The following is a 227,851-nucleotide window of genomic DNA, read 5'->3' as shown; positions in this document are numbered from 1 at the left end:
AAAGTGATAGAAACAGGAGATTTCGTTACATTAGACTTCGGCGCTTATTACAAAGGATATTGCTCTGATATTACTCGTACGATTGCAGTTGGTGAACCATCTGATAAATTGAAAGAAATTTATAATATCGTTTTAGAAGCACAACTACGTGGTGTGAACGGTATTAAAGCTGGTTTAACAGGCCGTGAAGCGGATGCGTTAACGCGCGATTACATAACTGAAAAAGGATATGGTGAATACTTCGGACACTCTACTGGTCATGGAATCGGTCTTGAAATCCATGAAGCACCAGGTTTAGCGTTCCGTTCTGATACAGTTCTTGAACCAGGTATGGCTGTAACAGTAGAACCAGGTATTTATATTCCAGGTATTGGCGGCGTACGTATTGAAGATGATATCATTGTAACAAGTGAAGGTAATGAAGTAATTACGAAATCACCAAAAGAACTTATTATTTTGTAATACACAGGAGGATTTTTTTACATGATTTCAGTAAACGATTTTCGTACAGGTTTAACAATTTCAGTGGATAATAGCCTTTGGCAAGTAATGGATTTCCAACACGTAAAGCCAGGTAAAGGTGCTGCATTCGTTCGTTCTAAACTACGTAACCTTCGCACAGGATCTGTTCAAGAGAAAACATTCCGTGCAGGTGAAAAAGTAGAAAAAGCACACATCGAAAACCGTCGTATGCAATACTTATACGCAAGCGGTGAGTCTCACGTATTTATGGATAACGGAACTTATGAGCAAATCGAACTTGGTGAAAAACAAATCGAGCGCGAACTTAAATTCCTAAAAGAAAACATGGAAGTATCTATTATGACATACCAAGATGAAGTACTTGGTGTTGAACTTCCAAACACAGTTGAATTACAAGTTACAGAAACAGAGCCAGGTATTAAAGGAGATACAGCTTCTAACGTAACAAAACCAGCTACATTAGAAACTGGTCTTGTTGTACAAGTACCAATCTTCATTAACGAAGGCGAAATGCTTATCATCAACACTGGTGAAGGTAAATACGTTTCTCGTGCATAGTAGAAAAGCACTCGTGATTATCACGAGTGCTTTTTTCTATAGGAAATAGGGTAGATAATAAATCCCTGTTATAACAAAGCTAACTAAGACAAGTGAAAGGGTACCCATAATATAGGGAGTCAAAACAATTTGAAATGGTTTTATCTCGCCAGTTTCAACGCCAGTCAGTGTTTTACTGATTGCATGATCTGTAATGTTGTTTCTATGATTACTCATAATAATTAGCCACGTAATTGCAAATATCGCTAAACTACCAAGGAAAAAGGCCTCCATAAATGACCAACTGACCAATAATGAAAAAAGATAAATAAGAGCTAATTCTACTACAATTGTTAAACTAATTTTTAATACCTTCATATTTTACCCCCTCATTTTGTACATATAGCTAGCGAGATGACTTTAGTTCTGTCTCTCGTGCTGCATCGTCTATACCCCTTTTAAATTAAATATACCATAATATACCATTAAATAATACGAATATTCTGATTGTGTAAAGGCGTTAGATAAAAATTATGTTTTTACTTCTGAAATAGACAACCCTTGCATATGGTTGTACAAATATACTCTTTTGTAGCAGACAGCACTAGTAACCGTTATGGGAGAAGGTGGGAGAATGAAACAGTGGCTAGCGGCAATGGAAACATCCGTGCTCGTAATGGGGTTACTTCGGTTGTTTTCAGGCAGCGCGGAAATATTCGCCGCTTTGCTTATGCTTTATGTGAATGATGCGAAGAAAGCATTGTTTATAAATGGTATGTTGGCGTTTGTTGGACCGACCGTATTAATTTTAACAATGACAATAGGTATAGCGAGTGTGGCAAGTGAGATTTCTTTTTTGAAACTCTTTTTTCTAGCACTTGGAATTGGCTGCATTTTTATCGCGTTGTTGAAATAGTAAGTCGAGTATAGTGGGGAGAAGCTGATGAAAGAAGTATTAGAAGTTTTACCGAAAACGATGAAGCAGCTAGTGGAAAGTTGTAAGTGGTGCGATGCTCTAGAGGAAATTCGTGTTCGAATTGGAAGACCGCTAGAGTGTATTGCTCATGGCGAAGTGTTTTTCTATGACTATATCGTTACGGCAGAGGATGCCATTTACTTATTGAATAAGTTAAGTCAATTCTCAATTTATACGATGGAAGAGGAATTAAAACGTGGGTATGTGACACTTCGAGGAGGACATAGAATCGGCTTAGCGGGAAAAGTCATTACAGAAAAAAGCGCAGTGAAAATGATTCGAGATGTCTCTTCCTTTAATATTCGTATCGCTCGTCAAAAAATAGGAATTGCTGAACCACTTTTGCCGTATTTGTATGAATCACGATGGTTAAACACGATGGTTATTGGCCCGCCGCAAACGGGGAAAACAACACTTTTAAGAGATGTAGCACGTTGCATGAGTCAAGGTGTAAGTGCTTCGAACATTCCTTCTTGTAAAGTTGGAATTGTAGACGAACGGTCAGAAATTGCAGGCTGCGTGAAAGGTATTCCGCAATATGACTTTGGAGCGCGAGTAGATGTGTTAGACGCATGTCCAAAAGCTGAAGGAATGATGATGATGATTCGTTCTATGAGTCCAGATGTTTTGATTGTAGATGAAATCGGACGTAAAGAAGATAGTGAAGCAATTATGGAGGCGGTGCATGCAGGGGTTCAACTTTTTATAAGTGCACATGGATTTTCTTATGATGATGTTGTGAAACGTCCATCGCTAAAGGCGGTGCTGGAGCTCGGTATATTTGATAGGTTTGTGGAGCTATCAAAAGCTAGAGGGCCAGGAACAGTTATGCAAGTGAAAGATAAATATGGAAAATCGGTATTACCTCATAGAAAGGCTGAGGGCGTATGGTAAAAATATTTGGTGCAGTGTTAATCGTTGCAGTCAGCACCTTTTTCGGATTTTCATACGCGAAAAAATATAGCGAGAGGCCGCGGCAACTTAGATTATTAAAAGCGGCACTTCAATCATTAGAGGCAGAAATTATGTATGGGCATACACCTTTGTCTGAAGCCGCCGAGCGATTAGTGAAACAAATGCCGAAGCCGTTAAATTGGATATTCCAAAGTTTCGCTAGAAGGCTAGAAAGCGGAGAACAAACAGTAAGAGAAGCTTGGATAGATAGTTTGAAAGAAAATTGGAAGTTAACAGCATTTCAACAAACTGAGTACGAGATTTTGCAGCAATTTGGCGAAACGCTCGGACAACATGATCGTGAATCACAACAAAAACATATACGCTTATGCATTACACATTTAGAGAGAGAAGAAGAAGAAGCGAAAGCGTTACAACTGCAATATGAAAAAATGATCAAGAGCTTAGGGGTACTAGCGGGGCTACTTATCGTAATTTTACTGCTATAGGAGGGAGAAAGGCGATGTCCATTGATGTTGGATTAATATTTCAAATCGCCGGAATCGGCATTGTTTTAGCTTTTATTCATACCGTACTAAAAGAATTAAAGCGAGAGGATATTGCAAATTGGGTTATCCTTGTCGGTTTTGTCGTTATTTTATTTCATGTGGCATTTTTAATTAATACGCTATTCGACAAGATTAAGAGTGTCTTTCTCTTCCAGTAAAGGAGGCGGTTCGAATCGAAATTATACAAATTGTCGGATTAGGCCTCGTTGCTACGTTTTTAGCAGCTGTATTGAATCAGCATAAATCTAGCATTACGTCGTTATTTATTGTGTTCGTAGGTAGCGTGATGTTTCTTCTTTTAATTGATCAAATTCACTCTATTTTACAAATGATTGAGAGGGTAGCGAGTGAAGCGAAAGTTAGCAACGTATATGTAGAAACGTTGCTAAAAATTATTGGGATTGCTTATATTGCTGAGTTTGGAGCGCAAATTACAAAAGATGCAGGGCAGGGTGCAATCGCTTCGAAAATTGAATTAGCTGGAAAAATCTTAATTCTAGTAATGGCGATTCCTATTTTGACGGTTGTAATTGAAACTATTCTCGGATTTTTACCGACGGGATAAGGGGGAGTGAATGTTGAGGGGGTTTGGAGCTAAGCTGCTATTTGCTTGCTTCCTTTTCTTTTCTTTACCGGTTGTTGTACAAGCTTCTCCTGTAGAAACAAACGTCGTTGATCAACAATTGGATAAGCTCGGAATTGAAGATGTGAAGCAATTTTGGGACGGGCTTGTTACAAAATATGGAGGTTATTTACCAGAGAGTCAAAAAGGTAGCTTTATGGAGTTCGTGAAGGGAGAAAAAGAAATTTCTATAAAAGAGTGGATGCTAGGTTTATTAAAGTATTTATTTCACGAGCTGGTTGCAAATGGGAAGTTACTTGGAACGCTCATTATGCTTACAATTTTTAGTGCATTGTTGCAATCACTGCAATCTGCATTTTCAAAGAGTAGTGTAAGTAAAATTGCTGATGCTGTTGTATATATGGTACTTATTATTTTCGCTTTAAATAGTTTTTATGTCGTCATGACATATGCAAGAGAAACGATACAAACAATGGTAGATTTCATATTAGCGCTATTGCCAATCTTGCTTGCACTCATAGCAACTGGGGGTGGTGTTGTATCTGTATCGTTTTTTCATCCGATTATCATCTTTTTAATGAACACGAGCGGGCTTTTGATGAATTATATCGTTCTACCACTTTTATTACTTGCAACGATATTAAGTATTGTAAGTACAATGAGTGATCAATATAAAGTTACGAAATTGTCCAAGCTTCTGCAAAACGTTAGCGTTGGGATTATCGGTATTTTTTTAACGATTTTTTTAGGGGTATTATCTGTACAAGGAACAGCGACAGCGGTTGCTGATGGAATCGCTGTGAAAACTGCTAAATTTGTAACAGGGAACTTTATTCCCGTAGTAGGAAGAATGTTTACAGAGGCGGCGGATACTGTTATTAGTGCATCGGGGTTATTAAAAAACACAGTCGGAATTATCGGGCTCGTCATTCTATGCTTAATTGTTGCTTTTCCAGCGATTCAAATTTTTTGTATCGCGTTTATTTATAAATTCGCAGCAGCAGTATTACAGCCAGTTGGCAGCGGAGCAATTATTCAATGTTTAGATATTATCGGGCGAAGCATCATTTATGTATTTGCTTGCTTAGCTATCGTATCATTTATGTTCTTTTTAAGTATCACAATTATTATTGCTGCGGGGAACATTACACTTATGATGCGGTAGGAGGTGAAGGGTATGCAATTTGTTACAGAGTGGATTAGAAATATTATCGTTTTTTTACTCTTAGCGACAATGCTGCATCTTATTCTTCCAAATTCTAATTTGCAAAAGTACGTCAAATTCGTTGTAAGTCTATTATTAGTTGTTTTAATTTTAACGCCTCTTTTTAAACTATTGCAAACAGATGTGAATGAAGTAATCGCAAATTTTAATGAAGAGAAGTACGTAGCAGAAGGATCTGTAAAAAATTCAATAGATTCGAAGAAAAAAGAAATACAAGCTCTAACACGTGCATATAGTTTAGAAGAGATGGCTACCAAAATGAAAAAAGAAGTAGGAAAAGAATTCGAGAAAAAGTATGGTATGACAGTCTCTGAAATACAAATAGTCGCAGCGGAAAGCACCGCGGAAGTAAAGTCAGCGAAAGATATTCAAACTGTTGTTGTGACGTTGAAAGAAAAAGAACGTAGTAAAAATGATGCAATTGAAACAGTAAAGCCAGTTGAAATTAACACGAAAGAACCTCCGAAAAAAGTAGAAGAAACAAATGTAGAAATGAAAGACTTCTTTTCAAGCAGGTGGCAACTAGAGAATAAACAAATCCAAGTTCAAATGGAAGGGAGGACAGGTAGAGTAAATGGACAATAAAGATAAAAATTCAAAGTTTTCATTTTTTCGAAACTTATTGAATGGGGATGAAAAAGAGAGTAATGAGAAAGGGAAGAAGGTAACACCTAAGTTTTTACTTGTCCTACTCATACTTGGAATTTTGCTTATGTTTTCTAGTAGTTACTTTTCAAGTAAAAAGGAAGAAGTACCTGTATTTAAAGAACAAAAAACGCAAAATCAAGAAAAAGACGTGCCAACTTTTGGACAAAAAAATAACGATAGTATGTCAAATGTAGAAAAGTATGAAAAAGCGTATGAACAAGAATTAAAAGCAGCCTTAGAAGACATAGCGGGAGTAAAAGATGTAACGATTAAAGTAAATTTAGATTCATCTGAAGAAAAAATATTAGAAAAAAATACAGTGAAACGTTCAGACACAACAAGTGAAACAGATAAGACAGGTGGTCAGAGGAAAGTAGAAAATGAGTCCCTTGATGAAAAGACAGTCATTATACGTGAAGGTGATAAAGAAACTCCTGTTGTTTTACGAACAGAGAAACCGAAAGTGCGAGGTGTTCTTGTCGTAGCAAAAGGAGTGGATAATATACAAGTTAAAGCGATGGTAAAAGAAGCTGTAATACGGCTGCTAGATGTACCAGCCCATCGTGTTTCAGTTTCGCCGAAAAATTGATAGGGAGGAAATAAAGTGTTAAAAAAACAAACGGTTTGGTTATTAACGATGTTAAGTTTAGTTGTTGTACTATCTGTTTATTACGTAACAACTCCTGACAAAATGAATACTGCATCGCCGGCAACAGGTGAAAAGATTGGACAAGAAAAACAAGGTACTGATAAAGCAGTAACAAATGAAGCACCGAAAGAAACGCCAAAAAAAGAAACTACAAGCAAGGAAACATCAAATAAAGAAACAAATAAAGAAACAGACAAAAAAGAGAGTGCTAACAAAGAAACAAGTAAAAAAGATGCTAACGTAACAGTTCAATCAAGTGATGAAAATTTCACAGCATTACGTATGCAAATGGAAGATCAGCGAAGTGAAGAAAAATCAAGATTACAAGAAGTGATGAATTCAGCAAAATCTTCAGCAACAGAAAAGAGTAAAGCGAAAGATAATTTTGATGCAATTACTACAATGGAAACGAAGCAAGAATTACTTGAGACAGTAATTAAGTCTCAAGGAGGATATAAAGATGCTCTTGTAAGAGCTGATGGAACTGACATTAGAGTAACTGTGAAAGCAGCAAAGCATTCACAAAAAGAAGCGAATAAAATTATACAGCTTGTAAGAAGTGAAGGCGGCTCAAAAGATGTAGGTGTGAAATTTGATCCACCAACAAAATAAAACTAATAATCCGCGGGGAAATCCTCCGTGGATTATTAGTTTTTACGAATTGGATTGTTTGAAAATAGTTAGATAAAAATAATAATAGAAAAAAGCTATCATTTTCGATAGCTTTTTTCCGTTTCGTCTTTGTAGTTGTTTTTACTATGTTCAACTCGGAACGGAGAAATACGTTGTGAGTAAAAGATTAGCGGTTCATGGTAACGATGATTACTTTTTCCGGATTTGACGTGGATGAAAAGAACGAATGCCCAGACCATTACGGCAGGTAAGAAGAGAATGAGCCATATCATATGTCCACACCTCGATACGATATATTTTCTACACTTTGAACATACTATTCTTATATGAAGGAATGATGAACGGGGTGTAAACAAAAAAATAATATTTGGTAAAAATATGTTATTGACTATAGATGAAGTGAAGAGTGGAGCGGTAATGATATGTTTACTTTGTAGTATTTTGAAAAAAGTAAGGAATGTTTTTTAGGAAGTGGTCTTGCCAATTTTGTGTGAAACTTGGTATTATTACTAGGTAATAAATTTTTTATTGAAATAATATTTTTACAGGAGTTTCGATTTATTATAAAGAAATATAAATTGGAATGTTTAAAAAATTTATCGTAAGATGGAAATAGCAATTATTTCTATTAGTAAATGAAATGCATTTTCTAATAGAGTACATCGTATTTTTACAGTCAATCTAGTTTTAATGGCGAGAATCTGTAAAAACGGGACAAACAAGAGTATGGGAGTGGATTTTACATGTTTAAAATTCAAGAAGTTCGTGAATTAATTAAATTAATTGATAGCTCTAATATTGATGAATTTGAATACAAAAAAGATGGTACGACAATCAAAATGAAAAAGCGTGGCAATGAAGTAGTTGCTGTGCAAGCACCTGTAGCAAAACAAGTCGTGCAACCAGTAGCACCTGTTGAAGTTGAAACAACAGTAGCGGCAGCACAAGTGGAAGTACCAAAACAAGAAGAGAAAAAAGCTGTTCAAAATGAAAACCTACATAAAATTACATCACCAATGGTAGGTACATTCTATTCTTCTTCTTCGCCGGATACACCTGCATATGTAAGTGTAGGGGATAGAGTATCGAAAGATTCTATCGTATGCATTGTCGAGGCTATGAAATTATTTAACGAAATCGATGCTGATGTAGACGGTGAAATTGTTGAAATTCTTGTTAATAATGGACAACTTGTGGAGTATGGACAACCGCTATTTCTTGTAAAAGCGTAATAAGGGAGTCTTAGTGATGATAAAAAAAGTATTAATAGCCAATCGTGGGGAAATTGCTGTACGAATTATTCGTGCTTGTAAAGAAATGGATATTGAAACAGTCGCAATTTATTCAGAAGCAGATAAAGAGTCACTTCACGTACAAATTGCTGATGAGGCGTATTGTGTAGGGCCAACGATTTCGAAAGAAAGCTATTTAAATTTGACGAACATTATTAGTGTTGCGAAGTTAACAGGCTGTGATGCTATTCATCCGGGATACGGATTTTTAGCAGAGAATGCCGATTTTGCAGAGTTATGCCGTGAATGTAACTTGATTTTTATCGGTCCAAGTCCAGAAGCTATTTCAAAGATGGGCACAAAAGACGTTGCTCGTGATACAATGAAAGAAGCAGGGGTTCCGATTGTACCAGGTTCACAAGGGATTATTAAAAATACCGAAGAAGCGATCGAGCTTGCTAATCAAATTGGATATCCAGTTATTATTAAAGCGACTGCAGGTGGCGGCGGAAAAGGTATTCGTGTCGCACGCCATGAAGAAGAGCTTGTAAAAGGAATTCAAATTACACAGCAAGAAGCTAGTACCGCTTTTGGGAACCCTGGTGTATACTTAGAAAAGTACGTTGAAGATTTCCGCCATGTTGAGATTCAAATAATGGCAGATACACACGGAAATGCCATTCATTTAGGAGAGCGTGATTGTACAATTCAGCGCCGCTTGCAAAAACTACTAGAAGAAAGTCCATCACCTGCACTTGATGAAAATGTTCGTAAGCAGATGGGTGAGGCGGCAGTTAAAGCGGCGGTAGCGGTTGATTATACAGGTGCTGGTACGGTTGAGTTTATTTATGAATATAGAACGAAAAGCTTTTATTTCATGGAGATGAATACGAGAATTCAAGTTGAGCATCCAGTTACTGAAATGGTAACAGGGATGGATTTAATTAAAGAACAAATTCGTGTTGCTTCTGGAGAAAAGTTATCGTTACAGCAAGAAGAAGTACAATTTAATGGTTGGGCAATTGAATGCCGAATTAATGCGGAAAACCCTGCCAAAAAATTTATGCCATCTCCAGGTAAAGTAGAAATGTACTTGCCACCAGGCGGATTTGGTATTCGCGTCGATTCAGCTGTATATCCGGGATATTCAATCCCACCTTTCTATGATTCGATGGTTGCTAAATTAATTGTTCACGGAAAAACACGTGAAGAGGCAATTGCAAAAATGAAGCGTGCACTCAGTGAGTTTGTCATTGAAGGCGTACATACAACAATCCCGTTCCATTTGCAATTGCTAGATCATCCTGATTTTGTAAAAGGTGAGTTTAATACGAAATTTTTGGAAGAGCATGAACTTGTGACGCAGTGATACATTAAAGGAGGTTTTTTTCATGGCTGAACATATGTTAGATATGGGTCAAGATACAACTCTTGGTAAAGTAGAAATTGCACCAGAAGTAATTGAAGTAATCGCAGGTATTGCAGCTGCTGAGGTAGAAGGTGTAGCGGCAATGCGTGGTAATTTTGCTACAGATGTTGTTGAGAAGTTAGGTAAGAAAAATCATGGTAAAGGTGTAAAGGTTGAATTAGCAAACGAAGATATTATCGTTGACCTTTATGTTGTGATGTACTTTGGCGTAGCAATTCCAGTTGTTGCACAAAAGATTCAAGACAACATTCGCCAGGCACTCTTTACAATGACAGGGCTTGAGCCAAAAGAAGTGAATGTTCACATCGTTGGCGTAACATTCGAAACACAAAAAACAGAAATCGAACCAGTGTAAGAATGAAAAAGGTGCCTAGTAACATAGGCACCTTTTTTATCGTTTCATTTCTTCACAAATTAAAACCCACTAATTATTATACTATTTCAAAAAATAAGAAATCAAAAAGGAAATGTTTCGTTTTTCCAAAAAACGTACATTGTGATAAGATATGGAACTTGAAGTTAATCTTTTTATTATTTTTCAGCCTTGTAACCCGTGTGTGAAACGATAAATTGTGTTATTATCATTGTATTATAAGGTTGGAAAATCAATGAAAACTGTAAGAGTAAGTGAATTGACGGCTTATAAATTATAATAATATAACAAAGCATAAGGAAAGACTTGAAGCATAAAGGAGAGTTACAATGAAACGTAGGACGGCTAGAGAAAGAGCGATGCAAGCATTATACCAAATGGATATTACAGGTGAATTAGAACCGAAAGTAGCGGTGGAAAACACGCTAGATGAAGGTGAAGAAACAAATGAGTTTTTGGAATCACTTGTAGTAGGTTTTGTAGAAAATAAAGAAGTCATTGATGAAGCGATTCGTCAAAACTTAAAAAAATGGAAGCTGGAGCGTATTAGTATTGTTGATCGCAGTATTTTACGTGTAGCTGTGTATGAAATGAAATACATGGAAGAAATTCCACACAACGTAACAATTAACGAAGCGATTGAAATTGCTAAAACATTTGGGGATGAGGAATCTCGTCGTTTTATTAACGGCGTTTTATCTAATATAAAAGATACACTGTAATTTCTTTAAGGGGGAATCTTAAAATGGTAGCAGTAATCATCAAAGGAAATGAAGTTGCGGAGAAAAAACGAGCACAATTAACAGAAGAAGTTGTGAAGTTGAAAGAGCAAGGGATTGTACCAGGATTAGCAGTTATTCTAGTTGGAGAAGATCCAGCATCTCGTTCTTATGTAAAAGGAAAAGAAAAGGGCTGTGAACAAGTAGGAATCTATTCAGAGCTAATTGAACTTCCTGAAACAATTACTGAGGAGCGTTTGCTTGCTGAAATCGATCGCTTAAATGGCGATGATCGCATTAATGGCATATTAGTACAATTACCTTTACCAAAACATATTGAAGAAAAAGCTATCATTGAAAGAATTTCACCAGAAAAAGATGTAGATGGATTTCACCCAATCAGCGTGGGACGTATGATGACGGGACAAGATACATTCCTTCCATGTACACCGCACGGTATTGTAGAATTAGTAAAAGAAACAAATCTTGATATCTCGGGAAAACATGTTGTAGTAATTGGAAGGAGTAATATTGTCGGCAAGCCAGTGGGACAATTGTTCTTAAATGAAAATGCAACTGTCACATACTGTCATTCTAAGACGCAAAATATGAAAGAGTTAACGAAGTTAGCTGATATTTTAATCGTAGCAGTTGGACGACCTAAGATGATCACAGCTGATTATATGAAAGAAGGAGCGGTTGTAATCGACGTTGGTGTAAACCGTTTAGAAACAGGGAAACTTTGTGGTGATGTTGATTTTGACAACGTGTTAGACGTTGCAGGCTACATTACACCTGTGCCAAAGGGTGTTGGTCCAATGACGATCACAATGCTTCTTCATAATACTGTAGAATCTGCTAAACGTGCAGGTGTCGTTTGTAAATAATTTGAGTCGGCTATGAGGAGAGAGAAATGGAGAAACAATATTTAACCGTTACAGCGTTAACACGCTATATAAAAACAAAAATAGAATATGACCCGCATTTGCAGTCTGTTTGGTTAAAAGGTGAAATTTCCAATTTTAAAAATCATAGCCGTGGTCATATGTATTTTACATTGAAAGATGAAAATGCAAGAATCGCAGCGGTTATGTTTGCGGGTCATAATCGCAATATTAAATTCAGACCTGAAAATGGGATGAAGGTACTTGTGAAAGGGAAAATTTCCGTTTACGAGGCGAGCGGTTCTTATCAAATTTATATTCAAGACATGCAGCCGGACGGAATCGGAAACCTGCATTTAGCTTATGAACAATTGAAGGTTCGTTTAGAGGAAGAAGGTTTGTTTTCTCAAGTTTATAAAAAAACAATTCCTCCTTATGCTAAAACAATAGGTGTGATTACGTCGCCAACAGGAGCTGCGATTCGTGATATTATAACAACGATTAAACGTCGTTATCCAATTGGAAATATTATTGTGTTTCCGGTACTTGTACAGGGGGAGTCAGCAGCTCCCTCAATTGTACAAGCGATTCGTACAGCGAATGAAATGGGAGAGATAGATGTCCTAATCGTTGGGCGCGGGGGAGGCTCTATTGAGGAATTATGGGCGTTTAATGAAGAAATGGTTGCAAGGGCAATCTTTAAGAGTGAGATCCCTATTATTTCGGCAGTAGGTCATGAAACGGACTTTACAATTGCGGATTTTGTTGCCGATTTACGTGCGCCAACACCGACTGCAGCAGCTGAGCTGGCAGCGCCTAACATTATAGAGTTACAAGAAAAGGTATTACAAAGAACTCTAAGATTGCAAAGAGCAATGAGAGAGTTAGTACATAAAAAAGAAGAAAAACTACAAGTATTGCAAAAATCTTATGCATTCCGTTATCCAAGACAAGTATATGAGCAAAAAGAAGAGCAATTAGATAGAGCGTTAGAACAGCTTGTTTTAGCGAAAGAGCGTTATATTGATAAAAAGTTAAATCAGTTAAAACAACTTTCATTTTATTTAGAAAAGCACCACCCAGCTCAAAAAATTATACAAACAAAGGTAGCGGTTGAAACATTGCAAAAGCAATTGCAACGTGAAATGCAAACATTACTTCAAACGAAAGAATTTGCCTTTGTAAGAGTTGCTCAAAAACTTGAAGCGTTAAGTCCGCTCAAAGTAATGATGAGAGGGTATGGGCTTGTATATGATGAAGAGAAGCAAGTGTTAAAAAGTGTGAAAGATGTCAGCCTTGGAGATGCTGTTTCAGTTCAATTACAAGATGGAATACTAGATTGTAGCGTATCAGGCATAGAGGAGCGTGAATTGAATAATGGAAAATAAATTAAGCTTTGAAGAGGCAATTTCGCAACTTGAGCATCTCGTTTCTAAGCTAGAGCAAGGTGACGTACCTTTAGAAGAAGCAATTTCTTATTTTAAAGAAGGTATGGAATTATCAAAGCTTTGTGATGAGAAGTTGAAGAACGTACAAGAACAAATGGCAGTAATTCTTGGGGAAGATGGAGAGCTTGAACCGTTTACTGCTTTAGGAGATGAAGCATAGTGACTGTTGCTTTTGATACTTTTTTGAAAGAAAGTAAAACTTTCGTAGAAGAGAAGCTTGTAAGCTATGCAAATGAATTACAATGTCCAAATGTACTTCGTGAAGCGATGGCATATTCTTTGGAAGCGGGTGGAAAGCGTCTCCGCCCGTTACTTTTATTTGCGACATTACAAGCGTTTGGTAAAGAAAGAAATCTTGGAGTAGGTGCAGCTTGTGCTCTTGAAATGATACATACATACTCGTTAGTTCATGATGATTTACCTTGTATGGATGATGATGATTTAAGAAGAGGGAAGCCCACAAATCATAAAGTATTTGGTGAAGCGATGGCAGTTTTAGCAGGCGATGGTTTGTTGACGTATGCTTTTCAAGTTATTATGGCATATGAACAAAAGGAAATCTCTGCTGAAAAAAAAGTAAGACTTGTACTTGAGCTTGCAAAAGCGGCAGGGCCAGAAGGAATGGTTGGCGGACAAGTGGCAGATATGGAAGCTGAAGGGAAACAGCTTACGATTGATGAGTTGGAGTATATTCATAAGCATAAGACTGGGAAACTACTTGAATTTGCTGTACTTGCCGGATCGATACTTTCTGATGCCACAGAAGAACAAGAAGAAAAGTTACTTGCGTTTGCGAAATATATCGGCCTAGCGTTCCAAATTCGAGATGATATTCTAGATGTGGAAGGGACCGAAGAAGAGATTGGAAAACCGATTGGTAGTGATGTTTCCAACGAAAAGAGCACATATACGACGTTATTTACTGTAGATAGAGCAAAGGATATTTTAGAAGATACAATTGCAAAAGCAAAAGATGCTATTGGTTCCTTGCAATTACAAGATGAATATTTACTATCTATTTGCGATTTGATTGCAAAACGTAATAACTAATATAACAGCGTTTCCATTTGTTGAGTCATTCATCATTTTATGATATAAATGTAGGAAAAGGTTTTTCTTTTCTTGTTATTGGCAAAAATATATGTAGATTACATTGCCGTTATCACTTCGTGTTAGCGGCTATTTTTTTCATCGCCTAAAGAAATATGGTTTATAATAGGATTAGGGCGCAATAGACTGGTTAATAGCAGGACAAGGTGAAAAATAAAAAAAGAGAATTTCTTGTTTTGTGTAAATGTTTTTTATAATATTTGACATGTTGACAGATTATGAAATGAAAGTGAGTGATCCATATGGATCTAACGCAAATTCAAAACCCTAGTTTTTTGAAAGATATGTCTATCGGTGAACTAGAGGGATTGAGTGAGGATATTCGTAAGTTTTTAATTGAAGAGCTCTCTCAAACAGGTGGACATATTGCACCTAATTTAGGTGTAGTAGAACTCACAATTGCTCTGCATAAATTATTTGATAGTCCGAAAGATAAATTTTTATGGGACGTAGGACATCAATCCTATGTACATAAAATTTTAACAGGACGTGCAAAGGAATTCGGTACATTAAGGCAATATCAAGGCCTATGTGGTTTTCCGAAACGTTGCGAGAGTGAGCACGATGTATGGGAAACTGGCCATAGCTCGACATCATTATCTGCTGCAATGGGAATGGCTCTAGCACGTGATTTAAAGAAAACGAAAGAATATGTTATACCAATCATTGGAGATGGTGCTCTAACAGGTGGAATGGCTTTAGAGGCATTGAACCATATTGGACATGAAAAAACAGACATGATTGTTATTTTGAATGATAATGAAATGTCAATTGCACCAAACGTTGGTGCGCTTCATAATGTGCTTGGACGTCTACGTACCGCTGGGAAATACCATTGGGTAAAAGATGAACTAGAGTATATATTGAAGAAAATCCCAGCAGTCGGTGGGAAAGTTGCTGCGACAGCAGAGAAAATAAAAGATAGTCTTAAATATTTACTAGTATCCGGTGTCTTTTTCGAAGAATTAGGCTTTACATATTTAGGTCCAGTTGATGGGCATGATTATGAAAAGTTATTCGAAACGTTGCAATATGCAAAGAAAACAAAAGGCCCAGTGCTTGTTCATGTTATTACGAAAAAAGGAAAAGGTTATAAACCAGCTGAGAGTGATGTTATTGGAACTTGGCATGGAACAGGACCTTATAAAATTGAATCAGGTGACTTCGTTAAACCGAAAGAAGTTGCACCAGCATGGAGTGCTGTTGTTAGTGATACAGTACTTAAGCTAGCGAGAACGGATGAGCGTATCGTTGCAATTACACCTGCAATGCCTGTTGGATCGAAACTTGAGAAATTCCAAAAAGAATTCCCGGATCGTATGATTGATGTAGGTATTGCAGAACAGCATGCTACAACAATGGCAGCGGGTATGGCAACGCAAGGTATGAAGCCATTCTTAGCGATTTATTCAACATTCTTACAAAGAGCGTATGACCAAGTTGTTCATGATATATGCCGCCAAAATTTAAATGTCTTCATCGGAATCGATCGCTCTGGTTTAGTAGGAGCAGATGGTGAAACGCATCAAGGTGTGTTTGATATTTCATTCTTACGTCATTTGCCGAATATGGTACTTATGATGCCGAAAGATGAAAATGAAGGGCAACATTTAGTATATACGGCGATGCAATATGAAGATGGACCAATCGCATTACGTTATGCGCGCGGTAATGGACTTGGCGTTCATATGGATGAAGAATTAAAGGCGATTCCAATCGGTTCATGGGAAACGTTAAAAGAAGGTACACAAGCGGCTATTTTAACATTCGGTACGACAATACCAATGGCAATGGAAGCAGCTGAGCGTCTTGAAAAGGCTGGAGTTTCAGTGAAAGTAGTGAACGCACGCTTTATTAAACCGATGGATGAAGCATATTTACATGATCTCTTAGGGAAAAATATACCGATTTTAACGATTGAAGAAGCTTGCTTAATTGGTGGTTTTGGAACGGGAGTAGTTGAATTTGCGTCTGAGAACGGGTACCATAGTGCGTTAGTTGAAAGAATGGGTATTCCAGACCGTTTCATAGAGCACGGTAGTGTAACAAAATTATTAGAAGAAATTGGTTTAACGACAGATGCTGTTGTAGACCGTATTCATACAATGATTCCATCAAAACAAAAAAGGGCGTAACAAATGAGTGCAAAAAAAGAAAGAGTAGATGTACTATTAGTAGAGCGAGGACTTATAGAAACACGTGAGAAAGCAAAACGCGCCGTTATGGCCGGACTTGTATATGCGAATGAGATGAGACTTGATAAGCCAGGAGAGAAGATCCCACAAGATACGGAGATTACGGTGAAGGGACAAGTTATGCCGTATGTAAGCCGTGGTGGTTATAAACTTGAAAAGGCATTAGAGACATTTCACCTGGATTTACAAGATAAAGTTATGATAGATATTGGTTCATCAACTGGTGGCTTCACAGATTGTGCGCTTCAAAACGGAGCGAAATTATCTTATGCATTAGATGTAGGATACAATCAACTTGCGTGGAAATTGCGTCAAGATGAGCGTGTTGTCGTAATGGAACGGACAAACTTCCGTTACGTGACACCAGCAGACTTAGACCGTGGTTTACCGCAATTTGCTAGTATCGATGTTTCATTTATATCATTAAAGCTTATACTGCCGGTTTTAAAAACAATGCTTATGCCTAATGGGGATGTAGCGGCATTAATTAAACCACAGTTTGAAGCTGGGAGAGAGCAAGTTGGGAAAAAAGGTATCGTTCGTGATCGAAAAGTACATGAGGCTGTCGTGGAAATGATTGTCGACTTTGCTATAAAAGAAGGATACGATGTAGAAGGTTTAACATTCTCACCAATTACGGGCGGGGATGGTAATATTGAATTTTTAATTCATCTGAAATGGCATGGTGAACGCGAGAATGGTGAAAATCATTCTCCAGTTTCTGTTGAGCAAGTAGTTACAGAGGCGCATGATGTCTTAAAACAAAAAGGAAAAGGGGAATAACATATGTTGTTCCTCTTTTTGTTGTAATTGTATAATGATTGTAAAAACAATTGTGTACAAGCAACGAATTATAAGTTAACATAAATAAGTGAAGTATACCAATGTTTAAACTATGGTAAGAGATAGTGTGAGGTGCAAATGTATGAATAAAGGTCAGCGCCATATTAAAATCAGGGAAATTATTGCGAACAAAGAAATTGAAACACAAGATGAATTAGTTGATATTTTACGTAATGAGGGATTTAATGTAACGCAAGCAACAGTATCGCGCGATATTAAAGAACTGCACTTAGTGAAAGTGCCATTACATGATGGTCGCTATAAATATAGCTTGCCAGCAGATCAACGATTTAACCCGTTACAAAAATTAAAACGCAATCTAGTGGATTCATTTGTAAAATTAGACACGGCAGGACATATGCTTGTGCTAAAAACATTGCCTGGTAACGCTCATTCACTTGGAGCACTTATTGATCATTTAGAGTGGGATGAGATCATCGGAACCATCTGTGGTGATGATACTTGCTTAATTATTTGCCGTACACCTGAAGATACAGGTGTTGTCTCTGATCGTTTCTTAAATATGTTGTAACAAAAAAATCTTGTTTGCTTTCCTCTGTAAAGTGGAAAGTGAACAGGATATTTTTATTGGTTAAAAATGTGAATTTCTAATTGTAATATAATATTTTCTTTGAATAAAATTAGAAAATAGGTGGATTGACCCGTAAAACAAATGTTTGGTACAATGGAGCGGTTAGAAAAGTAATTTATACATACAAACATATAGTATGACTATTTGAATGAAGAACTGAGAAAAGCCCTTAATAGGGGATTAGTTTATAACGAGGTGAATGGGGCATTGTTATCGGAATTATCGATTAGAAACTTTGCTATTATTGAGGCATTAAATATTTCTTTTCAAAAAGGGTTAACGGTTTTAAGTGGCGAAACAGGAGCCGGAAAATCGATTATTATTGATGCGATTAGTTTACTTGTAGGTGGCCGTGGTTCAGCGGAATTTGTTCGATACGGAACAGAAAAAGCTGAGATAGAAGGGTTATTTTATGTAGAAGATGATAAGCATCCGTGTATTGAAAAGGCAGAAGAATTGGATATAGAAATAGAAGACGGCATGATTATTTTGAAGCGTGATATCGCTGCAAACGGAAAAAGTGTATGTCGTGTAAATGGGAAACTGGTTACCCTTAGTATATTAAAGGAAATTGGAAAAACACTTGTTGATATTCATGGGCAGCACGAAACACAAGATTTAATGAATGAAGAGCGTCATATGTTTATGCTTGATCATTTTGATGGAGATCGCATTGTTAAACAATTGGGTATATATCAAAATGTATACACTGACTATGAAAAGTTAAAAAAACAGTTAAAATCGTTAAGTGAAAATGAACAACAAATGGCGCATCGTTTAGATTTAATTCAATTCCAGCATGAAGAAATCCGTAAGGCGGATTTAAAGATGGATGAAGAAAATGAATTAACTGAAGAACGATTGCAAATTTCCAATTTCGAAAAAATTTACAAAGCATTAGGCGATGCATATCGCTCACTAAGCGCTGATGGACAAGGATTAGATAATATACGAAGCGCAATGGGACAAATGGAAAGTATTACACATTTAGATGAAGTGTATCAAGAAAACCATGATTCAATTGCAAATAGCTATTACTTATTAGAAGAAGTTGCGTATCAACTAAGAGAAAAGCTCGATATGATGGAATATGATCCGAATCGCTTAGATGAAATTGAAACGCGTTTAAATGAAATTCGTATGCTAAAGAGAAAATATGGAAATACTGTAGAAGAGATTTTAGCGTATGCTGATAAAATTGAACAAGAAATTTTTACGATTGAAAATAAAGACGTTCATATTGAAACGACGAAGAAGCAGTTAAAGGAATTAGAAAGTGTTATTCTGAAAGAAGCAACGTTGTTAAGTAATATGCGTCATGAGCTTGCAGAGCATCTTACAAATGCTATTCATCAGGAATTAAAAGAATTGTATATGGAAAAAACAAAATTTGAAGTGAGAATTATGAAGAGAGTAGGAAATGCTGAAGAGCCTCTTGTAGAGGGAGCACCGGTAAGACTTACGGCGGATGGCTACGATCATGTGGAATTTTATATTTCAACAAATCCAGGTGAGCCGCTAAAACCACTTTCAAAGGTCGCTTCTGGCGGAGAGTTATCTCGAATTATTTTAGCTTTAAAAAGCATTTTTTCTAAACATCAAGGTGTTGCATCTGTTATTTTTGATGAAGTGGATACTGGTGTAAGTGGTCGAGTTGCACAGGCTATTGCGGAAAAAATTTATCGAGTATCAGTAAACTCACAAGTACTTTGTATTACGCACTTACCTCAAGTAGCTTCAATGGCGGATTCACATTTATTTATTCGAAAACAAGTAGCGAATGATCGGACAATTACATCAGTTACCGTTTTAACTATGGAGGATAAAGTAACAGAAATAGCTCGAATGATTTCTGGTGTAGAAATTACAGATTTAACGACAGAACATGCGAAAGAATTACTTACGCAAGCGCATCATTTTAAACAGACAGCAGAGGCTATCCAGTAATGGATAGCTTTTTTTCTCAAATAATGATTTCTTGATTCTTCCGGTTATAAATAAAGCACTGCAAGGAGAGATTAAAAAGTGAAGCCAAGAGGCTGAATGTGGGGTAGGAGCGAGGAGAGTGAACGAATTGAGATTAGAAAGATTTCGCAAAATAATAGGTCTTTGTCTCCTTGTTTCTTTAGTTTTTATTGGGTGTTTTAAACCGCTTCGGATGTTTGTTTCATCTCCGAAGCAACTTGTTGTCTTTGAAGGGCAACAATCGGAAATAGCGTCATTACCAGTTTTTAAAGCTTCATCTACAGATCGTCATGTTTTTACAGTAAGTTCAAATGAACAAAAACAAGGACTTATGGTAAATTCTCATCAAAATGGTGAAGCAGATATGGTGTTTCAGCTTGCTGGTTTTCCAGTGAAAAAAGTAAATGTGAAAGTATTGAAAGATTTTAAAGTTATTCCAGGTGGACAATCAATTGGTGTGAAGTTAAACACAAAAGGGGTACTTGTTGTAGGCCATCATTTAATTCAAACTGAAAAAGGGAAAGTATCTCCTGGTGAAACAGCTGGTGTGGAAATTGGAGATATGATTACTGAAATTAATGGTAAAACAATTGAAAGAATGAGTGATGTAGCACCATTTATTCATAATAGTGGTGAAACGGGTGAACCGCTTAATCTTGTTTTGTTAAGAGATGGAAAACATATCCGTACTAAGTTAACACCACAAAAAGACAGTGGAGAATCGTCTTATCGCATTGGGTTATATATTCGTGATTCGGCAGCTGGAATCGGAACAATGACATTTGTTCATCCTGATTCTATGAAATATGGGGCACTTGGTCATGTTATTTCTGATAACGATACGAAAAAGCCGATTCAAGTCGAAGATGGACAAATTATGCGTTCGACAGTTACATCAATTGAAAGAGGTAGTCACGGGAATCCAGGAGAGAAGTTAGCGAGGTTCTCACCAGATCGTGAAGTGATTGGTAATATTACAATAAATAGTCCATTTGGTATATTCGGGAAATTGAATACAAATATACCAAATGGCGTAATGGATAAAGCAATGCCGATTGCACTATCTCATCAAGTAAAAGAGGGACCAGCAAAAATATTAACAGTTATTGATAAAGATAAAGTGGAAGCGTTTGATATTGAAGTTGTTAGTACAGTACCGCAAAAGTTTCCGGCTACAAAAGGAATGGTAATAAAAGTAACAGACAAACGTTTATTAGCGAAAACGGGTGGTATCGTACAAGGCATGAGCGGAAGTCCAATTGTACAAAATGGGAAAGTAATTGGTGCTGTTACACATGTATTTGTAAATGATCCAACATCAGGATATGGTGTTCATATTGAATGGATGTTACATGAGGCTGGAATTAACATTTATGAACAAGAAAGAAAAGCGAGCTAATGATTAATTAGCTCGCTTTTCTGTTGAAAAATTCGTTGAAATTTTGTAAAAGCTCCGCAAGAGGTGTTTTTTGTTGTAAAATAAAAGAAAAGGGTTGAACGTTTCGTTGTATTTCTATGATGGAATGTGTTGCGAAAGGGAATAAATGAACGATAAACATATTTTTTTGTGATTTTATCGGAAAGTAACAAACTTTAAAAGGGAATTTTCACACAATTGTCGAACAATTCATGTAGCCTAGAAGGATACACATGTCGGAGAATCGATTCGGTAAGGGAGGAAAAGCTGTGGAGAAAATTAAAGTATGTCTTGTGGATGATAATAAAGAATTAGTATCAATGCTAGAGAGTTATGTAGCTGCTCAAGATGATATGGAAGTAATCGGTACTGCTTATAATGGTCAAGAGTGTTTAAATTTATTAAATGATAAGCAGCCGGATGTACTTGTTTTAGACATTATTATGCCACATTTAGATGGTTTAGCTGTACTAGAGAAAATGCGACATATTGAAAGGTTAAGACAGCCTAGCGTAATTATGTTAACAGCATTTGGACAAGAAGATGTGACGAAAAAAGCAGTTGACTTAGGTGCTTCATATTTCATATTAAAACCATTTGATATGGAGAATTTAACGAGTCATATTCGTCAAGTGAGTGGCAAGGCAAATGCTACTATTAAACGTCCATTACCATCTTTCCGATCAGCAACAACAATAGATGGAAAACCGAAAAACTTAGATGCAAGTATTACGAGTATTATTCATGAAATTGGTGTGCCTGCTCATATTAAAGGGTATATGTATTTAAGGGAAGCAATCTCTATGGTGTACAATGATATCGAATTACTGGGATCTATTACGAAAGTATTATATCCGGATATCGCAAAAAAATATAATACAACAGCAAGCCGTGTTGAGCGTGCAATCCGTCACGCAATTGAAGTAGCATGGAGTCGAGGAAATATTGATTCTATTTCGTCCTTATTCGGTTATACAGTATCCATGTCAAAAGCAAAACCTACGAACTCAGAGTTCATCGCAATGGTTGCAGATAAGCTAAGACTTGAACATAAGGCTAGCTGAGAGTAAAGATAGTATGGGATGTAAGTTTTAGTAAAGCTTAATCATTCTTTAAATTTATACTCGATATTAAATGTAAAGCCAATGAACTTTTTATTCAATGACCAATGAATATTAGAATTCATTGGTCTTTTTATTTTATTGAGAACAACAGATTATTTGATATCATGGAAAATAAATCCTGTTTTTGGTGATATTACATATAAGTGAATTAAATAGGTATAGATAGGGAGAAGGGGAATGAAAAATAAAGTATTAACTTGGCTAGGAATAGTAGCGGTTACGGGGGTTCTTGCTGTTGCAGTTACACTTGGAATGTTAGAACTTGCCGATAATCCAGTAGATCAAGAAGTGAGTGCTCAAATAGATAAAAAAGAAGTCCAAACGATAGTAGGAAGAGAGGTAGATGGAATCTTCGTTGATGTGTATGTCACTGAAAATTCTACTGAAAGCGAAGTCATTACAGTAATGCATCACATGACTCATCAAAAAGTAGTGGCAGGACGAAAATCAGGATCCATCCCAATGATTCAAAAAATGTTGAAAAATTAAAAAAATCATAAATAAGAGTGGCTTTACGAAAAAAAATGAGCTTTTAGCGATTGCTGATAGATGGGCGAAAAAAGATTTTAGTGAAATTGTGGAAGATCATAATTATTTCTCGGATGCTCAAGAAGGTAACACTTGTACAGCGACTAGAGCGATGGATGCGGTAGATGAGCAACATTATATTTTAACTACATTCGGGGAGGAAAAAGCGAAAGAACTATATAATTCAGGAGATGCGCCACACGTTCAATAAAAAATAATAGGAAAGGGTTTTTAGTTATATTATTATCTTGCTTTCTTTATGAATTGTAACAAAAAAGAAGATATATCATTCATTATTAAATGATGAAGTGAAGGTTAAATCGCATCGTAGTACATCTGTTAAGGGATTTTAGCAGGGGAGTCATCCGTGATATAATAAAAAGCCCTGCAAAACAGGACTGTATTATTCTTCGTCTTTATTTTGTTTTTCTAATTCAACTAACTTTTGAATTAAAATGTGCTGCGGCATATGCATAAGTTGTTCGAGCGGAACACCTAATGCTTTTGATAGGCGGACTGCAGTGTCTGGAGAAATTTGTAATGGTCTCATAGAAGTACCTCCTTTTTCGTATAGTATAGCATAAGATTGGGGGAGTGAGGATGACTCTTATATTTGCACATCGTGGTGCAGCGGGAACGTACCCAGAAAATACAATGATTTCATTTGAGGCAGCTGAATCTTTTAGAGCCGATGGAATTGAATTGGATGTTCAATTAACGAAAGACGGAAAAGTTGTCGTCATTCATGATGAAACAGTGAACAGGACAACAAATGGAAAAGGTGCGGTTCGAAATTATGTATATGAGGATTTATGTAAATTAGATGCGAGCTATACATTCAGTGATAAAGTAGGATTTTGTAAAATACCTCTTTTAGAAGAGGTATTAGAATGGATTGAAAAAACAGAGTTGCTACTTAATATTGAACTTAAAAATAATAAAATCCCATACAGAGGTTTAGAAGAAGAAGTTATAACGCTTGTACGGAAATGTAATTTAGAAGATCGTGTTATATTTTCTTCGTTTAATCACTACAGTATGAAAAAGTGTCATATGATGGCTCCTGATATTCAAACAGCGATTTTATATCGCGAAGGTTTGCATAGTCCATGGGCGTATGCAAAAAAAATGGGTGCTACAGCAGTACACCCGAATTATCGTTATCTGCAAGATGCCGTTGCTGAATTAACGATGGAGAGTGGTGTAGAGGTTCGCCCTTATACAATTAATGAAGAAACGCTTATGCGAAAATATTTTGATATGAATATTTCGGCGATTATTACTGATTACCCTGAAACGGCAAGAATGTTATTGCCAATAAAAAAATGAGACCGCGTGTAACGGTCTCATTTTTTTATTTATCCCGCTATTTGCGGGCAGTAAGACCCCCGCCTCAAAATTCAGCGAAAGCAAAGAAGTTAGTTGGGGGTCGGGCTGCCCGTAAAAGCCCGATTGGTGAGGGCTGATTAAAGTTTCACTTTATAAATAGTGGGGCTTTCTTATCTTCTAAAGCGAGCTTGTACTTTATTTCGTTTACGGTCTCGGTGTAAGACGAAGCCGCCAAAAATATAAAACCCGAGCGCGAAGCAAAGAGCGCCAATTAAAAATTGTAACCACAGTATAGAGAGTGGAGGAAATAGAATCCCAAATACAGTATCTCTCATTAACTTAATGCCAAACACAGCTAATGAAATGGGGATGAGTGCTAATAATAGAGCAAGGTAACGCTGCATATAAACGCTCCTTTTCAGATTATTTTGTTTATTTCAATGATGTTATATGGAAAGGGGGTTTGTCAAGAGGGGGCTGAACGAGTAAGATAAGGGTGTGAAAAATTTTGCAGAGATACTTCGAGAGGAAGTGTAATATATGAAACAAAAAGTGTTAATTGTTGGTGCCGGTGAAGGTGGTAGTACACTGCTGAATCTGTTACAAAGTTCAAATATATTTCAAATTATAGGGATTATTGATATAAATCCGTTAGCGAAAGGATTACAAATGGCTACGGAATATGGGGTTACGATTGGAGAGAGTGTAACGCCGTTTCTTGCTATGCACATTGATGTAATGTTTGATATGACAGGTGACGATAATTTACATAAAGATTTATTAAAGAAAAAGCATAAAGATACTCTTCTTATACCAGGCGATATTGCGAAAATTGTTACGAGATTAGCACATGAGAAGGAAGATTTAATTGGAAAGTTAGAAGAACAAACGCAGCAAGGGGATTTAATTTTAAATTCTACGCATGACGGTATGATTGTGATTGATCGAGAGGGACAAGTTCGCCTATTTAATAAAAGTGCAGAGCGTATTATTGGGTATAAAAAAGAAGAGGCGGTAGGGAAGTATATTTTAGAAGTTATTCCGACTAGTAAGCTGCTTCGTATTATACGTACGAAACAAATAGAAGTAAATTATGAACTGACATTAGAGAATGAAAAGAAAATTATTACAACCCGTATTCCTATATTAAAAGAGGAGGGAGAGGTGCAAGGGGCATTTGCGATTTTTAAAGATATAACAGAAGTTGTAGATCTTGCGGAAGAAGTTACAGATTTAAAAGAAATTCAAACGTTACTTGAGGCAATTATTAACTCATCTGAAGAAGCAATTTCAGTCGTGGATGAAAAAGGAAGAGGGTTAGTAATTAACCCTGCGTATACGAAATTAACAGGTTTAACAGAAGAGGACATTATTGGAAAGCCAGCTACAACTGATATTGTAGAAGGTGAAAGTATGCATATGAAAGTACTTCGAACGCGTAGGGCGGTACGAGGGATACATATGAAGATCGGGCAAAAAAAGAGAGATGTAATTGTAAACGTAGCACCAGTCATTGTGGATGGGATATTGAAAGGGAGCGTTGGTGTAATTCGTGACGTATCAGAAATTCAAAAGTTAACAAATGAATTGAATAGGGCAAGGCAAATTATTCGAACGTTAGAAGCAAAATATTCATTTGATGACATTGTCGGAAAATCTGATGAAACAACGGCGGCTATCGAGCAGGCAAAACTTGGGGCGAATACACCAGCAACAGTATTACTACGCGGAGAATCTGGAACGGGTAAAGAATTGTTTGCACATGCCATCCATAATGGAAGTAATCGAAAATACAATAAGTTTGTTCGTGTAAACTGTGCAGCTATTTCGGAGACGTTGCTAGAAAGTGAATTATTCGGTTATGAGGAAGGTGCATTTTCTGGCGCGAAAAGAGGCGGAAAACGTGGATTCTTTGAGGAGGCGAATAACGGTAGTATCTTTTTAGATGAAATAGGGGAACTATCTGCAAATACGCAGGCGAAACTCCTTCGCGTGTTGCAAGAAAAAGAAATTGTAAAGGTTGGTGGAACGAAAGCGATACCTATAAATGTCCGGGTAATTGCAGCGACACATGTGAATTTAGAAAAAGGCATTCTAGAAGGAGAGTTTAGGGAGGACTTATATTATCGATTAAATAAAATTCCAATTCAAATTCCATCTCTTCGTCAGCGGAAAGGAGACATACCGGCAATCGCAGAAAGATTAATTCAAAAAATTAATCAAGATTATGGCCGAAATATAGAGGGGCTCACTGATCCAGCTATTTTATATTTACAATCATATGAATGGCCAGGAAATGTGAGGGAACTTGAAAATATTTTGGGGAGAGCTATTATCTTTATGAATTATAACGAGACCTATATTGATGTACACCATTTACCGCCATTACATAATGAAGAGCAGGTGGAGTCAAAGCAAACTCATTTATTACCCGAGTTGGAGGAAAAGCCACTTGAACATTTAGTGACAGAGTTTGAAGGGAATATCATTCATGAATATTTAGAGAGGTTTGGCGGAAATAAAACACAAACGGCAAGAGCGTTAGGAATTTCGGTTCGAAATTTATATTACAAGCTAGAAAAGTATGAGTGTGCAAAAAATAGCATGCAATAAATTGCGTACCGTGCAATTTATTGCATGGTATACAAAATACGACAAATCAAGACAGAATATTTTGTTATTTTCCAAAGTATTGATTTTACTGCATTTTGAATGCGTTTTCATTATTGGTAGGACCACTTTTAAAAGTTGGCACGGTATTTGCTTTATAAATAGACGAGGGACGACGGAAAGGGTTGATTACAAAATATGAAGTTAGAACACTTAATTGATCAAGCAGCGGGACAGCCTAAAAAAACTGTGGCTGTAGCAGTAGCTGAAGATCATGAAGTAATTGAAGCTGTAGCGAAAGCAATTACATTACAGCTAGCTCAATTTCGTCTATATGGGAATCAAGAAAAAATAATGGGGATGTTACAAGAACATGGTTTACAAACTTCAGAACATATTGAAGTGATTGCAGCAGCATCAAGTGCTGAGGCTGCGGAACTTTCTGTTAAAGCTGTAAGAAATGGCGAAGCAGATGTGCTTATGAAGGGAAACATCCCAACAGCAAATATTTTGAAATCTGTATTAAATAAAGAGTGGGGACTTCGTAAAGGTAGCGTACTTTCACACGTTGCAGCATTTGAAGTTCCAAATTACGATCGTCTAATTTTTGTTACAGATGCAGCGATGAACATTGCACCTGATGTAACACAGAAAGCTGCTATTATACAGAATACTGTAGAAGTTGCCCGGGCAATAGGGATAGATCTGCCAAAGGTAGCACCAATTGCAGCGGTAGAGGTTGTGAATCCTGCGATGCAAGCGACAATTGATGCAGCGATGTTAACTCAAATGAATCGCCGCGGACAAATTAAAAATTGTGTCGTTGATGGACCACTTGCTTTAGATAATGCAGTATCACAAATTGCAGCAGAACATAAAGGCATAGTAAGTGATGTAGCAGGTAAGGCAGACATTTTACTCGTCCCAACGATTGAAGCTGGAAATGTGCTATACAAATCACTCGTATACTTTGCGGATGCAAAAGTAGGAGCTATGATTGCTGGCGCAAAAGCACCGATTGTTTTAACATCTCGTGCTGATTCAGCAGAAACAAAAGTATATTCATTAGCATTGGCAGTTGCGACTGCTTCAAAATAAACCAAAAAGGGTAAAACACTAGGGGGAAACGACAATGACATTAGAAATCTTCGAATACTTAGAAAAATATGATTATGAGCAAGTAGTATTTTGTCAAGATAAAGAATCTGGTTTAAAAGCAATTATTGCAATACATGATACAACACTTGGACCAGCTCTTGGTGGAACAAGAATGTGGACATATGATTCTGAAGAAGCGGCGATTGAAGATGCATTGCGTCTTGCAAAAGGGATGACATACAAAAACGCAGCAGCTGGCTTAAACTTAGGTGGTGCGAAAACAGTAATTATCGGTGATCCACGTAAAGATAAGAGCGAAGCGATGTTCCGCGCATTAGGACGTTACATTCAAGGACTAAACGGACGTTACATTACAGCTGAAGATGTTGGTACAACAGTAGATGATATGGATATTATCCACGAAGAAACTGACTTTGTAACAGGTATTTCACCATCATTCGGTTCTTCTGGTAACCCATCTCCAGTAACTGCATACGGTGTTTACCGTGGTATGAAAGCAGCTGCGAAAGAGGCTTTCGGTACTGATAATTTAGAAGGAAAAGTAATTGCTGTTCAAGGCGTTGGTAACGTAGCATATCACCTATGCAAACATTTACACGCTGAAGGAGCAAAACTAATCGTTACAGATATTAATAAAGAAGCTGTACAACGCGCGGTAGAAGAATTCGGTGCATCAGCAGTTGAACCAAATGAAATTTACGGTGTTGAATGTGATATTTACGCACCATGTGCATTAGGTGCAACAGTTAATGACGAAACTATTCCACAACTTAAAGCAAAAGTAATCGCAGGTTCTGCAAATAACCAATTAAAAGAAGATCGTCACGGCGACGTGATTCATGAAATGGGTATTGTATACGCACCAGACTATGTTATCAATGCAGGTGGCGTAATTAACGTAGCAGACGAGTTATATGGATACAATAGAGAACGTGCACTAAAACGTGTTGAGTCAATTTATGACACAATTGCAAAAGTAATCGAAATTTCAAAACGCGATGGCATTGCAACTTATGTAGCAGCAGATCGTCTAGCTGAAGAGCGCATTGCAAGCTTGAAAAACTCTCGTAGCACATACTTACGCAACGGTCACGACATTATTAGCCGTCGCTAATCATTCATATATTACTTTTACAAAAGGTGTGGTTACCTCTTATGAGGTTTCCATTTCCTTTTGAATTTATTAGTGGAGGTAGCAACAGTGTCCTTAAATCGAATTCTTGTTATTAATCCGGGTAGTACATCCACAAAAATTGGTGTTTTTGATAATGAAAGACCCGTTTTAGAAGAGACTATTCGTCATGACGAAGAACAAATTGGAAAATATAAGAGAATTATCGACCAATATGAATTTCGTAAAGAAACGATCTTAGAAGTTCTACATTCTCACGGTATTAACATTTCAAAGTTAAACGCAGTTTGTGGGCGCGGGGGATTACTTCGTCCAATCGAAGGCGGAACATACACAGTAAACGATTCGATGTTAGAAGATTTAAAAAATGGCTTTAGCGGTCATCATGCTTCAAATCTTGGAGGCATTTTAGCATATGAAATCGCTTCTGGATTAAATATTCCGGCATTTATAGTAGATCCTGTCGTTGTAGATGAAATGGAGCCAATTGCTCGTATAAGCGGTATTGCTGGTATGGAACGTAAAAGCATTTTCCATGCATTAAACCAAAAAGCAGTTGCTCGTAAAGTAGCTGAAGAATTAAATCACAAATATGAGGATTTAAATTTATTAGTTACACATATGGGCGGCGGTATTACAGTTGGTGCTCATAAAAAAGGAAAAGTTATTGATGTGAATAACGGCTTAAACGGTGAAGGACCATTTAGTCCAGAGCGTGCTGGTACAGTACCGGTAGGGCAATTAGTTGAGATGTGTTTCTCTGGTGAGTATTACCGTGACGAAATGGTTAAAAAGCTTGTTGGACAAGGTGGACTTGTAAGTCTAATCGGTACAAATGATGCGATCAAAGTAGAACAAATGGTTGAAAAAGGTGATCCTGAAGCAACTCTTATTTATAAAGCAATGGCATATCAAGTTGCAAAAGAAATTGGCGGAGCTAGCGCTGTACTTCACGGGAAAATTGATGCAATCGTTCTAACTGGTGGACTTGCGTACAGTAAAATTCTTGTCGATGAAATAAAAGAACGTGTGGACTGGATTGCTGATGTTATCGTACATCCAGGGGAAGATGAATTACAAGCATTAGCAGAAGGAGCACTTCGTGTATTACGTGAAGAAGAAGCGCCGAAAGAGTATGTTGTACGAGAAAAACAAACAGTAGCTAGGGGTTGAGATAATGGCAAGAGAATATGATTTAGTCATCGTTGGCGGCGGTACTGGTGGATATGTTGCTGCTATTCGAGCATCGCAACTAGGTTTAAAAACTGCACTTGTTGAAAAAGAAAATCTTGGTGGTACTTGTTTGCACAAAGGATGTATTCCTAGTAAAGCTCTTTTGCGTAGTGCGGAAGTATACGCAACTGCTAAAAAAAGCGAAGAGTTCGGGGTTATTGCAAGTAATGTAGAACTAAACTTTGCGAAAGTACAAGAGCGTAAAGAGAAGATTGTAACGCAACTTCATAAAGGTGTTCAACACTTAATGAAACAAGGTAAAATTGATGTGTTTGAAGGTATTGGCCGTATTCTTGGCCCATCTATTTTCTCTCCAATGCCAGGGACAATTTCAGTTGAACTTGCAAGTGGAGAAGAGAATGAAATGTTAATTCCAAAAAATGTACTTGTTGCAACAGGTTCTCGTCCGAATTCATTACCAGGTTTAGAATTAGACGGAGAGTATGTAATGTCTTCCGATCATGCTCTAAAAATGGAAACGCTTCCTAACTCGATTATTATTGTTGGTGGCGGTGTAATCGGTATTGAGTGGGCATCTATGCTTGCTGACTTCGGTGTAGAAGTTACAGTATTAGAGTATGCGAAAACGATACTACCACTAGAAGATCAGGACATTTCAAAAGAAATGCAACGTCTATTCAAGAAAAAAGGTATTAAAGTGGTAACTGGTGCAAAAGTATTACCAGAAACATTGGTAAAAGATAATGGAGTAACAATTCAAGCTGAACATAACGGTGAGAATAAAGAATTTAAAGCAGAAAAAATGCTTGTATCTGTAGGAAGACAAGCCAATACACAAAATATTGGTTTAGAGAATACGGATATCGTTGTGGAAAAAGGATACATTCAAACAAATGAGTTTTATCAAACGAAAGAATCTCATATTTACGCAATTGGAGATGTAATCGGTGGCTTACAACTTGCTCACGTTGCTTCTCATGAAGGAATTGTTGCAGTAGAACATATTGCGGGTAAAGAAGTTACACCAATTGATTATTCTATGGTATCAAAATGCGTATATAGCAGTCCGGAAGTTGCTTCTGTCGGTTTAACAGAACAAGAAGCGAAAGAAAAAGGCTATAAGTTAAAAGTAGGTAAGTTCTCATTCCGTGCGATTGGAAAAGCACTTGTATACGGCGAATCAGATGGTTTCGTAAAACTTGTAGTTGATGAAGAAACAAATGACATTCTTGGTGTTCACATGATTGGACCACATGTAACAGATATGATTTCTGAAGCTGGTCTTGCAAGAGTACTTGATGCAACACCGTGGGAAGTAGCACATACAATTCATCCGCATCCATCATTATCTGAGGCGATTGGTGAAGCAGCATTAGCTGTAGATGGAAAAGCGTTACACGCATAAAAATGTGGATTTAGGAGGTTATGAAAAATGGCAGAAGTAAAAGAAAAGCGCCATGAAGAGCTTGGCTTAAGTGATGAGCAAGTATTAGAAATGTTCCGTACGATGTTACTTGCACGTAAAATCGACGAACGTATGTGGTTATTAAACCGCGCTGGTAAAATTCCATTCGTAATTTCTTGTCAAGGACAAGAAGCAGCGCAAGTTGGAGCAGCATTCGCTCTTGATAGAAAGAAAGATTATGCATTACCATATTACCGTGATATGGGTGTTGTACTAGCGTTTGGCATGACAGCTAAAGAACTTATGTTGTCTGCTTTTGCGAAAGCTGGAGATCCAAACTCTGGTGGTCGTCAAATGCCTGGTCACTTCGGTCAAAAGAAAAATCGTATTGTGACAGGATCATCTCCGGTAACAACACAAGTACCACATGCAGTTGGTATTGCATTAGCTGGAAAAATGGAAAAGAAAGATTTAGTAACGTTTGTTACATTTGGAGAAGGTTCTTCAAACCAAGGTGACTTCCATGAAGGCGCAAACTTTGCTGGCGTACACAAACTACCTGTTATTTTCATGTGTGAAAATAATAAATACGCAATCTCTATTCCAGTTGAAAAACAATTAGCATGTAAAAATGTATCAGATCGTGCAATTGGTTACGGTATGCCTGGATATACAATAGACGGAAACGATCCACTTGCAGTATATAAAGCTGTAAAAGAAGCTGCAGACCGCGGCCGTCGTGGTGAAGGCCCAACTTTAATTGAAACAGTATCATATCGTTTAACAGCACATTCTAGTGACGACGATGATCGTGTTTATCGTGATAAAGAAGAAGTAGAAGAAGCAAAGAAAAAAGATTCAATTATAACATTTGCTGCTTATTTAAAAGAAGCTGGCGTGTTAACTGAGGAATCTGAAAAACAAATGTTAGACGAAATTATGCATATCGTAAATGAAGCAACAGAATATGCAGAAAATGCTCCGTATGCAGCACCTGAAGATGCATTGAAGCACGTATACGCAGAATAGGGGGGAACGTTTCATGGCTGTAATGTCTTATATTGATGCTATTACATTAGCAATGCGCGAAGAAATGGAACGCGATGAGAAAGTATTCGTTTTAGGTGAAGATGTTGGTAAAAAAGGTGGCGTATTTAAAGCGACACAAGGTTTGTATGATCAATTTGGTGAAGATCGTGCGCTTGATGCACCGCTTGCAGAATCTGCAATTGCTGGGGTAGCAATTGGTGCAGCAATGTATGGTATGCGTCCAATCGCTGAAATGCAGTTTGCTGATTTCATTATGCCAGCAGTAAACCAAATTGTTTCTGAGGCAGCAAAAATTCGTTATCGTTCTAATAACGATTGGACTTGTCCAGTTACAATTCGTGCGCCATTTGGCGGGGGTGTTCACGGTGCATTGTATCATTCACAATCTGTGGAAGCGATGTTTGCGAACCAACCAGGTTTAAAAATTGTTATCCCTTCTACACCATATGATGCAAAAGGCTTATTAAAAGCAGCAATTCGTGATGAAGATCCAGTATTATTCTTTGAACATAAACGTGCATATCGCTTAATCAAAGGTGAAGTGCCAGAAGATGATTACGTATTACCAATTGGAAAAGCAGATGTAAAACGTGAAGGTGATGATATTACTGTTATCACATACGGATTATGTGTTCATTTTGCTCTTCAAGCAGCTGAAAAGTTAGCACAAGATGGCATCTCTGCACACGTTCTTGATTTACGTACTGTATATCCATTAGATAAAGAAGCAATCATTGAAGCGGCTTCTAAAACAGGTAAAGTTCTTCTTGTAACAGAAGACAATAAAGAAGGAAGTATTATTAGTGAAGTGGCAGCAATTATTGCTGAAAACTGTCTGTTTGATTTAGATGCGCCAATCGCACGTCTTGCAGGTCCAGACGTTCCAGCAATGCCATATGCACCAACAATGGAAAAATTCTTTATGGTAAATCCAGATAAAGTTGAAAAAGCAATGCGTGAACTTGCGGAATTTTAATCGGGGGGACTATACATGGCTGTAGAAAATATTACAATGCCTCAGCTCGGGGAGAGCGTTACAGAGGGTACAATTAGTAAATGGCTCGTTAATGTTGGCGATCACGTAAATAAGTATGATCCGCTTGCAGAAGTAATGACTGATAAAGTAAATGCTGAAGTACCATCTTCTTTCACTGGTATTGTGAAAGAGTTAATTGCTGGTGAAGGTGAGACGTTAGCTGTAGGTGAAGTAGTTTGTGTTATTCAAGTAGAAGGCGCAGATGAAGTGGCAGCGACAGCTGTTGAGGAAAAAACAAAAGAAGAACCAAAGGCAGAAGTAGCTACGCCTGCAAAAGCACCGAAAGCAAAACAACCAACTGATGGAAAACCACGTTTTTCACCAGCTGTTTTAAAACTTGCGGGTGAGCATAACGTTGATTTAGATTTAGTAGAAGGTACGGGAGCAAATGGCCGTATCACTCGTAAAGATATTTTAAAGCTAGTGGAATCTGGAAATATTCCGCAAGCAGGTGCAAAGAAAGAGGAAGCGGTAGCAGCAGTAGTAGAAGCGCGCTCAGCAGCACCAGCAGCACCAGTAGCGCAAAAAGTAGAAGCTGCAAAACCAGTTTCTGTACCAACAATGCCTGGCGATATCGAAATACCAGTAACAGGTGTGCGTAAAGCAATTGCAGCGAACATGTTACGTAGTAAACACGAAGCACCACACGCTTGGATGATGATTGAAGTAGATGTGACAAACCTTGTGTCATACCGTAATTCAATTAAAGGTGATTTCAAAAAACGCGAAGGCTTTAACTTAACGTTCTTTGCTTTCTTCGTAAAAGCAGTAGCACAAGCGTTAAAAGAGTATCCTCAAATCAATTCAATGTGGGCTGGCGATAAGATTGTTCAGAAGAAAGATATTAATCTTTCTATCGCTGTTGCAACAGAGGATGAACTATTTGTACCAGTAATTAAACACGCGGACGAGAAGACAATTAAAGGTATCGCTCGTGAAATTACAGAGCTTGCAGGAAAAGTACGTACAAAATCATTAAAAGCGGACGAAATGCAAGGTGGAACATTTACAATTAATAACACAGGATCATTCGGTTCTGTTCAATCTATGGGTATTATTAATTACCCACAAGCGGCTATTTTACAAGTTGAATCAATTGTAAAACGCCCAGTAATTATGGATAACGGTATGTTCGGTGCTCGCGACATGGTTAACTTATGTTTATCACTTGATCACCGTGTACTAGATGGTCTAATTTGTGGTAAGTTCTTAGGACGTGTAAAAGAAATTCTAGAAAATACGTCAGAAAATAATACATCTGTATATTAATAAAAAGCTCGCTTATGCGAGCTTTTTATTATCTTATTTCTTCATTTGCATCCTACATATGTACATCACTTTTCCCAGCAATCTTACAATGAACAAGTATGTATTAGAAATTTACGAAAATACATTGCTGATATATGGTATATAGATATAAAATAAGAAAAGAATAATTTTTTTTGGCAAATCTTACTGACGAAACTGTAGTATAATATATTGTATTGTATGAAAAAGAGAGTTATTCTATATAAGTGTTTTATAGATAATGTGTAATCAGTCGTCAAAACATGAAGAATGTTGACTCCTGGTTTTTTATTTTGCTGTAACAATGTTTCAGGAGGATGTCATGAAAAGAAGTACCGAGTTTCTAAAAAGTTTAGATGTAAAATTAATATTAATTTTGTTTGCATTATGTGTTACGAGTATAGCTGCTATATATAGCAGTCAGCAGACTGGCCAATATGGGGCTGAGAATTTTGCTTTGAAACAAGGACTTAACTACATAATTGGGATTGTAATGTTGCTTCTTGTTGCAAGTGTTGATTCGGATCAACTACAAAAACTATCTTGGCCATTGTATATTGCTACATTTGCTTCGATTATTTTATTGAAGATATTACCAGTTTCAAACTTTACACCTGAAATACTGGGGGCGAAAAGATGGTTTAGGTTTCCAGCAATTGGAGCTATTCAGCCATCGGAGTTTTTCAAAATTGCACTGATTATGCTAGTAGCAAATTTAGCAGTAAAACATAATGCACAGTACATGGTTCGAACATTTAAAACAGACCTAATACTAATAGGGAAGGTAATGTTGGTAGCTATTCCTCCTACGGTAGTTGTATATAGCCAACCGGATACAGGGATGGTGTTCTTATATGCTGCTGCTATTGCATGTATTTTATTTATGTCAGGTATTCAGAAGAAATTGATAGCGTTATGTACAGTTATTCCGGTGACCGTATTATCTACGTTAATATTTATTTACGTAAGGTATGAGGATTTCTTCTTTAATAATTTAGTTACGTTACTAAAACCTCACCAACAATCACGTATTGTAGGTTGGTTAAATCCATTTGAAAATGCAGATCAAGGTTATCAAACACAGCAATCGATTTTAGCTGTAGGTAGTGGCGGTATGGAAGGGAAAGGCTTTGGCGAAGGGAACGTCTATATCCCTGAGAAGCATACTGACTTTATTTTTGCTACAATTGCCGAAGAAGGTGGATTTATCGTAGCAGCTTTAGTCGTATTCTTATTCCTATTACTACTATATAGAACAATTATTATTGGTTATTCTGCGGATAATTTATTCGGTACATTATTATGTGCTGGGGCAATTGGGATATTAACGGTTCAAATATTCCAAAACATCGGTATGATCGTTGGATTAATGCCTGTAAAAGGGATTGCATTACCTTTCTTATCATATGGGGGAAGTTCCTTGTTCTCGAATATGATTATGATGGGTCTCATATTATCGGTACGGAAAACGTATAAAAAGTATATGTTTTCTGTTAAGTAAAAAAGCTGGTTCGTGTAAATACGAACCAGCTTTTTTACATATATGCTCTTAAACGTTGCAAACTAAAACAAAGTAGCAGTTTGAGACGGGTAAGGAGTGCAAAGAGTAGCAGTTTGAGACGGGTAAGGAGTGCAAAGTGATGCATATGCATATTTTTGAAGGGGCACGGCATCTTTCAAATAGTGAATGGGTTATTCGGGCTATTATAGCATACATATTTTTAATATTAGTTGCGAAAGCGATGGGACAAAGGTCCATCGCACAACTTCGTTTTTTAGATGTTGTATTAGTGTTATTGCTCGGAGGGAATATTTCTAATGCATTATCTGATGAAAAAGTAGGATTACTCGGCTCGATGATTACGACGTTCATACTCGTTGTACTTCACATTATAAGCTCAGTCTTAATGTTGAAATGGGATAGATGGAGACGCTTTTTAGAGCCAGCACCTATTATTCTTATACACAATGGTTCCATTGATTTTAGCAATTTGAAAAAAGCGAGAATTACGGTGGAATATTTATTTTCAGAACTTCGTATGCGAAATGTGAGCGACATTCAAAAGATTAAATTAGCATTATGGGAAGCGAACGGTGTTGTTTCTATATTTCAGTATCCAGAATATGAAGCAGTTTCGCGGCTTGATCTGAAAGTGGCGGGAAAAAAATCTCCAGTTTCTTTTGTATTAGTAAAGGATGGGAGCATTCAGCAAGATGTTCTAGCTTTAGTAGGAAAAACAGAAGAGTGGGCGAGAGAATTTCTAGAGAAGAGTGCAGAAGTCGAATCCATTATATTAGCTACAGTAGATGAAGCTCATAAAATAAATATTTTGTTAAAAAAATGAAAAATATACGCATTTTGTCGTTTCATACATATGATACAATAGTGTGGACAACGAAAAAGGAGGGATACGATGGGATATGTAGAGGAGTTACGAAAAGTAGTTGGTCATCGCCCTTTAATTTTAGTGGGTGCTGTTGTACTTGTTATAAATGAACATGGATATGTATTATTACAGCAAAGAACAGAGCCTTACGGAAAATGGGGATTGCCTGGCGGGTTAATGGAGCTTGGCGAATCACCAGAAGAAACAGCTTGCCGTGAAGTATATGAAGAGACAGGAATAGAAGTGAAGAACCTGCGATTAATTAATGTATTTTCTGGAGCGAACTATTTTACAAAATTAGCAAATGGTGATGAATTTCAATCCGTAACGACAGCCTATTATACAGAAGAATATGAAGGTGAGTTTGTTATGAATAAAGAAGAAGCGGTTCAGCTTACATTCTTCCCACTAACAGAACTACCTGATTATATTGTAGGATCGCATAAAAAAATGATTGTGGAATATATAAAAATTATGAGAAATAAGATATAATGCAATGAAAGAGATACAAAAACACAGTTCTGGTCGGTAGTCCAGACGCATGATTACATGTCAGTAACCTTCCCCTCCGGGATGTCCAGTATTTCTAATTTTTTTAAAGGAGGGGCTGTCAATGGATTTGACAGTATATCACGATGGTCAATTTTTCGTAGGAATTATTACGCATAAAGAAAAAGGGAAATTGTATGGAGCACGGTATATTTTTGGAATGGAACCTTCAGATGAAGAAGTACTTATATTTGTGAATGGTCCAATGCTAGCATATTTCCAGCATGTTGCAAAATGCGGTGTGGAAGTGAAAGAAAAACAACGTCCAAAAAATATAAAACGTATCATACGACAAGCGGCAAAAGAAGTAAATGTAAAACGTTTTACTAAGGCACAAGAGGCAATTGGCTTATCTTATGAACTGCATAAACAAGAAAAGCAAGTGCGCTCTAAAGAGAAGCGAGAAGCTGAAAAACAAAGAAGACGTTTAATTAAAGTACAAAAAGCAAAGCAAAAGCATCGTGGACATTAAGAAAAGGTGTTAGAGCAAGAGCTCTAACACCTTTTCTATACCCAAATACAAGTAAACTTACTTGTATTTCATAAACATTAACTGGTAAGATACAAATAGGTAGTTTTAGAGGAGGGAAAAGATTGATTAATTTTAACTTTTTTATGAATGATGTTGTCCGCCAAGCGCGTGAAGAGATTGTCTCTGCTGGATATACAGAATTGACGACGCCGGAAGCAGTAGAAGAAGCGTTTAAAAGAAATGGAACAACACTTGTAATGGTAAACTCTGTATGTGGTTGTGCAGGTGGCATTGCTCGTCCTGCTGCTGCGCATTCCGTACATTATGATAAACGTCCTAACCATCTTGTAACGGTGTTTGCAGGTCAAGATAAGGAAGCAACAGCAACAGCTCGTGAATATTTCGAAGGATATCCACCTTCTTCTCCATCATTCGCTTTATTAAAAGATGGAAAAATTGTAACGATGGTAGAACGTCATGAAATTGAAGGTCATGAACCAATGCAAGTTATTGCAAAACTACAATCTTATTTCGAAGAGAATTGTGAAGAACTATAAAAATAAGCAAAAAGGCGGTACGCCCACAATCAAGTGGATGTACCGCCTTTTTTATTTATTATTAAAATTTATCCCGCTTTAATGGGCAGTAAGACCCCCACCTCAAAATTCAGCGAAAGCAAAGAAGTTAGGCGGGGGGCGGGCTGCCCATAAAAGTCCGATTGGTTCAACTAATAATCAGTGGGGGATGAAGAAAACCCCCATTGATTAAAGTTTCACTTTATGGGACATGCATAGTTATGTTTTTTTATGCATTATTTTATGCATTACAAATGGTATTAATATTGTTATTTTATTTATTTTTATTTTATATATTGCATAAAAATGAAAGTGCTGATACAATACAAACATCGAATAAATATTCTATTAAACTTTTAAATATACATTATTAGGGGGAAGAAAGATGAAGAAGTTATTATCAATATCGTTTGCACTGATTTTAATTATAAGTATGTTCAGTGCTTGTAGTAATGGGGAAGAAAAGGCTAGTGGAAAAAATAAAAAAGTACTGGTTATGGGGACTTCAGCAGATTATAAACCATATGAATACGTGGAAGCTTCAAAAAGTGATGAAATTATCGGCTTCGATGTTGATGTTGCTAAATATATCGGAAAAGAACTTGGTTATGAAGTGAAAGTGAAAGATATGGATTTTGGTGGTTTACTAGCATCTCTTAGCTCAGGAAAAGTTGATTTCGTAATGGCAGGTATGACGCCGACTGCAGACCGTAAAAATAATGTTGATTTCACAGATATTTATTTTGTTGCGAAAAACATGGTCGTTTCTAAAAAGGATTCTAATATTCAATCTGTAGAGGATTTAAAAGGGAAAAAAGTAGGGGTACAAACAGGATCTATTCAAGAAGAGAAAGCGGCAGAATTTAAAAAACAAGTAGATTTCAAAGTTGAGGGACGTGACCGTATACCAGAAATCGTACAAGAAATTAAAGCTGGTCGTTTTGACGCTGCAATTATCGAAGATACAGTTGCTAAAAATTATTTAGAAAAAATGAAAGAATTACAAGGAATTGAAATTCAAGAAGCACCAGAAGAAGTAGGAGCAGCAATTGCCCTTCCGAAAAACAGTGATAAAACAGCTGAATTTAATAAAGTAATTAAAAAAATGCAAGAAAATGGAGAAATGGATAAATTAGTGAAGAAATGGTTTGGCAGCGAAAAATAAGCTGCCTTTCACTTTTCTTTGAAGGGAATGACAAGAATGAACTTAGATTTTTCGGCGATTACGCCTTCGATACCATATATACTAAAAGGTCTAGAAGTTACTTTGAAAATTGTAGCAGTATCAGCGTTAGTTGGGTTTATTTTAGGAACGTTATTAGCGCTTTGCAAAATTGCTAGAATACGAGCATTAAATATAGCAGCAGATTTTTATACATCAATTTTCCGTGGTACACCACTTGTATTGCAATTAATGATTATTTATTTCGGTGTCCCGCAAATAATTGGTTATGAAATACCAGCATTCGTAGCGGCTGTATTAGCATTTAGCTTAAATTCAGGTGCATATATGTCAGAGGTAATTCGTGCCGGCATTCAAGCGGTTGATAATGGACAAACAGAAGCAGCGATGGCTTTAGGGATTCCTTACGGAAAAATGATGCGAAATATTATTTTTCCTCAAGCATTAAAAAATATATTACCAGCGCTTGTGAACGAGTTTGCGACACTTACGAAAGAATCGGCTGTAGTAACAGTAATAGGAGCGACAGATTTAATGCGCCGTGCTTACATTGTAGGCGGTGAGACGTTTAAATATCTTGAACCATTACTTTTTGTTGGGCTAATTTATTATATGCTAGTCATTATTCTTACATTAGTCGGGAAGGCAATTGAAGGGAGAATGAAGAAAAGTGATTAAAATTGAAAACCTTCATAAATCATTTGGAAAAAACGAAGTATTAAAAGGAATTACAACAACGATTGAAAAAGGGGAAGTAGTAGCAATTATTGGACCGTCTGGGTCAGGGAAATCAACATTTTTACGTTGTATGAATGTGCTAGAAGCACCGACAAATGGTCACATTTGGATTGGAACGGAAGAAGTAACGAATCCGAAAACGAATATTATGCACGTTCGTGAAAATGTCGGAATGGTATTTCAGCATTTTCACCTATTTCCTCATATGACTGTATTAGAAAATATTACGTATGCTCCTATTAATGTAAAAGGAGTAACGAAACAGGAAGCCGAAAAGAAAGCCGAGAAACTTTTAGAAAAGGTCGGTTTATTAGATAAAAAAGATACGTATCCAAACCGTCTTTCGGGAGGACAAAAGCAACGTGTAGCAATTGCGAGAGCGTTAGCGATGGAACCAGAAGTTATGTTATTTGATGAACCAACATCAGCACTAGATCCAGAGATGGTGAAAGAAGTATTAGAAGTTATGAAATCATTAGTTACGACAGGAATGACAATGGCGATTGTTACACATGAAATGGGATTCGCGAAAGAAGTAGCTGATCGTGTTCTCTTTTTAGATGGTGGAAAGCTTGTAGAAGATAGTGCACCAGAAGAATTTTTTGCAGCACCGAAAAGTGAACGTGCGCAACAATTTTTACAAAAAATATTGTAATATGTAACGGTTACGTGAATAATAAGTAGAAAAGGATGACATTGTGTCATCCTTTTTTTATACTAACTGTAAATACGTTTATACATATAGGAGCAATGCTATGTTCAAAATTGGATACCGTACAGTAAAAACAGCAATAGGGACAGGCGCAGCAGTGTTTATTGCTCAGTTATTAGGATTAGAATTTTATAGTTCAGCGGGTATTTTAGTTATATTATGTGTACAAAATACGAAACGTAAATCACTTCAAGTATCGTTACATCGTTTTTTAGCTTGTGTACTATCAATGGTATTCGCGTTTTGTATTTTTGAAACAATTGGATATACACCGCTAGCAATTAGCGTATTATTACTTACATTTATTCCGACTGCAGTTATGCTTAAAATTCAAGAAGGTATTGTCACGAGTTCAGTTATTGTGATGCATCTATATTCATTGAAACAAATTACATGGCTTATTGTTGGAAATGAAATTGCGATATTAACGATAGGAATTAGCGTGGCTTTATTAGTGAATATGTATATGCCAAGTAGTGAAAATAAGTTAAAAGAGTATCAGGATACAATAGAAAGTAATTTTAAAACAATTTTGTTTGAAATGGTCGTTTATTTACGAAACAGAGAAAGTAGTTGGAGCGGGGCTGAACTTATTGAAACTGAAAATATGCTAAATGAAGCAAGGGATTTATCGTTTAAGAAACTTGAGAATGCATTTATGCGAGAAGATGGCTATTACTATCGTTATTTTAATATGCGTATGCAGCAATTCGAAATTTTAGAGCGGATGATACCATTAGCAGCTTCTTTATCATGGACATATGAACAAGCTGACATGATTGCGGATGTGGTTGAAAACATCGGGAATGCTATTAGCCCTGAGAGTACTGGGGTTATTTCCTTAAGACAGCTGCAAGAAATGAGAGAATTATTTAGAGACATGCCATTGCCAGTTACTCGTGAAGAATTTGAGATACGTGCGAAGCTTGTTCAACTTGTGTATGAAATGGAACAATATTTACTCATTAAAAGTCGTTTTAAGGGAAAGGATAATATAAAAGAACTTATATAGAAGGTAGGAATTATTTATGCCGTATCTTCTCTCTTTCATATTATGTCTTTCTTTATCGCCTATTTGGCCTCTTGGAGATAATCCACGTGCCGGAGATCCTTTTATTATTGTAAATAAAGCGACAAATAAACTAGCTTATATTGATGATGGAAAGATTCAAAAGGTTTTTCCAGTAGCGACAGGGAAAACAAATGAATTAACTCCAGAAGGAACTTTTGATGTTGTAATGAAAGCGAAGGATCCGTATTATATTGCGAAGGATATTCCAGGGGGATCACCGAAAAATCCGCTTGGGTCAAGGTGGATTGGATTTAATGCAAGAGGAACTGATGGAAGTAAATATGGAATACATGGAACAAACCAACCTAGTTCAATTGGAAAGTATATTTCACAAGGGTGTATAAGAATGAAGAAAAACGATGTGGAGTATTTATTTGATCGCATTCCAATTGGAACGAAAGTATGGATTGTGAAGTCGAAAAAATCATTTCAGCAATTGGCAAAACAAAAAGGAGCCATTGCATATGAAAGAGCCAACGAAAAGGTTGGCTTTTTCTATTGTAATAAGTTGTCTTGACATGTGTACATAACCATGAGTTAATGAGAGTATAGAAAGATAAAGTGAAACTTTAATCAGTGGAAGGTTTTTGTCCGCTGATTATCAGCCCGCACCAATCGGGGGGGAAATTAGATAAAGGGGTTGCTCATATGTACTTGAATCCAAAAATTTCGTATATGCAATTTTTTATGGGATTTCTATTTGTTATTACATTCATATTGGCAACTTTTAATATATGTTCTTATCTTGTAGCAATTGTATGCATGGCATTACTCAATCTTACTTTTGTTATTGGAGCATTTCAGCAGAAACAATATACAAGTTTTATAACAGCACTTATAATGTCATTTTCCTTTAGTATTGTAGCGATTGTGCTTTATATAAAATAAACCATCTCGATATCGAGATGGTTTATTTTGTTATGTATAAAAAGTAAAAAAAGGACGAACACATCGCCCTTTTTACCAAAACATACTTGCGCCAGCAAGTAATGTTGTTACAAGCATAGAAATTAGCATTACATAGACCATAACTTTTTGAGCTTTTTTATGCATCGTTATACCTCCTTGCAAATCAGTACAATATCATTGTAACGAGAAATGATATTGTGGACAAGGGGAGAGAAGTGACAAAATTCGAGAAGTGTGTGTAAAGTATAACAGGAAATTTGTATGTATGTAGAGAATATATAATAATGATAGAGTATAAGTCTTTTGTGATGCAAGCTGAAGAATGGAGATACGATGATGAAAATATACGAAACAAATCGTTTACATTTAAGGGAAATTGATGAGTCGTATGCTGAAAAAGTTCTTCAATATTACGACAGAAATCGTGAATTTTTAAAAGCTTGGGAAGAGTATAGACCGGATGATTTTTTTACGTTAGATTATCAGAAGAAAAAGTTACAAAAGGATAGAAAAGAGTTTGCAGAAGGTAAAATCATCAGACTTTGGATTTTTAAAAAGGGTGATGATACAAAAATTATTGGGTGTATCTCATTTAATTTAATTGTTCGCGGTATTTATCAATCTTGTGTGCTTGGCTATAAATTAGATAAGGCAGAATTGAATAAAGGTTACACGACAGAAGCGCTTAGGAAAGCTATTCAAGTTACTTTCGAAGAATTTCAGTTACATCGTATAGAAGCACCGATTATGCCACGAAATTTAGCATCTATACAAGTAGTGACGAAGATAGGCTTTCAATATGAGGGCGTGTCTAGGAAGATGTTAATGGTAAATGGAGTATGGGAAGATCATATGCGCTGGGTATTGTTAAATGAGTAATAGAAAGCAGATGGTTATCTAGACATATAAACCGTCTGTTTTTTGTCTTGTATTTCGAAACTTTTGCGAAATTCTGTTATAATTAATAGTGTTACATACATAATGGTAGTGCAGGAGGCGCAGTCTTATGATTAATCAAGAACGTTTAGTAAATGAATTTATGGAATTAGTACAAGTGGATTCTGAAACGAAATTTGAGGCAGAAATTTGCAAAGTATTAACAAAGAAATTTACAGATTTAGGTGTAGAAGTATTTGAAGATGACACAATGACTGTTACTGGTCATGGTGCAGGTAACTTAATTTGTACTTTACCAGCAACAAAAGATGGTGTTGATACAATTTACTTTACTTCTCATATGGATACAGTAGTTCCTGGTAATGGAATTAAGCCTTCTATTAAAGATGGATATATCGTATCAGAGGGTACTACGATTTTAGGTGCGGATGATAAAGCAGGATTAGCATCAATGTTCGAAGCAATTCGTGTTTTAAAAGAGAAAAACATCCCTCATGGTAAAATTGAATTTATTATTACAGTTGGAGAAGAATCAGGTCTTGTTGGTGCAAAAGCATTAGATCGTGAGCGCATTACAGCGAAATACGGTTACGCATTAGATAGCGATGGAAAAGTTGGTGAAATCGTTGTTGCAGCTCCAATACAAGCGAAAGTGAATGCAATTATTCGAGGGAAAACAGCTCACGCTGGTGTAGCGCCAGAAAAAGGTGTATCTGCAATTACTATCGCAGCGAAGGCAATTGCGAAGATGCCACTTGGTCGTATTGATTCTGAAACAACTGCAAATATTGGACGTTTTGAAGGTGGAACACAAACAAATATCGTTTGCGATCATGTACAAATCTTTGCAGAAGCGCGTTCTTTAATCAATGAAAAAATGGAAGTACAAGTTGCGAAAATGAAAGAAGCATTTGAAACAACTGCAAAAGAAATGGGTGGTCATGCAGACGTTGAAGTAAACGTTATGTACCCAGGATTTAAATTTGCTGATGGCGATCACGTTGTAGAAGTTGCAAAACGTGCAGCTGAAAATATTGGTCGTACACCTTCTCTTCACCAAAGTGGTGGCGGAAGTGATGCAAACGTAATCGCAGGACACGGTATTCCAACAGTTAACTTAGCGGTTGGTTATGAAGAAATTCATACAACAAACGAAAAGATTCCTGTTGAAGAATTAGCGAAAACAGCAGAATTAGTTGTTGCAATTATTGAAGAAGTAGCGAAGTAACGTACTAGAAAAAAGCGTGTAAATCACAATCGATTTACACGCTTTTTATTTTGATTCGATTGCTTTTACAAGGCGGATCAGCCAATACAAGAAAATCCATGGCAGTATAGAGCAGCTGTTATAATACCCAGTAGACTTGGAAGGATTCCTGCTACGTTTATATCAAAAATAGGGAGTAATAAATAATTAATTAAGATGATTAATATAATAACGAGAAATGTATAGTTGAGATTACTGTGTGATTTCATAACAAATCACTCCTTTTCCAATAATATCCATATCTCATATTAAGTATAGCAAAAATAAGGATAAAAAGAATAAGTAATTATTATATTGTACATGAATTTGATATAATGAAGGAACAAATGTTCTTTGAAAGGGTGAGTATTGTGCGAGAAATGTATCCGAAAAATGGTCGTGTTATTTTACATGTAGATATGAATTGTTTTTTCGCATCTGTTGAAATTGCTCATGACCCATCATTACAAGGGAAGCCGTTAGCAGTTGCTGGAAATGAAAAAGAAAGAAAAGGAATTATCATAACATGTAGTTATGAGGCGAGAGACTACGGAATACGTACAACGATGCCTCTTTGGGAAGCAAAAAGGTTATGTCCGCAATTAGTTGTAAGGCGTCCTAATTTTCCATTATATCGTGAAGCATCATTTCAAATGTTTCAAATCCTTTCTCGTTTTACGGAAAAAATACAACCAGTCTCTATAGATGAGGGATATTTAGATATTACAGATTGCTACGCACTTGGTTCGCCTCCTGAAATAGCAAAGATGATTCAACAAGCATTATTAACAGAATTACAGCTTCCGTGTAGCATCGGAATTGCTCCAAACCTTTTTCTAGCAAAAACAGCTTCTGATATGAAAAAGCCTCTCGGTATTACCGTACTTCGAAAACGAGATATTCCAGAAATGATTTGGCCACTTCCAGTTGGAGCAATGCATGGAATTGGAGAAAAAACAGCTGAAAAATTAAATGATATTCATATACAAACAATTGAGCAGTTAGCAAAAGGAAACGAACATATCATTCGCGCTAAAATTGGAAAGCATGGTGTCGATTTAAAGCGGCGGGCAAAAGGTATGGATGATAGGGAAGTTGATCCGAGTCAAATGGGACAACATAAAAGTGTTGGTAATTCGATGACCTTTTCAAAGGATATGGATGAAGAGAAAGAATTACTTGATATGTTAGAACGGCTATCAAAATCAGTGAGTAAAAGATTACAAAAGCGAACTCTTGTCAGCTATAATATTCAAATTATGATTAAATATCATGATAGGCGGACAGTAACGCGGAGTAAGCAATTGAAAAATGCGATTTGGGAAGAACGAGATATTTTTCAGGCAGCATCTCGTTTATGGAAGCAACATTGGGACGGTGATTCCGTCCGTTTACTAGGTGTTACAGCTACTGAAATAGAGTGGAAGACAGAATCGGTGAAACAATTAGATTTGTTTTCATTTGAAGAAGATGCGAAAGAAGAGCCGCTACTTGCTGTCATCGATCAAATTAATGATAAATATGGAATGCCCCTTTTACAACGAGGTAGTCAATTATTACGTAAGCAAGAAAAGTCTTTTCAGCAAAAATTAAAAAATAAGTTTATGTAGAAGGTGTCATGAAGCTGTACATATCATGACACCTTTCATTTTTAACTTGCTTCTAAATCTAATGAAGTTTTCCAACCAGCTGCAGTCACGCCAGCTTCTAATAGCATTCTGCTCACTATTTTTTCAATTAAGACTGCTGCATTTGTATTGCAATGTAATGTAGCTTGTATACACACTTTTTGCTTAGAATCTACGTCTTCACTATACAATTCTTTTAAACCAATGCCTTCAGAACTGACCATATGCATAAGTAAAAACCGAATATGGGCTTCATGTTCTTCTGAACAAGTAAGAGAAAGGAAGTAGTTCGTTTGTTCAGGTGATTCTTCTTTTGATTTTTGATTCATAAAGAGAGCGATTGGACGTAGTAGTATATTTGCTAGTAAAACGCCGGTTGCACCTAATATAGCTGCAACGAGGAAACCAGCGCCTGTAAGAGTACCAACAGCAGCTGCGCACCATAGAGTAGCCGCAGTATTAAGCCCTCTAATACTAAAACCATCGCGGATAATAACGCCGCCTCCTAAAAAACCAATCCCACTAACGACTTGAGCAGCAATACGTGAGGGGCTAGCATCGTGATCAAGCATGACGGATAATAAAACAAATATACAGGCACCAAGTGATACGAGAGCATTTGTCCGTAATCCAGCCATCCTGTGTCTCCATTGCCGTTCCATTCCGATGCAAGCACCTACAATAATTGCGATACATAATCTTAATACAATGTCATACCATACCATCATGGTCACCTCCATACATATAAGTCCATGTTATGTTTTTGAGAATGAGTGGGGAGCACCTACTCATTCTCATTTTCATCCCGCTATTTGCGGGCGGATGAAAGTTTTACTTTATAACCAGCTATGAAACTTTTTAATATAAACTTTTTTTAGGAATTGTGTTAAGAAAGCATAGGTTAATAGTATTCCTATTAACCAAGGGAAGTAGCTAAGTGGTAATGCTTGTAATCCAACAGCTGCTCCAAGTGGCGAGAATGGAATATAAATTCCGATTGCCATAATACAAGCGGTTAATAAAAGAACCGGTATTGATGCAGTACTTTGAATGAATGGAATTTTCTGTGTTCTTATCATGTGAACAATTAAAGTTTGTGTTAGTAATCCAACGACAAACCAACCAGATTGGAATAATGATTGTTCGCTAGCTGTATTTGCACCGAAGACGTTCCACATGACTACATATGTGATGATATCAAATATGGAACTAATTGGACCGATACAAATAATGAAGTTCCGTAAATTCGCAGTATCCCATTTTCTTGGTTTTTCTAAAAACTCTTTATCCATTTTGTCCCATGGAATAGACAGTTGTGAAATATCATAAAGCAAGTTTTGAATTAAAAGGTGAATGGCAAGCATCGGCAAGAAGGGGATGAAAGCACTTGCTACTAACACACTAAATACATTTCCGAAGTTAGAGCTAGCTGTCATTTTAATATATTTTAAAATGTTTCCAAATGTAGTGCGTCCTTCTAAAATACCTGCTTCTAATATTGTTAAGCTTTTCTCAAGTAAAATAATGTCAGAAGACTCTTTTGCAATATCGGTAGCAGTATCAACAGATATGCCAACATCAGCTTCACGTAACGCTACGGCATCGTTAATGCCATCTCCCATATAACCTACAGTGTGTCCGTTTCCTTGTAAAACTCGTATAATGCGAGATTTTTGCATCGGATTTAGTTTAGCAAATACAGTTGTTTCTTCAGCTAATTTTGCTAATGCTTTATCAGGTAAAGAATCGATTTCGTAACCAAGGACAGGCTCACCGATATTTAATCCAACTTCTTTGCAAACTTTTCTTGTCACGATTTCGTTATCGCCAGTTAAAATTTTTACTTGTACACCATGTTTCTGTAATGCTTGAATGGCAGTAGCTGCAGATGGTTTCGGTGGATCTAAAAAGCCGATATATCCAGCGAGAATCATATCATTTTCATCTTGTACCGCGTACTCTGTATCATTTATTGGTCTATCTTTTTTATACGCTACAGCAATAACACGCATACCTTCACTATTTAATGTCTCACCTAGTTGTTTTACATGTGAGCGTATGTCAGCGGTAAGAGAAACAACTTTTCCATCTACTTCAGTGTAGTTACAAATAGATAAAATTTCTTCTACTGCCCCTTTACAAACCATTGTATGTTCACCTGAAATATCTTTCACGATGACAGACATACGCCGGCGAGCAAAATCAAATGGAATTTCATCTAGTTTTTGAAAAATGGATGGATTATACTTCTGGTTTTCTTCCGTATGTTTCATAACGGCTTTATCTATTAAATTTTTCAATCCTGTTTGATAGAAGCTATTTAAATAGGCGAAGTGTAATACACGATTACATGTATTACCGTTAGGATCTAAATGGCGGACAAGTACAACTTTATCTTCTGTTAAAGTACCTGTTTTATCGGTACAAAGAATGTTCATAGCACCTAAGTTTTGAATAGAATTCAGTTGTTTTACAATTACTTTCTGTTTAGACATGTTAACGGCACCTTTTGCTAAATTAGCAGTTACAATCATTGGTAACATTTCAGGTGTGAGACCAACGGCAATTGCGATAGCGAAGAAGAAAGCCTCTTGCCAATCCCCTTTTGTGAATCCGTTAATGAGAAGAACGATAGGCGCCATAATAAGCATGAATGTAATTAAGAGCCAGCTTACTTTGTTTACCCCTTTATCAAAGCTTGTTTCTACTCGTTTGCCGATTACCTTTTTTGCTAAAGAGCCGAAATACGTATCGGTACTTGTGGAGATGACAACAGCTTTTGCGCTACCACTTACAATATTTGTACCCATAAAACAAAGGTTTTCCATATCGAGTGGATTGTAATTTTTTTTCATGTTTTTCGGTAAGATATGTTTATTTTCTGTATGGTAGCAGTTTTCATACTTTTCCACAGGAAGTGCTTCCCCAGTTAAAGAGGACTGATTCACAAATAAATCTTTTGCTGACAAAATACGCACATCAGCTGGAACGATATCACCGGCTGAAAGTGAAATAATATCGCCAGGTACAAGTTCCTCAATTGGAATTTCCGTTGTATTATTTTGCTTCAAATTCATTACGTTTTTTGTTTCGTGTACAAATCCATCTATTCTAAAGACGCTCGCCGTTGTTCGAACCATGGCTTTTAACTGATCCGCAGCTTTTTGAGAACGAAATTCTTGTAAAAAACGAATCGTTGCACTTAGCATTACCATTACAGATACGACAAGGGTTCCTTGTATGTCATTTGTGAAAAAAGAGAGTGCGCCGAGAGCTAATAAAACAAAAATAAATGGATTTTTAAATGCCAGTAGAAATTGAATGTACCATGGTGATGTTTTATTATGAGCGATTTCATTCGGGCCATATAAAGTAAGTCTACGAGCCGCTTCTTGTTTAGAGAGTCCATTTTGTGTTGTTTCTAAAAGTTGTAACGCCTTGTTTGCATCTTGTGTTGCGACTTCCACCAATAATTCGTTATTTGTTTTCATACGATCTTGATTGTAAGAATGTTTTGTTTCTTGTCTTTGTAAATTTAACATCGGTAGTTCCTCCTTTTTCATGAAGGAGGAAACAATCTGTTACTCGACTATTTAAAATTAGGAGGAACAGCTTCTTTCCTACCTACATGATGAAATATTAACGTAAAACATATGGGTATCTGGGCCGAATCATCAATTGCCAACTGTTCCTCACCTCCGTACAATTTAGTAGTTTCTGAATATGCTATGTTTGTTTCATAGTAAGGTGCATATATAAAAAGACCTTTACTCAAAACGAGTAAAGGTCTAAATTCGCAGTTAAAAGAGTCCACAACAAAGACTGTTAGTAAACATAGATAAAAACAGTTTTTGTGTATGACAAAAATACATGCACCTCTCCCTCGTTGAGTTTTAGCACTGTATAGCATAGGTACTGAAACCAGCTACGTTAAGAAAGGCCTTCATTCCGACCTTTCCTGTTGACCCATTGGCGTCTCTCGACATTTTTGGGCAGCAGCGTTTCTCTATACAGGAGCCTCACCTAACAGAGACCATATTCAATTACAATTTGAATGTTAGCACTGTAAATTTATAGTGTCAATATCTTTTTTTGAAAAATCAAATAGGTTTATGATGGCTATATAGTAGGAAAGAAGCGGAGTTTTTTTGAAAGATGTTTGGAAAATAAATACTGTAATGAATATAAATAAAAAGCACTGATTACAGTGCTTTTTATTATAGATTATGAGATTGTAGCATTTTCAAAAATAACAATTTCTGAACTGTTTGTTGTTGAAATACGTTGTGCATAATATGTTAAAGCTGAAGAAATATATGTCGGTAACGAATCATTTGTATGTGTTGTTGTATATTCATGGATTAATTCTTTCAAAGTCGTCCATTCTAATTGTGCTGGGTGATCAGACACGAAAGAACTTACCCAGCGATCAAATGAAGATGAAAAATCAGTTTGTAAACGAAATGCTTCTTTCATAATAAAACGCTCCCTTAAAATGTAGTATAATCATTTTAACACAAAACACGAACGAATACTAAGTTTTTTGAGTATAACGTTCGTGTTATATAGTTGTCTAGATGATTGGTTATGTAAATTCGATTTGCCATTTGAAATAACATTCCGTAAGATGAAAGGTAGATTATATAAAGAGCTGGAGGAAAGAAAGTGGAATTTGTATTTTTAGGAACTGGTGCAGGTGTTCCTTCGAAAGGAAGGAACGTTTCGGCAATTGCCTTGCAATTGTTAGAAGAACGAGGACAGACTTGGTTATTTGATTGTGGCGAGGCGACGCAACATCAAATATTACATACATCAGTACGCCCACGCCGCATTGAAAAAATATTTATTACGCATTTACATGGTGATCATATTTTTGGCTTGCCTGGTTTATTAGGAAGCCGTTCATTTCAAGGAGGGACTACACCTTTAACAGTGTATGGACCAAAAGGAATTAAACAATTTATTGAAGTGGCATTATCAGTAAGTACGACACATGTAAAATATCCACTTGAAATTGTTGAGATAACAGAAGAAGGTACTGTATTTGAAGATAATGAATTTCACGTGGAAACGAAAAGATTGTCACATGGCATTGAATGTTTTGGGTATCGTATCGTAGAGAAAGATATACAAGGCGCCCTTTTAGTCGATAAATTGCTGGAGATGGGTGTGAAACCTGGCCCGCTCTTTAAATGTTTAAAAGATGGAGAAGTAGTTGAATTAGAAGATGGTACGATACTAAATGGAAAAGACTTTATTGGTCCACCTCAAAAGGGAAGAATTATTACCATTTTAGGTGATACAAGGTATTGTGAAGCGAGTAGAGAGCTGGCACAAGACGCTGACGTACTTGTTCATGAGGCAACTTTTGCGGCAGAAGATGAACTACAAGCGTATGATTATTTTCATTCTACATCTAAGCAAGCTGCGAGTATTGCACTTCAGGCAAATGCAAAACGATTAATATTGACTCATATTAGTTCTCGTTATCAAGGAGATACATATAAGGAATTATGGAAAGAGGCAAGAGAGCTATTTTCTAATACAGAAATAGCTACGGATTTGAAATCATTTCCAGTATATAGGTAATAATGGTGTGAAAAAATGGTGACGAAAAGGTTGCCATTTTTTTATTTCTAAAAAAATTTAAAATAAATCTGTTATCATTTTATACTTATATTGGATGAAACAGAAAATTTTTATGATGTGAAGATATAGGATAAAAATGCATAGTACCGATTGTTTAGAAAAGCTGTTATATAAGTCAGACGACATACGAGTGATACAAATAGCGAAAATGGATTGTTATTCAGAACTTTTAAAATTCATTAAAAGTAAGCGTTTTATTAAAAACAAGCTATAATGAAGGCAGATTATAATTTATTGTAAGCCACATGCGTTTTAGCTATTTGTCGTAACAAGTGGAGTTGACTAAATCGTGAGAGGGCAACATGGGAATTATAAATAAGAAGGATATTACTATTATTTGTACTAATTCTTTTTCACCTTTTAGCTTTTAAGCACTAAAAGGTATGAAAGCAATGGGAGTTTCACTTGTTTATGCTATCCTTGTAAGTGGTTCTGTGTTAAACTTTGGATTGCTACCAGACCTTATTGTGGATTAGCTTATATTATTTTTAAATGAAGGCAATGCTAAGTTTCTTATTTATTATGGTAACTAGTATTATTTCAGGATATATTGTTTCACTGTTATTCAAAAATGATCCAATTCGTATAGCGGAACAAATTCGTAGTACAACTGGAAAAGCAACCGATTTGGTAGCTTAATAGAATAGGAAAAAATTTTTTCATAGAGGTTTAGGGGGAGTTATGATGAAGTATCGCTCAGTATTTGATATTATTGGTCCAGTTATGATTGGTCCATCAAGTTCACATACAGCAGGCGCAGCAAGAATGGGGCAAGTTGCTCGCCAGCTGTTTCGTCATGAACCAGAAAGAGTAAGCATTTCATTATATGGATCATTTGCAAAAACGTATCGTGGGCATGGTACAGATGTAGCACTGATCGGTGGAATATTAGGGTTTGAAACAGATGACTTACGTATTCCAGAGGCGCTAGACATAGCAAAAGAGCGCAAAATCGAAGTAGAATTCATTGAAGAAGATGCAAATGCACCTCACCCAAATACAGCGAGAATTCGTTTGTATAAAGGTGAAGAAGAAATTGAAGTTGTTGCTTGCTCAATTGGTGGCGGTAAAATTGAAGTTGTAGAATTAAACGGATTTGATCTTCAGTTAACAGGCACGAGTCCAGCACTACTTATTGTAAATAACGATCGCTTCGGTGCTATTGCAGCAGTAGCTTCAATCCTTGCGAAACATGAAATTAACATTAGTACAATGAGTGTTTCTCGTAAAGAAAAAGGAAGAAGAGCGCTTATGGTCATCGAAACAGATGAATTATTAGCAAATGAAGTGATTGAAGAAATAAACGCACAACAAAATATTTGTCAAGTAACTATTATGGAATAATTGCAGGGGGGACACACCATGTTTCGGAACGCAGCGGAACTAGTGGCGCAAGCTAAAGAACAAAATGTAAAAATCGCAGAAATTATGATTCAATGTGAAATGGAAACAAGAAGTATTTCACGTGAAGAAGTAATTGCTGGTATGGAAAAGAACTTAGTCGTAATGGAGCAAGCAGTAGAACGTGGTATTCGCGGAGTGAAATCACCAACTGGTTTAACTGGCGGAGATGCTGTAAAAGTTCAGACGTATATGAATAGCGGAAAAGGCTTATCTGGAGATACGATTTTGGACGCGGTGAGTAAAGCTGTTGCAACAAATGAAGTAAACGCAGCGATGGGAATTATTTGTGCAACACCAACAGCAGGGTCTGCTGGAACAGTGCCAGGTGTACTGTTTGCACTGCAAGAAAAATTACAACCGACGCGCGAAGAGATGATTGAATTTTTATTTACAGCAGGAGCTTTCGGTATGGTTGTTGCGAATAATGCTTGTATTTCCGGCGCGGCAGGAGGTTGCCAAGCTGAAGTAGGTTCAGCAAGTGGAATGGCAGCAGCAGCAGCAGTTGAGATGGCTGGTGGAACACAAGACCAAGCAGCTACAGCGATGGCAATTTCATTAAAGAATATGCTTGGTTTAGTATGTGATCCTGTTGCAGGGCTTGTAGAAGTACCTTGTGTAAAACGTAATGCAGCAGGAGCTGCGAATGCGATGATTTCAGCTGATTTAGCATTAGCTGGTGTAACGAGTACAATCCCATGTGATGAAGTAATTGAGGCAATGTTTAGAATCGGACAAACGATGCCAGTAGCACTTCGTGAAACAGCTGAAGGTGGACTTGCAGCAACACCAACTGGTCGCCGTCTGCAAGAAGAGATTTTTGGGAAGACTAATAACTAAACAATATATGTTTATAAAAAAATGGAGCTCAAATAAGATTGAGCTCCATTTTTTATTTTTCTTTTGTTAGTTGTTCTAATGTTTTCCCAAGATTATGTGATCGTTGTGTAGCCTGTGTAATACAAGAAATAAGTGCTTGTTGAAATTTATGTTCTTGTAATACTTCAATGCCTGCTTCGGTCGTTCCGCCAGGAGAAGTGATTTCCTTTCGCAAAACAGAAGGGTGTTTTTCACTTGCTTTTAGCATTTCAGCAGCACCAATCATCGTCTGAAGAATAAGTGACTTTGCAACATCTTCTTTTAAACCAATTGTTTTTGCAGCTTTTTCCATCGCTTCCACTACGTAATAAATATAAGCAGGTCCACTTCCAGATAATGCAGTGACAGCATGCATATCTTCTTCCTCTACAACAGAGACAAGACCAATCGTTTCAAATAAAGCTATGGCAGTCTGAATATGTTCCGCTGTTGCATGTTTTGAAGGTGAGATAGCAGTAGCTGATTTTAAAATAGCTGCAGATGTATTTGGCATCGCACGAATAATCGGAACATCTTTTTGAAGTAGGTTTCTAATTGAGTGAGTAGAAACACCTGCTAATAACGAAATAATAAGCAGGTTATTATGTATATCTTCTTTAAAAGGAGTAAGCGCTTCTGCAACATCCTTCGGCTTCATTGCAAGAAAAAGAATAGTTGTATCAGTAAGTAGCTCTTTTTTATTATGCGTACCTTTGACGCCATATTTTTTATGTAGCTCCTGCAACCGTGTCTCGTTAGAACGATTACTTACAGTAATTTGTTCGCCTTTCACAACATTTGCATGTAACAAGCCACCAATAATAGCTTCAGCAATAGAGCCTGCACCGAGAAAGGAAATGTTTTGAATAGACATGATGTTCCTCCTTTAAATTTGGTTAGAAATTCTTATAAATGTACATACATTCGTTTTTTTATAGGAAACACCTCTTTTTATCTGAAAATAATGACAAATATATATAGAAGTTGTAAACTGAAGAAGTATTCATTTTTGAACCGGAAAGAGACAGGGGGGCTAAGCATGACGGCGATTCACCGAATGGAGATTCCTGTGCCATTTGCAGTTGAAACTGTGAATGTGTTTTTAGTTGAGGGGGAGACATTAACATTAATTGATACAGGGACGAAGACAGAAGGGGCAAGAAGTGCGTTAGAAAGTCAATTAGGTGCATTAGGATATACGATAGAAGATATTGAAACAGTAGTCATTACGCACCATCATGCAGATCATTGTGGGCTTTTAAATATATTTTCTGAGAAGACGAACATTATTGGACACCCTTGGAATGAGCCTTGGATCACACAAAATCCAGAATTTCTAAAGCGCTATCATGAGTTTTTTAGAGAGACAGCTTTGCAATTTGGTGTTCCAGCAGCATTTTTGAAAGACGAGGCGTTATTGACGACAAAGACACTGAAGTATTCTTGTAATAGATCGTTAACGCATACTGTGAGAGAGGGAGATCGTATTGATTCTTTACCTGGGTTTACAGTTATTGAAACACCAGGTCATGCTTCCACTCATATTTCATTATATAGAGAATCTGATGGAATATTAATTGGCGGGGATGCTCTCATTAGTCATATTTCTTCGAATCCCATATTAGAACCACCATATGAAGGACAAACAGAAAGGGCACGCCCGTTATTACAATATAATCAAACGTTGAAGCGTTTAAGTGAAATGAATATTTCACGCATTTTATCAGGACATGGAGAAGATGTTCTAAATGTGAAACAACTTATTGAAACGAGATTACAAAAGCAAGAAACACGTGCGTTTAAAGTGCTTGAGTTATTAAAGGAAAAACCAATGACAGCATTTGAAGTATGTGTAAAACTATTTCCGGTATTATATAAGGAACAATTGCCACTTACTATTTCAGAAACTGTTGGACAATTAGACTTTTTAGCATATAATCAACAAGTGATGATTGATGAATCTTCACAACAATTGATTTATTATGCAAAGTAGGTGACAGCAATGACGGGACGTTTACAAAATAAAGTAATCGTCATTACAGGTGCTTCTAGTGGAATTGGAGAGCAAGTTGCAATGCAAGTTGCAGAGCTGGGGGCGACTCCAGTATTAATGGCTAGAACAGAAGAAAAATTAAAAGCGTTAGCAGAGAAAATTAAAGAAACTTATAATACGCCTTGCTATTACTATGTATTAGATGTAAGTGAAGAGACGGAAGTACAATCTGTTTTTTCAAAGGTATTACAAGAAGTAGGACGTATTGATATATTAGTAAACAATGCGGGATTTGGTATTTTTAAAACGTTTGAAGAGGCGTCAATGGATGAAGTGAAAGATATGTTCCAAGTAAATGTATTTGGATTAGTAGCTTGTACGAAAGCGGTACTACCTTATATGGTGAAAAGAAACGAAGGGCATATTATTAATATTGCTTCACTTGCTGGGAAAATTGCAACTCCGAAATCGAGTGCGTATGCTGCCACGAAACATGCAGTATTAGGATTTACGAATAGTTTACGCATGGAGTTATCTAGTACAAATCTTTTCGTAACAGCGATTAATCCAGGTCCGATAGATACGAACTTTTTTGAAATAGCTGATCAATCCGGTACATATGTGAAAAATATGGGACGATATATGTTAAAACCAACATATGTTGCAGAGCAAATCGTAAAATCGATGCAAACAAAAAAGCGTGAAGTAAACTTACCGAAGTGGATGGGCATGGGTCCAAAACTTTATGCTCTATTCCCAGGTTTATTTGAGCGTGTTGCAGGCAAATCATTAAGTAAAAAATAGGAGATTTCCATATGGAAATCTCCTATTTTTTTATTTTCCAGTCACATAATCGTAAACGATATCCTCAACTGCCTCGTATACATCAACTTTAGTATTTGAATGAATTATCGTTTGAATATGTTTAATTAGCATTTCCTGATCCTCATTTGACATAGGATTACATTGATATTGTTGAAAACTTTTTATAATCATCTTCTCAATGAATTTCTCATTCATGTTTTTCCCCGCCTGTATGTACGTATGTATTGTTTTATTGTACTTGAAGTGAAATGAAAAAACTACTATACAATATTTATGTATAAAAATTCGGTTGTGTATATTGTTTTTCTAGTAAAATTAAGTTTTTAAAGTTTTTAAAATTTGTAAATATTTAATTGACTCTATAAATATACAATATTATAATCATACTTAATTTAAAGAATTGATATGAGGAGGAGCATATGAAAGTCGCGATTATTGGAGCAACTGGGTATGGAGGTATTGAGTTAATTCGGTTATTAGAGCAACATCCATATTTTTCGATAGCATCTCTTCATTCTTTTTCGCAAGTTGGCGAGTGTATAACAAATGTATATCCGCATTTTCAAAATGTTCTTGTTCATACGTTACAAGAAATTGATGCGGAAGAAATAGTGAAAGAAGCAGAAATTGTATTTTTGGCAACCCCAGCAGGAGTATCAGCAGAGCTAACTCCAAAATTATTAGCAGTAGGTTTAAAAGTAATTGACCTATCTGGAGACTTTCGTATGAAAGATCCTTTCATATATGAACAGTGGTATAAAAGGACAGCTGCAAAAGAAGCAGTTCTTAGTAAAGCTGTATATGGGTTAAGTGAATGGAAAAGGTCCGAGATTCAAAATGCAAATTTAATTGCAAACCCAGGATGCTTTGCTACAGCTGCATTATTAGCGGTATTGCCGTTAGTTCGTAGCGACATAATTGAAGAAGATTCCATTATTATTGATGCGAAATCAGGAGTATCTGGAGCAGGCAAAACGCCAACGACAATGACTCACTTTCCTGAGTTATACGATAACCTGCGTATTTATAAAGTAAATGAGCATCAACATGTTCCTGAGATTGAGCAAATGCTCGCGGAGTGGAATAGGGAAACGAAGCCAATCACGTTTAGTACACATTTAATACCGATATCACGGGGAATTATGGTTACACTTTATGCGAAAGTAAAACGAGAAATGGAAATAGGGAAACTTCAAAAGTTATATGAAGAAACGTATGAACAATCGCCTTTCATTCGAATTCGTACGCAAGGAGAGTTTCCAAGTCCGAAAGAAGTGAGGGGCTCAAATTATTGTGATATGGGGATAGCTTACGATGAAAGAACCGGAAGAGTGACAGTCGTTTCTGTTATAGACAATATGATGAAAGGTGCGGCTGGGCAAGCGATTCAAAATGCAAATATAGTAGCGGGACTAGAAGAAACAACAGGTTTACAGCATATGCCGCTTTATTTATAAGGGGGACATGATGATTAAAGTAGAGTCTATTACAAAATTAGATAATGGTTCAATTGTAACGCCAAAAGGCTTTTCGGCAGTCGGTACTGCAAATGGTTTGAAAAAAGACAAAAAGGATTTAGGTGTAATCATTTGTGAAGTGCCAGCATCATGTGCTGCCGTTTATACAACGAATCAAATACAAGCAGCTCCCCTGCAAGTAACGAAAGACAGTATAACAGCTGAGGGGAAATTGCAGGCAATTATCGTCAATAGTGGAAATGCAAATGCTTGTACAGGAATGAAAGGGTTACAAGATGCTTACGAGATGCGTGCATTAGGAGCGAAACATTTTGGAGTGAAAGAAAATTACGTTGCAGTAGCTTCAACAGGTGTAATTGGTGTCCCTTTACCGATGGATATAATCCGAAAGGGAATTGCAACTCTTATCCCGACGAAGGAAGAAAGTGAAGCTCATTCTTTTTCTGAAGCAATCTTAACGACGGATCTTATAACGAAAGAAACTTGCTATGAAATGATGATTGATGGGAAGAAAGTGACGATTGCTGGTGTTGCGAAAGGTTCAGGGATGATTCATCCAAATATGGCGACGATGCTAAGTTTTATTACGACAGACGCTTATATAGAGCATGACGTATTGCAAACAGCATTATCACAAATAACGAATCATACATTTAATCAAATTACGGTGGATGGAGATACTTCTACGAATGATATGGTCATCGTTATGGCAAGTGGATTATCAGAAACGAAACCAATCAATACGGAACATGCAGATTGGGAAACTTTCGTATTTGCTTTACAAAAGGTATGTGAAGATTTAGCAAAAAAAATTGCACAAGATGGTGAAGGTGCTACGAAGTTAATAGAAGTAAATGTGCTAGGAGCCCGAACGAATGAAGAGGCAAAGAAAATTGCAAAGCAAATAGTCGGTTCGAGTCTTGTGAAAACAGCAATACATGGTGAAGACCCAAATTGGGGCCGAATTATTAGCAGTATGGGACAAAGTGAAGTAGCGATTCATCCAAATACAATTGATATTACTCTTCAATCTATCGCTGTGTTAAAAAATAGTGAACCTCAAATGTTTTCTGAAGAGGAAATGAAAAAGAAATTAAAAGAACATGAAATTATGATTGATGTGCATTTACATTTAGGAGAAGAGAACGGATCAGCTTGGGGCTGTGACTTAAGCTATGAATATGTGAAAATAAACGCTTGTTATCGTACATAAGGAGAGGGAAGATGAGCGATTATATTGTAGTGAAATGTGGCGGTAGTATGTTGGATCAATTAAATGATGTGTTTTTTGATTGTATAAAGAAATTGCAACAGAAGTATAAAGTAGTGATTGTCCATGGTGGCGGCCCAGAAATTGATGCGCAATTAAAAGATTGTAATATCAAAGTAGAAAAAAGAGATGGGTTACGAGTAACACCAAAAGAAGTTATGGATATTGTTCAAATGGTGCTATGCGGAAGTACGAATAAAAAATTTGTAATGAAGTTGCAAAGGCATAATTTACTTGCGGTAGGTTGTTCAGGGTGTGACGGAAAATTACTTCAAGTTCAACCTGTCAGCGAAGAGATAGGATATGTGGGAGAAGTAAGTTATGTCGAAACAGCCTTACTAAAAGGATTGATAAAGTTGAATTATATTCCTGTTATTGCTCCGGTCGGGATACATGATAATGAGATTTATAACATAAATGCGGATACAGCTGCAGCTGGAATTGCGGCCGCATTATCCGCGAAAGAACTCATTTTTATTACAGATGTAGATGGGATATTACATGAAGGGAAATTAGTAAAGAAAACGGATGAATCGGAAATTATTACTTTAATAGAAAAAGGAGTTATTACAGGTGGAATGATTCCGAAAGTACAGGCGGCACTAACGTCATTAAAAATGGGAGTGCAAAAGATAAGTATTGTGAACGGTACAAAAGATTTTACTAAAGTTACGGGCGAGTGTATCGGAACGACGGTAACGAAAGGAGTAAGTATCGTATGATAAGTCATCTTTTTCAAACGTATGGGAGAAGAAATATTGAGCTTGTAAAGGGAAGTGGAACGGAAGTTATTGATGAAAATGGTAAGCAATATTTAGATTTCACATCAGGAATTGGCGTATGTAATTTAGGCCATTGTCATCCTAAGGTTATGAAAGCTGTCCAAGAGCAACTTCATGATATATGGCATATATCTAACCTGTTTACAAACAGCTTACAAGAAGAAGTAGCGTCATTATTAACAGAAAATACAGCGTTAGATTCTGTTTTTTTCTGTAATAGCGGGGCAGAGGCGAATGAAGCTGCTTTGAAGCTAGCTCGTAAGCATACTGGAAAATCTCTCGTCATAACATGTCAGCAGTCTTTTCATGGTAGAACATTCGGAACGATGAGTGCGACGGGGCAAAATAAAGTGAAAGAAGGATTTGGTCCGCTCCTTCCGTCTTTTTTACATACCCCGTTTAACGATATAAAGGCATTAGAGGAAGTAATGAATGAAGAAGTAGCGGCGGTAATGGTAGAAGTTGTTCAAGGAGAGGGAGGAGTCATTCCTGCTGATTTATCTTTTTTGAAAGCAATTGAAACATTATGTAATAAGTTCGGTTCCTTATTTATTATAGACGAAGTACAAACAGGGATTGGAAGAACAGGGACATTATTTGCTTACGAACAAATGGGAATAGATCCTCATATCGTTACTGCCGCTAAGGCGCTTGGAAATGGCATTCCCGTTGGAGCGATGATTGGCCGGAAGGAACTTGGAACATCGTTTACTGCAGGATCACATGGTTCAACGTTTGGTGGGAATTATATTGCAATGGCTGCAGCGAAAGAAGTATTGCAAGTAAGTAAGAAACCATCGTTTTTAAAAGAAGTAAAGGAAAAGAGCGAATACGTATTAGAGAAGTTGCGAGAGGAATTACGACATGTTGAATGTATTCAAAATATACGTGGTAAGGGGCTTATGATTGGGATTGAGTGTAAGCATGAAGTTGCAAGTTGTATAGAACAACTAGAGAAAGAAGGACTTCTCGTATTACAAGCAGGACCTAATGTGATTAGACTATTACCACCACTTATTGTAACGAATGAAGAGTTAGAACAGGCAGTATATATGATAAAAAAAGTAGTTTGTACAAAAAACGTATCAATCATATAAGGGGGAAATTCTATGTCAACTGTACAAGTACCGAAATTAAATACGAAAGATTTTTTAACATTAGAAGAACTGACACAAGAAGAAATCATTTCTTTAATTGAGTTCGCTATCTATTTAAAAAAGAATAAGCAAGAGCCTTTATTACAAGGAAAAATATTAGGGCTTATCTTTGATAAACATTCGACTCGTACTCGCGTATCTTTTGAAGCAGGAATGGTACAGCTCGGAGGACATGGTATGTTTTTAAGTGGGAAAGAGATGCAAATTGGAAGAGGGGAGAGCGTTTCAGATACAGCGAAAGTATTATCTCATTATATTGATGGGATCATGATACGTACATTCTCACATGCCGATGTAGAAGAGCTTGCAAAAGAATCGAGCATACCTGTAATTAATGGTTTAACGGACGATCATCATCCTTGTCAAGCACTGGCGGATCTAATGACAATATATGAAGAAATAAATACATTTAAAGGAATAAAATTGGCTTATGTAGGTGATGGAAATAACGTATGTCATTCATTGTTGCTAGCAAGTGCGAAAGTTGGAATGCATATGACTGTTGCAACGCCTGTAGGATATGAACCAAATGAGGAAATTGTAAAAAAAGCGTTAACGATTGCTGAAGAAACAGGAGCGAAAATTGAAATTTTGCATAACCCTGAACTAGCGGTGAGTGAAGCAGATTTCATTTATACTGACGTTTGGATGAGCATGGGGCAAGAGGGAGAAGAAGAGAAATATACTTTATTTCAACCTTACCAAATCAATAAAGAACTTGTTATGCATGCGAAGCAAACATATCGTTTCTTACACTGTTTACCTGCCCATCGTGAAGAGGAAGTAACAGGAGAAATTATAGATGGACCACAGTCTATCGTCTTTGAGCAAGCGGGTAATCGATTGCATGCGCAAAAAGCATTATTAGTAAGTTTATTTAAAAATGTAGAAGAGCTTTCTTAAATGAAGTGCACCTCAATTGTTAGATACGAATAACAATTGGGGTGTTTTTTATGGTTAAATTCTTTTTAGAAGAGAAAGTAAATACAATAAAAAGATATTACTTTGAGTATATACTGAATGTACTTAATTATATGGGTAGAGGGGGGATATCTATTAGAGAAACAGCTACTAAATTTTTTGTATAACCTTTTGTGCCTAGTTTACTAAGAAGACTCTTTACTTCACATACACATAGGCTTCATTTGCTGTTAAGCAGGCTTTATGTTGTATAAAGATTTTTGGATGTTCTAAAATTTCTGTATTTACATTTTTTTCTTTTTATCTCATAATTTTAATTGGGAGAGGGAGGAAAAAAATGGTTCAAATTAAAGTTACACCTGAAATGCTAGAAGAAGTTGCGAATCGTGCAAGCAATACCCGAATCGCATTAGAATCTATACATAATAATTTATGTAATGAAATAGATCAATTGTGTTTTCAGTGGATTGGTGCCTCTAATCAACAGTTCATTCAAATGTTCAATGATGCGAGACTAAAAGCTTTTACATCTATTCATTCACTTGTAAAAGTAGAAGAAGATTTGAAACGAATTGCTGAAAAATTCCGCAATACAGATAATCAAGATGTTACAATGGAACAAGGAGCGATGTGTGGACCACTATCATCAGAAAAAGAGGATTTTGATGGTGAAAAACTTGCTAGGGATATAGTAGGTGAAATAAGTGGTGAGTATGATATTCGTCGTGCTTGGGATGGGATTGATCCATCTACTGGCGAAAAACTATCTACTTTGGATAGAGTATTTGCTGGAGGAATGGCAGTAGCAGGGATTACACCCTTTGGGAAGATAGCTAAAGTAGGCAAAGGAGTTAAAATGACTGCTAAGGCTACTGAGGCTGTGAATAAAGCTAAAAAAGTACCTGTGGAGAAAGTCAATGGAGTTAAGGGGGCCGGTAAAGCTGGGGGACCTGTAGAGGTCAAAGCACCTCCTGGAGCGACAGATGAACAGATAGCGCAAGTTAAGGCTTATGTTGAGGGATCTAATAAAGCCTTAGAAGCTGGTGCTTTATCACCAACAGGAAGGGTATCAACTAAAGGTAAATTAAGACAAGAAGCTTCACGTGCGGCAAGGCTAGAAGGTAAGCGAGCTGCTGATAATGGAGAAGCATACAAGGGACATGTTGGTCATGTTCCTGATACAACTTGGATGGGGAAACCGGAGCCTCATAGTTGGTTAGACCTTGATCCAAAAGTTAATATGAGCATAGGTGGACAGGCTAATAAATATCCAATTGGTTATAAACCTACAAAATTTAAGTTTGTAGAGGAGGAGTAGATGATGAATAATTGGAAAGATAAGATAGCTACAATGATTTTAGTGAAGCAGGAGCTAATGAAACAAGATGTAGAAAAAATATGGCCACACCATTTTCCAGAGGTGGGAGCAAATGAAAAATCTATTCGCATTATTGAACAAGAATTGGGATATAAGCTTGATTTAATGTATCGAGAATTTCTTCAATATGCCAATGGTTGGGCAGGCTTTTATCAAACGGTGGATTTATTTGGTACGGAGCAATTAAAGGAATCATCTATAATGGATTATGCTCAGGTATTATTAGAAGCTATAGATGATGTTGTTTTAGAAGAAAGCGGTGTTTTAAGACAGGAGTTATTACCAATAGCAGTTTCTGAATTTGATAGGGATTTATTTGTTTTATGTTTACCTAATTCTTCTAGACCAGGAGAGATAATTTGGTTTGCGGGTGAAGAAATAGATAGATTTGAGAATTTTGACGAGTACTTTTTAGCAATGATCGACTATAATAGAGAAGAGATATTAGCTTTAAAGGGGTAGTTTATGCAATCGTGTTTTTTAAGTGTATGTTAATGTGCGGCTATAAAAACATAAATACTAATACGGCTAAAGCAAAATATATTTGAAGTGAACAGAAAAGAAAATGAATATTAATCGTCAAGATATACAAGTTTTAAGGTTACGATAAAATCTAGAGCAATTTAAAAACAATATGAACTGAAAGTACTTGATTGTCGATTAAAGGCAACAAGTGCTTTTTTCGTCTTGATATAAAAATAAATGAAATGGGACAAACATTAGGAGAATAAATAAGAACAAAGCTGCTCAATTTGAACTGCACCGCAATTGTTAGACACGAATAACAATTTGAGGTGCACTTTTTATATTGAAATGTCATATGTATATTTAGTTAACCATTTCGATATCCTTTATAATAAAAGAGAAAGTGAAATTTGTTTTTCAGAGTATGTAAGGGCATACTACATATAAAAATATAGTTAAAGAGATGATGAGAGTGAAAACACCTAAGAAAACATATTCGTTTTTTCAGCGGATGTGGAGAATATTAAAGTTTCAATATTATAAGTTACTTCGATCACCAGAAGGTGCAAAGAAAGTATCATTAGGTTTTGCGATTGGTTTTGGTTTAGAGATGTTGGTCATATATACGGCATCGCTCGTATATATAGTATTTTATCCAATCGTTCGATTAGCGAAGGGATCCTTTCCTGCTGCGGTTATTGGTAATATTATTGGGAAAATATCGTTTTTACCGGTATTTTTATTTCCAGTTGCCTATACGTTAGGAAAAATGATTTATCCATTTCATGTGAAAAAAATACATCATGAACCATTTACGATATCTGACTTGTTCTCAAGCCATATTTTCACAATGTTAAAGAGCTTATTACAGAGTGAAGTGTATGTATTGATTGGTATGACGATAATAGGAGTTGTATTTGGGGTAATTTCATATTTTGTTGTGCATTATTTATATGAAAAGAACCGTAAGTTACGTTTGAAGAATAGAAAGAAACGAGTGAGAGAACCACTCGTGCAAATATAAAGAGTGTCACATTCATTTTCTCCTTTGAATATGTTTAAGAAAAAGGAGGAGAGAATGAATGTATTATTATTACGTACCGCAAGTATATCCATATGTAAATTATTATCCGGTAAATGATATGAGGCAGCAATTTGGAGTGTATCAGCAGCAACAATTTCAGCAAATACCACAAATACCACCACAACAATCTACGCAAGAACAAAAACCATATTTAACGACATGGCCATATTCAAATGTATACTACGGTAATTATTACGAATCATAAAGCTGCTTCTATTTAGAAGCAGCTTTATGCGTTTGTTTTCAAAATTAAATTTTGAATGGTTTGAAGAGAGTGAATGAGTTTTTCACGTTCTTCCTCAGATAATGTTTGGAAATTTTCTTTTAATTTGTCTAAAATGAATTGTTGATACTGATTTACTAACAATTTCCCTTCAGCTGTTAGGGAAATTAAAATGACCCGTCGATCTTTTTCGCTATAATGACGCTCTATTAGTTCTTCTTGAATCAGTTTGTTTAATAGAGGTGTCATGTTAGGCCTTGAAATCGCTAGCCGCTTGCCGATTTCGGAAACTGCTAATGTGCCATTTTCATGCAGAAGTAACAATACTTGTGTATGTGATGGCGGCATATGTCTTTGAGAAGAAAATTCTCCAGGGAGCATAAATTTGCGATAAAAAAGAGGCACTAGCGAAAGAAGATGATCAACAATACGTTCCCACTCGCGTGATTCCATATAAAGGCCCCCTTCCACTCTCATTGTAACAAAAAAGACATGTTATAAAAATAGAATTGTTTCATGATCGCTTTAATATTTGTAGGATAACACTTGCTTTGTAAACGTATTAGCAATAATCGCGTAGCCATTATCATTTGGGTGTACTTGGTCAAAGAGTAAATCTTTTTTATCATTTGATATTAATTTACGAATTGGTAAAACGATAGATGGTTGATTTGCTTTTGAAATGGAATAAACGGATTCATTCCACCCATCTAAAAACATATCTGCATAACTGGCGATGGAGTCATCGAGTTGTAACGGGTTATAGAGCTCTGAGAGAATGAGTAAAGCGTCCGGGTTTTGATCGCGAACTGTCTTTACAATAGTTTTTATATCCGCTTCAAAATGAGCTTTTTCTTTATTTAACATTTTAATACCGTCTATAACACCGACATCACGATTTAAGCGAAATAAATTATTTCCTCCAATATTAATCGTAATGATATTTGCTGCTCTAATCTTTTGCTTTACATCTTCTGATTGAACTTTTTTAGCGAGACGATCTGTTGTAAGACCGTTTATCCCAAGGTTTTCTACGGTAATTGGTTTATGAATTTGTGCTTCTATTTGTCTAGAAGCTAATTCAGCAAATCCCCCTTGTGTCGATCCATATCCTTTGGCGAGTGAATCACCTAGTACGAGATGATAAAAGGAATCGTTTGTTTGCTTATCGATCCAACTTGGAGTAGATGTTTTTTCTGTTTTTTCTTCGGGTTCATTTTGTTTTGTCTCATCGTTCTTTTCAAAATAAGAATAAGAAATGATTAGAAGGAGGAGACAAACAATTGTTAAGATGACTTTTTTCATAAATTCATCCTCCTTGTAATTGGTAATTGTATCATATTCAGCAGTATTAATAATGTAAGGGCATATTATATGTTTATGAAAAGTTTACAATAACTTTACAGAAAATTTGTAGAAGTATGTCAAAAAATATTGACGATATGAAAGTACATTATATATGATAATGTCAGATAAGGTGAATTTTTAATGAGTAGGGCTTTATTTCCTGCTAATTAAAGTTTCAACAATCGGGCGTTTAAGGGGACTACTCATTAGCGCAGGATGAAATGGAAATCTTGTCTCTAATTAAAAGAAAAAAGGTATGTGGTTAGAGACAAATAGAGATTTATTTCATTATTTTGGGTAATTGTATAAGGGGGATTTTTTGTGAAAAAGTCAAAAAAAATGCTAGCTGGAGCAACTCTTGCTATTGGTGTAATAGCACCACAAGTGTTGCCACCAACAGCTCATGCGGATGAGAACAATGGGGAGAGTACGGTTAATTTACGAATTTTAGAAACATCAGATATTCACGTTAACTTAATGAATTACGATTATTATCAAACGAAAACAGATAATAAAGTAGGTCTCGTACAAACTGCAACACTAGTTAATAAAGCACGTGAAGAAGCGAAGAACTCTGTCCTATTTGATGATGGGGATGCATTACAAGGGACACCGCTTGGAGATTATGTAGCGAATAAAATAAATGATCCGAAGAAGCCTGTGGATCCTAGTTATACACATCCGTTATATCGTTTAATGAATTTAATGAAGTATGACGTCATCTCTCTTGGGAATCATGAATTTAACTATGGTTTAGACTATTTAAACAAAGTAATTAGTAAAACAGAGTTCCCGGTTATTAACTCGAACGTCTATAAAGATGATAAAGATAATAACGAAGATAACGATCAAAATTACTTTAAACCATATCATGTTTTTGAAAAAGAAGTAGAAGATGAATCAGGTCAAAAACAAAAAGTGAAAATTGGCGTAATGGGATTTGTTCCACCTCAAGTTATGAACTGGGATAAAGCGAATTTAGAAGGAAAAGTGAAAGCAAAAGATATAGTTGAAACAGCGAAGAAAATGGTGCCAAAAATGCAAGCAGAAGGTGCAGATGTTATCGTTGCACTAGCGCATTCTGGTGTTGATAAGAGTGGATACAACGTTGGCATGGAAAACGCTTCGTATTATTTAACAGAAGTTCCTGGTGTAGATGCAGTATTAATGGGACATTCACATACTGAAGTGAAGGATGTATTTAATGGTGTTCCAGTTGTAATGCCTGGTGTCTTTGGAAGTAACTTAGGTATGATTGATATGCAATTGAAAAAGGTAAACGGAAAATGGGAAGTACAAAAAGAGCAATCAAAGCCGCAACTTCGTCCGATTGCTGATAGTAAAGGGAACCCATTAGTAAAATCTGATGAAAAATTAGTTAATGAGATTAAAGATGATCATCAAGCGACAATTGATTATGTGAATACAGCTGTAGGAAAAACGACAGCGCCAATTAATAGTTATTTCTCATTAGTACAAGATGATCCTTCTGTACAACTTGTAACAAATGCACAAAAATGGTATGTAGAAAAGTTATTTGCTGAAAATGGACAGTACAGCAAATATAAAGAAATTCCAGTTTTATCTGCAGGAGCACCATTTAAAGCAGGTGGCCGAAACGGTGCTACATATTATACGGATATTCCAGCTGGAACGTTAGCAATTAAAAACGTGGCAGATTTATATGTATATCCAAATACGTTATATGCTGTAAAAGTAAATGGGGTACAAGTGAAAGAATGGCTTGAAATGTCTGCAGGTCAGTTTAACCAAATCGATCCAAAGAAAACAGAGGAACAACCATTAGTAAATATAGGCTATCCTACATATAACTTCGATATTTTAGATGGCTTAAAATATGAAATTGATGTAACACAACCAGCGAAATACGATAAAGATGGAAAAGTTGTAAATGCAAATACGAATCGTATTATAAACATGACATATGAAGGTAAGCCAGTAGCTGACAATCAAGAGTTCATCGTCGCTACAAATAACTATCGTGGAAGTAGCCAAACGTTCCCGGGTGTAAGTAAAGGGGAAGTTGTATATCAATCACAAGATGAAACACGTCAAATCATTGTGAAGTATATGCAAGAAACACCAGTTATTGATCCAGCAGCAGATAAAAATTGGACGTTTAAACCGATTGTTGCAGATAAATTAAATACAACATTTGATTCTTCACCAAATGCACAAAAGTATATAAAGAAAGATGGAAAAATATCATATGTTGGACCATCTGAAAATGAATTTGCTAAATATGCAATTGATATAACGAAGAAGAACGATGATGATAAGGAAACTGGTGGAGAGAATCCAACAACACCGCCAACAGGTGAAGGTAATAATGGAGGAAATCCAACAACACCGCCAACAGGTGAAGGAAATAATGGAGGAAATCCAACGACACCGCCAACAGGTGAAGGAAATAATGGAGGGAATCCAACGACACCACCAACAGGTGAAGGTAATAATACAGGATCTGGACAAACTACAACGGATAATCAAAACTTAAAAGAAACAACAACTGTAAGTGAAAATAAAGAAGAGCGTGATTTACCGAAAACAGGTACAAGTGTTGTTTCTACAATTGGAGCAGGCTTGGCGTTTGTTGGAGCAGGATTACTTCTATTATTTAGAAGAAAGAAAGCAAATAGATAGTCGAGAAATAAAAAAGGATTACCAATTTAGGTAATCCTTTTTTATTATGACATTGTAACTGCTTTTTCTTTCTTCCATGAAAGGCCAAATCCAGTAAATCCGACGATAATCGTTAAGACCGGGCAAGCTAAACAGAAAATTGCGTATGGAAGGTAATCGAATGTTGGAACGCTAAGGACGTTTGTTAAGAATACGCCACTGACACCCCATGGTACGAGTGGGTTAATAACTGTACCTGCATCTTCTAATACGCGTGATAAATTACGACGCTCTAAACCAACTTCATCGTATTTATTAGCAAATGCTTGTCCTGTTAAAACGATGGATAAGTACTGCTCACCAAGTAAGAAGTTTACACCAATTGCAGTTGAAGCAGTAGAAATAATTAAGCGCGTGCTATTTTTTACGAAGCTAGAGATGATATTCATTAGTTGCGTGATAATACCCATTCCTTGTAATAATCCTCCCATACAAAGAGCTAGGAAAATAAGCGCAATCGACATCATCATGCTTTGTAGACCACCGCGAGATAGTAAGCTATCAATGTCTTTAATACCAGTTTTAGAAACGTAGCCGTCTTGCATAATTTTCATTAAATCAGCTAAAGAAGTGCTAGGTTTAAAAATAAAGAGAATAATAATTCCTACCACAATTCCTGCAAGCAATGTTGGAACGGCTGGAACTTTTTTAAATGCGAATAAGAACAGTAATAAAATTGGAATAAGTGTAACGATAGAAATCGTTGTGTTTTTTTCTAACGTGCTAATAAAGTTTGTGAAGTCAACGTCTCCACTAGTGCCGCTTCCTAAAATGAAAAATGCGATAAAAGCAATAATGAAAGCTGGAACTGTTGTCCAAAGCATGTTACGAATATGCTCAAATAAATCTACACCCGTAACAGCAGGAGCTAAGTTAGTTGTATCAGATAAAGGAGACATTTTATCTCCAAAGAATGCACCAGAAATAATTGCACCAGCGATTAGAGCCGGATCGTATCCGAGAGCACTACCCATACCCATAAAGGCAAGTCCTACAGTTGCGGCAGTTGTAAAGGCACTACCGATACTTGTTCCAACAATTGCACAAACAACAAAAACAGTTGGAACGAAAATCTTTGGAGATACAAGCTGGAAGCCGTACACCATTAAAGTTGGAATTGTTCCAGCAGCGATCCAAACACTAATTAATACGCCTACAAGTAAGAAAATAAAAATAGATGGAATACCAGCGGAAATACTACTGATCATCCCTTTTTCCATAGTAGACCAAGAGATTTTTTTCATAAATCCAAATGCTAATAAAAGAACGATACCAAATAAAATTGGAATGTGTGGTGAAACTTCTAATTGAATAACACTAAAGCCAATACAGAAAAAGATAAATAATGTTAAAAGAACAGATTCAATTTTTGAAACCATTGTTTTTCCCTCCTAAGTAATCTAAAATAGCTCTTTTTTATATAAAATTCGCCAATATTGTTTATTTCCTTCTAAATTTTAGAATTTTGTGACAAATTACCGGTAATTGTTGATTCTTCAATATGATACGGAAATGATTGGATAAAAAAACGTCCCTGCATATAATTATGCAGGGACGAAGAAATCGCGGTACCACCCTAGCTTGTGAAATGAATGTATCACAAAATAAAGGGTCGTATGATATGCGCTAATAAAATAAAAACGCCCCTGCAATATATGCAGGGACGAAAAATTCGCGGTACCACCCTAAATTGTGAAACAGTTTCGTTTCACCACTCTTTAGATATAACGGTCTATAACCGTCTTTCACTACTCCTTACGTTTCGCAAAAGAAGCTCCAGGGGGTAATTCATAATTCGCTCTGTACTGGTTCGCACCGACCACCAGCTCTCTGAAATCAGAAATCGAAATACTACTAAATCCTATCAATGCCGATTCATATGATGTTAGTTAAATTTTTATCACATTTTTAACTTATATGTCAATAAAAATGTGCAATATTTTTTTAGGGAAATAAAGGTTAAATGTTTTTAATGTTCTAAATTTGTACGTTATAATGAATTTGAAAGGGGAGGAAAGAGTGAAGAAAAAAATAATTCTTTTTACCACCTTACTAGTCATTGGCGGAAGTGCTGGAATTTACACAGCTTTTGCAGCTGAATCAGAGCAGGCGAAGCAAAAGCAAATACAGCAGTCAGAAGTGAAGAAAGTGAAAGAAATGGAAGAGAAGAAGTCGATAGAAAAAGCAGCTGAGAAACTAGGAGTTTCTACTGATGGGAAAACAAAAGAAGAAGTTACGAAAGAAGTAGATAAGGCTAGATTTGAGCAGCGTCATGATTTATTAATTGAGCACGCTAAGCAACTTGGAATTGATACAGAAGGAAAAAAAGATGAAGAGATTATTTTAGAAATCGGAAAGATACAACATGGAAAGTAGAACAACTTATCGTATGATAAGTTGTTCTTTTTTAAGAACTATTTGATTTAAAAATAATTGACAGTCATTTAAATTTAATGTTAACTTTATTTATAAACTAGTTAACATTAGGGGTGACAATTGTGACTGTTAATAGTAATACGACTGAAAAATCGTCTTATACATATGAAGAATTATCGGAGAAAAATAAAGCTTATGTATGGCATCCGTTTACACAAATGAAAGATTATTTAGAAGAAGATCCTGTCATTATTGAACGTGGAGAGGGAAGAAAGCTATACGATGTAAATGGAAATGAATATTGGGACGGTGTTTCATCTATTTGGTTAAATGTTCACGGACATCAAGTACCAGAATTAGATGAAGCAATTCGTGAGCAATTAAATAAAATTGCCCATTCTACTATGCTAGGACTTGCTAACGTTCCATCTATTTTATTAGCAGAAAAAATAATTGAAGTTGTACCAGAAGGTTTGAAGAAAGTATTTTATTCAGACTCTGGTTCTAGTGCCGTTGAAATTGCAATTAAGATGGCCTTTCAATATTGGCAGCATAAAGGAAAACCGAAGAAACAAAGATTTGTTACATTAAAAGAAGCGTATCACGGTGATACAATTGGAGCTGTTTCAGTAGGAGCAATAGACTTGTTTCACCAAGTGTATAGTTCACTTTTATTTGAAGCAATTAAAATGCCTTATCCATATACATATCGTTCTCCTTATGGAAATAATAAGGAGGGAATTGTAAAAAAACATTTAGAAGAAATGGAAGAGTTGCTGAAAGACAAACATGAAGAAATTGCGGCGATTATTGTAGAACCTTTAATGCAAGGTGCTGGCGGTATGATTACAATGCCAAAAGGATACTTAAAAGGGCTACGTAATTTATGTACAAAATATAATGTTTTATTTATTACAGATGAGGTAGCGACTGGATTTGGGCGTACCGGGAAAATGTTTGCATGTGAACATGAAAATGTAACGCCGGACATTTTAACAGCTGGAAAAGGTTTAACGGGCGGATATTTACCAGTTGCAATCACCGTAACGACAGATGAAATTTATAATGCCTTTTTAGGCGACTATGAAGAACAAAAAACGTTTTTCCACGGTCATAGTTATACAGGGAATCCGTTAGGGTGTGCGGTAGCCATTGCGAATCTAGAACTATACGAGAAAACAAATTTAATGGAAGAAGTGGCACGTAAGACAGAATATGTGGCGACGCAATTGGAAGAGCTCTTTGCATATAAACATGTAGGAGATATTCGTCAGTGCGGGTTAATGGTTGGAATTGAACTTGTGAAGAATAAGGAAACGAAAGAAGCGTTTGAATGGACAGAGAGAGTCGGTGTTCAAGTGTGTAAACGCTCAAGAGAGTTGGGCATGATCTTGCGACCGCTCGGTAATACGATTGTATTTATGCCTCCTCTTGCTTCTACAATGGATGAGATTGATGATATGTTACGCATTTTGTATAAAGCAATCTCGGATGTTACGGAGGGAGAATAATGAGTGGTTTTTTTGTAACAGCAACGGATACTGAAGTGGGGAAAACTGTAGTTGCAGGTGCATTAGCAGGTGTATTTAGAGAATTGGGATATAACATAGGGGTATACAAGCCGTTGCAAAGTGGACATGTTGCATCAAATCCAGAGGGAGATGCAGCAAGGTTAAAAGCATTATCAGGTGTACCGACAAAAGAAGATGAAATTTGCCCTTATTCTATTGAAGAGCCACTTGCTCCGAGACTTGCCATGAAAAGAGCTGGAAGAGTAGTACATTTACAAGACATTATGAATCACTATAACGAACGATTGAAAGAGTTTAATAGCCTATTTGTAGAAGGAGCAGGTGGACTGGCTGTTCCGTACACAGAAGATGCTTTAGTAATTGATTTCGCAAAAGAATTACAGCTTCCTCTTATTGTAGTAGCACGTCCTACATTAGGAACAGTAAATCATACCGTTTTAACGATTGCTTATGCAAAGGCACAGGGCTTAACGGTAGCAGGTGTAATTTTATCCGGCTGCAAAGAATGTGAAATGGAAAGAGTACAAGAAAACAAAGAAATGATTGAAGAACTAAGTGGGGTACCGGTTTTAGGTTTATTACCATTCTTTGAAGGTGCGTTTACAAAAGAAGAAGTCTTGGAATCTGCAAAAGAGTATATAATGATTTCAAAATTAGAGGAGTTTATCCGAAATGAATCAAACGTGGCGCACACATCTTCAATCTAAATTGCAACAATTAAATGAGCAAGGGCAGTATCGCAATTTGCATGTAACAGAACGAGCAGAAGAGACATGGCTTATTCGAGATGAAAAAAGGATGCTAAATTTAGCGTCAAATAATTATTTAGGGTTAGCTGGAGATGAGAGGTTAAAAGAAGCTGCTATAGCATGCACAAGAAAATATGGAACTGGGGCGACAGCATCAAGGCTCGTTGTAGGAAATTATTCACTGTATGAAGAGGTTGAGAGAAATATATGCGATTGGAAAGGCACTGAAAAAGCCTTAGTTGTAAATAGTGGATATACGGCAAATGTTGGAGTGATTTCTTCATTAGCCTGTCGTCACGATATTGTGTTTAGTGACAAATTAAATCATGCAAGCATCGTTGATGGAATTATATTAAGCGGAGCAGAGCATAAAAGATATCGTCATAATGATTTAGATCATTTAGAGAAGCTGTTGCAAGTAGCACCGCCAAAAAAGAAGAAATTAATCGTAACGGATACTGTTTTTAGTATGGATGGTGATACTGCATATTTACGAGAGTTAGTGCACATAAAAGAGAAATACGGCGCAATGATTATAGTTGATGAAGCACATGCGAGTGGAATATATGGAATGAATGGAGCAGGATTGTCCCATATAGAAAAAGATGTTGCTCAAAAAATTGATATACAGATGGGGACGTTTAGTAAGGCTTTAGGGTGTTATGGTGCGTATTTGACAGGCGATGCAATTTATATAGAGTATTTACAAAATATGATGAGAAGCTTTATTTTTACTACTGCTTTACCACCAGGAACGTTAGGAGCGGTACAAAAAGCAATTGAAATTGTGAAAGAAGATAATGAAAGAAGAGAGCGACTTATAGAGAATGGAGCCTATTTTAGGACACATTTGCAAGAAGCTGGTTTTGATATTGGAAATAGCTCAACTCATATTGTACCGATTGTAGTCGGTTCAAATGAAACAGCTTTACGGTTTAGTAAAAGGTTGCAAGAGGTAGGTATTGCAGCAATTGCAATTCGTCCACCAACGGTTCCAGTGAATAGTTCACGGGTCCGTTTTGCAGTTACGTCCCAACATACAATAGCTGATTTGAACTGGGCTATTCAGCATATTATACGCATTGGTAAAGAAGAGGGGTTTTTCGTATGAAAGAGCTAAAGATTATTTTTATTCCTGGATGGGGAATGGAAGAAGGTGTTTGGACTTTAGTTCTGCCATATTTTAAAGGATATTCTGTTCAATGTATCAATTGGCGTAATGTGAAAGAACAAAGTGAATTTGCGGGGCGAATAATAGATGTAGCAAAAGATGAAAATGTGATTTTAGTTGGATGGTCACTAGGAGCGTTAGCGGCAGTTCAAGCCCATAAAAAGGTTAAGGCAAAAGGTATCGTACTAATTGGTGGTACGGCCAAGTTTACAAATACGAGCGACTATAAGAGTGGATGGAATGCTTTGCATGTAGAACGGCTGAAAAAGAATGTAGCGAGAAAAAAAGACGATACGCTCAAGCGGTTTTATAAAAATATGTTTACGAAAGATGAGCTGAAAGAGAATAACAGGTTTGAAGATATGATAAAACGATTTAAAGGCGATTCTATTCAGTCTTTGCAATTAGGTTTGGAGTATTTAATAGAAGCAGATATGAGGGAAGAACTGAAAGAAGTTAAAGTACCTATACTACTTATTCATGGAGAGCAGGATGTCATATGCCCATTATCTGCAGCGCGTAGTATGGCTGAGAATGAGGCTGCCACGCTCAAGGTAGTAAGTGAGGCTGGACACGCATTATGTGTAATGAATTTTGAATATTGCGGAAATGAGATAATTCAATTTGTAGAGGGGATACGACATGATCAACAAAACGTTACTACAAAAACGGTTTAACGTGGCAGCTGTATCCTACGATCAATATGCAAATGTACAAAAAAAGATGGCACATTCATTACTTTCTAGATTGAAGCAGCGATATAGTGCAAATTCAACGATACGTATTTTAGAACTTGGATGCGGGACAGGATATGTTACAGAGCAATTATCAAGTTTATTTCCGAAAGCGCATATTACAGCCATTGATTTTGCTGAAAGTATGATTGAGGTTGCGAAAACTAGACAAAATGTGAAAAATGTAATGTTTTACTGTGAGGATATCGAAAGATTACGACTAGAAGAAACGTATGATGTCATTATTTCCAATGCCACATTTCAATGGCTAAATGATTTAAAACAAGTGGTAAGAAATTTATTTCATCATTTGTCTATAGATGGGATATTACTCTTTTCGACGTTTGGACATGAAACATTTCAAGAATTGCATGCTTCGTTCCAGCGGGCGAAAGAAGAAAAAAATATACAAAATGAAACATCGATTGGGCAACGTTTTTATTCGAAAAATCAGTTGCGCCATATATGTGAAATAGAAACAGGGGATGTGCATGTTTCTGAAACATGTTACATAGAGAGATTTACAGAAGTTAGGGAGTTTCTACACTCTATTCGAAAAGTAGGAGCGACTAATAGTAATGAAGAATCCTATTGTCAAAGTCCCTCACTCTTTCGTGCGATGCTTCGCATATACGAAAGAGACTTCACGGAAAATGAAGGGATAATGGCGACGTATCACGCTTTATTTATGCACATAACAAAAGAGGGGAAGAGATGAAATGAAACAAGTACAAACAAAAAGGGATTGGAAAAAACTTGCATATGACGTAGTAGAAGAGAAAAGGATTACGAAAGAGGATGCAATAGCGATATTAGAAGCAGATGAGAAAGAAGTTTTAGAAATTATGAATGCAGCTTACATCATTCGCCATCATCACTTTGGTAAGAAAGTAAAATTAAATATGATTATTAATACGAAATCTGGATTATGTCCTGAAGATTGCGGATATTGTTCACAGTCTATTATTTCAGAGGCGCCAATTGATAAATATGCATGGCTAACGCAGGAAAAGATTGTAGAAGGAGCACATGAAGCAATTCGCCGTAAAGCGGGTACATATTGTATTGTAGCATCTGGTCGTCGTCCGACGGATAAAGAGGTGAATCACGTAATTGGAGCCGTTAAGGAGATACGTGAAACGACAGATTTAAAGATTTGCTGTTGTTTAGGTTTCTTAAACGAAGATCAAGCAGGGCGTTTAGCAGAAGCGGGTGTACATCGTTATAACCACAACTTAAATACACATGCGAATAATTACGAAAGCATTTGCTCCACTCATACGTATGACGATCGTGTTGATACAGTTCAAAAAGCGAAACAAGCAGGGATTTCACCATGCTCAGGGGCGATTTTTGGAATGGGCGAGACAATAGAAGAACGTGCTGAAATTGCATTTGAATTACAACGTATAGATGCAGATTCAATTCCATGTAATTTCCTTGTTGCTGTAAAGGGTACGCCGCTTGAGGGACAAAAAGAATTAACGCCAGTAGAATGTTTAAAAGTGCTGGCAATGATGCGTTTTGTAAACCCAACGAAAGAAATTCGCATTTCAGGGGGACGTGAAATCAATTTACGTTCTGTACAACCAATTGGTTTATTTGCAGCAAACTCTATCTTTGTCGGGGATTATTTAACAACAGCTGGGCAAGAGCCGACTGCAGACTGGGGGATGATTGAAGATTTAGGGTTTGAGATTGAAGAATGTGCATTATGAGATAGATAAAAAGCAAACTTGTAAAAGAGTTTGCTTTTTTTGTAAATAAAATGTAATAAATAGTTGTGAACGCTTGATATTATTGGTTTTTGAGCGGAAAAAAGAATTTTGGTGGACGAATTTTCCAAGCCCCAATTGTACATAGTAAATATGTAATTTATATTGGGTTGGAGGATTTTACATGCACAAATATATATTAGCGATTATGACTTGTCTAATTTTGCTAAAAGCAATAAGTACTGATCCAGTTAAGGCCGCCGAAAATCCTGAACAAAAAGAGATGCAACAACGAATTGAACAACATTTTCGAACGAAAGCTGAACATTTTGGATTGAAAACAGAAGGGAAAGATTTAAAGGAAGTGCGAAAAGAAATTACTATTATAGAAGAGGCGAAGAAAAGAGAGAATGTTTGGAGAACAGCACAAAAGCTTCGTATACAAACAGAAGGAAAAACAATGGATGAATTAATAAAAGATGTACGGAAAAAAGTAAAAAAATAAAAAAGAGGCCGCAGCCTCTTTTTTATGCCCATTGTTTTGATAAGTGAGCCATTTCAATCGCAGCAACGGCGGATTCATAGCCTTTATTACCAGCTTTCGTGCCTGCGCGTTCAATCGCTTGCTCAATCGTTTCAGTCGTTAATACACCGAAAATAACGGGGATATCTGTTTGTAGTGATAAAGATGCAACTCCTTTTGCAACTTCATTACAAACGTAATCGTAATGTGTTGTAGCACCGCGGATTACAGTACCTAACGTAATAACAGCATCATACTTTCCGCTACTAGCCATCTTTTTAGCGATTAAAGGAATTTCAAATGCGCCAGGAACCCAAGCAACATCGATATCAGTTTCTTCTACACCGTGGCGCTTTAATCCATCTAAAGCTCCGCCGAGTAACTTACTTGTAATAAATTCATTAAAACGTCCAACAACAACCCCAGCTTTTAATCCTGTACCAACTAAATGACCTTCGAATACCATAATGAATCTCTCCCTTTATTATAAGTTTAGTAAATGTCCTAATTTGTTTACTTTCGTTTGTAAATACGCTTTATTCTCTTCTTTTGTTGGCATTTGCAACGGTACACGCTCGATTACTTTTAAATTGTAACCTTGTAAGCCAGCAATTTTTCGCGGATTATTCGTTAATAATCGTAAATGTTGTAAACCTAAATCTTTTAAAATTTGAGCGCCAATACCGTAATCGCGTAGATCAGCAGGGAACCCAAGCTTTTCGTTTGCTTCTACAGTATCGAAACCTTCTTCTTGTAATTTATAAGCACGAAGCTTATTAAGAAGGCCGATGCCTCGTCCTTCTTGTCTCATATAGAGAAGAACGCCTTTTCCTTCACGCTCAATTTGAGCAAGTGCAGCATGGAGTTGTGGTCCGCAATCACAACGGCATGAGCCAAATACATCTCCTGTTAAGCACTCTGAATGAACGCGTACAAGTACAGGTTCTCCTGTTGAAATATCACCTTTTACGAGTGCGATATGTTCTTTTGTATCTAATGAATTAGAATAGCCAATTGCATGGAAAGTACCGAAATCTGTAGGTAATGTAATTTCCACTTCTCTCGTCACTAATGTTTCATGGTGGCGGCGATAAGCAATTAAATCTTCTATTGTAATCATTTTTATATCAAATTGTTTTGCACACTGTAGTAAATCAGGTACGCGTGCCATCGTACCGTCCTCATTGATAATCTCGCAAATAACTCCAGCTGGTTCTGCTCCGCAAAGCTGTGCTAAATCGACAGCAGCTTCAGTATGACCAGCGCGGCGCAGGACACCGCCTTCTTTCGCGATTAATGGAAAGATATGTCCAGGACGATTGAAATCAGCACCTTTTGATGTAGGATTTAACAATTCTTGTATCGTAGTTGCCCGTTCGTGAGCGCTAATTCCTGTTGTTGTAGAAACGTGATCAATGCTCACCGTAAATGCAGTATGATGCGAATCTGTATTATGAGCTACCATTGGTTCTAACTGTAGACGTTCTGCGTACCCTTCCGTAATCGGTACACAAACGAGGCCACGCCCATGTGTAATCATAAAATTAATCGTTTCCGGCGTAATATACTCTGCTAATGCGATAAAATCGCCTTCATTTTCACGGTTTTCATCATCACATACGATGACGACTTTTCCTTGTTTTAAATCTTCTAGAGCTTCTTCAATACGATGAAACATCATGCTTCCCCCTTATAGAAATCCGTTTTCTTGTAAAAAGCTTTCGCTCATTGAACGTGTTCGTTTTACAGGTTTAGAAATAAAGCGTTCGATATATTTACCGATCATGTCACACTCAATGTTTACGATGTCACCGGCATTCTTTTCTCCGATAACAGATTCACTTACTGTGTGCGGGATGAGTGAGATTGTGATGGAAGATTCGTCTATATCAAATATTGTTAAACTCGTTCCATCAACAGCAACGGATCCTTTATGCAAACAATAGCGCAGCAATTCATCAGCAATAGCTATTTTGTAATAGACGGCATTATAGTGTTGTTTTTTGTTTAATATCGTTCCGATGCCATCAATATGCCCTGAAACGAAATGTCCACCGAATCGTCCGTTTGCAGCCATTGCTCGTTCTAAATTTACTTTAGAGTGTGGTTTAAGCATACGAAGTGATGTTGATTGCATCGTTTCAGGCATTGCGTCCACTGTGAATGAAGTTGTTGTGAAACCCGTTACAGTTAAGCAAATACCGTTAACCGAGATACTATCACCTAAGTGAACATCTGATAAAATTTTGTTTGCATGAATCGTTAACTTCATCGCTTCTCCGCTTTGTTGCAGGTTTGAAACAGTTCCTAATTCTTCTACAATTCCTGTAAACATTCCATCACCTCACTTCGGGCGTTCGCAACGATTTTTATATCATCGCCCATTTGTTTCATCTCTTGAATTTCCAAGGAAAGTGCATCTTGTAATGCTGTGAAACCATTTCCGCCAAATAAAGTAGGGGCATCTTTCCCCCCAATTAATATTGGGCTTATATAAGTTATAATTTCATTGAAATACTTTGTTTGTAAGAAGCTTGCATGAACTGTTTGACCACCTTCAACGAATAGAGAAAGAATTTGCTTTTCTCCAAGAAAGAAAAGGAGGTCCTCAATTTCAATGTGCTTCGTTTTCATTTGGAATATAGCTATATTTTCAGATTCATAAGAAGCTATTTTTTCTTTATTTACATCTTTCCCGACAAAAATCCATGTCGGTGCTAAACCATCTGTTATGACATGAGAAGATGGTGGTGTTCGTAAATGGGTATCTAAAATAACACGTATAGGATGTTTCCCCCCATTAGGAATTCTTGTCGTTAAATGCGAATTATCAGCTATAACCGTATTTACTCCAACGAGAATCGCATCATGTGTATGGCGATATTGGTGGACATCAGCTCGTGCTTCTTCACCTGTAATCCACTTACTTTCACCAGTGACAGTTGCTGTTTTCCCATCTAAGCTCATCGCTGTTTTTATTGTTACAAATGGACGTTTCGTTTTCATGTAGTGAAAAAAGAAACGATTTAATAAGGTAGCTTCTACTTCAAGAACACCGGTAGTTACGTCGATGCCAGCTTCTTCTAATCTCCTTTTTCCATTACCAGAAACGAGAGGATTGCAATCAAGAGTAGCAATTACAACCCGTTTGACTCCTTTTTTGATGAGCAATTCACAGCAAGGTGGTGTTTTTCCAAAATGGCTACACGGTTCAAGTGTTACATAAACGGTAGCTCCTTTTGCTTTTTCACCAGCCATATGAAGAGCGTGAACTTCTGCGTGTTCTTCACCAGCACGTAAATGTGCTCCCATACCGACGATGTTTCCATTTTTTACAACAACAGCACCAACCATAGGATTTGGACTTGTTTGTCCGGATGTTCCTTCTGCTAACTGCAGGGCAATCCTCATATATTTTTGATCTGTCATTCTTTTCACCTCTCCTGAAAAAATCAAAAAACCCCAAGGATGTTATATCCTTGGGGTTTGGGAGACATGATTTCTAGAAATATAGTTCGAATACGAAAGTATAGGAAAGAAACCTAACGATGATTGATATTTTTGCATAAGGAAAAAACCTAGCAAAATATCGAATTTTCAAACGCTAGTCGTATCTTTTTATTCCAGTATAGAAACATAAGTATACAAAATAAAACATATATAAAGATTCAAAATGAAACTTTAAAAATATGCATACTGAAATAAAAGTGTATTCGCTATATAAAATTACTAGAAAACATATCCTTCTCCCATCCAGACTATACTGTCGGCCCTAGAGTTTCACTAGATCCACCGTTTTCGAGTTGAAAACGGGTCACGGACTTAGAAGTTTGCACTTCATCACCGCCGGTTGGGAATTTCACCCGACCCCGAAGGATGTTGTTTGCTCAAATTATAGCACAAAAAAGACAAAAGGCTAGTAAAAAATATTCGAATGTGAAGAATTGTGTGAAAATATATGTAAGTTGGAATGAAGACAAAAGTATGGGGAATGTTGTAAGGAAAAGGGGGAACGAGAGTTAATGAAAAGAAAAAACATGCACAAAAAAATGTGCATGTCACATGTGAAATTATTCTGCCTCTGGTGCTCTAACAACAGAATCGAATTTCCCTTTATGCGAAGCATCGCAATAAGGCATATTTTTTGATAAACCACAACGGCATAAAGAAAATGCCGGTTTTGCTGGGAATACATTCCCTTGTGAATCGACTAATTCCACGTCCCCTGTAACGCGAAAAGAGCCATTATCATTTACTTTAATTTGTACTTTAGCCAACGCTATCCCTCCTTCCCAAACGCTTAATTTCATCATATAATTAAGAGAAGTACTTGACAATATTAAATGGGCACTTTCTTTGGGAGAGAAGAGAGTGTTATAATGTTTTTTATAACTGACTAGAGTAAGGTGAAGAAAGATGGATAAACAATTACGTACATTACGAAATATTGCAAATGAGCGCACGTGGGCATCATTTTTGAATGATAATCATCCATATAGTTTGTTACATTGGTCTATTGCAGGTGTAGGACAAGAGTCAAAGGATGTTTGGTTACTTCAAGATGAGGTAACATTTCAAACGACAGAATTTCCAACGTTAGATGATGCAATGCAATGGATTTCTGAAAACATGGAACAAGTTACAGATGTTTTAGCGCAATAAAAAAACAGGCTTATGCAAGCCTGTTTTTTGTTTCTTTTACATATGAGTTTAAAAATTGATCAACGGCTGCTTCATACTCTTCTTTATTTTCGTTATAAGAGCAAGCGTGTGCGCCGCGTTCTGCAATATAAAGTTGTTTATTGTTTTCCTTCGCTTCATATAGTGCTTTCGTCATATCAGCTAAAATATAATCATCATCTTTACTATGAATAAAGAGGACGGGATTGTTAATATTTTTTATGCAATCGATTGGTGAAACTTCGCGAATCGTATAACCGTCACGCACTTTTAAAAAAGCATTTGCTAAAGGTAATAAAGGCCATTTAGGTAAATGGAATTCAACCTTTAAACGGTGTTGTAATTGCCCGTAGAAATCAGAAAAAGGACAATCTGCAATATAGAAATCAGCACCATCTTCTACAAGTCCTGCGTATTGAAGAAGTGTTGCAGCTCCCATAGATTCACCATGAATACCGAGTGTTATATTTGTTCCAAAACGACTTTTTAGCCAGTCAACTACAGATTTTAAATCATGTTTTTCATAGTATCCATAGCTTGTTGTTTTTCCGCCAGTTTTACCATGACGACGATGATCATAAATAACGACATTATACCCTCTGTTTAAAAATAACCTTGCATATTTTACAGAGTTCATTTTATTTACAGTTACGCCGTGACAAAAAATCATAAACTTATTGGAATGACCAGCAGGAATGTAATATCCGTGAAGATCGTATCCGAATTGCGAAGGAATATGAATTTCTTCTTTATGAAGAGCATCAAAATCCTCTATACGAAAATGTTTTTTCGTTTCTCTCTCCAGTACTTCTTCCTCTGTTTTTTTCTTTAAGTACATCACTTTATTTGTAAAGAAAATCCCAAGGGCAGTTATCGCACCTAGTATAGTAAACAATGCTGCAAAAAAACGTTTCATACTTTACCTCATCCTCCAAATACCGTTACATGTGATACACTTACATTGTATCACAATGATAGAAAAGGGGAGAAATAGGAAATGGTGTATATACAAAAAATTACGCCAGCGATGAAAGAAACAATCCGTATGTTCATGTGTGAGAACTGGGGGAGTTCATTGATGGTTTCGCGTGGGAAGGGGCATCAGTTAGAAGAGTTGCCAGGATTTGTTGCACTCTTAGATGACAGAATAATCGGAATTACTACGTATGATGTGACCGGAAATATGTGTGAAATTGTATCGCTAGATAGCTTTGAAGAAAGAAAAGGAATAGGGACAAAACTTGTGGATTGTGTATTACAAGTTGCAGAAGAAGAACGTTGCGGGCGGGTTTGGCTCATAACAACAAATGATAATATGAATGCGTTACGTTTTTACCAAAAACGTAATTTTGTGATTACTAATTTATATGTGAATGCAGTGGAAGAGGCAAGAAAAATCAAGAAAGAAATTCCGCGTATCGGATATGATAATATCCCAATTTCACATGAAATTCAGTTAGAGTATCGTATAGTGTAATGATGTAACAATTTTCAGAAATATAAGTTATTAACCTTGACGAATATTGTAATTTAGGTTACCGTAAAATTGTAATCTATTACCATATTAAGGGGTGACGATGTGGCAACTATACGTGATGTTGCAAAATTGGCAGGTGTTTCAGTCGCAACCGTTTCACGAGTTATTAATGAAAAAGGATACGTTCATGAGGACACAGTAAAACAAGTAAAGGAAGCAATTGAGGAATTACGTTATAGGCCAAATAGTACAGCAAAGCCATTGTTTAAAGAGAGTTCAACGATAATTGCATTACTTGTAGATAATTTATATAACCCATCGAACATCACTTTGCTACATTGTATTGAGGAAATAGCATATAAAGAAGGATATCAAATCATTGTTTGTAATATAGAGAATAAAGATAGATACATACATATGTTGAAGGAAAATAACGTTGCAGGTGTTATTTTGACAAAATCCGTTTTTAAAAGTATAGGAGAAATTCCACTTCCATTTGTTGTGATTGATGAAAACCCCCCCATGCAAATCATTATGAAAGTGGACAAAGAACGGTTTCTGTCTTAAAAGAGAAAGGCTGTCACTTCCTTGCTTATTTCGGTGAGGGAGAAGATAGTGAAGCAATGGAAGAGCACATATCGGGATTTTTAGACGCTATTTGGGAGGAAGGAATCTCTTATCGAGAAGAATGTGTACAAGGGTATACGAATAAACAGTTTATTACATTATTGCAAACTTATCCGTATATAGATGGTATTGTAACTTCAAGTGATAAGGTTACTTTTGCGTTAATGCGAGCAGCGAAAAATTTAAATATCCGTATACCGGATAAATTGAAAATTATTGGACTGAACGGGAGTATAGACAGTGAATGGATAGGCCCGTCATTCATGAAAATTGAAAGTTGTGTCGAAGAAAATGGGAAGATAGCTTTGCAACAATTAAAAGAAAAAATAAAAAAGTAAAAGGTGCGTATAAAACGCACCTTTTATAATGTAATGGCGGCAATAAAGCCGAATATAAGTAACGGTATATTATAATGCAGAAAAGTTGGTACACATGTATCCCATATATGATGGTGTTGACCATCAGCATTTAAACCGGATGTTGGTCCAAGTGTACTATCTGATGCTGGAGATCCTGCATCCCCTAACGCACCGGCTGTACCGATAATTGCAATTGTAGCCATTGGACTAAATCCGAGCTGCATGCAAAGAGGTACAAAAATTGTTGTTAAGATAGGGATGGTTGAAAAGGATGAACCAATTCCCATCGTAACGAGAAGTCCAATCACAAGCATAAGAAATGCAGCGAGTGGTTTATTATTTCCGATTATATGTGCACTCGTTTGCACAAGAGATTCAACATGTCCTGTTTTTCGAAGAACAGCGCCAAATCCAGCGGCAGCGATCATAACAAAACCGATAAAGGACATCATGCGCATTCCGCTTGTTAATATCGCATCTGCTTCTTTAAGAGGTAGACTACCACTTACTGATAAGACGATAATCCCTGCTAAAGCACCAAAAATCATTGATTCTGTTGCTAATTGAACAGTTAATGTAGCTATGATAGATAATAATCCGAAAGTAATGCTACGTTTTGTGTAGGGAACGATTTCATTTGCGGTAGTATGAACTTGTTCTGTTTCATACGTACGAGGTTTTCGGTACGTAATGAATACGGCTACACATAATCCAATAATCATACCGATTGCTGGAATAGTCATTGCTTTTGGAATAAGTGCGACATCAAATGTAAGACCGCTTTGCGCAGCATTTGTTTGCAATACGTCATGATAAATTTTTCCGAATCCCGCTGGAATCCACATATAAGGAGTAATCAATCCGAATGTAATAATACATGTAACAAGTCTGCGATCCACTTTCAGCTCATTTAATACTTTTAAAAGTGCTGGAATTAAGATGGGGATGAAAGCGATATGAACAGGAATCACATTTTGTGAGAAGCAAGCCATTGTTAAAATGATGAATAAAATAAGTATTTTAGAATAAACTTGTTTTTTCGTGTCTTGTTCATTGCCAATCCATTTTAATGCAGTTTGAATCATGGCATCTGGAAGTCCTGTTTTGGAAAGGGAAATAGCGAAACCGCCAAGCATTGCATAACTTAAAGCAATTGGAGCGCTGTTTCCAAGACCAGTTGTAAAAGTGTTAATCGTTTCTGAAATACCGAGTCCGCCGATAATTCCGCCTGTTAAAGCTCCAACAATGATGGCGACAATGACCTGGACACGTAACAAACTAAGCAATAGCATAACTGCTACTGCGACGAGTACAGCATTCATAATAAATGTAATCTCCCCAAAATTTTATTGTGTTAAGGCAAGTAAATATGAAGCACCTTGCTATATTTATACATAGTTGCGACATATTATTATAAAGTGTTTTCTATGAAATGTAAAAGAGCCTTTGTTACTAATGCTGAAAAGCTAGCTCTTGTTTAATTGATTGTAAAGAATTAGCGAATAATTCTGGTTCTTCTAAATCAGGAGAATGTGCTGAATTTGGGAACCAAATCATCTTTTTTATGGGTGCTTCTATCACATCGCAATATTCCTGAACGAGTGCATAAGGAGTTTGATAATCATAGCGACCAGAACAAAAATAAACCGGAATAGATAAACTTGAAATAGAAGAAAAGAAATCGATTGTCAGCATTTCTTCCCATAAAACGCCAGATTTTAAATTTCCTGCGAGAAACTTGAACCAATCTAATAGCGTATATTCAGGAGAGAAGAAGCCTTTTCGTATAAAAGAAAAGGAAGATCCGTTTTGGATTGCTCCGCCGAATGTGCTAAGCCACTTTCTTTGAATAATAAGGCGTCTCGTATCTAAAAATGGAGGTTTGCCTAATTTTAAAAGGGATGCTAATGCTTTTTTATGATCATGTTTTTTTGCAGAACGAATTAAATGCTGATATAGCAATTCTTCGTTTTGTTTCATATGTACAATCTGCCCAATACCGATGTACGCCTCGATATACTGTGGATATTGATGTGCTATGTTAAGCCCAATAATGCTTCCCCAAGAATGACCAGCGAGAAATAGTTTCTGTTTGTTGAACTTTTTAAGTACATAGTGAATCACTTCTTTTGCATCGGAAACGAATTGTTCGATTGTAAAATTTGCTCCGAAATCTTTCATTGAAAAAGATTTACCTGCCCCGCGCTGATCCCAATTAATAACGATGAAATGTTTCTCCAATTCTTTTTGGAAATGACGAATAAATCCAATTTGTGCCATGCCCGGTCCACCATGACAGCATAATAAAATAGGCTGCTCTATGTTTTGCCCGCGCATAAGGAGAGTTTGTTTTCGATTATGAATCATAACGCTTTCCATCGTAGCAATACTATTAGGAATGAGTTGTTTATTTTCATTATAAAACGGTGGGGTATAGCTACGAAAAAGCATATTGAAAACCTCCTTTTCTGAAATCGTATGAATCGCACAGGCTATTTGTTTTGCATATACTGTTAGAAAATCATTGTAACATACCATACTAGTGTCATTTCAACACGGGAGGAGGGAAATTGTGACGATTGGAGAAATTATAGATTGCTTAAATAGACGTGAATCCATCGCTATCATAGCAAAACGTCTTGAAATAAGCCCGTATACATTATCAAAGAAATTAAGATTGATTGGATATGAATATGATGGGGAACAGAAGAAACGTATTTTTGTAGGAGATGGAGAAGAACCTCGTCACTTACAACTCCAAGAAGCGACGGCCCTTCAATATGCGAAAACGGATTACCAATTATTAATTTATGAACAATTACAAAGTATTTATGAATTACTAAGTAAGAGAGAAGAAGTAATCGCGCCAATTATGAGTATAAGCACAGAAAAAAAGAAACGTACTTTTTCTATTAATAAAGAAATATTAGCAAAACTAGACGCTATATCAGAATCAAAAGGAATTCAGAAATCTAAACTTGTAGAAGAGGCGTTACAACAATTTTTGCAGCAATATGATTTTAACAAAACAGCACGTTTGGATGACTAAAGAAAAGGATACTAAGTTCATTGTGAGAACAAGTATCCTTTTTAGATTTTACTAATATTGTGGATTAAGTAAGTATAAGTGTACCCTGTACAATAAAAATCTGGATCGCATATTAGAGAAATACTTAATTTATTTTTTGAATTCTACCATCAATAATTGGCTGAATTGGTTCTTTTAATTGTTTTACATAATCGACTAGCGCTTCAAAGTCGTTTGGACCAGTTTCTGAATTTTTTCCATTTTTAAATGATACGAATCCGTCACCGCCAGAAGCTAAGAAAGCATTCGCAACTACGCTATACGTTTTAGTTGGAGATGACACCTCGCCATTTGTTAAGTGTATATTCGTAACCTTTTCACCGTTTGGTTTATTGGCATCCCACGTATATTGAATACCTGAAATTTGAAGCATTCTTGTTGTTCCTTTTTGCCATTGCTGATTTAAAATGTCGCGAATATCTTGACCTGTTAAATCTACTTTAATCAATTGGTTTCCAAAAGGCTGAATGCCATATAATTCGCCCCAAGTAATATCGCCAGCATCTAAGTCATTACGAATACCACCAGGATTCATAAGTGCGATTTGAGCTTGCATTGTTTGACGCTGTGCGTCGGCGATTACATTCCCAAGAGTAGATTCACCAGCATCATTTTGTTTACGGTCGATAGGTGCTGTAGATTTTCCTACAACTTCATTTACAAGTGGTGCAATCTTTTCTTTATATTGATCTATTTTTTGTTTTACTTGTTTATCAGGTTCCACACCTTCATGATATGTTGTGATCACTTCAGCTTTTTTCTTTACAATATCTTTTGTTTTACGATCAATTGTTACATCTACGTCTGAGAAAGCTGTTCCATAAGAGTTCGCTTGGACGATTAGTTTATTATTTACAGTGCCATTTACATACGTGTGACTATGCCCACCGAAAATGACATCAACTTCTGGATCTGTTTCATTTGCAATGCGAGTAAGGTCTCCATTTGTCACGCCAGATTCATCAGTTGTTCCGCCGACATGGGCAAGGACGACGATGGATTTAACACCGAGACGCTTTAATTGTTGCGTTGATTTATTAATTGCTTCTACTTCGTCAGTGATCTGTACATTTTTAAGCATAGTAGGCATCACGACATTTGGTGTATCAGTTGTAACAACGCCAATGAATCCTACAGGAACACCATCTACCATTTTTACAGTAAATGGTGGTAAAAATAAACGACCAGTTGATTTGTTATAGAAGTTAGCAGCGACATAAGGGAAGTTAGCACCTTTGAAATTCCCCGTTTTCTCGTGATATCCACCGTAAATGAGGCGTTTCATTTCATCGATACCTTCATCAAATTCATGGTTTCCGATTGTACCAACATCGAATTTTAAGTCATTCAAAAATTCAATCGTTGGTTCGTCTTGTAACAATGCTGAAACTGGTGGACTAGCTCCGACAATATCGCCAGCATGTACGAGAAGTGTATTCGGGTTTTGCTTTTTACGTTCTTTTAAATAAGTAGCTAAGTAATCAGCGCCACCGGCTTCTTTGTTATTAATTTTTTTAACAGTATCTAGTTGTCCATGGAAATCATTAATACCAAGCATTTGTATGTCTATGTAGCGGTTTTGTTCAGCTGGAGTCTGGGATGGGGGAGCGGCAAATACAGTTGAAAAAGTTATGGTGCTTAAAACGGCAACAGTAGGAATAATTTTTTTCCACATAATTCATTTCTCCTTTTTTTATAATCTGACATCATACGACATAATTTTAATAGATTCATAGGATTATATCTATATAAAAATTTAGTTTTTTCGAAAAATTAACATATTTACAAAAGGTGAATAATAGAGTAAAGAACCTTTTTTATTGTCGATTTCATTGTGTATCTACTATAATGGAGAAAAAAGTAAAAGGTGAGTAGCATGAAGAAAAAGAAACAAAGACAAATGCAAAGACAATCGCAAGTTAATAAACCAGAGAAAGAGTCGCTTACATTAGGCGATCAATTAAATGATTCACTCATGCAGCAATTAAAGAATAAGAAGAAAGAATTGCAAGTGAGAGAAGAGAAAAAAGAGGCAGCTGAACTGGAAAGAAAGCGCCAAGAACAAAAAGAGCGTGAAAAGAATAAATCATTTGAAGAACTGTTAAGTGAAAGTAGCCTTACTTGGAAAGACTTTAAATAATATAAAAAAATGATCAGTGTATATCGCTGATCATTTTTTTGACGAGCTTGTAAGAAAAGGGGAGTGTAAAATGAGAAAAATTGTAGTCGTTCCGCATGAAAATCATTGGAACGAAAAATTTCAAATAGAGGCCAAAAGATTAAAATCGGCGATGCCAGAAATGGTGAAAGTCCACCATATTGGAAGTACGTCAGTGCCAGGACTGGCAGCTAAACCAATTATAGATATGATTATGGAAGTAGAGAGTATCGACAGAGTAGATCAGTGGAATGAACGTTTTATAGAACTTGGTTACATCGTAAAAGGGGAAAATGGTATTTCAAGACGTCGTTATTTTATACATGGAACGGAGGAAAAACGCTCGTATCACTTACACGTGTTTGAAAAAGGAAACCCTGAGATAGTAAGGCATTTAGCATTTCGTGATTATATGATGGCCCATTGTGAAGAAGCTGAGGCATATGCAACTTTAAAGAAAGAATTAGCTGAAAAGTATACATATGATGGCACGTTATATTCGGAAGGGAAAAATGAATTTGTACGTAATGTTGATGAAAAAGCGAAAGAATGGAAAGAAGGAAATGTGAATAATTGAGTTCACGTTTTAGTGTATAAAATTATTATGTAAACTGTACATATGTTTTGACTTTTTGGTTGAATCTTGTTCAAATAAAGTGGTGGCTTATAAAAAATGTAAGAATGAGAGGGAGACGACTGTGCACATTCCAACAACTACACTTCATAATGGCGTGAAAATGCCGATGATTGGTCTAGGCGTTTATAAAGCGAAAGAAGGCGCCGAAGTAAAACAAGCAGTAAAAACAGCGTTAGAAGTTGGATACCGTTCGATTGATACAGCGACTGTATATGAAAATGAAAGCGGTGTCGGAGAAGCGGTTCGTGAATCAGGAATTCCGAGAGAAGACATATTTATTACAACAAAAGTTTGGAACGACGATCAAGGGTACGAAGAAACAATTGAGGCGTTTGAAAAAAGCTTAAAGAAATTACAAATGGACTATGTAGATTTATATTTAATACATTGGCCAATAAGAGGGAAGTATGTTGATACGTACCGAGCGTTAGAAAAATTGTATGAAGAAGGTAAAGTGCGCGCGATTGGTGTTTCTAATTTTCATAAACATCATTTAGAGCTATTATTACCAAATTGTAAAGTAAAGCCGATGGTAAACCAAGTAGAACTTCATCCGATGTTAGCGCAATTTGAATTGCGTAATTTCTGTCAAGATGAGCAAATTCAAATGGAAGCATGGAGCCCCTTAATGAGAGGTGGGGAAGTATTCGAGCACCCGATTATCCAGGCCATTGCTACGAAATATGAAAAAACACCTGCGCAAGTTATATTAAGATGGGATATTCAAAGCGGGGTAGTGACAATTCCTAAATCTGTTACACCATCTCGCATTAAGGAGAATTTTTCTATCTTTGATTTTTCACTAACAGAAGAAGAGATGACTCAAATTAATACGTTAAATCGTAATTTACATGTAGGAACGAATCCTGATAAATATGATACGCTATAAAAAGACGCTACCAGTATGGTAGCGTCTTTTTAACGATGTAAAGCGTAAGTATCACATTTAGCAATTTGCTGAAGTTGTACATATTCTGCTGTTGTTAACTGTGTTTGTTTACTAGCCTGTACATTTTCTTGCAATTGTTGGATAGAGCTTGCACCAGGTATAACAGCTGCAAAGGTTTCGTTATGTAAGCAATATTGAATAGCTGTTCCAGTTAAGGAGCTTCCTTGGGTTATTTCTTTTACACTTGCAAGCGTCGCATATAATTCATCGTAAGAATAAGAAAGGTAATCTTTTTCTTTTACTCTTTCTATCTTTCTCACATTATTGTCAGTTAAAATTCCTTTTGCAAGTGGTCCGCGAGCAATAATGCTAATTTGATGTTCACTGAAAAGTGGGAACCATTCTTCAGGGCGACGATTTAAAAGGCTATATTCCATTAGCACACTAACGATATTTGAACGTTTTGCATACTCACGGATGACATTTGGACGTATAGAAGAAATACCGTAATGGCGAATGATACCTTCTTTTTTTAATTCTTCAAAGGCTTCAACTGTTTCATCTATTGGATCTTCAATCGTCCCGCCGTGAAGTTGATAAAGATCAATATAATCAGTTTGAAGTCTACGTAAACTTTCTTTCACTTCAGCCTTTATGTAATTCTTAGAAGGATCCCAAGACCAGCCGTTTTTTTCTTCTGTCCATCGATTTCCAACTTTCGTTGTAAGAACAATTTGGTCTCGTTTCCCTTTTAATGCTTTTCCAACAAATTCTTCGTTTAATCCATAATCGTATAAATCTGCTGTATCAAAAAAATTGATTCCTAAATCAATTGCTTCATCGATAATACGCATAGCTTCTGTTTCAGATGTACCGAGAGACATACAGCCAAGGCCCATTTCTGTAACAAACAAATCTGAGTTTCCTAATTGACGTTTTTTCATAGGTCAACCTCCTTACCTTTATTGTACGAAAGGGAAAAGAGGTTGACAAACGTTTACTTTTTATTTGCTGTAATCCACTCTTGTACAGTTGTATACTCTTTGCTATATTGTTTTAGTTTATGGCGAATTTGCCATGCTTTTCCGACTAAAGTGACGCGATTTGGTAAAATATAAACTTTCATTTCTATCACGCTCCTTTCAATGTGGTAAAATGTATGAGGAATGAATAGGAAATAGAACAGGGAGATGAAGTAGTATGAGTAATCTTGCAGAGAGAACAGTAAAAACTGAGCCGATTTTTGATGGTAGAGTTATAAAAGTTCGTGTTGATGATGTAGTATTACCAAATGGAGCAATGAGTAAACGTGAAATTGTAAATCACCCTGGTGCAGTTGCTATTATTGCTATTACTGATGAGGGGAAAATCGTGCTTGTTGAGCAGTATCGTAAAGCGCTTGAAAAGGCGATTATAGAAATTCCGGCCGGCAAGTTAGAACCTGGTGAAAAACCTGAGGTGACAGCAGTTCGTGAATTAGAAGAGGAAACAGGATATGTATGTGAAAATATGGAGCTTATTACTTCTTTCTATACATCTCCAGGATTTGCAGATGAAATTTTATATGTATATAAAGCGACAGGTTTGACAAAAAAAGAAAATAAAGCCGAGTTAGATGAAGATGAGTTTGTGGAATTGATGGAAGTATCGTTAGAAGAAGCGATTACTCTTATGAAAGATCTTCGTATTCATGATGCAAAAACGATGTTTGCAGTACAATATTTACAATTACAAAAATAAACACTCGCCAAAGGCGAGTGTTTTTTAATTGATTTTTGCGTATACGCGTGCATCACGTAAGCTACCGTCTGGTGCTATGAAATCATTTTCCATTGTACCTTCTAGAATAAATTCTAAACGTTCTGCTAAGTTACATGCATTTGTATTTGTTGCATCAATACGAATTTCAATTCTTCTAGCACTTAGCTTATCGAAGGCAAATTGAATGGCACCTTTAATAGCTTCAGTCATATAGCCCTGTTTTGTATACGCACTATGCAGCCAGAAGTGAAGTGAAAACTTTGGAATATCCCAGTTTTCAGGCTTGAGTGTTATAGCCCCGATGAATGTACCAGATACTTTATCGTATAAGTGAAAATCAAGTGTCTCACGAAGTAAAAACTGTCCGTGAGCATTACGAACGATTTCTTCAGCACTTTCTTCTGTTTCAGCGTTAATTGGCATCCACGGTACTAAGTCTTCTAGAGAAGCTTGGATTGCTTCATACACTTCTGCACCATCACCTGGAAATGGCTTACGAACTTGTAAGCGTTCAGTTTGAAATAATGTTGGAAAATCTAATAATAATGGTTTCAAGAGAAATCCCTCCTATTCTCTACTTTTTAGTTTAGCAAAGTAGAGCGGAATTTCAATGTTAATTCGTCATACTTTTTTCTTTCTTTCATACATTTTTAGTAAGAGTGTGAACGGAGGGAAGAAAAATGTGGCGAAAAACTTGGCAAGACCGTGTAATGTCTCACATACAGGAAAACTCTTCATTATATATATTTAACGCTGTTTTATTATTGATGGGAGTAATATTTGGGGCCATTCTTGTAAATAGTCTACAATTAAATCAAAAACAAGATTTATCATTTTATTTACAACGTTTTTTTGGACAAGTTTCTAAAGGAGAATTTGCTATTGCAAGCGAAATGTTTCGAGAAAGTTACTTTTCGCAATTAAAATACATTGGATTTATTTGGATTTTGGGGATTTCAATTATTGGATTGCCACTTATTTTTATTTTATTGTTTGTAAAAGGAGTAGTTGTCGGATTTACAGTAGGTTTTTTAGTCAGTCAGCATGGATGGAATGGATTATTATTAGCATTCGTTTCTGTGTTGCCACAAAACCTCATTATTATTCCAGTATTTCTCGTTATGACAACAATTGCAGCAAGCTTTTCCTTACGCATGATTAGGCATCAATTTATTCGGAAAATAACCGAGCCACTATTACCGTTATTAATTCGTTATACATGCTTCTTTCTTATAATTGGAGCGGTGTTAGCTCTTGCTTCTAGTGTAGAAGCTTATGCATCACCAGTTTTAATGAAAGAAGTCGTTGAAGCTATTAATAAACAATAAATACTTTATGAGAATAATTATCAATTTGTTTTTATTGTTTTTCTTTTGACAGAAGCCCTTCTTCTGATATAATGGTGTAAGAGTGGCGAGGAGGGAGTAGTACCGAATGGAAGAAAGAATTGAACGAATTAAGAAGCAATTACATGCAGCGAGCTACAAGTTAACACCGCAACGTGAAGCAACAGTTCGTGTGCTGCTAGAAAATGAAGAAGATCATTTAAGCGCAGAAGATGTTTACCTCCTTGTAAAAGAAAAGTCGCCAGAGATCGGACTAGCAACCGTCTATCGAACTTTAGAACTATTATCTGAGTTAAAAGTTGTCGATAAGATTAACTTCGGAGACGGTGTTTCACGCTATGACTTACGCCAAGAAGGTGCGCAGCGTTTCCACCATCATTTGATTTGTACACAATGTGGTGCTGTACAAGAAATACAAGAAGATTTACTTGGTGAAGTGGAAAGGAAAGTAGAACATGACTGGAGCTTTAAGGTGAAAGATCATCGTTTAACATTCCATGGGATTTGTAAAAATTGTCAAGAAAATGAAACGGATGAAAAATAACCTTTTCCTATTTATCTAGGAAGAGGTTTTTTATTTGAATAAGGTATAAATTGGTGAAAGCTTGGCATATGTTGTAATAACTTATATTTTGGAGGAGTTTACAATGCGCCGAGCTTTAAAATTAACTTTTGATGGAATAAAAGTATTTTTATTATTTACAAGTTGTACGATTTTGTTTTATTTCGCTATACTATGGATAAATGAAGAATATGAAAGCTATCATCGTTATGAAAAACCACAAGAAGAGACTGTAGAAAAAGTATCAGGGAATGAAGAGCCGGCAAAGGATGCTTTCGTAAATAGAATGATGTTTTTCTATGAAAATGGGGAGTAGTGTAGATTGGAAGATCAATTAAAAGATTTTATTCATTATATGGTTGTCGAAAAAGGGCTTGCGAAAAATACAGTAGTATCTTATGAACGTGATTTAAAAAGTTATGTAAAGTATTTGCAAAATGTAGAACAGGCGAAAAGCTTTCATGAAGTGACACGCTTACACATTGTTAATTTTCTGCAGCACTTAAAAGAAAACGGAAAATCTTCGAAAACATTAGCACGTCATATTGCATCGATTCGTTCGTTTCACCAATTCTTACTTCGTGAACGAGCGGTAGAGCACGATCCATCCGTACATATTGAAACGCCGCAAGGAGAACGGAAATTACCGAAAGTACTATCAATCGATGAAGTAGAAGCGTTGCTTCAGACACCAAAAATGACGAGTGCTTTTGGGGTTCGTGATAAAGCGATGCTAGAGTTATTGTATGCGACAGGACTTCGTGTTTCGGAATTAATTGCCTTAAATTTAGAAGATGTACATTTAACGATGGGATTTGTTCGTTGCATAGGGAAAGGGAATAAAGAAAGAATTATTCCACTAGGAAGTTTAGCGACGGAAGCGATTCAAAAGTATATTGAAAAGGGAAGAAGAGAATTGATGGGTAAAAAGGTAGTAGATGCACTCTTTTTAAACCATCATGGAAATCGATTATCAAGACAAGGATTTTGGAAAATTTTAAAACGATTAGCGAAAGAAGCAAATATTGAAAAAGAGCTTACACCGCATACGTTGCGCCATTCTTTTGCTACGCATTTATTAGAAAATGGAGCAGACTTGCGTGCTGTGCAAGAAATGCTTGGACATGCTGATATTTCGACGACGCAAATTTATACGCATGTTTCAAAAGCTAGATTAAAAGATGTATATAAACAGTTTCATCCGAGAGCATAGTTACTATGCTCTTTTTTCATAGATTCAGAAGGATAGAGCGTTTCACAGAAACTTCACAAACATTTCGTACATTGTTTTCAGCAGAAGACTAGAATATTACAATGCATTTCCTCTATACTAAATAAGGTATAAAGGAGGAAATGATGATGAAAAAACTTATTATGACATTATTTATCGCGATGTTAGCATTGGCTGGCTGTAATACAAACAAAGAAGAACCGAAAAAAGAAAAGAAACTTGAAAGTATAAACGTAGCGGTTCAAACGAATCCGAAAGAAATTAAACCTGGTGAAAAAACAGAAGTACAAGCACTTGTTACGCAAGGAAAAGAAAGAGTAACGGATGCTGATGATGTAAAGTTTGAAATTTGGAAAGATGGCGACGAGAAACACGAGATGTTAGATGGTAAGCATAAAGGAAAAGGTGTTTATGCAGTAGAAAAAACATTTGAAACTGATGGAGTATATCATATTATTCCTCATACAAATGCACGCGATATGCATGTTATGCCAGAACATAAAGTGGCTGTAGGAAATGCAAAAGTAGAAGATGCGAAAAAAGAAAATAGTGATCACGGTGCAGGGCATGACGATCATAAAAGCGATACAATGATCCACCTTATGGCTGGTGACATAAAAGTAAACGCTGAATCGACTATGAAAGTTCATTTAAAACAAAAAGAAGAAGCGTTAACTGGTGCTGAAGTACAACTTGAGATTTGGAAAGATGGTGTTGAAAAACACGAATTTATTCCAGCGAAAGAAGGAAATAAAGGAGAGTATGAAACGAAACATACTTTCAAAGAAAACGGTTCTTACAAAGTGAAAGTTCATGTTAAAAAAGGCGAACTGCATGAACATAAAGAAGAAACAGTAGAAGTAAAATAAAAAGTAGCTCTTTAGAGCTACTTTTTATTTTTATCCCGCTTTAATGGGCAGTAAGACCCCCACCTCAAAATTCAACGAAAGCAAAGAAGTTAGGTGGGGGATCAACTGCCCATTAAAGTCCGATTGGTTCAACTAATAATCAGTGGGGGATGAAGAACCCCCCACTGATTAAAGTTTCACTTTATCTCGTTATTTGTGAGCTAATTATTTTTTCACTTTATATGAAGAAATAAATCATAAAATAATTAGCACTTCTTTGCATAATGGATTACAATAGAATTGTGAAGAAAATGAGAAAATCTACGAAAATGTATTAAAAAGAAAGCGTAAACATGGTATGATATCCGTATCAGATGTCTGACATCTGACTTAGGAAAAACTAGAAATGTTTTTGAGTCGTTTCAAAGTAAACGAAATAGGTTAGAGAATCATTTAAAGAAGTACTGTTTGACAATGAGAACGAAAGATAATTCTTATGGAGAACAGTTTCACTTTATAGCGTTTTGAACATACTACAAGAAGTAGAACTGAACTTATAGGAGGTCGCAGTTATGAATAAATATAAACGTATATTCCTAGTCGTAATGGACTCTGTAGGAATCGGCGAAGCACCGGATGCTGAGCAATTTGGTGATTTAGGTTCTGACACAATTGGTCACATTGCTGAACATATGAATGGATTACAAATGCCAAATATGGTGAAGTTAGGTCTTGGTAACATTCGTGAAATGAAAGGTATCTCTAAAGTAGAAAAACCACTTGGATATTATACAAAAATGCAAGAAAAATCTACTGGTAAAGATACAATGACAGGACACTGGGAAATCATGGGTCTTTACATTGATACACCATTCCAAGTGTTCCCTGAAGGATTCCCAAAAGAATTACTTGATGAATTAGAAGAAAAAACAGGTCGTAAAATCATCGGTAATAAACCAGCTTCTGGAACTGAGATTCTTGATGAACTTGGTCAAGAACAAATGGAAACAGGTTCTTTAATCGTTTACACTTCTGCTGATAGCGTATTACAAATCGCAGCACACGAAGAAGTAGTGCCACTTGAAGAGTTATATAAAATTTGTAAAATTGCACGTGAATTAACGTTAGATGAAAAGTACATGGTAGGTCGTGTTATCGCTCGTCCATTCGTTGGAGAACCAGGGAAATTCACACGTACACCAAACCGTCATGATTATGCGTTAAAACCATTCGGCCGTACGGTAATGAATGAATTAAAAGATAGTGACTACGATGTGATTGCTATCGGTAAAATCTCTGACATCTATGATGGTGAAGGGGTAACTGAATCACTTCGTACGAAGTCTAACATGGATGGAATGGATAAGCTTGTAGATACATTAAACATGGACTTTACAGGTCTTAGCTTCTTAAACTTAGTTGACTTTGATGCATTATTCGGTCACCGCCGTGATCCACAAGGATATGGAGAAGCACTGCAAGACTATGATGCACGTCTTCCAGAAGTATTCGAAAAACTAAAAGAAGATGATTTATTATTAATTACAGCAGACCATGGTAATGATCCAGTTCACCACGGTACTGATCATACACGTGAATATGTACCGTTATTAGCATATAGCCCAAGCATGAAAGATGGCGGACAAGAATTATCACTTCGCCAAACATTTGCTGATATTGGTGCAACGGTAGCAGAAAACTTCGGTGTGAAAATGCCAGAACACGGAACAAGCTTCTTAAACGAGCTAAAGAAATAGGGGGATAAACAAATGAATCGTGAACTTATTACAAAATCAGCTTCATACTTAAAAGAGAAATTTCAAGAAACGCCACAAGTAGGACTAATCCTTGGATCAGGACTAGGTGTATTAGCAGATGAAATCGAGAACGCAGTAACAGTACCTTACAGTGAAATCCCTGAATTCCCAGTATCAACTGTAGAAGGACATGCAGGTCAATTAGTATTCGGTACACTTCAAGGTGTTACAGTAGTAGCAATGCAAGGACGTTTCCACTTCTATGAAGGATACGACATGCAAAAAGTAACATTCCCAGTTCGTGTTATGAAAGAACTAGGTGTAGAAACAGTTGTTGTAACAAATGCAGCTGGTGGTGTAAATACATCATTCGAGCCAGGCGATCTTATGTTAATTTCAGACCATATTAACTTCATGGGTACAAATCCATTAATCGGACCAAATGATTCTGAAATGGGTGTACGTTTCCCTGATATGTCTACATCATATACGACAGAGCTTCGTGAAATGGCGAAACAAGTCGCAGCAGACCTAAATATTAAAGTACAAGAAGGTGTATACGTTGGAATGACAGGTCCTGTATATGAAACACCTGCTGAAATTCGTATGCTTCGTACACTTGGCGGAGATGCAGTTGGTATGTCAACAGTACCTGAAGTAATTGTAGCGCGTCATGCTGGTATGAAAGTACTTGGTATTTCTTGTATTTCAAATATGGCAGCTGGTATTTTAGATCAGCCACTTCACCACGATGAAGTAATCGAAACGACAGAACGTGTTAAAGCTAATTTCTTAGCATTAGTAAAAGCAATCGTAAAACAAATGAAGGGGTGACCTCACAATGAGAATGGTGGACCTAATTGCAAAAAAACGTGACGGACATGCATTAACGACAGAAGAAATTAACTTTATTGTTGAAGGATATACGAATGGTGATATTCCTGATTATCAAGTAAGTTCACTTGCAATGGCAATTTTCTTCCAAGATATGAACGATCAAGAACGTGCTGATTTAACTATGGCAATGGTAAATAGCGGTGATACAATCGACTTATCAGCTATTGAAGGAGTAAAAGTAGATAAGCACTCAACAGGTGGCGTTGGTGATACAACAACACTTGTATTAGGTCCATTAGTAGCCGCTTTAGGTGTACCGGTTGCAAAAATGTCTGGACGTGGTCTAGGACATACTGGTGGTACAATTGATAAATTAGAAGCAGTTCCAGGATTCCATGTTGAAATCGAAAATGATGAATTCATGCGTCTTGTAAATGAAAATAAAATCGCAGTTATTGGTCAAAGCGGAAACTTAACACCTGCGGATAAAAAATTGTATGCACTTCGTGATGTAACGGCAACAGTAAACTCAATTCCGCTTATTGCAAGCTCGATTATGAGTAAAAAAATTGCTGCTGGTGCAGATGCAATTGTTCTTGATGTAAAAACTGGAGCAGGTGCATTTATGAAAACAGATGAAGACGCAAAACGTTTAGCAGAAGCAATGGTGCGCATTGGTAATAACGTTGGTCGTAATACGATGGCTGTTATTTCTGATATGAGTCAACCACTTGGTGAGGCGATTGGTAACGCACTTGAAGTACAAGAAGCAATTGATACGTTACAAGGTAAAGGACCAAAAGATTTAGAGGAGTTATGTTTAACACTTGGAAGTCAAATGGTATACCTTGCTGGACAAGCTTCATCTTTAGAAGATGCACGTGAGAAATTAATTGAAGTCATGAACAACGGTAAAGCGCTAGAATCATTTAAAACGTTCTTATCAGCACAAGGCGGCGATGCATCTGTTGTTGATGATCCTTCAAAATTACCACAAGCACAGTTTAAAATTGAAGTAGAAGCGAAGGAAGACGGTTATGTATCAGAAATCGTTGCAGATGAAATCGGAACAGCAGCAATGCTTTTAGGAGCAGGACGTGCGACGAAGGAATCTGAAATTGATTTAGCAGTGGGCTTAATGCTTCGCAAAAAAGTAGGGGACAGCGTGAAAAAAGGTGAATCCCTTGTTACCATTTTCGCAAACCGTGAAAATGTGGAAGATGTAAAAGCAAAAATTTATGAGAACATGAAGATCTCTACAGACCACGTAGATGCACCAACTTTAGTGCATGGTATTGTAACGAAGTAATAAAAAAAGGCCAAGGAGTATTTCTCCTTGGCTTTTTTTGCTATTTTTTGTTTATAATAATAATGGGTGAAATTATGATTAGAATTTGTGCAATAACAAAAACAGATGAAGTATTATATGATGTTTCGCTAGAAGAAACAACGAAAGACCATATTGCATGGTATTGGCTAGATTTATATAAGCCAACGAAAGAAGAGTATACATACATTTTGCAAGATCATTTTAAGTTCCATCCCCTTGCAATTGAAGACTGTATAGAATATGTACAGAGGCCAAAAGTTGATTTTTATGATGGATATAACTTTTTAGTTCTTCATGCATTTGGTGAGGATGGATTAGAACCGCACGAGATCGATTTATTTATTAGTGATCGTTATATTGTTTCCTTCCACTTTTCTCATAACAATGCAATCGAAAGAGTATGGAAAACACTTGGAGAAAAGAAGCGTATTAAAAATAGTCCTTTACACGTAGCACATACCATTATCGACCAAATTGTGGACGACTATTTTGCGCCTGTATATTACATTGAGGATCATTTAAATGCAATTGATGATAATTTAACAGGTGAGACAGCAGGAAGTGTACTAGAAGAAGTATTTGATATACGTGCAGATTTATCAAAACTAAGGCGTACAATCATTCCGATGCGTGATTTATTGTATCGTATTTTAAATTCGACTCGTTTTTACGGTATAAGTGATCATGAAATTTACTTTAAAGATATACATGATCATTTACTGAAACTGACAGAAATGATTGAAGCAAGCCGGGAGTTAACGGCAGATATTCGAGATAGCTATTTTTCATTAAACTCGCATCATATGAATAACATTATGAAAACATTAACTGTATTCTCGACTATTTTCATGCCATTAACATTTATTGCGGGAGTATACGGAATGAACTTTACGCATATGCCAGAGCTTGGTGGACAGTATAGCTATTTTATTTGTCTACTTCTAATGGCGCTAATTGGCGGAGGCATGATGGCTTGGTTTTATAAAAAAGGATGGTTTAAGTAAAAAAACACCGAGGAAAATTCCTCGGTGTTTTTACTTAACCAATAGCATGTAATACGAACATGGCTAAGAATAAGCATGTAACGATATACATAGACGGTGCGACTTCTTTACGCTTTCCAAGAGCAACTTTTAAGATAGGATAAGCAATAAATCCGAACGCAATGCCATCAGCGATACTATATGTGAGCGGGATCATGACGATAATTAAGAACGCTGGAAATCCTTCTGAAAAATCGTTCAGAGGAATTTGCTGAATGCTTGTAATCATCAGGCCGCCAATAATAATTAAGATTGGTGCAATGGCACTATCAGGAATTAGTTTGACAAACGGAAGTGCAAACAGTGATGCAAAGAATAACAACCCTGTAACGATAGACGTCAGACCTGTCTTTCCGCCTGCAGTAATACCTGCGGCACTCTCTACTGTTGATACGGTAGGGCTTGTGCCAAATAGACCACATGTCATTGCTGAAATTGCATTGGCTTGGTAAGCACGTGGGAATTTACGGTCATCTTCTAATAAACCGTGCAGAAGTCCCATGTTCTCAAAAATAAGCACCATGCTTAAGGAGAATGTTGCAATCCAAAACGGTAAGGAAGAAAGTTTGCCAAATGACATAGCTCCAAACACATCGCCGTAACTCGCGAATGAGAATGAACTATTTCCGATTTGACTTGTATCCACAAGACCAAATAGCCATGCAATACCAGTTCCTATTGCAATCGTCCATAAAAAGCTTCCACGTACGTTACGAATAAATAGTACAAGTGCAACGATAAGAGTAAGCACGGTCGCAAGAACGACAGGGTTACTTAATTTACCCATTGCAACAGCAGTATTTGGATTCGAAACGACTAAACCACCTTTTTGCAATCCGATAAATGCTAAAAATAATCCGATACCGACAGTAATAGCTTCCTTTAATGACTTTGGAATCGATACTGAAAGCACGCGAGCGATTGGTGTAAACGCAGCAATTGCAAAAATAATACCAGAGATGAAGACAGCCGCTAATGCTTCTTGCCAAGTTAATCCGAGCGTATGCACAGCAGTGTACGTGAAGAATGCATTTACACCCATACCAGGGACAAGAATAGCAGGTGCATTTGCCCAAAATGCCATGAGCAGACATCCGACAAATGAACTGAAAACAGTTGCTAAAATTCCAGCTTCAAGAGGAATGCCAGCATCGGATAAAATGGATGCATTTACAATCATAATATATACGATTGTGAAAAATGACGTAACTCCAGCTAAAACTTCTTGTTTTGGTGATGTTTCGTGTAAACCTAATTTAAATGTTCTATCAAGTATTCCTTTCATGTTAAACCTTCTTTTTCATATCCCTCTCCCACCCGTGATATCTCTTTCGTAAGAGCTCACCGTCCTTTATTATATCAGAACATCATGTTTTTACAACAAGGAAAATGATAACGTTTACTTATAAATAAGATTATTTATAAATACGTAAAAATCGCTCGTATTGTTGAAATGATTTCTAATTCTCCTGATTGAATGGGCGGAGCTGCTTGCGCATGTAAAGTAGCGTAGGACGTCACTTCCCGTGGTAATTGGGCAGATTCTTCAACGAATGAGAGTGGAACTGGATTAATGTTTAAATTGTATGTACTCGCAATAGCACGAGCTTTTTCTACCGCTTGTTGCAGAGCTTGAATGAGAGCTTGCTCGTAATATTTATTTGGATGAGATATTCGAAAACGTAAACCTTTTGCTACGTTTGCTCCATTTGAAACGGCTATATCATATACTTCCCCTGCTTTTTGTACATTTAAAACGGTAATTTCATACAAATGTTCCACACGATATCCTTGTAGTAACGCTTTATCATTTACATACTCATATTGAGGAGTGATTGTATAAGAAATCGTTTCTATATCTTTATCAGCAATACCAAGCTGTTTAAGTGCATCCAGCAATTGTTTTGATTGCACTGCATTTTCTTCTTGCGCTTGTTTCACATTTTTACTATCAGTTCGAATGCCAAGTGTTAATATAACAACATTGGGTTTCGCTTTGACAATACCTTCACCTTGTACAGTAATAGTCGCTTCTTTACCAGTATTAGTTGTGCGTACGTTGTGTAAATAAGGATTTATTCCACCCTGCATTTTCCATCACCATCCTTTTTATATGTATATGTGTGAACAAAAAAGAAATTTATATGAAAAAAGTTACATAAATGAGAATGTTGAGGGAAGAAAGCATATACAACATAGGTATTTATAGATTATAATATGTGTAAATATGATAAAAAAGGGACGAGGCTAGTGAACGAAAAAAGAGAAACACTGATTTTAGAGTTATCCGGATCATTTCGAAAGATGATACGTTTATTACAAAATGATATTAATACACGTTTTGCAGAACATATGCCATACAATGAATTTTCTGTATTACGCGCGTTATTTTTAAACAGTCCACAGATGGCTTCGCAAATTGCGAGTGAAGTAAACGTAACCTCCAGTCATATTACAGCTGTTACTGATCGTCTCGTACGAAAAGGGTTTGTAGAAAGAAAGCGTTCAAATTCAGACCGTCGTATCGTGTACTTAGAAATTACAGAACACGGAAGAGAAGTAACTGAAAAACTTGAAGCTGTGCGTAAAGAATATTATAAAGAGAGATTTAAAGGTTGGAGCGACCAAGAGATAGAAATGGTATTAGAGCTATTTGGCCGCGTATTATAATAAATGAGGATAGGAAGCGAAAGCTTTCCTATCCTTTTTCTTTTGAATAAAAACATTTCGAAACTCCAATACTTTAATTAAAAAGAATCGGAGTGAAAAATTATGAAACGTATTTCTATGCTTTTCATTATGATTGGAAGTTTTTTCTGCTTTAATCAATTCGCGGATGCCGCAACGCCTCTTCAAGTCGTTCAAAAAGAATTACACCATATTTCAAATAAGCAACCTGTTTTATATTCAAAACTATGGATTCGTTCCATGCAGAATGCTATTTTATTTCATCATAGTGATAACATTCGGCATGAAGATACGATCAGTAATGTAACAAAGTCTTCTCTTGTAAAAGTAAAACAACTGCCACTTCAAAAAGCATCGCAGTACATCCCGAGATTATCACAATATATTTCTAAGTTTGAGGCTGAGAATGTGCAAGTATATTATGTTGCAGCGCGTTACGAAGTGAAAAAAGAAAATTCGTATCAATTAAATGGAATGAATTATTTTATGCAAGTGTTTATTCAACAAGAGGGAGAATGGCGAATTGCGGAAAGCATAGTTGCTCCAACAGATCAAATTGTAGCAAATGGTGACGGGTTTGGAACGAAGCAAGAAAAAGAGTATGGGAAAAAAAGAGAGAATGTAAAATAACCTCCTCATAGAGAGGAGGTTATTTTATTTAAAATTCCAAGAGACTTTCCATTTTAATATTTTAGGTAGGAAGAAATACGTAATGAAACTAGTCACTAAAAATCCGATGTAAAAGCTGGACAATGACTGCTTGTGACTTAGTATTAAACCTCCAACGATCCCACCAAAGAAAATCGCACAAGCTAAAACTACTTTTTGTAGTTTTGGATATAGTAAGTAGTTACCATTTCGCTCATTGGCGGAACGGGCATATAAATAAATACCGAGTGGTAATAAAATAAGGATATGTGCAATAGGTCCAATCAATGTTTTTACCGGTGGAACCTTTGTAAAGTTTGGCTCGTTATGAAGCACTCCATTTTGATCAGTGTAAGCGCTTTGTGGATCATAATTAAAGTTAATAGTAAAATCTTCTGCTGGGCTAGAAATACGTATGTTTTCCATTACATTATGTATAAGGCTATTGTCCTCATGAAATGCAGTGTTTGAGTGAATAGCAATGACTCCTGAGATAAGTGATGGAAGTAAAGCTGGAAAGATTAATATAGCTGTAGTGAGAAATCCTTGCGATATGATATTCCCTGCAATGGTTCCTACACATAAGGCAAGTGTATAAATTGCACATAATACAATTAACATGTATATAAAGTAACTATGAAATGGGGAGAATACTTGATATTTATTATGAAAAGTCAACTTTTTCATAATAGCAAATAGCCCCCAATTTGAAACGACAATTACTGTAATATTACAGATTCCAAACAACCACTTTGTTATATAAAGGTGTGAACGTTTAAAGGGCATAGACCATAACAAGTCGCTAGAGTTATTTTGTCTTTCCCATCCAATTAACGTACAAGCTAGAATGATCAGTACGCTACCTAATAGCATGACAGGATCTAGAAGTGTTAAATCAAAGTGATAATGATATATATAGTTCCATTTTTTATTGTCATTTAGAAAGTGTTGCTGTTGAATAGAAGTCATATAGTATTTATATGACAAAGTATAGAAGCTGACGAGCCAAAATAGCCATACAACATATTTACTTTGTTGATATGTTCTTAGCCATAGTGCTTTTTGAAACATAGGATCTCTCCTTTAAAAAACTTTATAATTTGTTAGGCGTGATAATACAACATAAGTAATGATTCCAGCGAGAAACAAACTGATATAGTAGTTAGGTAAGAAATAAAATTGATTGATTTTATAGCCACCTAGTAATGAAAAGTAAATGGTTGTCCCCCATATCCATATTTTTAAATGCTTTTGGAAAATAAATATCTTTTGACTATTTTCATTTGGTGAACGCACATATAAATATGTCCCAAGTAGTAAATAAAATATTGTATAGAAAATAGGGACTAACATTGATTTGGCTGAATAATATACGTGAGATGCTGGATTTCTTAAAGTAGTTGGATCTTTTTCCTTCTTCCGAGAATCTGGCTGATAGTTATAATCAATAGAAAAGCGATATATTGGTACAACTATATTTGTTTTTTGATTGATTTTATATAGTTGTTGATCTAATTTATTATTTTTAGTATCGGTAGCCTCTAAATGGTTTAGCGTAAAGGTGTACACTAGTGGAATAAATGTAAGCCCCATTAGTAGCCATGGAATGCAAAAAATGACCTGTGAAACAATACTTCCAGTAAAAGTACCGATACATAGAGCAGCTGTATAGACTGCAACATAAGAAACTATCGCATAAAGAAAGTATCGGTGAAATGGACTAAATGATTGATAATCAAAATGGATGGTTGTTCTATAAATAATATACATAATAATCCAATTTATAAGTAATGAGCTCACAATACAGAAGGAACCGAAAGCCCATTTCGATAAGAAAACATTTTTTCTTTTAAATGGCATCGTCATAAGTAGTGTATTAGATTGATTACTCCGTTCCCATCCTATCAATAAGCAGGCTAAAGCAATGATAAGAACAGTTAACCAAAAACTATTACCATCGCGTGCAGAAAAGGTATAAAAATAATAATACTGTTCCCCTTTTTCTTGTAATTCGTAATATTTATCGAGCTCCATCTGAGCACTTCTATAGTATCCGAGAGATAGAAGATAAAGCGAACTAAAGAAGAATAGTAACGCAGCATATTTCCCCCGTTTCCAATGCCATATCCACAACGCCTTATGAAACATACCCATCCTCCTCTAGTGTCGTAACGAAGACATCTTCAAGTGACATTGTTAATTCTTCGATGAGTATCGGTTGTTCTTTATAAAACTTCTCCAGTGTTGTAGCCACATTTCCCTCAATTAAGATTGTAAATACTTTTCCTGTTTGATTTAATATTTTAATATTGCTTAAGTTTTCTAGTTTTTGAGGTAGTGAACGTTCATAAGCTACTTGTATTTTTGCAAATCGTGATTTTGCATCGTCTAGTGATGTAATAGACGAGATAGTATGGCCTTTTAATATAATGATTGTATCTGCGATTTGTTCCACCTCATCTAAATGGTGAGTTGAGATGAAAATGGTAATCTCTTTTTCTGCAACTTCTCCAACGAGAAATTGGAGGATCTGCCGTTTCACGATAGGGTCAAGTCCGTTTGTCGGTTCATCTAAAATGATATAGTCTGCTTTTGTAGAAACGGCTAAAATGATGGCAAGTAGTGCTTTCATACCTTTTGAATAGCTACGAATTCGTTTGTTTGGTAAGTTAAAACGTTCTAACAGTTCATAAAAATATGCTTCATCAAATGCGGTATAAACCGATTTGTAAAATTTCACAATTTCTTTTACTGTATATCCGTTCAGTATGTTAGTAGAATCAGGGACATATACGATTTTTTGCTTTATTTCAGGACACTGATGAATGTTTGTATTTTCATATGTAACAGTCCCTGCATCAGGGTCTAAAATGCCGACCATCGTTCGTAATAAAGTTGTTTTCCCCGCGCCGTTTCTTCCGAGTAATCCGATGATACTTCCTTTTTGTAATGTGAAAGAAACATCATCTAAAATCGTTTGATTATCAATTGTTTTCTTCAAGTTCGTCACTTTCAGCATCCGGATTTCCTCCAATCTCTTTATAGTATGAATCTATCCAATCATGAATTTTATCTTTCGTAACACCAAGATAAGAGGCTTCTAATAGTAATTGATGAAATTGCTTTTCAACCATAGCGATTTTCCTTTCGTCTAATGTTGGGGTAATCGATTGGGATACAAATGTTCCTTTTCCTCGTAATGTTTCAATAATCCCTTGTCGCTCTAACTCTTGGTACGCTTTACTCACTGTATTTGGATTTATAACGAGTAAAGAAGCGAGTTCGCGTACAGAAGGTAGTTTGTCACTTGGAGCTAACATGTTCTTTAATACGAGTTCTTTTATATTTTGAACAATTTGTTCCCATATCGGAGTGTTGCTTCTTGGATCAAGTTGAATATGCAAGAGCAATGTCTCCTTTCTGACTTGTATTAAGTGTACTACTGTGTATAATACACTTAATACAATATAGGTGATGAGTGTATTTGTCAACTGAAAATATTAGAAAAATATGGTATTAAAAAATAAATAATTGGAAAAAATAGGTCTGATATAGAATGGAGGGTTAGTCATGAAGCGAGTTTTTGGAATACTTGTTTGTTTCATGTTATTGCTTTCTGGTACTTCAGTTAGTTTCGCACAATCTGAGAAAACGAAGCAGGAGAAAACAGAAGAAACAACGCCGAAGTTAGCGGAACAAGCGTCGTCAGCAATTGTAATTGAACAAGATACAGGTAAAGTTTTGTTTGATAAAAATCCAAATGAGAAGTTACCACCTGCTAGTATGACGAAGATTATGACAATGCTATTAATTATGGAACAAGTTGAAAAAGGAAAACTAAAACTGACCGATAAAGTGAGAGCAAGTGAGCATGCAGCTTCAATGGGTGGATCACAAATCTTTTTAGAGCCTGGTGAAGAGATGACTGTAAATGAAATGCTAAAGGGTATTGCCATTGCATCTGGAAATGATGCGTCTGTTGCAGTAGCGGAGCATATCGCTGGTTCAGAAGAAGGTTTTGTAAATATGATGAACAAAAAAGCGAAAGATTTAGGACTGAAAAACACTCATTTCCAAAACCCAACAGGTCTTCCGGCTAAAGACCATTATTCTACAGCAAATGATATGGCTATAATGGCGAGAGAATTAATGAAGTACCCACTTATTCGCAAATACACAGGTAAATACGAAGACTATTTACGTGAAGATACGGATAAGAAGTTTTGGCTCGTGAATACGAATAAGTTAGTACGTTTCTATCCTGGAGTAGATGGTGTGAAAACGGGCTTTACGACAGAAGCAAAATATTGTTTAACAGCATCGGCTGAAAAGAATGGGATGCGTATTATTTCAGTTGTTATGGGTGCACCTACATCGAAAGAACGGAACAATCAAGTAACGAAGCTTCTTGACTACGCATTTGGTCAATATATGACAAAGAAATTGTATACACGAGGCGAAAAAATTAAGACTGTCCAAGTAGGAAAAGGGAAAAAAGAAAAAGTAGATTTAGTTGCGTCAGACAATGTGTCTCTTCTTATGAAGAAGGGCGAAAATATGGACAAAGTAAAGCAAGAAGTAATTGCTGAAAAGAAAGTGAAAGCGCCGATTAAAAAGGGCGATGCACTTGGTACACTTGTTATTAAAAAAGATAAAGATGTTTTATTAAAACAAACAATTGTAGCAAAAGAAGATGTTGCTGCAGCGAGCTGGTGGGAGTTATTTAAAAGAAGTTTTGGGATGTTTTCAACATCAAAATAGCGGCAAATATTTTGCCGCTTTTCTATTCGTATGAAAGTAAATAATTGCTGAATGGTTTCACTTTATGGCGAAATAGTTCTTCTTTTGTCAGTAGGAAGGATTCTTATGTTGTATCACGAAAATCTTTATGTATGTAAATGAGTAAAGTTTGAGCATAAGGAGGAAATCGTGTGAGTCTTTCCATGCAATTAGAAGTAAAACGTGACGTCCTATGTGTGAGACTAGCGGGTGAATTAGATCATCATACTGCTGAAGAGTTGCGAACGAAAGTAACAGATATGATTGAGACACATGGTGTTCATCATATTGTTTTGAGCCTAGAGAACTTATCGTTTATGGATAGTTCTGGTTTAGGTGTTATATTAGGCCGATATAAGCATGTAAAGGGATTAGGTGGAGAAATGGTTGTTTGTGCAATTTCACCGCCTGTTAAACGTTTATTTGAAATGTCGGGCTTATTTAAAATTGTTCGCTTAGAAGAAAGTGAAGCGCATGCGCTCGCGACGTTGGGGGTGGCATAAATGAGAAATGAAATGAACCTTCAATTTTCAGCATTAAGTCAAAATGAATCGTTCGCTCGTGTTACAGTAGCTGCTTTTATTGCGCAACTAGACCCAACGATGGAAGAACTTACGGAGATTAAAACAGTTGTTTCAGAAGCAGTTACAAATGCAATTATTCATGGGTACGAAGGAAATGCAGAAGGTGTTGTTTATATTTCTGTAATTTTGGAAGAAGCAATGGTGAAACTCACGATTCGAGATGAAGGGATTGGCATCTTTGATTTAGATGAAGCAAGACAACCCCTTTTTACAACTAAACCTGAATTAGAGCGTTCCGGAATGGGATTTACTATCATGGAAAATTTTATGGATGAAGTAGAAGTTATTTCAAACGAATCTTTCGGGACAACAATCCATTTGACAAAATACTTATCAAATAGTAACGCTCTATGCAATTAAGGAGAATAGCCTATGGACATAGAGGTCAAAAATGAGAAGAAGAAACCTCAGTTAAAGGACCACGAGCTAAAAGCGTTAATTCAACAAAGTCAAGATGGAGATCAACAAGCGAGAGATACAATCGTTCAAAGTAATATGCGTCTCGTATGGTCGGTTGTGCAGCGTTTCCTTAATCGAGGATACGAACCAGACGATTTATTTCAAATTGGATGTATTGGGCTCTTAAAATCGGTGGATAAATTTGATTTATCTTTCGACGTGAAATTTTCAACATATGCAGTTCCAATGATTATTGGAGAAATACAACGATTTTTACGTGATGATGGATCAGTGAAAGTAAGTAGATCTTTAAAAGAAACAGGAAATAAAATTCGAAAGATGAGAGACGAGCTTTCGAAAGAATTCGGAAGGGCCCCAACGATTAATGAAGTAGCCGAAGCGTTAGAACTAACGCCAGAGGAAGTGGTTCTGGCGCAAGAAGCGAGTCGAGCCCCTTCATCCATACATGAAACGGTGTATGAAAACGACGGGGATCCAATCACTATTTTAGATCAAATTGCAGATCAATCTGAAACGAAATGGTTTGATAAAATTGCTTTAAAAGAAGCAATTAGAGAATTAGATGAGCGAGAACGTTTAATCGTGTATTTACGCTACTATAAAGACCAAACGCAATCGGAAGTAGCAGAGCGAATAGGCATTTCGCAAGTACAAGTTTCAAGACTTGAAAAGAAAATATTAAAACAGATGAAAGATCGAATAGATGAATAGCTATCTATTCGATTTTTTTATGACTTAAATAGGAGGAGATTGTAAACTTTCGTAAAAATTAACAGAATTTATTGATAATTTAGTAAATTTAAAATATAATCCAAGTATGAACTTGTCACAAAGGGGGAAGAAAATATGGAAACGAGGCAACAATGGGGGACGAGGGCTGGATTTATTTTCGCAGCGGTCGGCTCTGCCGTTGGATTAGGAAACATATGGCGTTTTCCTTATACAGCGTATGAAAATGGAGGAGGCGCATTCTTTTTACCGTACTTATTCGCATTATTAACGACTGGTATTTCATTATTGGCGTTTGAATTCGCTCTTGGGCATCGTCACCGTGGTTCCGCGCCACTTACGTTCTTCCGTATTAGTCCGCGTGCTGAATTCATCGGATGGTGGCAAATGTGTGTAACGTTTATCGTTTCAACATATTATGCAGTAATTATTGCTTGGTCTATTTCATATACGTATTTTTCAATTACTGGAGCGTGGGGGAAAGACACGCAAACATTTTTATTTAAAGAGTATTTGCATGTTGCAGATAAGCCAGGGCAGTTTGGAGGACTCGTACCGGAAGTGTTAATTCCATTAGCTCTCGTTTGGATTATTGTGCTCGGTGTAGCATTCAAAGGAGTTAAAAAAGGAATTGAAGTTGTTAACCGCATTTTCATTCCTTTGCTAGTTGTTATGTTCCTTATTATCGTAGTTCGTGCAGTGACGATGGAAGGTGCGATGCAAGGATTAGATGCATTCTTTAAACCAGATTGGAGTCGTATTTTTGATGGGAAAGTATGGCTTGCTGCTTATGGCCAAATTTTCTTTAGCTTATCTTTAGCATTTGGAATTATGATTACGTATTCTAGTTATTTACCGAAAAACTCAGATACAACAAATAATGCTTTTATTACGGGCTTTGCAAACTCAGGATTTGAATTATTAGCAGGGATTGGGGTCTTTGCAGCTCTTGGATTTATGGCAAACAATATGGGAGTACCAGTTGATAAAGTAGCAAGTGCTGGTGTAGGACTTGCATTCGTAGTATTTCCGCAAATTATTAATGAATTACCGATGTCACCGCTATTTGGCGTATTATTTTTCTTATCATTAACAGTTGCCGGAATTACATCTCTCATTTCGCTTGCGGAAGTATGTTTTGCTGCCGTATCTGAAAAGTTCAGCTTAAGCCGCCAAAAAACAATTGGAATTATGGGGACGCTTCTTGTACTAGTTTCTCTTGTTTTTGCAACACGTGGCGGGCTTATGTTCCTAGATGTTGTTGATTATTTCGCTAATAACTTCGGATTAATTTCAATTGCATTAGCGGAAGTAGTTACGATAGGACTCATTTTACGCCGTTTACCAGTTTATCAAAATCACGCAAACTTCGTATCCGATATTAAGTTAGGGACATTTTGGAGAGTGAGTTTACTCGTTATTACTCCGCTTATGTTAGGGTACATGTTAATTGATGGTACAATCCAAAATATTAAAAAGAATTACGGAGATTATCCAACGGAGATTGTCATAACATATGGTTGGTCAATTGCAGCAGCGTTCCTTATCGTTGCGCTAATCATTAGTCTAAAGAAATGGAATGCACAAATACATTCAGATTCTGCTAAGCTTGAAAAAGAATGGAAAGATCGAGGTGTTTCATAATGAGTGGATCAGCGATTATGATGATGGTTATTGGTATAGTAGTCATTTGGGGAGGACTTGCATTAAGTATTGCAAATTTATTTAAGAAAAAGGCATAAACTAAAAAAACGTCTGTACCGAAATGGTACAGATGTTTTTTTATGAAAAAATTGTATTAGAAAAAAATTCAATAACCATACTACAACTACGAGGAAGAGTGAAGAGGTGAATGGAAATTGGAACAAACAATTTATATTAAAATGCGTAATCGATTAAAAGTTTCGCCTACATATGAAGTGAAACTGGGTGATGTTGCTCAACTTGCGGGAGATGCTCTCGTAGTTCAGTCGTTACAAGATGAGGTAGTTTACAAAATAACAGCGCATGATAAGACGCATGTCGTAATTGATGTGATGAAAATTATTGAGATTATTAGAAAAAAAGCGGCTCATATACAAATTAATTTACTCGGTTCTGGACAAACTCTTGTTGAAATTATATATGAAAAAAAGAAAGTACATCCAATTTTCTTCGGGCTAGTATGGTTGTTACTTTTCATTGGAGCGGCCCTTGCCATCATTTATTTCCATGAAGATGTGAGCATGCAACAAGTGCATCAACGGTTATATTACATGATTACGGGAGAATTTAAGGCGCAACCACTTTTATTTCAAATTCCTTATTCATTAGGTCTTGGGTTAGGTATGGTCTTATTTTTTAATCATGTATTTCAAAAGCGAATTAATGAAGAGCCGAGTCCGTTAGAAGTAGAGATGTTCCAATATCAGCAGTCACTTGACCAATATGTAATTGTTCATGAAAACAAGGACAATATGAAACAACTTGCCGATGATTGAGTTTGGTCTTGTTATTTTAATTGGTTTAGCGGGAGGTATTGCAGTAGGTAGCGGGTATGTCGCATTTTTAGCTGTACTTGGTATAATCCCTCGCCTAGCTCAATTAACGAGAAGTGGAAAGCACATTCAGTATTTTGAGTGGGCAGTTATTGCAGGTACGTTAACAGGTGCTTGGTGTAGCTTGAAAAACATTACATTTCAAACGTCGCAATATTGGCTTGTTATATTAGGAATATTTTGTGGCACATTCGTTGGAATGCTTGCAGCCGCATTAACAGAAGTGTTAAATGTTTTACCTATTTTAGCGAAACGAGTAGGAGTAGAGGGGAAAATTGTTGTTTTACTCGTTGCTCTTGTACTTGGGAAAGTAATAGGCTCGTTGTTTCACTGGATTTATTTCGTAAAGTAGGAGGCAATATATAAATGACAGGACGAAAACTAAAGGATGATTACATAAATAAAGTGAAGGAGTACCATCCGAAACCAAATTATTTCATAAATTGTGTTAAGGCATTTCTTGTAGGTGGACTCATTTGTACAATCGGGGAAGTATTGATGAAATTTTATATACATTACTTTCATTTCAGTGAACAAGAGGCAGGGAATCCGACGGTTGCAACTCTTGTATTATTATCAGCGATTTTAACAGGTTGTGGCGTGTATGATAAAATCGGTCAATTTGCTGGAGCTGGATCGGCAGTACCTGTTACGGGATTTGCGAATTCTATGGCGAGCGCTGCGCTAGAACATAAGAGTGAAGGAATTGTACTTGGGATTGCTACCAATATGTTTAAGTTAGCGGGAAGTGTTATCGTTTTTGGGGTCGTTGGGGCATATATTATTGGGTTAATAAGATATACTTTTAACATTTTTATGTCTTAAAGGAGGGGCTAGTATGAGGTTGACTGGAAAACAAACGTGGGTATTCCAAAATGATATTTATGTGAATGCAACCGGTACTGCTGTCGGTCCAAAAGAAGCTGAAGGCCCTCTTGGAAAGGATTTTGATATTTCATACGATGATTTACATTGTGGAGAGGAAAACTGGGAACTTGCGGAAAGAAGATTAATGTCAGATTCAATTCAGCAAGTCTTGCAAAAAGGAAATGTAAAAACATCACAAATTGATTTCTTTTTAGCGGGTGATTTATTAAATCAAACAGTGACAGCAAATTATGTTGCGCGTAAGTGGGGGATTCCCTTTTTAGGGATGTTTAGCGCTTGTGCAACCTCGATGGAGACTTTAGCGGTTGGATCAGCCTTTATAGATGGTGGATTCGCAAATCGTGTTTTAGCGACAGTAAGTAGTCATAATGCGACGGCTGAAAGACAGTTCCGTTATCCAACAGAGTATGGGGGACAAAAACCAGGAACAGCAAATTCCACTGTTACAGGTGCGGGATCCATATTAATTAGTAAAGAAAAAAGTGCCATTAAAATTACGGCAGCTACGATTGGAAAAGTGCAAGATTTAGGGATTGCAAATCCTTTAGATATGGGATCGGCGATGGCACCTGCTGCTGCTCACACAATTCAACAACACTTTGAAGATTTGAAGAGAAGTGCAGCAGATTATGATTTAATTGTTACCGGTGATTTATCAGCTATTGGGACACCGATTGCGAAACAACTGTTATTGGAAGAAGGTTATGATCTTGGGCATATATATAATGATTGCGGATTAATGATCTATAATTCCGATCAAGAAGAAGTATTTGCGGGTGGTAGTGGCTGTGCTTGTTCAGCTGTTGTCACGTATGGTCATTTATTAAGCGAGATGCAAAAAGGGAATTTACAACGAATTTTTGTTGTTGCTACTGGTGCGTTATTAAGCCCGATGATGATGCAGCAGAAAGAAACCATTCCAACAATTGCACATGGTGTTGTATTTGAGAGAGTGAAGGGAGAGTGAATTGTGGATTTTATATATGCATTTCTTGTAGGAGGCGCCATTTGTGTAATTGGACAGGTATTTTTAGATTTCGCGAAGTTAACACCAGCCCATTTAATGGCTACCTTTGTAGTTATAGGAGCCGTTTTAGATGGGTTCGGATTGTACGATAAGCTTATAAAGTTTGCTGGTGCTGGGGCGACAGTTCCTATTACAAGTTTTGGACATTCACTATTACATGGGGCAATGCATGCGGCAGAAAAACACGGATATATAGGGATTGGTATGGGTATGTTTAGTTTAACGTCTGCAGGCATTTCTGCAGCGATATTATTTTCATTTTTTGTAGCACTTATATGTAAACCGAAAGGATAAATCAAATGAGACGAAGGGTTGTTTTGGTCACAGATGGAGATGAATATGCAAAGCGAGCAATTGAGCTTTTAACGAAGGAATTTGGGGGAAGGTGTATTTCAGCATCACAAAGTAATCCAACCAAATTGACAGGGAAGAAAGTTGTTGAGCTTATTATGCAAACGCCATATGACCCTGTATTTGTCATGTTTGATGACAGTGGATTTATTGGAGAAGGATCTGGTGAAAAGGCTTTAAAATATGTAGCCACACATAAACAAATTGATGTACTGGGGATTTTGGCAGTGGCGTCTAATACACATCATTGGGAATGGGCACGTGTAGATGTAAGTGTAGATCGGAACGGGAATTTAACCGAATACGGTGTTGATAAATTTGGACTTCCAGATGGTGAAATTGGCAGAATTAGCGGCGATACAATTTATTGTTTAGATGATCTGAATGTTCCTGTCATTGTGGGAGTTGGTGATATTGGTAAGATGTGTGGCAATGACGAATGGGAGAGAGGATCACCAATCACTAAAAAAGCAATTCAATTAATTTTGGAAAGGAGTGGATTTTATGACGAAGCCTAAAAAAGTGGATATCCCTATTTCATCTTTTTTGAGTGATAATGAAAATTATTTAAAGCAAACAGTTGGACTAGGGGTTACATATGATGTTGGCATACGTAAATTTCAAATTTTAAATAAAGAAATTGGTGTGTTGTTTGTAAATGGACTTTGTGATACGAATTATATTATCCCTATTTTAGAAGAAGCGGTGGATACAAATGAAATAAGGGATGTAGAAGAAGATACTGTGAAGCTTTTAGAGAATCGTTTAATTCATCAGCAAGTAAGCAAAGTGAAAACGATGGATGAGGTAATGCTCCAAGTATTATCAGGACTCATCATTATATTTGTAGAAGGTGAAACAGAAGCGTTTGCGATAGATGTTCGTAGTTATCCGGGCCGGACGCCGACTGAACCAGATACAGAAAAGGTAGTACGTGGTGCAAGGGATGGATTTGTTGAAAATATCGTTGTAAATACAGCGTTAATTCGTAGAAGAATACGTGACCCACGTCTCCGAAACGAAATGATTCGAGTAGGAGATAGATCACAAACGGATATTTGTATTACATATGTACAAGATGTTGCAAATCCAGATTTAGTTAAGATTATAAAACAAGAATTAAATAACATCGATGTCGATGGAATTACGATGGCAGATAAAACAGTGGAAGAATTTGTTGTAAAGCAAAGCTATAATCCATTCCCACTTATTCGGTATACAGAAAGACCAGATGTGGCGGCGAATCATATATTAGAAGGACATGTGTTAGTACTAGTTGATACATCACCAAGTGCTATGATTACTCCAACAACATATTTCCACCATTTACAGCATGCAGAAGAGTTTAGACAAAATCCGGCTGTCGGTACATTTTTACGCTGGGTACGCTTTTTAGGTGTCTTATTCTCCTTGTTTTTACTACCATTTTGGTTAGTATTTGTATTTGATCCAACTCTTTTACCAGCAAATCTTGCTTTTATTGGGCCAAATAAGATGACGCATTTACCGATTTTATTACAAGTGTTGATGGCCGAAATCGGACTTGAGTTTTTAAGGATGGCAGCCATTCATACTCCAACGCCGTTATCGTCTGCAGCAGGACTAATTTCCGCCATATTAATTGGTCAAATAGCAATTGATGTAGGTTTGTTTGTACCAGAAGTTATTTTGTATGTAGCAGTTTCTATGATCGGCGCATATGCAACACCGAGTTATGAATTAGGACTCGGAAATAAGATTGGAAAATTATTTGTTATTATTTTAACCGGTCTCTTCCATGAGATGGGATTTGTAATAGGTATGACGATATTACTTTTATTTTTAACATCGATAAAGAGTTTACAAACACCATACTTATGGCCATTTCTACCATTTGATTGGGGAGCTTTAACGAAGATTCTAATCCGCCCAACAATGTCTAGTTTAAAAGTGCGCCCAAGTATTGTAAGGCCTCAAAATGTAAGAAGGCAAAAATAAGCAGGATTAATCTCCTGCTTATTTTTTATTGAAAATTTATTGTTTTTTAACAAAAATCAAACATTTTTTGTGTACACTTAGAGTAGATATTGTGTATGAAAGGGGAAGAGGACATGATTAAATTATTTGTAAGTGATTTAGATGATACGCTCGTTTACAATGTGAATCATATGCAAAAAGAAGATGAACGTGCAATTAGTTGGTTAGCTGAAAAAGGGACAAATATTTGTTTTGCCTCTGGCCGCTTTACTCATCGAATTGATGAAGTCGTAAATAGGTTTGCATTCCCGTATTACACAACTAGTTTAAATGGAGCAACGATGTTACTGCCGGATGGACAAATATTTCATGAATCAAGTTTTGAAGATGGGATTGCCCAGGAAATATATCGATATATCCATAAAAAGGGACTAGCAGATATTGTTTGTGCAAATGAGCAACGGTATACAAAAAGAAAGAACGAACATCATCACACTTTTGAAACATATATGGGCGTGCATATTGCTGAGATAGAAGCATTAGAAGAGGAATTTGGTAAGACTGTACATCCTGCGAAATTGTTTGTTTTTGGGGAAGAAGAGACAATTGCAGCATTAGATCAAGAGTTACGAGATACATTTCAGAGCGAAGCAGAAGTTTTTATGTCTGGTAAACGCTATGTTGACATTATGCCAAGGGGAGTAAGTAAAGGAAGTGCTTTAAGACGATTAATGGAACATTTACAAATTGAAGCAAATGAAGTTGCATGCATTGGAGATTCTTTCAATGATATTTCTATGTTTGAAGTAACCCCGCATTCATTTACTCTTCATCATGCTCATCCATATGTGAAGGAGAAGGCAAATCATATTGTTCGTTCGGTTGAAGAAGCTGTTATGAAATTGCCGTTACTTGTATAAAAAAGAAGCTCGCTACTAGCGAGCTTCTTTTTACTTGAATAATGATTTAATAAAATCAATGATACTTGAGAAGAAATCTTTAACTTTATCTAGGAAACCTTGCCCTTCTTCAGATCCTAAAAAGGCAGAAACGTGTTCTTTTGCTTTATTTAACTGACTGCCAACTTGATTCCAATCGATATTAAGATTTTTCATTTTATCAAATAGCGCAACTAAGTTATCTAACTGTTCATCCGTTAATGTAATACCAAGTTGATCCGCAATTTTTTTAATTAATGAACGTAAATCTTCAGTCGTTTTTGGCTGTTCTTTGGCAATTTCTTCTTTAATTTTTGCAACAAGTTGAACTGCTTTTTCTTCACCAATTTTATCGCCGAGCTGGGCTGTTTGCACCATTTCTTCATTGGCTACTTTTTTAACTTCCTCAGGAATTGCTTTGTTTGATGTTGTTTCGTAGGCTTTCATTAAACCGGTTAAAGCAGCAGTTCCTGAAACTTTAAATGGTGCAGTAATTTGAATTTCTGCATCTTTCACACCTGCTGTAATAAGTGCGTTTGTGTACATTGCATCTGTTATCGAATTAATGTTTTTTGAACGTACAATGAGACCAGATCCTGGCTTTGTGTATGTAATCATAGAAGAGGAAATTGCTCTCGTACCAATTTGCGCTTTTGGAACAATCCCTTCTAGAAATTTATGTTCTTCCGCATTAGACACAGTAATGATTGTAGCATCTTTTGGTGCTTTCATTTCTTTTAACAGATCTTGTTTTTGTTGTTCAGACAAGTTTTCTCCTAGTGTAACAATTGATTCTCCTTCGATGATGTCTGCAAACGAAGCTGTTGGCATCATAAATACCGTTACAGCTAATAGCAGAGCTAGTAATTTCGTTTTCACGAAAAATCGCTCCCTTTCTCTTTCTAAAATTTTCGGGCAACACAGTTATTATAGTATATATTTCTTATTTGTCACCTAGCTTTTTCCACATTTCAAAAAAGAAGTATGTAGATTGTCGGATTCTTTTTGTTTCTAGTCATGAATGTGGTAATATAGTGCTGAGATAGTTGAAAGGAGACATATACATATGAAAACTTTAGGATACATATTAATGGAAAATGGTGAAAAAATCGATTTAGAATTTTTCCCAGAAGAGGCACCAAAAACAGTAGAAAACTTTAAAAAACTAGCAGAGCAAGGATTTTACGATGGTGTGACATTCCACCGCGTTATTCCTGGCTTCGTAAGCCAAGGTGGAGATCCAACAGGAACAGGTGCAGGTGGCCCAGGTTACTCTATCCCATGTGAAACTGATGGAAATCCTCATAGACACCTTGTAGGATCACTTTCTATGGCTCACGCTGGCCGTAACACTGGCGGTAGCCAATTCTTTGTTGTTCATGAGCCACAACCACATTTAGATGGTGTACATACTGTATTCGGTAAAGCAACAAGCGGTATTGAAACAGTATTAAACATGCGTCAAGGCGATGTAATGAAAGAAGTTAAAGTTTGGGAAGAATAAGTTAATGGGAAAAGAGAGCTAAGGCTCTCTTTTTTGTTTTTTTAATAGGAATGGGGATTTCGTTTGCGGTACATGATACAAGTAGTACTGTTATTGTAGTGAAAATATGGCGCTTATGAGAACAAAATTTTAACAAATTACATAGAATACATTAGATTACATGTTTCAATAAATATTTTTTATTACATTCAATTTGCTAGAATTCATTTGCTCTCAGGTGATAATGAGTGGTGGATGTTTATTTTCGCTTTCATATAACAACGTTTCACCTTCTATCTACTTAGCAAAAATAGTACTGAAACATATATTTGACTTTCTTCTTTTCGCTTTGTATGATTATCAAGTTGTTTTTAGCCCTTCTCACTCTGTTGAAAATATTGTAAAATGAATGTGATATGAAAAGAGTGGTTGAGGGGATTAATAGTTTGTAACTTTTGTAAGAAGGGATAAGGGTTATGTTAATTCGTTTTAAAAAAAGTTATGAAAAGATTGCAATGGGGCTTCTTTCATTTATGCCAACGGAAAAAGATGTGAAAACATTACAATTGACTATGAAAGATTATGAAGCAAAGGATGATTGGCAATTGTATTTGTGGAAACAAAACGAAGATTTTGTTGGGATAATGGGGATTGTAAAAAAAGAGAATCAAGTTTTGGAAATTCAGCATTTGAGTGTGAACCCATCTCACCGTCATATGGGTATTGGGACGAAGATGGTACAAGAGTTAAAGAGCAAATTTCTTGAGTTTACAATTTGCGGAAATGAGCAAACAGCAAGTTTTTGCAAAAAGTGTAAAGGGCTTGAACAAAATATACATTCGTGAAAGCAGAGATAAGTAGTTTATTATCTCTGCTTTCTTTTTTGTAATTGCTCGTTTCGTTCAGTAATGACTTCTGTTCGATCACGTAATGTGTGCTTATGTATTATATATTCACTAGAAGAAGCATTCGCGTCTTTCCAAGGGAGGTTTTGTTTCTGACATAATTCGATGCAATGATTTTCTAATGCTGTATCTGATAATGGTAAAAATAACGGTGTGAAGTTTTCTTCTTTCTGTATAGATTGCAATCTATCCTTGAGTAAGAATAGGAGTTGTGTGGCATTTATTCCTAAACGTAGTAAAGGTGCACTGTTTTTTTCTAAAATCGTTATGGCGCTTTTCATCATCTTTTCTGCGCCATTCCAGTTAGAGCGTCTTTGATGGTATAAAGAAACTGCAATTTGAATGAGCCCAACTAAATAATGATCACGATCTCCTCTTGGTTTTTCTTTCCAATATTCTTCCAGTATTTCATGGCATTCAAAATAATCATAATCTCCGTGAAAATGAATTAAAAATTGTATGTATTCGGTAGGATACATGTTCTTCACCCCTGTTTAACGGTTATAAATACAAGTGTATCATAGAAATATGAACAATAAACGACTAGGGAATTTTCCCTAGCCGTTATTGTTCATATTAGCAGAAGCAAGCTGCCCCTACAATAATTAGTAAAATAAACAATACAACAAGTAATGCGAACCCACCGCTAAAACCGCAATCAACGTGACCCATAGTTTTTTGACCTCCTACATTGTTCTTACTACACTGTTATCATATGAAGCGATGGGCATGATGACATAGGCATCGGTCTATTTTTAATTAAATTTCTTAAAAAGGTTGGATAGAACATGAGTATGCTCTATACTTATGTTGTTATAGAAAAAATGTGGTGGGATGCTTTGTGCAGTATAATTTTAAAGTAGAGGCTTTTGAAGGGCCTTTAGATTTATTGTTACATTTAATACATCGTTATGAAATTGACATATATAATATTCCTGTAGCGGAAATTACAGAGCAGTATTTATCTTATGTTCATACGATGAAAGAACTACAATTAGATGTTGCAAGTGAGTATTTAGTAATGGCTGCGACTTTATTACAAATTAAAAGTAAAATGTTGTTGCCGAAACATGAAGAAGATGTACTTGATAACGGTGATGACTTTATAGATGATCCTCGTCAAGAATTGATGGAGAGGTTAATTGAATATAAGAAATATAAGCAAGTTGCTACTGAGCTAAAAGAAAGAGAACTAGAAAGAGCACAGCTATATACACGTCCGCCAATTGATTTTACATCATTGCAACAAGAAGAGGAGACAAACCTGCCTCTTGATGTTACGTTATATGATATGCTAGCGGCATTTCAAAAATTAATGCGCCGTAAAAAAGCAAAGAAACCTGTAACAACACGTATTACTCGTCAAGAAATACCAATTTCACAGCGCATGACTGATATTTTAAAGCAGTTAGAAATACAAGGTGGTCGTCAAAGTTTTTATGATTTGTTTGTTGATGATGAACGGGAAATAATGGTTGTAACATTTTTAGCGGTTCTTGAGCTTATGAAAAATCAACAAATTATAATTGAACAAGAACATAATTTTGATGAAATTTTCGTATCAAGCTCTACTAAATCTGCATAGAGTTAGTATGATAAATGAGATAGAAATAGTTATATCTCATGCTAGGTTTGAATGTATCGTTTGGAACAAGAGAAAAAATATTGAACCGAACGCATGAATTGTGATTCGGTTTTTTGATGTGTATTTTTATGGAGAAAATAGGAGGAAGGAGCTCGTAAAATGGATAGAGCAGAACAGAAATCAATCATTGAAGGGCTTTTATTTGTGTCTGGTGATGAAGGGATTTATCCAGAACAAATAGCGAAAGTCCTTGAAGTTGAAGGAAATGAAGTAATCGATATTTTAGAAGAAATGCAAAAAGAATGTGAAAGTGCACACCGCGGTTTGCAAATTGTACAGTATGCAAAAGTATATCGTTTTGCTACAAAGAAAGAACATGCTTCGTACTATCAAAAATTAATAGATATCCCAACAGCTGCTTCACTCTCTCAGGCTGCTCTAGAAACGTTAGCGATTGTGGCATATCGTCAACCAATTACAAGGACTGAAATGGAAGAGATTAGAGGCGTAAAAACTGATAAGGCGTTACAAACGTTAGTTTCACACTTACTTATAAAAGAAATGGGAAGAGCAGAAGGTCCAGGGCGTCCCATTTTATATGGAACAACGAAAGAATTTTTGGATACATTTGGATTGAAAACATTAGATGATTTACCGGCACTTTCTGAAGAGAATGAACAAATGAATGAAGCAGATTTATTCTTTGGTTCGTTACAGGAGATATCGAAATAAAAGCTTAGCATTTTGCTAAGCTTTTTTTGTATATCAATTTTATACCGTGCCATACTAATTGAAAAAAAGGAGACGAGTTATGAGAAGTATACGAAGTATCTTATTGTTAGTTTCTGTTTTGTTATGCTTTTCTTTAAATAGTACATCGGCTAAAAGATATATGATGTCTATTCATACCGCGTCTCCTTTACATGCGCAGCGGCAACATTTTGGTAAAATGAAAGTGAGTTTTTTAAAAGTTGGCCAAGGTGATGCAACACTTATTACATTGCCAAATGGACAAACGATGTTAATTGACGGGGGACCTTATGAAGCTGGTGAGGTTATCATTCAAAAACTAATCGAAAAAGGGATTAATCATTTAGATGTTATCGTCAGTACGCATCCTGATATGGATCACATTGGAGGATTGATTCCGATTGTAGAGCAAATGCCGGTATCACTTATATTAGATAGTGGAAAAACGTATAGTTCTTTTACGTATCACACATACCGGAATCATATTAAAAAAAGAGGAATTCCTTTCGTTTCAGTAAAAGAGGGACAATACATACCACTAGATCCGCATGTTTCCATACAAGTATTAAACAATGGGAAATCAAAAGATGAAAATAATGAATCTTCAATTGTGTTAAAGATACGATACGGAAAAGCGGATTTTTTACTAATGGGTGACGCTGATGTGCGGACGGAAACTGAAATATTAAAGCAATTTGATGTACATGCAGATGTGTTAAAGGTGGGACATCATGGCTCATATACTTCGACAAGTGAAATATTTCTAAAGAAAGTAGAGCCACAGTTCGCAATTCTTTCATATGGAAGCAGAAATCCGTATGGGCATCCGCACCAAAGTGTAGTGAGACGCTTAAAACAGCGTGGTATAATGATATATGGAACAAATAAACGTACAGTAGAAATGGAAACAGACGGTGAGCATATTACAATAGGAACTAGTGGATTAATGCCACTACTTAAATGAGGAATAGGATACGAGGATATTCTCCCTTTTTGGAAAACTGAATAACATATATTATAATTGTGAGAGATGCAATAATTGTCCTTTTTGTTAAACAAAAAGGAAATTTCATTCGAATGTCTAGACAACTACTCGTGCATATATTAAGATGGAATTAGGCGAATAAGGTAATAATAACAAGTAGGTATTTCATGGGAAAGGATCGATGAAAATGAAAACGCAAGTTGTCATCAATGCCAAAATTTATACAGGTCAAGAAGTAGTGGAAAACGGATTTATTCGTTACGCAGAAACAATTAAAGAAATTGGTTTGATGGCTCAATATGTATCACAAGAAAATGAAGCGGTTTTAGATGCGGCAGGGAAAATTGTGATTCCAGGTATGATTGATGTTCATATTCATGGTGGATACGATATTGATGCGATGGATGCAAATAGCGATGGATTAGTAACTCTAGGTAAAGAAATGTTAAAAGAAGGAGTTACAACTTACTTCCCAACAACAATGACACAAGCTCCAGAAGCAATCGAAGCAGCACTACATGCTGCGAAGGAAGCGAAAGAAAAAGGAGCACATTTCGAATATATTCACTTAGAAGGACCGTATGTTTCAAAAAAACGTGCAGGTGCACAACCACTTGAACATATTGTTCCTGCGAATATTGACCAATTTAAACAATGGCAGGAAGCAAGCGGGAACCTAATTAAATTAGTAACATATGCACCTGAAGAAGAAGGTGCGTTAGAGTTTGAGCAGTATCTTGCTGAAACTGGTGTTGTTGGCACAATGGGACATACAGATGCAATTGATGCACAACTAAAAAATAGAAACATTACACATGCAACGCATTTATACAATCAAATGCGCGGATTACATCACCGTGAACCAGGAGTTGTTGGTCATGTGTTATTAAATCCAGATGTAATGGTTGAAGTAATTACAGATGGTATTCACATTCACCCTGATATGGTGAAATTAGCATATAAATTAAAAGGACCGAAAAAAGTAAGTGTTATTACTGACGCAATGCGTGCAAAAGGTCTTGAAGATGGATTATATGAGCTTGGCGGACAGCCAGTACATGTAAAAGATGGTAGTGCTCGATTAGAAGATGGAACGTTAGCTGGTAGTATTCTAAAAATGGATCAAGCTTTCCGAAATGTAATTGAATTTACAGGTTGTTCAATCGAAGATGCAGTACTAATGACATCAGTTAACCAAGCAGAAGAGTTTGGATTAAATCATAAAGGTGCATTAGCGGTAGGAAAAGATGCAGACTTTGTTGTGATGAATGAAGATTTACATGTATATGATACGGTTCGTTTAGGAATTCATATGAAGGAAGGGAAGTAATTAGATGAATATTCTTGTTGTAAAAACTCCAGAAGAACTAGCAGAAGCAGGTTATAAATTAATTGAAGAAGTTGTAAAAACAAAAGAAAATCCAACATTAGGAATGGCTACAGGAAGCTCTCCATTAGGTATTTATGCAGAAATGCGAAAAAATAAACTTGATACAAGCCGTGTAACCACTGTAAACTTAGATGAGTACGTAAATTTACCACATGAAGATAAAAACAGCTATCACTATTTTATGCAAGAACAGTTGTTTGATCATCTTCCATTTAAACAAACTTATGTACCAAACGGGATGGCAAGTGATTTAGAGGAAGAGTGCAAACGTTACGAGGGCATTCTAGCTGCTAACCCAGTTGACCTACAGATTCTTGGAATCGGTGAAAACGGTCACATCGGATTTAACGAACCAGGAACACTGTTTAATTCTCCAACAAACATTGTTGAATTAACAGAATCTACACGCCAAGCAAACCTTCGCTTCTTCGAAAAAGAAGAAGATGTGCCAACTCATGCGATTACAATGGGAATCGGAAGCATTATGAAAGCGAAACAAATTCTACTTGTTGCTATGGGTTCTAAAAAGGCAGAAGCTGTTAAAGAATTATTGCAAGGTGAATATAGTGAAGCGTGTCCTGCTACAGTTTTACAACGTCATCCGAATGTAACCGTAATCGCTGATCAAGAAGCTCTATCTTTATGCAGTGAGGCGATTGCTGATGAACATCGACAAGTATTCACCATTTCCGATCTATTATCAGATTCAAGAGTGGGTGAAACAGCTAATTGAGGACGGCGAATGGAAGCCGGGAGATAAAATCCCATCTGAGAATGAACTTTGCGATAAGTTCGAAGTGAGTCGTATGACAATCAGACAGGCGATTAATAATTTAGTGGAACAAGGTTATTTATATCGGAAACGTGGAATTGGTACGTTTGTCCAACTTCCGAAAGTGGAACAAAAATTGCAAGGAATGACGGGATTCACAGAAGATATGATTTCTCGTGGGATGAACCCAAGTAGTCAATTACTTAGTTTCCGCCTAGTTCCAGCTACTGCGAAAATCGCAGACCGCTTGAGAATACAGGAGGGAGAGTCGGTTTATGAAGTGAGGCGTATTCGCTTAGCTGATGATGAACCGATTGCTTTTGAGACGACATATTTGTCGCCAGCTCTTGTAAAAGATATTAACGAAGAAATATTGCAACAATCTTTATATGAACATTTAGAGAAGAAACTGGGCTTTAAACTTGTTAGCGCTACTCAATCAATTGAAGCTTCAATTGCAACGGATAATGAAGCGGAACATCTGCATATTCCTAAAAAGGCGCCAGTGCTTGTAATGCGTCAATGGTCATATTCAGAAGGTGAAGTACCGTTAGAGTATGTGAAATGTATTTATCGTGGGGATCGTTATAAGTTTATTACAAACATCGCACGTAACAAATAATATATTTCAGTTCGTGAAGTACAGTTAATGTCAAATTGTTTAACATGTAAAGAAAAAATACGACTCATCCTTACAAGGAGTGAGTCGTATTTTTATTATGAGCAATTACGTGGTTAACAGCATCTTTAACTGTATTTACTACATAGTGAGCGTGTTCTTTTACTGCTTCATCTGCTTGAGACATAGCAAAACTGTGAGGAGTTAAAGAAAACATTGGGATATCATTATAAGAATCCCCTATGCAAGCAACTTCATCTGGTTGTATTTGAAACTCTTTTAATAAAACAGAAATAGCAGCCCCTTTACTAATATTGGGTGGCATTACATCTAAACATTGTTCTGCTGAAATGAATGTACTAACTTTTCCGTGGAATTTTTCATCAATTTTTTTCTGAAGGAGTTGTAAGTTTTCCTTTGTTCCACCGACAGAGATTTTATTTGGAAAAATTGTATCATCAATTTTCTGTAATAGGTGAGGTTCTTCAACAGAAGTCATCGTTACTTGTTGTTCGAGCTCATGAATAAACGGTGTCTTCTCTTCAATGTAATAATTATGCTCATCACTTACATAACGAAAATAAGGATCTTCATTTGTCATTGTTAACAGATCAGGTAGAATACTCGAATCGAATGTTGCGGATAATAGTTGCTCGTTTTCATGTGTGTACACGAAAACACCATTTACACTAATGCGATGGAAATTTGTATTTACAGCTTTCATTAAGTCTGCAATTTCATTATCAAGTCGGCCAGAAGCGAAACAAAGAATAACATTTTGCTCAGCAAGACTACGAAGTGCTACAAGATCCTGTTCGTCAATTAATCCTCCGTGTTGCATCATTGTACCATCGATATCACTTACAAACATTTTAATCATGTTGTTATCCCCTTTCTATGTACAGTTGCTCTTACATTATACGCATCATATATAAACATGTCTAAAAAATGAATTTTTATGAAATGGTAGATGTTTTACATTGACGACAAAGAAGAATGTTCTGTAACATAAAAGCAGGCTATTTAAGTACGAGGGTGGTGTTATATGAATAATTATCTAGAAATTAAAAAAGTTTTAAATAATAATGTCATCATTGCTAGCCATCCTGAACACGAGGAAGTAGTAGTGATTGGTAAAGGAATTGGATTTGGGAAAAAAGCGAAAGACGTATTGGAGCAAGAACAAATTGAAAAAATGTTTGTTTTAAAAAATGAACGTGATCGTGAACAATACAAACTGTTAGTGCCGCATATAAGTGAAAAATTAATTGAATTAATGAATGATATTATGTTCTACATTCAAGAAAAAGCAAAATCACCATTGAATGAACATATTCATATCGCTTTAACAGATCATATTTCTTTTGCAATTAAGAGATTAAAACAAGGACTTACAATTGATAATCCTTTTTTAGTTGAAACGAAAATGCTCTACCCAGAGGAATATGAAATTGCTGAAGGTGTTGTAGACCTTTTAAATTCTCGTTTGCAAATTATATTGCCAGAAGGAGAAATTGGGTTCATTGCACTCCATATTTACAGTTCACTTACAAATTCAGATTTATCTTCAGTTAATCAAAACTCCCGTCTTATTGCACAGCTTGTATCTTTAATTGAGACAAACTTACAAATTACATTAGACCAAGAAAGTATCCACTACTTACGCCTTATCCGTCATTTACAATATGCTATTGAACGGGTGAAAAAAGGGGAGAAAGTAGAGGAATCACAAAGCTTTGCTGATTTATTAAAGGCGGAATATCCCGTCTGTTATAATTTAGCTTGGAAGCTAGTTAAAGTCATGCAAAAAGAATTACAACTTCCTGTGTATGAAGCAGAGAGTATATATTTAACGATGCACCTGCAGCGCTTAGTGAAAGCAGAGCATGTGTAAAAAGACATATATTTTTGTCTAAAATGAAAACGTTAAAAAAAATCATTGAATCGCTTACAATAGTTATGTATAATAACTATTGCAAAGTTATACAAATTTCGACAAACGCATTAAGGTAAGTAACGAAAACGTTTGCCTTAATTATAGTGAACTTATAAGTAATCCTATTTTTGACACGTGTTACTGATTCGATCAGGCATGAGTGGAGAAAAGTAAGGAATGTAAGCTTGAGAAAGGGATATACTACCCTTTGTATAGCTATCGTTCTATCTTTTTTTCCTCATGTCTTTTTGGCGTTTGTCGGAAGGTATCAATATAGATAAGAGAGGAAGGGTTTCCATGTTTAAGAAGATCTTTGGTGTTCTTCAAAAAGTCGGAAAAGCGTTAATGCTTCCAGTAGCGATTTTACCGGCAGCAGGTATTTTACTTGGATTTGGTAATGCATTTCAAAATCCACAGTTAACAAATGTTATTCCTGCTTTAAAAGCAGATTGGTTCGTAATGGTAGCAAAAATTATGGAACAATCTGGTGATATTATTTTCGCTAACCTTGCATTATTATTCGCAGTTGGGGTAGCGATTGGTTTAGCTGGTGGAGACGGAGTAGCTGGATTAGCAGCATTCGTCGGCTACTTAATTATGAACAAAACGATGAGTGTGTTCTTAGAAGTAGATAAGCTAGTGAAAGTAACAAGTTCTGGAGCAGATCCAGTAAAAATTGGATTTGCTGATCCAGCATATGCAAACGTATTAGGAATTCCAACGCTACAAACGGGAGTATTTGGTGGTATTATCGTCGGTATAGTAGCCGCATATTGCTACAATAAATACTTCAACATTGAATTACCATCATACTTAGGTTTCTTCGCAGGTAAGCGTTTCGTACCGATCGCAACTGCAACATTCTCTTTAGTAGTAGGTATTATCATGTGTTTCGTTTGGCCATACATTCAAGGTGGCTTAAATACGTTCTCACATCAAATGATTGATGCAAATAGAACATTAGCAGCATTCATATTCGGTTTAATTGAACGTTCATTAATTCCATTTGGATTACATCACATTTTCTATTCACCGTTCTGGTTCGAATTCGGTCAGTACACAAATGCAGCTGGCGAATTAATCCGTGGTGACCAAAAAATCTTTATGGCACAGTTAAAAGACGGTGTAGAATTAACAGCAGGTACATTTACAACTGGTAAGTATCCGTTTATGATGTTCGGTCTTCCAGCAGCAGCATTAGCAATGTACCATGAAGCACGTCCAGAAAATAAAAAATTAGCAGCTGGTATTTTAGGTTCTGCTGCATTAACATCTTTCTTAACAGGTATTACAGAACCACTTGAATTTTCATTCTTATTCGTAGCACCAGTACTATTCGGAATTCATGCCGTATTCGCTGGTTTATCATTTATGACAATGCAAATTTTAGGTGTTAAAATTGGTATGACATTCTCTGGTGGTTTAATCGACTTTATGTTATTCGGTGTACTACCAGGCCGTACAGCATGGTGGTGGGTAATTATTGTTGGTCTTGTACTAGCAGTTATTTATTACTTCGGATTCCGCTTTGCAATTCGTAAATGGGATTTAAAAACACCTGGTCGTGAAGTTGCAAATGCGAATGACGGTGCAGGAAAAACTGAAGCGGGTGAACTTCCTCGTGAAGTATTAGTGGCACTTGGTGGTAAAGAAAACATCGCTTCTTTAGACGCTTGTATTACTCGTTTACGTGTGCAAGTTAACGAACAAAAGAATGTAAACAAAGATCGCTTAAAAGAGCTTGGAGCAGCTGGTGTACTTGAAGTAGGAAATAACATTCAAGCTATTTTCGGACCGAAATCTGACACATTAAAATCACAAATTCATGATATCATGTCAGGTCGTACACCTCATGTTGAAAAAGAAGAGGCTGTAAAAGTAGAAGAAGCTCCTCAGCAAGTTGATGAAAACGAAACAATCGTTTCACCAATTGAAGGGAAAATCTTACCGATTACAGAAGTACCTGATCAAGTATTCTCAGGAAAAATGATGGGAGACGGATTTGCAATCGAGCCAACAGAAGGAACAGTAGTTTCTCCAGTTAACGGTGAAATCGTCAACGTATTCCCTACAAAGCATGCGATTGGCATTCAATCTGAAGGCGGAAAAGAAATTTTAATCCACTTCGGTATTGATACTGTAAAGTTAAATGGTGAAGGTTTTGAAGCACTTGTAGCACAAGGCGACAAAGTGAAACAAGGACAACCATTATTAAAGGTAGATCTTGCATTTGTAAAAGAAAATGCACCATCTATCATTACACCAATTGTCTTTACGAATTTACAACAAGGACAACAAGTCGAATTGAAAAAAGATGGAAATGTTAAGAAGGGCGAAAACGCTATTATTGACATTCAGTAGGAATTTGACGCAAAATGTTTATAATTATAATAGGCGATGTGGTTGACCGAACATCGCCTATTATATACAATAGATGATGTAGTACTCACGTCTATACAACTAAAAAAATACTGTAATTTAAAGGAGATAAATTATCATGGAAAAAATCTTTAAAGTAACTAGCGACTCAGGAATTCATGCTCGTCCAGCAACTCTACTTGTAAACACTGCAAGCAAATTTGGTTCTGACATTAACTTAGAGTATAACGGAAAAAACGTTAACTTAAAATCAATCATGGGCGTTATGTCTTTAGGCATTCAACAAAACGCAGAAATTAAAATCACTGCAAATGGTGATGATGCAGCTCAAGCACTAGCAGCTATCGAAGAAACTATGAAAAACGAAGGATTAGGAGAATAATGACTCTTAACATTCAAGGGATCGCTGCATCAAGTGGGATTGCTATTGCAAAGGCTTTCAGACTTGAGAATCCTGAATTTAACATTGAAAAGAAATCAATTACAAACGAAGCTGCTGAAATTGCACGCTTAGACGCTGCGCTTGAGAAAGCAAAAACTGAATTAGAAGCTATTAAGGACCACGCTTTTGCTGAGCTGGGTGCTGATAAAGCTGCGATCTTTGAAGCACATTTATTAGTGTTAAATGATCCAGAACTAGTAAACCCAGTAAAAGATAAAGTAAATAGCGAAAAAGTAAATGCTGAATTTGCAATGGACGAAGTTGCATCAATGTTTATTTCTATGTTTGAAAACATGGATAACGAATATATGAAAGAACGTGCTGCGGACATTCGTGACGTAACAAAACGCGTTCTTGCACATTTACTAGGAATTAACTTCTCAAACCCTGGTACAATTTCTGAAGAAGTAATCATCATTGCTGAAGATTTAACACCATCTGATACAGCTCAGTTAAACCGTAAGTATGCAAAAGGTTTTACAACTGATATCGGTGGACGTACATCTCACTCTGCAATTATGGCTCGTTCTATGGAAATTCCAGCTGTTGTTGGTACGAAAGTTGTTATGGAGAAAATCCAAAACGGCGATATCGTAATCATCGACGGTTTAGATGGAGAAGTAATTGTAAATCCATCAGAAGAAACTCTTCGTTCTTTTGAAGAAAAGAAAGCGAAATTTGAAGAGCAAAAAACTGAATGGGCAAAATTAAAAGACCAAGCTACTGTAACAAGTGATGGACATCACGTTGAGCTTGTTGCAAATATCGGAACACCAAATGATGTACAAGGTATTATCGATAATGGCGGAGAAGGCGTTGGTTTATACCGTACAGAATTCTTATACATGGGCCGTGACAATCTTCCAACAGAAGAAGAGCAGTTCGAAGCGTATAAAGCAGTTCTTGAAGGTGTAAAAGAAGGTCAACCTGTTGTTGTTCGTACACTTGATATCGGTGGAGATAAAGAGCTTCCATACTTACATTTACCAAAAGAAATGAACCCATTCTTAGGATACCGTGCAATTCGCTTATGTCTTGATGAGCAAGATGTGTTCCGTACACAACTTCGTGCATTACTTCGTGCTAGCGTATACGGTAACTTAAAAATTATGTTCCCAATGATTGCAACTCTTGATGAGTTCCGTCAAGCGAAAGCAATCTTATTAGAAGAGAAAGCGAAACTTGTAGAAGCGGGTACAACTGTTTCTGATTCTATTGAAGTGGGTATGATGGTTGAAATCCCAGCTTCAGCAGTATTAGCAGATCAATTCGCAAAAGAAGTTGACTTCTTCTCTATCGGAACAAATGATTTAATCCAATACACAATGGCTGCAGACCGTATGAACGAACAAGTAGCTTACTTATACCAACCATATAATCCATCAATTTTACGTCTTGTAAAAATGGTTATCGATGCTGCTCATAAAGAAGGCAAATGGGCTGGTATGTGTGGTGAGATGGCGGGAGATTCACTTGCTATCCCATTATTATTAGGATTAGGTTTAGATGAGTTCAGTATGAGTGCAACATCTATTCTTCCTGCAAGAACACAACTAAGCAAGTTGTCAAAAGCTGAAATGGAAACATTAGCAGAAAAAGCATTAATGATGTCAACTGCTGAAGAAGTTGTTGAACTAGTTAAAAGCATATAATCAATAAAAAAACCTGAGTCGATTTGAAATCGGTCTCAGGTTTTTTCTATGAGAAAAATGAATCTTATTTTTTTACTATAGAGGATAAGGAACAGAATTAGATAGCGATTGCAACGATATCAGTTGGGCATACACGTAAAATACCAGTAAAAGTATTTCGGTTTTGATTGTTCTTATCGTCTTTATTGTTATCTTTGTTATCTTTGTCGTTATTACGAGCTAAAGCAGAGAAAAGAGCAACACCGTTAGCGAAACCTTCAAAAATTACATTGTTGAATGTGCCGTTACCTCTAATGCTTAAAAGAGAAAGCTCTGTTCCAACTGAAATGCTAGCAAGTACGTTACATACAGCTGGTTGTTGTGGTCTAACTACTTCTTTTTCTTTCTCATGATGTCTGCACTCTCTTTCATGATGATGACAGTCTCTAAAGTTATCACAGCATCCAAATGATCCAAACATAATCCTCATCACCCCCTTCACACTTATAATCTATGTAAGTTCGGTAGTGAGTGACTGGACAGAGAGTGGAATTTTTTCTAGGGGATTTTCTCATTTTAAAAGACTAGCTGGGTGTTTATTACGGGATGATGTTTAAAATAGGATAGATATCACAAAAAAATGTAAAGACCACCGAAATGAATGAAATAGGTAGCCTTTACACTTTTTTGCTTTTATATAAAACGATGATATATACAGGAAGAGCTAATAGTAGTGGCGCAATGGATCTTGCAGTATGTTTTTCTGCTTCTAATTGGAACGCTTCTTCTTTTGGGAATTGTAACACTGATATGTTTGCAGCATCGCCAATAAAATATAACAGCAGTACAGTCACTATGTAACTTAAAAGTGCGATAAAGCTTCCGTATGAACTCAATGAAAATCCCTCTCTTGTTATCTATTTGTTATCATTGTATCATAATTGTAACAAAAACACACGGTTATATTTCGTCGTTTTAACAATTTTCGACACGAAACGCCATTTGTATTTATGAGAATAGCATAAAATTTACTATTTTTTTATGTATAGATGTCGAATTATACATTGAAATATTACGGATGTGTGACAGACAAAAAAGAAACGAAGGTAATGAAATTACCTTCGTTTCTTTTTGTCCCGTATTAACAGGTAGTGAGCCCCTAATATTGATTAAAGGTTCACTTTATTATTTTGCCCATTCACTCACTTGCTCTACGCTCATTCGTGGTGCAGGGTGGCCTTTTAAAGTTGATTCACCAATTGTAATAAGCATAATTGGTACGTAGCGAGATGAAACATTGAATTCTTCTGTAAGTGCTTGTGGGTTGAAACCACCAATAGCACAAGTATCCCAGCCAGTTGCTTTAGCTGCAAGCATAAGTTGCATTGCTGCTAAAGATGCATTTGAAAAGGCTGCATCTCTTGGGAATTGCTCACGAGCATATGCAGACTCAATATTTTTAGCTAAGCGCTCTTTTGCTTCTTCTTTCATAAATCCTTGTTCTACAATTGGACCATAAACTGGTTCAACGTTTTTATAAGCTTCTAAATCACCTAAAATAGCGACTACAGCAGAAGCATCAAGAATTTGTTGCTGGTTATAAGCAATTGGATGTAATCGTTTCTGTACATCTTCACCTTGGAACACAAGGAATTTCCAGTGCTGCAAGTTCCAAGCAGAAGGTGCTTGAGCAGCGCCCTTTAAAATTTCGTGTAACTCTGTAGATGAAATTTCTTTCTCAGGGTTGAATGCACGTGTAGATGTGCGTTCATATAGAACATTAAAAAAGTTATCGTTTGTCATTATATATCCTCCAAATTACATATCAAATTATGAAAAAATACATGTAATATATTCTACTTACATTTTGTAAGTTATCGAATTTAAGAATATAATATCTTTATTTTAATTGTCAAGTTTTAAAGTGGAAGTTAGGGCATTCATACAAACGATACAATTCCGATAATCATACACTAAAAAAGGAATTTATAGAGTGAAAAAGAAAAGAGAACATTCTCAATTAGCTTGTTAACATGTATCCCTCACTCATTAAAATTTTTAGAGAGCAGCCTTTTATAAAATGTTTGTGAGGAATTCAGTAGAACAAGATATATGAAGTGAGTGAAGACTAGTGATGAACATACTACATTTTTTATTAGAGAATACGGTTTTCCAAAATGTATTACAAGATCTTCAGTTAAATGTCCTTTATATAGAAAATGGATGCACACATCAACAAACGATAGAAAATATCCATCCAAAATGTATGTTTATAGCAAATAGTTTTGAAGAAGGAGAATTGTTGTTTCAGAGGACTAAACCACATATTGTAATTATGTATGTAACAGATTGTTCTCAAATAAAATATATAAAGAATATGTATAATCCACAGAGTACTTTTATTGTCATTTGGGATCAACAAATAACCAGTGAGTTTACAGAGGTGCTTACGTTAGGAATACGTAATATTGTGATAGCCCCTGTGACTCCACAAATGGTGTTAGAGGAAGTGAATAAAAGTTTGTATCAGCTTTCTTTAGTGCGACAAGTAAGTTTGCAACAAGAACTACTTCAAACGATGTTTGATTTTCGAGATGATCTATTATTCATAGTGGAAGACGATGAGATTGTTGATTGTAATACAAATTTTTTAGAGTTTTTCGGATATGAAAATTTGTTTGCCTATCGTGAGCAACATTTAGTATTTGCTGAACATTTTATTAGAGAAAATGGATACTATTCAACAACCCATGATATAACATGGTTAGATGATACTTTATCATATGATAGAAGAATTAAGATGACCAGCTATGAAGGAGAAGTGTCAACTTTTTTATTGCGTGCGACACCACTGCCAGAAGATTTATCAAGATTTATTGTGAAGTGCACAGAGATTACAGAATTAGATGAAATCTATCAAGAACAAGAAAGGCTTGCGATGATAGATTCGTTAACAGAGATTTATAATCGTTTGAAGTTCCAACAAATACTAGAGGTAGAATGGGATAATGCAATGCGTAACGATGAAAAAATAGCGCTCATTTTATTTGATATAGATAATTTTAAAACAGTAAATGACACGTATGGTCATGATTTTGGTGATTTAGCGTTAATTCAGCTTGCAGAGCTTATGAAATCTAAAGTGGAGCAGCAACATGTGTTTGCAAGGTGGGGAGGAGAAGAATTTATTATATTAGTAACGAATACAGTAGAAAAAGAGGCATTTCAGGTTGCGGAATCATTACGATTTTTCATTGAAACAAAGCAATTCTCAGGAATTTCGAAATTAACAGCCAGTTTTGGAGTTGCATTATATGAACAAGGGATAACAAGAGAAGAATTAATGCAACGAGCAGATATTGCATTATATGAAGCGAAAAAAAATGGAAAAAATCAAGTATGTGTATATAGAAAAGAAAAAAAATAATTTTTCGCAACAAATTGTTGCGATTTTTTTTTATTGTTTGATAATAGAATGTGAGGGGGATTTTGAACGAAGGAATTATGGAGGAACAATATGATAAAAAAATTAATGACGATGGCTTTGCTGTCTGCTGTAGTTGGTGGTGGAGTATACTATTTTCTCTATAATCCCAATATAAAGGAAAGCACTGTATTGACAACTAAGGTGAATCCTACTATTGAATCAGAAGTACAAGAGAATATAGAAGAAAAAGAAGAACAACAAATTGATTATGCTAGTATATCTCAAAAGTTAGATCAATATTTAATAGGAAAGCAATTTAATGGAACAGTTTTAGTGACAGATAAAGAGCATGTTATATTGAATAAAGGATATGGGTATGCTGATGTTCAAAATAAGATAGAAAATACGCCTCAAACAAAATATCGTATCGGTTCTATTACGAAAACAGTCGTAGCTACATCTATTTTACAGCTGCAGGAACAAGGGAAGCTAAATATTCAAGACAATGTAAATAAATATATTCCCTCTTTTCCGGTAGATAAAAATATCACCTTATATCATTTGTTAACACACACATCAGGTTTACCAGAAAGCGGAAAAGGGAAAGTGAATGCCGCTTCTCGTATAAATTTAGTAAATTGGATTGGAAGTCAAAAGTTAGAATTTCCACCAGGCGCAGGTTGGAGATATACAGATTATAATTATATGGTACTTGCCTATATTATAGAAAGCATATCCAAAAAAACTTTAGGAGATTACATAAAAGAAAATATATTTACTAAAGCAGAAATGCATGAATCTGGTATGGGAAATATGGCTCAGGGAGATCAGCATTTTACTAAAGGATATGTAAAGAAAGAGAATGTACTTGAACCTGCACAAAAATTGTTAATGGATTGGTTATACGGATGCGGTGAGATGTATACGACAGTTGGCGATATGAAGAAATTAGACGAAGCGATTATAAATGGGAAACTTCTTTCTGAACAAAGTATACAAGCGATGTTTTCACCTTCAACAGAACGAAAATATGCATTTAGTTTTTACATATATCCGGATTATTTTCATAATCATGGTGTACTATCTGGTTGGAACACTTTCAATAATTTTAATAAAGAAAAAGGCACTTTTGTTATTTTATTTTCAAATGTGAAAAATAGTATAGATGATGATTTTAATAATGAGTTTCGAAAGATGGTAAGTGATTTATTAGAACAAAGGGGATGAGAAAATGGAACGTAAAAATGTATCAATAGGTTTCATCGGTATTGGTGTAATGGGAAAAAGTATGGTGCGTCATTTAATGCAAGACGGTTATAAAGTATATGTATATAATAGAACAAAAGCGAAGACAGACTCTTTAGTGCAAGATGGTGCAAATTGGTGTGATACACCGAAAGAGTTAGTAAAGCAAGTTGATGTTGTAATGACTATGGTTGGATATCCACATGATGTAGAAGAAGTATACTTTGGGATAGAAGGAATTTTGGAGAATGCAAATGAAGGCACGATAGCAATTGATTTCACGACATCTACACCAACATTGGCAAAACGTATTAATGAAACTGGTAAAAGTAAGAATGTATATACGTTAGATGCACCTGTATCTGGAGGAGACGTTGGTGCGAAAGAAGCAAGACTTGCAATTATGGTCGGTGGCGAGAAAGAAATATATGAAAAATGTTTACCTTTATTTGAAAAGCTAGGAACAAATATTCAGTTGCAAGGGCCAGCTGGAAGTGGACAACATACAAAAATGTGCAATCAAATTGCGATTGCTTCAAATATGATTGGAGTATGTGAAGCTGTTGCTTATGCGAAAAAAGCTGGACTAGATCCAGATAAGGTATTAGAAAGTATTTCAACGGGAGCAGCAGGTAGCTGGTCATTGAGTAATTTAGCTCCTCGAATGTTAAAGGGAGATTTTGAACCAGGATTTTATGTAAAGCATTTTATGAAAGATATGAAGATTGCTTTAGATGAGGCTGAAAAATTGCACTTACCAGTACCGGGTTTAAGTTTGGCGAAGGAATTGTATGAAGAGTTAATAAAGGATGGGGAAGAGAATAGCGGAACACAGGTGTTATACAAAAAGTACATAAGGGGGTAAATGAGATGGATCTTCAAAAATTTGATGAGATGATTGATACTGTACAACGAGCAACTTGTATACAAATTAATGAAAAACAAAAAGAAGCTTTTAAACAAAAATATGATTTTGAGCCGAAATTCGAATATGGAAGAGATGAAAAGGGGCATTATGTTATTCGATCTTCAAAAAAGATGTTAGAAGAAATGGAATTTTATTTGGCATTGAAATATGATCGAGATGGAGTTGACCTATATATGCAAGCTGAGATTGACGGTATATGTCACGTATCTGTTAGCTATAGTGAAGACGTCTTGCACCTACAAGAATTGTTTCAATTTCTAGAAGAAAATAAATAAAAGTCCTCATTTGAGGGCTTTTATTTATTTAGGTATATTTATTTTTTACAATTATAAGTTAGAAGCTTGGCGGCATCGTTCAATTGGGAATGGAATAACTTGTGCGATATGATTAGGAGCGAATTGTTTTGCACGAGCATGGCGTACTATATAAAATGCACACAGAATTGAAACAGGAATAGCACCGAATAAGCCAAAAAGTAAAGCGCTTACACAAGATGCGACAAAACCTAAAACACCAACTTCCAACTCTTCCATAATAGCTCCTAGAATAACAGGAAGTGCTCCACACGTAACCCCTAGTATAAGTGCGATAAGTAAACTCATGATTATCCCCCTCTGTTTGCGATATTCTTTTCCTTATTAGTTAATTGTAGTATATCATATACAAAACAGAATTTTCAGATAAAATTCAAAAAAAGTTCAATAAATGTTCAAAAAATGTTAAAAAATTTGCTGAAAAAATAGAAGGAGAGATTGTTTTTGAATAGAAGGACTCATATGTTTGAGAAAATAAAAAATCAGGCTTATTTCATTTTTTGAAATAAGCCTGTTCCATAGGAGGATGTATATATGTAGAGTGAATAAAAGTTTGGAAAAGGGGATCCAAGTCCTTTTATTCAACTAACTACCTTAATAAATTGGAACCCAGCCTTCAGTTGTAACAAAAATACGAATAGCTACAACTTGACGATCATCTTGCAAGGTAAAATAATGTCTTGCATTTTCAGGAACAGATATGAGATCGCCTGGCTCAAGTTCAACGTCAAAGAATTTACCATCTTTTCCTTCAATGGCAAAGATGCCATGTCCACTAACAATAAAGCGAACTTCATCATCAGTATGATGGTGTTCTTTTTGGAAATTAATTAATAATTCGTCAAGGTTAGGTGTGCTATTTGAAAGTGAAATTACATCATGTGCTTTATAACCTCGGCGCGTTGAAACATCAGCAATTTCTTTTGCAAACACAGCTAATATTTCAGCCTTGTTTTCATCTGTTAACGAATAATTTTCATTTAAATGAGTAGGAAGCTTAGAGATGTTCCAATTCTCATATAAAACGCCTTCCTCTTGTAGAAATTTAGATACTTCTACTTCATTTTCGATGCGAGTATTTACTTCATGAATACGAATTTGCGCCATTAGAAACGCCTCCTTGAATTGATAATAGTTTTATATGAAATTGGAATAAAAACTCATAAGCCTCTAATCTTTTCTTTGCATCAAAGCTATCTCGGCCCCATACGGTAATACCGTGATTACGGATTAATACTGCTCCCGAATCTCCTTGTATATGCTTTCGGAAGTTTTCTCCAAGCGTTGGGATATGGGCATGGTTTTCGATAATAGGAATGTGAATCGTTGCACCTTCTTCCCAAATATCGAGAGCTTTAATAATTTCTTGATTTTGAAGGGTAACTGCATCGCTATATAAATTTGTGATGACATTATTATCAGTTGTATGAACATGAAGTACGCATCCGGCATTCGTATTGTTATAAATATGTGTATGCAATATTGTTTCTGCTGAAGGGCGTAATTCAGTCTCTAATACTGGAACCCCTAGATGATCTACTAATAGAAAATCATCTGGAGTAGTTTTTGTTTTATCTTTACCACTTGCTGTAATAAGAAAAGTAAGTGGCTCATGACTAACCTTTATAGAAATATTACCACTCGTTGCTGGAAACCAATTTCGTGTTGTTAATTCTTTTTTTATCTCGCTTAAGTCATACCATTGACGAAAAAGTTGTTTCATGATTTCACCTCCAACAAATGTTTTAATTCAGTTTGAACATTATGGAATGTTTCAAACGGTGTATAAGCAATATCATTCTCTTCACACTTTGTAATAAGGAAGTCGCGAGCAAATACTTTATCTGCTTGTTTCGCAGCTTGTAAATCAGTAATTGAATCTCCAATTACAATATGGAAGTCATTCGTATCACTTAATTTACGGATTAAAGATGATTTACATAATCCGCAATGATTTTGACAATGATGATCACAAGGATAAGGCCACTTAACGGTAATGTATTCACTTGAAAAATCGGTTTCATTACAGTAAATTTGCTCTTTTGGAATGAGTCCTTGTAAGAGTGGATAGACGAAGAAATCCATTCCACCTGATATAACATAAAAAGAAATGTTATTTTCATTTGCAAATCGTATAAATTCATGAAAACCACTACGGATTTCAGCAGTTTCTATTAAAAATTGAATCATATCATCGTGTAGACTAGTAGGTATTAATTGAAATAATTGAGAAACACCTTCTTGAATAGATAGCTCTTGTGATAAAATTCTATTCTTTACTTCTTCAGCTTCTGGTGGTGCGAATTTTTCCATAATGGACATAATGTTATCATTATTTGTAATTGTGCCATCGAAATCACAAAATACTTGAATACTCATAATTTCACCCCATGAGAGGGATTTCCCCATATTTGTAGTGCGCTATGCAAATTTATGTCATTTACTTCATGGAGTGGTGTATTTTGCAAAGTAGCATCAATTGCAGTGCGGAAAGCTTTACCACCGCCCTGTGCCCCGCTCGGATGTCCATGTATCCCGCCGCCAGCATTAATAACAACATCTTTACCGAAATCTCGTAGAATAAAGGGAACGAAACCAGGGTGAATACCAGCAGACGGAACAGAAAAACTCTTTTTGAAAAATGCATCGTCTTCAGTTAAATGTTTTGAGATGGAAAGAGCTTCCTCTTTTTCTAGTGCAACACTTCCGTATGGAGATGGGAATAATGAAAAGTCAGCGCCAGCATAACGTAATAGCTTTCCGAGTAATAATGGAGATGAAACGCCATATAACTTGGATGCTGAGTAAGCACCACTTACAGCAGGGTGTGCCATAATAGGAACTGGGATTTCATCATCTTCTGCAAGCGATTGTAGTACATCTAGTCCGTAAGCAAATACATTAAATAATAGAATATCAGCCCCAGCTTGCACTGCACGTTTCGCATTTTCTTTTAAATCAAAAGTCCGTCCTGTTAAATTTACGGCATATAACGTTTTATGGCCGTATGTTTCATATACGGATTGTAAAACTTCTTTTCCAGATACAATGCGTTTCGTAAGTGGTGTTAATGTATTCTCAAATAATATTTCATCATCCTTTACGATATCTACACCACCAATTGCTTGATCGCGTAATTGCGTTTTTAAATACCCAATATTTCGTCCAATCATTCCTTTAAAAATGCTCATTAAAAGGGGACGTTCATGTACTTGTAATAGATTTCGAATACCATTTATCCCGAACTTTGGACCAGGAAAATACTTTTTTAACTCGTCTGAAAATGTTAAGTCAATTAATTTCACTTCGCCATCAAGTGATAGCTTTCCGAATGTAGTTGTTAAAATTGCTGGTAAGTCTGGACTGAAGTTTAATAACGGATATTCAATTTTAATAATCCCGCGTTTTACTTTTTTACGTAAATACGAATTGGTATGTTCTTGTTCAGCTAATTCCTCAACATGAATGACGTTTCCTTTATGCTGTTTTAATTGTTCTTGCAATAAGTGTGGCAAATGAGTCCAAGAGCCAATTGTTAAACCGAGTGCAATTTGCTCGGCCTTTTTTTCTAAGTTATGTGAATCATCATGGATTAAATACGTTGCTATAATTCCGCTCATTGTTAAAACCTCCTAGTTAAATAAAAAAACCTCTCAGCTAAGGAGAGGTTTTTTTACAACCAGCTCCTTATCTGTCAGCATAACGCTGCGAGAATTAGCACCGTGTCTACAATTGTAGATCGGTTGCCGGGTTTCGTCGGGCTCGTCCCTCCACCTGCTCTTGATAAGAAGTATTTAGAAATGTTTAAATTTTTAAGATAACTGAATTTTGTCAGATATTTTTCGTATTGTCAATTACTTTTTGAAAAAATTTAATTTATCAATTCGATTAATGGCTTCTCGTAATCTATCTTCTGTATGCAAGAGACCAACACGGACATACCCTTCGCCATGTTCACCAAATCCAACACCAGGGGCAACTGCAACGTGTGCTTTTTCTAGTAAAATATCAGAAAATTGCTCAGATGTATATCCTTTCGGAACAGGAAGCCATGCAAAAAATGACCCTGTTGGAATGTCTACATTCCAACCAATTGAGTGACAAGCTGAAACAAGAGCGTTTCTTCGAGATTCGTAACTATTTACAAGGTCTATTACGCAAGACTGTGAACTTAATAGTGCTTCGCGGGCAGCATCTTGAACTGCACCAAAAATACTAACATACATATGATCTTGTAATAAGTTAATTGTTTCAATGACACTTGCATTTCCCACAGCAAAAGCTACGCGCCATCCAGCCATATTGAAAGTTTTCGATAGTGTGTAAATTTCAATACCTGTATCTTTGGCACCGTCTGCTTGTAAGAAACTAACGGGCTTTTGACCATCAAATCCAATGGCACCGTAAGCAAAATCATGAACAACTAATATGTTATGTTCATTAGCAAAATGAATGGTTTCTTCAAAGAACTCTTTTGATGCAGTAGCACCAGTAGGATTATTTGGATAGTTTAAAAACATTAATTTTGCTTGTTTCGCAATAGAGTCATCAATTTTCGTATAATCTGGTAAAAAATTATTTTCTGCAAGTAGCGGCATTGTTTCAAATTGTGCTTTTGCTAAAGCGACACCTGATAAATAATCAGGATAGCCTGGATCAGGAACGAGAATAGTATCACCAGGGTTTGTAAAGCACATTGGTAATTCTACTAATCCAGCTTTTCCGCCAAACAAAATAGCAACTTCTGTTTTTGGATTTACTACTACATCATATTCACGTTGATAGAATGTTGCCACGGCTTCTTTTAAGCTTTCGTGTCCGCGGAATGGCGGATATTTATGATGAATAGTCTTTTCAGCAGCAGCTTGTAAAGCTTTTACGATATGCTGCGGTGTTGGTTGATCTGGATTACCTTGACCTAGATTAATAACATCGTGACCAGCTGCAACGACTTTGTTAACTTTTGCAACAAGTGAAGCGAAAAATTGTGTTGGCAATGATGTTACAATCTCAGAAGGTTGAAATGATTTCATACTTTCCACCTCTTTTGAAAGTTGTTACAATTCTAGTGACAAATGATATAATCTTTCCAGTATTTTGTAAAGAAAAAATTATGAATGGGGCTGATAAAATGAAAGTCGCATGTATTCAAATGGACATTGTCTTTGGAGATGTAGAAAAAAATATTGAGAATGCTAAAAATAAAATAAGCGAAGCGGTGAAGGAAAGACCAGATGTTATTGTCTTACCAGAACTATGGACAACAGGATATGATTTAACGAGACTCTCTGAAATTGCAGATAGGGATGGATTGGAAACGAAAGAAAAGTTGAAAGAATGGTCGAAGCAATATGGTGTACATATTGTCGGTGGTTCTATAGCGAAGCAAACAGATCAAGGTGTTACAAATACAATGTATGTTGTAACGAATAAAGGTCAGCTAGTCAATGAATATAGTAAAGTGCATTTATTTCAGCTCATGGATGAACATAAATATTTAATCGCTGGAAATAGTACAGGCGAATTTAAGTTAGATAATATAGAGTGCGCCGGCACAATTTGTTATGACATTCGTTTTCCAGAGTGGATGCGCGTTCATACTGCGAAAGGTGCAAAAGTGTTATTTGTTGTAGCAGAATGGCCATTAGTTCGTTTAGCACATTGGCGTTTGCTACTGCAAGCAAGGGCGGTTGAAAATCAGTGTTATGTTGTTGCATGTAATCGGGCAGGAAAGGATCCGAATAATGAGTTTGCCGGTCATTCTTTAATTGTCGATCCTTGGGGAGAAGTTGTTGTAGAAGCGAATGAAGAAGAATCAATTTTATTTGGAGAGCTTCATTTTGAGAAAATTAAAGAAGTACGCAAAGGAATTCCAGTTTTTGCAGATCGTCGTCCAGAATTATACAAATAAAATGTTGACAAGTGATTTTTATTCTTGGTATAGTCTTCAACATAAAGTTAAAAATTCAAAAAATTATACAACTCTTATCAAGAGCAGGTGGAGGGATTTGGCCCGATGAAGCCCAGCAACCGACCGTAATACCATTGTGAAATGGGGCGTTTATTTACGCCAAAAGGCACGGTGCTAATTCCAGCAGAAAGTTTACTTTCTGGCAGATAAGAGGGGAGAAGATAAACTTCAAACCTCTTTCTTAGTGGAAAGAGGTTTTTCTGTGTTAGAAAAACCTCTGAATTTTAAAAAAGGGGAGAAGAAGATGGGATATTATTCATTGACTGAAACGACAGCTATACAATATGCGAAAGAACACGGTTATTTTGAAAAGAAAGCAAATGTAGTTTGTCATGAAATTGGAGATGGAAATTTAAATTACGTGTTCAAATTAGGTGATGGAGAGAAGTCTATTATACTAAAACAAGCATTGCCATATGCAAAAGTAGTTGGTGAGAGCTGGCCGTTATCTATAAAAAGAGCGACGATTGAAAGTAAAGCATTACAAATTTTCGCGAAGTATGTGCCGGAATATGTGCCGGTAGTGTACAGTCATGATGAAGAGTTAGCGGTAACAGTCATAGAAGATTTATCAAGACTAACAATTGCAAGAAAAGGATTAATAGATGGAGAGGAGTACCCACTTTTATCCCAACATATTGGTCGTTTTCTAGCACATGTGTTGTTTTACACTTCAGATTTCGGATTAGAGTCAGAAGAGAAAAGGGTACTAGAAGGTGCATTTGTAAACCCAGACCTTTGTAAAATTACAGAAGATTTAGTGTTTACAGATCCATTCGGTCATTACGATACGAATGATTATGAACCAGAGTTGCAGCTAGCTGTAGATGAACTATGGAGTGACAAAACTGTCAAACTGAAAGTGGCACAGTATAAATATAAATTTTTAACGAGAAAAGAAGCACTCATTCATGGAGATTTACATACGGGAAGTATTTTTTCATCACCTTCTGAAACGAAAGTGATTGATCCAGAATTTGCAACATATGGTCCATTTGGATTTGATCTTGGTCAATTTATTGCAAATTTATTATTAAATGCGTTATCACGTGAAGAGGAAAAAAGAAGTGTGCTATTTTTCCACATTGAGAAAACATGGAGTTATTTTGTAGAAACTTTTACGAAGTTATGGATTGGAGAAGGTGTAGAAGCATATACGAAAGAGAAACAATGGTTGCCAATTATTTTGCAAAATATTTTTACGGATGCCGTTGGATTTGCCGGATGTGAGCTTATCCGTAGAACAATTGGCTTAGCGCATGTAGCTGATTTAGATGAAATAGCAAATAAAGAAAAGAGAATTCAAGCTAAGAAACAGGCGTTATACTTAGGTAGAGAACTAATAAAATATGAATCTAAGAGCGCTGATATTCAACTGTTCCGAACACTATTCCAACAGACAGTTTCTGGAGGGGTAAAAGCATGAGTACAATTGTTACTATTCCAAGGTCTGTCAGTTGGAAAGGCGATGCCATTGCAGTATTAAATCAAACAAAGTTGCCGCATAGTACAGAATACAAAACATTAACGACAATTGAAGATGTATGGAAAAGTATTGTCATGCTAGAAGTAAGAGGGGCACCTGCAATTGGAATTGTAGCTGCATTTGGCTTGGCGCTTGCATCAAAAAAATATAACACTGTACATATTGAAGAATTTCAAAAGAAGTTTAATAGAGATTGTAATTATTTAGGAACGTCACGCCCGACAGCAGTCAATTTATTTTGGGCAATCGATCGTATGAGAGAATCCATTCGGGAAATTACTACAATAAAAGAAGCGCAAAAAAAATTAGAAGAAGAAGCGCTTTTCATTCAGCAAGAAGATGAAGCAGTATGCCGGAGTATTGGAGAACATGCATTAACATGTTTTAAAGACGATGATAACATTTTAACAATTTGTAACGCTGGCAGTATTGCAACTGCTAGATATGGTACTGCATTAGCACCGTTTTATATTGGGAAAGAAAAAGGTGTACGTTTACATGCGTATGCGTGTGAAACGAGACCGGTTTTACAAGGCGGGCGTTTAACAACCTGGGAATTAAAACAGGCAAATATTGATGTAACGCTTATTACAGATAATACCGCAGCTCATGCTATTCAAACGAAAGAAATAAACGCGATTATAGTAGGAGTGGACCGAATTGTCGCAAATGGAGATACAGCGAATAAAATCGGAACAATGAATTTAGCGATATTAGCAAAGTATTTTGATATCCCGTTCTATGTTGCAGCTCCGCTATCCACATTTGATATTACGAAACAAACAGGTGCTGAAATTGTTATTGAAGAAAGAGATGAAACAGAAGTTACGAAAATTTTTGGAAAACAAGTAGCGCCAATTGGAACTACTGTTTATAATCCTGCATTTGACGTAACACCGAATGAATTAATTACAGGTATTATTACTGAAAAAGGCATTATACGTGGAGATTATAAATGGGAAATTGCATCGTTATTTGAAAGACAAGCTAATACATAATAGCTTGTTTTTTTATGCCTAAATGTTTTCTTTTCTCTTATTTATATAATGAGAGGAGGCGAGAAAGATGGAAGAGTGGATCAGGATGATAGGTAATGTAGGTTTTCCGATTGTTGTAATATTATATTTACTTCATCGTATTGAAAGTAAATTAGATGGGGTAATTGTTGCGATCGAGAAACTCCCTACACAATTACTAAAGTAGGAGGGTCCTCGGGATAAAAATAAAGTTTGCTCACGAAGAGCAAACTTTATTTTTATTGAGCAGTATAACCACCATCGATAACGACAGCTTGACCAGTTATACCTTTCGCTTTTTCGCTGGCTAAAAACATAGCATAATCAGCAATTTCTTGTACTTGTAATAGGCGCTTTTGTGGGACAAGTGGATAAATGACATCCTCTAAAACATTTTCAAGCGGTACATTTCGTGTAGTCGCTAAATCTTGTAGTTGATTACGTACAAGAGGGGTATCGACATAACCAGGACAAAGCGCATTAACGGTAATTCCGTGAGTAGCGCCTTCTAAAGCGGCAACTTTTGTTAATCCAATTACGCCATGCTTCGCGCTATTGTAGGCGGATTTTCCTGCAAATCCAACGAGGCCATTAATGGAGGCTACATTAATAATTCGGCCATACTTTTGTTTTTTCATAATTGGGAAGGCGTGCTTAATTGCGATAAAAGGAGCGATTTGCATAATTTTAATAAGTTGTTCAAACTTTTCGGTTGGAAACTCTTCAATTGGTGAAACATGCTGCATTCCTGCGTTATTAATTAATATATGTAATGAACCGAAATGAGTAACCGTTTGAGAAATTGCAGCTGTAATTTCTTCTTCAGATGTAACATCACATTTTAAACCGATAGCTTGATAGCCTTCTTTTTGTAATTGGTCAGCAGCTTCTTTTGCACGTTCTTCAAGACGATCGGTAATCACAACTTTTGCACCTTCTTTTGCAAAAGCGTTTCCCATTTCATAACCAATACCACTTGCAGCACCTGTTAAAAAGACAACACGATTTGTAACCATGGTGAAAAACATCCCTTCGTAATAAAGTTCTCATATTGCTCTATTTAGAGGGCAGATAATAAAAATCCTGCAAAGATTTGGAAAAATATTGTTCGCTATCTTGTTTTACAAAATAGTCTCTGCTATACTACTTTGTAAAGCAAGATACTTACGCTTATCTATCTTGTAAAACAAGATAGTGGGAGGATTTGAATTATGTCGACAAGTCAAATGCTGAAAGGGATTTTAGAAGGATGCTTACTTGCTATTATTTCTGAAGGTGAAATATACGGTTATGAAATGAGTGAAAAGCTAGCGAAGTATGGCTTTACAATGGCGAGTGAGGGAAGTATTTATCCGTTATTAATACGAATGCAAAAGGAAGGATTAATAACAAGTGTAATGAAGGAATCTCCATCTGGCCCAAAGCGAAAATATTATACATTAACTGAAAAAGGCGAGGAAGCGCTTCATGAATTTATGGATCGCTGGGAAGCGATGCAAAGTAGTGTAGAGCGTCTACTTGAGGGGAAGGGGAGAAAAAAATAATGCTATCAAATGAAGCACGAAAGTTTTTATTAGATATGAGATTATTTTTAGTGGCAAAGGGTGTGAAAGAAAGCGATATTGAAAATTTTATAGAAGATGCAGAACTCCATTTAATCGAGGGTGAGAGTGATGGGAAAAGTGTAGAAGATATTTTCGGAAGCTCACCGAAAGAATATGCAAATGAACTTGTAAAAGTAATGGAAAAGGATAGACAGGAAACGTGGAAGCAAATTGGTTTTACAGTAATGAATATCGTATCGTTTTGGATTATTGCTTCTATCTTAATAGTGAATAACGGAATGTTACAGATATCGCTTATTCAGTGCGTGGGGTATAGTTTGTCATTGATTTTAGTTGTTATAGGTCCTAATTTTCTACTTCGTAAAATGACCTTCGTAACAAGTTTTACAAAAACGTGGTTTTCTATGTGGTTTTTAGTTATGATTGCGCCAATGTTTTTAATAGGAGTTGTTACGATATTAGATGTGATTTATCCTACAAAAATGTTTACATTCACCCAAACGCAAAGTTATATATTAGCTGGAGCTATTTTTATTATTACAATAGCGATAAATATGTATTTTGAAGGATGGTTTAAAAACTTATATTTAATCATTCCGCTTTCAATTATGTTACTGTTTAAAACATTTACTTCGGAAGATCTCATGCCAATGTTATTTCAAATTATATGTTTATACGGAAGTTTGTTTATTTTAATTTTCCTTGAAATTATGCTGAAGATGAATAGAAGAGAAGCGGTTAAATAAGGGGGGATAAAAGTGTTATCGAATGAAGGGCAAAAATTTTTAGATGATACCCAAGGCTATTTACGAACCAAGGGCATTAGAGAAACTGATATTATTTCCTTTATAGAAGATGCTGAACTACATTTAATAGAAGGTGAGAAGAAGGGAAAGACGGTAAGTGATATATTTGGTCATGCTTCACAAGAATATGCTAATCAACTTGCGGAAGAGATGGATATAGATAGAAAAGGTAATTATAAATTATTACTTTACTTTATTGTAAATTTATTGGCTTTCACAATGATGAAGAGCGTATTCTTTAGTGAATTCAACCATCGTTTATCTTATTCTTTAATTGAGTTAATTGGTTATCCGATTATGATTTTTGTAGGAATTACTGTATTAATATGGGGAATGAGAACAGCATCATTTAAGCGTAAAAGAACTGAATTTTTAATAATGTATATAAGCGGTGCGATATGGTTTTTATTAATTTTTAGTATTGCATTATTAAATAAGTTTTATGGTACAACATTTATTAAGTTTACTAGTACGGAAAGCTTAATTCTTGTTGGTGTAGTAGTTCTTTTAGCGGTTGTTATAAATATTAAATTTGGTGGTTGGTTTACTTTGTCGTATTTACTAGTTCCAATTGTATTAGAATATGTGTTTGTAATAATAGATGTATCAAATATTATTGGAATGTATGTGCAGCAAATAATTCTTTTCATTGTTATTTATATGCTTTTAAAAATTCATATCAAATTAGAAAAAAGAGAAGTATACGAATAAACAAGAGGGACAGTTATTTATAGGTATATGAAGGATTTGATTTCTAAAATCAACTATGTTGTTTTCATCAAAAGAAATACATGATGACTATTTTAATATTTTATTAGGGGATAAGCCTAAATGTATCTTTTTAGTTTAAGTAGGAAAAGGGCTGCTCTGGATATACAAAAAATTATTTCCAAAGAAATACTATATTTTGATTTTTAGAGGGATTCGGTTTAGGTGTATAGTGTATCCTTTGCAGCCGGGCTTTCGTTTATGGATTGGAATAAGTTGTTTTAAACAGTAACAAGATTGTTACTGTTTTTTTCTTTGTAATAAAGCACTTTGTAAAGAGAGTGCTTTTTGTTCGTTCGTTAATAGTGACTGAATATGAACACTTTCAGGGCGCGGGACTATCGGATACATAAGATTTGTTGGAGAGGGATGGTGCTCCGAGCCAGTTGGGGAATGAGGATCTGCGTGAGTAAGTTTTCCATGAATACGTCTTGTAAATAAAATATGACCGACTTCGTGAGCGAGCGTATATATATTTTTCATAGGAGCAGCCGAATTTGTTAAAACGATATAACCAGTAAGTTGCTGTTGTTTTGCTAAAGAGTAAGCGCAGGCAATGACCGCTGTTTCTTTAAAATAATCACTACCAATATAACAAATGTAAAGGTCGCATTCAGGAGCTTCATTTACACATGTTTGGAAAAAGGATGCTAATTTTTCCTGACTTTGAATAGAATTTTTATAACTAATTTCACGGTCAGAAAAACGAAAAAGTTCATTTAAAATAATTACGTCTTTAATTTGAAATGTAATGGGGTGCCAAATTGATTCTGCAACTGCTAAATCTTTTGCGATACGGTCATCAGAAATGTTGGTGCCTGGAGTAATGCAAATACATATATTGACGTATGGATCCATAAGGAACACCTCAACTGAAAAAATTCTTCCTATAATATATGTTAGGAAAAGACCCTATGTATGGATAAACGCCTTGTTTATTACAAGTCGAAAAAATTTCATAGTTCTATAACGTAGTTTGATCATCTTTTTGATATAGTAAAGGAAAGGGGGAGAATATATGTATACATTAAAAATCGTTTCAGACAGAGAAGCTCTTTATCAATTTGCAAGTTATGTAAGAGTTGTGCAAGGGGTGGAAGATGTATATGTAGAGGTGGGAGAACCTTTATATGAACATCCGTTGATGAAGTTTTATGTACATATTAAGCTGGAGGAAACATATGAGCAACATAAAGCGTTACAAGAAATAGCAAGATTAGTAGAGTTAGGACGTTTTACATATGTTCATTATCGTAATGATGAAATTGAAGAAGCTTTTGAAGCTGTAAAATATGAAAGTTTTAAGAAATAAGGGTGAAAAAAGGGAGGCGAAAGCTTCCTTTTTTTTCTTGGAAATTACATCAACAAAAGGAGAAAAATTTTGTTATGATAAGGGAGGGTGAGGAAAGGAGAGTTTACATAATGGGGTATATTGAAGAGTTACGCAAAGTCGTTGGGACAAGACCACTTATTCTCGTTGGATCAGCAATAATTATACTAAATGATAATCAAGAAGTATTGCTTCAATATCATTCAGATACATATGATTGGGGTGTACCTGGCGGCGCGATGGAACTAGGAGAAACGACTGAAGAAACTGCTCGCCGAGAATTATTCGAGGAGACGGGATTAACTGCAAAAATAATGCAATTTCTAGGTGTCTTATCAGGAAAGGAAGTATATTTCCGTTATCCTAATGGAGATGAAATTTTTAATGTCATTCATCTGTATCAGGGGCATCATGTGAGTGGAGAGCTAAGGCTTGATCATGAGGGATTGAAGCTTCAATATTTTCCGGTAGATAAGTTACCAAAATTGAATGAAACGACAGAGAAAATTTTACAAAAATTTTTATATGCATTAACAGAATAGAAGGTTAATTCCTTCTATTTTTATTATATTAAATATTTTGATTTTTTAGTATGTTTATAGTATGATAGATGTAGACATACATCTTATGGAATTTCACCTAAAAACTGACTAGGGTACATAAGAGAGGGGCAAGTGCAAAATGCATAATGTTGTTATTACAGCTGCAGTTCGTTCGCCAATTGGAACTTTTGGAGGAGCGCTAAAAAATGTAACGCCAGTAGAATTAGCGGTTCCTGTACTTCAGGAAGCTGTAAAACGAGGCGGGGTAGAACCACACGAAGTTGATGAAGTAATTTTAGGTCATTGTATTCAAAGAACTGATGAAGCAAATACTGCAAGAACAGCTGCATTAGCGGCAGGATTTCCTGACACAGTTACGGGGTATACAATCCAACGCCAATGTTCTTCAGGTATGCAAGCAATTATGTCAGCTGCAATGCAAATTCAATTAGGTGTAAGTGATGTTGTTATTGCAGGTGGAGTAGAAGCAATGAGCTCAAGCCCTTATGCATTAAAACAGCACCGCTGGGGACAACGTCTACAGCACGGAGAAATTCGTGATACGGTGTGGGAAGTACTAGAAGATCCAATTCACCATATTATGATGGGTGAAACAGCTGAAAATCTAGTTGACCAATATGAAATTACAAGAGAGGAACAAGATGAAGTTGCGCTTCGTAGTCATACATTGGCACTGCAAGCAATTGAGTCTGGATACTTTGACGATCAAATTGTTCCTATTACGATAAAAGAACGTAGAAAAGAAATAGTATTTTCGAAGGATGAACATCCACGTGCAGATATTACAGCGGAAAAATTAGCAGGATTAAAACCAGCTTTCCGTAAAGACGGATCAGTAACGGCAGGGAATGCATCTGGCCTGAATGATGGAAGTGCGGTTCTAGTATTAATGAGCGAAGAAAAAGCGAAAGAAAAAGGCTTACAACCGTTAGCTAGAATTGTTGGATATTCAGTAGCTGGAGTAGATCCGAAAATTATGGGTATTGGACCAGCACCAGCAATTCGTAAAGGATTAGAAAAAGTAGATTGGTCATTAGAAGATGCAGATTTACTTGAAATTAATGAAGCTTTCGCGGCTCAATACCTAGCTGTAGAGAAAGAATTAGGTTTAGACCGTGAAAAAGTGAATGTAAACGGTAGTGGTGTAGGACTTGGACATCCAATCGGTTGTACAGGAGCTCGTATTACGGTAAGTTTAATTCATGAATTGAAGAGACGTGGTTTAGAAAAAGGAATTGCCTCTCTATGCGTCGGCGGCGGTATTGGGGTAGCATTATTTATAGAAGCACTATAAAAAAGAAGCAGCGCTTGCTGCTTCTTTTTTACGATTCAAATAGATGCTGGAATAGTCGATCACGGTTTTCAAAGAAAAGTTTTGTCGTTTGGTAATGCTCAGTGTCTTCTAAGGCGGATTCGTGAATCCCTTCTTGTGTTAAAGAGTATATAGTGGATTCAGGGTAAGCCATTAAAATAGGAGAATGCGTCGCGATAACAAATTGTGAACCTTGTTCCGCTAGTTCGTGCATTCGAATGAGCATGGAAAGTTGTCTCATTGGTGATAAAGCTGCCTCAGGCTCATCTAAAATGTATAAACCTTGTCCTGAAAAACGATGCATAAATAAGGAGAAAAATGATTCACCGTGTGATTGGTTGTGTAGTGAGGTGCCACCATATGAGTCAATAACTGGATTTCCACGTGCGTATGGATCGGCATCCATTTCATCAATATAAGAAGCAACGTTATAAAATGATTCAGCGCGAAGAAAGAAACCATCACTTGGTGTATTGAAACTTTTAGAAATGCGAAGGTATTCATGTAAAGATGAATGTGAATCGTTTGTGCTAAAGCGGAAGTTTTTCGTTCCACCTTCTGCGTTAAAACCTAAAGCGATTGCAATTGCTTCAAGTAATGTTGATTTACCGGTTCCGTTTTCTCCAATAATGAATGTTACATTTGGATGAAAAGCTAGAGATTGTAATTTTTGGATAGCGGGTAAACAGTAAGGATATGTGGAAAAACTAGGGATATTTTCTTTCTTTAATGTGACATTTTTTAAAAAGGGTACGTCAATCAATATATAAACCTCAATTCATAACGGATTTTGATTCTAAAAAAGCAGCAAATACAAGTGTAAGACAACTTGCAAATAGTATTGTATATTGAAGTGCACCAAAACCGAGACCTTCCCAGCCAAAAGACATTCTCTGCCATATAAAAATGAAAAGAACGCTCATAAAGCCAACGAGAGCAGGAAGGTATTTTATAATCTTTAAGTGCTTCCACAGAAAAAAGCTGATGTATGTAAGTACAAAGAAGATAAACAGAACAAGAAAAAAGACAAGTGTTAATGACATATGAACCCCTCCTTATTTTCTGAATATTTCATGTGGATTATAACATGTAAACTACCATATTCCAATGTGAAAATAAATATTGCATCAAGATCAATTCTCTCGTTATGATAGATGGTATTCTAATGAAGATATGAAAAGGAGTCAAAACATGCCGTTTACATTTGCACACCCAGCAGCAATTCTTCCTTTGGTGAAAAAGCGTTCTCAATATATTTCAGTAACGGCTCTTATATTAGGGAGTATGGCGCCTGATTTTGAATATTTTTTACGCTTTAGGCCGTATGGTGTTATTGGGCATACATGGCTTGGATTCTTATATTTAAATTTGCCGCTTGTATTTCTACTCGCATACATATATCATTACATTTTAAAAAAGCCGTTTATAACACATTTACCTAAACCGTTTGCTGGCTACTATACATATGCAGTAGATGAGAGGTGGGGGCTTCATACATGGAAGGATTTCTTTGTATTTTGCTATTCTGCTTTATTTGGTATGCTCACGCATGTCGTTTGGGATGCGTTTACTCATCATACAGGCTACTTCGTTATGAAAATAGCATTGTTACAAAGAGAATTACATAGTATCCCAGTGTATAAATACATGCAACACGGAAGTACATGTGTAGGTTTATTATTACTATTATACGTACTATGGAAGTATAAAGATGAAACAGGGAAAGATATGATGATAGCTTCAGAAAAAAGGAAGTATTGGGTTTCGTCAATCATTGTCGCAGCTATAGTATTTATCGTTCAAGCGTTTATAGATCCCTATTTTCATATTTTCCAAATAGGAGGTATAATAGTATCTGGACTGACAAGTTCGTTTTGTGGACTCCTCATTGTTTCTATAGTTTACAAAGCAAGGGACTAATTTACATTACTGAATGATAGTGTTAGGAGAAATTATATGATGAAAGCATGGAAAAGTATTTTTGTTTTATGTAGTTTTCTTCTTATGTTAAGTGGTTGCTTCCATCAAGAAGAAAAGAAAGCTGAACCGAAGAAGAAAGAATCTATTCCTGAAACAAAAGAATATGGTGGGCGTGAGCTGAAAAAAGTAGGACAAAAAGTGAAAGAAACAGGATGGGGTACTTTTAAATTAGAACAGATCCATTCTGTGAATCAAACATTTGAAGTAGCACCAATGAAAATTCACGTACAAGATGTGAAAGTAATCTCTTTATCGCAGATGAGTAAAGATGCAAAAAATACATTAAAAGTATATACGGCATTAACTCCTGAAGAAGTAAAGCGTAGATTAGGAGATAAAGTAAGTCAAGAAGATGCAGAGTTATATGCATCGATCAGTGGTACTGAGATTAGTGATACGATTCGTTACGTTGAAATTACATATAAGGTGGAAAATAGCGGGAATAAAAATATACAATTTTTCTCTATGAATGATGTTACGATTAATGATAAGCAACATTTTAAAGTAGCAACTCAAAACTTTTTATATGATGAAGATACGCTCGTTGGTACAAAAAATGTATCAAGGGAAGACTATAAGCCTGGTGAAACAAGAAATGGTATTATCGGCTTAATACTTGATGATGGAAAAGAAAAGGTAAAGGATATTAAGTTTACAACAGATAATGTAATCGCAGCAGATACAGAAACGCAAGATGTTGTAAAAGAGCCACAAACTTTTAATATCTCACTTTCTGAGTAAGAGTTTTTTAAAAATATGTAAGAAAAAACAGTCAGCGCTCAAACAACTATGCTGACTGTTTTTTCTGTTCTTTTATGTATGAATCTACACTTTGAAAAGGTACCTTAATTTTAAACGCATCTTTTTGTTCATTAAATTGCTTTTCATTATACGGGCCAAACCGTTTATTATGCTTTACGTCGATAATCCAATAATACTCACTTTTTTTATTTGCAATTGCCCCGTCAGGGTTATTCGGATCTGATTTTTCCTCAATTTGTTTTGCAATAATGTATTTATCATCCCAAGCTATGTCTGTAAGTTTTGCAGGAATGTATTGTGTGGCATATACAGCATCTTGCGATGGGAAAAGTTCAAATGCATTTCCAGAAGTACGTATGAGTTCGTATTCATCGTTAATCGTATAAGTTATATGATTTGTATTTCCAGCACAACCGGCTAATAGGAATGCGACGAATAGGATTATCCATTTTTTCAATATGGGAACCTCCTTTATAATGCTGTTGTAACACATTGTACAAGAAAAGTAAGAGAAACGCTAGTTTACAATGTTTTTTAGAAGTGGTACGATGAGACGGGTAAAGAAGGATATGAAGGAGTCGACATAAAATGAAGTTAAAGATGCATCGTCCAGCGCTTGTAATGAATCGCATAGGTGCTTCCCTAATTGACATGTTTTTAATCTCGGTTATGTATGGCGCAGTAGTAGCTATTATGACCGGAAATTATAGTGCTATTTTTAATCGCTTTAATATTAGTTTTGGTGATTATAGATATGATCTCACAGTAGTTTTTATATTAATGGCGATATATTTTATTTTGGTACCCTTTATTTGGAACGGTGTTACACTTGGTAAAAAGGTAACGAGAATAAAATTAATTTCATTGAAGAGTGAAAAGTTAACATTACAAACATTAATTATAAGATTTTTTGTATTGTTATTACCGAACATATTGCTACTTGGAATTCCGATATTATGTAACGTATATATGATGTTATTCCGCAAAGATAATTGTGGTTTTCAAGATTTAATTACAAAAACAAAAGTGATAAGTCTTGTATAATAAAACAGAGACCTTTTTATACATAAAATAAGAGGGTCTTTTTTATCCCGCTTTAATGGGCAGTAAGACCTCCACCTCAAAATTCAGCGAAAGCAAAGAAGTTAGGTGGGGGTCGGGCTGCCCATTAAAGTCCGATTGGTGAGGGCTAATAATCAGTGGGGGATGAGGAAAACCCCCATTGATTAAAGTTTCACTTTATTATTCAAATATATTTTAAAGGATATATAATAGGAAAAAGTTAATCCATATCATTTTTGGTTTTAATAGATTGAAAATTGAGAAAATGTTATAATAATTAAAATAATATCTTTATCCCGCGTTAACGGACAGTAAAACTCCCACCTCAAAATTCAGTTGAAGCAAAGAAGTTAGGTGGGAGATCAACTGTCCGTAAACGTCCGATTGGTGGGGGCTAATAATCAGTGGAGGATGAACAAAACCCCCACTGATTAAAGTTTCACTTTATATAATAAGGGGGAAATTGAAATGACTGGAGGTAGTGTAATCTTTTGGGGGATTTTAATTTTCATCGGTTTAGTTTTCGATCAGCGTAATAGTAAGAAAAAAGAAGGAATAAAAAAGTAATCGCTTACAAATAAATAAGCAACTTTTCTTGCTTGCAGACTAATCTCATAAAGCAGTATACTGAATAACGGTAAGACTTATAGAAGGGGTAATGAAAATGAAGCTTGCAGGAAAAGTTGCTATCGTAACTGGCGGTGGCATCGGTATTGGACGTAATACAGCTCTTTTGTTGGCTAAACAAGGCGCAAAAGTAATTGTGACGGACATTGATCAAGAAAGTGGACAAGCAACAGTGGAAGAAATTACGAATCTAGGCGGAGAAGCACTTTTTGTATCCTATGATATGGAAAAGCAAGGAGATTGGCAACGCGTTATCAGTGTTACTTTGAATGCATTCAATCGCATTGATATGCTTTTTCAAAATGCTGGTTTATATAAAATAGATTCTATTTTTTCTCGCCAACAAGAGAACGATTCCAATGTACTTTGTATTAATGACGTTTGGATAGAGATAAAACAATTAACGTCATCATTTATGAAACAGCAAGAAGAAGTGGTGCTGAGTGACTTACCGATTTTCGGTATTATTGGCACGAAAGGACAATCATTTCATACAGTAGAAGCCCTCGTATAATAATGAAAACCGCCCTCAAAATATGTGGACGGTTTTTTTGTATGTTATATAGCAGAAAATTACTTTTTAACGAATACGTTGTTCAGTTTGGCTATCAAAGAAATGCGCTTTATTCATATCCAATGCTAGTTTAATTTCGTCACCAGGTGAAAATGTATGTCTTGCATCAACACGTGCTGCAAAATCTTGATCTCCAAGTTTCATATATAAAATAGACTCAGCACCTAGTAACTCAGCAACTTCGATTTTTGTTTTGAAAGCAGTAGATTGTGAAGCTTCTAAAAATAAAAGTTCATCATGAATGTCTTCAGGACGAATGCCTAAAACAATTTCCTTATTTACATAGCCTTGTTCACGTAACATCTTCATTTTTCCTTCAGATACTTTGACCTTTATTGTGTTGTCTATAACGAAATCGTTTTCAGTTAATTTACCACGGAAGAAATTCATCGCTGGAGAGCCGATAAATCCACCAACGAAAATATTTTCAGGTGTTTCATATACTTCTTTTGGCGTTCCGATTTGTTGAATCTTTCCATCTTTCATAACAACAAGACGTGAAGCCATTGTCATTGCTTCTGTTTGATCATGTGTTACGTAAATTGTTGTCGTTCCAAGACGGTGGTGTAATTTAGAAATTTCTGAGCGCATTGCAACACGTAATTTCGCGTCTAAGTTAGATAAAGGCTCATCCATTAAGAAAACTTTCGCGTCTCGAACAATTGCTCTACCTAACGCAACACGTTGACGTTGTCCACCAGATAACGCTTTCGGTTTTCTATCTAAATATTGTTCCAGTCCTAAAATTTTTGCTGCATCTTTCACACGACGATCGATTTCATCTTTTGGTATTTTTCTAAGTTTTAATCCAAATGCCATATTATCATACACACTCATATGTGGATATAGGGCATAGTTTTGGAAGACCATTGCAATATCGCGATCTTTTGGAGGGACATCATTCATTAGCTTACCATCAATTGAAAACTCTCCTTTTGAAATATCTTCAAGCCCAGCCACCATTCGTAATGTTGTAGATTTTCCGCATCCAGAAGGACCGACAAATACGATAAACTCTTTATCTTGAATGTGTAAATTGAAGTCTGTTACAGCTGTTACGTTATTATCATATATTTTATAAATGTTTTCTAATTTCAGTTCTGCCATGGTATTTCCCCCTAGAAATAATTATGCAAACGTTTTCTTTGAGTTCATTATAAACTAATAGATTTAAAAAATAAACAAAAAAATAAAACGTTTTCATTTATTAGAGGGATATTAGTAATTTTCATATATTTTCTTAGAAAAATAAGAACAAAAGTTGTAAGCGCTATTTTAAATTAAGATAGAATCTGTTATCATTCATTAATGAAAACGTTTGCGCCTTAAAAAAGAGAAAATCGAATTATTAATGAAATGGGGTAGCATAATGGAAAAACAATGGTGGAAAGAAAGTGTGGTATATCAAATTTACCCTCGTAGCTTTATGGATAGTAACGGTGATGGTATTGGGGATCTTCGTGGTATTATTTCAAAGCTAGATTACTTAAAAGAATTAGGGATTGATGTCATTTGGTTATCGCCAGTCTATGAATCTCCAAATGATGATAATGGTTATGATATAAGTGATTATTGTAAAATTATGAATGAGTTCGGAACGATGGAAGATTGGGATGAGCTACTACATGAAATGCATGAACGTAATATGAAACTTATGATGGACTTAGTTGTTAACCATACTTCTGATGAACATAATTGGTTTATTGAATCACGTAAATCAAAAGATAATAAATATAGAGATTACTATATATGGCGTCCTGGAAAAGAAGGAAAAGAGCCGAACAACTGGGGAGCAGCTTTTAGTGGATCAGCATGGAAGTATGATGAAATGACAGATGAATATTATTTACACCTGTTTTCTAAAAAACAGCCAGATTTAAATTGGGATAATGAAAAAGTAAGACAAGATGTTTATGAAATGATGAAGTTTTGGTTAGAAAAAGGAATTGATGGCTTCCGTATGGATGTTATTAATTTTATTTCTAAAGAAGAGGGCTTACCAGCTGTTGAAACAGAAGAAGAGGGATATGTTTCAGGTCATAAGCATTTTATGAACGGTCCAAACATTCATAAATATTTACATGAAATGAATGAAGAAGTATTGTCTCATTATGATATTATGACGGTTGGTGAAATGCCTGGTGTAACGACAGAAGAGGCGAAAATGTATACTGGGGAAGAACGAAAAGAACTGCAGATGGTATTCCAATTTGAACATATGGATTTAGATTCAGGAGAAGGCGGGAAATGGGATGTAAAACCATGTTCACTCCTTACTTTAAAAGAGAATTTAACGAAATGGCAAAAAGCATTAGAGCATACTGGATGGAATAGCCTATATTGGAATAACCATGATCAGCCTCGCGTTGTATCTCGTTTTGGTAATGATGAAATGTATCGCATTGAATCTGCGAAAATGTTAGCGACGGTACTTCATATGATGAAAGGAACACCGTATATTTATCAAGGAGAAGAAATCGGAATGACAAACGTTCGATTTGAATCGATTGATGAATATCGAGATATTGAAACATTAAATATGTATAAGGAAAAAGTGATAGAGCGCGGTGAAGATATAGATAAAGTGATGCAGTCTATTTATATAAAAGGCCGAGATAATGCTAGAACACCGATGCAATGGGACGATCAGAATCATGCTGGATTCACAACAGGTGAGCCTTGGATTACGGTAAACCCTAACTATAAAGAAATCAATGTGAAACAAGCGATCCAAAATAAAGATTCAATTTTTTATTACTATAAAAAATTAATTGAGTTACGTAAAAATAATGAGATTATTGTGTATGGATCATATGATTTAATATTAGAGAATAACCCTTCTATTTTTGCATATGTAAGAACATATGGAGAAGAAAAACTTCTTGTCATTGCAAACTTTACGGCGGAAGAATGTTTATTTGAATTGCCTGAGGACATTAATTATAGTGAAGCAGAGTTATTCATACACAATTACGACGTAGAGAATGGATCGATAGATAATATGACATTACGTCCGTATGAAGCGATGGTATTTAAATTGAAATAGGAAAAAGCCTTATACCACTTGGTATAAGGCTTTTTTGATTACCATTTTAAGATTGAGAATCCATATGGAGGAAGTGTAACTTGTAATACACTTGCTTCCGCTGAAAATTCTTCGTTTGTATAAATGTTAATGATTTTCTTTCCAGTAACATGGAGAGGGAGGGAAGCGGTAATTTCACTATCAGTCGGATTTAAAACGAAAAAGATAGTTTCATCATCATATGTTTTCGTATAAGAAATATAATTATGTTCATCATTTGCTTCGATAAATTGGAAAGTACCATGTCCTCCAAATGCTTTATATTGCTTTCGTAATGAAATTAATGTTTGTACATGTGTAAATAATAGATGATCTTGTTCTTTCGTATCCCAAATCATACATTTGCGGCAAGCTGGATCCACACCGCCGTCCATACCAATTTCGTCTCCATAATAAATACAAGGAGAGCCGATGAAAGAAAGGTGGAATACATAAAGTAACTTTAACTTATTTTTATCTCCGTTACATGTTGTCAATATTCTTGGTGTATCATGGCTGTCTAATAAATGAAAGGCTGCTTCATTTACGTTCATAGAGTAGGAATGGAGAGATTCCGTAATTTGTTTCATAAATTCATTTGCTTTAATGGAATCGTTAGCAAAGTAAGACAGTAGAGCGTTTGTAACAGGATAGCTCATTACAGCATCAAATTGATCTCCTTGTAGCCATGGAAGTGCATCGTGCCAAATTTCTCCTAAAATATATACTTCAGGATTTAATGTCTTTATCTCACTTCGGAATTCTCTCCAAAAGCTGTGATCGACTTCATTTGCTACATCAAGGCGCCAACCGTCTATATTGAATTCTCTTACCCAGTAACGCCCAACTTCAAGTAAGTATTCTTTTACATCCGGGTGTGCTGTATTTAATTTAGGCATATACGGTGTAAACGCGAAAGTATCATAATTCGGAAGTGGCTCAGTTCTAATTGGAAATTCATGAATATGGAACCACTCTTTATAAGTAGACTTCTCGCCGTTTTCTAGCACGTCTTGGAATTTATCGAAAAAGTATCCACTATGATTAAACACGGCATCGAGCATTACTTTTATACCGTGTGTATGACATGCCTGAACGAGTTCTTTGAACGTTTCTTTCGTCCCAAATTGCGGATCGATTTCCATGTAGTCAATTGTGTCATATTTATGGTTTGAATGTGCTTTGAAAATAGGTGTGAAGTATATCCCTGAAATTCCAAGCTTCACAAGGTAATCAAGGTTTTGAATAATACCAGCAAAATCTCCACCGAAAAAATTAGTTGGAGTTGGCTCAGCGCTGCCCCAAGGAAGAGTGTTTTCTGGATTTAGTGCACGATCACCATTCGCGAACCGTTCTGGGAAAATTTGATACCAAACGGTGTCTTTAATCCAAGAAGGTGCTTTGAATACATCATTTGCATGAATAAATGGAAAACAGAAAAAGTTACCAACGTCATCATTTGGAATGGTAGAGAAAAATCCGCGTTCTGCATAAATAAGCGTTTCTGTATCATTTTTTAATTCGAATCCATAACGTAAGCGCTTAAATTTCGGTTCGATAGAAATGGACCAATAATCAAACAATGCGGTAGAACCAGTTTTTTTCATCGGTGTATTTGATGTAATCCATTTCCCGTCTTTCCAGTCATAAGGATCACCGTAAATAAGAGTGGCGCTTTGAACATCGTCTCTTTGAGTACGTATTCGGATGTGAATCGTTTTTTCATCGTAAGCGTATGCGAAATTATCTTTTGGCCTATGATAAATGGCTTCTTTAAGCATATAGAAAATCCCCCTTTAATATCTCCATACATATTGTTCCCTTAAGTATAATAATAAAGTATATGTTGCAAACGATTGCCTTTTACATAGCTTTAATATTGCTTATAAGAGTAGTATTCATTTCATATAAAGTCAATGTATAAGGAGTATAGTAATAATATTTTAAAAATTAATATTTGCAAAATGAATAAAAGAATGTATAATGATAGACAAATAGCGCAAACGTTTTCATAGATTGAGATATTGTTTGCGCTTCTATTAAACTATTCAATGCAAACGTTTTCAATTAGTAGGGTACATATACAACTTAGGGAGGTTTTTGGGATGAAGAAAGCATTATCATTATTAACGATTTCAGCATTATCAATTGGTATGTTATCTGCATGTGGACCGAAAGATTCAGGGAAGAAAGAAGAAAGTAAAGCAAAGAAAGATTACGATCTTCTCGTTTGGGAAGATGATAAAAAAGGTGTTGCTTTAGAACCAGCAGTGAAAAGTTTTGAGGAAAAATATAAAGTAAAAGTAAAAGTTGTTGAAATGCAAATGACAGATCAAGTGAAGAAGTTACGCCTTGATGGACCAGCGGGGACTGGACCAGATGTTGTAACATTGCCACATGATCAAATCGGAAACGCAGTAACAGAAGGTCTACTTTCAGAAGTGAAAGCTGATGATGCTGTAAAGAGTAAATTTACTGATTCATCAATAGCAGCACAGACATATAACGGAAAATTATATGGTTTACCAAAAGCAATTGAGACACCAATCTTTATTTACAATAAAAAATTAATGCCAAAAGCACCAGAAACGATGGACGAGCTGTTTAACTTCTCGAAAGAATTTACGAAGGATGGCAAGTACGGATTTTTAACACTAGGAGATAACTTCTACTTTGCTAATGCATTCATGGCAGGTATGGGTGGCTATGTGTTTGGTGAAAAAGATGGAAAGCCAAATGCAAGTGATGTTGGATTAAATAATAGCGGAGCAGTACAAGGTGCGGAATACCTTCAAAAATGGTACAAAGAAAAGTTATTCCCGAAAGGTATTATCGGTGAATCTGGTGGACCTGCTGCTGATGGACTATTTAACGAAGGAAAAGCAGCATCTATCATGAACGGACCTTGGGCGTTCCAAGCAATGGAAAAGAACGGAATTGATTATGGTGTTGCTCCAATGCCTAAATTACCAAATGGTCAACCAATGAAAACGTTTGTTGGGGTTAAAGGATGGCATGTAACAAGTTTCTCTAAACAAAATGATTTAGCTACAAAGTTCACTGAATGGGTAACGAATGAAGAAAACGCAAAAATTCGATTTGAGAAAACAAAAGAAATTCCTCCAGTAAAATCAGTAATGGAAGATCCAATTATTAAAGATAATGAAGCTGCAAAAGCAGTTGCAACGCAATCTGAAAATGGAATTCCAATGCCAAACATTCCAGAAATGCAAGAAGTATGGAAACCAGCTGGAGATGCGCTTCAATTAGTTGTTACGGAGAAAGAGGCACCAAAAGCAGCACTTGATAATGCAGTGAAGCAAATTAAAGGTAATATTGAGGCAAATCATAGTAAGCAAAAATAAGGTGAAATTCGTGCCTCTAATATGAGAGGCACGAATTCTCTCCCAGAAAAAAGGGGGAAGGAACATGCAAACATTGGAACCAGCAAACGGCTTAAACGGTTCAAAACATAGGAAAATGGCAACCATGTTATCAATCATTCCAGGCATGGGCCAAATGTATAATAAACAATTTGTAAAAGGTCTTATTTTTCTAGTATTAACAGGCTCATTTATTGTAGCATTTGCTGATTTATTAAATATGGGATTATGGGGAATTGTAACGCTTGGTACAGAAGTTCCACGTGACCATTCTGTCTTTCTATTAGTAGAAGGAATCTTGGCACTCATTGTCATCGTGTTTGGCCTCGGAATATATGCATTTAATTTATATGATGCATACCAAAACGGGAAGAAACGTGATATAGGAACCCCATTAAACTCTGTAAAAGAGCAATACCGTAATTTACTAGATCAAGGTTTTCCGTATTTAATGGTTTCACCAGGTTTTCTATTACTTATCTTTGTAGTTGTATTTCCAATCATCTTCGTAATTTTAATTGGATTTACGAATTATGATTTATACCACTCTCCTCCAGCTAAATTAGTAGATTGGGTGGGCTTCAAAAACTTTATTGATATCTTTACATTACCTATGTGGAGAGAGACATTTTTAAGCGTATTTTCTTGGACTGTCATTTGGACATTCGTTGCAACGACATTACAAGTTGCGCTTGGTATTTTCTTAGCGATTATCGTAAATCAGCCTGGTATTAAAGGGAAGGCAATTATTCGAACAATCTTCATTTTACCGTGGGCGGTCCCAGCATTCGTATCTATTCTTGTTTTCTCTGGTATGTTTAATGAAACATTTGGAGCAATTAACAATCAAGTATTGGCGTTATTCGGAATCGAAAAGATTGCTTGGATGACAGATCCGTTTTGGGCGAAGATTGCTTTAATTATGATTCAAACGTGGCTTGGATTCCCGTTCGTCTTTGCAATGACAACAGGTATACTGCAATCGATTCCAGGGGAGTTATATGAAGCTGCTACAGTAGATGGAGCTACAGCTTGGCAACAGTTTCGTAAAATTACATTGCCACTTGTTCTATATGCAACAGCACCAATATTAATTACGCAATATACGTTTAACTTTAATAACTTTAGTATCATCTATCTATTTAACGGCGGAGGTCCTGCTGTAGCTGGACAAGACGCAGGTGGAACGGATATTTTAATTTCATGGATTTATAAGTTAACGATGACTTCAGCGCAGTACGGGAAAGCAGCAGCTCTTACAATGATATTATCGTTAATCGTTATTACAGTTGCGTTATGGCAATTTAAGAGAACAAAATCATTCCAAGAAGAGGATATGATGTAAATGAATATTAAAAGACAAAAGATGTTACGTCTCTCATTAAGTTATTTCGTTATTTTCGTAATGTGTGCCATCATTTTCTATCCGTTATTATGGATTATTGGCTCATCGTTTAATCCAGGTGATAGTTTATCTGGATCAAGTATTATTCCACAAAATGCAACGTTAGATCATTATCGTAAGTTATTAGATTTAGAGAATAGTAATTATTTACTATGGTATAAAAACACATTAAAAGTAAGTGTTATAACGATGATTTTCTCAGTGTTAGCAATTAGTTTTACTGCTTATGCATTTTCAAGATACCGTTTTGTTGGAAGAAAAAATGGTTTATTAACATTTTTAATTCTACAAATGATTCCGAACTTTGCGGCGCTAATCGCTCTATACGTATTAGCACAGTTAACAGGATTAATCGATACGCACCTTGCATTAATTTTAATTTATGTAGGTGGGGCAATTCCAATGAATACATGGCTTATGAAAGGATATTTTGATACGATTCCGAAAGAATTGGATGAGTCAGCTCGTATGGATGGGGCAGGACATTTCCGTATTTTTTGGCAAATCATTATGCCACTTGCAAAGCCAATCGTAGCGGTTGTGGCGTTATTTACTTTCATCGGTCCATTTACAGATTTCATTTTAGCGAGTGTTATTTTGCGCACACCAGAAAATTATACGTTAGCAGTTGGCTTATATGAAATGGTAGCGAAGAAATTTGGTAATGAATTTACAACGTTCGCAGCGGGTTCAGTATTGATTGCAATCCCAATTTCAATTTTATTCCTATCACTACAAAAATACTTTATCTCTGGTTTAACTGCTGGAGGTACGAAAGGATGAAAAATGGGACGTTACGTCCCATTTTTCTTTTCATCGCCCTATAAAAAATTTTATAGGGCGATGAAAAGAGATTTGACATCACATATGAAAAGAAGTGAAATAAATAGTATATTATAGTATAGGAAAAAAGAGCTATATCCCTTACAATACATGGAGAGGGAGAATATGATAGGTTTTACAAGATAGACTCAATAAAAGTTAATGACTTCTCCTATTACTTGCAACGGGTGCAAGATTAAAATATAAAAAATGACAGAGAAGTGAGAGGAGGGGGATTTTTATGACAGTTACAATTAAAGATGTGGCGAAGAAGGCGAATGTAGCACCATCTACCGTTTCTCGTGTAATTGCTGATAATCCAAGTATAAGTGAAAAAACAAAGCGTCGTGTTCGGAAAGTAATGAGTGAACTAGGGTATCATCCCAATTTAAACGCAAGAAATCTAGCTAACCAAACAACGAAAACACTTGGACTTGTTATGCCAAGTTCTGCAAGTAAAGCTTTTCAAAATCCGTTTTTCCCAGAAGTTATAAGGGGGATTAGTTCATTTGCACATGTGGAAGGGTATGCGCTTTATATGTCGACAGGTGAAACGGAAGATGAAATTTTTAATGGTGTTGTAAAGATGGTACAGGGACGCCAAATTGGTGGCATTATTCTTTTATATTCAAGAGAGAATGATCGGATTATTCAATATTTGCATGAACAAAATTTCCCGTTTGTTTTAATTGGGAAACCGTATGATCGAAAAGATGAAATTACATATGTAGATAATGACAATTATACAGCTGCAAGAGAAGTAGCAGAATATTTGATTTCATTAGGTCATAAACAAATCGCGTTCATCGGCGGTGGATCAGATTTACTTGTAACGAGAGATCGTTTGGCTGGTATGAGTGATGCTTTAAAATTAGCAGACATTGTATTACCAAAAGAGTATATTTTACATTTTGATTTTTCAAGGGAAAGTGGTCAACAAGCCGTTGAGGAGTTAATGGGGCTGAAGCGACCACCGACAGCAATTGTGGCAACGGATGATTTAATTGGACTGGGTGTGTTAAGTGCGCTTTCTAAAAAAGGATTCGTTGTACCGAAGGATGTTTCTATTGTAAGCTTTAATAATGCTTTATTATCAGAAATTGCGAGTCCGCCACTTTCGACAGTTGATGTAAATATATATCAACTAGGGTATGAGGCAGCAAAAGCTTTAGTGGATAAAGTAGAGAATGCGGAGTCTACTGCAAAGTGTATTATTATTCCTCATAAATTACTGAAGCGCCAAACTTGCGATCATTATGCATAAAAAAAGCTAAGAGTTTAACTCTTAGCTTTTTGTTGTAGAAAGGCCTCTAATCGATCACAGCCTTCTTTTAAAGTTTCAATACTATACGCATAGGATAAGCGAAGATAGCCTTCACCATATTCAGAAAATGCTGTTCCAGGAACGACAGCTAATCCAGCTTCTTTTACAAGGTCAAGTGCAAAATCAAATGATGAAGATGTTAAATGACCCACATATGGGAATAAGTAAAATGCACCTGTTGGCTGTTCAACTGTTAAGCCCATTTGAATCAGTCTATTATATACGTAATCACGGCGCTTTTTGTATTGATGACGCATCATTTTTGGTGCATCTTTAGCAGCTGTTAATGCTTCAATTGCAGCGTACTGAGCGATTGAAGTAGCGCACGTTACGTTGTACTGATGAACTTTTAGTATATGTCCTGCTAAATAGCTTGGTGCGAATAATAGACCGATACGCCAGCCAGTCATAGAATGAGATTTTGATAAACCGTTAATGACGATAGTTTTTTCACGCATTTCTGGGAAATGAGCGATAGACGTATGTTTTTGTTCATATACAAGTTCGCTATAAATTTCATCAGAAAGGACGAAAATATTTTTATCTTTTAAAACATCTACAATATCTTGTAGTTCTTCTTTTGATAAAGTTACACCAGTTGGATTAGAAGGATAAGGCAAAACGACGCATCTTGTGTTTTCTGTAATGGCATTTTTTAGTGCTTCGGCTGTTAAACGGAAGCCAGTTTCACGAACATCGATAAAAATAGGTGTTGCGCCGCATAATCGAATAATTGGTTCGTATCCTGGATAAATAGGGGCAGGTAAAATGACTTCTGTTCCTGGCTCTAAAATCGTTCGGAATGCAACATCAATTGCTTCACTAGCACCGATTGTAACGATGGTTTCGTTTTCAGGTGAATACTGTAAATCGTAGTTATCTTTTACAAAGTTACAAGCTGCCTTGCGTAATTCTAATAAACCGGCGTTATGTGTATAGCTCGTGTAATTTTCTGTAATAGCCCGTTTTGCCGCTTCTTTTACGAGAGAAGGTGTAGGGAAATCGGGTTGTCCAATTGTTAAAGAGATAAGATTATTATAGTTTTGAATCATGTTAGAGAATTGACGGATTCCAGAAATTTGGATGTCCTTCACTCTAGGGTTAATGAATTGTTCCATTGTATCTCCCTTTCTTCCGTTTGAAAATTAAGTTCATTTTAACATATTTTCTATGATTTTGCTTGCGTATATGTTATGTAGAAAGAGAGAGGGAATAGAAAAAAAGCCGCTGTAAGCGACTTTTTAATATCCGTACTCCCAATCTATTTCATCTTCATTCCATAGTACAGAGGATACTTTGCCTAGGTGAACAATTGATTCATTCACAGCACATGTGCAATCTTCATCTCCTGTTTTATGTTGTAACTCTTCATATACTGATTTTTCAACATTTTCTAGAACGACCAAATTTTCTTCTTTTAAAACAAGCGTAGTACCCGCCATATTTATCTTCCTCCTACTAAAATAATGATCACTTATTTGTAAACATAGATAGTATGGATTATATGCTGTATTTTGCTATAGTTGTCCGTCTCATGAAGTATTTTTTATTTTCTTTGTAATCCGTATTCATTGTATACTGTCAGGCAGAAATTTGGTACAGGGTTTACATTCATTTCGAAAATCTGTAACAATTATTATGTGGTGTTAACAAAGAATTAACAAATATGTTAAGAAAAATCAAAATTTTAAAACAAATAAACCCGTAAAATGATATAATCATATCAAAATACATATAGGGGATGAGAGGCTATGGAGCTTATCCGTGATTTAATGATCCAAATTGCCATCATTATTTTGCCATTATTTTTATATGAAGCGATTCGTTTAAATCGTTATCAAGAAATGCCTCCGAAGCCGAACCGCTACTTTATTATGTTTTTATCTAGCATTACACTCGTTCTCTCCATGACATACTCTATTTGTTTTGGTGACATTTGTGGGTATAACTTTCACCCAATCCCAATTGTTAGTGGTTTTTTATATGGTGGGATTGTTGGTTTAATCCCGGCCATTATTTTTGTTGCATATGAATGGACGCTAAAGGGAATGAGCCTTCTTCCAGTGATAGAAGTAATATTTCTATTAATCGTTCCATTATTTTTATCAAAGAAATGGTCTCTATTTTCAAGGGATAAGAAGCTAATCTTAGCATTTATGATTTCATCATTGTACGTACTTGTTTCTTTAGTGATTGGCATGATTACTGTTCTGTTAGAAACGGGGTTTACACCGCATATTTCGCACATATATAGCGGATATATATTTGCTTCGCTTATTATGGTTATGACAATGGTATTTCAGGTGTACTTAACAGAATATTTAAATGAAAATGCAATACTACGTACAGAGATGCAAAAGTCAGAAAAGCTTAATATTGTAAGTGAGTTGGCAGCAAGTGTTGCACATGAGGTTCGAAATCCGCTCACTGTTGTTCGTGGCTTTATTCAATTGCTAGAAAGTACGGAAGATGTGAAGAATAAGGATTATATGCGTCTCGTATTAGCCGAATTGGACCGGGCAGAACAAATTATTTCAGATTATTTAAATTTAGCAAGGCCACAAATTGAGAAAAAAGAACACATTTGCTTATCCGCTCAATTAATAGAAATGACAACTCTTATGTCATCATTTGCAGCGATGCAAGGTGTATATTTGCAAGTTGAGATTTCTGAAAGTCTTTATACGATTGGCGATAAGACGAAATTGAAACAAGCTATTATGAATGTTGTTAAAAATGGTATTGAAGCAATTCAAGGAAATAAAGGGTATTTAAAAGTAACGGCTATGCAAAAAGATGAAACGATTGTAATAAGGGTTAAAGATAGTGGTGTTGGAATGACGAAAGAACAGTTAGCAAGGCTAGGACAACCATATTATTCTTTAAAAGAAAAAGGGACAGGATTAGGGCTTATGGTAACATTTAGTATTTTACAAGCGCATAATGGTACGCTGGAATATAAAAGCGAAAGTGGGAAAGGGACTGAAGCGATTATTATATTGCCAGCTGTACGAAATAAGGAATAAAAGTTACCGATGGAAGGTAACTTTTTATTTTATATTGTTTATTCATTTGTTTTTTCTTGTTTTGCTCGGCTAAATAAACTTTTAAATGATTGCAAGAATCCTTGCTCTTTTGAAGCAGCAACCATTCTTTTTGTTTCTTGAATTTCACGAATCACTTGCATAAGCTGTGCATCGCGGTTGCTGTCTTTATTATAAATTTGATTTACGAGTTTGTTCATTTTTTCTTCTTGCTTAGATTCTCGTTTATACATATGATTCATTAATAAGTCCATCTTTTCTTTTTGCAGGGCATCTGTTTGAGCGGCATGATCTACTAACTCTTGCAGCATTTTTTCTTGAGAGCCTTCTTTTACATAGACTTGTTGCATCAATTCATCTAGCTTTGCATCTTTTAAACGATTTTGGGTAATAAGAGTAGAATTTTGATGAATAATTGCTTCATTTAATTGAGCGAGCATTTCAAGCTTTAACATGAATTCCTCAAAGTTACGCCCATCTTCTTTTTCTTTCGATTGTATTTCTTGCTTTTCTTGTATAACTGGTACAGGTGGGGCTTCTTTTTCTTTTAAAATAATGGGTATCGTTTCTGAAATGTCTTCTTGCAATGTAGCAGCTCTTTCATGTATGGATTTCAATAGTTTTAAATCATCCAATTTATAAATACGAGCATCAGCTGTTTTGGAAATCATATAACCATGTTCCTCTAACAGTTGACTATATTTGCGAACTATATGTTTTGGGATGCCTGTTTTATTCGTGACATCTTTCGTTTTATAGGTAGCTTCCATAATATTTCCTCCCCAAAAAGTATCGTATATATCATTTCAATCTTTTACGAGGACTTCCTTTGAAAAAGAATGTCGGAAGGTTATTAGTTTTCTACAGCATTAGTGAAAAGATGAAGAAAAAATGAGAGTTTTTGGCGGAATGACGAAGAAGAGCTAAAATAATGTCTGAAAACATATACAGGAGAAGTTTGTTATAATAACTGAGGAAAAGAAACTGGTAGAATCATGGAGGTATACATGAAGCAATTAAAAGGTATTATCATTTCAATTATTGCAATTCTTTCTATTGTAGTAGCGGTTTATGAAGTACTTGTTCCAGAGGAAACAAGTATCAAAAAAACAAATGCGTATGATCAAGTTCTAGAATTTCCGAAAGAGCGATATCCAGAGACAGGGAAACATATTACGGATGCTATAAAAGAAGGACATTCAGAAGTTTGTACAATCGACCGTGGCGGTGCTGCGGATAGAAGAAAATTATCGTTAGCTCCATACCCATCAAAAAAAGGGTATGATCGTGATGAATGGCCAATGGCGATGTGTAAAGAAGGTGGAAAAGGAGCACATATTGAATATATAAGTCCGGCAGATAACCGCGGGGCAGGGTCTTGGGTAGGAAATAAGTTAGATAAATACCCAGATGGTACGCGTGTGAAATTTGACGTAAAGTAGTAGTTGCATATTTCATAATGAAGGAGAAGGGGAACGATGGAGTTAACAATTTCGTATTCGCAATTAATGTTGATGAACTATGACGGTGAGCAGCCTTACGTTGACTGGACAGATGAAGATTTTGAAAGAGGTTATGCGAAGGCGGATGGAACTGTTATTTTTGAAGCACTCTCTGATTATACTTGTGAAGTAAAAGTGACCCCAGGGAAACATATTGAGAAAGAAGAAGTGATTAGAACGGTTACAGTTCCTTTCACAGTTGAAAATGAATGTATCGTTGTAACAAGTATTCTTTCAAATAAATTTCAAATCCCTATTCCAAATGGTGAGTATACAGTTGTATTACAAGCAACTCCTCTTGAAGAACCAACGGATGATGAATTATATAGAATACAATATGAATTCTTTTTTGAAAGTAAAGAATAGAAAATGGGTTATCCTTTTTGAGGATAACCCATTTTTGTTATGCGTTTGTTTTTAGTAGGGAGCGAGCATCTTTTGCTGCTTGCACCATGTGCTCTAAAGCTGGAATAACTTCTTCTGTTCTTCTCGTTTTTAAACCACAATCAGGATTAATCCAGAAATATTTAGGGTCGCATACTTCTAAAGATTGTTCTACGATTTTATACATTTCATCTTTACTCGGTACACGTGGGCTATGAATATCATATACACCTAGACCGATGCCTTTTTCATATGTTGTATGTTTTAATGTATCAATAAATTCACCGTGACTTCTTGAAGTTTCGATAGAAATCACATCTGCATCTAATGCACGAATTGCGTCAACAATATCTTCGAAGTTACTGTAACACATATGAGTATGAATTTGTGTTTCATTTGCTACAGAAGAAGTTGCTAAAAGGAAGGATTGTACTGCCCATGTAATATAAGCGTCCCAATCTTTTTCTTTTAGTGGCATTCCTTCACGAAGTGCTGGCTCATCGACTTGGATTACTCGAATTCCGGAAGACTCAAGTAATTCAATTTCGTGACGAAGAGCTAATGCAATTTGATACGAAACTTCTTTTCTTGGAATGTCATTTCGAACGAAGGACCAATTTAAAATTGTAACAGGTCCAGTTAACATTCCTTTTACAACTTTCTCTGTTAAGCTTTGTGCATAAACAGTTTCCTTAATAGTCATTCCGTTAATAAAGGCTACATCACCATAAATAACAGGTGGTTTTACGCAGCGGGAACCGTATGATTGTACCCAACCGTTTTTAGTGAATGAGAAACCAGCAAGACGCTCACCGAAATATTCGACCATGTCAGTTCTTTCAAATTCACCATGTACAAGGACATCAAGACCAATTTCTTCTTGGTAACGAATCCATTTTTCTGTCTCTTTTTCAATAAATTGTTCATATTGTTCATTTGAAATAACACCGTTACGCCATTCTTTTCGCGTTTGACGAACTTCAGTTGTTTGCGGGAAGCTACCGATAGTCGTTGTTGGTAACAATGGTAACTCCAGGGCAACTTGTTGTAATTCATAGCGCTTTTCAAATGGAAGAGGACGTGAAAAATCTTCTTCTTTTAGTGCTGTACGTGCTGCTTTCACATCTTCTCGGTTACGTGCAGCAGACGAACGAATTGTATGATGTACATTTCGGTATGTTTCCAGCTCATTACTAATGCTTTCTGTACCTTGAGTCAGAGCGGAATGAATAAGAACTAACTCTTCTAATTTTTGATTTGCAAATGCTAACGCATCAAATAGCTCAGTCGATAAGTGAGTTTCTTCTGTTTTATCGATTGGTGTATGCAATAAGCTACAAGAAGGCTGAACGATGAAATCTTTCGTTTGGACTTGTTTTTGTAACGTTGTAAATAACGTAAGAACTTCATCAAGGTCAGCTCTCCAAATGTTACGGCCATCTATACAACCGACAGCTAAAGTTTTATCAGCTGGGAATCCGTATTTTGAAATAGCATTTAGATTACCTTCTTTACCATGAACGAAATCTAATCCAATACCGGATACAGGGAATGTAATAATTTCTTCATAGTTTTCTTCTACACTATCAAAATATGTTTGCAAAAGAAGAGTCGCATTTGGAACATCTTTACGAATAGCTTCATAAATTTCTTTTGCTTGTTGCACTTCTTCTTTCGTTAAAGAAGCGAAAATCGGTTCATCAATTTGAATGACTTGTGCACCAGCTGCATGTAGTTCTGAAAGCAGTTGTACGTATGGTGCAACTAATTGTTTTAAAATAGTAGCGAATTGTTCTTGTGTATAACCTTTAGCTAACTTCAAGAAAGTATATGGTCCTAAAATAACAGGCTTTCCATCTACTCCTAATTCTTGTTTTGCCTCTTCGTATAAGCGAAGTGGACGATTATCTTTTAAAGAGATTTGTAATCCCTCTTCATATTCAGGAACGATATAATGATAGTTTGTGTTAAACCATTTTGTCATTTCGGAAGCTACGTGATCTTTAGAGCCACGTGCCATTGCGAAATATACATCAAGGTAAGATGTAAACTCAGAAAAACGTGATGGGATAAATCCTAGCATATAAGCAGTATCCAAAACGTGATCATAATATGTAAAGTCGCCAACTGGAATGAGTTCAATCCCTTTTTCTTGCTGTACTTTAACGTGTTGAAGGCGAATTTCTTTCATCGTTGTTAAAAATTGTTCCTCATCGATTTTAGTGGACCAAAAAGCTTCCAATGTTTTTTTCCACTCTCGTTGTAGTCCGATACGTGGATAACCTAAATTACTTGTTTGAATTGCCATTTCAAATTCCTCCCTAATTGAAAGTAAGCATTTCCGTTTACTAGGAAATACCTATAACAAAAAGTATAAAGGCATAGAAAATAAGCCTCCCTTTTTGTTTTAACACCTCATCATCATCCGTGAATCTATCAGTGTTGTTAAAACAGGCAGGTCTCCTGACTTATGCTTCATATAATTTCTTTCACCTTCCCGTTTTCACAGTGGCACTAAAAAGAAATCTCAGCATTTACAGTGGCGGGACCGTGTTGGATTTTCACCAATCTTCCCTTTTAAACACGAAACGAAATTTTCGTGTACCTATTTTCCTTTTGAAAGGAATTTAACAAGCGATATGATATTGAAACAAATTCTAACACAATTTTTGGAATTTTGTCTACTGTTTTAAAATAAGAAAATTCTAAAGTTTTTTATTTTTATTATTCTGATTATTCTAATTTTTTTAGGGGGTGAATCGCGGTTAAACATACAAAGAAAATGTACTTGTACAGAGATAAGATGCTAGTTATGTTATTTGAAAATCCGTCCATATTTTGGAATGAGGAAGAGAATTGGATGGCTCATTTTGAAATAGTAAGTTTATCACAAGACAGAACAAGGTTCCTGTATAAAGATACATAAACTAAGTTTATAGAAATGGGGGAATTTCAATTGGAACAAAGTAAACAAAATATTTATTTACCGCCAAAACATATAGTTTCAGCAGCGAAAATTGTAATGAATGAACAAAAAGAAATCCTATTAATTAAGGGACCTAGAAGAGGGTGGGAAATGCCAGGCGGACAAGTTGAAGAAGGGGAGTCTTTGAAAGATGCTGCAATAAGGGAAACGAAAGAGGAAACGGGTATTGATATTGAGGTTTTAAAATTTTGTGGAGTATTTCAAAATGTGAACTATTCAATATGTAACACATTGTTTTTAGCTAGACCAGTTGGAGGTAAATTAACGACTACACCAGAAAGTTTGGAAGTAGGGTTTTATCCTATTGAGCAGGCGTTAGAGATGGTGAATTTTATGAATTTCAGACAAAGAATTGAATATAGCTTGGATGAAAATCGACAACCTTTTTATATAGAGTTTTAAGAAATAATCTTCCATTATGGGACTATGGTGATGAAGAAATCCTTGTTATATTTTTGAGCGCAGTGAAGTATCTTATAACCAAAATTAAACAAGCATAATCCGTCCTAAATTAGAACGGGGCTATGCTTGTTTTAGATTATAAAATGAAATAACTTTATTATCTTTTACAGTTGCTTCTTTATAACCTCAACCTTCATTTTTATCAATTTCTGAAAGGCGCCCTGCAACTGCATCTGTAAGGAGGGTATTTAACCATTGCAATTCAACTGTAATATGTTCAATAACACTTTGTAAAATATATAGTTGTGCACGTGGAATTTGTCCTTTGCTACAATCATAAATAGTTTGCATTTTATGTAAATATTGAACGGTATCATTTTTCTTTTTTTCTAAAATCGGAACTAACTCTTGGTCATCACCAAAATGAGCGAAAGAGAGTGCCGAATAAATTGGTTTATATATTTGATTTTTTGCTTCGAATTGTTTTAATAGTAACTTGTGAAATAATTGTTTACCTTCTTCTGTTATATGAAAGATTGTTTTATCTGGTCTATTCGTATCTCGAACAATAGTTGTAATACGAATTGCACCTTGCTTTTCTAATTGCTCGAAGGCGTAATAAAGTGATCCTTTTGCATATTTAATATAACAATCCATTTGTCTTTCTTTCATGATGTGTTGCACTTCATATGGATGTTTATCTCCTTCGAGTAGCAAGCCGAGAATGACTAATTTCATGCTCATGCTATCTCAACTCCTATAAATAAAAACTTTATACATATTATAAACGGCATACCCTTTTTCATAAAGGTTATGCCGTTTCTTTTTTCTATACTAACTTACTTGCTTTTGTTTTTGTTTTGTTTTTGGACCTGTAAAGAGGCGTTCATTTCCCATAAGTAAAATACAAATAATACTTAGTACAGCCGGGATAAGTGCCCAGAAGAATGTGCTGGCAATAGATGTTGCTAGAGCCTCTTTAATACCAGTTAATATTTCAGCTGGAATTTTCTCGGTAGCACCTTGTGATAATAAGAAACTTGTGTCTCCACCTTTTGGAGCTAATTTTGCTAGTTCAGGAGGGAATACAGTGTTTAGTTTATCCGTAAAAGTATGATTTTGAATGGTACCAAAAATTGTTACACCAAGAGTCATACCGAGTGAACGGAAGAATGAGTTTGTTGATGTAGCAGAACCACGGTCTCGCATTTCTAACTTGTGGATAGAAGACATACTTAAAACTGAGAACGAGAAACCAACTCCAAGTCCAGTGAGAACCATAAATAGCGTTACAAGTAGACGAGGTGTATCCATTGTTAACGTGCTTAGTAAATAAATACCAATTACGAAGAAGACACCAGATACCATCATGATGTTACGATAACTTGTTCGAGAAGCTAACTGTCCACCTGTTTGACTTCCAATTACAGATCCAACCATCATAGGTGTTAAAATTAATCCAGCATTTGAGGCTGAACCGCCGAGAACACCTTGAACGAAGATTGGGATATAAACTGTACAGATAATAAAAGCGGCACCATAGAAAAAGGCAACGCCTTGGCTAGCTGCGAATAAAGGTTTTTTAAATAGATGGAAAGAAATGATAGGTTCAGTTGCTTTTCGTTCTACGAAGAAGAAAATAATAAGCATAATAACAACTGTTGTAAATAAACCGATAATTACAGTGGAATTCCATGCATATTCTTTACCGCCAAGTTCTAAGGCAAACATTAAGCACACGATACTAATAACAAGTGTAATAGCGCCAGCCCAATCGATTTTTTGTTTTCTAAATTCTAGAGATTCACTGTAGTATTTAGTAATGAAGAAGAAGGAGATAAGTCCTAATGGAATATTAATATAGAAGACCCAATGCCAACTTATATAGTCTGTAATATAAGCACCTAATAAAGGACCAAATACACTAGATGTTCCGAAAACCGCACCGAATAGCCCTGTCATTTTTCCGCGCTTTTCTGGTGGGAATATATCGTACATAATTGTGAAGGCGATAGGCATAAGAGCACCGCCACCGATTCCTTGAATTGCTCTATAAATACTTAGTTGCTCAATACTAGATGCTGTTCCGCAAAGTGCAGAACCGAATAAGAAAAGAATGAGACCACCAATATAAAAGCGTTTCCGTCCGTACATATCAGAAAGTTTTCCGAAGATAGGCATCCCTGCCATTGTTGCTACCATATATGCAGACGTGACCCAAACGAACTTGTCAAATCCTCCTAGGTCTCCAACAATCGTTGCCATTGCTGTTGCAACGATTGTATTATCCATTGCCGCCATTAAAATACCAAGTAATAAACCTGCAACAACAAATTTTGTATTGTTGGAGTCTTTTTTTGATAATTGAGATTCCAAATATAACCCTCCTTTAATAATAAGTAAACTATATGAAGTTTTGAGTGCAGCGCATAAAAATGTAAAGTATAGTTCTTTCAAATCAACTTACACAAGTGCACAAGCCATAAAGAATATTATAGTCAAATTTGACTAAAAGGCAAACTTTTTCTTCCGTCAAAATATTCTGTTGTATGGACTGTGAAAGAGTGAGTAATACTTAATATTGGTATAAAGTCAATGAAGGAAATTGTAAAAAAATATTTCAGTAAGAATACCGTCTGTGAACAGAGGAAAAATGGTTTTTTCTTTACATTGTCGAATAGGATAAAAGGAAGAGTAATAACTATATATCGTTTGTAACAAGCTTTATTAATATGGTGTAGAGAGGCAGAATAAGGTCGTATGGATATGATGCATCTGAAATGGGGTGAATATTATTATGAAAATATGGAAACGAATTTCGGATCAAGGAAGGCGTTCAATACCGCTACAACCAGTGTTATGGATTGATGGCTCAAAAAAGGAGACCGAATGTCCTAATGTAGCAGTTACATTGCAAATCCGTAGTATGTATAAAGAAAAATTTTCATATGAACTGACCTATGATGTAAATGACATACTTATTATTCGAATGGAAGTTGAAAATAAAGGAATGGAAATGATTTCACGAGTTGTAGTAAGCCATATGATTCGAGATTATTTTGCCTATATTCCAAACTCATTAAAGGCTGATAAGGGGATGAGTGAGTTCTTGTTTCAGCTTGTAAGGTGGCGGATTGATAATTTATTACCGAATGAGAAAGTAGAACTAATTTGTAAAATAAAAGCCAATAAAGATAAAGCACTTAAAAACGCATTATTTCAGGCTACATATACATTCCAATATAAAGGAGTATCACATGGTCCACTGCAAACAAATGAAGTTGTAGTGCGCCAATGATAAAAAGGAACCTGTACGAAAGGTTCCTTTTTTAGTGGAGGTTGTGTTTTTTGAGTACTTTTTTTTGCTCGATTCCTTTTTTTCCCACATAATTATTTTTATAACCAAAATATAAAATGAAAAGAAAGGAAGCAACATTTACAATAGCATCAATTTGATCATCTGTAATAAAGTTCACTCCGAAAGAATTACATAATAATTTTAACGATAACAGAAAGCCTGCTAGTAAACGTATAATATCTGATAGATTTTCTTTTTGTAGCATATAGATCACCTCTTTCTAAAACGATATATAGTATATATATGAAATAGAATAGAAATGGTAGACAAGTTTAAGCGAAAATGTACATCCAATATGTACATTTTTTATTTTGTAGAAAAACATAATTGCTATAGAAACATATATTGGTATAGAAGGGAGGGGAAGTATGAAACATAAAGGGAAAATTAGTGGATTATTACTTGGGAATACAGTGGCAGTTACAGAATGGATTGCGCTTCAGGATGTAATTACAAAACTGGATTCGCGATCATTTTATACCGTCTTTATTATTTATATATTGCAAATGATACTGAGCTATTATTTTGGACATTGGTATGATAAAAGAGCGAGTGGGCGTCTGGATACGGAAGTAGGAGGAATGGCAAGTAATGATTTTGTAGTTGATTTCTTTGAGAAAGTAGCTGCTTTATCAGAGCGAGATTCTCATAATATTACAGTGTACATTCTTTCTGTGAAAGAATGGAAAGGACTAAAAGAAACAGTGCAAGAAAAAAAATTGGAGGTGTTAGTACAAAAATTGGAGAGTACGATTGTAAAGACAATTCGTAAAGGGGATGTCGTTACTAAGTGGGACGAAAATAAGTATGTTATTGTGGCAATTGATAACGGACATGAAAAATCGAAAATAACAAACCGATTAATGAAAAATATTGAAAGCGAAATAGAAAATGGTTTGTTAAGTATGACTCTATTATTTGGAGCTGCTAGTTATCCGGTAGAAGGAAAAACTTTTGAAGAATTGTTAAGAAAGGCACAAAATCAATTGTACCAGCATAGGAATTTGTAAGGAAATAAGTAAAACTTTGATTTAAAGAAATATGATATAAAGAATTTTTTAATGTAACATTTTTTTGACTTTTATTACAAAAAGAACTTTTTTTGTAATAAAAGTCTTTAAAAACATATGGAATAAGCATATAATTATGATGGATGTGTCAATGCATTTTGCACAATGTGTTTCATTTTAAAAGTGTAGAGGAAAGCATGCTCTACACTTTTCCTTTTTAGGGAATGACAAGAGTAATTGTAAGTTGTTGCAAGGTAGCATTTAAACTGTGTAAAATGAACAAAGAAATTATTTGATAGAAACCGGAAAGGGAATGATAGAATGATAGATGTGAGAGAACAACGAACATCTTTTATCAGGTGAACTATTACTGCTGTTCTTCAAATATTATGGCTGTGATGAATTCCGTTGTACTTTTATGTCATACATAGTATGAACAAGTTAAAGGTGGCAAGTAAAAGTATATGTAAAGATGGATACGAAACTGCTATTGAGTTCAAAACGTAAATTGTAATTTCAAGTAATACAATTTGTACAAGCATTATAAACAATATCAATGATTTTCGTAAAAAAGGTGCGAGTGTGGAGTTTATAGAAGGATATATAATTTTCATAGCTTTTTACACGATGATCGTATATAAGTAGGAGGAAAAGATGTTGAAGTATAGTAAATTAGCAATTGTAACTGCATTATCAATGATTTTATTAGCCGGTTGTTTCGGGCCGAAACCAGAAGAGGAATTATATGTTGCGTTTGAAAATGCTGCAAAGCAAGAAAAAACAATGTTTGAAGATGCAAAAAAACTTGAAACTTTAGAGAAAGAGGGACAAGAATTATATAGCCAGATTGTTCAAGAGGGAAAAGATAATAATCAAACTGTTAAGGAAAAACTGAATCAAGCAGTGAAAAATACAGATGAACGAGAAAAAGTGCTTACAAAAGAAAAAGAATCTTTAAATAAGGCACAAGAAGAAGTGAAATCAGCAGATAAATATGTGAAGAAAATTGAAGATAAGAAATTGAAAGATCAAGCGGATAAAGTGAAAAGCACATATGAGAAACGACATGACTCATTTAACAAAATGTATGATAGCTATAGTAAATCGTTAAAACAAGAAAAAGAACTATATACAATGCTACAAGATAAAGGTACTAAATTAAAAGATATTAGTGAAAAAGTAAAAGTAGTAAATCAATCTTATAAAGATATTGAATCAGAAAAAGACAAGTTTAATGAATTTACGAAATCGTATAATACCGAAAAAATAGCCTTTTATAAACAAGCAAATATTAAAATTAAAGAAGAGAAAAAATAAAACAGTTTGGCCTACAATTGGCCAAACTGTTTTATTTTTTTGTATAAGTACGACTATACCATGGGACAGGTTCACTTAATTTTTTCTCTTGTTTCAGTGCTTCAGGACCAATATAATCTTGAAGTGTCTTTTTTGCTACTGTTAAAGATAAGTTTGTTTTCGGATTTCGATAGGAGGATTCAAGGTGACCAAGATGTGGTAGGATTCGAAAATCTTCTTTTGTAGGAGGAATATGGAAAAAATAATCACCTAAACGTATAAGAACATCGGATTGTTGTTGGCTAAAACGTGGGTTTCTAGAAAAATGTAATCCTTCTTTAATAGCTTTTTTTTCAGCAATTAAGCGTTCTAAAGCCGTCTTTTTTAACCAATATAAATACTTCGGATTAGTTGCAGCTTTAGCATGACGATTCACAACGAAAATAGATTGAGCTAGTCGATTAATAGAATGTTGGTTTTGTAATTGAGATTGTGGTTGTGAAGGTTTCATATGGAATCTCCTTTCAATTTTTCATTATTATAACATAAATAAAATAGATTTTTATTATATGCAAAAAGTGATTGTATATATTTTCAATATTAAAGCAATATTGTTACAAAAAACAACTATTTTGTATAATAGTAATAGAATGTGCTTTAGAAATTTGATAATGAAAGAGTGAGAAGTTTGAAAGAAATATTAAAACAGCAATATGCCATTATAGATATTGGATCTAATACAATGCGTTTAGTTATTTATGAAAAGCAAAACGGAGGTTTTTATAAGGAAATTGAAAATACGAAAGTAGTTGCTCGGTTAAAGAATTACTTAATCGAGGGTGTGTTGATTGAAGAAGGAATAGATGTATTGTTACAAACATTATTTCAATTTCAAGAAAGTACACGATTCCACCAGTTGCATCATGTACTTTGTGTTGCAACAGCAACAATTAGACAGGCTGAGAATCAAGAGGCTATTATAAAGCTTGTTGAAGGACAAACAGACTTTACTCTTAGAGTATTATCAGAATATGAGGAAGCGCGTTACGGCTATTTAGCAGTTATGAATTCAACTTCGTTCTCTGAAGGAATTACAGTAGATATTGGTGGAGGAAGTACGGAAGTTACATACTTTCGAAATAGAGAAATTTTAGAGTACCATAGCTTTCCTTTTGGAGCACTTTCTTTAAAGCAACAATTTATTAAAGAGGATATACCTACTGAAGACGAGTTAGAAAAGATTCAAACGTACTTAGAATATCAATTTCGAACATTACCATGGTTAATTGATAAGAAATTGCCTCTTATTGCAATTGGTGGTAGTGCGAGGAACTTAGTGAAAATCCATCAAAATTTAATTTGTTATCCTATAGCAGGAGTACATTTATATAAAATGAAAGAAGCAGATATTAAAAATGTGAAAGAAGAATTAGAAGCATTGTCGTTCATAGAACTTCAAAAATTGGAAGGATTGGCAAAAGATCGAGCAGATACAATTATTCCAGCAGTCGAAGTTTTTCATACACTTGTTAACGTTATAGAGGCACCAGCATTTGTATTAAGTAGAAAAGGGTTACGAGAAGGTGTTTTCTATGAAGAGTTGACAAAAGATTTGGGGATTTCATATTATCCGAACGTAGTCGAAGAAAGCTTGCATTTATTATCACATGAATATGAAATGGATATGGAATTTGTAATTCAGCTTATTAAACATGGAAGATTGATTTGTCAACAGCTTGAGGAAACAGGGCTAATTTCTATGTCAGCAAAAGACTGGGAAGTATTCCATCAAGCGGCGAAAGTATTTAATATAGGTAAATATATAGACGAAGAAGCGAGCCGCTTACATACGTTTTATTTATTAGCGAATAAAACAATTGATGGTATGATGCATAAAGAGCGCGTTAGATTAGCGCTTATTGCGTCTTATAAATCAAAAATGTTATTCAAACAACACTTGTCCCCATTTGAAGGATGGTTCGATAAAAATGAACAAAAAAAAATCCGTCTATTAGGGGCTGTTTTACAATTTTCAGCAGCTCTAAATATAAGACAAAGATCACTTGTTGAATCGATATCTATAACGGATAGTAAAGACGGATTAACATTTAAAATTGTATGTGAGCAATCGGCATTAGCGGAAAAAGTGCAAGCTGAAAAGCAAAAAAAGCAGCTGGAAAGAGTGTTGAAAACGACTATTCACTTATCCTTCGAATCAAACTGTTAAGTTGTACGGATGTCTTTACAAAAAATTAACACTTTGGAATATTGTAATTTGCTAAAATAAAAGTAACTAAATTATAGTAAAAAAGTTTCAAGGGAAGTGTGAAGAGGATGGAAATGTTGAAGGGGAATATAGTTAATTTAAATGATACAGCTTATTACAATAATCGAGAATTAAGTTGGTTAGCATTTAATGAACGTGTACTGCAAGAAGCACAGGATGAAACGAATCCGCTCTTGGAAAGATTAAAGTTTATTAGCATTTTCAGCTCGAATTTAGATGAATTCTTTATGGTACGCGTGGCAGGATTGAAGGATCAAGTGAGTGCGGGGTTTAACCAACCAGAAAATAAGGCTGGCTTAACACCAAAAAAGCAATTAAACAAAATTGCGATAAAGGCCCATGAATTAATGACTGTACAATATAATACGTTTAAAAATTATGTGTTGCCAGCGCTGGAGCTAGAAGGAATTGAGCGTTTAACATTCCATGATTTGACGAAAGAACAGAGAGAATTTATAGAAGAGTATTTTGATGAGCAAATTTTCCCAGTCTTAACACCTGTAGCTATCGATGCATATCGTCCATTTCCAATGTTATTAAATAAAAGCTTGAATTTGGCTACTCTTTTATATGATGAAAAACAAGTGGAAGAAGAAAACCGCACGAAGCTAGGAATTGTACAAGTTCCTTCATTACTCGAACGTTTCATATTTTTACCGAGTGAAGGGCAAAAGCATAAATTTATTTTATTAGAAGATGTAATTAGTGGTTTTACTCATAAATTATTTACAGGATATAATGTATCATCAGTTACTCGTTTCCGCATTACACGCAATGCGGATTTAACAATTCATGAAGAAGGTGCGAGGGATTTATTAAAGGTAATTGAAAAAGAATTAAAGAAGCGTAAGTGGGGAGCTGCTGTACGTTTAGAAGTTGGCAAAGAGCATATTGATGAAAGAGTATTAGCATTATTATATGAGGTGTTGGAAGTAAAAGATGAAGATGTGTATATAATGGATGGACCGCTAGATTTAACATGTCTATTTTCTTTATATAAAAAACTAGCCCCTTTATATGAACATTTAGTATATCCGGCTCTTATTCCGCAACGGCCTCAAGACTTAGGTGATGCAGAAGATGTATTTGAAAAAGCAATTGAGCATGATATTTTATTACATCATCCTTTTGAATCGTTTCAGCCAGTAGTTGATTTTGTCCGTGATGCGGCAGACGATCCGAATGTACTTGCGATCAAACAAACATTATATCGAGTAAGCGGAGATTCGCCGATTATTCAGGCGCTAAAGGTAGCGGCTGAAAAAGGAAAGCAAGTGACGGTATTAGTTGAGTTAAAGGCAAGATTTGATGAAGAAAATAATGTGCATTGGGCTAAAGAATTAGAAAAGGCAGGTTGTCACGTTATTTACGGTGTAAGTCATTTGAAAACACATAGTAAAATTACGCTAGTTGTAAGAAGAAAAAACGGAAAAATCGAAAGGTTCGTACATCTTGGGACTGGAAATTATAATGACGCAACAGCAAAGTTATATACTGATTTCGGGTATATTACATCACGAAAAGACTTTGGAGTCGATGCAACAAATTTCTTTAATTATTTGAGTGGTTATACAACAAAGCCGCATTTTCATCATTTATCGGTTGCGCCATTTGATATAAGAGAGCAATTTATGGATTTAATAGATGAAGAAATCCGTTATCATAGACAATATGGAAATGGATATATTATTGTTAAGATGAATTCATTAACAGATAAACCATTAATAAAAAAAATGTATGAAGCATCGCAAGCTGGAGTAAAGGTAGAGCTTATCGTTCGAGGAACATGTTGTTTAAGGCCTGCTATTCCAAATGTAAGTGAAAATATTCGGGTAGTTAGTGTTGTCGGGAGATACTTAGAGCATAGCCGAATTTATTATTTCCATCATAATGGAGAGGAAAAGATATATTTATCTTCGGCTGATTGGATGACGCGAAATATGGAAAAGCGAGTAGAAATATCTTTCCCGATATTAGATATTGAAATGAAGGCGAGAATTAAGGCGATTTTACAGCTTACATTAGCTGATAATGTGAAAACGCGTGAACAAAATAAAACTGGTGACTATTATTATGTTATTAATAGTAGTACAGAAGAAATTGATAGCCAAGTGAAGTTGTTTAAAATGGCGTATCAAAACACGGATGCTGAATAATGAGAACAAAGTAAAAAACCTCTTTTTTTAAGAGGTTTTTTACTTTGTTCTCTACTTATTATACGTTCTCTAATATAGAAGAATCTGTAGAGAGAATAGTTTTTATTGTAAGCATGTTAATAGATCATAGATTGGTCAAGAGAGGGGATAACATTGGTAGAATTGTTACAGTACGTTAATAATAGTATGGTTGTTGACAAGGTCTACCATAACAAGGATAAGGTGTTGGCGGTGGGAAAGGTGGTGGATATGGTGGATAATACGGTCTAGGACCGAAAGCCAATGCTCCGCCGAGCAGTCCACCAGCAATGCCAGCTAGAAATGGAACGCCAAAAAACGGAAAGAAGCGTGAGTCGCCTACTGGACCAATAGGTGCTGAACGGACTGGGATTGGTTGATAATATGGATACATGAACAAACCTCCTTTATTGGACTCACTTTTATCATATGGTAAATGAAACGTGGATGAGCGCGTACAAGAAAGGATATGTAAGAAAATAGGCGAATTATTGCGAATGTTGGAGCGTGAAAATCGTAATTTCAGGTTTTGACATAAATCTGAATGGGACACGTGTTCTTCCAAGGCCTCGATTGACATAGAGAGCTAAGTCTTGAATCGTATAGAAGCCTTCAACATAGTTTTTAGCAAGTGATGGGGTAATAATAGCGCCTACAAAAGGAATTTGTACTTGTCCGCCATGGCTATGACCAGAAAGTTGCAAGTTAACTGGATATGTAGCAATCAGAGGTGCAATATCTGGCTCGTGAACAAGAACGATGTTATAAGTGTTTTCCTTTGCTTGCTGTAGTGTCTCCTCTATTTTGGGTTTGCCTAGGAGTATATCATCAAGACCGAAAATTGAAATTTCACTATTATCCAGTAGACGTATTTTCTTTTCGCTATTTAGTAATAATTCAAATCCAGATTCGCGCATGATGTGTTCGTAGTATTCCGTTCCATATCCGCCGTGATCATGGTTACCATAAATAGAAAATTTACCGAAGGGCGCTTGTATATTTTTTAAAATGGATGCAACGAAAGGAGTGTCGGTATATGTTTGATAATTATCAATGAGATCACCAGTAAAAAGAACAATGTCGGGTTTTACAGCGTTAATTTTAGAAACGATTTGTGCTAAATGTTGGAGAGAGAAATAGTATCCGAGATGTAAATCGCTAAATTGAAGAATTTTCATACCATGAAAACTTTTAGGTATGAGTTGTGATGTAAGTGTATGCTCTGTCAAAGATAGTAAATGAGGCTCAATATATTTAGCGTAGTAGTATCCGATGCTAGTGGTTATAAATGAATATAGACAAGTGCGCATGCCAACTTTTAAAAAATCTCTTCTTGTAATTTTCTTCATAAAAATATGAGTATACCTATTTGACTTATATCATATGTGTTCGTTATATTTACAGGTTACTCAAATCTCCTTTCAGTTTATTTAAAATATATTTTAAATAATAAAAAAGTAGTATAGATTACGAAAAAAACGAATGAAAAGAAACCTCTTTACGTTAAAATATCAGAAAAGTTTAAAAATATAAAGATTTCTATTAAATAAAATGATAAAATGAATGTGTATTCATTTTTTGGAGGGGATGTATGTGAAAGAAAAGGTAGTTATTATAACAGGTGGATCAAGTGGAATGGGAAAAGGAATGGCGGTTCGTTTTGCAAAAGAAGGGGCACGAGTTGTTATTACAGGACGTACAAAGGAAAAACTAGAGGAAACAAAATTGGAAATTGAACAATTTCCAGGACAAATATTACCTGTACAAATGGATGTAAGGAATACGGATGATATTCAGAAAATGATTGAACAGATTGATGAGAAGTTTGGACGAATTGATATTTTAATAAATAATGCAGCTGGAAACTTTATTTGTCCAGCAGAAGATTTATCCGTAAATGGCTGGAATTCGGTCATTAATATTGTGTTAAATGGTACATTCTACTGTAGCCAGGCTGTCGGAAAATATTGGATTGAAAAAGGTATAAAAGGGAATATCATTAACATGGTAGCAACATATGCATGGGATGCAGGTCCAGGAGTTATTCATTCAGCTGCAGCGAAGGCTGGAGTATTAGCAATGACGAAGACGCTTGCTGTTGAGTGGGGACGTAAATATGGAATACGGGTTAACGCTATCGCGCCAGGACCAATTGAACGTACGGGTGGTGCTGATAAGTTATGGATTTCAGAAGAAATGGCTAAGCGTACAATAAAAAGTGTTCCGCTTGGAAGGCTGGGCACGCCAGAAGAAATCGCAGGTTTAGCTTATTATTTATGTTCCGATGAAGCTGCGTACATAAATGGAACTTGCATGACAATGGATGGAGGACAACATTTACATCAATATCCATTTTAAAAGGGATGAGAAAATGAATGTTTGATTCATTCTTTTATGGTTAAATGTGACGGAATTGTGACATATGAAAGAAAAGTGTTTACAAGAGGTTATATATACGTTATATTTAAGACCTCTTTTTTCTTCATAGTAGAATTGCTAATTCCCCTTAGCATTTTACCCCTCTAATCCCTTCAGGAAAACTGAAGGGATTTTTTATTATTTTTCCGTAAATATCATGTTATAATCTTTGAAAAGTAAAGGGAGGGAAGCACGTTGATAGATGCATTAGATGTAATGAGTAACTTGGATAAAGTCCTTCCTTATTATCAAGCTATTTTTAGTGCTGATGAGCATACTGTAATTGGATATGAAGTAGTAGGACGTATTCAAACAGAAGAGGGCATACAAAGTTTAGCTTCTTTCTTTCATGATGATTCTATTCCGAGTGAGTTTCAACTGGAAGCAGATAACATTATAGTAGAAAAAGCTTTAAATCGTTATTTAGAAAGTGATCAAAAACTATTATTATTTATACATCGGAATGCGAACGTATTAATGAACGATGATGATGAAAGTTTACTTCAACTGTTATTGATGTATGAAGAGCAAGGTTTAAATTTGAAACACATTGTTTTAGAAATTACAGAACATGAATGTAAAGAAGATATAGAGCAATTTAATCATTTGCTTATGTATTATCGTACATATGGTATTCAAATTTCGATTAATAAAGTTGGAACAGGTACAAGTAATTTAGAACGTATTAGCGTGTTAGCACCGGATATTTTAAAAGTAGATTTAACAAACTTAAGGCAAACTGCACTTTTACAATCTTATCAAGATATTTTATATTCTTTATCATTACTTGCTAGAAGAATTGGTGCGACATTGTTATATGAAGAAATAGATGCTTTTTATCAACTACAATATGCTTGGAAAAACGGTGGTAGATACTATCAAGGGAATTATTTGAAAGAATGCTTACCTGATTTTATTGAAACGAACGTTTTGAAAGAACGACTTGGTAATGAGTGCCATCAATTTATTCAACATGAGAAGAAAAAATTACAAAAAATTTATAATTTAACAGAACTGTTACGTGATCGAATTGGTGATGTTCTAACCAAACAGAAAAAGAATGAAGATATAAATGATTGGTTATTACAATTTAGCCAAAGTGTATCACAGTGTAGTTTTCGCATATTTATTTGTAATGAAGATGGTTTCCAGCAATCAGGAAACGTTATGAAAAAAGACGGAGAATGGATTGTGATGCCTGAGTATTACATGAAGAACTGGAGTTGGCGTCCGTATTTTCTAGAGAATATTATGAAAATGCGTTTTGAGAATAAGGCAAGACTTTCAGATTTATATGCTGATATTGAAACCGGTGAGATGGTACGAACATTTTCTTTCCCAATTGATGATGAAAACTTTTTATTTATAGATTTATCGTATGAATATTTATATGAAGAAGATGTTTTATTTTAATGCACGAAGAGATTCGTGCATTTTTTGTTTGTTTTTATCATAAATTGGTAATAGTGAAAATGGTGATGAAAATGCTGTCTATCGTTGTAAAGATTTTGCGAACGAAACCAGCCCTTTCTTTGCATAATCATTGTTACAATGAATACTACAAAGACAAGTTCTCTTAAAGGGAAGGTGAAAAAATGAGGAAATATGGAATATGGTTAGTTCTATTTGTATGCGTTGCCTTTCTAGTTGGTTATAGTGTTACAACTGTTTTAGGAAAAGAGGAAGTGAAAATTGATCAGAAAGAAGTGTTTACAACGATACAAAAAGGCTATGAAACCCAATTTTCAATTCGTGGGAAGCATTTGCCGATGAATAAGATGATAGAAATGTTATCACCGTATTTTACAGAGAATTTCCTTCAAGTATTTACAGATGAAAATAGTAGAAGTGATAAACAAAGTGGTGAATATTTACTTCCAGCAAAAGAAGCACCGTTTTCTTTTCATTCAGAAACGAAAATGTCATATGATGAAGAGCATAAAATTTTATATGTATATGAGCGGGCGAAAAGCGGACAATATCAAATTGTAACATTGCAAAGAGATCAAGGGAAATGGAAATTGGCCGGATATCATGAAAGCCAAGAACTTTTAACTGAAATAAAAAGATTACAACAATTATAAAGTGAAAATTTAAGCAGTGGGGGATATCCCACTGCTTATTAGCCGGCACCAATCGGGCGTTTACTGGCCGATAAATAGCGAAATAAAAATAGGAATAGGTTTTTACCTATTCTATATTGAGTAGCTGTTGTAATTTTTCAATTTGAAAACCAGCAACAACTTCTCCATCAATTACAACTGTTGGAGTTGAATAAGAATCATAGTCATATAAAAGACGATTGCGTGCAGCAGCGTCTTTTTTTACGTCAAATTCGTCATATACAACGTTATTATGCTTTAAAAATTCTTTCACAATGACACATGGCGGACAATCAGGTTGTGTGTAAACCTCAATTTTTTTCATTGTAATTCCTCCTTTTTTCTGTGTTTTATTATATTCTTCCAGTATAAAAATCGCAATAAAGAAGGCAAAAGATGCACTTTCTGTTTTTTCCTTCGCATTTCGACAAATTTTTAGTTGAGTTTCTGGCCAATAACCTTTATCCTAGACTGTGGAACATTTTTTCTGTTATGACGGATAGAATGAGTATAGCTGTAAAACCTATTGGTAGGAAGATCAGAGAAAGGAGAGATTTCATGTCTCTACTCCAAGGAATTTTAACTCGACTTGTTAGTCTACAAGAACAAGCTGAAAGCGGTGAAGTAGCACAACGCTATTTTGAAGTGAACGGTGAGCGCAAATGTAGCGTGAAATTTTTCGATAAAAGTGAAATGTATGAGTTAGAAGTGTATCAACAAGGTGAAAAACCTCAAGTGTATCAATTCGATAATATCGACATGGTTGCAATTGAGATTTACGATATCATTTCTTGATACATATAAAAAAGGTGTTGCCATATGGCAACACCTTTTTTAGTTCTATTACTTTTTTGTTTATATGTATAGGGATTTTTCATTTTTCCTACAATGGTAATAAAGTGAAATTGTAATCAGTGGGGCTTCTTCGTCCTATACTAATTACTAGCCATCACCAATTGGGGGGGACGGATAGCGGGATAAAAATAACGAGGAGGTGTGTTGTATGGAACGTTTACCAGTTGTGATTTGTCCTAATTGTCACAATTCTGCTGAGATTATTCATGTATTAACGGCTCAATCGAATCAAAATGTAATTTATACGTGCCAAGTTTGCCAGTATGTAATTCGGAATATTGAAACGAATAAAGGGTAGAAAGTTATAATTTTTGTTTTTGTCCCATACAATGAGAATACGAAAAGTCTGTCTAATTGAAAGGACGTGACTATGTGGCCGGTGAACAGACATTTTATAATGTTTCAGAGAGACATTTAAATTTTGATATGGTCTTTAGCCGTATTTGTAGTTTCATTGAAAAGGATCCACGAAATTTATATCGCTTATCCATTGGGACAGACTCACAAGCGCATCAAAAGGATACGAGGTTTATTACGGCAATTCATATTCATCGTGTTGGAAAAGGAGCCTGGGGGTGTTTACACCATAAATCAGTAAAAGATAAGCCAGCAACTTTACGTGAGAAAATATATTTAGAAACGCAGTTTAGTCAAGAAATCGCATGCTTATTTACTCCAAATCATATACAAACAATATGGGATTTATTGCATCCATTTGCTCAAGATGGGGCTGGATTTATAATGGAAATTCACTTAGATATCGGAAATGATGGTTTAACAAAAGAATTTATTCTAGATATGACAGCGAAAATTCAAGCGATGGGATTAACTGCAAAAATTAAGCCGGATGCTTATGCGGCATTTAGTTATGCAAATCGATATACGAAATAAAAAATATTTTCATATATCTTTCATTAAAAACTGAATATTACATCTATTAAATAGGTTGGAAATTTTATATAATAAGAGTAACGATGCGAGTATAAGGAGAGGGGTATATGAAAAGGGAATTTGTTTTAACGGAAGAAGAGGAGAGCTTGTTACTAGATATTTTATTTCAGCAAAATTATGCAAGTGAAATTTTAGCTGTGGAACTTACAGATATTGAGAATGGTTTAAAAAAGACAGATGTGATGCAATATAAAAAAATCACAAGGTTATTTTACAGATTAAAAAATAAAGGGTATTAAGCGCTACCGCAATGGTAGTCTTTTTTTTGTGTTGTATGCTAAAATAACTGTGTAATTTTGTTTTTATTGAAATAATGTAAGGACAAAATAATAATATGAAAACGCTGTCATAAAATGTGAATAGAGTCGGTGATTATAAGCAGGAAAAAGGGAAAATGGGGGATGTAATATGATTAGTATTCCGAAAGACGAGTTTCAACAAATTTTTGTGAAAGATTTAATGATTTCATCAGAAAAAGTAGCGCATGTTCAAATGGGGAATGGTTTAGAGCATGCATTACTCGTTCTTGTGAAATCTGGATATTCGGCGATACCTGTTTTGGACCCGATGTATAAATTGCACGGGTTAATTAGTACTGCTATGATTTTAGACGGTATGTTAGGGCTAGAACGCATTGAGTTTGAGCGACTTGACGAAATGAAAGTAGAACAGGTGATGAAGGAAGACATTCCGGTTCTTAAGTTAGAAGATTCATTTGCAAAAGCTTTAGAAATGACAATTGATCATCCTTTTATTTGCGCTGTCAATGAAGAGGGGTATTTTGAGGGGATTTTAACGCGTCGAGCGATTTTAAAATTGTTGAATAAAAAAGTAAGGCAACATAATCGATAATGTGAGAAAAGTGACTTCATAGAAGCGGAGAAGTCACTTTTTTTCGTGCATATCAGTTGTGTATGTATTATATTTAAAAAGATAAAAAATATAAGAGTATATAGTTAAATTAAGGATGAAAAGCTTATTGAGATAAGGTGTATGGAAGCTAAGGAAAGAGGGAGAAAGTTGCAAATTGATGATTTTCAAATGATGGTTGTGTTAGCTCAGGAATCAAATATGAGAAAAGCGGCGGAACGTTTATTTGTGTCACAACCTGCGCTTAGTCAACGATTACAATCTATGGAGAAACAATGGGGAATGAAGTTTTTTATTCGCTCACAAAAAGGATTGACAATTACACCTGAAGGGGAAAAAGTCGCAAATTATGCAAAAGAGATGCTACAAAAGGAAGAGGATATTAAAAGTGAGCTAGCTGTTTTTAGAACAGAAACTCACGGAACGTTAAAAATAGCTGTTGCATCGGTTATTGGTCAATATTGGCTTCCTCCTGTTTTGAAGAAGTTTGTCCATAAATACCCTTCAGTGAAAATATCGCTGTTTACTGGCTGGAGTAGTGAAGTGCAAAAGCAATTTTATGAAGGAGACGTTCATGTTGCTATATTGAGAGGCACACAGGAATATAAAGGTCAGAAACAACAATTATTTGAAGATGAACTTTATTTAGTGGATAAAGAAATAAAAGATATTTCGATGTTAAAAGAAACAAATAGACCATTTATTCAATTTAAAAGTGATTCGACTTATTATGGACAAATACAAAATTGGTGGTATGGTTTATTTTCTAATCCACCTAAGAGAACAATTGTGGTTGATCAAATTGAGACTTGCAAACAACTCGTTTTAAATGGTATAGGTTATGCACTGTTACCTTCTACTGTTTTAAAAGAAGTACAGGAAAATATGTATAAAACACCTGTTCAATTAACGAGAGAAACATGGTTATTGACGAGTGAATCGGCCAGACAATTGAAGCAAGTACGGGCATTTTTAGAAATTATAGAAGAAATTCAAATGGAAAAATAGGATTATTATCTTGCTACTCGCTCTATCGTTTGGTAGAGTAACATTATAAATGGATTTAGGAGGCAACAAGAATGAAAATGATGGACGCTAACGAAATTATTTCGTTTATTCAAAAAAGTGAAAAGAAAACTCCTGTAAAGGTATACATAAAAGGGGATTTAAAAGAAGTAACATTCCCTGAAACGGTACAAGCATTTGTAAATAAAAAGTCTGGTGTATTATTTGGAGAATGGTCTGATGTTAAGACAATTCTTGATGCAAATAGCAAGCACATTGTTGATTACGTTGTTGAAAATGACCGTCGTAATTCTGCGATTCCAATGCTTGATTTAAAAGGTATTAAAGCTCGTATTGAGCCAGGCGCGATTATTCGTGACCACGTTGAAATCGGCGACAATGCTGTTATTATGATGAATGCAACAATTAATATCGGTGCTGTAATTGGTGAAGGTTCTATGATCGACATGAACGCGGTACTTGGTGGACGTGCAACGGTTGGTAAGAACTGTCACGTAGGTGCGGGTGCAGTACTTGCAGGTGTTATTGAGCCGCCGTCAGCAAAACCGGTTATTGTTGAAGATGATGTTGTAATTGGTGCTAACGTAGTTGTGTTAGAAGGCGTTACAGTAGGTAAAGGTGCAGTTGTAGCAGCAGGCGCTGTTGTAACAGAAGATGTGCCTCCATATACAGTTGTTGCAGGTACTCCAGCACGTGTAATTAAAGAGATTGATGAGAAGACAAAAGCAAAAACTGAGATTAAACAAGAGCTTCGTCAATTAAACCCAGAGAAATAAAAACAAAAAAAGCGTAAGAGCATAACGGGCTCTTACGCTTTTTATAGATAGAGGTGCAAAAATGGCAGTAAGCAAATTCATTCAAATACGTAGAGATCTACACAAAATACCGGAAATTGGATTTAAAGAGTGGAAAACACAACAGTATATTTTAGATTACATAGGAACGCTTTCGAATGAGTATGTGGAAGTGAAAGTATGGAAAACGGGTGTCATTGTTAAAGTAAATGGAAAAAATCCAGAAAAAATTATCGGTTATCGCGCAGATATAGACGGTTTACCAATTACCGAAGAAACTGGATATGAGTTTGCTTCTACTCATGAGGGAATGATGCATGCATGTGGACACGATTTGCATACAACAATTGGTTTAGGACTTCTAACAGCAGCTGTAACAGAACGAATAGATGATGACCTTGTGTTTCTATTCCAACCAGCTGAAGAAGGGCCAGGAGGGGCTCTTCCTATGTTAGAGAGTGAAGAGCTAAAAGAATGGAAGCCGAATATAATTCTTGGTCTTCATATTGCACCTGAATATGCTGTAGGAACAATTGCAACAAAAGAGGGGCTATTATTTGCGAATACATCAGAGTTATATGTTGATTTAAAGGGGAAAGGTGGACATGCAGCCTATCCGCATACTGCAAATGATATGATTGTTGCAGCAAGTCACCTTGTTACACAACTTCAATCCGTTATTAGTCGTAATGTGAACCCTCTTGATAGTGCAGTAATTACAATCGGAAAAATAACAGGTGGTACAGTTCAAAATATCATAGCAGAAAAGTCTCGGTTAGAAGGAACGATCCGAACGTTATCAGTGGAATCAATGAGTCGTGTTAAAAGTAGGATTGAGGCAATTGTTGCAGGGATAGAAGCTTCCTTTCAATGTGAAGCGGTCATTGACTACGGGGCGATGTATCATCAAGTATATAACCATGAAGTATTAACGAGAGAGTTTATGCAGTTTGTAAGTGAACAAACTGATATGAATGTAATTACATGTACTGAGGCAATGACAGGGGAAGATTTTGGTTATATGCTTCAAGCGATTCCTGGATTTATGTTTTGGCTTGGGGTAAATTCAGAATATGGTTTACACCACGCAAAATTAAAACCAGATGAAGAGGCTATTGAGAAAGCTATCGCATTTTTAGATCAATATGTGAAATGGAAAGGAACTAGAAAGTAAACTCGTTCGCCAAATTTGCAAAAATTTAAAGTGGGTACTTGTTAGTTCCAAGACGAAAACATCTTTCATATTTGTTTTGGATATACATCGGCATACAAATGGATAAAGCAATGAGCAGTGGTTTTAAGCCGCTGCTCATTATTCATTATCGCTTATTGAGAAGATGATTAGTTAACTAGCTTATATATGTTTACATTTCGTGTAGAAAGTGTGTAAAATCAATGTGAAACATAGAAAAAAGGGTGGGGAATTACGTGCAAATTAGCAGTGCAATGTTGTGTTTCGTCTTATATGCGTATGTTATTATTGCGGCGGTGTATTTTGGGATAAGTTTTTATGCCTACCGTTTAGTAGATAAACATGAATATGACGAAACATATAAATGGGTGAAGAGATATTTATCACCTGTATTAGAAATTATGAATGGGTTTGTACTCTTTTTATTTATTGGATTGATTGCTTTCTCAACAAGTTTAGTAGGGAATAAAACGACATTATTTGTACTAGGTATCATTATTTTTATGTTGTTAGGAATACGGATTGGTAACACGGTGTTTTGGAATGAAAGAAAAGTAGATGGTTGGACTGGAATGTTAATCCCGTGTATGTTAGCAGCTATCGTGACAAACATAGAGCATGAGTATTATCAATTGCATTTTTGGCTTATTATCGTTTTAACAATTCTTTCAGTTTTGTATATAAGTACGGTAGTCCTAACATACATTGCACATGAAAAAGGTGATGTGAAAGGAACTCTCTTCTTTAGAGGACGAGCATTATTTTGGAGTGTGCCAACGATGGCGGTTATAGGAATTATTGCGATATTAGTAAATGGATATCACTTTACTGATTGGCAATTATTTTTAGAAAATTGGTGGATTTTCATCATTTCGTTTATCGCATTTTTAGGTGCAACGCATTATTTATTCCATCAACATCATTATATATTGGCATTGTTATTCGCATTTACACAACTATTATTTGCTTTCTTCGGACAAGAAACGTTATTATTCGTTTTTGAAACATTTAGTTCATTTGGAAATATATTTGTATTTGGTATGTTAATTTTCAGTATCGCATTTTATTTACAACAGTATTTTTATATGCAAAAACAAAAATAAGAATGATATACAGGTTTTTGTAGCAAATCTAAAGTATGTTACAATAAAAACACATAGTATTCGATGTTATTGGAGGAATTCCTGTGGGTGAAAAAGAGAAAGAATTTGCTGTTATTGGGCTTGGACGTTTTGGTGGAAGTATTTGCCGAGAACTCGCTCAATTAGGTATGGAAGTAATGGCAATTGATTCAGATGAGGATAAAATAAATGAGTTTGCAAATATAGCTTCACATGCTGTAATCGCAGATTCAACAGATGAGATGGTATTAAAAAGTCTTGGTATTCGTAATTTTGATCATGTAGTCGTTGCTATTGGAGATAATTTGAATTCAAGTATTTTAACAACATTAATTCTGAAAGAGTTAGGTGTAAAAAATATTACTGTAAAAGCTCAAAATGATTACCATGAAAAAGTGCTAAGTAAAATAGGAGCAGACCACATTGTGCACCCAGAGCGTGATATGGGAAAAAGGATTGCTAATAATATTGCATCAAGTAATGTGTTAGACTATCTTGAGCTTTCGGATGAGCATAGTATTGTAGAGATTATTGCAAATAAAAAAATTGATGGTCATTCTTTAATCGAATTAGATATTCGCGCGAAGTTTGGATTGAATATTGTAGCAATTAAACGTGGCAAAGAAGTTATTGTATCTCCTCGAGCTACGGAAAATATTCAAGCGGGAGATATATTAATTGTAATTGGTCATGACGATGAAGTAGATCGTTTTAAACACTTTTTAAGATAAGAGAAAAGGACAATACCATGAAGGTATTGTCCTTTTTCTTATATTTCCATAATGATTGGTAAAATCATTGGGCGACGTTTCGTTTTCTCATATAGGAATGGTGCTAATGTGTCTGTAATTTCATTTTTAATTTCAGACCATTGTGTTGTTTTGCGCTCCATTACTTTTTCTAAATGAGTTGTAATTAATGTTTGAGCATCATTAATTAAATCACTACTTTCGCGCATATACACGAAACCACGTGAGATAATATCAGGTCCTGCTGCAACTTTAAACTCTTTCATATCAATGCTTACAACTACAATAACAAGGCCTTCTTCAGAAAGAATACGACGATCGCGTAATACGATATTACCGATATCTCCAATACCATTTCCGTCAATATAGACAGATCCAGATGGTATTTTACCAGCTACGCTTGCTTCATCTGAACGAAGAGCAAGAACATCTCCATTATCCATGATGAAACAGTTTTCTTCTGGAATACCACAATCATTTGCTAATTTCATATGCATACGTTGCATACGATATTCACCATGAATTGGCATGAAATACTTCGGTTTAATTAGACGAAGCATTAGTTTTTGTTCTTCTTGTCCACCGTGCCCACTCGTATGAATGTTTGACAGTTTTCCGTGGATTACATCAGCACCAGCACGATACAACATGTTAATTGTACGGCTTACACTAATTGTGTTACCAGGGATTGGTGAAGAAGAGAACACAACTGTGTCGCCAGGAATGATTTGAATTTGACGATGAGTACCATTAGCAATACGTGAAAGTGCTGCCATTGGTTCACCTTGACTACCTGTACATAAAATAACAACTTTATTAGCCGGTAGGCGGTTTAGTTGAGATGTATCTATGAATGTATCTTTCGGACAGCGAATATAACCGAGGTTTTGTCCGATTTCAATCGCTGCTTCCATACTGCGACCGAACACAGCAACTTTACGATTGTTTTCAACAGCCGCTTCAACAACTTGTTGTAGACGATGTATATTTGATGCAAAGGTTGCGAAGATAATACGCCCTTCTACTTTGCGGAAAATATCTTGAATACTATCACCCACACGGCGCTCAGACATTGTAAAGTTTGGAACTTCACTGTTTGTACTGTCAGATAAGAGACAAAGTACACCATCTTTTCCGATTTCAGCCATTTTTGTTAAATCAGCTGGTTCACCGACTGGTGTGAAATCAAATTTGAAATCGCCAGTATGAACAACTTGTCCTTGAGGTGTTTTCACAACAACTCCGTATGAATCTGGGATACTGTGAGTTGTACGGAAGAAGGAAACAGATGTCTTTTTAAATTTAATAACATCATCTTCTTGAATTTCATAAAGTTTTGCTTTACGAAGTAATCCGTGCTCTTCTAATTTGTTTTTGATTAGCGCAATTGCTAATTTCCCGCCATAAATCGGGATGTTTACTTGACGTAATAAGTAAGGAATTCCACCGATATGATCTTCGTGACCATGTGTAATGAATAATCCTTTAATTTTATCTTCGTTTCGCACAAAATAAGTGTAATCTGGTATTACATAATCGATTCCGAGGAGTTCGTCTTCTGGAAATTTAATTCCAGCATCAATAATAATAATTTCATCTTGAAATTGAACAGCATATGTATTTTTACCGATTTCACCAAGTCCACCTAAAGCAAAAACGGCAGCCTGATCATTCTTTAGAAATTTCATATGACTATACGATTTCCGCTAATGTTAAATCAGCGTTTTCTTTTTCATATTCAAGATGAGCACCAGTAACAGACTGAACGAACTCGATATTATATGCGAACTTATTTAATTTCTTACGAACATCCTTTTCAGACGTAGCCTCTAAATATAAAACTTTTGTATTTTCACGTACTGGAACCTCAGTTATTTTGTCTTGATAAAATACTTTAAAAATCATTTGGAAAACCTCTCCTTGTCTATGTTTTGCATTATCTGTTACTTATTATAAAGCAAACAGTCACGATTTTCATGTTTTTTCGAATGAGAATGAAGAAAAAGCCCGAAATGGGCACAATTTAAGCGATTGTCTTTTTACGGACTAGATCTTTTAAATAACGCTTGAGCTTTTTCTTCAGCTTCTTCAGCATGATTACTCCTTCCTTTCCTTATTTTAAACATGCATATTACTAGTGAAAACTCCGTCTCTGATATAAGAAAGAAGACAAAAGTGAATGTTGAATCTTGTCCTTTCTCATACAGGGAAAGTTATTCTATAGTAACGATTAGTAGCCGTTAGTTATAGGTATAGTATGAGAAAGAATAGAAAAGAAAATTCATACGAACAAGTATCCACATTTTTTACTAATATATATATGCAGGTTTTATAAAAAAGGTCAGAAAGTGAACGCTTTCTTCACAGATGTTTAATATGTTATACTTTTTTTTAGAATTTGAAAAGCGATAATCAAAATAGGAATATAGAGTAACAGAAAGGATTTTGACAAATGAATGATAAAATTGTCTTTTTTGATATTGATGGAACATTATTAGATCATGATAAGAAGATTCCGCAATCTACACGAGATGCAGTAAGACATTTACAAGAAAAAGGTGTGCATGTAGCAATTGCGACAGGACGTGCGCCATTTATGTTTGAAGATATTCGTGAGGAACTCAATATACACAATTATGTTAGCTTTAATGGACAGTACGTTGTATTTGAAGATGAAGTAGTATTTAATAACCCGTTACATCCAGCTGCCTTACATAAGTTTACTCAATTTGCAAAACAAGAAGGATATCCACTTGTATATCTTGATCATCAAGATATGAGAGCATCAGTGGAATACCATGATTATGTGAAAGAAGGTTTTGGAAGCTTAAATTTTGAGCATCCGACATATGAACCTGATTTCTATGAGAAACGTAATATTTATCAAACGCTTCTTTTCTGTGAAGTGAATGAAGAGGAAAAGTTTATTAATCAGTATCCAGACTTTCATTTTATTCGCTGGCATGCATATTCAATGGATATTATTCCAAATGGTGGTTCGAAGGCAAAAGGAATTGAGAAATTCATTGAAAAGTTGGGATTTAACCGTGAACAAGTGTATGCATTTGGAGATGGCTTAAATGATTTAGAAATGATTGAAGCAGTTGGGACAGGTATTGTGATGGGGAACGGTCATGAAGACTTGAAAAAACTTGCAAATCATGTGACAAAGGATGTTAGTGAAGACGGCATATATCATGGCTTAAAATGGGCTGGATTGCTATAAGTGAATATGGAACCCATTTCATATAAAAAAAGGCGGAAGATTTACTCCCGCCTTTTTTTATTATCGCTCTAGAGGTTTTGAATCATCAGGAGCAGCAAATGGATTTTCTTTATTAATGTGGTCATAGAACATGACACCATTTAAATGGTCAATCTCATGTTGAAATACGATTGCTGGTAAACCTTTTAAACGTAATTTTACTTCTTCGCCGTTGATAGATGTTGCTTTCACTGTAATTCTTGTGTAACGAGGGACATAACCAGGTACTTCGCGGTCTACTGATAGACAGCCTTCCCCACTTTGTAAAAATGTACGTTCAACAGAATGACTAATGATTTTTGGGTTGAATAATGCATGACTATATAATGTACCGTCCGTATCTGTTACGTGAACCGCAATCATTTTCTTTGAAATACCGATTTGCGGAGCAGCTAATCCGATTCCAGGGCGTAAACTATATTTTTCAGCCATTTCAGGATCTTGGCTATTGATTACAAATTCAATCATTTCTTTAAGGGCAGTTGTATCTTCTTCGTTCGCCGGCATTGATACCTCTTCTGCAACGTTTCGCAAAATAGGATCTCCTTCGCGAATGACATCTTTCATTGTAAGCATATGTAATCTCTCCTTTCTTCTTTAGTCTACCAAAGGAGATGAAAAAAGTCATCGACAAGTAGGGAAGCGCTTTGGAAAGCGTTTTACTATAGAATACTTATGTATGTAATAAAGAAACAGACGGCAAAGCCGTCTGTTTCTTTCCATAGTTGTTTCATTTTACATTAGCGAATGCAAGCAGCACCAACGATAATTAAAAGAATAAACAACACAACGATTAAGGCGAAGCCGCGTCCAGACCCACCACAAGAATCTCCATAACCGTAGGAAGGATATGAACAAGTTGGATAGCAATATGAGTATCCGTACATGAGATGACCTCCTTTATCATTTCCCGCTAATATTGCGGTTACTATAATGTATGGAGGGAAGAGTAGAAATGTATGGGTAATTACCTATAAAAGGAAGAAGAGTTTGTATATTTTTGTTAAGAAGAGAGAAAAACTAAAGAGAATTAAATCGTTTACATATTATTCTAAGAGAAAAAACAAGTTAAAAAGGGAATAATATAACAGCAGGTTAATGCTTACTAATACAGATGTGAAAAATAAAAACACGTTTGTGTAGAAGAAACCTGCAGATTATTTATAAAAAAACGTATTCAAAGTAATTGACATCGTAATTAGAATAGTTGTAAACTAAAAAACGTGATCAAGATTGTATTAATATGTTTCTGAAAAAACATTAGTACAGATTGTTAGGTACACAAAATTATTCTCAACCGACAGATAAATTTGTTGGTTTACATTGTTGCGTTTTCATTCTAGCTAATAGATAGTGAAAGCGTTTCAGAATATGGTTCAAGAGAGGAAGAGGTGAACGGAATGGGTACTAAAACAAAAAAGACCCTATTTAATGTTGATGAGCAAATGAAAGCTATCGCAGCTCAATTTGAGACATTACAAATTTTAAATGAAAAAGGCGAAGTTGTGAATGAAGCAGCTATGCCTGAATTATCTGATGATCAATTAAAAGAATTAATGCGCCGTATGGTGTATACTCGCGTACTAGATCAACGTTCTATTTCTTTAAACCGTCAAGGACGTTTAGGTTTCTACGCACCAACAGCTGGACAAGAGGCTTCTCAATTAGCAAGTCATTTCGCACTTGAAGCAGAAGATTTCATCTTACCAGGATATCGTGATGTGCCACAATTAGTATGGCACGGTTTACCATTATACCAAGCATTCTTATTCTCTCGTGGACATTTCATGGGTAACCAAATGCCTGAGAATGTAAATGCACTTGCTCCACAAATCATTATCGGTGCGCAAATCATCCAAACTGCTGGTGTTGCGTTAGGTATGAAACTACGTGGTAAAAAATCTGTTGCAATTACTTACACTGGTGACGGTGGTGCTTCACAAGGTGACTTCTACGAAGGTATGAACTTTGCGGGTGCATTCAAAGCTCCAGCAATCTTCGTTGTACAAAACAACCGTTATGCAATCTCTACTCCAGTAGAAAAGCAATCTGCAGCTAAAACTGTAGCACAAAAAGCAGTAGCAGCAGGTATTTACGGAATTCAAGTAGACGGTATGGATCCATTAGCTGTATACGCAGCAACTGCTTTCGCTCGTGAGCGTGCAGTAAACGGCGAAGGCCCTACTTTAATCGAGACTTTAACATTCCGTTACGGTCCACATACAATGGCTGGTGATGACCCAACTCGTTACCGTACAAAAGATATCGAGAACGAATGGGAACAAAAAGATCCAATCGTACGCTTCCGTACATTCTTAGAAAACAAAGGCCTATGGTCTCAAGAAGTTGAAGAGAAAGTAATCGAAGAAGCAAAAGAAGATATCAAACAAGCAATTGCTAAGGCTGACCAAGCTCCAAAACAAAAAGTTACTGATTTAATGGAAATCATGTACGAAAAAATGCCTTACAACTTAGCTGAACAATATGAAATTTACAAAGAAAAGGAGTCGAAGTAAGCCATGGCTCAAATGACAATGATTCAAGCAATCACTGATGCTTTACGCGTTGAAATGAAAAATGACCCTAACGTACTTGTGTTTGGTGAAGACGTTGGTGTAAACGGCGGTGTATTCCGTGCTACTGAAGGTTTACAAGCTGAATTCGGTGAAGATCGTGTAATGGATACTCCACTTGCAGAGTCTGGTATTGGTGGACTTGCAGTTGGACTTGCATTAGAAGGTTTCCGTCCAGTTCCAGAAATCCAATTCTTCGGTTTCGTTTTTGAAGTAATGGATTCAATTTCTGGTCAATTAGCTCGTATGCGTTACCGTTCTGGTGGACGTTGGACTGCTCCAGTAACAGTTCGTTCTCCATTCGGTGGCGGTGTTCATACTCCTGAACTACATGCTGATAGCTTAGAAGGATTAGTGGCTCAACAACCTGGTCTAAAAGTTGTTATTCCATCTACTCCATACGATGCAAAAGGTCTTTTAATCTCTGCGATTCGTGACAACGATCCAGTTATTTACTTAGAGCATATGAAATTGTACCGTTCATTCCGTCAAGATGTACCAGAAGGCGAATACACAATTGATTTAGGTAAAGCTGATATCAAACGTGAAGGTACAGATGTATCTGTTATCGCTTACGGTGCTATGGTTCACGCTGCATTAAAAGCTGCTGAAGAACTTGAAAAAGAAGGTATCTCTTTAGAGGTTGTTGACTTACGTACAGTTCAACCATTAGATATCGAAACAATCATCGCTTCTGTTGAAAAAACAGGCCGCGTAGTTGTAGTTCAAGAAGCACAAAAACAAGCTGGTATTGCAGCTAACGTTGTAGCGGAAATTAACGACCGTGCAATCTTAAACTTAGAAGCTCCAGTTGTACGTGTTGCAGCTGCTGATACAGTATTCCCATTCTCTCAAGCTGAGAGCGTATGGTTACCAAACCATAAAGATATTGTTGAAGCTGTTAACAAAGTAATGAACTTCTAATTTTTAGCTTTTCATGTGCAAAAGAAATCAGCACATGCTGGTTTCTTTTGTACATATTCCATAATAATGAAATGAATCAGGGGGCTGAATTCCGTGGCATTTGAATTTAAACTACCAGATATCGGTGAAGGTATCCACGAAGGTGAAATCGTAAAATGGTTTATTAAACCAGGCGATGAAGTAAACGAAGACGATGTACTTCTTGAAGTACAAAATGATAAAGCAGTAGTAGAAATCCCTTCTCCTGTTAAAGGTAAAGTACTTGAAGTACTTGTAGAAGAAGGAACAGTTGCAATTGTAGGAGATACATTAATTAAATTTGATGCTCCTGGATACGAAAACCTTAAATTTAAAGGTGACGATCATGACGAAGCTCCAAAAGCTGAAGAAGCAGCAGTAGAAGCTCCGGCAGCGGAAGCTACTCCAGCAGCAACTGCAGAAGTAGTAAATGAGCGCGTAATCGCTATGCCGTCTGTTCGTAAATATGCTCGTGAAAACGGCGTAGACATCCATAAAGTAGCTGGTTCTGGTAAGAACGGCCGTATCGTTAAAGCTGACATCGATGCATTTGCAAATGGTGGACAAGCAGTAGCAGCAACTGAGGCTCCAGCAGCAGTAGAAGCTACTCCAGCAGCAGCGAAAGAAGAAGCACCAAAAGCACAACCAATCCCAGCTGGTGAATATCCAGAAACTCGTGAGAAAATGAGTGGTATCCGTAAAGCGATTGCAAAAGCAATGGTTAACTCTAAGCATACAGCTCCTCACGTAACATTAATGGATGAAGTTGATGTAACTGAGCTTGTTGCTCACCGTAAGAAGTTTAAAGCTGTTGCAGCTGACAAAGGTATTAAATTAACTTACCTTCCATACGTTGTTAAAGCTTTAACATCTGCATTACGTGAATACCCAATGTTAAACACTTCTTTAGATGATGCTTCTCAAGAAGTAGTTCATAAACATTACTTCAACATCGGTATCGCAGCTGATACAGACAAAGGTCTATTAGTACCAGTTGTTAAAGATACAGATCGCAAGTCTATCTTCACTATTTCTAACGAGATCAATGATCTTGCTGGTAAAGCACGTGATGGTCGTTTAGCTCCGGCTGAAATGAAAGGTGCTTCTTGCACAATCACAAACATTGGTTCTGCAGGTGGACAATGGTTCACTCCAGTTATCAACCACCCAGAAGTAGCAATCCTTGGTATCGGCCGTATCGCTGAAAAACCAGTTGTGAAAAATGGTGAAATCGTTGCAGCTCCAGTATTAGCATTATCTCTAAGCTTTGACCATCGTTTAATTGACGGCGCAACTGCTCAAAAAGCATTAAACCAAATTAAACGTCTATTGAATGACCCACAATTATTAGTAATGGAGGCGTAATAACAATGGTAGTAGGAGATTTCCCAATTGAATTAGATACAGTCGTTGTTGGTGCAGGTCCTGGTGGATACGTTGCGGCAATTCGTGCAGCACAATTAGGTCAAAAGGTAGCAATCATTGAAAAAGCTAACCTTGGTGGCGTATGCTTAAACGTTGGATGTATTCCTTCAAAAGCGTTAATCAATGCAGGTCATCGTTATGAGAATGCAATGCATTCTGATGACATGGGTATCACTGCAGAGAACGTAAAAGTTGACTTTACAAAAGTTCAAGAATGGAAAAACGGCGTAGTTAAGAAATTAACTGGCGGTGTTGAAGGCCTTCTTAAAGGTAACAAAGTTGAAATCATTCGCGGTGAAGCTTACTTCGTAGATGCTAACACATTACGCGTAATGACTGAAGATGCAGCTCAAACTTACACGTTTAAAAATGCTGTTCTTGCAACTGGTTCTACACCAATCGAAATTCCTGGATTCAAATACTCTAAACGTGTTATCAACTCTACAGGCGCTTTAAGCTTACCTGAAATCCCTAAAAAACTTGTTGTAATCGGCGGCGGTTACATCGGTATGGAATTAGGTACTGCATATGCTAACTTCGGTACAGAAGTTACTGTAGTAGAAGCTGGCGACGAAATCTTAGCTGGTTTCGAAAAAGCTATGAGCTCTGTTGTTAAACGTGCTCTTCAAAAGAAAGGTAACGTAAATATCCATACAAAAGCTATGGCTAAAGGCGTTGAAGAAACAGAAACTGGCGTAAAAGTTAGCTTTGAAGTTAAAGGTGAAATCCAAACTGTAGAAGCAGATTACGTATTAGTAACTGTAGGTCGTCGTCCAAACACTCAAGAAATCGGTCTTGAGCAAGTTGGAGTTAAAATGACTGACCGCGGCATCATCGAAATCGATGAGCAATGTCGTACAAACGTACCAAACATCTATGCAATCGGTGATATCGTTCCTGGACCACCATTAGCTCACAAAGCTTCTTACGAAGGTAAAGTAGCTGTTGAAGCAATTAGTGGCCATGCATCAGCAATCGATTACATCGGAATTCCTGCAGTATGCTTCACTGATCCAGAATTAGCATCTGTTGGTTACACTAAGAAACAAGCTGAAGAAGCAGGAATGACAGTAGCTGTATCTAAGTTCCCATTCGCTGCTAACGGTCGTGCGTTATCATTAAACAGCACTGACGGTTTCCTACAACTTGTAACACGTAAAGAAGATGGTCTTCTTGTAGGTGCTCAAGTTGCAGGTGCAGGCGCTTCTGATATTATCTCTGAGATTGGTTTAGCTATCGAAGCAGGAATGACTGCAGAAGATATCGCTCAAACAATCCATGCTCACCCAACATTAGGTGAAATCACAATGGAAGCAGCTGAAGTTGCTCTTGGAATGCCAATTCACATTGTAAAATAATTTAAGTAATGAAAATAGCCCATCTCTTATTTAAAGAGATGGGCTATTTTTTATTTTAATAAAATGGCTTGCAAGGTCTTTATATGTACTTGTCGAATGAATATATAATACTTTAAATGAATCGGTAAAACATATATGAATTCAAAAGCTGTATATATGCTTTCGTATAATATGTAATTGATTCAAACATAATTCCATATATTAATAAAATAGAGCATGTCAAAGGAGAAGATTCCATGAGAATATTACATGTTATATTTTATCATTTTTTATTATGGAGTGGTTTTTCTGTTGTATTATCATTGTCAAATGGTGATAAGTTGCATTACAAAGTTATTCTATTTTTTGTATTCCTTTATTTAGCATATGTGATTGCATATTTTGTATTGCACATCAGAAAGCAGGCTTTATTCCTTACGTGTTCAAATTGCATACTTTTCTTAATCATATTTTCTATTCTTTAAATTAACGTTTATAGAAATACATTGTTCTTCCATTAAATAATTGTAACTCTCCTTCTAATTTCTTCGCTAGAAAACGGCAAAACTCATTTGCTTTTCCTTTATCACCGAATGTTGCATTAGGTGGTAAAGAAATCTGAATAAAAGATTGTTCCTTTTCTATACCAACACCAACATAAATGGAGTCATATCGATCGTGAGTAGATTGTAGTTTTAATGTTGTTGCTGATGTATCTAAAATTTCATAAGGAAAAGCGGTATTTGTATAAGCGTAATTAATTTGGACACCAGTTTTGGAAGTAACTGTTTTATAGTACTGAAAAAGTTGTTTTATATCATCTATTGAAACAGATTGTTGATTAGATTTAGGTACAAGCGTAATAAAGGCATGTTGCATATAAGTTCCCCCTAACTTAGTAGAATACTATCATTTTACATCCTACTGAATTTTTTGACAATTAAAAGGAGTATTCCTTTTTTTGTTTAATATACTAATGAAAGGTGATGTAGAAAGGTGGAAACCGATGTTTGAAAAATTGTATGATGAGCATGAAAGTGTGAAGGTACGATTTTTGGGGTTTATGACATATGATACTCGTTATGATTTTGGTGTTATTTATACAAATATGTTTTTTGGAAAGCCGCTCATTGTTTGCATGCAAACAGGAAGGTCTACCTTACTTGGACGAGATGATGTAGAAAATGTGCAACATATACAGGAAGTTTTTAAATTAGGATCAGAAGAGGAAGCAGCAGAGTTAGCTCAGTTTTTTAAATTTTTAGTCCCATCTACTTCTTTGCATGCGGAATATGAAGAATAATTAATGTAAAACAGTCGTACGTATAAATATGGCTGTTTTTTTGTTTGAATAACGCATACTAATTTAAATTGAAAATATTTAATGTGTTATACTAAAAACCTATTGACGTAAAAAGTATAACATATTAAAATAAAGACAGAAAGTTAAGCGGTTACAAAAGTTTTTGGAATTATAAACTTAGGGGGAAATGAAAAATGGGAACGATCGTATGTCAAGATTGTGAAGGTACAATTGCACACTTCGAGGATGAGAAAGTAACGGTACTTTACGGGAAATGTGGATCTTGCGGATGTGAGCACACAGAGCATACAAAAGCCCAATAATTGATAGGAAATGGACAGCTAAAAGTTTTTAGGACCATAAACTTAGGGGGAAATGAAAAATGGGAACAATCGTATGCCAAGTATGTGAAGGAACAATCGGACATTTTGAAGATGAAAAAACGACAGTACTTTACGGAAAATGTGGAACAAATTGTGACTGTGCTAATAAAGACAAGGCGAAAGCTTAATTATAAATAAGTAGATGATTATTAAAATTCAGGGGGAATTAAAAAATGGGAACAATCGTATGCCAAGTATGTGAAGGAACAATTGGACATTTTGAAGATGAAAAATCAACAGTACTATACGGGAAATGTGGATCTCATTGCGAATGTGACCATAAAGAACATACAAAAGCTTAAATAAGAAAAAACGCCTACATATGTATATGTAGGCGTTTTTTTAATAAATTGTAGTTGTATGGCCAACTGTTGCAACGATTGCATCATCTCTAATCGGAATAAATCCTATCGATGTCTGTGGAACGCTAGGAGAAGCGTAGTGGCTCATGAGACGGCTATCAATACGGGTAATAGTATCGGTCAAGAAAGCCGAAATAAAAGCGTAAGGGACCCGTCGTTCATTTAATGAGTATATAATTTCCTCTTTGGTTTTTACACCTACGCCATGTCCGTAAAAAAAGAAATTTCCTAGATAGATTGTATTTTCTCCTTGCCACTCGATTGTAGCTGGATTCACTTGTGGATTTTTAAAATAAACGAGGTCACCGGGAACAAGATCGCCACCCGTTTTTGTTATGAGCTTTAAATCTTGATCGTAGTCCCACGTATAAAGTAAAAGGTTTGCAAAGAGACGGTTGAAAGTGTCTTCCTCATACAAGGATAGTAAAGCTTTGTAAAAAATAATAATCATAGCGGTAGCACATTCAGTTCCATATAGTTTTCCGTTTTTGAAAATATCTTGTATGGCAATGGAAGGGGGTATGTTTGGAAGGAGCTCGAATCCCCCAAGAGACGTTCTTTTCCAATACTGGGGGTTGCAAAAGGACTGTTGAAATGTGCGAAACTGAAATCCACTTTGAAAAAGTTCTAATGCGGAAGTAATAATATTAACTCGCAAATTTAGATCAAAGCTGAGTTCATCAGATGTTCGGAAGGAATAAATTTCTTGATTTCCTGCCATTATCGATAAGATTTGTTGTTTCTCAGCTGCAAATGGCTCATATTCATTTGTGATATAAGGATGTACAATAGAACGGCCTATTACAATCATAATAGTATCCCCACCTATACGTTACATTACTTCATATCGTATGAGAAAAGAGGAAAAGGGTGAAAGAAAAGCCTATCAACTGATAGGCTTGTACTCTTTAATCACACGTAATGTTTGTAATGTCATATCTTCAGGGCCTTGTACAGGTAAACCCGCTTCTAAGTTTTTACGAATATACTCTAAGTTATCTTGTGTAATAATTTCCCCCGGAGTAAAGATTGGAATCCCTGGCGGATAAACCATAACGAAATCAGCTATAATACGACCTGCAGCATTTTCAAATGGAATGACTTCTGTTTCCGAATAAAAAGCATCTCGAGGAGAAAGTGCTAGCACTGGTATTTCTGGAATTTCTACTTGTATTTGAACACCTTTATCGGCTTGATTTCTAAATGTCGCTGCTAAATCTTGTAATGCTGCAATAAGTGTATTTGTCTCACTTTCTGTATCTCCGAAAGTGACAAGACATAGTATGTTGTATAAATCTGAGAGTTCTACTTCAATGTTATATTGCTCTCTAAGCCATACTTCAGCCTGATGGCCTGTAATACCTAAATCTTTTACAGATACAATTATCTTTGTAGGATCATAGTTAAAAGTAGCGTCTGTACCTAGCATTTCTTTCCCAGGACAGTAAAGATGCTCAATAGCATTTATAGCATCACGAACTTGTTCCGCTAATTGTATTGTTTGTTCTATGAGTGCTGTTCCTTCTGTAGCAAGACGTTTTCTAGCAGCATCTAGGGACGCTAACAAGATGTAAGAAGTTGATGTAGTCGTAAGCATGCTAATAATAGATTGAACATGTTTTACGTTCACAAGGCCTTCCTTCACATTAAGAATGGAACTTTGCGTTAAAGATCCACCTAGTTTGTGAACACTTGTTGCTGCCATATCTGCTCCAGCTTGCATGGCTGACATCGGCAATTCATCGTGAAAATGAATATGAACACCATGGGCCTCATCAACGAGTACAGGGATATCGTAAGAATGTGCTAATTGTACAATCTGTTCTAAGTCTGCAGCAAATCCAAAGTATGTTGGATTAATAACAAGTAAGCCTTTCGCATCAGAGTGCTCTTCAAGTGCCTTTTTGACAGATTGAATTGTAATTCCATGTGAAATACCAAGTTTTGGATCGATTTCAGGATGCATGAAAATCGGTTTTGCACCTGAGAAAATAATAGCTGACATTACTGATTTATGCACGTTTCGTGGTACTAGGATTTTGTCACCAGGACCGCAAACGCTCATCACCATTGTCATTATTGCGCCACTTGTACCTTGAATAGAAAAGAAAGTATGATCTGCACCGAATGCAGAGGCTGCTAAATCTTGTGCTTCTTTAATCATACCTTTTGGATGATGTAAATCATCGAGCGGCGCAATATTAATTAAATCAATTGCTAATGCGTTATGCCCAATAAATTCGCGAAATGTAGGATCCATGCCCTGTCCTTTTTTATGACCAGGAATATGGAATTGGATTGGATTTCGCTTACTGTGCTCAACTAAAGCGGTAAACAATGGTGTTTCGTATTGGGACAATCTATACACCCCTTCTTTTTCTTAATATTTATTAGAGTTTGTTTTATATAATCTGTTCTAAAAAAGTTAAGTGTTTTTTAGAATAAGACTTGTTTTTCTGCCGATCACAAAATTGTTTTTGAGATGGTAGGTTCACTTTATTTTCTATAAAACAAAAGCATTATATCACCAATAATTATAGATGTATAGAAAAAAATATTTTTACAGTGAGTATGTTAAATAGTTACTTCCAATTAACTTATAGAGGAAGACAATTCCATCACAATGAATAAATAGTGTATAATGCAAAGTGGCTATAGTGAAGAAGAAAATCTCTTTAAGATAGCGTACTGAAATAAGAAGAAATGATAAATGAGGTGCAAAATGGAATATCAATATCCGTTAGATTATGATTGGTCAAATGAGGAAATGATTGCAATTGTGAAGTTTTATGAAGCAATTGAGAAAGTATACGAAAAAGGAATTATAAGAGAAGAATTAATGGGATTATATCGTCGTTTTAAAGAGATTGTTCCATCTAAAGCAGAAGAGAAGAAAATTGATAAAGAGTTTCAAGAAGTAAGTGGATATTCTATATATCGTGCGATTCAAAGGGCAAAAGAAACTGAAGAACAAAAGCTTGTGAAAATGTAAAAAATATTTTGAAAAATGAAAACTGAAGTGATATAATGTGATAACAACTAAAAACGGACAATATAAATTGTCCGTTTTCTACTATCGATTACAAAGTGCATATAAAGGAAGGAGTGATTGCATCGTAGATTCAATCTTAGCAAGGAATTGTTCGTTGGTCATTGCTGAAAACTCCTCTGGTGATATATGAATACCAACTAATAATTCTGCTTTTTTCACAGTAGCTAGACGTTCAATCATCTTTTGTAAGTCTTCTGTTTCAAGTGTTCTATGTAATTTTACACTTGGTTTAGTATGGTCAATGGACCAAACGAAGTCATTTGGAATATTTGTTTTTAAATCATTTAAATGTTCTAAGAAGGCGTGAGCCGTCTCCACTTTTTGTGGACACTCATAGATTAAACCAAAGTATATGAAGGCATGAGTACCCCATAATCCAATTTGGAAATGTGGTAGCATTTTATATCCGCGTTTATTTGTTGAAAAAGCAACCCAAGTATCGTTTGGTGGATTGACTTTGCGACGTGCATGTTTTGCTACATGATAAAAAAAGTTCTCATCAGTTTGTTTGGATAAATACGTTGCAAACTGTTCCCCTAAAGCTTCCAGTTTAGGATGAATGTTCGTTTTAATTGCACTCATTCGTTCTTCGAGACCATCAACTGTAAATACCTCAAAATCAGTTGACTTGAATGTTTGTAGTGTCATGATTGTTCCTCCAACTCCTATTTTGCTTTTATTTTAGCATAGCTTGTACTATTCATAAAAAAAACAGCACAAAAAAATTTAAATAAAAAAATATAATTTTGTTGCATAGATGATTTATCCAACATAGTATAGTATAAAACAAAAAATCAGAAAATTTAATTAATTCTAGTCCGAGGGCAGACGAATATTGGGAGGAGGCAAATAATATGAGACAGGTGATTAATGCGTTAAAGAGAACAGATGCTGAAAAGAGAATACCGGTGCTACGTTTGGAGCTAGATTATGAATTAGCAACTTTATATGATGCGATGATGGAAAATGATAAACTGAAAAAAGAAGAGTGTGTACAAAAGTTAGAAGTGTTAAGACTTGAAATGATTCGTTTAGAAGCGTAATAATAGTATATGTATAAAAAATTAGTTGGTGCGAACCTTATAAAGGGGTTCGTTTTTTCTGTGAACAGTATAGATCGGAGTGTTTAAACATGCAAGAAGTATGGAAAGACATCGATGCACACGCCAAACAGTGGATTCTAGATGCAGGAGAGTTTTTAATCGCATCAATGGAAAAAGCACTTATTATAGAAACGAAATCCAATGCAGCTGATTTAGTAACAAATATGGACCGAGAAATAGAACAGTTTTTAATTGGGAAAATTAAAGAAACATTCCCGAATCATAATATTTTAGGAGAAGAAGGTTATGGAGATGAGGTAACTTCTTCTGATGGGGTTGTTTGGTTAATTGATCCAATTGATGGCACGATGAACTTTGTTCACCAAAAAAGAAATTTCGCAATTTCAATTGGAATTTATGAGAACGGTATCGGAAAGGTTGGACTCATTTATGATCCAGTTCACGATGAATTATACCATGCGGTAAAGGGAGCTGGAGCGTTTTGTAATGAAGTACCAATACCTTTATTGGAAAAAGGGACTGTAGAGCAAGGTGTTGTAGCTTTAAATGCGATATGGCTTACCGATAATCCATTGCTGAATAAGGAAAGTATGATGGCACTTGTTAAGCGAGCAAGAGGCACGAGATCATATGGCTGTGCAGCGTTAGAGATGGTATATGTTGCAACAGGAAGAATAGATGCATATGTAACGCCAAGACTATCACCATGGGATTTTGGTGGGGGACAGATAATTGTAGAGGAAGTTGGAGGAAAGGTTACAACATTTTCTGGAGCCCAGCTTTCGATCGTAGAGAAGAGCAGCGTATTAGTTGCAAAACCAGGGGTGTATGAAGAAGTGTTACGATTTATAGCGGAATAACAAAAAAAGTAAGAGGCTATATACACGCTTCTTACTTTTTGACGTTATTGCGATTTACGCATTTTTCTTTTTGTTACAAAACCGTATCCAACTGTAACAAATGTGCCGATAATGCAAATAATAACACCGATGGGGCTATTTTCAGCAACCATAATGCCGATACCGATTAAGAAAATAACACCGATAATTGCAGTTAATAAAAAGCGATATTGAATGTGTTCCATTTCTTCACCCTCCAATCTCATTTTACTTTCACAAAAGTAAGAATACAACTATATTTTCATTCTAGATTTTATTTTGATTGCCATTGTACCCCCTTCGCTCTTATAATAGAGAAGGATTAAAAAGACATTAGGAGTTGGACATGTTGAAAAAACGACAAGATTTACGAAATATAGCAATTATTGCCCACGTTGACCATGGTAAAACAACACTTGTTGACCAGTTATTACGTCAAGCGGGGACGTTCCGTGCGAATGAACATATTGAAGAACGCGCAATGGACTCAAACGATCTAGAAAGAGAACGTGGTATTACAATTTTAGCTAAGAATACTGCGATTCACTATGAAGATAAAAGAATTAACATTTTAGATACACCTGGTCACGCTGACTTCGGTGGAGAAGTAGAACGTATCATGAAAATGGTTGATGGTGTTCTACTTGTTGTTGATGCATATGAAGGTTGTATGCCACAAACACGATTTGTTTTAAAGAAAGCTCTTGAGCAAAACTTAACTCCAATCGTTGTTGTAAACAAAATTGACCGTGACTTCGCTCGCCCTGATGAAGTAGTTGATGAAGTAGTTGACTTATTCATCGAACTTGGTGCAAACGAAGATCAATTAGAGTTCCCAGTTGTATTTGCATCAGCAATGAACGGAACAGCAAGCTTAGATTCAAACCCAGCAAATCAAGAAGAAAATATGAAATCATTGTTTGACACAATTATTGAACATATTCCAGCACCAGTTGATAACAGCGAAGAGCCACTTCAATTCCAAGTAGCACTTCTTGATTACAATGACTATGTTGGTCGTATCGGGGTTGGACGCGTATTCCGTGGTACAATGAAAGTAGGACAACAAGTTGCATTAATGAAAGTTGACGGAACTGTAAAACAATTCCGTGTAACGAAATTATTTGGTTACATTGGATTAAAACGTCAAGAAATTGAAGAAGCAAAAGCTGGAGATTTAGTAGCTGTTTCAGGTATGGAAGACATTAACGTAGGTGAAACAGTATGTCCGGTTGAGCATGAAGAGGCTTTACCATTATTACGTATCGATGAGCCAACACTACAAATGACATTCCTTGTAAATAACAGCCCATTTGCAGGTCGTGAAGGTAAATTCATTACATCTCGTAAAATTGAAGAGCGTCTTCGTTCACAATTAGAAACAGATGTAAGTTTACGTGTAGATAATACAGATTCTCCTGATGCGTGGATCGTATCTGGACGTGGGGAATTACATTTATCTATCCTAATTGAAAACATGCGTCGTGAAGGTTATGAGCTACAAGTATCTAAGCCTGAAGTAATTATTAAAGAAGTTGATGGCGTAAGATGTGAGCCTGTAGAGCGCGTGCAAATCGATGTACCTGAAGAATACACTGGTTCTATTATGGAATCTATGGGTGCACGTAAAGGTGAAATGTTAGATATGGTGAATAACGGAAACGGTCAAGTTCGCCTTACTTTCATGGTTCCAGCACGTGGTTTAATTGGTTACACAACAGAATTCTTAACATTAACTCGTGGTTACGGTATTTTAAACCATACATTCGATTGCTACCAACCAGTACACGCTGGACAAGTTGGTGGACGTCGCCAAGGTGTTCTAGTTTCACTTGAAACAGGAAAAGCATCACAATACGGTATTATGCAAGTTGAAGACCGTGGTGTAATCTTCGTTGAACCAGGTACAGAAGTATATGCTGGTATGATTGTCGGAGAACACACTCGTGAGAACGACTTAACAGTTAACGTTGTGAAAATGAAACAACAAACTAACATTCGTTCTGCAACGAAAGATCAAACTTCAACAATGAAAAAACCACGCTTAATGACTTTAGAAGAGTCATTAGAGTACTTAAACGATGATGAGTTCTGTGAAGTAACTCCAGAATCAATTCGTTTACGTAAAAAGATTCTTGATAAGAGTGAGCGTGAAAGAGCTGCTAAGAAAAAGAAATCTGTAGAAGCGTAAAATAATAGAACAGCTACCTTTGAGGGGTAGCTGTTTTTTTATTTTATTTATTTTTGGAATATTTACTCTTTTTTTGTGGACAGTATTTTTTTTGCAGGTTACTCTTGTATTAAGTACATAAATAAAATTTGTTTTTTGTGAGAAAGGGGGATGAATGATGTTAGAAAGAATGTCGTTTTTTGCGAAATTATGTAAAGTTGATGAAAATCCAGAACTAGGGATGTGGTTACTATATGGCACCATTATTATATTAAGCGCACTTGTGTATAATTTAGGTTTTGCAAGAAAACTATCAATAATAAAAAATATAGTGATATATATATCGTTAGCGATTGGGTGTACAGTTTTAACTTTCTTTGCAGTTTTTTTACCTGTTGGAGAGGGGCTTGTTGTAGCGGCGATTGTACTTGGGATTTATAGGTTGCGTTTACGTCAAGCAAGACAACAAAAAGCAGGGTAAGGGGGCGGATTTTTATGCGTTCAGTACAAGATGCACTATATAATTGGTTAACAATTAAAACAGTTGCCGAAGCACGTCCAGATGATCGTGCTGCAAAAGAAACGTATTTGTTATTTCAAAATATGATATATGAAGAACATAAATTAACGGATGTGGAAGTTAAAAAGAACGAAGAAATGTATTTAATTACATATGAAATGAATGGAGAAAAAAAATCTGCCAGGTTTCCATTAGAAGCTATTGATTGCTTTTTGGATCAAATGAATCGTGAACCTGAAAAATATAAATAAGTCCTTATCTATATGATTAAGGACTTATTTATATTTTACCAATCGTCTTCGACTTTTTTATCACGATATAATCGGAAATTACCACTTGCATGACGTTCCATCGTACGTTCTGCAATTCGTTCCGAACATTCCATGCACATATATGTATGAATAGGGCGGTTACGCAGTTTTTTTGCCATAGGATTTTCATCATCTAACATATCTTTTTTATCACAAATCATACATTTGACTCTCATTTCGTCACCTCAATACGAATTCTATCAGTATAAGTATATCATGGAAGTATAATGTTTTTGAATAATAGTGGGAAAAAATAATATTTTCGCAATTCGAAAAATAAGTTATGATAAGGATATATTAAGTATATTTGGAGGTGGAAATATGGCGAATGTAGTAGAGCCTACATTAACAGATGATTTAGTACAAACGTTACGTAAAGAATGTATTGTTATGATAGCAACAACAGACTTCGAAAAACAAGTTCCTAACGTAAGTGCTATTTCTTGGGTGTATGCAGTGAGTGAAACTAGTATTCGATTTGCAGTAGATCAGCGTTCGCGTATTGTGGAAAATATACGGCATAGTACTGGGGTGGTATTGACTATAATGGCGAATGAATCCGTATTTTCCATAAGTGGTGCAGGTGAAATTTTGACTGATAGAATGGAAGGCATTCCTCTAAAATTAACTGTAATAGAAGTAAATGTACAAGAAGTGCGTGATGTTATGTTTTATGGAGCGAAACTTGCAACTGAACCAACGTATGAAAAAACATATGATATTCGCGCAGCGAAGAAGTTGGATAACCAAGTGTTAGTAGGAATAAAAGAATTAAAAATGTGATAAATAAGAAATTCAGTTATTAACTTTTGTAATCAGTTATTGTGATTTTATGTTAATAATTATAATTAAAAGTAATATATTGAATAGAAATGAATAAAAAATAAATAAAAGGTTTAATGGCTATGGATTTCGATTCTACCTCGTTTATACGGTACATATAATTATAACAATGGTTCGTCCATATTTTATGGATGAAACCCTTGTTCTACAAATTTAAAAGTGGAGTCAGGGGGTAACAGGTTGGATAAAATTTATGTGTTAGATACGAATGTACTTTTGCAGGATCCTTTATCTATTTTTTCATTTGAAACCAATGAAGTAGTGATTCCAGCAGTTGTATTAGAAGAGGTTGATTCGAAAAAACGTTATATGGATGAAGTAGGACGAAACGCTCGTTATGTGTCTAAGTTAATAGACAAATTTCGTGAAATAGGAAAGCTGCATGAAAGTATTTCGCTAGAAAACGGCGGTACATTTCGTATTGAGTTAAATCATCGTTCATTTGTTCAACTACAAGATATTTTTGTAGAAAAAACAAATGATAATCGAATTTTAGCTGTAGCAAAAAATCTATCTTTAGAAGAGCAAGAAAAAGAGGACGGGAAGTCTGTTATTTTAGTAAGTAAAGACGTGCTTGTAAGGGTAAAAGCTGATGCAATTGGTTTGAAGGCGGAAGATTATTTAAGTGATCGTGTAATTGAAGTAGATAATATATATTCAGGATTTTTAGAAGGGTATATATCAAAAGAGCAATTGGATTACTTTTATGAAAAAGGTGAATTGCCTTTATCCGAAATTGCAAATCATCCATTTTATCCAAATCAATTTGTAGTAATGAAAGATGCATTAGGCGGATCCAGTTCAGCACTTGGTATTGTGGATCACTTAGGTAAGAAGGTAAAGAAACTTATTTTTCACAATGAACAAGTATGGGGGATACGACCACGGAATGTGCAGCAAATTATGGGATTAGAATTGTTGCTTCGTGAAGATATTCCGCTAGTAACGTTAACAGGGAAAGCTGGTACAGGAAAAACATTACTAGCTTTAGCTTCGGGGCTCATGCAAACTGAAGATTTAGGACTATATAAAAAACTACTCGTTGCAAGGCCAATTGTTCCAGTCGGAAAAGATATCGGTTATTTACCAGGAGAAAAAGAAGAAAAGTTAAGACCGTGGATGCAACCGATTTTTGATAATCTAGAGTATTTATTTAATACGAAAAAGCCAGGAGAGTTAGATGCTATTTTAGCTGGAATGGGTTCGATTGAAGTAGAAGCTCTCACCTATATACGTGGGAGAAGTATTCCGGATCAGTTCATTATAATTGACGAAGCACAAAATTTAACGAAGCATGAAGTGAAAACGATACTAACAAGAGTAGGAGAAAAAAGTAAAATCGTATTAATGGGAGATCCTCAGCAAATTGACCATCCGTATTTGGATGAATATAATAACGGCTTAACATATGTCGTAGAGAAGTTTAAAGAGCAACGTATTAGTGGTCATGTAAAGTTTGTTAAAGGGGAGCGATCGAATTTAGCTCAACTAGCAGCAGATTTATTATAAAAGGAGTGAGCTGAGGCTCACTCCTTTTTCTTCCAAGTATACATTTTAAATAATTGTAAATTTACGGATGTTACGGATTGGATTTTGTCTATTAGATCCATCATTGTAATATAGATGAACAGGTCCATCCTCTTTTAATGGTTTTCCTTCTTTTGAAAAACCAAGAATAGCATTTTCTACAGTTTCTAATGGAAGTATTATTGTTTGATCTACTGTTTCAATTTCGACTTGCGTAGCGTCATCTGAAATTTCGGCGTTTGCAAGAAATGGATGAAATGGTATACCGAACGTTCCTGTAATTAGCTGTTCTTTTTTATATTTTTTTACACTTTGTTGTATCGGTGGAAACGCAGCACCATCACGGATTTCACGATCCCAATGTTCTGAAGTGTTTTTCAAATAAGCTTCTAGTTCTGATGTGTTTTCTCTTGTTTCATCAAAGTAAGTTGTCAAATCTACTTTTCGATCATCAAAGATCCAAACAGTTGGATCGATAGTGATTGGAAAACGAACTTTTCCATTAATAAATAAAATTTCGCTCATTGTTGTTCCCCCATTTGTGTTATACTCCCACTTTTCAGTATAATAGCATTAGACACGGTTGTCACAAAAAATGTTTCTATTGCAATTTACTAAAACTATCGCTAATATTAATAGATAGGAGAGAGTAGGACGGAAACGGAGGGAATCAATTTGGCGTCTGAGACAGTATCAAATCATCAGGAAAAGGCACTAGCCCTTCTACAAGCGGATGCGGAGAAGATTTTAAGACTTATTAAGGTGCAAATGGACAATCTTACAATGCCGCAATGTCCATTATATGAAGAAGTGTTAGACACACAAATGTTTGGACTATCCCGCGAGGTCGATTTTGCAGTTCGCCTTGGTCTTATTGCAGAAGAACAAGGGAAAGCAATGTTAGGAGAGCTTGAACGTGAGTTATCTGCACTTCATGAAGCATTTACAAACAAACAACAATAACGGGTTCAAATAGGGGGGCTCAAACTGAAATAGTTTGGGCTTTTTATTTGTATAATAAAGCAGGAAGAATCAATGTACATATGGAATACAACAATAATTAAATTGAAACAGAAAGAGGAAATGAAATGAAAAGAGTATGGAAATCAATGGATTATTCATTATTACTTCCTCTTGTTATCTTATGTGTTTTGGGAGTTATAATGGTATATAGTTCTAGTTCCATTGTCGCGATTTCGTCGAAATATAACTGGCCAGCAGATCACTTTTTTAAAAAACAATTAATTGCTCTTGCTATTGGAACGGTAATACTAGTGATTGTCGTTATAATCCCTTATAAATTTTGGAGAGAACAAATAGTTCTAGCAGCAATCGGGTTCGGGAGTCTTGCCTTACTAACAGCAGCATTCCTTTTCGGTAAAGAAATCAATGGTGCAAAAGGATGGATATTAGGTATACAACCGGCTGAGTTTGTAAAAATAACGGTTATTATTACGCTAGCAACCTTTTTTGCTAAGAAACAAGAGAGGCAAACACCTTTTTTCCAAGGAATAATACCTCCTCTATTTGTTGTTGGTGGATCGATGGTATTAATTTTATTACAAAATGACTTGGGAACTGACATATTAATAGGTGGAACAGTGCTAATTATGTTCTTCTGTTCAGGAGTTAATGTAAATTTGTGGATAAAAAGATTTTTATTAACATCTGTCGTGTGGATTCCAGCATTGTATTTTATCGGAAACTATAAATTAAGTAAATACCAAAAAGCTCGATTTTCAGTTTTTCTTGATCCGTTTAGTGATCCTCAAAATGATGGATTTCAATTAGTTAATTCTTTTATTGGAATTGCTTCAGGTGGGTTAAATGGTAGAGGATTAGGAAACAGTATACAAAAGTATGGCTACTTACCAGAGCCGCAAACAGATTTTATTATGGCGATTATATCTGAAGAACTCGGGTTTATAGGAGTAGCTATCATTTTAATCTGTTTATTACTTATTATTATTCGTTCGTTTAGAGTGGCACAAAAATGTAAAGATCCATTTGGAAGTTTAGTTGCAATCGGAATTGCAAGTTTAATTGGGATACAAACTTTTGTTAATGTTGGTGGTATGTCTGGATTAATACCGCTTACAGGAGTACCTTTACCGTTTATTAGTTATGGTGGTAGTTCTTTATTGGCTAATCTAATCTCGATGGGTATATTATTAAATATTGCTAGTCATGTAAAACGACAAGAGAAACAGCAAAATGAGGAAATGAAAGAAATAGAACAAGATGGACCACGTCTTGTTGTTGTAAAATAAAAAACACGTTGTGCTTTAGAGCACGATGTGTTTTTTATTTTTTAAAAATATTAAATATGATACATTAATTAGTGTTTACAATAAAAAATATATCACATTTAAACTAATGTGATATACAATTAAGTTGTTAGAAAAGGAAGAGGTATGCTATACTATTTTTGTGAAACAAATTGATCAGAAAACTTATCATTTGTTAAAAAATAAGGTATGATGGATAAAAATAAAGTGAAGCTTTCTAAGTATAATATAATGTAGAAAGTGAAGAACTTCACGCTCTTTATGGTGTGTATATATTTTATCTCTAGAGTGGTAGGAAAGTAGAGGGGGAAAATCATGACAAAGCTGCAACGTATTCAAAAAGTATTGGTAGCTAACCGTGGAGAGATTGCAATTCGTGTG

254 protein-coding genes, 5 pseudogenes, 5 riboswitches and 1 other annotated feature (2 of these 265 only partly in view) are annotated in these 227,851 nt (G+C 35.7%); of the genes and pseudogenes, 185 read left to right on the top strand and 74 right to left on the bottom strand.

The features are described from left to right. Nucleotides 1-462: the 3' end of a Xaa-Pro dipeptidase gene (gene pepQ, locus PDL00_RS11530; RefSeq protein WP_073516475.1), read on the top strand. It extends 600 nt beyond the left edge of the window; only the last 462 of its 1,062 coding nucleotides appear in the window; the start codon falls outside the window, past its left edge; it ends in the stop codon at nucleotides 460-462. Between the two features lie 21 nt (nucleotides 463-483). Beyond that, nucleotides 484-1,041, top strand: a complete 558-nt coding sequence (efp, locus tag PDL00_RS11525) for an elongation factor P (protein WP_242256067.1) — start codon at nucleotides 484-486, stop codon at nucleotides 1,039-1,041. A 36-nt stretch (nucleotides 1,042-1,077) separates the two neighbouring features. On the opposite strand, the gene PDL00_RS11520 is transcribed toward efp, so the two are convergent. Next, on the bottom strand, nucleotides 1,078-1,398 hold the full coding sequence (locus tag PDL00_RS11520; RefSeq protein WP_097818193.1) for a hypothetical protein: 321 nt from the start codon (nucleotides 1,396-1,398) through the stop codon (nucleotides 1,078-1,080). A gap of 256 nt (nucleotides 1,399-1,654) precedes the next feature. On the opposite strand from PDL00_RS11520, the gene PDL00_RS11515 reads away from it, so the two are divergent. The 9 genes from PDL00_RS11515 to PDL00_RS11475 are packed head-to-tail and all read left to right on the top strand — an operon-like array spanning nucleotide 1,655 to nucleotide 7,176. Beyond that, on the top strand, nucleotides 1,655-1,936 hold the full coding sequence (locus PDL00_RS11515) for a YqhV family protein (RefSeq protein ID WP_000816054.1): 282 nt from the start codon (nucleotides 1,655-1,657) through the stop codon (nucleotides 1,934-1,936). 27 nt (nucleotides 1,937-1,963) lie between these two features. After that, nucleotides 1,964-2,890, top strand: coding sequence for a stage III sporulation protein AA (gene spoIIIAA, locus PDL00_RS11510; protein ID WP_270729078.1), 927 nt, complete (start codon nucleotides 1,964-1,966; stop codon nucleotides 2,888-2,890). Beyond that, nucleotides 2,884-3,399 (top strand): stage III sporulation protein SpoIIIAB, encoded by a 516-nt coding sequence (gene spoIIIAB / locus PDL00_RS11505; RefSeq protein WP_000238690.1) that lies wholly within the window; start codon nucleotides 2,884-2,886, stop codon nucleotides 3,397-3,399. The genes spoIIIAA and spoIIIAB overlap by 7 nt, the downstream gene beginning before the upstream one ends. 14 nt (nucleotides 3,400-3,413) lie before the next feature. After that, entirely contained in the window at nucleotides 3,414-3,617 is a 204-nt protein-coding gene (spoIIIAC, locus tag PDL00_RS11500) for a stage III sporulation protein AC (protein WP_000020914.1), read from the top strand. A 23-nt stretch (nucleotides 3,618-3,640) separates the two neighbouring features. Next, nucleotides 3,641-4,024 carry a stage III sporulation protein AD gene (spoIIIAD, locus tag PDL00_RS11495; protein ID WP_079998460.1) on the top strand — a complete coding sequence of 128 codons (384 nt, stop codon included), beginning with the start codon at nucleotides 3,641-3,643 and terminating at the stop codon, nucleotides 4,022-4,024. Between the two features lie 10 nt (nucleotides 4,025-4,034). Further along, nucleotides 4,035-5,207 (top strand): stage III sporulation protein AE, encoded by a 1,173-nt coding sequence (gene spoIIIAE / locus PDL00_RS11490; RefSeq protein WP_000943696.1) that lies wholly within the window; start codon nucleotides 4,035-4,037, stop codon nucleotides 5,205-5,207. Nucleotides 5,208-5,219: 12 nt separating this feature from the next. Continuing rightward, nucleotides 5,220-5,852 carry a stage III sporulation protein AF gene (spoIIIAF, locus tag PDL00_RS11485; RefSeq protein WP_001161039.1) on the top strand — a complete coding sequence of 211 codons (633 nt, stop codon included), beginning with the start codon at nucleotides 5,220-5,222 and terminating at the stop codon, nucleotides 5,850-5,852. Beyond that, complete coding sequence (spoIIIAG, locus tag PDL00_RS11480; RefSeq protein WP_242256059.1) at nucleotides 5,842-6,504, top strand: stage III sporulation protein AG; 663 nt, start codon at nucleotides 5,842-5,844, stop codon at nucleotides 6,502-6,504. The genes spoIIIAF and spoIIIAG overlap by 11 nt, the downstream gene beginning before the upstream one ends. Before the next feature lie 15 nt (nucleotides 6,505-6,519). After that, nucleotides 6,520-7,176, top strand: coding sequence for a SpoIIIAH-like family protein (locus PDL00_RS11475; RefSeq protein WP_098585268.1), 657 nt, complete (start codon nucleotides 6,520-6,522; stop codon nucleotides 7,174-7,176). 98 nt (nucleotides 7,177-7,274) lie between these two features. Here PDL00_RS11475 and PDL00_RS11470 read toward each other — a convergent pair whose 3' ends face one another. After that, nucleotides 7,275-7,469, bottom strand: a complete 195-nt coding sequence (locus PDL00_RS11470; protein WP_033678013.1) for a hypothetical protein — start codon at nucleotides 7,467-7,469, stop codon at nucleotides 7,275-7,277. Between the two features lie 471 nt (nucleotides 7,470-7,940). On the opposite strand from PDL00_RS11470, the gene accB reads away from it, so the two are divergent. From accB to PDL00_RS11395, 15 genes and pseudogenes are all read left to right on the top strand, one after another. Next, nucleotides 7,941-8,429, top strand: a complete 489-nt coding sequence (accB, locus tag PDL00_RS11465) for an acetyl-CoA carboxylase biotin carboxyl carrier protein (RefSeq protein WP_000472874.1) — start codon at nucleotides 7,941-7,943, stop codon at nucleotides 8,427-8,429. 16 nt (nucleotides 8,430-8,445) lie between these two features. Next, the gene (accC, locus tag PDL00_RS11460; RefSeq protein ID WP_061677463.1) at nucleotides 8,446-9,798 is read left to right on the top strand and encodes an acetyl-CoA carboxylase biotin carboxylase subunit; all 1,353 of its coding nucleotides are present in this window, start codon (nucleotides 8,446-8,448) and stop codon (nucleotides 9,796-9,798) included. 22 nt (nucleotides 9,799-9,820) lie between these two features. Further along, nucleotides 9,821-10,213, top strand: coding sequence for an Asp23/Gls24 family envelope stress response protein (locus PDL00_RS11455; protein ID WP_000807630.1), 393 nt, complete (start codon nucleotides 9,821-9,823; stop codon nucleotides 10,211-10,213). Between the two features lie 347 nt (nucleotides 10,214-10,560). Further along, complete coding sequence (gene nusB, locus PDL00_RS11450) at nucleotides 10,561-10,953, top strand: N utilization substance protein NusB (RefSeq protein ID WP_000830249.1); 393 nt, start codon at nucleotides 10,561-10,563, stop codon at nucleotides 10,951-10,953. Nucleotides 10,954-10,976: 23 nt separating this feature from the next. Further along, a complete protein-coding gene (gene folD / locus PDL00_RS11445; protein WP_042875514.1) occupies nucleotides 10,977-11,837 on the top strand; it encodes a bifunctional methylenetetrahydrofolate dehydrogenase/methenyltetrahydrofolate cyclohydrolase FolD in 861 nt (286 codons plus the stop codon). 26 nt (nucleotides 11,838-11,863) lie between these two features. After that, entirely contained in the window at nucleotides 11,864-13,222 is a 1,359-nt protein-coding gene (gene xseA, locus PDL00_RS11440) for an exodeoxyribonuclease VII large subunit (RefSeq protein ID WP_242256057.1), read from the top strand. After that, complete coding sequence (gene xseB / locus PDL00_RS11435; RefSeq protein WP_000428423.1) at nucleotides 13,212-13,442, top strand: exodeoxyribonuclease VII small subunit; 231 nt, start codon at nucleotides 13,212-13,214, stop codon at nucleotides 13,440-13,442. The genes xseA and xseB overlap by 11 nt, the downstream gene beginning before the upstream one ends. Then, nucleotides 13,442-14,332 (top strand): (2E,6E)-farnesyl diphosphate synthase, encoded by an 891-nt coding sequence (gene ispA, locus PDL00_RS11430; protein ID WP_242256055.1) that lies wholly within the window; start codon nucleotides 13,442-13,444, stop codon nucleotides 14,330-14,332. The genes xseB and ispA overlap by 1 nt, the downstream gene beginning before the upstream one ends. Before the next feature lie 302 nt (nucleotides 14,333-14,634). Beyond that, nucleotides 14,635-16,527 (top strand): 1-deoxy-D-xylulose-5-phosphate synthase, encoded by a 1,893-nt coding sequence (gene dxs, locus PDL00_RS11425; protein WP_000366438.1) that lies wholly within the window; start codon nucleotides 14,635-14,637, stop codon nucleotides 16,525-16,527. Nucleotides 16,528-16,530: 3 nt separating this feature from the next. Continuing rightward, nucleotides 16,531-17,370, top strand: coding sequence for a TlyA family RNA methyltransferase (locus PDL00_RS11420; protein WP_061677472.1), 840 nt, complete (start codon nucleotides 16,531-16,533; stop codon nucleotides 17,368-17,370). Between the two features lie 142 nt (nucleotides 17,371-17,512). Continuing rightward, nucleotides 17,513-17,962 (top strand): arginine repressor ArgR, encoded by a 450-nt coding sequence (gene argR / locus PDL00_RS11415; RefSeq protein ID WP_001032581.1) that lies wholly within the window; start codon nucleotides 17,513-17,515, stop codon nucleotides 17,960-17,962. Between the two features lie 267 nt (nucleotides 17,963-18,229). Next, nucleotides 18,230-19,969, top strand: coding sequence for a DNA repair protein RecN (gene recN, locus PDL00_RS11410; RefSeq protein ID WP_242256053.1), 1,740 nt, complete (start codon nucleotides 18,230-18,232; stop codon nucleotides 19,967-19,969). A 118-nt stretch (nucleotides 19,970-20,087) separates the two neighbouring features. Next, a complete protein-coding gene (gene spoIVB / locus PDL00_RS11405; RefSeq protein ID WP_270729071.1) occupies nucleotides 20,088-21,386 on the top strand; it encodes a SpoIVB peptidase in 1,299 nt (432 codons plus the stop codon). Nucleotides 21,387-21,673: 287 nt separating this feature from the next. Beyond that, the gene (gene spo0A / locus PDL00_RS11400) at nucleotides 21,674-22,468 is read left to right on the top strand and encodes a sporulation transcription factor Spo0A (RefSeq protein WP_033656399.1); all 795 of its coding nucleotides are present in this window, start codon (nucleotides 21,674-21,676) and stop codon (nucleotides 22,466-22,468) included. A gap of 237 nt (nucleotides 22,469-22,705) precedes the next feature. Beyond that, nucleotides 22,706-23,267 (top strand): annotated as a pseudogene (locus PDL00_RS11395) (PRK06770 family protein). Nucleotides 23,268-23,459: 192 nt separating this feature from the next. Here PDL00_RS11395 and PDL00_RS11390 read toward each other — a convergent pair. Further along, nucleotides 23,460-23,606, bottom strand: coding sequence for a YycC family protein (locus PDL00_RS11390; RefSeq protein WP_001247671.1), 147 nt, complete (start codon nucleotides 23,604-23,606; stop codon nucleotides 23,460-23,462). 50 nt (nucleotides 23,607-23,656) lie between these two features. Here PDL00_RS11390 and PDL00_RS11385 point away from each other — a divergent pair, with 50 nt between their 5' ends. Beyond that, the gene (locus PDL00_RS11385; protein ID WP_242255233.1) at nucleotides 23,657-24,385 is read left to right on the top strand and encodes a glycerophosphodiester phosphodiesterase; all 729 of its coding nucleotides are present in this window, start codon (nucleotides 23,657-23,659) and stop codon (nucleotides 24,383-24,385) included. Between the two features lie 170 nt (nucleotides 24,386-24,555). On the opposite strand, the gene PDL00_RS11380 is transcribed toward PDL00_RS11385, so the two are convergent. Next, nucleotides 24,556-24,789 carry a DUF2627 domain-containing protein gene (locus tag PDL00_RS11380; protein ID WP_001190187.1) on the bottom strand — a complete coding sequence of 78 codons (234 nt, stop codon included), beginning with the start codon at nucleotides 24,787-24,789 and terminating at the stop codon, nucleotides 24,556-24,558. A gap of 136 nt (nucleotides 24,790-24,925) precedes the next feature. Here PDL00_RS11380 and PDL00_RS11375 point away from each other — a divergent pair, with 136 nt between their 5' ends. The 19 genes from PDL00_RS11375 (at nucleotide 24,926) to PDL00_RS11285 (ending at nucleotide 43,794) form a co-directional block, all read left to right on the top strand. After that, the gene (locus PDL00_RS11375; protein ID WP_270729067.1) at nucleotides 24,926-26,998 is read left to right on the top strand and encodes a sigma-54 interaction domain-containing protein; all 2,073 of its coding nucleotides are present in this window, start codon (nucleotides 24,926-24,928) and stop codon (nucleotides 26,996-26,998) included. A gap of 195 nt (nucleotides 26,999-27,193) precedes the next feature. Next, nucleotides 27,194-28,093, top strand: coding sequence for a phosphate butyryltransferase (gene yqiS, locus PDL00_RS11370; RefSeq protein WP_242255229.1), 900 nt, complete (start codon nucleotides 27,194-27,196; stop codon nucleotides 28,091-28,093). Between the two features lie 34 nt (nucleotides 28,094-28,127). Next, nucleotides 28,128-29,228, top strand: a complete 1,101-nt coding sequence (locus tag PDL00_RS11365) for a leucine dehydrogenase (protein ID WP_000171356.1) — start codon at nucleotides 28,128-28,130, stop codon at nucleotides 29,226-29,228. Between the two features lie 87 nt (nucleotides 29,229-29,315). After that, on the top strand, nucleotides 29,316-30,419 hold the full coding sequence (gene buk / locus PDL00_RS11360) for a butyrate kinase (RefSeq protein WP_000056195.1): 1,104 nt from the start codon (nucleotides 29,316-29,318) through the stop codon (nucleotides 30,417-30,419). 4 nt (nucleotides 30,420-30,423) lie between these two features. Beyond that, on the top strand, nucleotides 30,424-31,845 hold the full coding sequence (gene lpdA / locus PDL00_RS11355) for a dihydrolipoyl dehydrogenase (protein ID WP_270729065.1): 1,422 nt from the start codon (nucleotides 30,424-30,426) through the stop codon (nucleotides 31,843-31,845). A 27-nt stretch (nucleotides 31,846-31,872) separates the two neighbouring features. Continuing rightward, nucleotides 31,873-32,874: a 3-methyl-2-oxobutanoate dehydrogenase subunit alpha gene (gene bfmBAA, locus PDL00_RS11350; RefSeq protein WP_242255225.1), complete on the top strand. Its 1,002-nt coding sequence runs from the start codon at nucleotides 31,873-31,875 to the stop codon at nucleotides 32,872-32,874. A gap of 13 nt (nucleotides 32,875-32,887) precedes the next feature. After that, nucleotides 32,888-33,871, top strand: a complete 984-nt coding sequence (bfmBAB, locus tag PDL00_RS11345) for a 3-methyl-2-oxobutanoate dehydrogenase subunit beta (RefSeq protein WP_242255223.1) — start codon at nucleotides 32,888-32,890, stop codon at nucleotides 33,869-33,871. 15 nt (nucleotides 33,872-33,886) lie between these two features. Next, nucleotides 33,887-35,200: a dihydrolipoamide acetyltransferase family protein gene (locus tag PDL00_RS11340; protein WP_242255221.1), complete on the top strand. Its 1,314-nt coding sequence runs from the start codon at nucleotides 33,887-33,889 to the stop codon at nucleotides 35,198-35,200. Nucleotides 35,201-35,540: 340 nt separating this feature from the next. Beyond that, nucleotides 35,541-36,719, top strand: coding sequence for an FtsW/RodA/SpoVE family cell cycle protein (locus PDL00_RS11335; RefSeq protein ID WP_242255219.1), 1,179 nt, complete (start codon nucleotides 35,541-35,543; stop codon nucleotides 36,717-36,719). 139 nt (nucleotides 36,720-36,858) lie between these two features. Next, nucleotides 36,859-37,563: a DUF421 domain-containing protein gene (locus tag PDL00_RS11330; protein WP_242255217.1), complete on the top strand. Its 705-nt coding sequence runs from the start codon at nucleotides 36,859-36,861 to the stop codon at nucleotides 37,561-37,563. 69 nt (nucleotides 37,564-37,632) lie between these two features. After that, a complete protein-coding gene (locus tag PDL00_RS11325; RefSeq protein ID WP_242255216.1) occupies nucleotides 37,633-38,097 on the top strand; it encodes an NUDIX hydrolase in 465 nt (154 codons plus the stop codon). Between the two features lie 121 nt (nucleotides 38,098-38,218). Further along, nucleotides 38,219-38,626, top strand: coding sequence for a YjdF family protein (locus tag PDL00_RS11320; protein WP_270729062.1), 408 nt, complete (start codon nucleotides 38,219-38,221; stop codon nucleotides 38,624-38,626). 143 nt (nucleotides 38,627-38,769) lie between these two features. Next, a complete protein-coding gene (locus tag PDL00_RS11315) occupies nucleotides 38,770-39,183 on the top strand; it encodes a BrxA/BrxB family bacilliredoxin (RefSeq protein WP_002008492.1) in 414 nt (137 codons plus the stop codon). A gap of 403 nt (nucleotides 39,184-39,586) precedes the next feature. Further along, nucleotides 39,587-40,366 (top strand): transporter substrate-binding domain-containing protein, encoded by a 780-nt coding sequence (locus PDL00_RS11310; RefSeq protein ID WP_270729060.1) that lies wholly within the window; start codon nucleotides 39,587-39,589, stop codon nucleotides 40,364-40,366. A gap of 36 nt (nucleotides 40,367-40,402) precedes the next feature. Then, on the top strand, nucleotides 40,403-41,062 hold the full coding sequence (locus PDL00_RS11305; protein ID WP_001046924.1) for an amino acid ABC transporter permease: 660 nt from the start codon (nucleotides 40,403-40,405) through the stop codon (nucleotides 41,060-41,062). Further along, the gene (locus PDL00_RS11300; protein ID WP_242255213.1) at nucleotides 41,055-41,777 is read left to right on the top strand and encodes an amino acid ABC transporter ATP-binding protein; all 723 of its coding nucleotides are present in this window, start codon (nucleotides 41,055-41,057) and stop codon (nucleotides 41,775-41,777) included. The genes PDL00_RS11305 and PDL00_RS11300 overlap by 8 nt, the downstream gene beginning before the upstream one ends. Before the next feature lie 100 nt (nucleotides 41,778-41,877). After that, nucleotides 41,878-42,846, top strand: coding sequence for an aromatic acid exporter family protein (locus PDL00_RS11295; protein WP_172552659.1), 969 nt, complete (start codon nucleotides 41,878-41,880; stop codon nucleotides 42,844-42,846). 16 nt (nucleotides 42,847-42,862) lie between these two features. Next, the gene (locus tag PDL00_RS11290; RefSeq protein ID WP_242255212.1) at nucleotides 42,863-43,423 is read left to right on the top strand and encodes a L,D-transpeptidase; all 561 of its coding nucleotides are present in this window, start codon (nucleotides 42,863-42,865) and stop codon (nucleotides 43,421-43,423) included. Nucleotides 43,424-43,554: 131 nt separating this feature from the next. Beyond that, the gene (locus PDL00_RS11285) at nucleotides 43,555-43,794 is read left to right on the top strand and encodes a DUF3894 domain-containing protein (protein ID WP_061678088.1); all 240 of its coding nucleotides are present in this window, start codon (nucleotides 43,555-43,557) and stop codon (nucleotides 43,792-43,794) included. Between the two features lie 72 nt (nucleotides 43,795-43,866). On the opposite strand, the gene prli42 is transcribed toward PDL00_RS11285, so the two are convergent. Beyond that, nucleotides 43,867-43,959: a stressosome-associated protein Prli42 gene (gene prli42 / locus PDL00_RS11280; RefSeq protein WP_000549040.1), complete on the bottom strand. Its 93-nt coding sequence runs from the start codon at nucleotides 43,957-43,959 to the stop codon at nucleotides 43,867-43,869. 189 nt (nucleotides 43,960-44,148) lie between these two features. Between prli42 and PDL00_RS11275 the strand changes: the two genes are divergently transcribed. Then, nucleotides 44,149-44,694 carry a GNAT family N-acetyltransferase gene (locus PDL00_RS11275; protein ID WP_033657628.1) on the top strand — a complete coding sequence of 182 codons (546 nt, stop codon included), beginning with the start codon at nucleotides 44,149-44,151 and terminating at the stop codon, nucleotides 44,692-44,694. Between the two features lie 127 nt (nucleotides 44,695-44,821). Next, nucleotides 44,822-45,940: a tripeptidase T gene (locus tag PDL00_RS11270; RefSeq protein WP_270729056.1), complete on the top strand. Its 1,119-nt coding sequence runs from the start codon at nucleotides 44,822-44,824 to the stop codon at nucleotides 45,938-45,940. A gap of 45 nt (nucleotides 45,941-45,985) precedes the next feature. Here the strand turns inward: PDL00_RS11270 and PDL00_RS11265 are convergent. Then, nucleotides 45,986-46,188: pseudogene (locus PDL00_RS11265) on the bottom strand (hypothetical protein). A gap of 141 nt (nucleotides 46,189-46,329) precedes the next feature. Here PDL00_RS11265 and PDL00_RS11260 point away from each other — a divergent pair. Then, on the top strand, nucleotides 46,330-47,568 hold the full coding sequence (locus tag PDL00_RS11260) for a DNA polymerase IV (protein WP_270729054.1): 1,239 nt from the start codon (nucleotides 46,330-46,332) through the stop codon (nucleotides 47,566-47,568). A 41-nt stretch (nucleotides 47,569-47,609) separates the two neighbouring features. On the opposite strand, the gene PDL00_RS11255 is transcribed toward PDL00_RS11260, so the two are convergent. The 3 genes from PDL00_RS11255 to PDL00_RS11245 all read right to left on the bottom strand — a co-directional run bounded on the left by PDL00_RS11255 (nucleotide 47,610) and on the right by PDL00_RS11245 (nucleotide 52,062). Continuing rightward, nucleotides 47,610-48,311 (bottom strand): MgtC/SapB family protein, encoded by a 702-nt coding sequence (locus PDL00_RS11255; RefSeq protein WP_242240616.1) that lies wholly within the window; start codon nucleotides 48,309-48,311, stop codon nucleotides 47,610-47,612. A 111-nt stretch (nucleotides 48,312-48,422) separates the two neighbouring features. After that, nucleotides 48,423-51,128 (bottom strand): magnesium-translocating P-type ATPase, encoded by a 2,706-nt coding sequence (gene mgtA, locus PDL00_RS11250; protein WP_270729051.1) that lies wholly within the window; start codon nucleotides 51,126-51,128, stop codon nucleotides 48,423-48,425. Nucleotides 51,129-51,456: 328 nt separating this feature from the next. Continuing rightward, nucleotides 51,457-51,624, bottom strand: a riboswitch (M-box (ykoK) riboswitch). A 186-nt stretch (nucleotides 51,625-51,810) separates the two neighbouring features. After that, complete coding sequence (locus tag PDL00_RS11245; RefSeq protein ID WP_242255205.1) at nucleotides 51,811-52,062, bottom strand: DUF3932 family protein; 252 nt, start codon at nucleotides 52,060-52,062, stop codon at nucleotides 51,811-51,813. Nucleotides 52,063-52,251: 189 nt separating this feature from the next. On the opposite strand from PDL00_RS11245, the gene rnz reads away from it, so the two are divergent. The 3 genes from rnz (at nucleotide 52,252) to sdaAA (ending at nucleotide 55,476) form a co-directional block, all read left to right on the top strand. Further along, nucleotides 52,252-53,175, top strand: coding sequence for a ribonuclease Z (rnz, locus tag PDL00_RS11240; RefSeq protein ID WP_270729049.1), 924 nt, complete (start codon nucleotides 52,252-52,254; stop codon nucleotides 53,173-53,175). A gap of 744 nt (nucleotides 53,176-53,919) precedes the next feature. Continuing rightward, a complete protein-coding gene (sdaAB, locus tag PDL00_RS11235) occupies nucleotides 53,920-54,579 on the top strand; it encodes an L-serine ammonia-lyase, iron-sulfur-dependent subunit beta (protein WP_242255200.1) in 660 nt (219 codons plus the stop codon). An 18-nt stretch (nucleotides 54,580-54,597) separates the two neighbouring features. Beyond that, entirely contained in the window at nucleotides 54,598-55,476 is an 879-nt protein-coding gene (gene sdaAA, locus PDL00_RS11230; protein ID WP_242255199.1) for an L-serine ammonia-lyase, iron-sulfur-dependent, subunit alpha, read from the top strand. A gap of 52 nt (nucleotides 55,477-55,528) precedes the next feature. Here the strand turns inward: sdaAA and proI are convergent, their stop codons facing one another. After that, on the bottom strand, nucleotides 55,529-56,368 hold the full coding sequence (gene proI, locus PDL00_RS11225; protein WP_270729046.1) for a pyrroline-5-carboxylate reductase ProI: 840 nt from the start codon (nucleotides 56,366-56,368) through the stop codon (nucleotides 55,529-55,531). 165 nt (nucleotides 56,369-56,533) lie between these two features. Between proI and PDL00_RS11220 the strand changes: the two genes are divergently transcribed. Both PDL00_RS11220 and PDL00_RS11215 read left to right on the top strand, forming a co-directional pair. After that, complete coding sequence (locus PDL00_RS11220; RefSeq protein WP_000125106.1) at nucleotides 56,534-57,487, top strand: MBL fold metallo-hydrolase; 954 nt, start codon at nucleotides 56,534-56,536, stop codon at nucleotides 57,485-57,487. Between the two features lie 9 nt (nucleotides 57,488-57,496). Beyond that, on the top strand, nucleotides 57,497-58,291 hold the full coding sequence (locus tag PDL00_RS11215) for an SDR family oxidoreductase (protein WP_061678100.1): 795 nt from the start codon (nucleotides 57,497-57,499) through the stop codon (nucleotides 58,289-58,291). A gap of 30 nt (nucleotides 58,292-58,321) precedes the next feature. Here the strand turns inward: PDL00_RS11215 and PDL00_RS11210 are convergent, their stop codons facing one another. Beyond that, a complete protein-coding gene (locus tag PDL00_RS11210; protein WP_242255194.1) occupies nucleotides 58,322-58,507 on the bottom strand; it encodes a YqzH family protein in 186 nt (61 codons plus the stop codon). A gap of 224 nt (nucleotides 58,508-58,731) precedes the next feature. On the opposite strand from PDL00_RS11210, the gene argC reads away from it, so the two are divergent. The 9 genes from argC (at nucleotide 58,732) to PDL00_RS11165 (ending at nucleotide 67,052) form a co-directional block, all read left to right on the top strand. Further along, nucleotides 58,732-59,769, top strand: a complete 1,038-nt coding sequence (argC, locus tag PDL00_RS11205) for an N-acetyl-gamma-glutamyl-phosphate reductase (protein ID WP_088064375.1) — start codon at nucleotides 58,732-58,734, stop codon at nucleotides 59,767-59,769. Between the two features lie 10 nt (nucleotides 59,770-59,779). Further along, the gene (gene argJ / locus PDL00_RS11200) at nucleotides 59,780-61,003 is read left to right on the top strand and encodes a bifunctional glutamate N-acetyltransferase/amino-acid acetyltransferase ArgJ (RefSeq protein ID WP_270729042.1); all 1,224 of its coding nucleotides are present in this window, start codon (nucleotides 59,780-59,782) and stop codon (nucleotides 61,001-61,003) included. Between the two features lie 11 nt (nucleotides 61,004-61,014). Beyond that, the gene (gene argB / locus PDL00_RS11195) at nucleotides 61,015-61,782 is read left to right on the top strand and encodes an acetylglutamate kinase (RefSeq protein WP_270729040.1); all 768 of its coding nucleotides are present in this window, start codon (nucleotides 61,015-61,017) and stop codon (nucleotides 61,780-61,782) included. After that, complete coding sequence (locus tag PDL00_RS11190) at nucleotides 61,779-62,939, top strand: acetylornithine transaminase (protein WP_270729038.1); 1,161 nt, start codon at nucleotides 61,779-61,781, stop codon at nucleotides 62,937-62,939. Before argB ends, PDL00_RS11190 begins: the two co-directional genes overlap by 4 nt. A 12-nt stretch (nucleotides 62,940-62,951) precedes the next feature. Further along, the gene (gene argF / locus PDL00_RS11185) at nucleotides 62,952-63,902 is read left to right on the top strand and encodes an ornithine carbamoyltransferase (protein ID WP_088608125.1); all 951 of its coding nucleotides are present in this window, start codon (nucleotides 62,952-62,954) and stop codon (nucleotides 63,900-63,902) included. Nucleotides 63,903-64,257: 355 nt separating this feature from the next. Then, nucleotides 64,258-65,238, top strand: a complete 981-nt coding sequence (locus PDL00_RS11180; RefSeq protein WP_097889629.1) for a WXG100 family type VII secretion target — start codon at nucleotides 64,258-64,260, stop codon at nucleotides 65,236-65,238. A 3-nt stretch (nucleotides 65,239-65,241) separates the two neighbouring features. Next, nucleotides 65,242-65,760 carry an SMI1/KNR4 family protein gene (locus PDL00_RS11175; protein WP_088064500.1) on the top strand — a complete coding sequence of 173 codons (519 nt, stop codon included), beginning with the start codon at nucleotides 65,242-65,244 and terminating at the stop codon, nucleotides 65,758-65,760. Nucleotides 65,761-66,226: 466 nt separating this feature from the next. Next, nucleotides 66,227-66,787 (top strand): DUF2062 domain-containing protein, encoded by a 561-nt coding sequence (locus PDL00_RS11170; RefSeq protein ID WP_270729033.1) that lies wholly within the window; start codon nucleotides 66,227-66,229, stop codon nucleotides 66,785-66,787. Nucleotides 66,788-66,845: 58 nt separating this feature from the next. Next, the gene (locus PDL00_RS11165) at nucleotides 66,846-67,052 is read left to right on the top strand and encodes a hypothetical protein (protein WP_088097672.1); all 207 of its coding nucleotides are present in this window, start codon (nucleotides 66,846-66,848) and stop codon (nucleotides 67,050-67,052) included. Between the two features lie 24 nt (nucleotides 67,053-67,076). Here the strand turns inward: PDL00_RS11165 and PDL00_RS11160 are convergent, their stop codons facing one another. Then, nucleotides 67,077-67,523, bottom strand: a complete 447-nt coding sequence (locus PDL00_RS11160) for a MarR family winged helix-turn-helix transcriptional regulator (protein ID WP_000445817.1) — start codon at nucleotides 67,521-67,523, stop codon at nucleotides 67,077-67,079. Nucleotides 67,524-67,595: 72 nt separating this feature from the next. Further along, nucleotides 67,596-68,375: a GDSL-type esterase/lipase family protein gene (locus tag PDL00_RS11155; protein WP_061678108.1), complete on the bottom strand. Its 780-nt coding sequence runs from the start codon at nucleotides 68,373-68,375 to the stop codon at nucleotides 67,596-67,598. A gap of 363 nt (nucleotides 68,376-68,738) precedes the next feature. Here PDL00_RS11155 and cpdB point away from each other — a divergent pair, with 363 nt between their 5' ends. Continuing rightward, the gene (gene cpdB, locus PDL00_RS11150; protein WP_270729030.1) at nucleotides 68,739-71,081 is read left to right on the top strand and encodes a bifunctional 2',3'-cyclic-nucleotide 2'-phosphodiesterase/3'-nucleotidase; all 2,343 of its coding nucleotides are present in this window, start codon (nucleotides 68,739-68,741) and stop codon (nucleotides 71,079-71,081) included. Between the two features lie 44 nt (nucleotides 71,082-71,125). Here cpdB and nhaC read toward each other — a convergent pair whose 3' ends face one another. Then, nucleotides 71,126-72,499 carry a Na+/H+ antiporter NhaC gene (gene nhaC, locus PDL00_RS11145; protein ID WP_242253928.1) on the bottom strand — a complete coding sequence of 458 codons (1,374 nt, stop codon included), beginning with the start codon at nucleotides 72,497-72,499 and terminating at the stop codon, nucleotides 71,126-71,128. 277 nt (nucleotides 72,500-72,776) lie between these two features. Beyond that, nucleotides 72,777-72,997, bottom strand: a binding site (T-box leader). Between the two features lie 142 nt (nucleotides 72,998-73,139). Between nhaC and PDL00_RS11140 the strand changes: the two genes are divergently transcribed. The 8 genes from PDL00_RS11140 to PDL00_RS11105 all read left to right on the top strand — a co-directional run bounded on the left by PDL00_RS11140 (nucleotide 73,140) and on the right by PDL00_RS11105 (nucleotide 79,902). Then, a complete protein-coding gene (locus tag PDL00_RS11140; protein WP_270729028.1) occupies nucleotides 73,140-73,496 on the top strand; it encodes a hypothetical protein in 357 nt (118 codons plus the stop codon). 122 nt (nucleotides 73,497-73,618) lie between these two features. Further along, nucleotides 73,619-75,007, top strand: a complete 1,389-nt coding sequence (gene bioA / locus PDL00_RS11135) for an adenosylmethionine--8-amino-7-oxononanoate transaminase (RefSeq protein WP_242253924.1) — start codon at nucleotides 73,619-73,621, stop codon at nucleotides 75,005-75,007. Further along, nucleotides 75,007-75,735 (top strand): ATP-dependent dethiobiotin synthetase BioD, encoded by a 729-nt coding sequence (bioD, locus tag PDL00_RS11130; RefSeq protein WP_242253922.1) that lies wholly within the window; start codon nucleotides 75,007-75,009, stop codon nucleotides 75,733-75,735. The genes bioA and bioD overlap by 1 nt, the downstream gene beginning before the upstream one ends. Further along, the gene (bioF, locus tag PDL00_RS11125) at nucleotides 75,701-76,888 is read left to right on the top strand and encodes an 8-amino-7-oxononanoate synthase (protein WP_270729025.1); all 1,188 of its coding nucleotides are present in this window, start codon (nucleotides 75,701-75,703) and stop codon (nucleotides 76,886-76,888) included. Before bioD ends, bioF begins: the two co-directional genes overlap by 35 nt. Next, the gene (locus PDL00_RS11120; protein ID WP_270729023.1) at nucleotides 76,885-77,625 is read left to right on the top strand and encodes an alpha/beta fold hydrolase; all 741 of its coding nucleotides are present in this window, start codon (nucleotides 76,885-76,887) and stop codon (nucleotides 77,623-77,625) included. Before bioF ends, PDL00_RS11120 begins: the two co-directional genes overlap by 4 nt. Next, nucleotides 77,591-78,400: a malonyl-ACP O-methyltransferase BioC gene (gene bioC / locus PDL00_RS11115; RefSeq protein WP_242253915.1), complete on the top strand. Its 810-nt coding sequence runs from the start codon at nucleotides 77,591-77,593 to the stop codon at nucleotides 78,398-78,400. Before PDL00_RS11120 ends, bioC begins: the two co-directional genes overlap by 35 nt. A 1-nt stretch (nucleotide 78,401) precedes the next feature. Further along, on the top strand, nucleotides 78,402-79,400 hold the full coding sequence (gene bioB / locus PDL00_RS11110; protein ID WP_242253913.1) for a biotin synthase: 999 nt from the start codon (nucleotides 78,402-78,404) through the stop codon (nucleotides 79,398-79,400). Nucleotides 79,401-79,581: 181 nt separating this feature from the next. Continuing rightward, nucleotides 79,582-79,902, top strand: coding sequence for a hypothetical protein (locus PDL00_RS11105; protein WP_242253911.1), 321 nt, complete (start codon nucleotides 79,582-79,584; stop codon nucleotides 79,900-79,902). Between the two features lie 22 nt (nucleotides 79,903-79,924). On the opposite strand, the gene ribH is transcribed toward PDL00_RS11105, so the two are convergent. The 5 genes from ribH to PDL00_RS11080 all read right to left on the bottom strand — a co-directional run bounded on the left by ribH (nucleotide 79,925) and on the right by PDL00_RS11080 (nucleotide 84,197). Next, nucleotides 79,925-80,386, bottom strand: a complete 462-nt coding sequence (gene ribH / locus PDL00_RS11100) for a 6,7-dimethyl-8-ribityllumazine synthase (RefSeq protein ID WP_270729020.1) — start codon at nucleotides 80,384-80,386, stop codon at nucleotides 79,925-79,927. 18 nt (nucleotides 80,387-80,404) lie between these two features. Continuing rightward, on the bottom strand, nucleotides 80,405-81,598 hold the full coding sequence (ribBA, locus tag PDL00_RS11095) for a bifunctional 3,4-dihydroxy-2-butanone 4-phosphate synthase/GTP cyclohydrolase II (protein ID WP_270729018.1): 1,194 nt from the start codon (nucleotides 81,596-81,598) through the stop codon (nucleotides 80,405-80,407). Between the two features lie 12 nt (nucleotides 81,599-81,610). Further along, complete coding sequence (gene ribE / locus PDL00_RS11090) at nucleotides 81,611-82,255, bottom strand: riboflavin synthase (RefSeq protein WP_270729016.1); 645 nt, start codon at nucleotides 82,253-82,255, stop codon at nucleotides 81,611-81,613. Next, complete coding sequence (gene ribD, locus PDL00_RS11085; protein WP_270729014.1) at nucleotides 82,237-83,349, bottom strand: bifunctional diaminohydroxyphosphoribosylaminopyrimidine deaminase/5-amino-6-(5-phosphoribosylamino)uracil reductase RibD; 1,113 nt, start codon at nucleotides 83,347-83,349, stop codon at nucleotides 82,237-82,239. The genes ribE and ribD overlap by 19 nt, the downstream gene beginning before the upstream one ends. Before the next feature lie 308 nt (nucleotides 83,350-83,657). Continuing rightward, nucleotides 83,658-83,801, bottom strand: a riboswitch (FMN riboswitch). Nucleotides 83,802-83,990: 189 nt separating this feature from the next. Further along, nucleotides 83,991-84,197 carry a CDGSH iron-sulfur domain-containing protein gene (locus PDL00_RS11080; protein WP_098614107.1) on the bottom strand — a complete coding sequence of 69 codons (207 nt, stop codon included), beginning with the start codon at nucleotides 84,195-84,197 and terminating at the stop codon, nucleotides 83,991-83,993. 139 nt (nucleotides 84,198-84,336) lie between these two features. Between PDL00_RS11080 and PDL00_RS11075 the strand changes: the two genes are divergently transcribed. Then, complete coding sequence (locus tag PDL00_RS11075; protein WP_000360810.1) at nucleotides 84,337-84,582, top strand: DUF2552 family protein; 246 nt, start codon at nucleotides 84,337-84,339, stop codon at nucleotides 84,580-84,582. A gap of 10 nt (nucleotides 84,583-84,592) precedes the next feature. Here the strand turns inward: PDL00_RS11075 and PDL00_RS11070 are convergent, their stop codons facing one another. Then, nucleotides 84,593-85,516 carry an alpha/beta hydrolase gene (locus tag PDL00_RS11070; protein ID WP_048546291.1) on the bottom strand — a complete coding sequence of 308 codons (924 nt, stop codon included), beginning with the start codon at nucleotides 85,514-85,516 and terminating at the stop codon, nucleotides 84,593-84,595. 81 nt (nucleotides 85,517-85,597) lie between these two features. Here PDL00_RS11070 and PDL00_RS11065 point away from each other — a divergent pair, with 81 nt between their 5' ends. Next, on the top strand, nucleotides 85,598-86,077 hold the full coding sequence (locus PDL00_RS11065; protein ID WP_270729009.1) for a GNAT family N-acetyltransferase: 480 nt from the start codon (nucleotides 85,598-85,600) through the stop codon (nucleotides 86,075-86,077). 102 nt (nucleotides 86,078-86,179) lie between these two features. After that, nucleotides 86,180-87,042 (top strand): annotated as a pseudogene (locus PDL00_RS11060) (LacI family DNA-binding transcriptional regulator). 23 nt (nucleotides 87,043-87,065) lie between these two features. Here PDL00_RS11060 and PDL00_RS11055 read toward each other — a convergent pair. Both PDL00_RS11055 and PDL00_RS11050 read right to left on the bottom strand, forming a co-directional pair. Further along, complete coding sequence (locus PDL00_RS11055) at nucleotides 87,066-88,385, bottom strand: Na+/H+ antiporter family protein (protein ID WP_000994830.1); 1,320 nt, start codon at nucleotides 88,383-88,385, stop codon at nucleotides 87,066-87,068. A 130-nt stretch (nucleotides 88,386-88,515) separates the two neighbouring features. Beyond that, the gene (locus PDL00_RS11050; protein ID WP_270729007.1) at nucleotides 88,516-89,514 is read right to left on the bottom strand and encodes an alpha/beta fold hydrolase; all 999 of its coding nucleotides are present in this window, start codon (nucleotides 89,512-89,514) and stop codon (nucleotides 88,516-88,518) included. Between the two features lie 121 nt (nucleotides 89,515-89,635). On the opposite strand from PDL00_RS11050, the gene PDL00_RS11045 reads away from it, so the two are divergent. After that, nucleotides 89,636-90,112 carry a ribbon-helix-helix domain-containing protein gene (locus PDL00_RS11045; protein ID WP_242253896.1) on the top strand — a complete coding sequence of 159 codons (477 nt, stop codon included), beginning with the start codon at nucleotides 89,636-89,638 and terminating at the stop codon, nucleotides 90,110-90,112. 124 nt (nucleotides 90,113-90,236) lie between these two features. On the opposite strand, the gene PDL00_RS11040 is transcribed toward PDL00_RS11045, so the two are convergent. Further along, on the bottom strand, nucleotides 90,237-91,826 hold the full coding sequence (locus PDL00_RS11040) for a bifunctional metallophosphatase/5'-nucleotidase (protein ID WP_270729005.1): 1,590 nt from the start codon (nucleotides 91,824-91,826) through the stop codon (nucleotides 90,237-90,239). Nucleotides 91,827-92,027: 201 nt separating this feature from the next. Here PDL00_RS11040 and PDL00_RS11035 point away from each other — a divergent pair, with 201 nt between their 5' ends. From PDL00_RS11035 to PDL00_RS11025, 3 genes are all read left to right on the top strand, one after another. Then, complete coding sequence (locus tag PDL00_RS11035) at nucleotides 92,028-92,291, top strand: YqkE family protein (RefSeq protein WP_000727552.1); 264 nt, start codon at nucleotides 92,028-92,030, stop codon at nucleotides 92,289-92,291. 70 nt (nucleotides 92,292-92,361) lie between these two features. Beyond that, nucleotides 92,362-92,886: a GrpB family protein gene (locus PDL00_RS11030; protein WP_242253892.1), complete on the top strand. Its 525-nt coding sequence runs from the start codon at nucleotides 92,362-92,364 to the stop codon at nucleotides 92,884-92,886. A gap of 121 nt (nucleotides 92,887-93,007) precedes the next feature. Further along, on the top strand, nucleotides 93,008-93,835 hold the full coding sequence (locus PDL00_RS11025) for an aldo/keto reductase (RefSeq protein ID WP_270729002.1): 828 nt from the start codon (nucleotides 93,008-93,010) through the stop codon (nucleotides 93,833-93,835). A 29-nt stretch (nucleotides 93,836-93,864) separates the two neighbouring features. Here PDL00_RS11025 and lolS read toward each other — a convergent pair whose 3' ends face one another. Both lolS and mciZ read right to left on the bottom strand, forming a co-directional pair. Further along, nucleotides 93,865-94,779, bottom strand: a complete 915-nt coding sequence (gene lolS, locus PDL00_RS11020) for an aldo/keto reductase (protein WP_270729000.1) — start codon at nucleotides 94,777-94,779, stop codon at nucleotides 93,865-93,867. Nucleotides 94,780-94,832: 53 nt separating this feature from the next. After that, nucleotides 94,833-94,961, bottom strand: coding sequence for a Z-ring formation inhibitor MciZ (gene mciZ, locus PDL00_RS11015; RefSeq protein ID WP_212954688.1), 129 nt, complete (start codon nucleotides 94,959-94,961; stop codon nucleotides 94,833-94,835). Nucleotides 94,962-95,035: 74 nt separating this feature from the next. Between mciZ and PDL00_RS11010 the strand changes: the two genes are divergently transcribed. After that, nucleotides 95,036-95,575, top strand: coding sequence for an NUDIX hydrolase (locus PDL00_RS11010; protein ID WP_000067041.1), 540 nt, complete (start codon nucleotides 95,036-95,038; stop codon nucleotides 95,573-95,575). 24 nt (nucleotides 95,576-95,599) lie between these two features. Here the strand turns inward: PDL00_RS11010 and PDL00_RS11005 are convergent, their stop codons facing one another. Continuing rightward, nucleotides 95,600-96,151, bottom strand: coding sequence for a GNAT family N-acetyltransferase (locus PDL00_RS11005; RefSeq protein ID WP_000803488.1), 552 nt, complete (start codon nucleotides 96,149-96,151; stop codon nucleotides 95,600-95,602). Between the two features lie 155 nt (nucleotides 96,152-96,306). On the opposite strand from PDL00_RS11005, the gene spoIIM reads away from it, so the two are divergent. The 9 genes from spoIIM (at nucleotide 96,307) to corA (ending at nucleotide 104,511) form a co-directional block, all read left to right on the top strand. Continuing rightward, nucleotides 96,307-96,924 (top strand): stage II sporulation protein M, encoded by a 618-nt coding sequence (spoIIM, locus tag PDL00_RS11000; protein ID WP_229200852.1) that lies wholly within the window; start codon nucleotides 96,307-96,309, stop codon nucleotides 96,922-96,924. Nucleotides 96,925-97,030: 106 nt separating this feature from the next. Beyond that, complete coding sequence (gene fur / locus PDL00_RS10995; protein ID WP_000392655.1) at nucleotides 97,031-97,486, top strand: ferric iron uptake transcriptional regulator; 456 nt, start codon at nucleotides 97,031-97,033, stop codon at nucleotides 97,484-97,486. Between the two features lie 103 nt (nucleotides 97,487-97,589). Further along, a complete protein-coding gene (locus PDL00_RS10990; RefSeq protein WP_001250433.1) occupies nucleotides 97,590-97,820 on the top strand; it encodes a YqzK family protein in 231 nt (76 codons plus the stop codon). A gap of 6 nt (nucleotides 97,821-97,826) precedes the next feature. Next, nucleotides 97,827-98,717, top strand: a complete 891-nt coding sequence (xerD, locus tag PDL00_RS10985) for a site-specific tyrosine recombinase XerD (protein WP_000390083.1) — start codon at nucleotides 97,827-97,829, stop codon at nucleotides 98,715-98,717. Between the two features lie 143 nt (nucleotides 98,718-98,860). Further along, the gene (locus tag PDL00_RS10980) at nucleotides 98,861-99,604 is read left to right on the top strand and encodes a FixH family protein (RefSeq protein ID WP_242253883.1); all 744 of its coding nucleotides are present in this window, start codon (nucleotides 98,861-98,863) and stop codon (nucleotides 99,602-99,604) included. A 551-nt stretch (nucleotides 99,605-100,155) separates the two neighbouring features. Then, a complete protein-coding gene (deoB, locus tag PDL00_RS10975; protein ID WP_242253882.1) occupies nucleotides 100,156-101,340 on the top strand; it encodes a phosphopentomutase in 1,185 nt (394 codons plus the stop codon). Nucleotides 101,341-101,352: 12 nt separating this feature from the next. After that, nucleotides 101,353-102,174 (top strand): purine-nucleoside phosphorylase, encoded by an 822-nt coding sequence (locus PDL00_RS10970; protein ID WP_001078444.1) that lies wholly within the window; start codon nucleotides 101,353-101,355, stop codon nucleotides 102,172-102,174. Between the two features lie 7 nt (nucleotides 102,175-102,181). Further along, complete coding sequence (locus tag PDL00_RS10965) at nucleotides 102,182-103,486, top strand: pyrimidine-nucleoside phosphorylase (RefSeq protein ID WP_242253881.1); 1,305 nt, start codon at nucleotides 102,182-102,184, stop codon at nucleotides 103,484-103,486. Between the two features lie 62 nt (nucleotides 103,487-103,548). Beyond that, a complete protein-coding gene (gene corA / locus PDL00_RS10960; protein ID WP_242253880.1) occupies nucleotides 103,549-104,511 on the top strand; it encodes a magnesium/cobalt transporter CorA in 963 nt (320 codons plus the stop codon). Nucleotides 104,512-104,545: 34 nt separating this feature from the next. Here the strand turns inward: corA and PDL00_RS10955 are convergent, their stop codons facing one another. Both PDL00_RS10955 and PDL00_RS10950 read right to left on the bottom strand, forming a co-directional pair. Further along, nucleotides 104,546-105,835, bottom strand: a complete 1,290-nt coding sequence (locus PDL00_RS10955; protein ID WP_242253879.1) for an NCS2 family permease — start codon at nucleotides 105,833-105,835, stop codon at nucleotides 104,546-104,548. 134 nt (nucleotides 105,836-105,969) lie between these two features. Further along, complete coding sequence (locus PDL00_RS10950) at nucleotides 105,970-106,641, bottom strand: SIMPL domain-containing protein (RefSeq protein ID WP_242253878.1); 672 nt, start codon at nucleotides 106,639-106,641, stop codon at nucleotides 105,970-105,972. 159 nt (nucleotides 106,642-106,800) lie between these two features. Here PDL00_RS10950 and PDL00_RS10945 point away from each other — a divergent pair, with 159 nt between their 5' ends. Beyond that, complete coding sequence (locus PDL00_RS10945) at nucleotides 106,801-107,220, top strand: MarR family winged helix-turn-helix transcriptional regulator (protein WP_001003313.1); 420 nt, start codon at nucleotides 106,801-106,803, stop codon at nucleotides 107,218-107,220. 102 nt (nucleotides 107,221-107,322) lie between these two features. Beyond that, nucleotides 107,323-107,868, top strand: coding sequence for a hypothetical protein (locus PDL00_RS10940; RefSeq protein ID WP_270728991.1), 546 nt, complete (start codon nucleotides 107,323-107,325; stop codon nucleotides 107,866-107,868). 24 nt (nucleotides 107,869-107,892) lie between these two features. Here the strand turns inward: PDL00_RS10940 and PDL00_RS10935 are convergent, their stop codons facing one another. From PDL00_RS10935 to PDL00_RS10920, 4 genes are read right to left on the bottom strand one after another with little or no spacing between them, the layout of a single operon-like run. Continuing rightward, nucleotides 107,893-108,957, bottom strand: a complete 1,065-nt coding sequence (locus PDL00_RS10935; protein ID WP_242253873.1) for an ABC transporter permease subunit — start codon at nucleotides 108,955-108,957, stop codon at nucleotides 107,893-107,895. 12 nt (nucleotides 108,958-108,969) lie between these two features. After that, entirely contained in the window at nucleotides 108,970-110,034 is a 1,065-nt protein-coding gene (locus tag PDL00_RS10930) for an ABC transporter permease (RefSeq protein ID WP_270728990.1), read from the bottom strand. Then, the gene (locus PDL00_RS10925) at nucleotides 110,024-110,905 is read right to left on the bottom strand and encodes an ABC transporter ATP-binding protein (RefSeq protein WP_242253871.1); all 882 of its coding nucleotides are present in this window, start codon (nucleotides 110,903-110,905) and stop codon (nucleotides 110,024-110,026) included. Before PDL00_RS10925 ends, PDL00_RS10930 begins: the two co-directional genes overlap by 11 nt. Beyond that, complete coding sequence (locus PDL00_RS10920; protein WP_142952734.1) at nucleotides 110,871-111,290, bottom strand: GntR family transcriptional regulator; 420 nt, start codon at nucleotides 111,288-111,290, stop codon at nucleotides 110,871-110,873. Before PDL00_RS10920 ends, PDL00_RS10925 begins: the two co-directional genes overlap by 35 nt. A gap of 166 nt (nucleotides 111,291-111,456) precedes the next feature. On the opposite strand from PDL00_RS10920, the gene dacF reads away from it, so the two are divergent. The 14 genes from dacF to PDL00_RS10850 all read left to right on the top strand — a co-directional run bounded on the left by dacF (nucleotide 111,457) and on the right by PDL00_RS10850 (nucleotide 122,077). Further along, the gene (gene dacF / locus PDL00_RS10915) at nucleotides 111,457-112,647 is read left to right on the top strand and encodes a serine-type D-Ala-D-Ala carboxypeptidase DacF (protein WP_000831995.1); all 1,191 of its coding nucleotides are present in this window, start codon (nucleotides 111,457-111,459) and stop codon (nucleotides 112,645-112,647) included. A gap of 170 nt (nucleotides 112,648-112,817) precedes the next feature. Further along, nucleotides 112,818-113,168, top strand: a complete 351-nt coding sequence (gene spoIIAA / locus PDL00_RS10910) for an anti-sigma F factor antagonist (RefSeq protein WP_000059133.1) — start codon at nucleotides 112,818-112,820, stop codon at nucleotides 113,166-113,168. Beyond that, entirely contained in the window at nucleotides 113,169-113,609 is a 441-nt protein-coding gene (gene spoIIAB, locus PDL00_RS10905; protein WP_001243399.1) for an anti-sigma F factor, read from the top strand. It begins immediately after the preceding gene. Between the two features lie 12 nt (nucleotides 113,610-113,621). Then, a complete protein-coding gene (sigF, locus tag PDL00_RS10900) occupies nucleotides 113,622-114,380 on the top strand; it encodes an RNA polymerase sporulation sigma factor SigF (RefSeq protein WP_000350734.1) in 759 nt (252 codons plus the stop codon). Nucleotides 114,381-114,515: 135 nt separating this feature from the next. Then, complete coding sequence (locus PDL00_RS10895; protein WP_270728986.1) at nucleotides 114,516-116,042, top strand: sodium-dependent transporter; 1,527 nt, start codon at nucleotides 114,516-114,518, stop codon at nucleotides 116,040-116,042. Further along, entirely contained in the window at nucleotides 116,042-116,140 is a 99-nt protein-coding gene (locus PDL00_RS10890; protein WP_000016826.1) for a methionine/alanine import family NSS transporter small subunit, read from the top strand. Before PDL00_RS10895 ends, PDL00_RS10890 begins: the two co-directional genes overlap by 1 nt. Nucleotides 116,141-116,257: 117 nt before the next feature. Then, complete coding sequence (spoVAA, locus tag PDL00_RS10885; protein ID WP_063260892.1) at nucleotides 116,258-116,878, top strand: stage V sporulation protein SpoVAA; 621 nt, start codon at nucleotides 116,258-116,260, stop codon at nucleotides 116,876-116,878. Beyond that, on the top strand, nucleotides 116,871-117,287 hold the full coding sequence (gene spoVAB, locus PDL00_RS10880; protein ID WP_097843866.1) for a stage V sporulation protein SpoVAB: 417 nt from the start codon (nucleotides 116,871-116,873) through the stop codon (nucleotides 117,285-117,287). The genes spoVAA and spoVAB overlap by 8 nt, the downstream gene beginning before the upstream one ends. A gap of 14 nt (nucleotides 117,288-117,301) precedes the next feature. Then, complete coding sequence (gene spoVAC / locus PDL00_RS10875) at nucleotides 117,302-117,760, top strand: stage V sporulation protein AC (protein ID WP_242253867.1); 459 nt, start codon at nucleotides 117,302-117,304, stop codon at nucleotides 117,758-117,760. Between the two features lie 13 nt (nucleotides 117,761-117,773). After that, a complete protein-coding gene (gene spoVAD / locus PDL00_RS10870) occupies nucleotides 117,774-118,790 on the top strand; it encodes a stage V sporulation protein AD (protein ID WP_098585013.1) in 1,017 nt (338 codons plus the stop codon). A 3-nt stretch (nucleotides 118,791-118,793) separates the two neighbouring features. Then, nucleotides 118,794-119,144: a stage V sporulation protein AE gene (spoVAE, locus tag PDL00_RS10865; RefSeq protein WP_270728982.1), complete on the top strand. Its 351-nt coding sequence runs from the start codon at nucleotides 118,794-118,796 to the stop codon at nucleotides 119,142-119,144. 5 nt (nucleotides 119,145-119,149) lie between these two features. Further along, complete coding sequence (locus PDL00_RS10860) at nucleotides 119,150-119,719, top strand: stage V sporulation protein AE (protein ID WP_073516360.1); 570 nt, start codon at nucleotides 119,150-119,152, stop codon at nucleotides 119,717-119,719. Next, nucleotides 119,706-121,178: a spore germination protein SpoVAF gene (gene spoVAF / locus PDL00_RS10855; protein ID WP_270728978.1), complete on the top strand. Its 1,473-nt coding sequence runs from the start codon at nucleotides 119,706-119,708 to the stop codon at nucleotides 121,176-121,178. The genes PDL00_RS10860 and spoVAF overlap by 14 nt, the downstream gene beginning before the upstream one ends. A gap of 95 nt (nucleotides 121,179-121,273) precedes the next feature. Further along, nucleotides 121,274-122,077: a Cof-type HAD-IIB family hydrolase gene (locus PDL00_RS10850; protein ID WP_270728977.1), complete on the top strand. Its 804-nt coding sequence runs from the start codon at nucleotides 121,274-121,276 to the stop codon at nucleotides 122,075-122,077. 30 nt (nucleotides 122,078-122,107) lie between these two features. On the opposite strand, the gene PDL00_RS10845 is transcribed toward PDL00_RS10850, so the two are convergent. Then, the gene (locus PDL00_RS10845) at nucleotides 122,108-122,974 is read right to left on the bottom strand and encodes a DUF1002 domain-containing protein (protein ID WP_270728976.1); all 867 of its coding nucleotides are present in this window, start codon (nucleotides 122,972-122,974) and stop codon (nucleotides 122,108-122,110) included. Nucleotides 122,975-123,161: 187 nt separating this feature from the next. Between PDL00_RS10845 and PDL00_RS10840 the strand changes: the two genes are divergently transcribed. Beyond that, entirely contained in the window at nucleotides 123,162-123,599 is a 438-nt protein-coding gene (locus PDL00_RS10840; RefSeq protein ID WP_000853785.1) for a peptidylprolyl isomerase, read from the top strand. 455 nt (nucleotides 123,600-124,054) lie between these two features. Beyond that, nucleotides 124,055-124,423, top strand: a complete 369-nt coding sequence (gene ribT, locus PDL00_RS10835; RefSeq protein ID WP_000908397.1) for a GNAT family N-acetyltransferase RibT — start codon at nucleotides 124,055-124,057, stop codon at nucleotides 124,421-124,423. 20 nt (nucleotides 124,424-124,443) lie between these two features. Here ribT and PDL00_RS10830 read toward each other — a convergent pair whose 3' ends face one another. Next, nucleotides 124,444-124,962 (bottom strand): DUF309 domain-containing protein, encoded by a 519-nt coding sequence (locus PDL00_RS10830; protein WP_242253860.1) that lies wholly within the window; start codon nucleotides 124,960-124,962, stop codon nucleotides 124,444-124,446. A gap of 97 nt (nucleotides 124,963-125,059) precedes the next feature. Then, nucleotides 125,060-125,155 (bottom strand): YjcZ family sporulation protein, encoded by a 96-nt coding sequence (locus PDL00_RS10825; protein WP_000510194.1) that lies wholly within the window; start codon nucleotides 125,153-125,155, stop codon nucleotides 125,060-125,062. Nucleotides 125,156-125,324: 169 nt separating this feature from the next. Here PDL00_RS10825 and scpA point away from each other — a divergent pair, with 169 nt between their 5' ends. The 6 genes from scpA (at nucleotide 125,325) to phnF (ending at nucleotide 130,587) form a co-directional block, all read left to right on the top strand. Further along, nucleotides 125,325-126,068, top strand: coding sequence for a segregation/condensation protein A (gene scpA / locus PDL00_RS10820; protein WP_061679113.1), 744 nt, complete (start codon nucleotides 125,325-125,327; stop codon nucleotides 126,066-126,068). A gap of 159 nt (nucleotides 126,069-126,227) precedes the next feature. Further along, entirely contained in the window at nucleotides 126,228-126,800 is a 573-nt protein-coding gene (gene scpB, locus PDL00_RS10815) for a segregation/condensation protein ScpB (RefSeq protein WP_242253859.1), read from the top strand. A 79-nt stretch (nucleotides 126,801-126,879) separates the two neighbouring features. Beyond that, on the top strand, nucleotides 126,880-127,782 hold the full coding sequence (locus tag PDL00_RS10810) for a ComEC/Rec2 family competence protein (RefSeq protein WP_242253858.1): 903 nt from the start codon (nucleotides 126,880-126,882) through the stop codon (nucleotides 127,780-127,782). 208 nt (nucleotides 127,783-127,990) lie between these two features. Further along, complete coding sequence (gene nagA / locus PDL00_RS10805; protein WP_270729201.1) at nucleotides 127,991-129,133, top strand: N-acetylglucosamine-6-phosphate deacetylase; 1,143 nt, start codon at nucleotides 127,991-127,993, stop codon at nucleotides 129,131-129,133. A 4-nt stretch (nucleotides 129,134-129,137) separates the two neighbouring features. Next, nucleotides 129,138-129,926, top strand: a complete 789-nt coding sequence (gene nagB, locus PDL00_RS10800; RefSeq protein ID WP_001024205.1) for a glucosamine-6-phosphate deaminase — start codon at nucleotides 129,138-129,140, stop codon at nucleotides 129,924-129,926. Beyond that, complete coding sequence (phnF, locus tag PDL00_RS10795; RefSeq protein WP_002194085.1) at nucleotides 129,856-130,587, top strand: phosphonate metabolism transcriptional regulator PhnF; 732 nt, start codon at nucleotides 129,856-129,858, stop codon at nucleotides 130,585-130,587. The genes nagB and phnF overlap by 71 nt, the downstream gene beginning before the upstream one ends. A gap of 70 nt (nucleotides 130,588-130,657) precedes the next feature. On the opposite strand, the gene PDL00_RS10790 is transcribed toward phnF, so the two are convergent. Further along, nucleotides 130,658-131,464, bottom strand: coding sequence for an HAD family hydrolase (locus tag PDL00_RS10790; RefSeq protein WP_270728973.1), 807 nt, complete (start codon nucleotides 131,462-131,464; stop codon nucleotides 130,658-130,660). 165 nt (nucleotides 131,465-131,629) lie between these two features. On the opposite strand from PDL00_RS10790, the gene glcT reads away from it, so the two are divergent. The 4 genes from glcT to ptsP all read left to right on the top strand — a co-directional run bounded on the left by glcT (nucleotide 131,630) and on the right by ptsP (nucleotide 136,993). Then, a complete protein-coding gene (gene glcT / locus PDL00_RS10785) occupies nucleotides 131,630-132,478 on the top strand; it encodes a glucose PTS transporter transcription antiterminator GlcT (RefSeq protein ID WP_242253856.1) in 849 nt (282 codons plus the stop codon). A gap of 339 nt (nucleotides 132,479-132,817) precedes the next feature. Beyond that, entirely contained in the window at nucleotides 132,818-134,881 is a 2,064-nt protein-coding gene (ptsG, locus tag PDL00_RS10780) for a PTS glucose transporter subunit IIABC (protein ID WP_242253855.1), read from the top strand. 136 nt (nucleotides 134,882-135,017) lie between these two features. Then, nucleotides 135,018-135,281 (top strand): phosphocarrier protein HPr, encoded by a 264-nt coding sequence (gene ptsH / locus PDL00_RS10775; RefSeq protein WP_000411080.1) that lies wholly within the window; start codon nucleotides 135,018-135,020, stop codon nucleotides 135,279-135,281. Beyond that, nucleotides 135,281-136,993: a phosphoenolpyruvate--protein phosphotransferase gene (ptsP, locus tag PDL00_RS10770; RefSeq protein WP_000174214.1), complete on the top strand. Its 1,713-nt coding sequence runs from the start codon at nucleotides 135,281-135,283 to the stop codon at nucleotides 136,991-136,993. The genes ptsH and ptsP overlap by 1 nt, the downstream gene beginning before the upstream one ends. 97 nt (nucleotides 136,994-137,090) lie before the next feature. Here ptsP and PDL00_RS10765 read toward each other — a convergent pair whose 3' ends face one another. The 3 genes from PDL00_RS10765 to PDL00_RS10755 form a co-directional block, all read right to left on the bottom strand. After that, the gene (locus PDL00_RS10765; RefSeq protein WP_242253853.1) at nucleotides 137,091-137,453 is read right to left on the bottom strand and encodes a DUF3915 family protein; all 363 of its coding nucleotides are present in this window, start codon (nucleotides 137,451-137,453) and stop codon (nucleotides 137,091-137,093) included. Between the two features lie 196 nt (nucleotides 137,454-137,649). Beyond that, the gene (locus tag PDL00_RS10760; RefSeq protein ID WP_000100490.1) at nucleotides 137,650-137,868 is read right to left on the bottom strand and encodes a hypothetical protein; all 219 of its coding nucleotides are present in this window, start codon (nucleotides 137,866-137,868) and stop codon (nucleotides 137,650-137,652) included. A gap of 289 nt (nucleotides 137,869-138,157) precedes the next feature. Next, on the bottom strand, nucleotides 138,158-138,775 hold the full coding sequence (locus tag PDL00_RS10755) for a nitroreductase family protein (RefSeq protein ID WP_000180385.1): 618 nt from the start codon (nucleotides 138,773-138,775) through the stop codon (nucleotides 138,158-138,160). A gap of 331 nt (nucleotides 138,776-139,106) precedes the next feature. Between PDL00_RS10755 and PDL00_RS10750 the strand changes: the two genes are divergently transcribed. The 4 genes from PDL00_RS10750 to PDL00_RS10735 all read left to right on the top strand — a co-directional run bounded on the left by PDL00_RS10750 (nucleotide 139,107) and on the right by PDL00_RS10735 (nucleotide 142,847). After that, nucleotides 139,107-140,399, top strand: a complete 1,293-nt coding sequence (locus PDL00_RS10750; protein WP_270729198.1) for a GGDEF domain-containing protein — start codon at nucleotides 139,107-139,109, stop codon at nucleotides 140,397-140,399. Between the two features lie 90 nt (nucleotides 140,400-140,489). Beyond that, complete coding sequence (locus PDL00_RS10745) at nucleotides 140,490-141,626, top strand: serine hydrolase domain-containing protein (protein ID WP_270728970.1); 1,137 nt, start codon at nucleotides 140,490-140,492, stop codon at nucleotides 141,624-141,626. A gap of 4 nt (nucleotides 141,627-141,630) precedes the next feature. Beyond that, nucleotides 141,631-142,509 carry an NAD(P)-dependent oxidoreductase gene (locus tag PDL00_RS10740; protein WP_242253848.1) on the top strand — a complete coding sequence of 293 codons (879 nt, stop codon included), beginning with the start codon at nucleotides 141,631-141,633 and terminating at the stop codon, nucleotides 142,507-142,509. A gap of 5 nt (nucleotides 142,510-142,514) precedes the next feature. Next, nucleotides 142,515-142,847, top strand: a complete 333-nt coding sequence (locus tag PDL00_RS10735) for a DUF3909 family protein (RefSeq protein ID WP_097816943.1) — start codon at nucleotides 142,515-142,517, stop codon at nucleotides 142,845-142,847. Nucleotides 142,848-142,898: 51 nt separating this feature from the next. Here the strand turns inward: PDL00_RS10735 and PDL00_RS10730 are convergent, their stop codons facing one another. From PDL00_RS10730 to PDL00_RS10705, 6 genes are all read right to left on the bottom strand, one after another. After that, a complete protein-coding gene (locus tag PDL00_RS10730; protein ID WP_242253846.1) occupies nucleotides 142,899-143,174 on the bottom strand; it encodes a hypothetical protein in 276 nt (91 codons plus the stop codon). Nucleotides 143,175-143,480: 306 nt separating this feature from the next. Next, nucleotides 143,481-143,993, bottom strand: coding sequence for a 1,2-dihydroxy-3-keto-5-methylthiopentene dioxygenase (locus PDL00_RS10725; RefSeq protein ID WP_242257082.1), 513 nt, complete (start codon nucleotides 143,991-143,993; stop codon nucleotides 143,481-143,483). After that, nucleotides 143,971-144,609 carry a methylthioribulose 1-phosphate dehydratase gene (locus tag PDL00_RS10720; RefSeq protein WP_000811328.1) on the bottom strand — a complete coding sequence of 213 codons (639 nt, stop codon included), beginning with the start codon at nucleotides 144,607-144,609 and terminating at the stop codon, nucleotides 143,971-143,973. The genes PDL00_RS10725 and PDL00_RS10720 overlap by 23 nt, the downstream gene beginning before the upstream one ends. Then, complete coding sequence (locus tag PDL00_RS10715; protein ID WP_242257081.1) at nucleotides 144,606-145,265, bottom strand: 2-hydroxy-3-keto-5-methylthiopentenyl-1-phosphate phosphatase; 660 nt, start codon at nucleotides 145,263-145,265, stop codon at nucleotides 144,606-144,608. The genes PDL00_RS10720 and PDL00_RS10715 overlap by 4 nt, the downstream gene beginning before the upstream one ends. After that, the gene (gene mtnW, locus PDL00_RS10710; RefSeq protein WP_242257080.1) at nucleotides 145,262-146,506 is read right to left on the bottom strand and encodes a 2,3-diketo-5-methylthiopentyl-1-phosphate enolase; all 1,245 of its coding nucleotides are present in this window, start codon (nucleotides 146,504-146,506) and stop codon (nucleotides 145,262-145,264) included. The genes PDL00_RS10715 and mtnW overlap by 4 nt, the downstream gene beginning before the upstream one ends. A gap of 64 nt (nucleotides 146,507-146,570) precedes the next feature. Next, nucleotides 146,571-146,676: riboswitch (SAM riboswitch) on the bottom strand. 64 nt (nucleotides 146,677-146,740) lie between these two features. Continuing rightward, nucleotides 146,741-147,919 carry a pyridoxal phosphate-dependent aminotransferase gene (locus PDL00_RS10705; RefSeq protein WP_270728968.1) on the bottom strand — a complete coding sequence of 393 codons (1,179 nt, stop codon included), beginning with the start codon at nucleotides 147,917-147,919 and terminating at the stop codon, nucleotides 146,741-146,743. Between the two features lie 14 nt (nucleotides 147,920-147,933). On the opposite strand from PDL00_RS10705, the gene PDL00_RS10700 reads away from it, so the two are divergent. The 4 genes from PDL00_RS10700 to PDL00_RS10685 all read left to right on the top strand — a co-directional run bounded on the left by PDL00_RS10700 (nucleotide 147,934) and on the right by PDL00_RS10685 (nucleotide 151,546). Continuing rightward, entirely contained in the window at nucleotides 147,934-148,797 is an 864-nt protein-coding gene (locus tag PDL00_RS10700) for a carbon-nitrogen family hydrolase (RefSeq protein WP_242257083.1), read from the top strand. Between the two features lie 71 nt (nucleotides 148,798-148,868). Then, nucleotides 148,869-149,010, top strand: a riboswitch (SAM riboswitch). Nucleotides 149,011-149,101: 91 nt separating this feature from the next. Next, the gene (gene mtnK, locus PDL00_RS10695) at nucleotides 149,102-150,283 is read left to right on the top strand and encodes an S-methyl-5-thioribose kinase (RefSeq protein ID WP_242257078.1); all 1,182 of its coding nucleotides are present in this window, start codon (nucleotides 149,102-149,104) and stop codon (nucleotides 150,281-150,283) included. Next, entirely contained in the window at nucleotides 150,280-151,341 is a 1,062-nt protein-coding gene (mtnA, locus tag PDL00_RS10690; protein ID WP_270728966.1) for an S-methyl-5-thioribose-1-phosphate isomerase, read from the top strand. Before mtnK ends, mtnA begins: the two co-directional genes overlap by 4 nt. 67 nt (nucleotides 151,342-151,408) lie before the next feature. Beyond that, entirely contained in the window at nucleotides 151,409-151,546 is a 138-nt protein-coding gene (locus PDL00_RS10685) for a YvrJ family protein (RefSeq protein ID WP_270728964.1), read from the top strand. A 52-nt stretch (nucleotides 151,547-151,598) separates the two neighbouring features. On the opposite strand, the gene PDL00_RS10680 is transcribed toward PDL00_RS10685, so the two are convergent. Continuing rightward, nucleotides 151,599-152,375 carry a 3-hydroxybutyrate dehydrogenase gene (locus PDL00_RS10680; protein ID WP_242257075.1) on the bottom strand — a complete coding sequence of 259 codons (777 nt, stop codon included), beginning with the start codon at nucleotides 152,373-152,375 and terminating at the stop codon, nucleotides 151,599-151,601. Nucleotides 152,376-152,570: 195 nt separating this feature from the next. Here PDL00_RS10680 and PDL00_RS10675 point away from each other — a divergent pair, with 195 nt between their 5' ends. The 4 genes and pseudogenes from PDL00_RS10675 (at nucleotide 152,571) to PDL00_RS10660 (ending at nucleotide 154,723) form a co-directional block, all read left to right on the top strand. Further along, entirely contained in the window at nucleotides 152,571-152,903 is a 333-nt protein-coding gene (locus PDL00_RS10675) for a PadR family transcriptional regulator (RefSeq protein ID WP_000107986.1), read from the top strand. Then, nucleotides 152,903-153,670 carry a DUF1129 domain-containing protein gene (locus PDL00_RS10670; RefSeq protein WP_242257074.1) on the top strand — a complete coding sequence of 256 codons (768 nt, stop codon included), beginning with the start codon at nucleotides 152,903-152,905 and terminating at the stop codon, nucleotides 153,668-153,670. Before PDL00_RS10675 ends, PDL00_RS10670 begins: the two co-directional genes overlap by 1 nt. A 12-nt stretch (nucleotides 153,671-153,682) precedes the next feature. After that, nucleotides 153,683-154,441, top strand: coding sequence for a DUF1129 domain-containing protein (locus PDL00_RS10665; protein WP_242257073.1), 759 nt, complete (start codon nucleotides 153,683-153,685; stop codon nucleotides 154,439-154,441). A gap of 55 nt (nucleotides 154,442-154,496) precedes the next feature. Further along, a pseudogene (locus tag PDL00_RS10660) lies at nucleotides 154,497-154,723 on the top strand (DNA-binding protein). A gap of 15 nt (nucleotides 154,724-154,738) precedes the next feature. On the opposite strand, the gene PDL00_RS10655 reads toward PDL00_RS10660, so the two are convergent. Next, entirely contained in the window at nucleotides 154,739-155,356 is a 618-nt protein-coding gene (locus PDL00_RS10655) for a DUF955 domain-containing protein (protein WP_270728960.1), read from the bottom strand. A 160-nt stretch (nucleotides 155,357-155,516) separates the two neighbouring features. Between PDL00_RS10655 and PDL00_RS10650 the strand changes: the two genes are divergently transcribed. The 3 genes from PDL00_RS10650 to PDL00_RS10640 all read left to right on the top strand — a co-directional run bounded on the left by PDL00_RS10650 (nucleotide 155,517) and on the right by PDL00_RS10640 (nucleotide 157,685). Continuing rightward, nucleotides 155,517-155,810 (top strand): DUF3928 family protein, encoded by a 294-nt coding sequence (locus PDL00_RS10650; protein WP_000288327.1) that lies wholly within the window; start codon nucleotides 155,517-155,519, stop codon nucleotides 155,808-155,810. A gap of 110 nt (nucleotides 155,811-155,920) precedes the next feature. After that, nucleotides 155,921-156,370, top strand: a complete 450-nt coding sequence (locus tag PDL00_RS10645) for an NUDIX hydrolase (protein ID WP_270728958.1) — start codon at nucleotides 155,921-155,923, stop codon at nucleotides 156,368-156,370. Nucleotides 156,371-156,509: 139 nt separating this feature from the next. After that, a complete protein-coding gene (locus PDL00_RS10640) occupies nucleotides 156,510-157,685 on the top strand; it encodes an acetyl-CoA C-acetyltransferase (RefSeq protein ID WP_061680446.1) in 1,176 nt (391 codons plus the stop codon). 28 nt (nucleotides 157,686-157,713) lie between these two features. Here PDL00_RS10640 and PDL00_RS10635 read toward each other — a convergent pair whose 3' ends face one another. Both PDL00_RS10635 and PDL00_RS10630 read right to left on the bottom strand, forming a co-directional pair. After that, on the bottom strand, nucleotides 157,714-158,466 hold the full coding sequence (locus PDL00_RS10635) for an AAA family ATPase (RefSeq protein WP_242257071.1): 753 nt from the start codon (nucleotides 158,464-158,466) through the stop codon (nucleotides 157,714-157,716). Nucleotides 158,467-158,476: 10 nt separating this feature from the next. Further along, a complete protein-coding gene (locus PDL00_RS10630) occupies nucleotides 158,477-158,746 on the bottom strand; it encodes a hypothetical protein (protein ID WP_242257070.1) in 270 nt (89 codons plus the stop codon). Nucleotides 158,747-158,894: 148 nt separating this feature from the next. Between PDL00_RS10630 and PDL00_RS10625 the strand changes: the two genes are divergently transcribed. Continuing rightward, nucleotides 158,895-159,623, top strand: a complete 729-nt coding sequence (locus PDL00_RS10625) for a DUF4184 family protein (RefSeq protein WP_242257069.1) — start codon at nucleotides 158,895-158,897, stop codon at nucleotides 159,621-159,623. A 36-nt stretch (nucleotides 159,624-159,659) separates the two neighbouring features. Continuing rightward, nucleotides 159,660-160,424: a hypothetical protein gene (locus tag PDL00_RS10620; RefSeq protein ID WP_242257068.1), complete on the top strand. Its 765-nt coding sequence runs from the start codon at nucleotides 159,660-159,662 to the stop codon at nucleotides 160,422-160,424. 46 nt (nucleotides 160,425-160,470) lie between these two features. Here PDL00_RS10620 and PDL00_RS10615 read toward each other — a convergent pair whose 3' ends face one another. Further along, the gene (locus PDL00_RS10615; protein WP_242240167.1) at nucleotides 160,471-160,902 is read right to left on the bottom strand and encodes a DUF3997 domain-containing protein; all 432 of its coding nucleotides are present in this window, start codon (nucleotides 160,900-160,902) and stop codon (nucleotides 160,471-160,473) included. Between the two features lie 131 nt (nucleotides 160,903-161,033). Between PDL00_RS10615 and PDL00_RS10610 the strand changes: the two genes are divergently transcribed. The 3 genes from PDL00_RS10610 (at nucleotide 161,034) to PDL00_RS10600 (ending at nucleotide 162,648) form a co-directional block, all read left to right on the top strand. Beyond that, the gene (locus tag PDL00_RS10610; protein ID WP_098124053.1) at nucleotides 161,034-161,489 is read left to right on the top strand and encodes an RDD family protein; all 456 of its coding nucleotides are present in this window, start codon (nucleotides 161,034-161,036) and stop codon (nucleotides 161,487-161,489) included. A 486-nt stretch (nucleotides 161,490-161,975) separates the two neighbouring features. Then, nucleotides 161,976-162,074 carry a hypothetical protein gene (locus PDL00_RS10605; protein WP_000145656.1) on the top strand — a complete coding sequence of 33 codons (99 nt, stop codon included), beginning with the start codon at nucleotides 161,976-161,978 and terminating at the stop codon, nucleotides 162,072-162,074. 64 nt (nucleotides 162,075-162,138) lie between these two features. After that, nucleotides 162,139-162,648 carry an SDR family NAD(P)-dependent oxidoreductase gene (locus PDL00_RS10600; protein ID WP_270729196.1) on the top strand — a complete coding sequence of 170 codons (510 nt, stop codon included), beginning with the start codon at nucleotides 162,139-162,141 and terminating at the stop codon, nucleotides 162,646-162,648. Nucleotides 162,649-162,714: 66 nt separating this feature from the next. On the opposite strand, the gene PDL00_RS10595 is transcribed toward PDL00_RS10600, so the two are convergent. Further along, nucleotides 162,715-163,815: an ABC transporter ATP-binding protein gene (locus PDL00_RS10595; protein ID WP_270728957.1), complete on the bottom strand. Its 1,101-nt coding sequence runs from the start codon at nucleotides 163,813-163,815 to the stop codon at nucleotides 162,715-162,717. Nucleotides 163,816-164,077: 262 nt separating this feature from the next. On the opposite strand from PDL00_RS10595, the gene malL reads away from it, so the two are divergent. Then, nucleotides 164,078-165,754, top strand: a complete 1,677-nt coding sequence (gene malL, locus PDL00_RS10590; RefSeq protein WP_242255104.1) for an oligo-1,6-glucosidase — start codon at nucleotides 164,078-164,080, stop codon at nucleotides 165,752-165,754. A gap of 38 nt (nucleotides 165,755-165,792) precedes the next feature. Here malL and PDL00_RS10585 read toward each other — a convergent pair whose 3' ends face one another. Further along, a complete protein-coding gene (locus tag PDL00_RS10585; RefSeq protein ID WP_242255106.1) occupies nucleotides 165,793-167,553 on the bottom strand; it encodes an alpha-glycosidase in 1,761 nt (586 codons plus the stop codon). A 324-nt stretch (nucleotides 167,554-167,877) separates the two neighbouring features. Between PDL00_RS10585 and PDL00_RS10580 the strand changes: the two genes are divergently transcribed. The 4 genes from PDL00_RS10580 (at nucleotide 167,878) to malR (ending at nucleotide 172,646) form a co-directional block, all read left to right on the top strand. Further along, a complete protein-coding gene (locus PDL00_RS10580) occupies nucleotides 167,878-169,137 on the top strand; it encodes an extracellular solute-binding protein (protein WP_063260482.1) in 1,260 nt (419 codons plus the stop codon). Nucleotides 169,138-169,201: 64 nt separating this feature from the next. After that, nucleotides 169,202-170,500, top strand: a complete 1,299-nt coding sequence (gene malC, locus PDL00_RS10575; RefSeq protein ID WP_071721312.1) for a maltosaccharide ABC transporter permease MalC — start codon at nucleotides 169,202-169,204, stop codon at nucleotides 170,498-170,500. Further along, on the top strand, nucleotides 170,501-171,343 hold the full coding sequence (gene malD, locus PDL00_RS10570; protein ID WP_001022594.1) for a maltosaccharide ABC transporter permease MalD: 843 nt from the start codon (nucleotides 170,501-170,503) through the stop codon (nucleotides 171,341-171,343). 280 nt (nucleotides 171,344-171,623) lie between these two features. Beyond that, on the top strand, nucleotides 171,624-172,646 hold the full coding sequence (gene malR / locus PDL00_RS10565; protein WP_242255108.1) for a maltose operon transcriptional repressor MalR: 1,023 nt from the start codon (nucleotides 171,624-171,626) through the stop codon (nucleotides 172,644-172,646). 14 nt (nucleotides 172,647-172,660) lie between these two features. On the opposite strand, the gene PDL00_RS10560 is transcribed toward malR, so the two are convergent. Together PDL00_RS10560 and PDL00_RS10555 are read right to left on the bottom strand one after the other, a co-directional pair. Beyond that, nucleotides 172,661-173,824, bottom strand: coding sequence for an aminotransferase A (locus tag PDL00_RS10560; RefSeq protein ID WP_242255110.1), 1,164 nt, complete (start codon nucleotides 173,822-173,824; stop codon nucleotides 172,661-172,663). Nucleotides 173,825-173,947: 123 nt separating this feature from the next. Further along, complete coding sequence (locus PDL00_RS10555; RefSeq protein ID WP_242255112.1) at nucleotides 173,948-174,148, bottom strand: hypothetical protein; 201 nt, start codon at nucleotides 174,146-174,148, stop codon at nucleotides 173,948-173,950. Between the two features lie 309 nt (nucleotides 174,149-174,457). On the opposite strand from PDL00_RS10555, the gene kinB reads away from it, so the two are divergent. Then, complete coding sequence (gene kinB, locus PDL00_RS10550; RefSeq protein WP_270728956.1) at nucleotides 174,458-175,732, top strand: sporulation sensor histidine kinase KinB; 1,275 nt, start codon at nucleotides 174,458-174,460, stop codon at nucleotides 175,730-175,732. Between the two features lie 38 nt (nucleotides 175,733-175,770). Here the strand turns inward: kinB and PDL00_RS10545 are convergent, their stop codons facing one another. Then, the gene (locus tag PDL00_RS10545; RefSeq protein ID WP_270728955.1) at nucleotides 175,771-176,520 is read right to left on the bottom strand and encodes a DUF3967 domain-containing protein; all 750 of its coding nucleotides are present in this window, start codon (nucleotides 176,518-176,520) and stop codon (nucleotides 175,771-175,773) included. A 237-nt stretch (nucleotides 176,521-176,757) separates the two neighbouring features. Here PDL00_RS10545 and nucA point away from each other — a divergent pair, with 237 nt between their 5' ends. Together nucA and comJ are read left to right on the top strand one after the other, a co-directional pair. After that, on the top strand, nucleotides 176,758-177,192 hold the full coding sequence (gene nucA / locus PDL00_RS10540) for a DNA-entry nuclease (protein WP_000811502.1): 435 nt from the start codon (nucleotides 176,758-176,760) through the stop codon (nucleotides 177,190-177,192). Between the two features lie 36 nt (nucleotides 177,193-177,228). Beyond that, nucleotides 177,229-177,618, top strand: coding sequence for a competence protein ComJ (gene comJ, locus PDL00_RS10535; protein WP_242255119.1), 390 nt, complete (start codon nucleotides 177,229-177,231; stop codon nucleotides 177,616-177,618). Between the two features lie 37 nt (nucleotides 177,619-177,655). On the opposite strand, the gene metE is transcribed toward comJ, so the two are convergent. Beyond that, on the bottom strand, nucleotides 177,656-179,944 hold the full coding sequence (metE, locus tag PDL00_RS10530) for a 5-methyltetrahydropteroyltriglutamate--homocysteine S-methyltransferase (protein ID WP_242255121.1): 2,289 nt from the start codon (nucleotides 179,942-179,944) through the stop codon (nucleotides 177,656-177,658). Nucleotides 179,945-180,072: 128 nt separating this feature from the next. Beyond that, nucleotides 180,073-180,260: riboswitch (cobalamin riboswitch) on the bottom strand. Between the two features lie 332 nt (nucleotides 180,261-180,592). On the opposite strand from metE, the gene PDL00_RS10525 reads away from it, so the two are divergent. After that, the gene (locus PDL00_RS10525) at nucleotides 180,593-181,024 is read left to right on the top strand and encodes an NUDIX hydrolase (RefSeq protein WP_270728954.1); all 432 of its coding nucleotides are present in this window, start codon (nucleotides 180,593-180,595) and stop codon (nucleotides 181,022-181,024) included. Nucleotides 181,025-181,210: 186 nt separating this feature from the next. Here the strand turns inward: PDL00_RS10525 and PDL00_RS10520 are convergent, their stop codons facing one another. Then, complete coding sequence (locus tag PDL00_RS10520) at nucleotides 181,211-181,768, bottom strand: PadR family transcriptional regulator (RefSeq protein ID WP_097816919.1); 558 nt, start codon at nucleotides 181,766-181,768, stop codon at nucleotides 181,211-181,213. 90 nt (nucleotides 181,769-181,858) lie between these two features. Then, nucleotides 181,859-183,400 (bottom strand): MDR family MFS transporter, encoded by a 1,542-nt coding sequence (locus tag PDL00_RS10515; protein ID WP_242255126.1) that lies wholly within the window; start codon nucleotides 183,398-183,400, stop codon nucleotides 181,859-181,861. A gap of 421 nt (nucleotides 183,401-183,821) precedes the next feature. Between PDL00_RS10515 and PDL00_RS10510 the strand changes: the two genes are divergently transcribed. Continuing rightward, nucleotides 183,822-184,322 carry a hypothetical protein gene (locus tag PDL00_RS10510; RefSeq protein WP_242255128.1) on the top strand — a complete coding sequence of 167 codons (501 nt, stop codon included), beginning with the start codon at nucleotides 183,822-183,824 and terminating at the stop codon, nucleotides 184,320-184,322. Nucleotides 184,323-184,353: 31 nt separating this feature from the next. Here PDL00_RS10510 and PDL00_RS10505 read toward each other — a convergent pair whose 3' ends face one another. Continuing rightward, the gene (locus PDL00_RS10505) at nucleotides 184,354-184,587 is read right to left on the bottom strand and encodes an SPP1 phage holin family protein (protein ID WP_270728953.1); all 234 of its coding nucleotides are present in this window, start codon (nucleotides 184,585-184,587) and stop codon (nucleotides 184,354-184,356) included. Nucleotides 184,588-184,750: 163 nt separating this feature from the next. On the opposite strand from PDL00_RS10505, the gene PDL00_RS10500 reads away from it, so the two are divergent. Both PDL00_RS10500 and PDL00_RS10495 read left to right on the top strand, forming a co-directional pair. Next, nucleotides 184,751-185,392, top strand: coding sequence for a diguanylate cyclase domain-containing protein (locus PDL00_RS10500; RefSeq protein WP_270728952.1), 642 nt, complete (start codon nucleotides 184,751-184,753; stop codon nucleotides 185,390-185,392). Between the two features lie 654 nt (nucleotides 185,393-186,046). Continuing rightward, nucleotides 186,047-186,709 (top strand): YkyA family protein, encoded by a 663-nt coding sequence (locus PDL00_RS10495; protein ID WP_242255135.1) that lies wholly within the window; start codon nucleotides 186,047-186,049, stop codon nucleotides 186,707-186,709. A 31-nt stretch (nucleotides 186,710-186,740) separates the two neighbouring features. Here the strand turns inward: PDL00_RS10495 and PDL00_RS10490 are convergent, their stop codons facing one another. Then, nucleotides 186,741-187,199, bottom strand: a complete 459-nt coding sequence (locus PDL00_RS10490; protein WP_000804861.1) for a YkyB family protein — start codon at nucleotides 187,197-187,199, stop codon at nucleotides 186,741-186,743. A 177-nt stretch (nucleotides 187,200-187,376) separates the two neighbouring features. Between PDL00_RS10490 and ppx the strand changes: the two genes are divergently transcribed. Together ppx and PDL00_RS10480 are read left to right on the top strand one after the other, a co-directional pair. Then, complete coding sequence (gene ppx / locus PDL00_RS10485; protein WP_270728951.1) at nucleotides 187,377-188,915, top strand: exopolyphosphatase; 1,539 nt, start codon at nucleotides 187,377-187,379, stop codon at nucleotides 188,913-188,915. 107 nt (nucleotides 188,916-189,022) lie between these two features. After that, nucleotides 189,023-191,131 carry a polyphosphate kinase gene (locus PDL00_RS10480; RefSeq protein ID WP_270728950.1) on the top strand — a complete coding sequence of 703 codons (2,109 nt, stop codon included), beginning with the start codon at nucleotides 189,023-189,025 and terminating at the stop codon, nucleotides 191,129-191,131. Nucleotides 191,132-191,306: 175 nt separating this feature from the next. Here PDL00_RS10480 and PDL00_RS10475 read toward each other — a convergent pair whose 3' ends face one another. Together PDL00_RS10475 and PDL00_RS10470 are read right to left on the bottom strand one after the other, a co-directional pair. Further along, on the bottom strand, nucleotides 191,307-191,543 hold the full coding sequence (locus PDL00_RS10475; protein WP_270728949.1) for a hypothetical protein: 237 nt from the start codon (nucleotides 191,541-191,543) through the stop codon (nucleotides 191,307-191,309). A gap of 94 nt (nucleotides 191,544-191,637) precedes the next feature. Then, nucleotides 191,638-192,498 (bottom strand): metallophosphoesterase, encoded by an 861-nt coding sequence (locus PDL00_RS10470; protein WP_242255142.1) that lies wholly within the window; start codon nucleotides 192,496-192,498, stop codon nucleotides 191,638-191,640. 244 nt (nucleotides 192,499-192,742) lie between these two features. Between PDL00_RS10470 and fadH the strand changes: the two genes are divergently transcribed. From fadH to PDL00_RS10455, 3 genes are all read left to right on the top strand, one after another. After that, entirely contained in the window at nucleotides 192,743-193,507 is a 765-nt protein-coding gene (gene fadH / locus PDL00_RS10465; protein ID WP_242255144.1) for a 2,4-dienoyl-CoA reductase, read from the top strand. Between the two features lie 255 nt (nucleotides 193,508-193,762). Further along, the gene (locus PDL00_RS10460; RefSeq protein ID WP_242255146.1) at nucleotides 193,763-194,980 is read left to right on the top strand and encodes an EAL domain-containing protein; all 1,218 of its coding nucleotides are present in this window, start codon (nucleotides 193,763-193,765) and stop codon (nucleotides 194,978-194,980) included. A 182-nt stretch (nucleotides 194,981-195,162) separates the two neighbouring features. Then, nucleotides 195,163-195,651 carry a DUF3993 domain-containing protein gene (locus PDL00_RS10455; RefSeq protein WP_242255149.1) on the top strand — a complete coding sequence of 163 codons (489 nt, stop codon included), beginning with the start codon at nucleotides 195,163-195,165 and terminating at the stop codon, nucleotides 195,649-195,651. A 106-nt stretch (nucleotides 195,652-195,757) separates the two neighbouring features. On the opposite strand, the gene PDL00_RS10450 is transcribed toward PDL00_RS10455, so the two are convergent. Next, nucleotides 195,758-195,994: a glutaredoxin family protein gene (locus tag PDL00_RS10450; protein ID WP_242255151.1), complete on the bottom strand. Its 237-nt coding sequence runs from the start codon at nucleotides 195,992-195,994 to the stop codon at nucleotides 195,758-195,760. Nucleotides 195,995-196,227: 233 nt separating this feature from the next. On the opposite strand from PDL00_RS10450, the gene PDL00_RS10445 reads away from it, so the two are divergent. From PDL00_RS10445 to PDL00_RS10400, 10 genes are all read left to right on the top strand, one after another. Beyond that, nucleotides 196,228-196,464 carry a YkuJ family protein gene (locus tag PDL00_RS10445; RefSeq protein WP_000055151.1) on the top strand — a complete coding sequence of 79 codons (237 nt, stop codon included), beginning with the start codon at nucleotides 196,228-196,230 and terminating at the stop codon, nucleotides 196,462-196,464. Nucleotides 196,465-196,672: 208 nt separating this feature from the next. Beyond that, nucleotides 196,673-196,822 (top strand): hypothetical protein, encoded by a 150-nt coding sequence (locus PDL00_RS10440; protein WP_000440538.1) that lies wholly within the window; start codon nucleotides 196,673-196,675, stop codon nucleotides 196,820-196,822. Between the two features lie 128 nt (nucleotides 196,823-196,950). After that, complete coding sequence (locus PDL00_RS10435; RefSeq protein ID WP_242255166.1) at nucleotides 196,951-197,415, top strand: ribonuclease H-like YkuK family protein; 465 nt, start codon at nucleotides 196,951-196,953, stop codon at nucleotides 197,413-197,415. Nucleotides 197,416-197,522: 107 nt separating this feature from the next. Further along, entirely contained in the window at nucleotides 197,523-197,714 is a 192-nt protein-coding gene (abbA, locus tag PDL00_RS10430) for an antirepressor AbbA (protein ID WP_000817794.1), read from the top strand. 169 nt (nucleotides 197,715-197,883) lie between these two features. Continuing rightward, complete coding sequence (cbpB, locus tag PDL00_RS10425; RefSeq protein ID WP_016086509.1) at nucleotides 197,884-198,327, top strand: cyclic-di-AMP-binding protein CbpB; 444 nt, start codon at nucleotides 197,884-197,886, stop codon at nucleotides 198,325-198,327. A gap of 141 nt (nucleotides 198,328-198,468) precedes the next feature. Beyond that, nucleotides 198,469-199,353 (top strand): LysR family transcriptional regulator, encoded by an 885-nt coding sequence (locus PDL00_RS10420; RefSeq protein ID WP_061678286.1) that lies wholly within the window; start codon nucleotides 198,469-198,471, stop codon nucleotides 199,351-199,353. A gap of 71 nt (nucleotides 199,354-199,424) precedes the next feature. Continuing rightward, nucleotides 199,425-200,147: a 2,3,4,5-tetrahydropyridine-2,6-dicarboxylate N-acetyltransferase gene (dapD, locus tag PDL00_RS10415; protein WP_242255153.1), complete on the top strand. Its 723-nt coding sequence runs from the start codon at nucleotides 199,425-199,427 to the stop codon at nucleotides 200,145-200,147. 61 nt (nucleotides 200,148-200,208) lie between these two features. Further along, nucleotides 200,209-201,339 carry an N-acetyldiaminopimelate deacetylase gene (locus tag PDL00_RS10410; protein WP_270728948.1) on the top strand — a complete coding sequence of 377 codons (1,131 nt, stop codon included), beginning with the start codon at nucleotides 200,209-200,211 and terminating at the stop codon, nucleotides 201,337-201,339. A 254-nt stretch (nucleotides 201,340-201,593) separates the two neighbouring features. Continuing rightward, a complete protein-coding gene (locus PDL00_RS10405; RefSeq protein ID WP_242255158.1) occupies nucleotides 201,594-202,460 on the top strand; it encodes a cytochrome C oxidase assembly protein in 867 nt (288 codons plus the stop codon). Nucleotides 202,461-202,543: 83 nt separating this feature from the next. After that, the gene (locus PDL00_RS10400; RefSeq protein ID WP_000504032.1) at nucleotides 202,544-203,209 is read left to right on the top strand and encodes a potassium channel family protein; all 666 of its coding nucleotides are present in this window, start codon (nucleotides 202,544-202,546) and stop codon (nucleotides 203,207-203,209) included. 38 nt (nucleotides 203,210-203,247) lie between these two features. On the opposite strand, the gene rnjA is transcribed toward PDL00_RS10400, so the two are convergent. Further along, entirely contained in the window at nucleotides 203,248-204,915 is a 1,668-nt protein-coding gene (gene rnjA, locus PDL00_RS10395) for a ribonuclease J1 (protein ID WP_000670372.1), read from the bottom strand. A gap of 4 nt (nucleotides 204,916-204,919) precedes the next feature. After that, complete coding sequence (locus PDL00_RS10390; RefSeq protein WP_270728947.1) at nucleotides 204,920-205,132, bottom strand: DNA-dependent RNA polymerase subunit epsilon; 213 nt, start codon at nucleotides 205,130-205,132, stop codon at nucleotides 204,920-204,922. Nucleotides 205,133-205,679: 547 nt separating this feature from the next. Between PDL00_RS10390 and PDL00_RS10385 the strand changes: the two genes are divergently transcribed. After that, nucleotides 205,680-206,453, top strand: a complete 774-nt coding sequence (locus PDL00_RS10385; protein ID WP_270728946.1) for a Cof-type HAD-IIB family hydrolase — start codon at nucleotides 205,680-205,682, stop codon at nucleotides 206,451-206,453. 60 nt (nucleotides 206,454-206,513) lie between these two features. Here PDL00_RS10385 and def read toward each other — a convergent pair whose 3' ends face one another. Continuing rightward, entirely contained in the window at nucleotides 206,514-207,068 is a 555-nt protein-coding gene (def, locus tag PDL00_RS10380) for a peptide deformylase (protein WP_270728945.1), read from the bottom strand. Nucleotides 207,069-207,232: 164 nt separating this feature from the next. Further along, nucleotides 207,233-207,313: pseudogene (locus PDL00_RS34850) on the bottom strand (YjcZ family sporulation protein); the annotation flags it as partial. Nucleotides 207,314-207,892: 579 nt separating this feature from the next. On the opposite strand from PDL00_RS34850, the gene pdhA reads away from it, so the two are divergent. The 5 genes from pdhA (at nucleotide 207,893) to PDL00_RS10350 (ending at nucleotide 213,254) form a co-directional block, all read left to right on the top strand. After that, nucleotides 207,893-209,008 carry a pyruvate dehydrogenase E1 component subunit alpha gene (gene pdhA / locus PDL00_RS10370; RefSeq protein ID WP_097904475.1) on the top strand — a complete coding sequence of 372 codons (1,116 nt, stop codon included), beginning with the start codon at nucleotides 207,893-207,895 and terminating at the stop codon, nucleotides 209,006-209,008. Between the two features lie 3 nt (nucleotides 209,009-209,011). Then, nucleotides 209,012-209,989 (top strand): pyruvate dehydrogenase complex E1 component subunit beta, encoded by a 978-nt coding sequence (gene pdhB, locus PDL00_RS10365; RefSeq protein WP_000068163.1) that lies wholly within the window; start codon nucleotides 209,012-209,014, stop codon nucleotides 209,987-209,989. Nucleotides 209,990-210,082: 93 nt separating this feature from the next. Beyond that, nucleotides 210,083-211,372 carry a pyruvate dehydrogenase complex dihydrolipoyllysine-residue acetyltransferase gene (gene pdhC / locus PDL00_RS10360; protein WP_071713168.1) on the top strand — a complete coding sequence of 430 codons (1,290 nt, stop codon included), beginning with the start codon at nucleotides 210,083-210,085 and terminating at the stop codon, nucleotides 211,370-211,372. A gap of 5 nt (nucleotides 211,373-211,377) precedes the next feature. After that, the gene (lpdA, locus tag PDL00_RS10355; protein WP_061678278.1) at nucleotides 211,378-212,790 is read left to right on the top strand and encodes a dihydrolipoyl dehydrogenase; all 1,413 of its coding nucleotides are present in this window, start codon (nucleotides 211,378-211,380) and stop codon (nucleotides 212,788-212,790) included. A gap of 236 nt (nucleotides 212,791-213,026) precedes the next feature. After that, entirely contained in the window at nucleotides 213,027-213,254 is a 228-nt protein-coding gene (locus PDL00_RS10350; RefSeq protein WP_242255162.1) for a hypothetical protein, read from the top strand. A gap of 1 nt (nucleotide 213,255) precedes the next feature. On the opposite strand, the gene PDL00_RS10345 is transcribed toward PDL00_RS10350, so the two are convergent. Further along, nucleotides 213,256-213,648: a DUF1885 family protein gene (locus tag PDL00_RS10345; RefSeq protein WP_242255164.1), complete on the bottom strand. Its 393-nt coding sequence runs from the start codon at nucleotides 213,646-213,648 to the stop codon at nucleotides 213,256-213,258. 127 nt (nucleotides 213,649-213,775) lie between these two features. On the opposite strand from PDL00_RS10345, the gene PDL00_RS10340 reads away from it, so the two are divergent. The 4 genes from PDL00_RS10340 to PDL00_RS10325 all read left to right on the top strand — a co-directional run bounded on the left by PDL00_RS10340 (nucleotide 213,776) and on the right by PDL00_RS10325 (nucleotide 214,757). Next, on the top strand, nucleotides 213,776-214,072 hold the full coding sequence (locus PDL00_RS10340; protein WP_048546469.1) for a DUF3055 domain-containing protein: 297 nt from the start codon (nucleotides 213,776-213,778) through the stop codon (nucleotides 214,070-214,072). A 194-nt stretch (nucleotides 214,073-214,266) separates the two neighbouring features. Continuing rightward, entirely contained in the window at nucleotides 214,267-214,395 is a 129-nt protein-coding gene (locus PDL00_RS10335) for a GapA-binding peptide SR1P (protein ID WP_002111499.1), read from the top strand. A gap of 59 nt (nucleotides 214,396-214,454) precedes the next feature. Further along, nucleotides 214,455-214,583: a GapA-binding peptide SR1P gene (locus PDL00_RS10330; protein ID WP_000536800.1), complete on the top strand. Its 129-nt coding sequence runs from the start codon at nucleotides 214,455-214,457 to the stop codon at nucleotides 214,581-214,583. 45 nt (nucleotides 214,584-214,628) lie between these two features. Beyond that, nucleotides 214,629-214,757 (top strand): GapA-binding peptide SR1P, encoded by a 129-nt coding sequence (locus PDL00_RS10325; RefSeq protein WP_000536796.1) that lies wholly within the window; start codon nucleotides 214,629-214,631, stop codon nucleotides 214,755-214,757. 40 nt (nucleotides 214,758-214,797) lie between these two features. Here PDL00_RS10325 and PDL00_RS10320 read toward each other — a convergent pair whose 3' ends face one another. Then, nucleotides 214,798-215,628, bottom strand: coding sequence for a protein-glutamine gamma-glutamyltransferase (locus PDL00_RS10320; protein WP_242256290.1), 831 nt, complete (start codon nucleotides 215,626-215,628; stop codon nucleotides 214,798-214,800). Between the two features lie 75 nt (nucleotides 215,629-215,703). Next, a complete protein-coding gene (speA, locus tag PDL00_RS10315; protein WP_242256293.1) occupies nucleotides 215,704-217,176 on the bottom strand; it encodes an arginine decarboxylase in 1,473 nt (490 codons plus the stop codon). A gap of 363 nt (nucleotides 217,177-217,539) precedes the next feature. Between speA and PDL00_RS10310 the strand changes: the two genes are divergently transcribed. After that, a complete protein-coding gene (locus PDL00_RS10310) occupies nucleotides 217,540-217,809 on the top strand; it encodes a UPF0223 family protein (protein ID WP_242256295.1) in 270 nt (89 codons plus the stop codon). Between the two features lie 81 nt (nucleotides 217,810-217,890). Here PDL00_RS10310 and PDL00_RS10305 read toward each other — a convergent pair whose 3' ends face one another. Then, a complete protein-coding gene (locus PDL00_RS10305; protein ID WP_000175088.1) occupies nucleotides 217,891-218,517 on the bottom strand; it encodes a YktB family protein in 627 nt (208 codons plus the stop codon). A 206-nt stretch (nucleotides 218,518-218,723) separates the two neighbouring features. On the opposite strand from PDL00_RS10305, the gene PDL00_RS10300 reads away from it, so the two are divergent. Together PDL00_RS10300 and PDL00_RS10295 are read left to right on the top strand one after the other, a co-directional pair. Then, a complete protein-coding gene (locus PDL00_RS10300; protein WP_001250166.1) occupies nucleotides 218,724-218,912 on the top strand; it encodes a hypothetical protein in 189 nt (62 codons plus the stop codon). An 89-nt stretch (nucleotides 218,913-219,001) separates the two neighbouring features. Then, on the top strand, nucleotides 219,002-219,793 hold the full coding sequence (locus tag PDL00_RS10295) for an inositol monophosphatase family protein (RefSeq protein ID WP_270728936.1): 792 nt from the start codon (nucleotides 219,002-219,004) through the stop codon (nucleotides 219,791-219,793). Between the two features lie 44 nt (nucleotides 219,794-219,837). Here the strand turns inward: PDL00_RS10295 and PDL00_RS10290 are convergent, their stop codons facing one another. Continuing rightward, nucleotides 219,838-220,017, bottom strand: a complete 180-nt coding sequence (locus PDL00_RS10290) for a DUF5325 family protein (protein WP_000400130.1) — start codon at nucleotides 220,015-220,017, stop codon at nucleotides 219,838-219,840. Between the two features lie 140 nt (nucleotides 220,018-220,157). Between PDL00_RS10290 and typA the strand changes: the two genes are divergently transcribed. From typA to PDL00_RS10275, 3 genes are all read left to right on the top strand, one after another. Beyond that, a complete protein-coding gene (gene typA / locus PDL00_RS10285; protein ID WP_000914755.1) occupies nucleotides 220,158-222,002 on the top strand; it encodes a translational GTPase TypA in 1,845 nt (614 codons plus the stop codon). Nucleotides 222,003-222,159: 157 nt separating this feature from the next. Then, a complete protein-coding gene (locus PDL00_RS10280; RefSeq protein WP_000893660.1) occupies nucleotides 222,160-222,462 on the top strand; it encodes a YlaH-like family protein in 303 nt (100 codons plus the stop codon). A gap of 14 nt (nucleotides 222,463-222,476) precedes the next feature. Continuing rightward, complete coding sequence (locus tag PDL00_RS10275) at nucleotides 222,477-222,752, top strand: hypothetical protein (RefSeq protein ID WP_001258134.1); 276 nt, start codon at nucleotides 222,477-222,479, stop codon at nucleotides 222,750-222,752. A 35-nt stretch (nucleotides 222,753-222,787) separates the two neighbouring features. On the opposite strand, the gene PDL00_RS10270 is transcribed toward PDL00_RS10275, so the two are convergent. Then, nucleotides 222,788-222,988, bottom strand: a complete 201-nt coding sequence (locus tag PDL00_RS10270) for a YlaI family protein (RefSeq protein ID WP_001995040.1) — start codon at nucleotides 222,986-222,988, stop codon at nucleotides 222,788-222,790. Between the two features lie 145 nt (nucleotides 222,989-223,133). Here PDL00_RS10270 and PDL00_RS10265 point away from each other — a divergent pair, with 145 nt between their 5' ends. After that, nucleotides 223,134-223,595: a pyridoxamine 5'-phosphate oxidase family protein gene (locus PDL00_RS10265; protein ID WP_242256299.1), complete on the top strand. Its 462-nt coding sequence runs from the start codon at nucleotides 223,134-223,136 to the stop codon at nucleotides 223,593-223,595. Nucleotides 223,596-223,835: 240 nt separating this feature from the next. Then, the gene (locus PDL00_RS10260) at nucleotides 223,836-225,164 is read left to right on the top strand and encodes a PhoH family protein (protein ID WP_151632771.1); all 1,329 of its coding nucleotides are present in this window, start codon (nucleotides 223,836-223,838) and stop codon (nucleotides 225,162-225,164) included. A gap of 45 nt (nucleotides 225,165-225,209) precedes the next feature. Here PDL00_RS10260 and PDL00_RS10255 read toward each other — a convergent pair whose 3' ends face one another. Then, on the bottom strand, nucleotides 225,210-225,707 hold the full coding sequence (locus tag PDL00_RS10255) for a peptidyl-prolyl cis-trans isomerase (protein ID WP_242240117.1): 498 nt from the start codon (nucleotides 225,705-225,707) through the stop codon (nucleotides 225,210-225,212). A 150-nt stretch (nucleotides 225,708-225,857) separates the two neighbouring features. On the opposite strand from PDL00_RS10255, the gene PDL00_RS10250 reads away from it, so the two are divergent. The 3 genes from PDL00_RS10250 to pyc form a co-directional block, all read left to right on the top strand. After that, complete coding sequence (locus PDL00_RS10250) at nucleotides 225,858-226,145, top strand: YlaN family protein (protein WP_000135698.1); 288 nt, start codon at nucleotides 225,858-225,860, stop codon at nucleotides 226,143-226,145. A gap of 125 nt (nucleotides 226,146-226,270) precedes the next feature. Next, the gene (gene ftsW, locus PDL00_RS10245) at nucleotides 226,271-227,452 is read left to right on the top strand and encodes a putative lipid II flippase FtsW (RefSeq protein WP_242256301.1); all 1,182 of its coding nucleotides are present in this window, start codon (nucleotides 226,271-226,273) and stop codon (nucleotides 227,450-227,452) included. A 333-nt stretch (nucleotides 227,453-227,785) separates the two neighbouring features. Beyond that, nucleotides 227,786-227,851, top strand: partial view of a pyruvate carboxylase gene (gene pyc / locus PDL00_RS10240; RefSeq protein WP_242256303.1) — the 5' portion only. The gene runs 3,381 nt beyond the window's last position; 66 of the gene's 3,447 nt are visible here — the first part of the coding sequence; its start codon is at nucleotides 227,786-227,788; the stop codon falls past the right edge of the window.

It is taken from the genome of Bacillus cereus group sp. TH152-1LC (assembly GCF_027710505.1).
Classification (GTDB): Bacteria; Bacillota; Bacilli; order Bacillales; family Bacillaceae_G; genus Bacillus_A; species Bacillus_A mobilis.
Note: the sequence above shows the minus strand (reverse complement) of the source record. Positions and strands in the feature narration are given on the sequence as shown.

Bases quoted from the DNA above. Each gene is read 5' to 3' on its own strand.
- PDL00_RS10270 (WP_001995040.1), bottom strand. From the start codon at position 222,988: ATGAGAGTCAAATGTATGATTTGTGATAAAAAAGATATGTTAGATGAT.
- ribBA (WP_270729018.1), bottom strand. From the start codon at position 81,598: ATGTTTCATCGTATTGAAGAAGCTCTAGAAGATTTAAAACAAGGAAAA.
- sigF (WP_000350734.1), top strand. From the start codon at position 113,622: ATGGACATAGAGGTCAAAAATGAGAAGAAGAAACCTCAGTTAAAGGAC.
- bioB (WP_242253913.1), top strand. From the start codon at position 78,402: ATGAAACAAGTACAAACAAAAAGGGATTGGAAAAAACTTGCATATGAC.
- spoIIIAC (WP_000020914.1), top strand. From the start codon at position 3,414: ATGTCCATTGATGTTGGATTAATATTTCAAATCGCCGGAATCGGCATT.
- ribT (WP_000908397.1), top strand. From the start codon at position 124,055: ATGTTAATTCGTTTTAAAAAAAGTTATGAAAAGATTGCAATGGGGCTT.
- argR (WP_001032581.1), top strand. From the start codon at position 17,513: ATGAATAAAGGTCAGCGCCATATTAAAATCAGGGAAATTATTGCGAAC.
- xseA (WP_242256057.1), top strand. From the start codon at position 11,864: ATGGAGAAACAATATTTAACCGTTACAGCGTTAACACGCTATATAAAA.
- kinB (WP_270728956.1), top strand. From the start codon at position 174,458: ATGGAGCTTATCCGTGATTTAATGATCCAAATTGCCATCATTATTTTG.
- PDL00_RS11065 (WP_270729009.1), top strand. From the start codon at position 85,598: ATGGTGTATATACAAAAAATTACGCCAGCGATGAAAGAAACAATCCGT.
- def (WP_270728945.1), bottom strand. From the start codon at position 207,068: ATGCTTACAATGAAAGATGTCATTCGCGAAGGAGATCCTATTTTGCGA.
- pdhB (WP_000068163.1), top strand. From the start codon at position 209,012: ATGGCTCAAATGACAATGATTCAAGCAATCACTGATGCTTTACGCGTT.
- PDL00_RS10810 (WP_242253858.1), top strand. From the start codon at position 126,880: ATGAGAAGTATACGAAGTATCTTATTGTTAGTTTCTGTTTTGTTATGC.
- spoIIIAG (WP_242256059.1), top strand. From the start codon at position 5,842: ATGGACAATAAAGATAAAAATTCAAAGTTTTCATTTTTTCGAAACTTA.
- spoIIIAA (WP_270729078.1), top strand. From the start codon at position 1,964: ATGAAAGAAGTATTAGAAGTTTTACCGAAAACGATGAAGCAGCTAGTG.
- bfmBAA (WP_242255225.1), top strand. From the start codon at position 31,873: ATGGCAGAAGTAAAAGAAAAGCGCCATGAAGAGCTTGGCTTAAGTGAT.
- PDL00_RS10410 (WP_270728948.1), top strand. From the start codon at position 200,209: ATGGCAGTAAGCAAATTCATTCAAATACGTAGAGATCTACACAAAATA.
- PDL00_RS10605 (WP_000145656.1), top strand. From the start codon at position 161,976: ATGACTGGAGGTAGTGTAATCTTTTGGGGGATTTTAATTTTCATCGGT.
- PDL00_RS10630 (WP_242257070.1), bottom strand. From the start codon at position 158,746: ATGTCATTAACACTTGTCTTTTTTCTTGTTCTGTTTATCTTCTTTGTA.
- PDL00_RS11375 (WP_270729067.1), top strand. From the start codon at position 24,926: ATGAAACAAAAAGTGTTAATTGTTGGTGCCGGTGAAGGTGGTAGTACA.
- PDL00_RS10470 (WP_242255142.1), bottom strand. From the start codon at position 192,498: ATGAAGAAAATTACAAGAAGAGATTTTTTAAAAGTTGGCATGCGCACT.
- PDL00_RS10955 (WP_242253879.1), bottom strand. From the start codon at position 105,835: ATGAAAGGAATACTTGATAGAACATTTAAATTAGGTTTACACGAAACA.
- spoIIIAF (WP_001161039.1), top strand. From the start codon at position 5,220: ATGCAATTTGTTACAGAGTGGATTAGAAATATTATCGTTTTTTTACTC.
- PDL00_RS10595 (WP_270728957.1), bottom strand. From the start codon at position 163,815: ATGGCAGAACTGAAATTAGAAAACATTTATAAAATATATGATAATAAC.
- PDL00_RS10290 (WP_000400130.1), bottom strand. From the start codon at position 220,017: ATGGAACACATTCAATATCGCTTTTTATTAACTGCAATTATCGGTGTT.
- lolS (WP_270729000.1), bottom strand. From the start codon at position 94,779: ATGAAAAAACGTCAATTAGGAAACTCAGATTTGTTTGTTACAGAAATG.
- fur (WP_000392655.1), top strand. From the start codon at position 97,031: ATGGAAGAAAGAATTGAACGAATTAAGAAGCAATTACATGCAGCGAGC.
- PDL00_RS10950 (WP_242253878.1), bottom strand. From the start codon at position 106,641: ATGCAGGGTGGAATAAATCCTTATTTACACAACGTACGCACAACTAAT.
- PDL00_RS10825 (WP_000510194.1), bottom strand. From the start codon at position 125,155: ATGGGTCACGTTGATTGCGGTTTTAGCGGTGGGTTCGCATTACTTGTT.
- PDL00_RS10555 (WP_242255112.1), bottom strand. From the start codon at position 174,148: ATGGCGGGTACTACGCTTGTTTTAAAAGAAGAAAATTTGGTCGTTCTA.
- PDL00_RS10475 (WP_270728949.1), bottom strand. From the start codon at position 191,543: ATGTATCCATATTATCAACCAATCCCAGTCCGTTCAGCACCTATTGGT.
- spoIIIAE (WP_000943696.1), top strand. From the start codon at position 4,035: ATGTTGAGGGGGTTTGGAGCTAAGCTGCTATTTGCTTGCTTCCTTTTC.
- PDL00_RS10580 (WP_063260482.1), top strand. From the start codon at position 167,878: ATGAAGAAAGCATTATCATTATTAACGATTTCAGCATTATCAATTGGT.
- proI (WP_270729046.1), bottom strand. From the start codon at position 56,368: ATGTCTATTCAAAACATTTCCTTTCTCGGTGCAGGCTCTATTGCTGAA.
- PDL00_RS10645 (WP_270728958.1), top strand. From the start codon at position 155,921: ATGGGGTATATTGAAGAGTTACGCAAAGTCGTTGGGACAAGACCACTT.
- PDL00_RS10735 (WP_097816943.1), top strand. From the start codon at position 142,515: ATGGATCTTCAAAAATTTGATGAGATGATTGATACTGTACAACGAGCA.
- phnF (WP_002194085.1), top strand. From the start codon at position 129,856: ATGAACATCGACAAGTATTCACCATTTCCGATCTATTATCAGATTCAA.
- PDL00_RS10730 (WP_242253846.1), bottom strand. From the start codon at position 143,174: ATGAGTTTACTTATCGCACTTATACTAGGGGTTACGTGTGGAGCACTT.
- PDL00_RS10295 (WP_270728936.1), top strand. From the start codon at position 219,002: ATGCAAGAAGTATGGAAAGACATCGATGCACACGCCAAACAGTGGATT.
- argF (WP_088608125.1), top strand. From the start codon at position 62,952: ATGTCAACTGTACAAGTACCGAAATTAAATACGAAAGATTTTTTAACA.
- PDL00_RS10940 (WP_270728991.1), top strand. From the start codon at position 107,323: ATGAAACGTATTTCTATGCTTTTCATTATGATTGGAAGTTTTTTCTGC.
- PDL00_RS10265 (WP_242256299.1), top strand. From the start codon at position 223,134: ATGGCGAATGTAGTAGAGCCTACATTAACAGATGATTTAGTACAAACG.
- PDL00_RS11290 (WP_242255212.1), top strand. From the start codon at position 42,863: ATGCCGTATCTTCTCTCTTTCATATTATGTCTTTCTTTATCGCCTATT.
- sdaAB (WP_242255200.1), top strand. From the start codon at position 53,920: ATGAAGTATCGCTCAGTATTTGATATTATTGGTCCAGTTATGATTGGT.
- PDL00_RS10495 (WP_242255135.1), top strand. From the start codon at position 186,047: ATGTTGAAGTATAGTAAATTAGCAATTGTAACTGCATTATCAATGATT.
- PDL00_RS10675 (WP_000107986.1), top strand. From the start codon at position 152,571: ATGTCGACAAGTCAAATGCTGAAAGGGATTTTAGAAGGATGCTTACTT.
- PDL00_RS10765 (WP_242253853.1), bottom strand. From the start codon at position 137,453: ATGTTTGGATCATTTGGATGCTGTGATAACTTTAGAGACTGTCATCAT.
- PDL00_RS10625 (WP_242257069.1), top strand. From the start codon at position 158,895: ATGCCGTTTACATTTGCACACCCAGCAGCAATTCTTCCTTTGGTGAAA.
- PDL00_RS10510 (WP_242255128.1), top strand. From the start codon at position 183,822: ATGAAAATATGGAAACGAATTTCGGATCAAGGAAGGCGTTCAATACCG.
- PDL00_RS11170 (WP_270729033.1), top strand. From the start codon at position 66,227: ATGATGAGAGTGAAAACACCTAAGAAAACATATTCGTTTTTTCAGCGG.
- deoB (WP_242253882.1), top strand. From the start codon at position 100,156: ATGAATAAATATAAACGTATATTCCTAGTCGTAATGGACTCTGTAGGA.
- PDL00_RS10720 (WP_000811328.1), bottom strand. From the start codon at position 144,609: ATGAAACAACTTTTTCGTCAATGGTATGACTTAAGCGAGATAAAAAAA.
- ftsW (WP_242256301.1), top strand. From the start codon at position 226,271: ATGAAAAGAGTATGGAAATCAATGGATTATTCATTATTACTTCCTCTT.
- mciZ (WP_212954688.1), bottom strand. From the start codon at position 94,961: ATGAAAGTTTATATTTTACCAAATCGCGTCACTTTAGTCGGAAAAGCA.
- PDL00_RS10300 (WP_001250166.1), top strand. From the start codon at position 218,724: ATGAGACAGGTGATTAATGCGTTAAAGAGAACAGATGCTGAAAAGAGA.
- PDL00_RS11180 (WP_097889629.1), top strand. From the start codon at position 64,258: ATGGTTCAAATTAAAGTTACACCTGAAATGCTAGAAGAAGTTGCGAAT.
- PDL00_RS10830 (WP_242253860.1), bottom strand. From the start codon at position 124,962: ATGTATCCTACCGAATACATACAATTTTTAATTCATTTTCACGGAGAT.
- PDL00_RS11040 (WP_270729005.1), bottom strand. From the start codon at position 91,826: ATGTGGAAAAAAATTATTCCTACTGTTGCCGTTTTAAGCACCATAACT.
- bioD (WP_242253922.1), top strand. From the start codon at position 75,007: ATGAGTGGTTTTTTTGTAACAGCAACGGATACTGAAGTGGGGAAAACT.
- PDL00_RS11365 (WP_000171356.1), top strand. From the start codon at position 28,128: ATGACATTAGAAATCTTCGAATACTTAGAAAAATATGATTATGAGCAA.
- PDL00_RS10790 (WP_270728973.1), bottom strand. From the start codon at position 131,464: ATGATTAAAATGTTTGTAAGTGATATCGATGGTACAATGATGCAACAC.
- PDL00_RS10685 (WP_270728964.1), top strand. From the start codon at position 151,409: ATGGAAGAGTGGATCAGGATGATAGGTAATGTAGGTTTTCCGATTGTT.
- argC (WP_088064375.1), top strand. From the start codon at position 58,732: ATGAAAGTCGCGATTATTGGAGCAACTGGGTATGGAGGTATTGAGTTA.
- lpdA (WP_061678278.1), top strand. From the start codon at position 211,378: ATGGTAGTAGGAGATTTCCCAATTGAATTAGATACAGTCGTTGTTGGT.
- malC (WP_071721312.1), top strand. From the start codon at position 169,202: ATGCAAACATTGGAACCAGCAAACGGCTTAAACGGTTCAAAACATAGG.
- prli42 (WP_000549040.1), bottom strand. From the start codon at position 43,959: ATGCATAAAAAAGCTCAAAAAGTTATGGTCTATGTAATGCTAATTTCT.
- PDL00_RS10345 (WP_242255164.1), bottom strand. From the start codon at position 213,648: ATGCAACATGCCTTTATTACGCTTGTACCTAAATCTAATCAACAATCT.
- PDL00_RS11070 (WP_048546291.1), bottom strand. From the start codon at position 85,516: ATGAAACGTTTTTTTGCAGCATTGTTTACTATACTAGGTGCGATAACT.
- PDL00_RS11255 (WP_242240616.1), bottom strand. From the start codon at position 48,311: ATGGTATGGTATGACATTGTATTAAGATTATGTATCGCAATTATTGTA.
- accC (WP_061677463.1), top strand. From the start codon at position 8,446: ATGATAAAAAAAGTATTAATAGCCAATCGTGGGGAAATTGCTGTACGA.
- PDL00_RS10255 (WP_242240117.1), bottom strand. From the start codon at position 225,707: ATGAGCGAAATTTTATTTATTAATGGAAAAGTTCGTTTTCCAATCACT.
- PDL00_RS10670 (WP_242257074.1), top strand. From the start codon at position 152,903: ATGCTATCAAATGAAGCACGAAAGTTTTTATTAGATATGAGATTATTT.
- mtnA (WP_270728966.1), top strand. From the start codon at position 150,280: ATGAGTACAATTGTTACTATTCCAAGGTCTGTCAGTTGGAAAGGCGAT.
- PDL00_RS10275 (WP_001258134.1), top strand. From the start codon at position 222,477: ATGCGTTCAGTACAAGATGCACTATATAATTGGTTAACAATTAAAACA.
- PDL00_RS10970 (WP_001078444.1), top strand. From the start codon at position 101,353: ATGAATCGTGAACTTATTACAAAATCAGCTTCATACTTAAAAGAGAAA.
- ribH (WP_270729020.1), bottom strand. From the start codon at position 80,386: ATGGTATTCGAAGGTCATTTAGTTGGTACAGGATTAAAAGCTGGGGTT.
- PDL00_RS11470 (WP_033678013.1), bottom strand. From the start codon at position 7,469: ATGATATGGCTCATTCTCTTCTTACCTGCCGTAATGGTCTGGGCATTC.
- accB (WP_000472874.1), top strand. From the start codon at position 7,941: ATGTTTAAAATTCAAGAAGTTCGTGAATTAATTAAATTAATTGATAGC.
- bioC (WP_242253915.1), top strand. From the start codon at position 77,591: ATGATCAACAAAACGTTACTACAAAAACGGTTTAACGTGGCAGCTGTA.
- PDL00_RS10490 (WP_000804861.1), bottom strand. From the start codon at position 187,199: ATGAAACCTTCACAACCACAATCTCAATTACAAAACCAACATTCTATT.
- malR (WP_242255108.1), top strand. From the start codon at position 171,624: ATGACAGTTACAATTAAAGATGTGGCGAAGAAGGCGAATGTAGCACCA.
- PDL00_RS11160 (WP_000445817.1), bottom strand. From the start codon at position 67,523: ATGGAATCACGCGAGTGGGAACGTATTGTTGATCATCTTCTTTCGCTA.
- PDL00_RS10935 (WP_242253873.1), bottom strand. From the start codon at position 108,957: ATGTTTCAAAAAGCACTATGGCTAAGAACATATCAACAAAGTAAATAT.
- PDL00_RS10930 (WP_270728990.1), bottom strand. From the start codon at position 110,034: ATGTTTCATAAGGCGTTGTGGATATGGCATTGGAAACGGGGGAAATAT.
- PDL00_RS11310 (WP_270729060.1), top strand. From the start codon at position 39,587: ATGAAGAAGTTATTATCAATATCGTTTGCACTGATTTTAATTATAAGT.
- sdaAA (WP_242255199.1), top strand. From the start codon at position 54,598: ATGTTTCGGAACGCAGCGGAACTAGTGGCGCAAGCTAAAGAACAAAAT.
- metE (WP_242255121.1), bottom strand. From the start codon at position 179,944: ATGGCAATTCAAACAAGTAATTTAGGTTATCCACGTATCGGACTACAA.
- PDL00_RS10420 (WP_061678286.1), top strand. From the start codon at position 198,469: ATGGAAGCTAAGGAAAGAGGGAGAAAGTTGCAAATTGATGATTTTCAA.
- PDL00_RS11120 (WP_270729023.1), top strand. From the start codon at position 76,885: ATGAAAGAGCTAAAGATTATTTTTATTCCTGGATGGGGAATGGAAGAA.
- PDL00_RS10505 (WP_270728953.1), bottom strand. From the start codon at position 184,587: ATGCTACAAAAAGAAAATCTATCAGATATTATACGTTTACTAGCAGGC.
- rnjA (WP_000670372.1), bottom strand. From the start codon at position 204,915: ATGAAATTTCTAAAGAATGATCAGGCTGCCGTTTTTGCTTTAGGTGGA.
- PDL00_RS10755 (WP_000180385.1), bottom strand. From the start codon at position 138,775: ATGACAAACGATAACTTTTTTAATGTTCTATATGAACGCACATCTACA.
- PDL00_RS10305 (WP_000175088.1), bottom strand. From the start codon at position 218,517: ATGACACTACAAACATTCAAGTCAACTGATTTTGAGGTATTTACAGTT.
- PDL00_RS11330 (WP_242255217.1), top strand. From the start codon at position 36,859: ATGCATATGCATATTTTTGAAGGGGCACGGCATCTTTCAAATAGTGAA.
- PDL00_RS10850 (WP_270728977.1), top strand. From the start codon at position 121,274: ATGAAAGGGGAAGAGGACATGATTAAATTATTTGTAAGTGATTTAGAT.
- bioF (WP_270729025.1), top strand. From the start codon at position 75,701: ATGAATCAAACGTGGCGCACACATCTTCAATCTAAATTGCAACAATTA.
- dapD (WP_242255153.1), top strand. From the start codon at position 199,425: ATGAAAATGATGGACGCTAACGAAATTATTTCGTTTATTCAAAAAAGT.
- PDL00_RS10455 (WP_242255149.1), top strand. From the start codon at position 195,163: ATGAGGAAATATGGAATATGGTTAGTTCTATTTGTATGCGTTGCCTTT.
- PDL00_RS10545 (WP_270728955.1), bottom strand. From the start codon at position 176,520: ATGGAAGCTACCTATAAAACGAAAGATGTCACGAATAAAACAGGCATC.
- PDL00_RS11165 (WP_088097672.1), top strand. From the start codon at position 66,846: ATGTATTATTATTACGTACCGCAAGTATATCCATATGTAAATTATTAT.
- PDL00_RS11210 (WP_242255194.1), bottom strand. From the start codon at position 58,507: ATGAATGAGAAATTCATTGAGAAGATGATTATAAAAAGTTTTCAACAA.
- dxs (WP_000366438.1), top strand. From the start codon at position 14,635: ATGGATCTAACGCAAATTCAAAACCCTAGTTTTTTGAAAGATATGTCT.
- PDL00_RS11190 (WP_270729038.1), top strand. From the start codon at position 61,779: ATGATAAGTCATCTTTTTCAAACGTATGGGAGAAGAAATATTGAGCTT.
- PDL00_RS10390 (WP_270728947.1), bottom strand. From the start codon at position 205,132: ATGATTTTTAAAGTATTTTATCAAGACAAAATAACTGAGGTTCCAGTA.
- PDL00_RS10480 (WP_270728950.1), top strand. From the start codon at position 189,023: ATGGAAATGTTGAAGGGGAATATAGTTAATTTAAATGATACAGCTTAT.
- PDL00_RS10320 (WP_242256290.1), bottom strand. From the start codon at position 215,628: ATGATTGTAATAGGCCGTTCTATTGTACATCCTTATATCACAAATGAA.
- PDL00_RS11010 (WP_000067041.1), top strand. From the start codon at position 95,036: ATGAGTAATCTTGCAGAGAGAACAGTAAAAACTGAGCCGATTTTTGAT.
- PDL00_RS11455 (WP_000807630.1), top strand. From the start codon at position 9,821: ATGGCTGAACATATGTTAGATATGGGTCAAGATACAACTCTTGGTAAA.
- PDL00_RS11055 (WP_000994830.1), bottom strand. From the start codon at position 88,385: ATGAATGCTGTACTCGTCGCAGTAGCAGTTATGCTATTGCTTAGTTTG.
- PDL00_RS10520 (WP_097816919.1), bottom strand. From the start codon at position 181,768: ATGAGCATGAAATTAGTCATTCTCGGCTTGCTACTCGAAGGAGATAAA.
- nagA (WP_270729201.1), top strand. From the start codon at position 127,991: ATGAAAACGCAAGTTGTCATCAATGCCAAAATTTATACAGGTCAAGAA.
- lpdA (WP_270729065.1), top strand. From the start codon at position 30,424: ATGGCAAGAGAATATGATTTAGTCATCGTTGGCGGCGGTACTGGTGGA.
- folD (WP_042875514.1), top strand. From the start codon at position 10,977: ATGGTAGCAGTAATCATCAAAGGAAATGAAGTTGCGGAGAAAAAACGA.
- PDL00_RS11245 (WP_242255205.1), bottom strand. From the start codon at position 52,062: ATGAAAGAAGCATTTCGTTTACAAACTGATTTTTCATCTTCATTTGAT.
- nucA (WP_000811502.1), top strand. From the start codon at position 176,758: ATGAAGCAATTAAAAGGTATTATCATTTCAATTATTGCAATTCTTTCT.
- PDL00_RS11335 (WP_242255219.1), top strand. From the start codon at position 35,541: ATGAAAAGAAGTACCGAGTTTCTAAAAAGTTTAGATGTAAAATTAATA.
- corA (WP_242253880.1), top strand. From the start codon at position 103,549: ATGGGTGAAATTATGATTAGAATTTGTGCAATAACAAAAACAGATGAA.
- PDL00_RS10655 (WP_270728960.1), bottom strand. From the start codon at position 155,356: ATGGATCCATACGTCAATATATGTATTTGCATTACTCCAGGCACCAAC.
- PDL00_RS11215 (WP_061678100.1), top strand. From the start codon at position 57,497: ATGACGGGACGTTTACAAAATAAAGTAATCGTCATTACAGGTGCTTCT.
- PDL00_RS11175 (WP_088064500.1), top strand. From the start codon at position 65,242: ATGAATAATTGGAAAGATAAGATAGCTACAATGATTTTAGTGAAGCAG.
- PDL00_RS10610 (WP_098124053.1), top strand. From the start codon at position 161,034: ATGAAGTTAAAGATGCATCGTCCAGCGCTTGTAATGAATCGCATAGGT.
- PDL00_RS11390 (WP_001247671.1), bottom strand. From the start codon at position 23,606: ATGAGACCATTACAAATTTCTCCAGACACTGCAGTCCGCCTATCAAAA.
- PDL00_RS10715 (WP_242257081.1), bottom strand. From the start codon at position 145,265: ATGAGTATTCAAGTATTTTGTGATTTCGATGGCACAATTACAAATAAT.
- PDL00_RS10280 (WP_000893660.1), top strand. From the start codon at position 222,160: ATGTTAGAAAGAATGTCGTTTTTTGCGAAATTATGTAAAGTTGATGAA.
- PDL00_RS11305 (WP_001046924.1), top strand. From the start codon at position 40,403: ATGAACTTAGATTTTTCGGCGATTACGCCTTCGATACCATATATACTA.
- PDL00_RS10740 (WP_242253848.1), top strand. From the start codon at position 141,631: ATGGAACGTAAAAATGTATCAATAGGTTTCATCGGTATTGGTGTAATG.
- spoVAF (WP_270728978.1), top strand. From the start codon at position 119,706: ATGACGAAGCCTAAAAAAGTGGATATCCCTATTTCATCTTTTTTGAGT.
- PDL00_RS11325 (WP_242255216.1), top strand. From the start codon at position 37,633: ATGGGATATGTAGAGGAGTTACGAAAAGTAGTTGGTCATCGCCCTTTA.
- efp (WP_242256067.1), top strand. From the start codon at position 484: ATGATTTCAGTAAACGATTTTCGTACAGGTTTAACAATTTCAGTGGAT.
- PDL00_RS11315 (WP_002008492.1), top strand. From the start codon at position 38,770: ATGAATGATGTTGTCCGCCAAGCGCGTGAAGAGATTGTCTCTGCTGGA.
- spoIIM (WP_229200852.1), top strand. From the start codon at position 96,307: ATGTCTCACATACAGGAAAACTCTTCATTATATATATTTAACGCTGTT.
- PDL00_RS10725 (WP_242257082.1), bottom strand. From the start codon at position 143,993: ATGGCGCAAATTCGTATTCATGAAGTAAATACTCGCATCGAAAATGAA.
- PDL00_RS10585 (WP_242255106.1), bottom strand. From the start codon at position 167,553: ATGCTTAAAGAAGCCATTTATCATAGGCCAAAAGATAATTTCGCATAC.
- PDL00_RS10640 (WP_061680446.1), top strand. From the start codon at position 156,510: ATGCATAATGTTGTTATTACAGCTGCAGTTCGTTCGCCAATTGGAACT.
- abbA (WP_000817794.1), top strand. From the start codon at position 197,523: ATGAAAAGGGAATTTGTTTTAACGGAAGAAGAGGAGAGCTTGTTACTA.
- PDL00_RS11035 (WP_000727552.1), top strand. From the start codon at position 92,028: ATGAAGAAAAAGAAACAAAGACAAATGCAAAGACAATCGCAAGTTAAT.
- PDL00_RS10330 (WP_000536800.1), top strand. From the start codon at position 214,455: ATGGGAACAATCGTATGCCAAGTATGTGAAGGAACAATCGGACATTTT.
- mtnW (WP_242257080.1), bottom strand. From the start codon at position 146,506: ATGAGCGGAATTATAGCAACGTATTTAATCCATGATGATTCACATAAC.
- PDL00_RS11385 (WP_242255233.1), top strand. From the start codon at position 23,657: ATGACTCTTATATTTGCACATCGTGGTGCAGCGGGAACGTACCCAGAA.
- xseB (WP_000428423.1), top strand. From the start codon at position 13,212: ATGGAAAATAAATTAAGCTTTGAAGAGGCAATTTCGCAACTTGAGCAT.
- PDL00_RS11380 (WP_001190187.1), bottom strand. From the start codon at position 24,789: ATGCAGCGTTACCTTGCTCTATTATTAGCACTCATCCCCATTTCATTA.
- PDL00_RS10890 (WP_000016826.1), top strand. From the start codon at position 116,042: ATGAGTGGATCAGCGATTATGATGATGGTTATTGGTATAGTAGTCATT.
- PDL00_RS10435 (WP_242255166.1), top strand. From the start codon at position 196,951: ATGGTCTTTAGCCGTATTTGTAGTTTCATTGAAAAGGATCCACGAAAT.
- nagB (WP_001024205.1), top strand. From the start codon at position 129,138: ATGAATATTCTTGTTGTAAAAACTCCAGAAGAACTAGCAGAAGCAGGT.
- PDL00_RS10340 (WP_048546469.1), top strand. From the start codon at position 213,776: ATGTTTGAAAAATTGTATGATGAGCATGAAAGTGTGAAGGTACGATTT.
- PDL00_RS10965 (WP_242253881.1), top strand. From the start codon at position 102,182: ATGAGAATGGTGGACCTAATTGCAAAAAAACGTGACGGACATGCATTA.
- nhaC (WP_242253928.1), bottom strand. From the start codon at position 72,499: ATGGTTTCAAAAATTGAATCTGTTCTTTTAACATTATTTATCTTTTTC.
- PDL00_RS11520 (WP_097818193.1), bottom strand. From the start codon at position 1,398: ATGAAGGTATTAAAAATTAGTTTAACAATTGTAGTAGAATTAGCTCTT.
- PDL00_RS10560 (WP_242255110.1), bottom strand. From the start codon at position 173,824: ATGGAACAATTCATTAACCCTAGAGTGAAGGACATCCAAATTTCTGGA.
- PDL00_RS10440 (WP_000440538.1), top strand. From the start codon at position 196,673: ATGGAACGTTTACCAGTTGTGATTTGTCCTAATTGTCACAATTCTGCT.
- dacF (WP_000831995.1), top strand. From the start codon at position 111,457: ATGAAGCGAGTTTTTGGAATACTTGTTTGTTTCATGTTATTGCTTTCT.
- PDL00_RS10385 (WP_270728946.1), top strand. From the start codon at position 205,680: ATGAATGATAAAATTGTCTTTTTTGATATTGATGGAACATTATTAGAT.
- PDL00_RS10745 (WP_270728970.1), top strand. From the start codon at position 140,490: ATGATAAAAAAATTAATGACGATGGCTTTGCTGTCTGCTGTAGTTGGT.
- PDL00_RS10350 (WP_242255162.1), top strand. From the start codon at position 213,027: ATGAGAATATTACATGTTATATTTTATCATTTTTTATTATGGAGTGGT.
- mtnK (WP_242257078.1), top strand. From the start codon at position 149,102: ATGGGATATTATTCATTGACTGAAACGACAGCTATACAATATGCGAAA.
- typA (WP_000914755.1), top strand. From the start codon at position 220,158: ATGTTGAAAAAACGACAAGATTTACGAAATATAGCAATTATTGCCCAC.
- PDL00_RS11515 (WP_000816054.1), top strand. From the start codon at position 1,655: ATGAAACAGTGGCTAGCGGCAATGGAAACATCCGTGCTCGTAATGGGG.
- PDL00_RS11320 (WP_270729062.1), top strand. From the start codon at position 38,219: ATGGATTTGACAGTATATCACGATGGTCAATTTTTCGTAGGAATTATT.
- PDL00_RS11220 (WP_000125106.1), top strand. From the start codon at position 56,534: ATGACGGCGATTCACCGAATGGAGATTCCTGTGCCATTTGCAGTTGAA.
- PDL00_RS10860 (WP_073516360.1), top strand. From the start codon at position 119,150: ATGAGACGAAGGGTTGTTTTGGTCACAGATGGAGATGAATATGCAAAG.
- PDL00_RS11030 (WP_242253892.1), top strand. From the start codon at position 92,362: ATGAGAAAAATTGTAGTCGTTCCGCATGAAAATCATTGGAACGAAAAA.
- bfmBAB (WP_242255223.1), top strand. From the start codon at position 32,888: ATGGCTGTAATGTCTTATATTGATGCTATTACATTAGCAATGCGCGAA.
- pdhA (WP_097904475.1), top strand. From the start codon at position 207,893: ATGGGTACTAAAACAAAAAAGACCCTATTTAATGTTGATGAGCAAATG.
- PDL00_RS10620 (WP_242257068.1), top strand. From the start codon at position 159,660: ATGATGAAAGCATGGAAAAGTATTTTTGTTTTATGTAGTTTTCTTCTT.
- PDL00_RS11105 (WP_242253911.1), top strand. From the start codon at position 79,582: ATGCACAAATATATATTAGCGATTATGACTTGTCTAATTTTGCTAAAA.
- comJ (WP_242255119.1), top strand. From the start codon at position 177,229: ATGGAGTTAACAATTTCGTATTCGCAATTAATGTTGATGAACTATGAC.
- PDL00_RS11295 (WP_172552659.1), top strand. From the start codon at position 41,878: ATGTTCAAAATTGGATACCGTACAGTAAAAACAGCAATAGGGACAGGC.
- PDL00_RS11340 (WP_242255221.1), top strand. From the start codon at position 33,887: ATGGCTGTAGAAAATATTACAATGCCTCAGCTCGGGGAGAGCGTTACA.
- malL (WP_242255104.1), top strand. From the start codon at position 164,078: ATGGAAAAACAATGGTGGAAAGAAAGTGTGGTATATCAAATTTACCCT.
- PDL00_RS10680 (WP_242257075.1), bottom strand. From the start codon at position 152,375: ATGGTTACAAATCGTGTTGTCTTTTTAACAGGTGCTGCAAGTGGTATT.
- PDL00_RS10450 (WP_242255151.1), bottom strand. From the start codon at position 195,994: ATGAAAAAAATTGAGGTTTACACACAACCTGATTGTCCGCCATGTGTC.
- argB (WP_270729040.1), top strand. From the start codon at position 61,015: ATGAGCGATTATATTGTAGTGAAATGTGGCGGTAGTATGTTGGATCAA.
- PDL00_RS11155 (WP_061678108.1), bottom strand. From the start codon at position 68,375: ATGAAAAAAGTCATCTTAACAATTGTTTGTCTCCTCCTTCTAATCATT.
- ptsP (WP_000174214.1), top strand. From the start codon at position 135,281: ATGACTCTTAACATTCAAGGGATCGCTGCATCAAGTGGGATTGCTATT.
- spoVAC (WP_242253867.1), top strand. From the start codon at position 117,302: ATGACAGGACGAAAACTAAAGGATGATTACATAAATAAAGTGAAGGAG.
- PDL00_RS11420 (WP_061677472.1), top strand. From the start codon at position 16,531: ATGAGTGCAAAAAAAGAAAGAGTAGATGTACTATTAGTAGAGCGAGGA.
- PDL00_RS10895 (WP_270728986.1), top strand. From the start codon at position 114,516: ATGGAAACGAGGCAACAATGGGGGACGAGGGCTGGATTTATTTTCGCA.
- PDL00_RS10990 (WP_001250433.1), top strand. From the start codon at position 97,590: ATGCGCCGAGCTTTAAAATTAACTTTTGATGGAATAAAAGTATTTTTA.
- PDL00_RS11050 (WP_270729007.1), bottom strand. From the start codon at position 89,514: ATGCTTTTTCGTAGCTATACCCCACCGTTTTATAATGAAAATAAACAA.
- glcT (WP_242253856.1), top strand. From the start codon at position 131,630: ATGAATAATTATCTAGAAATTAAAAAAGTTTTAAATAATAATGTCATC.
- ribE (WP_270729016.1), bottom strand. From the start codon at position 82,255: ATGTTTACAGGAATTGTAGAAGAATTAGGAACTGTTTCAAACCTGCAA.
- PDL00_RS10445 (WP_000055151.1), top strand. From the start codon at position 196,228: ATGTCTCTACTCCAAGGAATTTTAACTCGACTTGTTAGTCTACAAGAA.
- scpB (WP_242253859.1), top strand. From the start codon at position 126,228: ATGGATAGAGCAGAACAGAAATCAATCATTGAAGGGCTTTTATTTGTG.
- PDL00_RS10650 (WP_000288327.1), top strand. From the start codon at position 155,517: ATGTATACATTAAAAATCGTTTCAGACAGAGAAGCTCTTTATCAATTT.
- malD (WP_001022594.1), top strand. From the start codon at position 170,501: ATGAATATTAAAAGACAAAAGATGTTACGTCTCTCATTAAGTTATTTC.
- PDL00_RS11275 (WP_033657628.1), top strand. From the start codon at position 44,149: ATGATGAAAATATACGAAACAAATCGTTTACATTTAAGGGAAATTGAT.
- PDL00_RS10925 (WP_242253871.1), bottom strand. From the start codon at position 110,905: ATGCTGAAAGTGACGAACTTGAAGAAAACAATTGATAATCAAACGATT.
- spoIIAB (WP_001243399.1), top strand. From the start codon at position 113,169: ATGAGAAATGAAATGAACCTTCAATTTTCAGCATTAAGTCAAAATGAA.
- ptsG (WP_242253855.1), top strand. From the start codon at position 132,818: ATGTTTAAGAAGATCTTTGGTGTTCTTCAAAAAGTCGGAAAAGCGTTA.
- nusB (WP_000830249.1), top strand. From the start codon at position 10,561: ATGAAACGTAGGACGGCTAGAGAAAGAGCGATGCAAGCATTATACCAA.
- spoIIIAB (WP_000238690.1), top strand. From the start codon at position 2,884: ATGGTAAAAATATTTGGTGCAGTGTTAATCGTTGCAGTCAGCACCTTT.
- yqiS (WP_242255229.1), top strand. From the start codon at position 27,194: ATGAAGTTAGAACACTTAATTGATCAAGCAGCGGGACAGCCTAAAAAA.
- PDL00_RS10980 (WP_242253883.1), top strand. From the start codon at position 98,861: ATGATGAAAAAACTTATTATGACATTATTTATCGCGATGTTAGCATTG.
- PDL00_RS10335 (WP_002111499.1), top strand. From the start codon at position 214,267: ATGGGAACGATCGTATGTCAAGATTGTGAAGGTACAATTGCACACTTC.
- ribD (WP_270729014.1), bottom strand. From the start codon at position 83,349: ATGACAGATCAAAAATATATGAGGATTGCCCTGCAGTTAGCAGAAGGA.
- mgtA (WP_270729051.1), bottom strand. From the start codon at position 51,128: ATGTTAAATTTACAAAGACAAGAAACAAAACATTCTTACAATCAAGAT.
- PDL00_RS10705 (WP_270728968.1), bottom strand. From the start codon at position 147,919: ATGAAATCATTTCAACCTTCTGAGATTGTAACATCATTGCCAACACAA.
- PDL00_RS11285 (WP_061678088.1), top strand. From the start codon at position 43,555: ATGTACTTGAATCCAAAAATTTCGTATATGCAATTTTTTATGGGATTT.
- PDL00_RS10310 (WP_242256295.1), top strand. From the start codon at position 217,540: ATGGAATATCAATATCCGTTAGATTATGATTGGTCAAATGAGGAAATG.
- spoVAD (WP_098585013.1), top strand. From the start codon at position 117,774: ATGAGGTTGACTGGAAAACAAACGTGGGTATTCCAAAATGATATTTAT.
- cbpB (WP_016086509.1), top strand. From the start codon at position 197,884: ATGATTAGTATTCCGAAAGACGAGTTTCAACAAATTTTTGTGAAAGAT.
- ptsH (WP_000411080.1), top strand. From the start codon at position 135,018: ATGGAAAAAATCTTTAAAGTAACTAGCGACTCAGGAATTCATGCTCGT.
- argJ (WP_270729042.1), top strand. From the start codon at position 59,780: ATGATTAAAGTAGAGTCTATTACAAAATTAGATAATGGTTCAATTGTA.
- PDL00_RS11075 (WP_000360810.1), top strand. From the start codon at position 84,337: ATGGATAAACAATTACGTACATTACGAAATATTGCAAATGAGCGCACG.
- PDL00_RS10840 (WP_000853785.1), top strand. From the start codon at position 123,162: ATGAAAACTTTAGGATACATATTAATGGAAAATGGTGAAAAAATCGAT.
- PDL00_RS10500 (WP_270728952.1), top strand. From the start codon at position 184,751: ATGAAACATAAAGGGAAAATTAGTGGATTATTACTTGGGAATACAGTG.
- PDL00_RS11270 (WP_270729056.1), top strand. From the start codon at position 44,822: ATGATTAATCAAGAACGTTTAGTAAATGAATTTATGGAATTAGTACAA.
- PDL00_RS10750 (WP_270729198.1), top strand. From the start codon at position 139,107: ATGAACATACTACATTTTTTATTAGAGAATACGGTTTTCCAAAATGTA.
- spoVAB (WP_097843866.1), top strand. From the start codon at position 116,871: ATGATTGAGTTTGGTCTTGTTATTTTAATTGGTTTAGCGGGAGGTATT.
- PDL00_RS10325 (WP_000536796.1), top strand. From the start codon at position 214,629: ATGGGAACAATCGTATGCCAAGTATGTGAAGGAACAATTGGACATTTT.